At 66.4% G+C, this 223,045-nt stretch carries 218 protein-coding genes, 3 tRNA genes and 12 pseudogenes (1 of these 233 cut by a window edge); 125 read left to right on the plus strand and 108 right to left on the minus strand.

The annotated features are described in order from the left end of the window. The 22 genes from ACW175_RS07505 to ACW175_RS07610 form a co-directional block, all read left to right on the plus strand. A protein-coding gene (locus ACW175_RS07505) for a helix-turn-helix domain-containing protein (protein WP_492103968.1) crosses the window boundary here: on the plus strand, positions 1-73 show its 3' portion. The gene continues 251 nt to the left of window position 1, outside the view; the window shows 73 of its 324 coding nt (coding positions 252-324); its start codon lies off the left edge, out of view; its stop codon occupies positions 71-73. Next, positions 70-651 (plus strand): transcription termination/antitermination protein NusG, encoded by a 582-nt coding sequence (gene nusG, locus ACW175_RS07510; RefSeq protein WP_492103969.1) that lies wholly within the window; start codon positions 70-72, stop codon positions 649-651. The genes ACW175_RS07505 and nusG overlap by 4 nt, the downstream gene beginning before the upstream one ends. Next, positions 648-1,064, plus strand: a complete 417-nt coding sequence (locus ACW175_RS07515; protein ID WP_492103970.1) for a nuclease — start codon at positions 648-650, stop codon at positions 1,062-1,064. The genes nusG and ACW175_RS07515 overlap by 4 nt, the downstream gene beginning before the upstream one ends. A gap of 490 nt (positions 1,065-1,554) precedes the next feature. Beyond that, positions 1,555-1,989, plus strand: coding sequence for a hypothetical protein (locus ACW175_RS07520; RefSeq protein ID WP_492103971.1), 435 nt, complete (start codon positions 1,555-1,557; stop codon positions 1,987-1,989). A gap of 137 nt (positions 1,990-2,126) precedes the next feature. Continuing rightward, positions 2,127-2,519: a hypothetical protein gene (locus ACW175_RS07525; protein ID WP_492103972.1), complete on the plus strand. Its 393-nt coding sequence runs from the start codon at positions 2,127-2,129 to the stop codon at positions 2,517-2,519. Positions 2,520-2,570: 51 nt separating this feature from the next. After that, positions 2,571-2,906 carry a hypothetical protein gene (locus ACW175_RS07530; RefSeq protein WP_492103973.1) on the plus strand — a complete coding sequence of 112 codons (336 nt, stop codon included), beginning with the start codon at positions 2,571-2,573 and terminating at the stop codon, positions 2,904-2,906. Further along, the gene (locus tag ACW175_RS07535; protein ID WP_492103974.1) at positions 2,890-4,437 is read left to right on the plus strand and encodes a terminase large subunit; all 1,548 of its coding nucleotides are present in this window, start codon (positions 2,890-2,892) and stop codon (positions 4,435-4,437) included. The genes ACW175_RS07530 and ACW175_RS07535 overlap by 17 nt, the downstream gene beginning before the upstream one ends. Before the next feature lie 64 nt (positions 4,438-4,501). After that, positions 4,502-6,781 (plus strand): portal protein, encoded by a 2,280-nt coding sequence (locus ACW175_RS07540; protein WP_492103975.1) that lies wholly within the window; start codon positions 4,502-4,504, stop codon positions 6,779-6,781. Continuing rightward, positions 6,781-7,056 (plus strand): hypothetical protein, encoded by a 276-nt coding sequence (locus ACW175_RS07545; protein WP_492103976.1) that lies wholly within the window; start codon positions 6,781-6,783, stop codon positions 7,054-7,056. The genes ACW175_RS07540 and ACW175_RS07545 overlap by 1 nt, the downstream gene beginning before the upstream one ends. 73 nt (positions 7,057-7,129) lie before the next feature. Beyond that, positions 7,130-8,200 (plus strand): hypothetical protein, encoded by a 1,071-nt coding sequence (locus ACW175_RS07550; RefSeq protein WP_492103977.1) that lies wholly within the window; start codon positions 7,130-7,132, stop codon positions 8,198-8,200. Then, complete coding sequence (locus ACW175_RS07555) at positions 8,197-9,156, plus strand: SU10 major capsid protein (protein WP_492103978.1); 960 nt, start codon at positions 8,197-8,199, stop codon at positions 9,154-9,156. Before ACW175_RS07550 ends, ACW175_RS07555 begins: the two co-directional genes overlap by 4 nt. 61 nt (positions 9,157-9,217) lie before the next feature. Next, positions 9,218-9,763: a hypothetical protein gene (locus tag ACW175_RS07560; RefSeq protein ID WP_492103979.1), complete on the plus strand. Its 546-nt coding sequence runs from the start codon at positions 9,218-9,220 to the stop codon at positions 9,761-9,763. Continuing rightward, a complete protein-coding gene (locus ACW175_RS07565; protein WP_492103980.1) occupies positions 9,763-10,107 on the plus strand; it encodes a hypothetical protein in 345 nt (114 codons plus the stop codon). The genes ACW175_RS07560 and ACW175_RS07565 overlap by 1 nt, the downstream gene beginning before the upstream one ends. Beyond that, the gene (locus ACW175_RS07570; RefSeq protein ID WP_492103981.1) at positions 10,108-10,722 is read left to right on the plus strand and encodes a phage adaptor protein; all 615 of its coding nucleotides are present in this window, start codon (positions 10,108-10,110) and stop codon (positions 10,720-10,722) included. 9 nt (positions 10,723-10,731) lie between these two features. Then, entirely contained in the window at positions 10,732-11,379 is a 648-nt protein-coding gene (locus ACW175_RS07575) for a hypothetical protein (RefSeq protein WP_492103982.1), read from the plus strand. 3 nt (positions 11,380-11,382) lie between these two features. Continuing rightward, positions 11,383-12,879 (plus strand): hypothetical protein, encoded by a 1,497-nt coding sequence (locus ACW175_RS07580; RefSeq protein ID WP_492103983.1) that lies wholly within the window; start codon positions 11,383-11,385, stop codon positions 12,877-12,879. 26 nt (positions 12,880-12,905) lie between these two features. Further along, complete coding sequence (locus tag ACW175_RS07585; RefSeq protein WP_492103984.1) at positions 12,906-13,082, plus strand: hypothetical protein; 177 nt, start codon at positions 12,906-12,908, stop codon at positions 13,080-13,082. Continuing rightward, the gene (locus ACW175_RS07590) at positions 13,079-13,294 is read left to right on the plus strand and encodes a hypothetical protein (RefSeq protein WP_492103985.1); all 216 of its coding nucleotides are present in this window, start codon (positions 13,079-13,081) and stop codon (positions 13,292-13,294) included. The genes ACW175_RS07585 and ACW175_RS07590 overlap by 4 nt, the downstream gene beginning before the upstream one ends. Further along, positions 13,272-13,655 carry a hypothetical protein gene (locus tag ACW175_RS07595; protein WP_492103986.1) on the plus strand — a complete coding sequence of 128 codons (384 nt, stop codon included), beginning with the start codon at positions 13,272-13,274 and terminating at the stop codon, positions 13,653-13,655. The genes ACW175_RS07590 and ACW175_RS07595 overlap by 23 nt, the downstream gene beginning before the upstream one ends. A gap of 1 nt (position 13,656) precedes the next feature. Further along, complete coding sequence (locus ACW175_RS07600) at positions 13,657-14,805, plus strand: tail fiber domain-containing protein (protein ID WP_492103987.1); 1,149 nt, start codon at positions 13,657-13,659, stop codon at positions 14,803-14,805. Beyond that, a complete protein-coding gene (locus tag ACW175_RS07605) occupies positions 14,802-16,586 on the plus strand; it encodes a hypothetical protein (protein WP_492103988.1) in 1,785 nt (594 codons plus the stop codon). The genes ACW175_RS07600 and ACW175_RS07605 overlap by 4 nt, the downstream gene beginning before the upstream one ends. Then, a complete protein-coding gene (locus ACW175_RS07610) occupies positions 16,583-18,634 on the plus strand; it encodes a hypothetical protein (RefSeq protein ID WP_492103989.1) in 2,052 nt (683 codons plus the stop codon). The genes ACW175_RS07605 and ACW175_RS07610 overlap by 4 nt, the downstream gene beginning before the upstream one ends. Before the next feature lie 524 nt (positions 18,635-19,158). On the opposite strand, the gene ACW175_RS07615 is transcribed toward ACW175_RS07610, so the two are convergent. Continuing rightward, complete coding sequence (locus tag ACW175_RS07615; protein ID WP_492103990.1) at positions 19,159-19,362, minus strand: ribbon-helix-helix domain-containing protein; 204 nt, start codon at positions 19,360-19,362, stop codon at positions 19,159-19,161. A gap of 80 nt (positions 19,363-19,442) precedes the next feature. Here ACW175_RS07615 and ACW175_RS07620 point away from each other — a divergent pair, with 80 nt between their 5' ends. The 10 genes from ACW175_RS07620 to ACW175_RS07665 all read left to right on the plus strand — a co-directional run bounded on the left by ACW175_RS07620 (position 19,443) and on the right by ACW175_RS07665 (position 27,087). After that, positions 19,443-19,715, plus strand: coding sequence for a hypothetical protein (locus ACW175_RS07620; RefSeq protein WP_492103991.1), 273 nt, complete (start codon positions 19,443-19,445; stop codon positions 19,713-19,715). Positions 19,716-19,991: 276 nt separating this feature from the next. Next, a complete protein-coding gene (locus tag ACW175_RS07625; protein ID WP_492103992.1) occupies positions 19,992-20,918 on the plus strand; it encodes a KilA-N domain-containing protein in 927 nt (308 codons plus the stop codon). After that, positions 20,915-21,262 carry a hypothetical protein gene (locus ACW175_RS07630; protein WP_492103993.1) on the plus strand — a complete coding sequence of 116 codons (348 nt, stop codon included), beginning with the start codon at positions 20,915-20,917 and terminating at the stop codon, positions 21,260-21,262. Before ACW175_RS07625 ends, ACW175_RS07630 begins: the two co-directional genes overlap by 4 nt. A 204-nt stretch (positions 21,263-21,466) precedes the next feature. Then, a complete protein-coding gene (locus ACW175_RS07635; protein ID WP_492103994.1) occupies positions 21,467-21,706 on the plus strand; it encodes a spike base protein, RCAP_Rcc01079 family in 240 nt (79 codons plus the stop codon). A gap of 151 nt (positions 21,707-21,857) precedes the next feature. Further along, a complete protein-coding gene (locus ACW175_RS07640; RefSeq protein ID WP_492105048.1) occupies positions 21,858-23,993 on the plus strand; it encodes a hypothetical protein in 2,136 nt (711 codons plus the stop codon). Between the two features lie 159 nt (positions 23,994-24,152). Further along, positions 24,153-24,458, plus strand: a complete 306-nt coding sequence (locus ACW175_RS07645; protein WP_492103995.1) for a hypothetical protein — start codon at positions 24,153-24,155, stop codon at positions 24,456-24,458. Continuing rightward, complete coding sequence (locus ACW175_RS07650; RefSeq protein WP_492103996.1) at positions 24,455-24,844, plus strand: hypothetical protein; 390 nt, start codon at positions 24,455-24,457, stop codon at positions 24,842-24,844. The genes ACW175_RS07645 and ACW175_RS07650 overlap by 4 nt, the downstream gene beginning before the upstream one ends. Beyond that, positions 24,841-26,028 (plus strand): hypothetical protein, encoded by a 1,188-nt coding sequence (locus ACW175_RS07655; RefSeq protein ID WP_492103997.1) that lies wholly within the window; start codon positions 24,841-24,843, stop codon positions 26,026-26,028. Before ACW175_RS07650 ends, ACW175_RS07655 begins: the two co-directional genes overlap by 4 nt. Positions 26,029-26,054: 26 nt before the next feature. Beyond that, positions 26,055-26,594, plus strand: coding sequence for a lysozyme (locus ACW175_RS07660; RefSeq protein ID WP_492103998.1), 540 nt, complete (start codon positions 26,055-26,057; stop codon positions 26,592-26,594). A gap of 94 nt (positions 26,595-26,688) precedes the next feature. After that, the gene (locus tag ACW175_RS07665) at positions 26,689-27,087 is read left to right on the plus strand and encodes a hypothetical protein (protein ID WP_492103999.1); all 399 of its coding nucleotides are present in this window, start codon (positions 26,689-26,691) and stop codon (positions 27,085-27,087) included. 285 nt (positions 27,088-27,372) lie between these two features. On the opposite strand, the gene ACW175_RS07670 is transcribed toward ACW175_RS07665, so the two are convergent. From ACW175_RS07670 to ACW175_RS07700, 7 genes are all read right to left on the minus strand, one after another. Then, the gene (locus ACW175_RS07670; protein ID WP_492104000.1) at positions 27,373-27,555 is read right to left on the minus strand and encodes a hypothetical protein; all 183 of its coding nucleotides are present in this window, start codon (positions 27,553-27,555) and stop codon (positions 27,373-27,375) included. Beyond that, positions 27,552-27,899, minus strand: coding sequence for a hypothetical protein (locus ACW175_RS07675; RefSeq protein WP_492104001.1), 348 nt, complete (start codon positions 27,897-27,899; stop codon positions 27,552-27,554). The genes ACW175_RS07670 and ACW175_RS07675 overlap by 4 nt, the downstream gene beginning before the upstream one ends. A gap of 21 nt (positions 27,900-27,920) precedes the next feature. Further along, positions 27,921-28,133 carry a hypothetical protein gene (locus ACW175_RS07680; RefSeq protein WP_492104002.1) on the minus strand — a complete coding sequence of 71 codons (213 nt, stop codon included), beginning with the start codon at positions 28,131-28,133 and terminating at the stop codon, positions 27,921-27,923. 290 nt (positions 28,134-28,423) lie between these two features. Next, on the minus strand, positions 28,424-28,639 hold the full coding sequence (locus tag ACW175_RS07685) for a hypothetical protein (protein WP_492104003.1): 216 nt from the start codon (positions 28,637-28,639) through the stop codon (positions 28,424-28,426). Positions 28,640-28,686: 47 nt separating this feature from the next. After that, on the minus strand, positions 28,687-28,980 hold the full coding sequence (locus ACW175_RS07690) for a hypothetical protein (protein ID WP_492104004.1): 294 nt from the start codon (positions 28,978-28,980) through the stop codon (positions 28,687-28,689). Positions 28,981-29,023: 43 nt separating this feature from the next. Beyond that, complete coding sequence (locus ACW175_RS07695) at positions 29,024-29,305, minus strand: hypothetical protein (RefSeq protein ID WP_492104005.1); 282 nt, start codon at positions 29,303-29,305, stop codon at positions 29,024-29,026. Between the two features lie 2 nt (positions 29,306-29,307). After that, positions 29,308-30,738 carry a DUF4942 domain-containing protein gene (locus ACW175_RS07700; protein WP_492104006.1) on the minus strand — a complete coding sequence of 477 codons (1,431 nt, stop codon included), beginning with the start codon at positions 30,736-30,738 and terminating at the stop codon, positions 29,308-29,310. A 115-nt stretch (positions 30,739-30,853) separates the two neighbouring features. Between ACW175_RS07700 and ACW175_RS07705 the strand changes: the two genes are divergently transcribed. Continuing rightward, positions 30,854-31,090 carry a hypothetical protein gene (locus ACW175_RS07705; protein ID WP_492104007.1) on the plus strand — a complete coding sequence of 79 codons (237 nt, stop codon included), beginning with the start codon at positions 30,854-30,856 and terminating at the stop codon, positions 31,088-31,090. Positions 31,091-31,962: 872 nt separating this feature from the next. Here ACW175_RS07705 and ACW175_RS07710 read toward each other — a convergent pair. Then, positions 31,963-32,568 carry an alpha/beta hydrolase gene (locus tag ACW175_RS07710; protein ID WP_492104008.1) on the minus strand — a complete coding sequence of 202 codons (606 nt, stop codon included), beginning with the start codon at positions 32,566-32,568 and terminating at the stop codon, positions 31,963-31,965. A 128-nt stretch (positions 32,569-32,696) separates the two neighbouring features. Next, entirely contained in the window at positions 32,697-33,179 is a 483-nt protein-coding gene (gene msrB, locus ACW175_RS07715) for a peptide-methionine (R)-S-oxide reductase MsrB (RefSeq protein WP_492104009.1), read from the minus strand. A 54-nt stretch (positions 33,180-33,233) separates the two neighbouring features. Between msrB and ACW175_RS07720 the strand changes: the two genes are divergently transcribed. Beyond that, entirely contained in the window at positions 33,234-33,812 is a 579-nt protein-coding gene (locus ACW175_RS07720; protein WP_492104010.1) for a type 1 glutamine amidotransferase family protein, read from the plus strand. Here ACW175_RS07720 and ACW175_RS07725 read toward each other — a convergent pair. Further along, positions 33,805-34,317: a GlcG/HbpS family heme-binding protein gene (locus ACW175_RS07725; RefSeq protein ID WP_492104011.1), complete on the minus strand. Its 513-nt coding sequence runs from the start codon at positions 34,315-34,317 to the stop codon at positions 33,805-33,807. The two genes, ACW175_RS07720 and ACW175_RS07725, sit on opposite strands and share 8 nt — an antisense overlap. Next, positions 34,314-38,241, minus strand: a pseudogene (locus tag ACW175_RS07730) (LamG-like jellyroll fold domain-containing protein). The gene ACW175_RS07725 and the pseudogene ACW175_RS07730 overlap by 4 nt, the downstream one beginning before the upstream one ends. A gap of 21 nt (positions 38,242-38,262) precedes the next feature. On the opposite strand from ACW175_RS07730, the gene ACW175_RS07735 reads away from it, so the two are divergent. The 3 genes from ACW175_RS07735 to ACW175_RS07745 all read left to right on the plus strand — a co-directional run bounded on the left by ACW175_RS07735 (position 38,263) and on the right by ACW175_RS07745 (position 41,261). Beyond that, complete coding sequence (locus tag ACW175_RS07735) at positions 38,263-40,257, plus strand: acetyl-CoA carboxylase biotin carboxylase subunit (protein ID WP_492104012.1); 1,995 nt, start codon at positions 38,263-38,265, stop codon at positions 40,255-40,257. A gap of 40 nt (positions 40,258-40,297) precedes the next feature. Next, complete coding sequence (locus tag ACW175_RS07740) at positions 40,298-40,783, plus strand: DUF805 domain-containing protein (protein ID WP_492104013.1); 486 nt, start codon at positions 40,298-40,300, stop codon at positions 40,781-40,783. A gap of 73 nt (positions 40,784-40,856) precedes the next feature. Then, positions 40,857-41,261, plus strand: coding sequence for a DUF805 domain-containing protein (locus ACW175_RS07745; RefSeq protein ID WP_492104014.1), 405 nt, complete (start codon positions 40,857-40,859; stop codon positions 41,259-41,261). A gap of 186 nt (positions 41,262-41,447) precedes the next feature. Here the strand turns inward: ACW175_RS07745 and ACW175_RS07750 are convergent. Together ACW175_RS07750 and lipB are read right to left on the minus strand one after the other, a co-directional pair. After that, a pseudogene (locus ACW175_RS07750) lies at positions 41,448-41,518 on the minus strand (hypothetical protein); the annotation flags it as partial. A gap of 348 nt (positions 41,519-41,866) precedes the next feature. Continuing rightward, positions 41,867-42,592, minus strand: coding sequence for a lipoyl(octanoyl) transferase LipB (gene lipB, locus ACW175_RS07755; RefSeq protein ID WP_492104015.1), 726 nt, complete (start codon positions 42,590-42,592; stop codon positions 41,867-41,869). Between the two features lie 12 nt (positions 42,593-42,604). Here lipB and ACW175_RS07760 point away from each other — a divergent pair, with 12 nt between their 5' ends. The 5 genes from ACW175_RS07760 (at position 42,605) to ACW175_RS07780 (ending at position 47,359) form a co-directional block, all read left to right on the plus strand. Beyond that, on the plus strand, positions 42,605-42,916 hold the full coding sequence (locus tag ACW175_RS07760; protein WP_099576642.1) for a FliM/FliN family flagellar motor switch protein: 312 nt from the start codon (positions 42,605-42,607) through the stop codon (positions 42,914-42,916). A gap of 86 nt (positions 42,917-43,002) precedes the next feature. Continuing rightward, positions 43,003-43,087 (plus strand) — tRNA-Leu (locus ACW175_RS07765). Positions 43,088-43,239: 152 nt separating this feature from the next. Next, positions 43,240-44,709 carry a magnesium transporter gene (gene mgtE / locus ACW175_RS07770; RefSeq protein WP_492104016.1) on the plus strand — a complete coding sequence of 490 codons (1,470 nt, stop codon included), beginning with the start codon at positions 43,240-43,242 and terminating at the stop codon, positions 44,707-44,709. A gap of 95 nt (positions 44,710-44,804) precedes the next feature. After that, positions 44,805-46,115: a lysozyme-family localization factor SpmX gene (spmX, locus tag ACW175_RS07775; RefSeq protein ID WP_492104017.1), complete on the plus strand. Its 1,311-nt coding sequence runs from the start codon at positions 44,805-44,807 to the stop codon at positions 46,113-46,115. Positions 46,116-46,198: 83 nt separating this feature from the next. Next, positions 46,199-47,359, plus strand: coding sequence for an isovaleryl-CoA dehydrogenase (locus ACW175_RS07780; protein WP_492104921.1), 1,161 nt, complete (start codon positions 46,199-46,201; stop codon positions 47,357-47,359). Between the two features lie 98 nt (positions 47,360-47,457). On the opposite strand, the pseudogene ACW175_RS07785 reads toward ACW175_RS07780, so the two are convergent. Next, a pseudogene (locus ACW175_RS07785) lies at positions 47,458-47,543 on the minus strand (hypothetical protein). A 101-nt stretch (positions 47,544-47,644) separates the two neighbouring features. After that, positions 47,645-47,794 (minus strand): hypothetical protein, encoded by a 150-nt coding sequence (locus ACW175_RS07790; protein ID WP_492104018.1) that lies wholly within the window; start codon positions 47,792-47,794, stop codon positions 47,645-47,647. Between the two features lie 144 nt (positions 47,795-47,938). On the opposite strand from ACW175_RS07790, the gene ACW175_RS07795 reads away from it, so the two are divergent. Continuing rightward, entirely contained in the window at positions 47,939-48,712 is a 774-nt protein-coding gene (locus ACW175_RS07795; RefSeq protein WP_492104019.1) for a methyltransferase domain-containing protein, read from the plus strand. 4 nt (positions 48,713-48,716) lie between these two features. Here the strand turns inward: ACW175_RS07795 and ACW175_RS07800 are convergent, their stop codons facing one another. After that, the gene (locus ACW175_RS07800; RefSeq protein ID WP_492104922.1) at positions 48,717-50,492 is read right to left on the minus strand and encodes a patatin-like phospholipase family protein; all 1,776 of its coding nucleotides are present in this window, start codon (positions 50,490-50,492) and stop codon (positions 48,717-48,719) included. Between the two features lie 169 nt (positions 50,493-50,661). Here ACW175_RS07800 and ACW175_RS07805 point away from each other — a divergent pair, with 169 nt between their 5' ends. Genes ACW175_RS07805 through ACW175_RS07820 form a run of 4 tightly spaced genes read left to right on the plus strand, consistent with a single transcriptional unit; the run spans position 50,662 to position 56,450 of the window. Continuing rightward, positions 50,662-52,254, plus strand: a complete 1,593-nt coding sequence (locus ACW175_RS07805) for a carboxyl transferase domain-containing protein (protein WP_492104020.1) — start codon at positions 50,662-50,664, stop codon at positions 52,252-52,254. A gap of 23 nt (positions 52,255-52,277) precedes the next feature. Beyond that, positions 52,278-53,117, plus strand: a complete 840-nt coding sequence (locus ACW175_RS07810; protein WP_492104021.1) for an enoyl-CoA hydratase-related protein — start codon at positions 52,278-52,280, stop codon at positions 53,115-53,117. A gap of 30 nt (positions 53,118-53,147) precedes the next feature. Then, complete coding sequence (locus ACW175_RS07815) at positions 53,148-54,476, plus strand: DUF3667 domain-containing protein (RefSeq protein WP_492104022.1); 1,329 nt, start codon at positions 53,148-53,150, stop codon at positions 54,474-54,476. Between the two features lie 9 nt (positions 54,477-54,485). Continuing rightward, a complete protein-coding gene (locus ACW175_RS07820) occupies positions 54,486-56,450 on the plus strand; it encodes an acetyl/propionyl/methylcrotonyl-CoA carboxylase subunit alpha (RefSeq protein ID WP_492104023.1) in 1,965 nt (654 codons plus the stop codon). A 477-nt stretch (positions 56,451-56,927) separates the two neighbouring features. On the opposite strand, the pseudogene ACW175_RS07825 reads toward ACW175_RS07820, so the two are convergent. Continuing rightward, positions 56,928-57,001: pseudogene (locus tag ACW175_RS07825) on the minus strand (hypothetical protein); the annotation flags it as partial. A 208-nt stretch (positions 57,002-57,209) separates the two neighbouring features. After that, positions 57,210-57,325 (minus strand): annotated as a pseudogene (locus ACW175_RS07830) (hypothetical protein); the annotation flags it as partial. A 318-nt stretch (positions 57,326-57,643) separates the two neighbouring features. Here ACW175_RS07830 and ACW175_RS07835 point away from each other — a divergent pair. Continuing rightward, the gene (locus tag ACW175_RS07835) at positions 57,644-58,045 is read left to right on the plus strand and encodes a DUF1489 family protein (protein ID WP_492104024.1); all 402 of its coding nucleotides are present in this window, start codon (positions 57,644-57,646) and stop codon (positions 58,043-58,045) included. A gap of 91 nt (positions 58,046-58,136) precedes the next feature. After that, on the plus strand, positions 58,137-58,223 hold the full coding sequence (locus tag ACW175_RS07840; protein WP_492104923.1) for a hypothetical protein: 87 nt from the start codon (positions 58,137-58,139) through the stop codon (positions 58,221-58,223). 10 nt (positions 58,224-58,233) lie between these two features. On the opposite strand, the gene panC is transcribed toward ACW175_RS07840, so the two are convergent. Further along, complete coding sequence (gene panC / locus ACW175_RS07845) at positions 58,234-59,085, minus strand: pantoate--beta-alanine ligase (RefSeq protein WP_492104025.1); 852 nt, start codon at positions 59,083-59,085, stop codon at positions 58,234-58,236. Between the two features lie 197 nt (positions 59,086-59,282). Here panC and mipZ point away from each other — a divergent pair, with 197 nt between their 5' ends. The 4 genes from mipZ (at position 59,283) to ACW175_RS07865 (ending at position 61,991) form a co-directional block, all read left to right on the plus strand. Beyond that, a complete protein-coding gene (mipZ, locus tag ACW175_RS07850) occupies positions 59,283-60,119 on the plus strand; it encodes a division plane-positioning ATPase MipZ (protein ID WP_492104026.1) in 837 nt (278 codons plus the stop codon). Positions 60,120-60,188: 69 nt separating this feature from the next. Next, positions 60,189-60,623, plus strand: coding sequence for a J domain-containing protein (locus ACW175_RS07855; RefSeq protein WP_492104027.1), 435 nt, complete (start codon positions 60,189-60,191; stop codon positions 60,621-60,623). Positions 60,624-60,638: 15 nt separating this feature from the next. Further along, positions 60,639-60,698 (plus strand): hypothetical protein, encoded by a 60-nt coding sequence (locus ACW175_RS07860; RefSeq protein ID WP_143324456.1) that lies wholly within the window; start codon positions 60,639-60,641, stop codon positions 60,696-60,698. Between the two features lie 75 nt (positions 60,699-60,773). After that, positions 60,774-61,991, plus strand: coding sequence for an aminotransferase-like domain-containing protein (locus ACW175_RS07865; RefSeq protein WP_492104028.1), 1,218 nt, complete (start codon positions 60,774-60,776; stop codon positions 61,989-61,991). A 59-nt stretch (positions 61,992-62,050) separates the two neighbouring features. Here the strand turns inward: ACW175_RS07865 and ACW175_RS07870 are convergent, their stop codons facing one another. Beyond that, a complete protein-coding gene (locus ACW175_RS07870; protein ID WP_492104029.1) occupies positions 62,051-63,376 on the minus strand; it encodes a D-alanyl-D-alanine carboxypeptidase family protein in 1,326 nt (441 codons plus the stop codon). A 323-nt stretch (positions 63,377-63,699) separates the two neighbouring features. On the opposite strand from ACW175_RS07870, the gene ACW175_RS07875 reads away from it, so the two are divergent. From ACW175_RS07875 to ACW175_RS07890, 4 genes are all read left to right on the plus strand, one after another. Further along, a complete protein-coding gene (locus tag ACW175_RS07875; protein WP_099576674.1) occupies positions 63,700-64,134 on the plus strand; it encodes a phasin family protein in 435 nt (144 codons plus the stop codon). Positions 64,135-64,274: 140 nt separating this feature from the next. After that, on the plus strand, positions 64,275-64,736 hold the full coding sequence (locus tag ACW175_RS07880; protein WP_492104030.1) for a RidA family protein: 462 nt from the start codon (positions 64,275-64,277) through the stop codon (positions 64,734-64,736). After that, positions 64,736-65,509 (plus strand): glycerophosphodiester phosphodiesterase, encoded by a 774-nt coding sequence (locus tag ACW175_RS07885; protein ID WP_492104031.1) that lies wholly within the window; start codon positions 64,736-64,738, stop codon positions 65,507-65,509. Before ACW175_RS07880 ends, ACW175_RS07885 begins: the two co-directional genes overlap by 1 nt. After that, positions 65,506-66,714: a GNAT family N-acetyltransferase gene (locus tag ACW175_RS07890; protein ID WP_492104032.1), complete on the plus strand. Its 1,209-nt coding sequence runs from the start codon at positions 65,506-65,508 to the stop codon at positions 66,712-66,714. The genes ACW175_RS07885 and ACW175_RS07890 overlap by 4 nt, the downstream gene beginning before the upstream one ends. Here ACW175_RS07890 and ACW175_RS07895 read toward each other — a convergent pair. Next, entirely contained in the window at positions 66,711-67,202 is a 492-nt protein-coding gene (locus ACW175_RS07895) for a pyridoxamine 5'-phosphate oxidase family protein (protein WP_492104033.1), read from the minus strand. The two genes, ACW175_RS07890 and ACW175_RS07895, sit on opposite strands and share 4 nt — an antisense overlap. Positions 67,203-67,270: 68 nt before the next feature. Continuing rightward, positions 67,271-67,852 carry a DUF4287 domain-containing protein gene (locus tag ACW175_RS07900; protein ID WP_492104034.1) on the minus strand — a complete coding sequence of 194 codons (582 nt, stop codon included), beginning with the start codon at positions 67,850-67,852 and terminating at the stop codon, positions 67,271-67,273. A gap of 54 nt (positions 67,853-67,906) precedes the next feature. Here ACW175_RS07900 and ACW175_RS07905 point away from each other — a divergent pair, with 54 nt between their 5' ends. Further along, positions 67,907-68,341, plus strand: a complete 435-nt coding sequence (locus ACW175_RS07905) for an HIT family protein (protein WP_492104035.1) — start codon at positions 67,907-67,909, stop codon at positions 68,339-68,341. 74 nt (positions 68,342-68,415) lie between these two features. On the opposite strand, the gene clpA is transcribed toward ACW175_RS07905, so the two are convergent. From clpA to ACW175_RS07935, 6 genes and pseudogenes are all read right to left on the minus strand, one after another. After that, entirely contained in the window at positions 68,416-70,746 is a 2,331-nt protein-coding gene (gene clpA, locus ACW175_RS07910) for an ATP-dependent Clp protease ATP-binding subunit ClpA (protein WP_492104036.1), read from the minus strand. A 12-nt stretch (positions 70,747-70,758) separates the two neighbouring features. Then, positions 70,759-71,088 (minus strand): ATP-dependent Clp protease adapter ClpS, encoded by a 330-nt coding sequence (gene clpS / locus ACW175_RS07915; protein ID WP_099576690.1) that lies wholly within the window; start codon positions 71,086-71,088, stop codon positions 70,759-70,761. 26 nt (positions 71,089-71,114) lie between these two features. Further along, positions 71,115-71,252 (minus strand): annotated as a pseudogene (locus ACW175_RS07920) (hypothetical protein); the annotation flags it as partial. A 163-nt stretch (positions 71,253-71,415) separates the two neighbouring features. Next, positions 71,416-72,672 carry a DNA polymerase IV gene (locus tag ACW175_RS07925; RefSeq protein ID WP_492104037.1) on the minus strand — a complete coding sequence of 419 codons (1,257 nt, stop codon included), beginning with the start codon at positions 72,670-72,672 and terminating at the stop codon, positions 71,416-71,418. 8 nt (positions 72,673-72,680) lie between these two features. Beyond that, positions 72,681-73,571: an ROK family protein gene (locus ACW175_RS07930; protein ID WP_492104038.1), complete on the minus strand. Its 891-nt coding sequence runs from the start codon at positions 73,569-73,571 to the stop codon at positions 72,681-72,683. Further along, entirely contained in the window at positions 73,568-74,215 is a 648-nt protein-coding gene (locus ACW175_RS07935) for a hypothetical protein (RefSeq protein ID WP_492104039.1), read from the minus strand. The genes ACW175_RS07930 and ACW175_RS07935 overlap by 4 nt, the downstream gene beginning before the upstream one ends. 115 nt (positions 74,216-74,330) lie before the next feature. Between ACW175_RS07935 and divK the strand changes: the two genes are divergently transcribed. Then, the gene (gene divK, locus ACW175_RS07940; protein WP_492104040.1) at positions 74,331-74,711 is read left to right on the plus strand and encodes a cell-cycle response regulator DivK; all 381 of its coding nucleotides are present in this window, start codon (positions 74,331-74,333) and stop codon (positions 74,709-74,711) included. Continuing rightward, complete coding sequence (locus ACW175_RS07945) at positions 74,708-76,072, plus strand: PleD family two-component system response regulator (protein WP_492104041.1); 1,365 nt, start codon at positions 74,708-74,710, stop codon at positions 76,070-76,072. Before divK ends, ACW175_RS07945 begins: the two co-directional genes overlap by 4 nt. Before the next feature lie 129 nt (positions 76,073-76,201). On the opposite strand, the gene rpmG is transcribed toward ACW175_RS07945, so the two are convergent. From rpmG to ACW175_RS07960, 3 genes are all read right to left on the minus strand, one after another. Next, positions 76,202-76,369, minus strand: a complete 168-nt coding sequence (gene rpmG, locus ACW175_RS07950; RefSeq protein ID WP_004620056.1) for a 50S ribosomal protein L33 — start codon at positions 76,367-76,369, stop codon at positions 76,202-76,204. Positions 76,370-76,450: 81 nt separating this feature from the next. Further along, positions 76,451-76,912 (minus strand): DUF6265 family protein, encoded by a 462-nt coding sequence (locus ACW175_RS07955; protein WP_492104042.1) that lies wholly within the window; start codon positions 76,910-76,912, stop codon positions 76,451-76,453. Between the two features lie 23 nt (positions 76,913-76,935). Then, complete coding sequence (locus tag ACW175_RS07960; protein WP_492104043.1) at positions 76,936-77,664, minus strand: NUDIX hydrolase; 729 nt, start codon at positions 77,662-77,664, stop codon at positions 76,936-76,938. A gap of 122 nt (positions 77,665-77,786) precedes the next feature. Here ACW175_RS07960 and ACW175_RS07965 point away from each other — a divergent pair, with 122 nt between their 5' ends. Then, positions 77,787-79,085, plus strand: a complete 1,299-nt coding sequence (locus ACW175_RS07965) for an amidohydrolase (protein ID WP_492104044.1) — start codon at positions 77,787-77,789, stop codon at positions 79,083-79,085. Positions 79,086-79,215: 130 nt separating this feature from the next. Here ACW175_RS07965 and ACW175_RS07970 read toward each other — a convergent pair whose 3' ends face one another. Beyond that, complete coding sequence (locus ACW175_RS07970) at positions 79,216-80,373, minus strand: pyridoxal phosphate-dependent aminotransferase (protein ID WP_492104045.1); 1,158 nt, start codon at positions 80,371-80,373, stop codon at positions 79,216-79,218. Positions 80,374-80,426: 53 nt separating this feature from the next. Here ACW175_RS07970 and ACW175_RS07975 point away from each other — a divergent pair, with 53 nt between their 5' ends. Continuing rightward, positions 80,427-81,443 carry an SGNH/GDSL hydrolase family protein gene (locus ACW175_RS07975; RefSeq protein ID WP_492104046.1) on the plus strand — a complete coding sequence of 339 codons (1,017 nt, stop codon included), beginning with the start codon at positions 80,427-80,429 and terminating at the stop codon, positions 81,441-81,443. A gap of 115 nt (positions 81,444-81,558) precedes the next feature. Here ACW175_RS07975 and rnr read toward each other — a convergent pair whose 3' ends face one another. From rnr to topA, 3 genes are read right to left on the minus strand one after another with little or no spacing between them, the layout of a single operon-like run. After that, positions 81,559-83,859, minus strand: coding sequence for a ribonuclease R (gene rnr, locus ACW175_RS07980; protein ID WP_492104047.1), 2,301 nt, complete (start codon positions 83,857-83,859; stop codon positions 81,559-81,561). 52 nt (positions 83,860-83,911) lie between these two features. Further along, a complete protein-coding gene (locus ACW175_RS07985) occupies positions 83,912-84,283 on the minus strand; it encodes a hypothetical protein (RefSeq protein ID WP_492104048.1) in 372 nt (123 codons plus the stop codon). A 51-nt stretch (positions 84,284-84,334) separates the two neighbouring features. Further along, a complete protein-coding gene (gene topA / locus ACW175_RS07990) occupies positions 84,335-87,040 on the minus strand; it encodes a type I DNA topoisomerase (RefSeq protein ID WP_492104049.1) in 2,706 nt (901 codons plus the stop codon). A gap of 179 nt (positions 87,041-87,219) precedes the next feature. Between topA and ACW175_RS07995 the strand changes: the two genes are divergently transcribed. Both ACW175_RS07995 and ACW175_RS08000 read left to right on the plus strand, forming a co-directional pair. Further along, complete coding sequence (locus tag ACW175_RS07995) at positions 87,220-87,390, plus strand: hypothetical protein (protein ID WP_125159373.1); 171 nt, start codon at positions 87,220-87,222, stop codon at positions 87,388-87,390. Between the two features lie 99 nt (positions 87,391-87,489). Continuing rightward, on the plus strand, positions 87,490-88,284 hold the full coding sequence (locus tag ACW175_RS08000; RefSeq protein WP_492104050.1) for a hypothetical protein: 795 nt from the start codon (positions 87,490-87,492) through the stop codon (positions 88,282-88,284). A gap of 9 nt (positions 88,285-88,293) precedes the next feature. Here the strand turns inward: ACW175_RS08000 and ACW175_RS08005 are convergent, their stop codons facing one another. The 6 genes from ACW175_RS08005 to ACW175_RS08030 all read right to left on the minus strand — a co-directional run bounded on the left by ACW175_RS08005 (position 88,294) and on the right by ACW175_RS08030 (position 94,611). Next, entirely contained in the window at positions 88,294-89,487 is a 1,194-nt protein-coding gene (locus tag ACW175_RS08005) for a class I SAM-dependent DNA methyltransferase (protein ID WP_492104051.1), read from the minus strand. Between the two features lie 61 nt (positions 89,488-89,548). Then, a complete protein-coding gene (gene dprA / locus ACW175_RS08010; protein ID WP_492104052.1) occupies positions 89,549-90,646 on the minus strand; it encodes a DNA-processing protein DprA in 1,098 nt (365 codons plus the stop codon). Next, a complete protein-coding gene (plsY, locus tag ACW175_RS08015; protein WP_492104053.1) occupies positions 90,643-91,296 on the minus strand; it encodes a glycerol-3-phosphate 1-O-acyltransferase PlsY in 654 nt (217 codons plus the stop codon). Before plsY ends, dprA begins: the two co-directional genes overlap by 4 nt. 102 nt (positions 91,297-91,398) lie before the next feature. Further along, positions 91,399-92,124 carry a hypothetical protein gene (locus ACW175_RS08020; RefSeq protein WP_492104054.1) on the minus strand — a complete coding sequence of 242 codons (726 nt, stop codon included), beginning with the start codon at positions 92,122-92,124 and terminating at the stop codon, positions 91,399-91,401. A 107-nt stretch (positions 92,125-92,231) separates the two neighbouring features. Further along, positions 92,232-93,533, minus strand: a complete 1,302-nt coding sequence (gene pyrC / locus ACW175_RS08025) for a dihydroorotase (protein WP_099576730.1) — start codon at positions 93,531-93,533, stop codon at positions 92,232-92,234. Between the two features lie 79 nt (positions 93,534-93,612). After that, a complete protein-coding gene (locus ACW175_RS08030; RefSeq protein ID WP_492104055.1) occupies positions 93,613-94,611 on the minus strand; it encodes an aspartate carbamoyltransferase catalytic subunit in 999 nt (332 codons plus the stop codon). Positions 94,612-94,800: 189 nt separating this feature from the next. Here ACW175_RS08030 and ACW175_RS08035 point away from each other — a divergent pair, with 189 nt between their 5' ends. Beyond that, complete coding sequence (locus tag ACW175_RS08035; protein ID WP_492104056.1) at positions 94,801-95,316, plus strand: hypothetical protein; 516 nt, start codon at positions 94,801-94,803, stop codon at positions 95,314-95,316. Between the two features lie 71 nt (positions 95,317-95,387). On the opposite strand, the gene ACW175_RS08040 is transcribed toward ACW175_RS08035, so the two are convergent. The 3 genes from ACW175_RS08040 to ruvX form a co-directional block, all read right to left on the minus strand. Continuing rightward, positions 95,388-95,870 carry a hypothetical protein gene (locus ACW175_RS08040; RefSeq protein WP_492104057.1) on the minus strand — a complete coding sequence of 161 codons (483 nt, stop codon included), beginning with the start codon at positions 95,868-95,870 and terminating at the stop codon, positions 95,388-95,390. Between the two features lie 211 nt (positions 95,871-96,081). Then, positions 96,082-96,708, minus strand: coding sequence for a hypothetical protein (locus ACW175_RS08045; protein ID WP_492104058.1), 627 nt, complete (start codon positions 96,706-96,708; stop codon positions 96,082-96,084). Positions 96,709-96,800: 92 nt separating this feature from the next. Next, on the minus strand, positions 96,801-97,271 hold the full coding sequence (gene ruvX / locus ACW175_RS08050; protein ID WP_492104059.1) for a Holliday junction resolvase RuvX: 471 nt from the start codon (positions 97,269-97,271) through the stop codon (positions 96,801-96,803). Between the two features lie 166 nt (positions 97,272-97,437). On the opposite strand from ruvX, the gene gatC reads away from it, so the two are divergent. Both gatC and gatA read left to right on the plus strand, forming a co-directional pair. Beyond that, complete coding sequence (gene gatC, locus ACW175_RS08055) at positions 97,438-97,725, plus strand: Asp-tRNA(Asn)/Glu-tRNA(Gln) amidotransferase subunit GatC (protein WP_492104060.1); 288 nt, start codon at positions 97,438-97,440, stop codon at positions 97,723-97,725. Continuing rightward, a complete protein-coding gene (gene gatA, locus ACW175_RS08060) occupies positions 97,725-99,197 on the plus strand; it encodes an Asp-tRNA(Asn)/Glu-tRNA(Gln) amidotransferase subunit GatA (RefSeq protein WP_492104061.1) in 1,473 nt (490 codons plus the stop codon). Before gatC ends, gatA begins: the two co-directional genes overlap by 1 nt. A 61-nt stretch (positions 99,198-99,258) precedes the next feature. On the opposite strand, the gene ACW175_RS08065 is transcribed toward gatA, so the two are convergent. Then, positions 99,259-99,867, minus strand: a complete 609-nt coding sequence (locus tag ACW175_RS08065; RefSeq protein WP_492104062.1) for a hypothetical protein — start codon at positions 99,865-99,867, stop codon at positions 99,259-99,261. A gap of 238 nt (positions 99,868-100,105) precedes the next feature. Between ACW175_RS08065 and gatB the strand changes: the two genes are divergently transcribed. Continuing rightward, entirely contained in the window at positions 100,106-101,605 is a 1,500-nt protein-coding gene (gene gatB, locus ACW175_RS08070; protein ID WP_492104063.1) for an Asp-tRNA(Asn)/Glu-tRNA(Gln) amidotransferase subunit GatB, read from the plus strand. Positions 101,606-101,681: 76 nt separating this feature from the next. On the opposite strand, the gene ACW175_RS08075 is transcribed toward gatB, so the two are convergent. Together ACW175_RS08075 and ACW175_RS08080 are read right to left on the minus strand one after the other, a co-directional pair. After that, complete coding sequence (locus tag ACW175_RS08075; protein ID WP_492104064.1) at positions 101,682-102,035, minus strand: proteophosphoglycan 5; 354 nt, start codon at positions 102,033-102,035, stop codon at positions 101,682-101,684. A gap of 191 nt (positions 102,036-102,226) precedes the next feature. After that, complete coding sequence (locus ACW175_RS08080) at positions 102,227-102,718, minus strand: RcnB family protein (RefSeq protein ID WP_492104065.1); 492 nt, start codon at positions 102,716-102,718, stop codon at positions 102,227-102,229. Between the two features lie 197 nt (positions 102,719-102,915). Here ACW175_RS08080 and ACW175_RS08085 point away from each other — a divergent pair, with 197 nt between their 5' ends. Together ACW175_RS08085 and ACW175_RS08090 are read left to right on the plus strand one after the other, a co-directional pair. Then, entirely contained in the window at positions 102,916-103,641 is a 726-nt protein-coding gene (locus ACW175_RS08085) for a glutathione S-transferase N-terminal domain-containing protein (RefSeq protein ID WP_492104066.1), read from the plus strand. 172 nt (positions 103,642-103,813) lie between these two features. Then, the gene (locus ACW175_RS08090; protein WP_099576755.1) at positions 103,814-104,092 is read left to right on the plus strand and encodes a sel1 repeat family protein; all 279 of its coding nucleotides are present in this window, start codon (positions 103,814-103,816) and stop codon (positions 104,090-104,092) included. A gap of 48 nt (positions 104,093-104,140) precedes the next feature. Here ACW175_RS08090 and ACW175_RS08095 read toward each other — a convergent pair whose 3' ends face one another. Further along, the gene (locus tag ACW175_RS08095; RefSeq protein ID WP_492104067.1) at positions 104,141-104,902 is read right to left on the minus strand and encodes a polysaccharide biosynthesis/export family protein; all 762 of its coding nucleotides are present in this window, start codon (positions 104,900-104,902) and stop codon (positions 104,141-104,143) included. A gap of 85 nt (positions 104,903-104,987) precedes the next feature. Here ACW175_RS08095 and ACW175_RS08100 point away from each other — a divergent pair. Beyond that, positions 104,988-106,358: pseudogene (locus tag ACW175_RS08100) on the plus strand (Wzz/FepE/Etk N-terminal domain-containing protein); the annotation flags it as partial. Between the two features lie 208 nt (positions 106,359-106,566). Beyond that, a complete protein-coding gene (locus tag ACW175_RS08105; protein ID WP_492104068.1) occupies positions 106,567-107,268 on the plus strand; it encodes a P-loop NTPase family protein in 702 nt (233 codons plus the stop codon). Between the two features lie 133 nt (positions 107,269-107,401). Here the strand turns inward: ACW175_RS08105 and hfsH are convergent, their stop codons facing one another. From hfsH to hfsE, 4 genes are read right to left on the minus strand one after another with little or no spacing between them, the layout of a single operon-like run. Further along, positions 107,402-108,175 carry an oligosaccharide deacetylase HfsH gene (gene hfsH, locus ACW175_RS08110; protein ID WP_492104069.1) on the minus strand — a complete coding sequence of 258 codons (774 nt, stop codon included), beginning with the start codon at positions 108,173-108,175 and terminating at the stop codon, positions 107,402-107,404. Then, a complete protein-coding gene (gene hfsG, locus ACW175_RS08115) occupies positions 108,175-109,104 on the minus strand; it encodes a polysaccharide biosynthesis protein HfsG (RefSeq protein ID WP_492104070.1) in 930 nt (309 codons plus the stop codon). The genes hfsH and hfsG overlap by 1 nt, the downstream gene beginning before the upstream one ends. Beyond that, positions 109,101-110,540, minus strand: a complete 1,440-nt coding sequence (gene hfsF / locus ACW175_RS08120) for a polysaccharide biosynthesis protein HfsF (protein ID WP_492104071.1) — start codon at positions 110,538-110,540, stop codon at positions 109,101-109,103. The genes hfsG and hfsF overlap by 4 nt, the downstream gene beginning before the upstream one ends. A 10-nt stretch (positions 110,541-110,550) precedes the next feature. Continuing rightward, positions 110,551-112,065 carry a polysaccharide biosynthesis protein HfsE gene (gene hfsE, locus ACW175_RS08125; protein ID WP_492104072.1) on the minus strand — a complete coding sequence of 505 codons (1,515 nt, stop codon included), beginning with the start codon at positions 112,063-112,065 and terminating at the stop codon, positions 110,551-110,553. A gap of 132 nt (positions 112,066-112,197) precedes the next feature. Here hfsE and ACW175_RS08130 point away from each other — a divergent pair. The 8 genes from ACW175_RS08130 to ACW175_RS08165 all read left to right on the plus strand — a co-directional run bounded on the left by ACW175_RS08130 (position 112,198) and on the right by ACW175_RS08165 (position 121,138). Further along, positions 112,198-112,288: transfer RNA gene (locus ACW175_RS08130), tRNA-Ser, on the plus strand. Between the two features lie 175 nt (positions 112,289-112,463). Further along, positions 112,464-113,720: a tyrosine-type recombinase/integrase gene (locus ACW175_RS08135; RefSeq protein ID WP_492104073.1), complete on the plus strand. Its 1,257-nt coding sequence runs from the start codon at positions 112,464-112,466 to the stop codon at positions 113,718-113,720. A 137-nt stretch (positions 113,721-113,857) separates the two neighbouring features. Then, entirely contained in the window at positions 113,858-114,424 is a 567-nt protein-coding gene (locus ACW175_RS08140; RefSeq protein WP_492104074.1) for a helix-turn-helix domain-containing protein, read from the plus strand. A gap of 726 nt (positions 114,425-115,150) precedes the next feature. Further along, on the plus strand, positions 115,151-115,804 hold the full coding sequence (locus ACW175_RS08145; protein WP_492104075.1) for an exopolysaccharide biosynthesis polyprenyl glycosylphosphotransferase: 654 nt from the start codon (positions 115,151-115,153) through the stop codon (positions 115,802-115,804). Positions 115,805-115,891: 87 nt separating this feature from the next. Then, positions 115,892-117,388, plus strand: coding sequence for a phosphomannomutase/phosphoglucomutase (locus ACW175_RS08150; RefSeq protein ID WP_492104076.1), 1,497 nt, complete (start codon positions 115,892-115,894; stop codon positions 117,386-117,388). Positions 117,389-117,415: 27 nt separating this feature from the next. Further along, positions 117,416-118,561 carry an AGE family epimerase/isomerase gene (locus ACW175_RS08155; RefSeq protein WP_492104077.1) on the plus strand — a complete coding sequence of 382 codons (1,146 nt, stop codon included), beginning with the start codon at positions 117,416-117,418 and terminating at the stop codon, positions 118,559-118,561. Positions 118,562-118,595: 34 nt separating this feature from the next. After that, positions 118,596-119,903, plus strand: a complete 1,308-nt coding sequence (locus ACW175_RS08160; protein ID WP_492104078.1) for a UDP-glucose dehydrogenase family protein — start codon at positions 118,596-118,598, stop codon at positions 119,901-119,903. A 65-nt stretch (positions 119,904-119,968) separates the two neighbouring features. Next, positions 119,969-121,138: a glycoside hydrolase family 5 protein gene (locus ACW175_RS08165; protein ID WP_492104079.1), complete on the plus strand. Its 1,170-nt coding sequence runs from the start codon at positions 119,969-119,971 to the stop codon at positions 121,136-121,138. Positions 121,139-121,176: 38 nt separating this feature from the next. Here the strand turns inward: ACW175_RS08165 and ACW175_RS08170 are convergent. The 4 genes and pseudogenes from ACW175_RS08170 to ACW175_RS08185 form a co-directional block, all read right to left on the minus strand. After that, a pseudogene (locus ACW175_RS08170) lies at positions 121,177-121,710 on the minus strand (IS630 family transposase); the annotation flags it as partial. Between the two features lie 23 nt (positions 121,711-121,733). Next, a pseudogene (locus ACW175_RS08175) lies at positions 121,734-122,920 on the minus strand (IS3 family transposase). An 86-nt stretch (positions 122,921-123,006) separates the two neighbouring features. Beyond that, a complete protein-coding gene (locus ACW175_RS08180; RefSeq protein WP_492104080.1) occupies positions 123,007-123,393 on the minus strand; it encodes a helix-turn-helix domain-containing protein in 387 nt (128 codons plus the stop codon). 132 nt (positions 123,394-123,525) lie between these two features. After that, positions 123,526-124,662, minus strand: coding sequence for a glycosyltransferase family 4 protein (locus tag ACW175_RS08185; RefSeq protein ID WP_492104081.1), 1,137 nt, complete (start codon positions 124,660-124,662; stop codon positions 123,526-123,528). A gap of 45 nt (positions 124,663-124,707) precedes the next feature. Between ACW175_RS08185 and ACW175_RS08190 the strand changes: the two genes are divergently transcribed. Continuing rightward, positions 124,708-125,823 carry a glycosyltransferase family 4 protein gene (locus tag ACW175_RS08190; protein WP_492104082.1) on the plus strand — a complete coding sequence of 372 codons (1,116 nt, stop codon included), beginning with the start codon at positions 124,708-124,710 and terminating at the stop codon, positions 125,821-125,823. 67 nt (positions 125,824-125,890) lie between these two features. Here ACW175_RS08190 and ACW175_RS08195 read toward each other — a convergent pair. Then, positions 125,891-126,598, minus strand: a pseudogene (locus ACW175_RS08195) (IS3 family transposase); the annotation flags it as partial. A 77-nt stretch (positions 126,599-126,675) separates the two neighbouring features. On the opposite strand from ACW175_RS08195, the gene tnpA reads away from it, so the two are divergent. From tnpA to ACW175_RS08225, 6 genes and pseudogenes are all read left to right on the plus strand, one after another. Then, positions 126,676-127,107, plus strand: a complete 432-nt coding sequence (gene tnpA / locus ACW175_RS08200) for an IS66-like element accessory protein TnpA (RefSeq protein WP_492104083.1) — start codon at positions 126,676-126,678, stop codon at positions 127,105-127,107. A 17-nt stretch (positions 127,108-127,124) separates the two neighbouring features. After that, positions 127,125-127,457 (plus strand): IS66 family insertion sequence element accessory protein TnpB, encoded by a 333-nt coding sequence (gene tnpB / locus ACW175_RS08205; RefSeq protein ID WP_492104084.1) that lies wholly within the window; start codon positions 127,125-127,127, stop codon positions 127,455-127,457. A gap of 61 nt (positions 127,458-127,518) precedes the next feature. After that, the gene (gene tnpC, locus ACW175_RS08210; protein ID WP_492104085.1) at positions 127,519-129,093 is read left to right on the plus strand and encodes an IS66 family transposase; all 1,575 of its coding nucleotides are present in this window, start codon (positions 127,519-127,521) and stop codon (positions 129,091-129,093) included. A gap of 2 nt (positions 129,094-129,095) precedes the next feature. Then, positions 129,096-129,338 (plus strand): hypothetical protein, encoded by a 243-nt coding sequence (locus tag ACW175_RS08215; protein ID WP_492104086.1) that lies wholly within the window; start codon positions 129,096-129,098, stop codon positions 129,336-129,338. A 47-nt stretch (positions 129,339-129,385) separates the two neighbouring features. Then, positions 129,386-130,572: pseudogene (locus ACW175_RS08220) on the plus strand (IS3 family transposase). Between the two features lie 104 nt (positions 130,573-130,676). Beyond that, positions 130,677-130,810 (plus strand): annotated as a pseudogene (locus tag ACW175_RS08225) (IS3 family transposase); the annotation flags it as partial. 77 nt (positions 130,811-130,887) lie between these two features. Here ACW175_RS08225 and ACW175_RS08230 read toward each other — a convergent pair. The 10 genes from ACW175_RS08230 to ACW175_RS08275 form a co-directional block, all read right to left on the minus strand. Then, positions 130,888-132,198 carry an O-antigen ligase family protein gene (locus ACW175_RS08230; RefSeq protein ID WP_492104087.1) on the minus strand — a complete coding sequence of 437 codons (1,311 nt, stop codon included), beginning with the start codon at positions 132,196-132,198 and terminating at the stop codon, positions 130,888-130,890. Positions 132,199-132,249: 51 nt separating this feature from the next. Further along, positions 132,250-133,329 (minus strand): glycosyltransferase family 4 protein, encoded by a 1,080-nt coding sequence (locus ACW175_RS08235; RefSeq protein WP_492104088.1) that lies wholly within the window; start codon positions 133,327-133,329, stop codon positions 132,250-132,252. After that, positions 133,326-134,354, minus strand: a complete 1,029-nt coding sequence (locus ACW175_RS08240; protein WP_492104089.1) for an alpha-1,2-fucosyltransferase — start codon at positions 134,352-134,354, stop codon at positions 133,326-133,328. Before ACW175_RS08240 ends, ACW175_RS08235 begins: the two co-directional genes overlap by 4 nt. A 62-nt stretch (positions 134,355-134,416) precedes the next feature. Further along, positions 134,417-135,346, minus strand: coding sequence for a galactosyltransferase-related protein (locus tag ACW175_RS08245; RefSeq protein ID WP_492104090.1), 930 nt, complete (start codon positions 135,344-135,346; stop codon positions 134,417-134,419). Beyond that, positions 135,343-136,860, minus strand: coding sequence for a lipopolysaccharide biosynthesis protein (locus ACW175_RS08250; RefSeq protein ID WP_492104091.1), 1,518 nt, complete (start codon positions 136,858-136,860; stop codon positions 135,343-135,345). The genes ACW175_RS08245 and ACW175_RS08250 overlap by 4 nt, the downstream gene beginning before the upstream one ends. Continuing rightward, the gene (locus ACW175_RS08255; protein ID WP_492104924.1) at positions 136,857-137,720 is read right to left on the minus strand and encodes a glycosyltransferase family 2 protein; all 864 of its coding nucleotides are present in this window, start codon (positions 137,718-137,720) and stop codon (positions 136,857-136,859) included. Before ACW175_RS08255 ends, ACW175_RS08250 begins: the two co-directional genes overlap by 4 nt. Beyond that, positions 137,707-138,465: a WecB/TagA/CpsF family glycosyltransferase gene (locus tag ACW175_RS08260; protein ID WP_492104092.1), complete on the minus strand. Its 759-nt coding sequence runs from the start codon at positions 138,463-138,465 to the stop codon at positions 137,707-137,709. The genes ACW175_RS08255 and ACW175_RS08260 overlap by 14 nt, the downstream gene beginning before the upstream one ends. After that, positions 138,462-139,454: a GDP-L-fucose synthase gene (gene fcl, locus ACW175_RS08265; protein ID WP_492104093.1), complete on the minus strand. Its 993-nt coding sequence runs from the start codon at positions 139,452-139,454 to the stop codon at positions 138,462-138,464. The genes ACW175_RS08260 and fcl overlap by 4 nt, the downstream gene beginning before the upstream one ends. Next, the gene (gene gmd / locus ACW175_RS08270; RefSeq protein ID WP_492104094.1) at positions 139,420-140,496 is read right to left on the minus strand and encodes a GDP-mannose 4,6-dehydratase; all 1,077 of its coding nucleotides are present in this window, start codon (positions 140,494-140,496) and stop codon (positions 139,420-139,422) included. Before gmd ends, fcl begins: the two co-directional genes overlap by 35 nt. 481 nt (positions 140,497-140,977) lie before the next feature. Further along, on the minus strand, positions 140,978-141,376 hold the full coding sequence (locus ACW175_RS08275; RefSeq protein WP_492104095.1) for a hypothetical protein: 399 nt from the start codon (positions 141,374-141,376) through the stop codon (positions 140,978-140,980). Between the two features lie 128 nt (positions 141,377-141,504). On the opposite strand from ACW175_RS08275, the gene ACW175_RS08280 reads away from it, so the two are divergent. The 4 genes from ACW175_RS08280 (at position 141,505) to ACW175_RS08295 (ending at position 144,202) form a co-directional block, all read left to right on the plus strand. After that, a complete protein-coding gene (locus tag ACW175_RS08280) occupies positions 141,505-141,807 on the plus strand; it encodes a DUF2293 domain-containing protein (protein ID WP_492104096.1) in 303 nt (100 codons plus the stop codon). A gap of 139 nt (positions 141,808-141,946) precedes the next feature. Then, positions 141,947-142,636, plus strand: coding sequence for a MobC family plasmid mobilization relaxosome protein (locus tag ACW175_RS08285; RefSeq protein WP_492104097.1), 690 nt, complete (start codon positions 141,947-141,949; stop codon positions 142,634-142,636). 257 nt (positions 142,637-142,893) lie between these two features. Beyond that, positions 142,894-143,181: a hypothetical protein gene (locus ACW175_RS08290; protein WP_492104098.1), complete on the plus strand. Its 288-nt coding sequence runs from the start codon at positions 142,894-142,896 to the stop codon at positions 143,179-143,181. Continuing rightward, positions 143,168-144,202 (plus strand): tyrosine-type recombinase/integrase, encoded by a 1,035-nt coding sequence (locus tag ACW175_RS08295; RefSeq protein ID WP_492104099.1) that lies wholly within the window; start codon positions 143,168-143,170, stop codon positions 144,200-144,202. Before ACW175_RS08290 ends, ACW175_RS08295 begins: the two co-directional genes overlap by 14 nt. Positions 144,203-144,273: 71 nt before the next feature. Here the strand turns inward: ACW175_RS08295 and ACW175_RS08300 are convergent. The 3 genes from ACW175_RS08300 to ACW175_RS08310 form a co-directional block, all read right to left on the minus strand. Beyond that, positions 144,274-144,347: transfer RNA gene (locus ACW175_RS08300), tRNA-Cys, on the minus strand. A 392-nt stretch (positions 144,348-144,739) separates the two neighbouring features. Then, positions 144,740-145,387 (minus strand): DsbA family oxidoreductase, encoded by a 648-nt coding sequence (locus ACW175_RS08305; protein ID WP_492104100.1) that lies wholly within the window; start codon positions 145,385-145,387, stop codon positions 144,740-144,742. Between the two features lie 301 nt (positions 145,388-145,688). Further along, entirely contained in the window at positions 145,689-145,961 is a 273-nt protein-coding gene (locus tag ACW175_RS08310) for a DNA -binding domain-containing protein (protein ID WP_492104101.1), read from the minus strand. 185 nt (positions 145,962-146,146) lie between these two features. Here ACW175_RS08310 and ACW175_RS08315 point away from each other — a divergent pair, with 185 nt between their 5' ends. Both ACW175_RS08315 and ACW175_RS08320 read left to right on the plus strand, forming a co-directional pair. Then, positions 146,147-146,815 carry a hypothetical protein gene (locus ACW175_RS08315; protein WP_492104102.1) on the plus strand — a complete coding sequence of 223 codons (669 nt, stop codon included), beginning with the start codon at positions 146,147-146,149 and terminating at the stop codon, positions 146,813-146,815. Positions 146,816-146,919: 104 nt separating this feature from the next. Then, positions 146,920-147,183: a transcriptional regulator domain-containing protein gene (locus ACW175_RS08320; protein ID WP_492104103.1), complete on the plus strand. Its 264-nt coding sequence runs from the start codon at positions 146,920-146,922 to the stop codon at positions 147,181-147,183. Here the strand turns inward: ACW175_RS08320 and ACW175_RS08325 are convergent. Both ACW175_RS08325 and ACW175_RS08330 read right to left on the minus strand, forming a co-directional pair. Continuing rightward, positions 147,152-147,667 carry a sensor histidine kinase gene (locus tag ACW175_RS08325; RefSeq protein ID WP_492104104.1) on the minus strand — a complete coding sequence of 172 codons (516 nt, stop codon included), beginning with the start codon at positions 147,665-147,667 and terminating at the stop codon, positions 147,152-147,154. The genes ACW175_RS08320 and ACW175_RS08325 overlap by 32 nt on opposite strands. Before the next feature lie 182 nt (positions 147,668-147,849). Next, a complete protein-coding gene (locus tag ACW175_RS08330) occupies positions 147,850-148,002 on the minus strand; it encodes a hypothetical protein (RefSeq protein ID WP_492104105.1) in 153 nt (50 codons plus the stop codon). A gap of 150 nt (positions 148,003-148,152) precedes the next feature. Here ACW175_RS08330 and ACW175_RS08335 point away from each other — a divergent pair, with 150 nt between their 5' ends. The 7 genes from ACW175_RS08335 (at position 148,153) to ACW175_RS08365 (ending at position 155,892) form a co-directional block, all read left to right on the plus strand. Beyond that, entirely contained in the window at positions 148,153-148,359 is a 207-nt protein-coding gene (locus ACW175_RS08335; protein ID WP_492104106.1) for a helix-turn-helix domain-containing protein, read from the plus strand. A gap of 167 nt (positions 148,360-148,526) precedes the next feature. Then, positions 148,527-149,123: a TetR/AcrR family transcriptional regulator gene (locus tag ACW175_RS08340; protein WP_492104107.1), complete on the plus strand. Its 597-nt coding sequence runs from the start codon at positions 148,527-148,529 to the stop codon at positions 149,121-149,123. Positions 149,124-149,229: 106 nt separating this feature from the next. After that, the gene (locus tag ACW175_RS08345) at positions 149,230-149,847 is read left to right on the plus strand and encodes a glutathione S-transferase family protein (RefSeq protein ID WP_492104108.1); all 618 of its coding nucleotides are present in this window, start codon (positions 149,230-149,232) and stop codon (positions 149,845-149,847) included. Positions 149,848-150,056: 209 nt separating this feature from the next. Further along, positions 150,057-152,429 carry a TonB-dependent receptor gene (locus tag ACW175_RS08350; protein WP_492104109.1) on the plus strand — a complete coding sequence of 791 codons (2,373 nt, stop codon included), beginning with the start codon at positions 150,057-150,059 and terminating at the stop codon, positions 152,427-152,429. Positions 152,430-152,521: 92 nt separating this feature from the next. Beyond that, the gene (locus ACW175_RS08355; RefSeq protein WP_492104110.1) at positions 152,522-153,313 is read left to right on the plus strand and encodes a glutathione S-transferase family protein; all 792 of its coding nucleotides are present in this window, start codon (positions 152,522-152,524) and stop codon (positions 153,311-153,313) included. A 296-nt stretch (positions 153,314-153,609) separates the two neighbouring features. Then, positions 153,610-154,917: a UDP-glucose dehydrogenase family protein gene (locus ACW175_RS08360; RefSeq protein ID WP_492104111.1), complete on the plus strand. Its 1,308-nt coding sequence runs from the start codon at positions 153,610-153,612 to the stop codon at positions 154,915-154,917. Between the two features lie 3 nt (positions 154,918-154,920). Next, a complete protein-coding gene (locus ACW175_RS08365; protein WP_492104112.1) occupies positions 154,921-155,892 on the plus strand; it encodes an NAD-dependent epimerase/dehydratase family protein in 972 nt (323 codons plus the stop codon). Positions 155,893-155,991: 99 nt separating this feature from the next. Here ACW175_RS08365 and ACW175_RS08370 read toward each other — a convergent pair whose 3' ends face one another. The 6 genes from ACW175_RS08370 to ACW175_RS08395 form a co-directional block, all read right to left on the minus strand. Beyond that, the gene (locus tag ACW175_RS08370) at positions 155,992-158,226 is read right to left on the minus strand and encodes a TonB-dependent receptor domain-containing protein (RefSeq protein WP_492104113.1); all 2,235 of its coding nucleotides are present in this window, start codon (positions 158,224-158,226) and stop codon (positions 155,992-155,994) included. Between the two features lie 108 nt (positions 158,227-158,334). Further along, a complete protein-coding gene (locus ACW175_RS08375) occupies positions 158,335-158,859 on the minus strand; it encodes a DUF6702 family protein (RefSeq protein ID WP_492104114.1) in 525 nt (174 codons plus the stop codon). Further along, a complete protein-coding gene (locus tag ACW175_RS08380; RefSeq protein WP_492104115.1) occupies positions 158,856-161,285 on the minus strand; it encodes a M1 family metallopeptidase in 2,430 nt (809 codons plus the stop codon). Before ACW175_RS08380 ends, ACW175_RS08375 begins: the two co-directional genes overlap by 4 nt. An 85-nt stretch (positions 161,286-161,370) precedes the next feature. Continuing rightward, a complete protein-coding gene (locus ACW175_RS08385; protein ID WP_492104116.1) occupies positions 161,371-163,356 on the minus strand; it encodes a TonB-dependent receptor in 1,986 nt (661 codons plus the stop codon). Positions 163,357-163,448: 92 nt separating this feature from the next. Next, positions 163,449-164,396 (minus strand): UDP-glucuronic acid decarboxylase family protein, encoded by a 948-nt coding sequence (locus tag ACW175_RS08390; RefSeq protein WP_492104117.1) that lies wholly within the window; start codon positions 164,394-164,396, stop codon positions 163,449-163,451. Between the two features lie 62 nt (positions 164,397-164,458). Beyond that, positions 164,459-166,768 carry an acyl-CoA dehydrogenase gene (locus tag ACW175_RS08395; RefSeq protein WP_492104118.1) on the minus strand — a complete coding sequence of 770 codons (2,310 nt, stop codon included), beginning with the start codon at positions 166,766-166,768 and terminating at the stop codon, positions 164,459-164,461. Positions 166,769-166,943: 175 nt separating this feature from the next. Between ACW175_RS08395 and ACW175_RS08400 the strand changes: the two genes are divergently transcribed. From ACW175_RS08400 to ACW175_RS08415, 4 genes are read left to right on the plus strand one after another with little or no spacing between them, the layout of a single operon-like run. Further along, a complete protein-coding gene (locus ACW175_RS08400; RefSeq protein WP_492104119.1) occupies positions 166,944-167,885 on the plus strand; it encodes an ABC transporter ATP-binding protein in 942 nt (313 codons plus the stop codon). Between the two features lies 1 nt (position 167,886). After that, positions 167,887-168,624, plus strand: a complete 738-nt coding sequence (locus tag ACW175_RS08405) for an ABC transporter permease (protein ID WP_492104120.1) — start codon at positions 167,887-167,889, stop codon at positions 168,622-168,624. Further along, a complete protein-coding gene (locus ACW175_RS08410; RefSeq protein WP_492104121.1) occupies positions 168,621-169,787 on the plus strand; it encodes a sensor histidine kinase in 1,167 nt (388 codons plus the stop codon). Before ACW175_RS08405 ends, ACW175_RS08410 begins: the two co-directional genes overlap by 4 nt. After that, positions 169,784-170,389 carry a response regulator transcription factor gene (locus tag ACW175_RS08415; protein WP_492104122.1) on the plus strand — a complete coding sequence of 202 codons (606 nt, stop codon included), beginning with the start codon at positions 169,784-169,786 and terminating at the stop codon, positions 170,387-170,389. The genes ACW175_RS08410 and ACW175_RS08415 overlap by 4 nt, the downstream gene beginning before the upstream one ends. Here ACW175_RS08415 and ACW175_RS08420 read toward each other — a convergent pair. Together ACW175_RS08420 and ACW175_RS08425 are read right to left on the minus strand one after the other, a co-directional pair. Further along, on the minus strand, positions 170,386-171,330 hold the full coding sequence (locus ACW175_RS08420; protein WP_492104123.1) for a flippase-like domain-containing protein: 945 nt from the start codon (positions 171,328-171,330) through the stop codon (positions 170,386-170,388). The two genes, ACW175_RS08415 and ACW175_RS08420, sit on opposite strands and share 4 nt — an antisense overlap. Positions 171,331-171,386: 56 nt before the next feature. Continuing rightward, on the minus strand, positions 171,387-172,589 hold the full coding sequence (locus tag ACW175_RS08425) for a glycosyltransferase family 4 protein (protein WP_492104124.1): 1,203 nt from the start codon (positions 172,587-172,589) through the stop codon (positions 171,387-171,389). Positions 172,590-172,986: 397 nt separating this feature from the next. On the opposite strand from ACW175_RS08425, the gene ACW175_RS08430 reads away from it, so the two are divergent. Further along, entirely contained in the window at positions 172,987-173,751 is a 765-nt protein-coding gene (locus ACW175_RS08430; protein ID WP_492104125.1) for a phosphocholine cytidylyltransferase family protein, read from the plus strand. Positions 173,752-173,754: 3 nt separating this feature from the next. Here ACW175_RS08430 and ACW175_RS08435 read toward each other — a convergent pair whose 3' ends face one another. Genes ACW175_RS08435 through ACW175_RS08455 form a run of 5 tightly spaced genes read right to left on the minus strand, consistent with a single transcriptional unit; the run spans position 173,755 to position 178,385 of the window. Further along, the gene (locus tag ACW175_RS08435) at positions 173,755-174,615 is read right to left on the minus strand and encodes a nucleotidyltransferase family protein (RefSeq protein ID WP_492104925.1); all 861 of its coding nucleotides are present in this window, start codon (positions 174,613-174,615) and stop codon (positions 173,755-173,757) included. Continuing rightward, on the minus strand, positions 174,519-175,673 hold the full coding sequence (gene bcerS, locus ACW175_RS08440) for a ceramide synthase (RefSeq protein WP_492104126.1): 1,155 nt from the start codon (positions 175,671-175,673) through the stop codon (positions 174,519-174,521). The genes ACW175_RS08435 and bcerS overlap by 97 nt, the downstream gene beginning before the upstream one ends. Next, positions 175,673-176,734, minus strand: coding sequence for an LptF/LptG family permease (locus ACW175_RS08445; RefSeq protein WP_492104127.1), 1,062 nt, complete (start codon positions 176,732-176,734; stop codon positions 175,673-175,675). Before ACW175_RS08445 ends, bcerS begins: the two co-directional genes overlap by 1 nt. Further along, entirely contained in the window at positions 176,731-177,951 is a 1,221-nt protein-coding gene (locus ACW175_RS08450) for an LptF/LptG family permease (RefSeq protein ID WP_492104128.1), read from the minus strand. Before ACW175_RS08450 ends, ACW175_RS08445 begins: the two co-directional genes overlap by 4 nt. Beyond that, complete coding sequence (locus ACW175_RS08455) at positions 177,948-178,385, minus strand: HIT family protein (protein ID WP_492104129.1); 438 nt, start codon at positions 178,383-178,385, stop codon at positions 177,948-177,950. Before ACW175_RS08455 ends, ACW175_RS08450 begins: the two co-directional genes overlap by 4 nt. A gap of 137 nt (positions 178,386-178,522) precedes the next feature. Here ACW175_RS08455 and ACW175_RS08460 point away from each other — a divergent pair, with 137 nt between their 5' ends. Then, positions 178,523-178,945 (plus strand): DUF2141 domain-containing protein, encoded by a 423-nt coding sequence (locus ACW175_RS08460; protein WP_492104130.1) that lies wholly within the window; start codon positions 178,523-178,525, stop codon positions 178,943-178,945. On the opposite strand, the gene ACW175_RS08465 is transcribed toward ACW175_RS08460, so the two are convergent. Beyond that, positions 178,942-179,856, minus strand: coding sequence for a metallophosphoesterase family protein (locus tag ACW175_RS08465; RefSeq protein WP_492104131.1), 915 nt, complete (start codon positions 179,854-179,856; stop codon positions 178,942-178,944). The two genes, ACW175_RS08460 and ACW175_RS08465, sit on opposite strands and share 4 nt — an antisense overlap. 89 nt (positions 179,857-179,945) lie before the next feature. Here ACW175_RS08465 and ACW175_RS08470 point away from each other — a divergent pair, with 89 nt between their 5' ends. Genes ACW175_RS08470 through ACW175_RS08480 form a run of 3 tightly spaced genes read left to right on the plus strand, consistent with a single transcriptional unit; the run spans position 179,946 to position 182,862 of the window. Further along, positions 179,946-181,073, plus strand: coding sequence for a CDP-alcohol phosphatidyltransferase family protein (locus ACW175_RS08470; protein ID WP_492104132.1), 1,128 nt, complete (start codon positions 179,946-179,948; stop codon positions 181,071-181,073). After that, entirely contained in the window at positions 180,992-181,984 is a 993-nt protein-coding gene (locus ACW175_RS08475) for a diacylglycerol/lipid kinase family protein (protein WP_492104133.1), read from the plus strand. The genes ACW175_RS08470 and ACW175_RS08475 overlap by 82 nt, the downstream gene beginning before the upstream one ends. Then, positions 181,981-182,862 carry a hypothetical protein gene (locus tag ACW175_RS08480; protein WP_492104134.1) on the plus strand — a complete coding sequence of 294 codons (882 nt, stop codon included), beginning with the start codon at positions 181,981-181,983 and terminating at the stop codon, positions 182,860-182,862. Before ACW175_RS08475 ends, ACW175_RS08480 begins: the two co-directional genes overlap by 4 nt. 62 nt (positions 182,863-182,924) lie before the next feature. On the opposite strand, the gene spt is transcribed toward ACW175_RS08480, so the two are convergent. The 7 genes from spt to lptC all read right to left on the minus strand — a co-directional run bounded on the left by spt (position 182,925) and on the right by lptC (position 190,227). Continuing rightward, positions 182,925-184,139, minus strand: coding sequence for a serine palmitoyltransferase (spt, locus tag ACW175_RS08485; RefSeq protein WP_492104135.1), 1,215 nt, complete (start codon positions 184,137-184,139; stop codon positions 182,925-182,927). A gap of 3 nt (positions 184,140-184,142) precedes the next feature. Further along, complete coding sequence (locus ACW175_RS08490; protein ID WP_013079816.1) at positions 184,143-184,394, minus strand: acyl carrier protein; 252 nt, start codon at positions 184,392-184,394, stop codon at positions 184,143-184,145. Between the two features lie 77 nt (positions 184,395-184,471). Then, positions 184,472-185,434, minus strand: coding sequence for a ceramide reductase (gene cerR, locus ACW175_RS08495; protein WP_492104926.1), 963 nt, complete (start codon positions 185,432-185,434; stop codon positions 184,472-184,474). Beyond that, positions 185,409-187,127, minus strand: coding sequence for a fatty acyl-AMP ligase (locus ACW175_RS08500; RefSeq protein ID WP_492104136.1), 1,719 nt, complete (start codon positions 187,125-187,127; stop codon positions 185,409-185,411). Before ACW175_RS08500 ends, cerR begins: the two co-directional genes overlap by 26 nt. After that, positions 187,090-188,472: a lipopolysaccharide biosynthesis protein gene (locus ACW175_RS08505; protein WP_492104137.1), complete on the minus strand. Its 1,383-nt coding sequence runs from the start codon at positions 188,470-188,472 to the stop codon at positions 187,090-187,092. Before ACW175_RS08505 ends, ACW175_RS08500 begins: the two co-directional genes overlap by 38 nt. Then, entirely contained in the window at positions 188,469-189,593 is a 1,125-nt protein-coding gene (locus ACW175_RS08510; RefSeq protein WP_492104138.1) for a CDP-glycerol glycerophosphotransferase family protein, read from the minus strand. Before ACW175_RS08510 ends, ACW175_RS08505 begins: the two co-directional genes overlap by 4 nt. A 1-nt stretch (position 189,594) precedes the next feature. Next, on the minus strand, positions 189,595-190,227 hold the full coding sequence (gene lptC / locus ACW175_RS08515) for an LPS export ABC transporter periplasmic protein LptC (protein WP_492104139.1): 633 nt from the start codon (positions 190,225-190,227) through the stop codon (positions 189,595-189,597). Between the two features lie 153 nt (positions 190,228-190,380). On the opposite strand from lptC, the gene ACW175_RS08520 reads away from it, so the two are divergent. Genes ACW175_RS08520 through ACW175_RS08530 form a run of 3 tightly spaced genes read left to right on the plus strand, consistent with a single transcriptional unit; the run spans position 190,381 to position 193,414 of the window. Next, positions 190,381-191,445, plus strand: coding sequence for an LLM class flavin-dependent oxidoreductase (locus ACW175_RS08520; RefSeq protein ID WP_492104927.1), 1,065 nt, complete (start codon positions 190,381-190,383; stop codon positions 191,443-191,445). Beyond that, complete coding sequence (locus ACW175_RS08525; RefSeq protein WP_492104140.1) at positions 191,442-192,065, plus strand: cysteine hydrolase family protein; 624 nt, start codon at positions 191,442-191,444, stop codon at positions 192,063-192,065. The genes ACW175_RS08520 and ACW175_RS08525 overlap by 4 nt, the downstream gene beginning before the upstream one ends. Beyond that, positions 192,065-193,414: a zinc-binding metallopeptidase family protein gene (locus ACW175_RS08530; protein ID WP_492104141.1), complete on the plus strand. Its 1,350-nt coding sequence runs from the start codon at positions 192,065-192,067 to the stop codon at positions 193,412-193,414. The genes ACW175_RS08525 and ACW175_RS08530 overlap by 1 nt, the downstream gene beginning before the upstream one ends. Here ACW175_RS08530 and ACW175_RS08535 read toward each other — a convergent pair. After that, positions 193,387-194,727, minus strand: coding sequence for a DsbA family protein (locus ACW175_RS08535; protein ID WP_492104142.1), 1,341 nt, complete (start codon positions 194,725-194,727; stop codon positions 193,387-193,389). The two genes, ACW175_RS08530 and ACW175_RS08535, sit on opposite strands and share 28 nt — an antisense overlap. A gap of 91 nt (positions 194,728-194,818) precedes the next feature. Here ACW175_RS08535 and ACW175_RS08540 point away from each other — a divergent pair, with 91 nt between their 5' ends. Beyond that, the gene (locus tag ACW175_RS08540) at positions 194,819-196,471 is read left to right on the plus strand and encodes a sulfatase-like hydrolase/transferase (RefSeq protein WP_492104143.1); all 1,653 of its coding nucleotides are present in this window, start codon (positions 194,819-194,821) and stop codon (positions 196,469-196,471) included. Positions 196,472-196,491: 20 nt separating this feature from the next. Further along, positions 196,492-197,484 (plus strand): formylglycine-generating enzyme family protein, encoded by a 993-nt coding sequence (locus ACW175_RS08545; protein WP_492104144.1) that lies wholly within the window; start codon positions 196,492-196,494, stop codon positions 197,482-197,484. Between the two features lie 51 nt (positions 197,485-197,535). Here ACW175_RS08545 and ACW175_RS08550 read toward each other — a convergent pair whose 3' ends face one another. Continuing rightward, positions 197,536-197,952: a DUF1330 domain-containing protein gene (locus tag ACW175_RS08550; RefSeq protein ID WP_492104145.1), complete on the minus strand. Its 417-nt coding sequence runs from the start codon at positions 197,950-197,952 to the stop codon at positions 197,536-197,538. Beyond that, positions 197,949-198,869, minus strand: coding sequence for a haloalkane dehalogenase (locus tag ACW175_RS08555; protein ID WP_492104146.1), 921 nt, complete (start codon positions 198,867-198,869; stop codon positions 197,949-197,951). The genes ACW175_RS08550 and ACW175_RS08555 overlap by 4 nt, the downstream gene beginning before the upstream one ends. A gap of 89 nt (positions 198,870-198,958) precedes the next feature. Here ACW175_RS08555 and ACW175_RS08560 point away from each other — a divergent pair, with 89 nt between their 5' ends. From ACW175_RS08560 to egtB, 3 genes are all read left to right on the plus strand, one after another. Further along, complete coding sequence (locus ACW175_RS08560; RefSeq protein WP_492104147.1) at positions 198,959-200,056, plus strand: MBL fold metallo-hydrolase; 1,098 nt, start codon at positions 198,959-198,961, stop codon at positions 200,054-200,056. A gap of 59 nt (positions 200,057-200,115) precedes the next feature. After that, positions 200,116-200,745, plus strand: coding sequence for a TetR/AcrR family transcriptional regulator (locus ACW175_RS08565; RefSeq protein ID WP_492104148.1), 630 nt, complete (start codon positions 200,116-200,118; stop codon positions 200,743-200,745). Between the two features lie 306 nt (positions 200,746-201,051). Further along, the gene (gene egtB, locus ACW175_RS08570) at positions 201,052-203,232 is read left to right on the plus strand and encodes an ergothioneine biosynthesis protein EgtB (RefSeq protein ID WP_492104149.1); all 2,181 of its coding nucleotides are present in this window, start codon (positions 201,052-201,054) and stop codon (positions 203,230-203,232) included. A gap of 115 nt (positions 203,233-203,347) precedes the next feature. On the opposite strand, the gene ACW175_RS08575 is transcribed toward egtB, so the two are convergent. Both ACW175_RS08575 and ACW175_RS08580 read right to left on the minus strand, forming a co-directional pair. Next, positions 203,348-203,554 (minus strand): con-10 family general stress protein, encoded by a 207-nt coding sequence (locus ACW175_RS08575; protein WP_492104150.1) that lies wholly within the window; start codon positions 203,552-203,554, stop codon positions 203,348-203,350. A gap of 40 nt (positions 203,555-203,594) precedes the next feature. After that, positions 203,595-203,726: a hypothetical protein gene (locus ACW175_RS08580; protein WP_143324361.1), complete on the minus strand. Its 132-nt coding sequence runs from the start codon at positions 203,724-203,726 to the stop codon at positions 203,595-203,597. 118 nt (positions 203,727-203,844) lie between these two features. On the opposite strand from ACW175_RS08580, the gene ACW175_RS08585 reads away from it, so the two are divergent. Then, entirely contained in the window at positions 203,845-204,513 is a 669-nt protein-coding gene (locus tag ACW175_RS08585; RefSeq protein ID WP_492104151.1) for a DUF1345 domain-containing protein, read from the plus strand. Here the strand turns inward: ACW175_RS08585 and ACW175_RS08590 are convergent. The 5 genes from ACW175_RS08590 to ACW175_RS08610 all read right to left on the minus strand — a co-directional run bounded on the left by ACW175_RS08590 (position 204,510) and on the right by ACW175_RS08610 (position 210,135). Continuing rightward, positions 204,510-205,316: an EF-hand domain-containing protein gene (locus tag ACW175_RS08590; RefSeq protein ID WP_492104152.1), complete on the minus strand. Its 807-nt coding sequence runs from the start codon at positions 205,314-205,316 to the stop codon at positions 204,510-204,512. The genes ACW175_RS08585 and ACW175_RS08590 overlap by 4 nt on opposite strands. Positions 205,317-205,442: 126 nt before the next feature. Then, a complete protein-coding gene (locus ACW175_RS08595) occupies positions 205,443-206,864 on the minus strand; it encodes an ATP-binding protein (protein WP_492104153.1) in 1,422 nt (473 codons plus the stop codon). Then, a complete protein-coding gene (locus tag ACW175_RS08600; protein WP_492104154.1) occupies positions 206,861-207,625 on the minus strand; it encodes a response regulator in 765 nt (254 codons plus the stop codon). The genes ACW175_RS08595 and ACW175_RS08600 overlap by 4 nt, the downstream gene beginning before the upstream one ends. A 101-nt stretch (positions 207,626-207,726) precedes the next feature. Continuing rightward, positions 207,727-208,443, minus strand: a complete 717-nt coding sequence (locus tag ACW175_RS08605; RefSeq protein ID WP_492104155.1) for an MBL fold metallo-hydrolase — start codon at positions 208,441-208,443, stop codon at positions 207,727-207,729. Between the two features lie 75 nt (positions 208,444-208,518). Beyond that, on the minus strand, positions 208,519-210,135 hold the full coding sequence (locus tag ACW175_RS08610) for an amino acid permease (protein ID WP_492104156.1): 1,617 nt from the start codon (positions 210,133-210,135) through the stop codon (positions 208,519-208,521). 179 nt (positions 210,136-210,314) lie between these two features. Between ACW175_RS08610 and hrpB the strand changes: the two genes are divergently transcribed. Continuing rightward, positions 210,315-212,756, plus strand: a complete 2,442-nt coding sequence (gene hrpB / locus ACW175_RS08615) for an ATP-dependent helicase HrpB (protein WP_492104157.1) — start codon at positions 210,315-210,317, stop codon at positions 212,754-212,756. On the opposite strand, the gene ACW175_RS08620 is transcribed toward hrpB, so the two are convergent. Genes ACW175_RS08620 through ACW175_RS08630 form a run of 3 tightly spaced genes read right to left on the minus strand, consistent with a single transcriptional unit; the run spans position 212,753 to position 215,957 of the window. Further along, on the minus strand, positions 212,753-213,544 hold the full coding sequence (locus ACW175_RS08620; RefSeq protein ID WP_492104158.1) for a TrmH family RNA methyltransferase: 792 nt from the start codon (positions 213,542-213,544) through the stop codon (positions 212,753-212,755). The genes hrpB and ACW175_RS08620 overlap by 4 nt on opposite strands. 5 nt (positions 213,545-213,549) lie before the next feature. After that, a complete protein-coding gene (locus ACW175_RS08625) occupies positions 213,550-214,476 on the minus strand; it encodes an RsmD family RNA methyltransferase (protein ID WP_492104159.1) in 927 nt (308 codons plus the stop codon). Between the two features lie 17 nt (positions 214,477-214,493). Continuing rightward, positions 214,494-215,957, minus strand: a complete 1,464-nt coding sequence (locus ACW175_RS08630; protein ID WP_492104160.1) for a glycosyltransferase — start codon at positions 215,955-215,957, stop codon at positions 214,494-214,496. A gap of 200 nt (positions 215,958-216,157) precedes the next feature. On the opposite strand from ACW175_RS08630, the gene ACW175_RS08635 reads away from it, so the two are divergent. The 4 genes from ACW175_RS08635 to ACW175_RS08650 are packed head-to-tail and all read left to right on the plus strand — an operon-like array spanning position 216,158 to position 219,339. Further along, on the plus strand, positions 216,158-216,793 hold the full coding sequence (locus tag ACW175_RS08635) for a TetR/AcrR family transcriptional regulator (RefSeq protein ID WP_492104161.1): 636 nt from the start codon (positions 216,158-216,160) through the stop codon (positions 216,791-216,793). Positions 216,794-216,797: 4 nt separating this feature from the next. Then, the gene (locus ACW175_RS08640) at positions 216,798-217,604 is read left to right on the plus strand and encodes an ABC transporter substrate-binding protein (protein ID WP_492104162.1); all 807 of its coding nucleotides are present in this window, start codon (positions 216,798-216,800) and stop codon (positions 217,602-217,604) included. Continuing rightward, a complete protein-coding gene (locus tag ACW175_RS08645) occupies positions 217,547-218,587 on the plus strand; it encodes a FecCD family ABC transporter permease (RefSeq protein ID WP_492104163.1) in 1,041 nt (346 codons plus the stop codon). The genes ACW175_RS08640 and ACW175_RS08645 overlap by 58 nt, the downstream gene beginning before the upstream one ends. Next, on the plus strand, positions 218,584-219,339 hold the full coding sequence (locus ACW175_RS08650) for an ABC transporter ATP-binding protein (RefSeq protein ID WP_492104164.1): 756 nt from the start codon (positions 218,584-218,586) through the stop codon (positions 219,337-219,339). Before ACW175_RS08645 ends, ACW175_RS08650 begins: the two co-directional genes overlap by 4 nt. Here ACW175_RS08650 and ACW175_RS08655 read toward each other — a convergent pair. Beyond that, entirely contained in the window at positions 219,336-221,438 is a 2,103-nt protein-coding gene (locus tag ACW175_RS08655; RefSeq protein ID WP_492104928.1) for a lytic transglycosylase domain-containing protein, read from the minus strand. The two genes, ACW175_RS08650 and ACW175_RS08655, sit on opposite strands and share 4 nt — an antisense overlap. 246 nt (positions 221,439-221,684) lie before the next feature. Here ACW175_RS08655 and dapA point away from each other — a divergent pair, with 246 nt between their 5' ends. Together dapA and smpB are read left to right on the plus strand one after the other, a co-directional pair. Next, positions 221,685-222,572 carry a 4-hydroxy-tetrahydrodipicolinate synthase gene (dapA, locus tag ACW175_RS08660; protein ID WP_492104165.1) on the plus strand — a complete coding sequence of 296 codons (888 nt, stop codon included), beginning with the start codon at positions 221,685-221,687 and terminating at the stop codon, positions 222,570-222,572. Further along, positions 222,569-223,027, plus strand: coding sequence for an SsrA-binding protein SmpB (gene smpB, locus ACW175_RS08665; protein ID WP_099576981.1), 459 nt, complete (start codon positions 222,569-222,571; stop codon positions 223,025-223,027). Before dapA ends, smpB begins: the two co-directional genes overlap by 4 nt. Positions 223,028-223,045: the final 18 nt, after the last annotated feature.

Genomic DNA, 223,045 nt, shown 5'->3' on the forward strand with positions numbered 1-223,045 from the left:
GGCTCGCATCGCCGCCGGCCAGCACTTCCCAGCCCAAGCCTGCCCACCAGCCTATTCGGGGAATAGACCATGACCATGAACATCACCGACCCGGCCCGCTGGTTCGCGCTTCGCTGCATCGCTGGCCGGGAGAACAAGATCATCGCCGCCATCGGCGAACTGGCCCGCCGCGACGCGCTGGACCTTGAGGCCTACATGCCGGCGATCACCCGCTGGCGCCGCGTCCGCTTCAGCCGCAAGGTCACGGTCAGGGAGAAGTTTGACCGCGCCCTTTTCCCAGGCATCGTGTTCATCCGGGGATTCTCCAGCCACTGCACCGCGATCGCGGGCGAGGTCGACGGCGTGAAGTTCTACACCCGCCGCAATAGCCAGGGTGACAACGTTCCGGCCATGCTCCCTACGGCTGGCATAGAGGCAATCCGCCGCCTCCAGGAAGCCGGCGAGTTCGACGAGACCAAGCCGAAGGACGCCTACACGCCCAAGGCCGGCGACAAGGCCTTCATCGACGACGGCGCCTGGGTTAGCCAGATCGGTGAAATCCTCAAGATCAAGACCAAGCAGGGGACGGCAACTTTGATCATCGACGGCCGCCGGGTCAAAGCCCAGCTGAAGACGCTCCGACCGGAGCCGAAAGAGGAGGTTGCGGCATGATGCGCGCGCTGATCATCGCTGCCGGCCTGGCGCTCACCGCCAGCGCCGCCCATGCCGACCCCTGCGAGGCTCCGGTGAGCGGCTACAAGGCCGGAACGGTCATCACCGCGCCTATCATCTATTCCGGCGACGGCGATTCCATGTGCCTTGCCTTGGGTCGTGACCCGTCACGCTGGCTAGAGATCAGGGTCGCGGATTGGTATGCGCCTGAACTTCACGAGGCCGGAGGTCGGGAGGCCAAGCGCGTGATGGATGGTCTAGTCGGCCGGAGCGCCGTCTGTACCGTCGAGCGCGGCAAGGGTGGGCGCACATCGAGCTACGATCGCGTCATTGCCGCTTGCCGGGTCGATGGGCGGCCCATCGGCGACATCATGCGCGCGGCGGGCATAGCGCCAGGCGGGCGCGGGCGATGAACACCACCTATTGCGCCAGACCACGAACCAGGGCACATATGGTGTGTTCTCCGGTCCCCATGTGACCGCCTTCGACACCCTCGGGAGGTACCGCGTACTCCAGCGGCTGCCCGAACGGCGCGAGATCACCCCGGCCTGAGCGCCGGTGCGGTAGCCATTCTCCACCTTCGCGAGGGCCGTTCGGCGGTTTCTGGGGTTCGATCCCCTGGCCTCGCTCCATATTGCCCGCCCTTCCTCATCCCCTCATCTTGTGAAGCCCCCACGACGAGCCGGGGGAGGGCGGGGATTCACCTTCGCGCCGCCGCAACAACGCCACCCCATGCCCGGTAGACCGAGGCCTCAGCAAAGAGGCGGCTGGCGCGATACCCATAGGAGGTCAGCATGGACTTGATCGCCATCCTCGCCACGCTCGCCGCCGGTCTCGTCATTGGCGCCTTCCTGGTTCTCTTCCTGGTCTGCGCCACCGCCAAGCACGTCATGGGCAAAGCCCTTGGCTGGTAAGCCCGACGCCGACCACATCGTCTGGATCGATCGGGGCTGGCAGCCCGTCAGCATCGGCTTCTGCCCCAGCAAGAAAGCCTGGCGCCGCGAGATGCGCCGCATAGGCCAGAGCGAGCCGTACCCGAAGAACGCCGGACGAGCGAACTTCTACCGACACAAGGGCGGCGCGGGCGCCATCGTCACTCTCGGCGACCATCTCGAGGAGGCTCACAGCCGCGTCGAGATCGCCGGCGTCCTGGCTCACGAGTCCACGCACGTTTGGCAGTACGTCCGTGACGAAATTGGCGAAGAGAAGCCGTCGCCTGAGTTTGAAGCCTACGCCGTGCAGGCGATCTTCCAGCAGCTCTATCAGGCCTGGCTCGACACCCGCGCCCCGGACGAGATGAAAGCCGCCTGCGCCAAGCGCGTGAAGGCCAAGAAGTAGACCCCGACCGCCAACCTTCCCCGCCTGTGTGCAGCGCTACGGCAAAGGCCAGAGCGGGGATCCGAAGCGGCCGATCAAGAAAACCCCTTCCCCGAGCGAGGGCCATGCCCTGCTCACCTCGTAAGGAGCCCCAGACTATGTCGACCGTCGGCCAGAAAATCACCAAGGGCAACTACATCCGCGTCACCGAGACCAACCCGATGACCGTGACCGCCACGGCCAACACCGACTTCGTGTTCGACGCCCCGCCCGGCGCCGTGGACATCACGTTCACCACGGTCACCACCACGGCCTTCACGGCGGCCACGGACATGACGATCCAGATCGGCTCGGCCGCCACGGGCGCCCAGTACGTCGCCGCCACCACGGTCAAGGCTGTCGGTCGCAAGGCGCACACCCTGGTCGACGCCGCCGCTGCCGACTACGTGAACTTCCCTGGCCCGGTCTATGTCCGCCTGATCCAGACCGGCACCGCCACCGCCGTCGGCTCGGCCACCCTGGTCATCAACTACAGCCTGCCGACCCAGTAGGGCCGCGCCGTGGCCGTAAGTGCGTCCAGGGACAAGGTGGCGGTCAGCTCAGTGACCCAAGTGAAAACAATCAAAGAAAATCAAAGAGGCGGAGCGAGGCCTGGCGCCGGTCGGAAACCCGGCTCCGCAACCAAGAAGACCCGTGAGATCGCCAACCGCGCTGTGGAGGAGGGGATTACCCCTCTCGACGTGATGCTGATCACCATGCGGTCGCTGTGGGGTGAGGCAACGGGCGGGAGCGACAAGGTCGTGGACATGGACAAAGCCGTGATGGCCCACGCCATTGCCAAGGACGCCGCGCCATTCATCCACGCCAAGCTGTCGCAGGTCTCCGCCGACGTGAAGACTTCCATCAGCCACGAAGACGCCCTTGCCGATCTCGCCTGAAGAGCGGGCGATCCGCTTAAGGCTCAAGACCGACCTGGAGCACTACGCGGCGCGCTGTCTCAAGATCCGCACCAAGTCGGGCGGCGTAGAGCCGTTGGTTCTGAACAAGGCCCAGAAGTACGTTCACGATCGCCTTGAGGCGCAGAGAGCACGCACCGGACGGGTTCGCGCCCTAGTGCTGAAGGGCCGTCAGCAGGGAATGAGCACCTATATCGCTGCTCGGTTCTACTGGCGCGTCACCCACGCGAAGGGCCTCCGGGTCTTCATCCTGACCCACGAACAGAGCGCAACCGACAGTCTGTTCGGGATGGCTAACCGCTATCACGAGCATTGTCCGCCGTTGATGAAACCCGAGACCGGCGCCTCCAACGCCAAGGAGCTGGTCTTCACCCGGTTGGACGGCGGCTATGAGGTGGGCACCGCTGGGACGAAGGCGGTCGGCCGATCTAAGACCCTGCAGCTCTTTCACGGCTCAGAGGTCGGTTTCTGGCCCAACGCCGCGTCGCACTTCGCCGCCGTGATCCAAGCCATTCCCGAGTTGCCCGGGACCGAGATCGTTCTGGAGAGCACGGCGAATGGCGTCGGCGGTGAATTCCACGAGCGCTGGCAGATGGCCGAGGCGGGTGTGGGGGACTACGAGGCGATCTTCGTTCCGTGGTTCTGGTCCGACGAGTATCGGCGCACCGCTCCCGACGACTTCGTCATGGATGATGAAGAGTGGGAATACGCCGACGCGCACGACCTTGATATCGACCAGATGTGCTGGCGCCGGGCTAAGATCGCCGAGCTGAAGGATCCGCTGCTCTTCAAGCAAGAGTACCCAGCGACGGCGGCCGAGGCATTCCAGCTCACGGGCCACGACAGTTTCATCAAGCCCGAAAGCCTTCTCCGAGCCCGCAAGGCTCAACTGAACGAATACGGCCCGTTGGTGATTGGCGCAGACCCGGCGGGTGATGGCGCGACGTCCGACCGGTTCAGCTTGGCGTGGCGCGCCGGCCCAAAGGTTCGGAAGGTCGAGAGCCGCCAAGGCCTCGATAACGTCGCCGGCGCCCACTGGATCAAGAGCGTTATCGATGAAGACCGGCCCACGAAGGTGTTTATCGACGTCGGCGGACTTGGCGCTGGCGTCTTTCACATCCTGCGCAGCTGGGGCGAGCCGTACAGCGACATTTGCGTCGCGGTGAACTTCGGATCCGACCCGTTCAATCCGAACCCGAAGGATAAAGACGGCAAGCCCATGGCTGGCCCGAGGAACCGACGGGCGGAGATGTGGGGCCTGTCGAGAGATTGGCTGGACCAGGTGGGCGGGGCGGATATCCCTGACAGTGACGCCCTCCAGGCCGACGCCTGCGCCCCGAAGCACCACAAGGACACGAACCAGCGGTTTGTCCTTGAAAGTAAGGCCGCGATGAAGAAGCGCGGCATGAGATCGCCGGACGAGTGGGATGCCATCGCCCTGACCTTCGCCGAGCCCGTCTCGGAATCGATCAACACGCGACGCATCGAAGTTCCTTCGTTCGGCGCCGTCTGACCCACCCAACTCTGAACGACTGGAGTCGCCCGATGATGAACGCGCCTCCCGAGGTATGCGCTTGATGGCGTACGACGAAGACGAACTGCTGCGCATCGTCCGCGACGAGCGGCAACGCAGCGTGGGGTTCGAGCAGGACAGTGACTTGCTGGCCGCCCGTGAACGCGCTCTGCAGTACATCAAGGGCGAGATGATCGACGTCCCGTCACTGCCCAACCGCTCCAAGGCGGTCAGCAGCGACGTGGCCGATGCGATCGAGACCATCCTGCCCGACCTGGTGGAAATCTTCACTGGCGGCGAGGACGTCGCGACCTTCCGCCCGACCGGCGAAGAGGACGTCGAGGGCGCCCAGCAGGAGACCGACTACGTAAACCACGTCATCTTCAACGAGAACCCGGGCTGGCTGATCCTCTACACGATGTTCAAGGATGCCCTTCAGCTGAAGACGGGCGTCGTGAAGTGGTGGAAGGAAGACGTCGCCCCGCCGACCCCCAAGACGTTCACGGGCATGCCGCAGGCGGCCGTGGCGCTGGCCATGAACGACGGCGGCGAGGTCATCAACCTTCGGCCCTCGGAACAGCGGTCCGACGGCGGCGAGCCGCTCTACGACTTCGAGATGCCGGTCCAAGGCCCCAAGCAGCGCGTCCGCTGCGCCGCTGTCCCGCCAGAGGACTTTACGGTCGCCATCGACACCACGATGAGCCTTCGCGACACCGCCTATTGCGCTATGAGGGCCAGGCCGCGAGCCCAGGATCTGTTGGTCCGGGGGATCCCGGAGGATATCGTCGAGCGCCTACCGCCTTACGGCTCGTTCAACGACCAGATGGACCAGTCGCGCGACACCGTCGGCGAGCACCGCACCTATTCGGGCAACGGCGCGATTGACAGCCTCCGCATCGTCGAGACCGTCGAGCACTACATCCGCCTGGTCGACGGCGACGAGTACAAAATCTACCGGGTCGAGACCGGCCGCGATGAGACGGTGATGATCGAATGGGAGGAGGTCGACGCGATCCCCTTCGCTGCGATCACGCCCTACATCGTTACCCACCGGTTCTACGGGGAGAGCGTCGCCGACAAGCTGATGGAGATTCAGCGGATCAAGACCGCCGTGACCCGCGCCGGCTTGGACAACATCTATTTCGCGCTGAACCAGCGCATGGAAGTGTCTGAAGCCGGCATGAGCGCGCGGACCCTGTCGGACCTGCTGCGCAACGAACCTGGCGTCCCCGTTCTGTCGAAAACTGGCAGCGCGGTCCGCGCCATTTCGGCCGGACCGCTCAACTTCGACCCGTTCAGTACGCTGGAATATTTCTCGACCGTGGCGGAGCAGCGCGCCGGCATCGTGCGCAGCGCCCAGGGGCTCAATCCCGACACCCTGCACGACACCGCCAAGGGCGCCCAGGTTCAGATCTCGGCGGCACAGAAACGCACCCGCATGATCGCCCGCATCTTCGCCGAAACCGGAGTGAAGGATTTCATCCTCGGCGTCCACGCCATGCTTCGCCAGACCGGCGGCATGTCGGAGAAGGTTCGCCTGCGTCGCAAGTGGGTGGCGACCGACCCCACAGAGTGGGGCGAACGCAACGACATGACGATCGAGCTCGGCGTCGGATCGGCCGGCCGCGAGCAAGACCTGGCGGCGATGGGCCAGGTGCTCAGCCTTCAGGAGAAGTGTATCGCGGGGCAGGGCGGTTCGCTAAATGGCCCGCTGGTCACCGCCTCCAATATCTTCAAGGCGGCTACCCGCTTCGTCGAGAAGGCGGGGATCAAGGCTCCCGAGGAGTTCTTCACCGATCCTGACGCGGAGAAGGACCCGAACGCGCCTCCAGAACCGGCCGCCATGGCCCAGCAGCAGGCTCAACAGGCCGCGCAAGCCGAGGCGATGGCCAAGGCCCAGGCGGACGCCGCAAAGACGGCCCTGGCGCAGGCCAAGCTCGAACAGGAAGGGCAGATTGCCCTAGGCGCTCACAGCATCGCCGAGCGCAAGCTGGCGCTGGAAGAGGCCAAGCTCCAGCTAGAGGCGGAGGACGCTGCGCACAGGCGCATGCTGGCCGAAGAGAAGATGAGCCTCGACGTCCAGCAGGCCCAGGCCGAGCGCGACAGCGAAGACGCCCTGAAGCTGGCCGAGATCAATGCCCGCTACAACTCATCAATCACTGTGGCGCAGATCAAGGCCGATGCCGAGGCGTTGCGAGCACACGCTGATCTGGCGATCCAGGCCTCAGAGCACCAGCACGGCCACGAAATGGCGGATCGAACGCACGTCCAAGACGTGATCGATGAAGCTATCGCTGCAGCTGACGAACCGGATGTCGCCGGCCAATCCGATGAGGCCGAGTGATGACCGACGAAGATGCTATCCGCCTCGCCAACCAGGCTGAACAGGCCTTGGAACTCACCGACCGGGCGTTCAACGGGCTGAAAGAGGCCATCACGGCCGAACTGATCGAGACCACATTTGAGCAACAGGCCAAGCGCGAGCGGCTTTACGTCGCGCTGAAGACCCTGACCATGGTTCGCGGCGCCCTGAATGATGCCGTGACCGCTGGCGAGATCGCCCGCACCCAGCTTGAGTACCGTGAAGTCCTCGCGGCCAATGGACTGCTTCGGCCCTAATCGACCCCACCACCAAAGCTAGCGCTTCCACCTCCTCGGTCTTGGGATCGGGGAGGCTTGCGCGGAGATGCCCATGACTACGTCGTCTGACGCTGCCCCCCTGTCAATTGACCAAGCCGTCGCCTCGCTCGTTAGCGCTGATGAACCCCAGGTTTCCGGTGTCGCCGCGCCCGAAGAAGCTGCTGCTGACGTCGACGATGATGCGGTAGAGCCCGAGGCTCCCGCCGACGAATCCGAGGGCGATCCCGCGCCCGAAGAAGGTGACGACCCGGATGAAGATCCGGCCATCGAAGCCGAGGAAGACGACGAGCCTGAGAGCGACCCGGAACTCCCGGCCATCGCCGCTCCGAAGTCATGGGACGCCGCTGAACGCGCCGAGTTCGCAAAGCTTCCTCGCGCCGCCCAGGAGATCGTGGCGGCTCGGGAAACTGAGCGCGACAAGGCTGTTTCGCGGGCGCAATCCGAGGCCGGCGAGGCCCGCAAGCAGGTGGAAGCCCAGCTTGCCGGCGTCGGTGAGTTCAAGGCGAAGCTCGACCAGGCCGTCACGAAGGCGCAAACCGTCTTCGCCGGCAAATGGGACGGCATCGACTGGCTCACCTTCGCGCGAGAAGACCCAGCCGCTTATACCACCGCCAAGGCAGAATTCGACACTGAACGGGCCGAGCTTGCTTCAATTGAGGCGATGCAGGCCGAAGCAGCGCGAGTTCAGCGCGAGACGGAAGACCGAGAGTTCCAGTCTTACCTCCAGGCGGAACGCGAGAAGCTGACGACCGAAGCCCCCGACCTGGTGGACCCCGTCGAAGGCCCAGCGCGCATCGCCAAGGTGGCCAAGTACCTTCTCTCGAAAGGCGTCACCAGCACTCAGCTTGAGAACATCTCTGCGTTCGAGTTGTCGCTGGCCTATGACGGCATCCGCTTCCGCGAGGGCCAAGACGCGCTGAAAACAGCGAAGACGGCTAAGCCTACCACGGCGACCAACCCCGCCCCCAAAGCCGCCCCGACTAAGACCGCGAAGCCATCGGCAGCGGCCCCGGCGCGGCCTTCCCCCCAACGCAGCGTTGAACAGGCCCGCGCCCGGCTGGATAAGTCGGGGTCAGTGGAAGACGCCGTCGCGCTGCTCCTCGCCAAGGACCAGAGACCATGACCGCACCCACCAATACCGTAACCTCGGTGAACAACGTCGGGATCCGTGAGGACCTCGAAGACACCATCTATCGCGTCGCCGCGGAAGAAACGATCTTCAGCTCGTCGATCGGCACCGTGAAGGCCACCAACACCCGTCACGAGTGGCAGATCGAAAGCCTCGCCGCCGCCGACGAGACCAACGCCGCCCTTGAAGGCGACGATGTCTCGACCCTGGATGCGCCGAACCTGACCACCCGCGTCTCCAACATCTGCCAGATCCTGACCAAGAAGGGCGGCGTCTCGCGAACCCAGGAAGTCGTCGACAAAGCTGGCCGTGCTTCCGAGCTGGCTCGCCAGAAGATCCTCAAGGGGATCGAGATCCGCCGTGACTTCGAAAAGCGCATCACTGGCAACTTCGCGTCGGTGGCAGAGTCTGGCGCCACGACCCGTAAGACCGCTGGCGTCCTGGCCTGGGCCACGTCCAACGTCAGCCGCGGCGCCGGCGGTTCGTCGGGCGGCTTCTCGGCCGGTATCGTCGCGGCGGCCACCAACGGCACGCAGCGCACCTTTACCGAGGCTCTGGTCAAGGGCGTCCTGTCGACGGCCTTCTCCAACGGCGCCAAGCTGAGCCAAGCCTATGTCGATGGCACGCACAAGCAGCAGTTCTCGGCCTTCACCGGCATCGCTGATATCCGTGTCGACGTGAAGGGCATGAACCAGGCTACGATCGTCGCCGGCGCCGATGTCTACGTGTCGGACTTCGGGTCGATCTCGATCATCCCGCACCCCTATGCGGCCCTGTCCCGCGACGCCTTTTTCGTCGATCCGAAGATGTGCGCCGTGGGTACGCTGGACGGCATCAAGTCTACCCCGCTGGCCAAGACGGGCGACAACGAGCGTTTCCTCCTGACGATGGAGAAGTGCTACGTCGCCCGCAACGAGAAGGCCACGGCGGTCGTCGCCGACCTGATCTAACCCCCATCCACCACTGACAGGCCAGCCCTCACGCGGGGCTGGCCATTTTCATGGAGCCTTCATGACTGACGCCCCCCAAGCGCCGGCGGTCGACCGCATGGCCGCCGCGCGCGCCGCGCGCGCCGCCAAACTCGCCGCAGGCCAACCCTCGTCCCCCCAAGCGCCGGCGGTCGAGCTTCCGGAAGGCACCACGCTGCACGTCGAAGAACCCGTGCCGACTGTTCCGGCCAATCTGGCTGTCTCCGAAGACTTCCTGGGCCAGCGCGCCGAGGCGCAGCGCCTGGCGGCCGAAGCCGCCGCCCTGGCCGTAGCCGACCAGCAGAACAAGCCGACCAGCAACGCGCGCGCCGCGAACAAGCTGGCGACGGCCGAGGAACTGAAGATCCGCGCTGCCCGCCAACGCGCTGACCAAGGCCCCGCCAAGCCGGTCGTCATGGTCCCCGTGCGGATCACCAAGGCCGGCAACGGCAAGATCTCCATGGGCATTCACGTCGCCGGCGTCGGCGAGGCCTGTTTCGAATGGAAGGAAGAGACCACGCTTCCCCAAGAGACGGCGACCGCGCTCGAAGATCGCGGCTTCGTGGAAATCCTCGAAGAGACGCTCTAATGAGCCGCCGTCACCTGCTCACCTCGGGCGCCGGGGTCCGGTACACCTGGGAGGACCAGGCTGACGGCACCTATCTGATCCACGGTACCCAGGACCTGACCGACGTCCTGGACGACAACAAGAACAAGGCCAACCACAACGACGGCTACTCAAAGTCGCGCGAGCTGCGCCGGGTCGCCCATATCCCCTTCATCATCCGCAACAAGTGGCTGGCGGAGGAGGGGTGGGACTGTTTCGACCACGAGAACGCCGACCGGTTGATGCGCAAGCTCAACGACCCGGACTGGCGCTATCTGCGCACCGCCGATGGCCACCTGGGCATTTCCAACGGAGTCATGCGCTAGATGACCCTGGCAACGTACTCGGACCTCCAGGCGTCCATCGCCAACTGGTTGCGACGAGCGGACCTCACGGCTGTAATCCCAGACTTCATCACTCTGGCAGAAGCGCAGATCAACCGGCGCCTTCGAGTCCGCCGGATGGTCGCGCACGCGGCGCTGGCGATCGACGCCGAGTTCGTGAGCGTGCCGGCCGACTTCGCCGGCGCCAAGTCGATCGAGGTTACCTACAGCCCGGTGATCGACGTCCAGTACGTCACGACGGACCAGATGGCGCGGCTCCAGGCCAAAACCAACCCCGGCGGCCCGCCGACGCACTACACGGTCGTGGGCAACCAGTTCCGGTTCTATCCGCCGTCGTTCCCCTACAGCGCGTCGCTGACCTACTGGCAGCGCGTGCCGAGCCTGTCGGTCTCGGCGCCTTCAAACTGGCTGCTGGAAACCTCGCCCGACGCCTACCTCTACGGCGCCCTGCTTCAGTCGGCCCCCTATCTGCGGGCGGACCCGCGCATCGACACATGGTCCGGGCTCTACCTCGCCGCCCTGAGCGATCTGACCGATGTGGACCAGATCGACGACAGCAGCGCGCCGCTCACGCCTATCCCTTCCACCGTCGTGTAAGGAACCGACATGGCCGATGTGATCACTACGTATCTTGGCCTCACGGTTCCGGAAGTTGGAACGGCGGGCTATGCACCCAAGATCAACGCAGATTTGGTGCTGATTGACACGGCCTACGGTGCGAAGACGCCGCACGTCCTCGCGACAGGCTCCATCGCAAACGGCACCCTGAGTCTCACCGTTCCGTCCGGCTTCAGCGAGTACGAGCTTCGGCTTGGTGATATTCGGCCGCCTACCGGCTACAAAATCTTCGCCAGATTGAACGGCGCTACTGGTTCGACGGCATATGAATATCTCCGGAGCGACGTGACCGCGGCCGCAGGTGGGACCCAAGCGTTTGAAGCAAGCGCGGGCGCCGCGGCACTGATCATATCTCCGGCCGTCGTAAGTTCAGCGTCCGACGGAAATGTGCGCCAAGCGGCGGTGATCAGGTTCTCGACCTATCCGTCGCAACTAGGGACTTACAACAACAACAAATTCAATGCAGTCGTAGACTGCCGGACGTCGGCCGGAAATCTTGCCCTGTCCCAAACCACTGGCGCGTTGATCACGCCGGGCGGCGTCATCACAAGCATCCAGATCGGCGCGGTGACAGGATCGGACTACACCGGCGACATGGCGCTGAAATATGCGCTGCTCGGCCTACCTGGCACCTAAGGCATGGCCGAATTCATCGACCTGAAATTCCAGCCTGGCATTAGGCGGGGCAGTACCGACATGCCGTCGGTCGGCTGGTACTTCGACAGCCAACTCGTTCGCCAGCCTGATTTCTGGCTGCGCCCGATGCAGGGCTGGCAGGTACGTAGCCCCTCGGCTTCCGCCATGGCGGGTGCGCCCCGAGCCATCCTCACCTGGCGCACGAACAGCGGTGCTCGATGGATTGGGATCGGCACCCACTCGAACCTCTACGTCCAGTCGGAAGACGGTCTCCTGTCGGATATCACGCCAGTCGGGTTCACTGTCGGCACGTCGGTCGCCACGATGAATACTGGCTGGGGCGCGGGTGTCTGGGGCGGCGGCTTCTGGGGCGTCGACTTGCCGGACGGCGGCTCTGTCACGCCCGCCACCGTGTGGTCGCTAGACACTTGGGGGGAATATCTGCTCGGCGTGTCCAATGCGGACGGCAAAATCTACCAGTGGCAACTAGTCGCCGCGACAAAAGCTGCCGTCCTGAGCAGTGCGCCGACCTCATGCCAGTCCCTGGTCACCACGGACGAGCGCATCCTGATGGCGCTCGCGGCCGGCGGCAATGCCCGCAAGGTGCAGTGGTCGGATCAAGAGAACAACAACACCTGGACCCCCACGGCGACCAACCAGGCCGGTGACTTCGAACTCAAGACCGTTGGTCAACTGACGGCCGGCAAGACCCTCAAAGGCGGAACCCTGCTGTTCACCTCGGTCGACGCCTGGATCGCGACCTATGTCGGCTATCCGCTGGTCTATGGTTTTGAGCGCGTCGGCGTCGGCTGCGGCTTGATCGCCCCTCAGGCAGCAGTGCAGATTGATGACGTTCAGGCCGCTTGGATGAGCCAGGACAACTTCTGGGTCTACAACGGCTACGCCCAGCCGATCCCTTCGGCCTCCGACATCCGCGATTACGTCTTCAGCAACCTGAACGTCTCGCAAAAGTCCAAGGTGACAGCGGTTCACCAGAGCGCGTTCGGCGAGGTCTGGTGGTTTTATCCCTCGGCCGCCGCCACCGAAAACGACCGCTATGTCCTGTGGTGCTATCGGACGGACAAATGGTGGACCGGAGCGCTTTCGCGGACGTGTGGTGTCGACAAGGGCGTTTTCGCGAACCCGCTGATGGTGACAGTTGACGGCTATCTCTATGCCCATGAAACCGGCTTCGACTACACGGGCGCCGAGCTACCTTACGCCGAAAGCGGGCCGATCGAACTGAGCCCGGGCGACTACATGATGGAGGTCAGTCGCTACATCCCCGACGACAAGACGTTGGGGAACGCTGATCTCACCCTGAAGGGCAAAGTCTGGCCCAACAGCGCGGAAGACTCCTACGGCCCCGCCACAGTCTCGGCGCAGACCGACTTCCTGTTCCAGACCCGTCTTCTGCGGGTTCGCTACGACTTCCACGGCACGGCGGACGACCGCATCGGCGTCCCGAAGATCGCCATCACACAAGGGGACATGATTTGATCCTCCCAAAGCCGTCGGATGCCTACGTGCGCGAGTTTTTTGACCGCGTGTTCAGCATCCTCTCGCGCGCCGACGACAAAAACCTGAAGCGCGACCAAGACATCGAGGTCGGCGCCAACCGCATCATCCTGACCTCGGCCAACGGCACCCGCTACGCCCTGGTCGTCAGCAATGCCGGCGCGCTTTCGACGAGCGCCGTATGACCTGGGACGAGGAGCGCTTCACGTCCGCAGGTCTGACGTTCAGCCGAGAAGGCAACGTCGCCACCTTCTACACGCCCGGCAAGCCTGACCCAGTACATGTCGCGTTGGTTGGTGACGAGTTGCAGATCCTTCCGCGCCGCTCCGCCGGCCATCGCCGGATCCTCGGCGCTCTCGGCGAAGATGTTGGCGATGTCGCAGACCTTGACGCCTGAGCAGGAGTGGGCGCGCTGCCGCCCCTGGATCGAAGACGCACTCGTCTACGACATCGGCGCCCACACCATCGACGATGTCTGGGACAAGATCCAGCGCAGCGAGGCGGCGTTCTGGCCCGGCAAGGCGTCGGCTATGGTCACAGAAATCAGCGAATTTCCCCGCCTCACCGCCCTGAACTTCTGGCTGGCCGGTGGCGACCTGACCGAGTTGCTCCGCGATATGCGCCCCGTAGTCGAGACATGGGGCGCCGAGAAACACGGCTGCACCCGCTTCACTGTCGCCGGCCGACCAGGCTGGCAGCGCGCCATGGCGCAATACGGCTATCGCCCCGCTTGGTCGATCTGCATGAAGGACATCTGACATGAGCAAGGGTAAGAGCAAGACCAAGACCACGGCGGAGCAAACCGCCACGCAAAGCGCCACCAACGCCGGCACCTCCACGACGTCTCTTGATCCCCGGCTCTCCGGGGCGCTGTACGACAATATCGACGCGGCCAAAGGCCTCACGGCCGCCTACACGCCCTACACGGGGACCGGCCTGACTTCAGCTCAGACCGCTGCGGCGGCGATCCCAGACGTCAAGGCGTTGACCTACGTCCCAGACAGTCAGAAGGCGACAACGGTGGCGCCGACCGCGAAGGGCTACGAGGGCCTGACAAACTACTTCAACCCGTACGAGACCCAGGTCGTCGACAACGCTACGGCCGACATCGAGCGGGCACGGCAGATCGCGGGAATGACCGACGCAGCGAAAGCCACAGCGGCCGGCGCTTTCGGTGGATCGCGTCATGGCGTTGCGGACTCGCTGACCAATGAGGCCTACGACCGCAACACCAACACGACGGTCGCGGCGCTCCGCCAGGCTGGCTTCACGCAAGCCGCACAACTCGCGGCGGCCGATGCTGCCCAGACCAATTCGGCCTCTGCTCTACAGGCCCAGATTGACGCCGCGCGCCGGGCTGCTGACGCTGAAGCCGCCAATCGGTCCTACGAGACCAACATCGGCAACAACCAGACGGCGCAGACTTCGAACCAATCCGCAGCGGCCACCCGCGCCGGCCTGCTCGGCAACCTGGCGACCCAGGACTACGCCCAATACAAGGATCAGCAGGATCGCCCGCTGACCATCCAGCAGCTGATCAACCAAGCATTGGGCCTGATCCCGAGCACGGGCACGACGGACACGACGGGTACGTCTGCGGGCACGTCGGCGGGAACCTCTAGCGGTACCTCGGAAACCAAGACCAGCAGCATCGATTTCATCAAGGCCGCGCAGGCTGCGGCGGGTCTGGCGGCCGCGTCGGATGTGCGCCTGAAGCGAGAAATAGAGACGGTGGGCCACGACGCCGCCGGCCGCCGCATCGTGACGTTTGCCTACCTTTGGGACGCCCCTGGAATTAAGCATACCGGGCACATCGCCCAGGAAATCGCCATCAGCGATCCTCACGCGGTTTCGATCCACCCGTCAGGCTATCTCATGGTCGACTACGCCAAGTTGGAGGCTGCTTGATGGGGCTGTTTGGCGGCTATCAAAAGTGGGCAAGTCAGGTCAACCCGAGCACAGGGATGTCGTTTCGCGACAAGGCGCTCATCGCGAGCGCGGCGCTGGGCGACGACCCGGTAGCGGCGTTCAAGCTCAAGAACGCTTTCTCGGACCGGGCCAAGACTAAGGCCGACGTGGAGCTGAACGACGAGTACGCTCAGCGCACCGGCGTGCCGGCCCAGATCCGCGTCTTGATGCGGGTCAACCCGGTCGAGGGCGCGAAGGCCCTGGCTGACTTCTTGAAGCCGCAGACCCTGGGCGCGGACTCGGTCGTCTATTCCGGCGGCGAGTTCGCGCACCCCGACCAAACCCGGGTCGTGGGCGACAATCTTGTGGCCGTTCCAGGCAATGAGGCGCCGCAGATCGAGCCGCTTGAGGGCTTCAAGCCTGCGTCGACTGTCGACATCTACGGAACCCGCCGCGAGGACGCCGCCCCGCCGGCTCGGCCCAAGCCTCAGGGCGTCCGCAGCATCTTCACCGCCCCGCCGTCTTTCGCGGACCAAACCGCGCGCATGGTCGCCACCAAGCCCGTCTATCAGACCGTCGGCGAGAACCAGTCGCTGGTGGCGCTTCCGGGCGCTGGCGGGGCTCCCGGCGCGCCCGCAGCACCCTCGGCGTCCGGTAGTGGCGCGGGCAGGGCGCAGCGCAACAACAATCCCGGCAATCTGCGCGACAGCGGTGACCAGTGGCAGGGCATGACGGGCAAGGACGGCGATGGTTTCCTTCAGTTCGCCACGCCCGAGGCCGGCATCCGTGCCGCCGACATCAACCTGCAGAACCAACAGAAGCTGCACGGCATCAACACGATCGAGGGCCTAGTCGCCAAGTACGCCCCGCCGACCGACGGAAACGACACGGCGGCCTATATCGCCACGGTCGCCAAGCAAACCGGGTTCGCGCCAGGCCAGCCGCTTGATCTGACCGACCCGCAGGTTCGCTCTAAGATCCTGCCGGTGATGTTCGCGGTCGAGGGTGGCGGTACGCCGGCCGTCGCGCAGCAGCAGGCGGCAAGCGCGACGGCGAACAGCGGCGCCCAGGTGCTGTTTCAGGGCGCGCCGAAAGCCCAGGTGCGCCCCGCCACTGCGGAAGAGAAGGCCAAATACGGCATCCCGGCCGACGTGCCGGCGCAGATGCGCCCTGACGGTACGATCACGCCCATCACGGGCACGGGTGCGGCGTTGAAGCCTGTCCCGGTCAAAATCCAAGAGGGCATCGTCGGCAACCGCGCTGCGATGAGCCAGATCGATCAGGCCATCGCGCTTCTCCGACAACATCCGGAGGCGATGGGGCTGAAGAACTACGCGCCGGAGGCTATCACACAGCGTTTCGACACCAAGGGTGTACCGGTTCGCGCCGCAGTGGCCAACATTGGCAGTCTGATCCGCCACGACCGTTCCGGCGCGGCGGTTACGGCAGCCGAGACCCCGATCCTCAAGCCATTCATCCCGAGTCAAACAGATACGGCCGAGGTGGCGATTAAAAAGTTGCAGGGCCTCCGCCAGCAATACGTGAATACCACGGGTGAGATGGAGATGACCTACGGAGCGGACAGCGGCTATCGGCCGATGGGCGGCCAAGCCAGCCCGGCCACAGCATCCGCTCCAGCACCGGCCAAGCCTCGCGCCGTGCCGCGCTTCGCCGCGCCACCTGCGGCAGCGGTTCAATATCTGAAGGCCAACCCAGGCCAGCGAGCGGCCTTTGATCAGAAGTACGGCCCTGGCGCAGCGCAAAAGGTACTCGGCCGATGAGCAACCCGTTCGACCAGTTTGACGCCGTTCCCGCCATGCCAAAGAGTGCGCCGGCGAATAGCGCCAACCCGTTCGACCGCTTCGACGCGCCGCCGCCGGCCCAGCCGAAGGCGGCGGCGACTAAGCGCTCAAGCATGCTGGACGACGTGATCAAGTCCTTCAAAACTGGTACGATGCAGGGCGCCACCGGACTGGCCGGAACGATCTCGCAGTCCAGGCCGGGCGCAGCATTATTGGATACCGCCGTTGGCATGGCGGACAACGTCGAGAACTTGATCAACGCCGTGCGAGGCGCGCCGCAAAAGAAGCGACAGCCCTTCGCATCGGCCAACGTGCCGGGCCTTCGGACTGGGCTGACAGGCGCACCTGCGACGGAAGACCTCAACCGCGTCGTTCAAACCCTGACCGGAAAATACCACGTTCCGCAGACGACGCCTGGGCGCTATGCCCAGTCTATCGGGCAGATGACGCCAGCGCTCCTCGCTCCCGGATCAGTGCCCGCCAGAGTTGCCAACACGGTCATTCCTGGCCTGGCGGCGCAAGGGTCAGTCGATGCTGCTGCCGGAATGGGCTTCGGCCAGCGCGGTCAAGACATCGCGCGCATGGCGGGCGGGCTGTTTGGCGGCGGTTTGGCTCAGGCTCGTGTCTCGCTGCGTCCAAAGGGGCTTTCCACGCGTGACCCCGTGTACGAGCGGGTCATGAAGGGGCAGGACCCGCAAGCAATCACCCAGCGGCGAGGAGAGTTCGAGGCGGCTGGTATTCGACCGACCTTGGCGGACGTGGTTGACGATTCGGCGCGAGGCACGATCCGAGCGGCCGGTGTCCGCCAGACGCCTGGCCGGCAGATGGTAACGAACTATGCCGACGCTCGGGCTATCGATCTTCCATCGCGCATGAGCCAGCAGGCCCGGCGGGTGCTGTCTAACGATCCGCGCACGCCGGACCAAATCCGGACCGACATGACTGCGCAGCGCGGCCGGCAAGCGGATAATGCCTTTGGCGCGGTGCGTCAGGAGCCTATCGGCCTGGATGAAAACAGCATCATGGCCCTTCGCACGACCGATGGGCGAGACGCGATACGTGCGGCCGCCGCGCGAGCCGCGCGATCGATCAACCCGGACGACCGCGCCATAGCCGCTCGCCTGAACAGACTCGCCGACGATGTCATCGACAACCCTGCCGGCGGCTCGGACATCACGATCGGCATGGCTCAGCACATCAGCGAAGCCCTCTTTGACAAAGCCACGACGGCGGCCAGCCAAGGCGCAAAGTTCGATGCGGCGAGCTTCAACAACTTGGGACGTGCCCTCCGCGATAATGCACGCCAGCAGGTGCCCGGCTACGATGATGCCCTGCGCGGTTACGAGGCCGGAAGTCGTCTGGTGGACGCTGCCGAGGTGGGCGAGAACCTCCTGACGCGGAACACGGACGAATTCACGCAGCAGGCATCCGGTCTAGGCGATCAGGAGCGCGAACTCGCCCTAGCGGCAGCCCGGCGAGCGATCGAGCGCAAGTCCGGTGAGAGCATCGGCTCCGCTCCCGGCGTTGCGCGGCAAATCGCTATGGCGCCCGAGCAACAAATGCGCACCGAGGCCTTGGCCGGTCCCGAGCGTGCTCGTAGTCTTGAAAGCGCCATGCGTCTGGAGGAATCTCGTGTCCGCAACGCTGCTGACATCGCGCCTCGCGCGGGCTCACGAACCTCGGTTCTGACGGCCGACGGCGAACGGCTCAATGAGGGCCTGCAGCGTGGCGCCCAGGTCGCCAGGGCGGTCACCGGCGGTTGGTCAGAGCGCCTGAACGTTGCTGCTGATTGGTTGAAGTCGATGGGGCTTTCTGACCGCGACGCCCAGCGCATTATAGAAGCGTCTATAGACCCGTCTCGGGTTGATGAAGCGGTGAGCTATCTGACCAACCGCATCGGGGCGAAAGCGGCCCATCGCGTCGTCCGGTTCCAAGTACCTGAATGGCTTGGGCTCAGTGGTGCGGTCGCGCGCCCAACGCCGCCAAGCCCACAATCAGCCACCACGTCCATGGCCGGCGCTCCATAAAGGCCTGAAGCTTGTCGACTATGTTCGGCGGCGTTGGGCCGCCGACCACTTCGAACGGCGCATCGGTAACGGGGGGCTTCGGTTTTCGCTGAAGGGGGGAAAGCTCGATTACCTCGACTTCAGCATCAATGGTCCGGGGAGGCGGCTTCACTTCCGCCCCGCTGAACAGAGGCGAGCTGTCCGCTCAGCTAAATCAAGGTCTCCGGACCGGAGCGCAAAATTCCGGGCCTCTTCGCATTTCCCGTCGGCGATAAGGCTACCGACAGTCTTCCGGTTATCAGCGGTCTGCTTGGCCTGGGCGATCTCTCCACGAGTGCAGCCCATTGCGACGGCGGAAATCCCGCCGACGGAGCAATCTCGGTTTTCCCGTTGGTCGGTGCGGCAAACTACACCGCCAATCGGGCTTTCCTGACAGCGCGTAGTCTGGGCGACGGCCGCCGCCGGAATGAGAAGGGCGGCGATGGTGGACGTCAGGGCTCTCATGGCGCGAGACTATGCCACAACTTCAGCGGAAGGCGAGAGGGCTAGTCATCGAGGGCGCCCAGAGCGTCGGCGGCCTCAATGATGGCGCGAACAGCCTCGGGGCGAGTGGTGTGGTGCTTCTTCACCCAGGCGTCGACCTTAGCAAGGAGGATGGGCTGAAGGCGGACCTGCACCGGCGTACCTTTGCCGGTAGCGGGCGGTCCGGGCTTCTTTCGTGATTGTGGTTGCACGGTCATGGCGTCCATGGTACCACAGTCTGGCCGGAGCGGAAGAGCGTTGGCGCGCTCAACCGCCCCTAACCAAGAAACCGGAAGGATGAGTTCCGATGTCCCAGGCTGCGCCTGCCTATACCAGCAACGTGCTGCAATTTCGACGCCCTGCGAGCCCGCCGGTTGAAATCCGCGAACCCACGCCGCACGAGGTCAGCAGCGTCATCATCGCCGCGATCGTGACCTCGATGCCGGTCAAGGCTCGTCTGGCGCTCTATAGCCGGTTTCAGAAGATGTACGACCGCGCCGCCGGTAACGCCGAGCGCCAGAGCATCGTCAAGATCGCCGCCGAGTGGATCGCCGCGCCGCTGAAGACCCAAGCCGGATAGCATTCACGTAGTGTTCCCTAAGCCACAGGTTCCTACGATCCTCGACTTATTAACAGGCCGATCCCCTTCCAATTCGCAGCGAAGCGGCGGAAAGACGAATCGAAAGGCCCTGGCCGCGTGACGCGGCGAGCCACTGAAATTCCCTGAAAGGGGATGCTTGCGGGTCAGCAACGCAGGCGGGGCCACGGTTCGCTTCCTAGGGCAATTACCGTGGCCCCTTTCGCTTTTAAGCTGGTGGGCATGCTGAGCCCATCGGCGTCCAAGCATGCGGAGCCTATGATGGCCAACCCCCGGCGCGTCAAGCGCGAGGAAGACAAGGGCAACTACCAACACCGCGCCGAGCCCGGCGTGACCCAGGCACCGGCCAATGAGCTGGTGCCGCTTCAGTTCAACGGCGTAGGCATTCACGAGCGGGGCGAAATGCTGTCGCTCACGGATATGTGGAAGGCATCGGGTTCGCCCGATAACCAAAGTCCGGCGCAATGGCTGCGCACGCCGAAAGCGGAAGGCTTCGCCGAGGCTGTCGCGCTCAATGTGGGGAAATCCCACAATGAGATCATCAAGACCGTTCGCGGCGGGCGCACTCCCGGCACATGGGGTCACTGGCATCTAGCGATCTCGTACGCCCGCTACCTGTCCCACGAGTTCCATATCTGGACGAACGTGGTTGTGCGTGGCCGGATGGAGCAAATGGCCAGCGGCGGCGCCATCGATTACGACGACGAACTCGCGACCCTGCGATCAGACGTGACGGCGATCAAGGAAACCCTGTCGCGGGTCAGTGGCATGGAGAAGATGAACCTCCACAAGGTCACTGGCATCGAAAAGGCTGTCGCTCTGTCGCCAAGGCTGGATCAGACCGTCGCCCTCCTTGTCGAACGGAAGTTCGCCGAGATGCAGATGGCCATCGTCCCGGACCTGACGGCCGGTGAAGTCATCGAAATGGCGGGGCTGACGGACATGAAAGGCCTTCGCCGTTTGTCCCGCTGGGTTTCGGATCGTCTCCGCCTCGTCCATGCCGAGCGGTGCATTGCCGTCCGGCGGGCGAAGTTGGGCCGCAGCCGGGCCTACGTCTTCGACGAGCGCGTCTGCCGCGACTGGCTGCTCGATGGCGGCAAGGAAGCGATCCTGATGCGGGCGCAGGAAATGCGCGGGCAGGGCATCCTTCGACTGGTCGTTTCAAAGCGAAAGAGCAGCCTATGACGCCCGCGCACGTCTTCAAGGCGCGTTCACTGGCTCGCCAGACGGGAGAAAGCGAGGCGGCAGCGGTTCAGGCGGCCTTGGACATGGCTGACCTCAGCCTGTCCGAGGCCGGAAGGCTTGCTGTCGCCACCTTTATCGCTGAGGTGATCCTTGGCCGCCTTTGGGAAGGTCTCGGTGAACGGCCGCACCCCCTACCTGAAGGGTTTGTCGAAGTTCTCGTTGATCGCGTGAGAGATGGCTTACGCGGCTTCGTGCCAGACCAAATTCTTGACTGCGCAATCCCGCCGACCGCTGCCACTACGCTGATTGCTAGGCTGTCGGCCGTGAGCGACGCGATCAACTAGACCTATCGGGCGGACGGTCTCTACAACCGCGAGCCCGCCTCTTTCGCGCCACCGTGGCGCAAAATCCGAAATCCCCGAAATCGCTGAACCTTCGCCCGCCTCTGCGCGGGCGCTTGGCGTTGCGCGCGCGGCAGGCTGCTAGCAGCCCCCTTCCACACCTCACCCCCGAGCAACAGCCGGGGGCCTTTCCCATGGAGCCAAGCCATGACGCATCGCAATGACCTTATTCCATCCGACGCGGAGGCGATCGTGACGTCGTCAGCGCCCAACAAGGGCTATGCTGGCATCTATGTGGGCGTAGCTGGCGACGTCGTGATCACTACGACCGTGGGCAACGACGTCACGTTCACCGCTGTTCCCGCCGGGTCGATCATCCCTCTGGCCTGCCGAGGCGTGAAGACCACCGGCACGACAGCCACCAACATGGTCGGGTTCATCCCTTGATGGCCGGCCTGGTTCTGACCCTCGGCTTGGGCCTCGGCCTCTCCCCTGGAAAGGGTGGTGGGGCGCCTGCTGGCTTCGCTTGGCTGACCGATTTTGAAGGTAACCCCGTCTTCGATTTCGAAGGCGTCCGCCTCTATGGAGCTGTCGCCTGATGGCCGCCCTGAACATCATCTACCCGACTGCCAACAGCACCGCTGCTGCCACCACCAATAGTGCGCGGATTCAGGCGCTGCTGGACAGGGGCGGTGCGTGTGAGCTTGCGGCTGCGCCGGGCGACGTGATCTACATCGACGATACCTTGGTGATCGGGTCGAGCAGTTCGCTCACCGTCCAACGCGGCGTCAAGGTTAAGCAATTCAGCGCTACCTACCGGAAAGCGGTTCTGCGCACCGGCAACGCCGAGTTGGCTGGCGCTCACATCGTTCCGGTCATTCCTCTGTGCCACGACACCCGATCAGCGAGCGGCGTGGGTACGCTGCGCTTAGTGAAGGCCGGCGAGGCCCTCACGATGTCGTATCGTGCGCCTGGCGACAGTTACGGCGCTGGCGTGTCGGTGGCGGGCGCGTCGGCGAAGTTCAAGCTGACCTCGGCAAATGGCGAGAGCCTCTATATCCGCACGGTCTCGGCGCAACTGCCGGCCAGCGACGGGACCTACACGCAAGACGTCCGTGTTACGCCCCTGCTGGGCGCGGAAGCGGCAGCGATCGTCCGCGCCTCGGGCGTCTGTACCGTGACCCAAGCCGGCCATCGCTTCCGCCCCGGCTCGATCGTAACCGTCCTGGATAGCGCCACTTATGCCGGCCTGTGGCTGGTCCTAACAGCGACCCCGACCACCTACACCTATGCCGACGTGCGCAGCGACGCGGCTTCGGCGGCGGCGAAAACCTATGCGACTTTCGACGTGAAGATTGATGGTTGGTTCGAGAGCGGGACGGGCACGGGCGGGGCTCTCCACACCTGTTCGAACCTGTTCTTGAACGTCAATCGGCTCACGGTGAGCGGCAAATACAAGACGATGGCCGGGGGTAAATACGCCGGCTTCTTGCAGGCCTGTAGCGGCGTGCGAGGCCATAACATCGAGTTCGATTTCACCGCCTCGGATGGCTTCACCAGCGTCGGGCCCATGAACGACGTGGAGTGGCGTGATTGCCGTGGCTCGTGCGTCGACAACATGTTCGGGACAGGCACCTCCAACAGCGACAACATCCTGATCCATGCGCCCAGTGACCCCGGCACGCGTGATCAGACGTACATCCTATTCGACGCCATCTATCCCCAAGAGCAGGAACAGGAGCCGATCCGGCTGTTCGGTAGCAGGGGCGCGTCGCACAAGAACATCACCGTCCGTCGCCTGGTTGGGCAGGCCACCCACGCGGCGACCAAGTGCATGCTCTGGGCCTTCGCGGACCCGATGACGATCGACGGCGCGGCCGGTTATGTCGAGGGCCTGACCTTCGAAGACTGCGACTATCAAGGTCTGGCCGGCGAGTTCTTCAATCCGGTGATCCTGCAAGGGACAGCGACCACTTCGGGCTCCGACGTCTACAAGTTCAAGGACGTCACTTTCCGGCGCAACAAGTTCACGTCGCGGAGCGTGGTGCCGACCGGGGAGGTCCCGGCCCTCGCGACTTTGGTCTATAGCGCCGTTGCGGAAGGCGTCTGGACGTTCGAAGATAACCGCATCATCGAAGGAAAAGGGCCGGCTGATCCGGGGCTGCGTGCGAATCTCTTCCTCGTTCAGGGCGGTTCGGCCATGCCGCTTTCGCTCCGAATTCATCGGAACTACGGCGAGGGCCTGATTAACGGGTTTGTCCGTTACGAAGGCGGCGTCGTGACGTCGGCGGCCTATTCAGGCCTCAACACGTGCGTCTCGTTCAAGGATAACACCCTGCACAAGGGCAGCACCTTGTTCCGCTTTGACACTCACCCCGCGCTGATCAACGTCGACGGCGTGAACGGTTACAACACGTCAGGCCTGGGAAGCCTCACCTCCAACGTCGGGACCACGAAGGTGACGGTGCGCGGGATCGAGGACGTGACGACTGGGGCGCTGAATACGCTCAGCATCACCAACACTGGCGCGACCATCTCAACCTTCAGCGCCGAGATGCGGGCGGACATCACCAAGCTGGCGCGGACGGACGGAGCGATGATCTACAACAACAACGCTGCGGCCAACAACGGCACCGATGGAGCCTGTGGAGCTGGCGTCTTCGTCTGCGTCGGAACCGCGTCGGGGAGCTGGAAGCGCCAAGGCACGACCGGCGGCGCTGGTAACCAGTACTAGACCCCCACACCCCTGATCCATCTAGCAGGGTCTCCTATCAGGCTCGGACGGTGTTTGCCGCACCGCCCGAGCCAACCGTCCGATGGACAGGCGGCGCCTAGCGCTAGGCCGCGACATCCCTCCTCACAGCACAGCTAGAGTCAAACGAAAGGAGGGGCGATGGACGCTTCATTCTGGGTTTCCGCGTGCGCACTTGGGATCACGGTCCTTGGCGGGGCGGCGGGGTATGGCGCTCTTCGCCAACTGGTCACGAGCCAGCAATCGGCAATGGAAGAGCTGAAGGGCAGGGTCCGCGCCTGTGAAGACCGGCACATGGGGACCGAGCAGCGGGTGGGCTCGATCGAGGTCGACCTGGCGGTTCTGACGGAGCGCTCTGGCACGACGATCACCACCCTTAATCGCATCGAGGGCAAGTTGGACGCCAAGGACACGCGTCCGGCGCCAAGAGCGAGGGCGACGAAATGATGGGCTTCACCCGCCGCGTCGGACCGCAACCGCCGAACCTGATCTCTCGCGCCTTCACCGCCATGCTCAACCGGGCGCCGCTCAAGGAGTGGACGCGCCTGGGGGCCGGGATCGCGATCACCGCTTTGTTCCTCGCAGTGGTCGCAGCCGTTCGCTTCGGCTGGCGTCCAGGTACGGAACATCAGCGGCTAGAAATTCTCTTCGCGGCCGTTTGCTTCGCCGGGGTTGGGGTTCTGGCCGCCATCGTCTCGACCTTCGACATCAACCTCAAGATCAACGCCAGCAAGGCGGGCTTCACGGGCGACTTCAGCCACGACGACGAGCCAGAGACCACCAAGGCCCACGTTGAGGGCAGTGTGACGATTACCCCGGAGGCGAAGGCATGAACCCCACGACCGACGTCAAGGGTTTGCTGGTTCCCGAGAACCAAGAGCACCTGACAGCCCGGCAGTGGGAGATCCTACAGGCCATCGACAAGTATGGTAGCCAGCAAGCCGCATCCCGGGCGCTCGGTGTCGCCAACAACGCCGTTCACGAACAATACCACGCTGCCAAGAAGAAGCTGGCTGCTCTTGGCCGCGCGCCGGGCCACTTCGACGATGGCGTCGCGCCAGGCTTCGCGATGGGCAAGGTGACCATCCAGCGCGGGCCGGGCGGCGTCGAGCGGGTTTGGGAGCGCCAGCATCCAGAGCAGGGCGAAGCCCTGGAGGCGGTGCGTAAGTTCGTCGCCGAGCTGTGCGAGCCGATCCGCGGCAAGGCCCCGTTGATCCCCGCGCCGCGCTACCTCATGAGCGACATGCTCGTCTCCTACAAGTTTGGAGATCCACACTTCGGCATGGCGTCAGGCCCGGAGGCTGGAGGCGACGAGTTCGACATCGACGAGGCCGACCGCCTGACCCGCGCCGGCATTGATCGGCTCATCGCCGTCGCCCCGCCGACGGAAATCTGCATCGTCGAGGTCATCGGCGACGCCATGCACGCCAACGACAGTTCAGCCCTCACGCCGGGGCACAAGCACCGCCTTGACGTGGACAAGCGCGGCTTCGCCTATGCCCTGCTGCGATGCGCCAGGGCCTGGCAGTACGTCATCGAGAGGGCGCTGGAGCACCACAAGACCGTCCACGTCTGGTTCCTTCGCGGCAACCACGATGAAGACGCCGCCGAGGCTATCAAGATCGCCCTGGGGTTCCACTTCGAGCGCGAGCCGCGCGTTGTCATCGACCTCGGCCCGGCCGTGTTCCGCTATCTGCGGTTTGGCAAGAACCTCCTGGGCGCCCACCACGGCGACAAGGTCAAGATGGACGCCCTGCCGCTTCTCATGGCCGTCGATCGGCCGGAGGACTGGGGCGCGACGAGCTTCCGATACATCACGACCGGCCATATCCATCACGACGTGGTCAAGGAGGTCCAGGGCGTACGCGTCGAGAGCCTGCGCACCCTGGCGCCAAAAGACCCCTACCACGCGTCAAAGGGCTATCGAGCCCTGAGGGACACGCGCGCCGTCGCCTATCACGCCGAGTTTGGTGAGGTCGAGCGCTACACCGTTTCGGCCGCGATGCTGGCCGCCTAACCCCACTACATCGAAAGGACTGCCCGATGTCCATGCGCCCGGTACCGGCGTGCGCCCTTGCGCTTATCCAGCGCTTCGAGGGCCTGCACGACGGCGACAAGAAGACCGCCATCCTGGAGCCCCAGGCCGACCCGATCGGGATCTATACCGTTGGCTGGGGTTACGCCCTATTCGAGAAGGGCAAGCCGGTGACGGACAAGGCCCTTGCCAGCCGGATCTATCTCGCCCGCTGGCCTAACGGCATGGGCCGCTCCGACGCCGACGAGCTGTTGCGCCAGGTCGCGCAAGAGGTCTGCGACAAGATCGTGCGCCTGCTACCCGGCCGCTCTCCCACCGACGCGCAACTCGGCGCCATGGTGAGCCTGGCCTACAACATCGGCGTCGGCGAGATCGGCGGTGTAGCAGACTTCGCCGACTCGACCGTGCGCCGGAAGTTCCTGGCCGGCGACCTGACCGGCGCGGCCGACGCCTTCCGCATGTGGGTCAAGGCCGGCGGCAAGACGCTGCCGGGCCTGGTCAACCGTCGCGAAGCGGAAAGGGCCGTCTTCCTCGGTGGGAAGGCCTGACCATGACCCATGAAGAGAAATCCGCCGCGCGCGTCCTTGGGATCTTCTGGGCTGGCATAGCGGTCTTCGCTGCGGTGGCCGTGGCGGTGTTCCGATGAGCCTGCTGCTCCGCTTCTGGTGGGCTCCGGTCATCGCCCTGGTCCTCGGTTTCGCCGGGATCCAGAAGGTCCGCCTCGACCACGCCAGGGCTGACCTTGCCGCCGTCCGCCGCGATCTGGTGGCAATGACCTCCGCCAAGACCGCCAGCGAGGGCCTGAGGGCCAAGGAGGCGGGCGAGGCGACCGACGCCTACGAGGCGCTCCAAACGTCGTGCACCGCCAATTTCCAAGCGGCTCTTTCCAAGGGCCGCATCATCGAGAGGATTATCAATGCGCCTCCGAACCCTGACGGCTCTCGCGGCCTTGTCGGCGCTGACAGCCTGCGCTCCCTTGTCGGGCAAGAAGCTCGACCTGTCGGTGATGACCAAGCGGTGTCCGCCCGAAGCGACCGCTGAGGTCCAGGACGCGCCGCGCGTGCCGGACGGCGCCGGGTTTCCGGCTCCCATGACCCCCGAAGAGCGCCAAGCTGTCGGCAGTTACACCGGCTGGCTGGCCTCCTTCGGAAACGACAGCCAGGCCAAGACCGACCGCCTGAAACGAATACGCGCATGGTGTTCGAAATGACCGCCCCGTAGCCGGGGCCGATCCACTCCGGGGCTCCGACACCCTGACGGCTCGCTTTACGGCTTGAGCCTACATCAAGGCCCGTCCTGGCTTCGGCTAGGGCGGGCTTTCGTCGTTTAGGCCCTGCGCTGATGCGGCATCTTCCCGGCCATGGCGCGCTCTACAGCCGCCTCGTCAAGGATGCGCCGTACTTCCGCCGTTGCCTCTGCATCTGTAGGCTCTCGACCCAGGCGCGCGGCGAGGCGATTCCAGATTGTGTCCGGGTTGTCGTTGCGCCACGTGGTGGTGATGCGGATCATGCGTTGCCTTTCACGGCCGACCAAATCTTGTCCTCGGCGTGGTCTTGAGCCCAGAGCTTGGCGCCCAGCTTCTGGAGCGCGGCGACGGCGTGGCCCCGTCGCTCCCACGGCAGGCTTTCGACCACCTGACTGAGCATCCACCCGACCTCGCGGGCGCACTCGGCGAGGTCGCCATCCGTCTCGACGGGAGCCGCAAAGGCCGCTCCGCGCATGAAGCACGCGCCGACACGGTAGGAGAGGGCGGCGTTCTCCATGCCGATCAAACCCAGGGCCGTCTCGACCTCGTCAGGCGTGGCGACGCCGTATTCAGTCACCGCCCAGTTCTCGCGCACGTCTTCAGCCATTCTCGTTATCTCCCTGTTGAGCTAGGCCAGAAGGCCCCATTCGATCATCGAGATAGCCTTGTCGCGCATCTTGTGCCCGCCGCCGCGCTCGTGTTGGATCTCGACCCGCAGGCCGGTCGGGATGTGCGTCACCCGGAGGGCGTGCTTACCGTCGTTCAGGTGCAGAGATCCCAGGTGCTCGCGAGAGCGAAGCGGGATGTGCTCGATGAGCAGGTCTTCGGGCGGGATCGCCATCTGTTCCTCGTCTAGTACGGCTAGGGCCGGGGATGGTGGGGTTAGGCGGGGCGCAACTCGTTCGCGCACTGCGGCAACGGCTGCTTAGGAGCCCATCCGCGCTGATCAGTGTGTTGGCACCAGTAGCCCTTAACGACCTGGACCTCACGCCAGCACACGGGGCAGCGGCGCAGCTCGCCCTTTCCACGCGCCAGCCGGGCGATCTTCTGGTCTCGGGATAGGGCGTCCCAGTTCTGGAAGGCCATCTTCTCTCTCCTCCCAGCCTGGGCTGGATTGTGTTGGTCTACGGCCTAAGCCGCCTTTGTGTTGGTGGGGGCGTCTGCGTGATCAAGCACCGCCTGAGCCACGGCGCGCCAATGGAGCCGGACGTCGTTGTTCCCCGCCCAATATTCCTCATCCGACATGAAGCCACGGCGACCGAGGTGTGTGCTCTGGTAGGCGAGCGACGCCTTGAAGGCTTGGAAGCCGATCTGGTCTAGCCTAGCTTTCGTCATGCGCGTGCTCATGTGGTGTCCTCCGCCGCAAATGACTTGGCCGTCGTCCATCTCGCCCCTCACAGGCCGATGTGTTCGTCGAACCATGCCCGCATATCCTCGGCGCATTGCTCGGCCTCGGCGCACTTGGCCTGGGTCTTTTCCGGCAGATCGTCGGTCGGCCCGTAAAGCTGCTCTTGGACCATGTCGCTGAAGGTCTTCACCGCATCGTGGATGCGCCCGTCCTCCAGCTGCGCCCACAGCTCGACCATGTAAGGCGCGCGCGGGTCCTTCGCCCGAAGCGTGAAAAGCGGCTCGTCGGGGTCGGCCTTCGCGTAGCAGTCGAAATGGCCGGGGTTATTCTTGGTCGCCATCGGTGGTCTCTCCATATCTGCAGATGCCGCGATAGGGGTGGGGTTAGGGCAGGGTCTCGCCGTCCAGGGCGCCAAGCGCGTCAAGCGCTTTGGTGCGGCGGTCGGCCAAGCGGCTGCGATCGTAGGCGCCGTAGAGGTACATCGGGCCGAAGACCGCGAGCATGAGGACGGCGCCGACGAAGGCGCGCTCCCAGCTTCGCGACGCGCCGGCCGCGAAGCCCATCAAGGCCAGCATGACCATGAAGCCAGTTCCGGGGTGGTCGCCATAGCCGGGGACGTATCCGCATCCCCGGATCGCGTGTTGAAAGGCGTTGCGCTTCTTCATGGCTAGTACCGCTTGCGCCCGATGACGCAGAGCAGGGTGTTCACGTAGGTGCCGCTCTCAGCGAAGGACCCGGCGGGCAGGTCGACGAAGTAGCCGCCCCGGCGCTCGACCATGGCGCGGAAGTCCTGCGCCTTGCGGTCTTCGCGGAATTCCGTGCTTGCGCTCATCACCGAGACCAGCACGCCGTCGTCGGCGAGGAACTGCACGGCGTGGGTCACGTGGTCGATGTCCCGGCCACGGTCGAACGGCGGGTTCATGACGATGCGGGTGAACTTGCCGAGCGCGGCCGGGGTGACGGCCAGGAAGTCGGCGTTCAAGACCTTCTCGAACCGGCCGGACACGGCGAGCCGCTGGGCCAGGGCGTCTTGGATCTCCACGCACGTGACGCGATTACCGTCCTTCAGAGCGGCAAGGGCGATTGCCCCAGGCCCAGCGCTCGGCTCAAGGACCCGGTGCGGACCCTGCCGGAAACGCGCCTCTTCGATCACGCGCGCCACCACGGCGGCGGGGCTCGGGAACAGGCCAAAGTCCTTCGCGGGCGTCACCGCATAGCTGTGCTTCTTCTCGGCCGCGTCCGGCGCGACGCCGAGGTTGGCGCCGTAGTATTCCGCCAGCAGCAGGTTCACTTGCTCGACAAGGTCGTCGCGCTCGAACCACAGGTGGATGTTGCCGTTCTTGAAGACCTTCGCGCGGAAGTACGGCGACGAGACCTCGTAGGCCTGTGGGCGGAAGCCGCGCCGCCCGGAGTTGATGGCTCCCACGATGCCCGCATCCCGGCTCGGCTGCTCCTTGCGGTCCAGGATCGCGAACGTCCGCTCGATGTCGACAAGGTTGTCGTCGTGATTGGCGTAGTGGTTCCAGAAGCCGTCGTTCAGCGCACCCGACAGGACGAGCCGCGCCCCGACCTTAAACCCGTCGTGTGAGCGGAACCGGCGATCCAGCTTCGAGAAGACGTTCGCGATCCCGCGCTTGAAGATCAGGTCGGAGTCGCCGACCAGTCGTTCGACCGTCGCGGCGATGTTCTCAACCGTGGCTTCGGGCGGGTTGTCCTGGAGCTGGGCGCGGAAGGCGTCGCGCTCCTGGCGATCCATTAGCTGATCAAGGTTGGTCGACCGGATGACGTGATCCCAGACGCTCTTGTTCAGTCCCTTCTCGACGTAGGCGCGGAACTCCTCGGGCTTATCGAACCCGACCGTGCCGTTTCCGTAGCGCGAGCCGCCGGCGACCCATGGCAGATCAAACGTGCCCGACGGCGCGGCAATCTTGGCCATCTGGTGGGCTTCGTTCATCGCGTCCCAGGCAGCGAGATAGGCGCGGTTCGCCTGGATGCGTGCGCCAACCAGCTGCGCGATGGTCGAACGCGGCATGACGCCAGTCCCCGGCGCGGCCGGCGCTTCGTCATCCATCACTTCGGCGTAAGCGGTCGCGTTCATGGCGCTTTCCAAATCATCGTTACAGAGATAATATCTGCATCAGCGATTTCCGCAACCGGATTTATCTGTGACAGATACGATTTGTGAGACTCGATGCGACGCGCTACGGGATCCCATGGACGGCGAGCCGTGGCAGATGCGCGTGAAGGCGCTCGGGATCAGTCAGGGCGATCTGGCGGTGGCCGTCGGCATGACTGCGACCAATCTGTCGCTAGGCCTCAGGGGGAAGTGGCAGGGCGGCGTGCCGCAGCAGTTGCGCGCCCTGATCATCGCGCTGGAGGCCCTGGACGATGCCGGTCGCGCCGACTGGCTGGTCAAGGCCAAGGCCGAGCGCCAGAAGCCCAAGCCCTAGCGCCAGGAGGGGATTCCCCGACTCTGCTTTTGTGGTATGGTGTTCGGGCTTACACCTACCTAGTCCCGCGTAATCCCTGGATTGGCCGAAGCCCAACGCTTGCGTCGGAGGTTCATGTAGGCCAGTCCGGGGATGTGAGGGCGGCAAGCGCTGGAGAAACGGTGGGTAGGCCTGATCAGCCGACAACCGCCAGGGGCCGCCCCCTCACCTTCTCCAGGCCCAAACCGCCTCGCTCACCATATGCGCTGAGACCGAGATAAACCCGGCCGGCGCTCCGCAGCGAGAGCACCGAAACGCCCTGGCCTCGGCTAGATCCTGAATTGTCCTCTCGCGCCACGGTCCAGGCCTTGAGCAATCCAGACCCCGCCCATGACACCGACCCACGCACCAGATGGTCACGCTATGGCCTAGGCGGGCGCAGGTGGCGGGGGTGAGGGCGTCGGCCAGGCAACAAGCTCCGATGTTCTCGGGGCGTTCTGGTTGGCATGGCGCGGCTGGTCAAGCGCACGGTTTCGAGCCGCAACGCACGCTCAACGCATAGAAACGGCAAGCCATTGATATTGAACGGGAAGGACCGCCCTCAAAATCCGGTTCCGAAAGGAGTGTCGGTTCGACCCCGACCGCCCGCACCAACTGTCTTCTGTCAAAGCCGAATATCTGTCCCCTCATCCCCGCGAATGCGGGGAGCCAAGCCGAGCTTGCGAACGAACTCCAATCGTCAACAAGCGCTGCGGCCCAAATGACGGAGCGCGCCGCAGACTCTGTCTGTTCGCGACCCTAGGCGGCCTTCAGATTCCCTCTCTCAAAGAGAGAGGGCGCATCGTGGTTGCCTTGGAAAGCGAACGGAATGGGCGCGGGAGAATGGAGCAAGCCTAGGCGGGACGCTCTGCCGCCTGCACCCGCTGAATCAATCCCCGCAGCAGGGTCCGCCCCTTCATCCACGCCCCATGCCCGGACTCCACATTGATGTGTCCTGCGCGCCCGGCGTCGACAAACTCCGACCCCCAACTGCGAGCAAACGCCTCCGCGCGTTCGAGCTCGACATAGGGGTCGTCGCGGCTGGCCACGACCAGGCTGGGGAAGGGCAGGCGTTGGCGGGGGATCGGGGAGAAGCCGACCAGCAGGCGGCCGGCCGGACCCTCGCGATTGACGTCGGCCGGGGCGACCAGCATGGCGCCGCCGACGCCGCGTCCGCCGGTCACCTGGGCCAGGTGGCAGATCAGGGCGCAGCCCAGGCTGTGGGCGACCAGGATCGCGCCGGGGTTCTGGCGGATGGCCTCGGCCAGGCTGATGGTCCAGTCGCCCAGCAAGGGGCGCTCCCAATCCTGTTGCTCGACCCGCTGGGCGTTGGGCAGCTCGCGCTCCCAATGGCTCTGCCAGTGGTCGGGACCGGAGTTGTAGAGGCCCGGCACGATCAGGATCGGCGGGTCATCCCGGCCGCGGCGGCGCGCTTCGAACAGGGAGGGCGTTGGGGTCATCAACTCAACTCTGGCTACCCGACGCAGATGCCCCATTCCGCCGTCGCGCGACAATTCATATCAATTCGATAGGAGTTGAGAAAAGCTGGCGCGAGACAATGGTTTCGCCCCAGCTCTTAAGTGGGCGCCTACGCCGCGATCTTGTCGCCGCGATGCAGCGGATCAGGCAGGGGATCCTCCGACTTCACGAATTGCAGCGACACCGAGTTGATGCAGTAGCGCAGGCGCGTCGGGGCCGGGCCGTCGGGGAAGACGTGGCCCTGGTGGCTGTCGCAGCGGGCGCAGCGGGTCTCGATGCGGACCATGCCGTACGAGTCGTCGCGAATGCCCAGCACGTGGTCCTCGGCGAACGGGGCGTAGAAGCTGGGCCAGCCCGTGCCGCTCTCGAATTTGGTCTCGTGCTTGAACAGCGGCAGGCCGCACAGGCGGCAGGCGTAGACGCCGGGGTTCTTCTCGCCCAGCAGGCCGCCGCAGAACGGGGCCTCGGTGCCGTGGTGCAGAAGGACTCGCGCCTCTTCGGCCGTCAGGTCGGCTTCCAGACGTTCGCGTTCGGCTTCCGTCGGCGCGGTGAGGTCGAAGCCGGCGGTTGAAAGAGTGGCTGTGTCTGTCATGACAGCCAATGTAAGGGCTTACGCGTTGAAGCGGTAGAACCCAGGAGTCGCCCTATGACCGTCGCCGTCGCCTTTTTGCAGCCAGGCTGGGCCGATTGGGAAGCCGGGAGCGTGCTGGCCCTTCTGCGCCGCGAGCTGAAGGTCCAGATCGAGATCGCCACGCCGGACGGAGCGCCCGAGACCTCGATCGGCGGCGTGCTGGCGGCGGCCGACTACCGCTTCGACGATCCGGTGCTGAACGACGCCGACGTGTTCATCCTGATCGGCAGCGACTCGTGGGCCGAGGGCGAGAACAAGGCGGTCAGCGGCCTGCTGCGCCAGGCGTTCGCCGACGGCAAGGTGGTGGCCGGCATCTGCGCCGGAACCACGGCCCTGGCCCATGCCGGCCTGTTCGAGGGGCGCAAGCACACCTCGAACGGCCAGGACTGGCTGGCCCAGACCGTCACCGACTATGCGGGCGCCGAGCACTATGTCGACACGCCCAAGGCGGTTAGCGACGGCAAGGTGGTCAGCGCCTCGGGCCTGGCCCCGGTGACCTTCGCCGCCGCCGTGGCGCGCCTGATCGCCCCGGAAGCCGAGGAGGCGATCGCCGGCTACGAGGCGATGTTCGCGCGGGAGTTCGCCGCTACTTGAGCGCGGCGACACCAACCCGCGCCACCTGGCCGTCCTGGACGGCCGAGCCGCCGGAGACGCCGATGGCGCCGACGATCTTGCCGTCGACCAGCAGCAGCTCGCCGCCCTCAAGCGCCATGGCGCCGGTGAAGATCGAATTCAGCGTCCCCGCCTTAACCGCGTCCTGGAAGTAGGACGAGGGTCTGCGGAAGTTGGCGGCGGTGGCGGCCTTCTTGTGGGCCACCTCGCCAGAGCCGTACTGCGTGCCGTCCATCTTCTCGGTCAGCACCGGCTGGCCGTTCGACTCCAGCACGGTGATGACCATGGTCCAGCCGTTCTTGCGGGCCTCGGCCTCGGCGGCGGCGACCACGGTCTTGGCCTCGGCCAGGGTGATCACGCGGCTGGAATAGGCCGGCGTGGGCGCGGGGGCGGGGGTGGCCGTCTGCGCGAGAGCCGGGCTGCCCGTCAGGAGCAGGCCCCCTTGCAAGGTAAGACTGGCGGCGATCAGGGCGATGGTCTTCGTCATGGCAGCACGACCTCGTCGTTCAGAGCGGTGTTCTGGGGTTGGGCGGTGACGATGCGGACCCGCAGGCCCTGGGCCTTCACCCCGGCCGGGATCTTCAGCTTCACCGACGCGGTCTTGGGCAGAAGATCCAGCGGCGCCTTCAGGGCCGGCGTCGGGGCGCTGGCCAGCACCTCGCCGGCCGCGTCGACCAGTTCGAGCTTGGCCGGCGCGGCGTCCTGGGCGCCCAGGCTGTGGACCTTGGCGGTGATGGATGAGCCCTTCACCACCACGTCGCCGCGACCGACGCCGAGGTCGGCGCGCTTGGCCGGATCATCGCCGGCCGTGACCCGCTTCATGTCGATGACCGTGGTCTGGCGCGGGGCCAGCGTGACCTTGGTCCCCAGGCTTCGCTCGAAGGCGAGCGAGCGGGTTTCGCCCGAGCCGTCGATCGCGTCGTCACCGTTGGCGTCGAGCCCTTGGGACAGGCTCCACTGGCCCGGCGCGACGTTCCAGCCGGTCATGGTCGCCGTCACCGGCTTGTCGGTGGTGTTGTACGCGATGACCTTGAAGCCGGTCTTGGTCGCGTCCTTGACCAGCACCGCCACGTCCGTGCCGTCGACGCCGTCGAAGCGCCACGAGACGGTGTGACCCGGCGTCATCTGGGTGCGCTTGTTGGCGATGCCGCCCAAGCGCGAGCGCTGCAGGATGTCGGACGGCAGCTCCACACGGTCCGACCACCAGTGGCCTTCCGTGTGCATGTACATGTGCTGGGCGTTCCACTGGATCTCGTCGGCATAGAGGCGTTCGAGATACGTCTTGTCGCCGGTCAGGTTCCAGGCCGCGTAGCGCTCCAGCGCCCCCCCCTTGGCCGCCAGCTTGAGGATGGCGTCCTTGTTGGCGTCGGCCAGGCCCATCTCGGTCAAGGCGTTCTCGTTGATGCTGGACAGCGACTTGAGGCCGTTCTTGCCGATCCGCCAGGTGATCGGGGCCAGGTACTTGCTGTCGCCGGTCAGGCGCCAGGCCTGCCAGAACACCTGGAACGGACCGTCGGCGCCCGAGCCTTGCAGCACCGTGCCGCCGCGCTCGGCGTCGCTGCGCCAGTTGATCTCGTTGGGATAGGAGCCGTCCTTGGCCACGTGGGCCAGGTAGCCGTCGGCCAGGCCGATGATCGTGGCCTTCGCGGTCGGATCGCCGTTGAAGTCGCTGATCAGGATCGAGGGATGGGTGACGCCGAACGAGTAAGGCTTCTGCCACTCCCACGGGCCTTCGCGGTACGCGATCTTGCCGCTGTACCAGTTGGTGTTGAAGTGGACGTGGCCGGCCGGGTTCTTGTCCACGACGCGGGGCAGGGCCTTCACCGTGGTGAACAGGCGCTCGACGGTCAGCGGGTCGCCGTAGTTGACGTATATCGCCTCGGAGTTGGAGTTGATGCCCTCTTCGTAGGCGTGCAGCTCGTCGGTGACGATGGTCGACAGGCCATCGGTGAACATGCCGTTCTTGTAGACCGCGTCGGTCAGGCGGTTCAGCGAGTGGGTGATCTTGTCCGGCTGGACGCCCATCAGGGCCAGCCCGGGCCACTGTTGCAAGAGGTCGGTGTCGTCCGACAGGCCGCCGCCGAAGTCGCCGAAGTCGGACTGGCGCTCATCGATCCACCAGTTGACGAACTTGGAGACCAGCTTGAGGTCTTCCAGCTGGCGGAAGGCCCACAGCGGCGTCGCATCGGTCGGCTTGGGCTGCTCGAACGCCGGCCAGCCCTGGCTACCATAGGTGATGTCGCCCCAGTATTCGCGGCCGATCTGGTTGTCGGGATCGACCTTCAGCAGGTCCGAGATGTCGGCATAGAGGCGGCGATAGAGGCCCTGGCGCTTGGAGGTGGTGTGCTCCTCGACCAGGAAGGCCCAGTTGTCCTTGACCTGGTTCAGGCGATCCTCGATGTGCTCGACCTTGGCCTTGTCGCGGTCCTTCAGCACCAGGCGGATCTTGGCGCCGTCCAGGGCCTTGGGACCGAAGTCGGTGCTGTCGGCGGCGAGGGTCAGGTACAGGCTGTCCGGCGTCAGGATGCGGTCGCGCATATCGAGCCAGACGGTGCGGGCCTCGCCGGCCTTCACCGAGACGCTGACGTCGATCATGTTCCGGCCCGGCCAGATCGGGTCCTTGACCTGGATGTTCAGCGGGATGATGGCGCCAGCGGCGCCAGGCAGGGCGGGGATGTCGATGGCCACGCCGTCCAGGCCGTCGCGGGCGTTCTCCCAGCCATAGGCCCAGTTGCGGGCCAGGGGCTGGGCGGCCGGCGCGTCGCCGAAGCCCGAGGGGATCAGTACGTGGACGATCGGCAGGCCGGGCGCATCGAGGTCGCCGGCCGCGCGCTTGCGGCTGGGCGCGCCCTCGGGAAGGGCCACGACGGTGGCGCGCTCGCCGGCCGGGTGACGGCCCGCGATATAGGCTTTGAGGCTGGCCAGGTTCAAATAGTCCGGCGCGACGTCGGCGCGGACCGTGTAGCTCATCTTGAACGCGTCCTTCGGTTCGGCGCCGGCGGTCACGTTATAGGCCCAGATCTCCTGGATCGGGGTCTCTTGCGCCACATTGGTGAAGGTCAGGACGCCGCCGGTCAGCGGCTTGGCCAGGGTGTTGACCGTTCGCTCCTGGTCCTTGACGCGCGTGCCGACGCTGGCGCCCTTGTCGCCGGCCTTGAGAGCCCAGCTGAGATCGCCATAGGCGGTCCCCTGAATCTCGATCCGGTTCACCGGCTCGTCGGGCAGGGTCAGCGTCAGGGCCTTGCCGCCGTCAACATAGACGTTCCAGTCCGGCAGCTGGAAGTAGTCGTTACGGCCGGGCAGGCGCGAGCGGTTGTAGACGCCGGGCCAGGTGGTTTCGGCGATGCCGTCCGTGCCCTTCCACATCCACTCCTTGATGTCCTTGGCGTCCTTGAACTCGACCTTGCGGATCGTGGTCTTCTCGTCGGTCAGGAGGGGCGGGAGGTCCTTGTTCCAGCCGTAGCGCTGCTTCCAGGCGGCGTGGATGGCCGGGTCGTCCAGCGTGGCCACGGTCGCGGCGGTGGTCGGCGCTTCGTTGCGAGCCAGGGCCGCGATGGCGTCGGCGGCCAACGGGCGGTCGTAGACGCGCAGTTCGTCCAGGTCGCCGCCGCGGGTGAAGTTGTAGCGGCTCTGCACCTGGTGCGGGGCGATCACGCGGCCGGCGACGCCGAACTGGTCGAGACCGGCGTCATAGACGGCCTTGGCCTCGGTCCTGGCCGCCAGCTTGCCGTCGACGAACAGCTGCACGCCGGTCGTCTCGTCCCAGGTGAAGGCCAGGTGCGTCCAGGCGTCGGCGGCCGGGTTCTTGTCGACCTTGAACGAGACGCGGGTGCGGGCGAGGCCGTTGTCGGTGACGAAGGCGTCGAAGCCGTGGCCGTTCCAGTCGATGCGCAGGAACGCCATGTCCCAGCTGGTGTGGTCGGCATAGCCGACGCGGAAGATCACGAACGGCGCGACGCCGACCGGATAGCCCGAGCGCCAGAAGAACGAGAGCGTGCCGCGCTGGGCCTGGATGTTGCCGGGCGCGTTCCACGAGACGACGCCGTCGTCCTCGGCGTGGAAGCCCTTGCCCGCCTTGCCGTTGGCGATCGGCGTGACCTTGTCGGCGAAGTTGGGGATAGGGTCGCCGGCGGCGACGTCGGCGACGAGGCCCTTGTCGCCCGAGACCTTGAACAGCAGGGCTGGCTCAGGGGCCAAGGGGGCGCTCTGAGCGGCCGCGGCGGCGTTGGCGAGGATCAGCGCGCAGGCCGAGCCCAGGAAAATCGCCTTCATAGATTGTCTCCTCCCGGTGGCGTTTCATCGCGGCTTCCGCACTAATGGAAACCGGTGTCATGCCTGAGCTCCGGTTTAGCGCCCTAAGGGCAAGCTTGCAAACCCGACGGGGACTGATAGGCCGTGCTGCAAAGCACAAAATCTTTGGGCGGAAGTTGCGATGTTTTCCAAGATCCTGATCGCCAACCGGGGTGAGATCGCCGTCCGCGTCATCAAGACGTGCCGCCGCCTCGGCATCAAGACCGTGGTCGTCTATTCGGACGCCGACGCCGGTTCGCTGGCCGTCGAGATGGCCGACGAGACGGTGCATATCGGCGCCTCGCCGGCCAATCAGAGCTACCTCGTCGCCGACAAGATCATCGCCGCCTGCAAGCAGACGGGCGCGCAAGCCGTGCACCCCGGCTTCGGCTTCCTGTCCGAGAACGCCGGTTTCGCCCAGCGCTGCGCCGACGAGGGGATCGTCTTCATCGGTCCCAACCCCGGCGCCATCAGCGCCATGGGCGACAAGATCGAGAGCAAGAAGTTCGCCCAGGCCGCCGGCGTCTCCTGCGTGCCCGGCCATATCGGCGAGATCGACGACACCGCCCATGCGATGACCATCGCCGAGCAGATCGGCTATCCGGTGATGATCAAGGCCTCGGCCGGCGGCGGCGGCAAGGGCATCCGCGTGGCCTGGAACCGCAAGGACGTCGAGGAGGGCTTCCCGGCCGTGCGCGCAGAGGCCAAGGCCAGCTTCGGCGACGACCGGATCTTCATCGAGAAGTTCATCGAGAGCCCGCGCCACATCGAGATCCAGGTGCTGGGCGACAAGCACGGCAACGTGGTCCACCTGTTCGAGCGCGAATGCTCGATCCAGCGCCGCAACCAGAAGGTCATCGAGGAGGCGCCGTCGCCCCTGCTGGACGGGGCCACTCGCGCCGCCATGGGCGCCCAGGCCGTGGCCCTGGCCAAGGCCGTGAACTATGACAGCGCCGGCACGGTCGAGTTCGTCGCCGGCCAGGACAAGAGCTTCTACTTCCTGGAGATGAACACCCGCCTGCAGGTCGAGCACCCGGTCACCGAACTGATCACGGGCCTCGATCTGGTCGAGCAGATGATCCTCAGCGCGGCCGGCGAGAAGATGGCCTTCGAGCAGAAGGACCTGAAGATCAACGGCTGGGCCATCGAGAGCCGCATCTACGCCGAGGATCCCTACCGCAAGTTCCTGCCGTCGATCGGCCGCCTGGTCCGCTATGACCCACCGGCCGAGGGTGAGAAGGACGGTTACAAGGTCCGCAACGACGCCGGCGTCCGCGAGGGCGACGAGATCTCGATGTATTACGACCCGATGATCTCCAAGCTGTGCACCTGGGCCCCGACCCGCCTGGCGGCGATCGACGGCATGGGCCGGGCGCTGGAGGACTTCCACATCGAGGGCCTGGGCCAGAACATCCCGTTCCTGGCCGCGGTGATGGACCAGGAGCGCTTCCGGTCCGGCAAGATCTCGACCAACTACATCAAGGACGAGTTCGCCGACGGCTTCCACGGAACCGAACCGACGCCCGAGCAGATCGACATCCTGACCGCCGTCGGCGCGGCCATGCAGCGCGTCTACGCCGCCCGCGCCAGGTCCTACGCCTCGGGCCTGGCCGGCCCGCCGCGCGCCGACTGGATCGTGGCCGTCGGCCACGCCAAGCGCCGCGTGAAGGTCAGCGGGGAGGGCGACGTCCGCGTCGAGCTGCTCGACGAGGGCCGCGCCCTGACCCTGACCGACATCGACTGGCGTCCGGGCAAACCGGTGTTCAAGGCCGCCCTGGACGGCAAGGTCTTCACGGTCCAGGCCGCGCCCGCCGCCGAGGGCTTCAACATCCGCCACCGCGCCGCCAAGGCCCGGGTGCTGGTGCTGACCCCGCGCAACGCCGAACTGCACGGCAAGCTGCCCGAGAAGCAGGCCGCCGACACCTCCAAGCTGGTGCTCTCCCCGATGCCGGGCCTGGTGGTCTCGATGGACGTCATCACCGGCCAGCAGGTCCGCGAGGGCGAGGTCGTCTGCGTGCTCGAGGCCATGAAGATGCAGAACATCATCCGCGCCGAGCGCGATGGTGTGGTGAAAGCCGTCAACGCCAAGGGCGGCGATCCGGTCGCGGCGGATGAGGTGCTGGTGGAGTTCGCGTAAGGCGACTTGCGACCTCAGGTGGAGTTGATAGCCTCGCCTTATGGCGAAGAAGAATCAGTTCCTCATTGACGGCTTGTTCGGGTTCGACGGGCGCTTTCTGCGGTCGGAGTACTGGATCGCCAGCATTGGCCTGACGATCGTACGACTGGTGGTCCTGCTTGTGATCTGCGGCGTGCTGGGCAAGGGGCTGGTCGAGGCGTCGCGGATGCCGTTGGTGCGGCATGGCCTGGACCTGCTGTTCCTTTGGCCCGCCGCAGCGATCACGATCAAGCGCGGGCACGACCGCAACCGGTCGACCCTCTTCACCAGCGTCATGCTCGCCGTACTGTACGGCTCCGGTGTGGTTCTGACATTCCTCGCGCAGGGCGGAAATCAGATGGCGGTCGCGGGGGTGAGCGTCCTGCTGCTGCCGTTCATGCTCTATATGCTCATCGACTACGGGCTGATCGACGGGACCAAGGGCGACAACCGCTATGGTCCGTCGCCCAAGACGGTCAGCACGAATACGACCCTGACCCTCGACTAGGGGCTCTTTCTCCCTCGCGGCCTAGGCCTTAGATTGCCCCCGTCGGCAAGTGGCCGACTCGAAGAGAGCGGGCATGAGCGATCGTAGCGAATGGGCGGAGCTGTTCCTGTCGTCGAACGGCAGGCTGTCGCGGACGCCGTTCCTGATCGCCGCCGGCGTGCTGATCGGCGTGGCGGTGCTGTACGAGGCCATCGCCGGCTACACCCTGCACTGGCTGACCGGCTGGCTGGTCTATCCGGCCCTGCTGTTTTCCGGCGCCTGCGTGCTGTCCAAGCGCCTGCACGATCGCGGCCGTTCGGGCTGGTGGTCGCTGCTGGTGCTGGTGGCGGTGATTGCCGTCTGGCCGCAGCCGGAGCACTTCCTGGACTTCATGTTCTGCCTGGTGATCGTCTGGGCGATCGTCGAGCTGGGCGTCATGGGCGGCGAGCAGGGCGCCAATCGTTATGGTGCGAACCCGCTGAAGACGATCTCGATCTAGGTCGCACAATTCTTGTCATCCCGGCCGAAGCGCAGCGTAGGGCCGGGATGACAAGAATTTGGCTGGCGGGCGGGGATAGAGGGCGCTCCATCCCCGGCGTTCGCGATCTTGAAGTCAACGAAATCAGACACTTGTCGATTTTACACACCGCTGAATGATCGGCGCGCAGGACAGCCGCACAATGCTTCCACCTCGTCGCGAGGAAAGGGCGCATGGCCAGCGACCGTTGCGGCGACGGGGGGCGATCGAGCGGGCGCGCTCGTCGGCGCGGGCTCGAGGAGACTTGGGTCCGCAACTGCACCATCCCCGAGGTAGTCGACCCTGGAACACAGAAACGACGGTGGATGCAGGCCGAGGAGAGCGACAGGTTCGGGGAAACCCGGACATCCGGGACCAGGCTTCGCGGCCTGGCCCGCCCGTCGGAGGCTTCAAGGGCGAACAGGCGCGAACAGCGTCGGGACGTCACGCTTCCGGACAACGATCGCGCGGAGCGTCTGGCTTCGTCGAAACGGTACTTTCTACCCCTACACCGGGCGTGGCCCGGCGCTCCGCGTCCCTTTCATCATCTTCAGCGGCCCGCCGCGTGAGGCTGAAAACGCATGACCCTAAACCGGCGCGTCCGCATCCTCGACCGGGCCGAACACCTTCTCGAAGCTGGCCTTCAGGGCCGCGTCGGCCTCGTCCAGGGTGACGGGCAGGCCCAGGTCGACCAGGCTGGTTACGCCGTGCTCGGTCTGGCCGCAGGGCACGATGCCGGAGAAGTGGCCAAGGTCGGGCTCGACGTTCAGGCTGACGCCGTGGAAGCTGACCCACTTGCGCAGCTTGACGCCGATGGCGGCGATCTTGTCCTCGCGGCTCCAGCCGACGCCCTTGCGCTCGACCCAGACGCCGACCCGGCCGTCGCGCAGTTCCCCAGTGACATTGAAGGCGGCCAGGGCGTCGATGATCCAGGCCTCCAGCGCCGCCACGAAGGCGCGCACGTCACGGCCTCGTTTCGTCAGGTCCAGCATGACATAGGCCACGCGCTGGCCGGGGCCGTGATAGGTGAACTGCCCGCCGCGCCCGCTCTCGAACACCGGGAAGCGGTCGGGCTCGATCAGGTCGCCCGCCTTGGCCGAGACGCCGGATGTGTAGAGCGGCGGATGCTCCAGCAGCCAGATCAGCTCGCCCGCCGTTCCCTCGGCGATGTCGGCGGCGCGGGCCTCCATGGCGGCAACCGCTGCCGGGTAGGGCACGTAGTCGGTCGAAACCGCCCAGCCAACCGGCGCCGCGTCATCGCGTCCCATGGTCGGAAGCCCAGTATTTTCAGCGCTTAACGGGAGAGCAAGCATACGGCCCTAATCTTGCAATCGAGACGGTTGCGACCCGGTCGGTCGCGTGTGTCAGTTCAAGGGTCTTACTTCGTGAGCCAGGTCAACGCCGTCAATGTCGAGATCTCCGTTCTGCTGGGGCGCTCGATCCTGCCTATGCAGCAGCTCCTGCGCATGGGTCGCGGCGCGGTGATCCCGCTGGACGCCAAGACCAATGACGAAGTGTGGATCCTGGCCAACAACCACCCGATCGCGCGGGGCGAAATCCAGATCAGCGACGACCGCATCGCCATCCAGGTGACCCGCGCGGCCGACGTCTACGACTACATGGCCGGCGGCGCCTAAGGCGTCGCGGGGGGTAAGTTCGCCAGACGCGAACTTCCGACTTCCCAAACCCGATTCAGTTTGCTACCTGCCGCCCCTCACCACGAGCGGTCGTGGCGGAATTGGTAGACGCGCAGCGTTGAGGTCGCTGTATCGCAAGATGTGGAAGTTCGAGTCTTCTCGACCGCACCAGTGTTGAACACAGACTAGAGCGCTCCCGGCGAAATCGGTTTCCGACTCGCTAGGGGCGCTCTAATCGTTTCTGGCCTTGGTTTCGCCCCAAGCGCGCTTCATCGGACCCAGCCGCAACGAAACCACGCGCTCTAAGAGCTCAGGAGGCCCCCATGACCCGGGACACCGCCGAACTGACCGACGACGTGCTGGACGACATCCCGCTGACCCAGATCCCTCTGGCCAAGACCGAAACCCCCGAGGAGCTGGAAGATCTCGCCCTCGGCGACGACTACGCCCTCAATCCCGAATATGTCGAGATGGTGATCGACGCCGCCGACAGCGGCGACAGCAAGCGCCTGCGCGAGCTGGTGGGCGCCCTGGACCCGGCCGACGTCGCCGACCTGATGGGCTTTCTGACCGCCGACTATCGCGAGCAGGTCATTCCGCTGCTCGATCCCGAAGCGCTGGGCGAGATCATCTCGGAGCTGGAAGACAATATCCGCGAGGAGGTCCTTGAGGCCACCCCGTCCGTGACCCTGGCCCGGGCGCTGGAGGAACTGGACACCGACGACGCCGCCGACGTCATCGACGACCTGGACGACACCAAGCGCTTCCAGGTGCTGGCGGCCATGGGCGAGATCGATCGCGCGGCCATCGAGACGACCCTGTCCTACGAGGACGAGACCGCCGGCCGCCTGATGCAGCGGGAGTTCCTGGCCGCGCCGGAGTTCTGGACCGTCGGCCAGACCATCGACCACGTCCGCGACTCGGGCGATCAGCTGCCCGAGCTGTTCTTCGACGTCTATGTGGTCGACCCGACCTACAAGCCCGTCGGCGCGATCCCGATCAGCATCCTGCTGCGCAGCCGTCGCGAGACGCCGCTGGCCGAGCTGATGGAAGCAGCGACCGAAATCGATGTCGGCATGGACCAGGAAGAGGTCGCCTACATCTTCGACAAGTACCACCTGATCAGCGCCCCGGTGATCGACCCGGGCGGTCGGCTGGTGGGCCAGATCACCGTCGATGACATCGTCGAGGTCATTCGCGACGAGGCCCAGGAAGACATCCTGGCCCTGGCCGGCGTGTCCGACGCCGGTCGCGACGCTTCGGTGATCGAGATCGTCAAGTCGCGCCTGCCGTGGCTGATGCTGAACCTCGCCACGGCGACCCTGGCCGTCAGCGGCGTCGCCATCTTCCAGGCCGAGATCGCCCAGCTGGTCGCCCTGGCCATCCTGATGCCGATCGTCTCGTCCCTGGGCGGCAACGCCGGCACCCAGACCCTGGCCGTCGCCGTGCGCGCCCTGGCCAGCAAGGAGCTGACCACGGCCAACGCCCGCAGGATCGTGCTGCGTGAACTGCTGGTCGGCTTGGTCAACGGCGTATGCCTGGCCCTTGTGATGGGCGCGGCGACCTATCTGTTCTTCGGTCCCCAGGACCATCACGGCAAGCTGGCGATCATCGTCGGTTCCGCCCTGATCGCCAACATCTTCACCGCCGCCCTGGGGGGCATCCTGATGCCGCTGGCCCTGGAGAAGATGGGGCGCGATCCGGCGGTTTCGTCTTCGATCTTCGTGACCTTCCTGACCGACTTCACGGGCTTCTTCGCGGTGCTGCTGATCGCGGCCCTGCTGCTGCACTGACGGTTTTCTAGGGGCGCTGTTGAAAACTGGCGCCGACCTTGCGCCGGGACAGGCGAACGCACCCGCGTCTGTCTCAAACTGGGTCAAACTCCGCGATGAAACCGCGCCATCAGGTCACCCGGACGGCCGTCGATCTCATCAAGAGATTCGAGGGCTATCGTCAGAAGGCCGCACAGCTCCCCGATGGGCGCTGGACGGTCGGCTATGGCCACACCCTGACCGCTCGCGAGGGCGCCTCCGTCTCTGAAAAGGACGCCGAGGCCCTGCTGCTTTACGACCTGATCTCGGTCGCCCATTCGGTCAACGAACACACCTACGCGCCGCTGAACCAGAACCAGTTCGATGCGCTGGCCTGCTTCGCCTTCAATATCGGTGTCGACAACTTCCTCCGTTCGGGCGTGCTGCGACGGATCAACGAGGGCTCGCTGCTGCAAGCCGCGTGCGCGATGGAGATGTGGCGCAAGGCCGATTTCGAGGGCGAGCGGATCGTCATCGACGCCCTGGTCCGCCGACGTTCGGCCGAAAAGACCCTGTTCCTGACGCCGGCGAACGGCGAATGGGTGCCCGCGCCCAGCCCCGTGCTGCGCCCGAAGGTCGACTACGACGCCAGCTGCGCCGTGCCGAAACAGACTCCGGTCGCCGTCAATGCTCGTACCGAGGGCGACCGCGTCGTCGCTCAGCGCGAGGACGGCCTGCCGCTGACCGTGGTCGTTCCGGAAGAGGACGGCCCCACGGCCACCGAACAGTCGGCCGCCGCGGTCGCCGCGCGCCTGGAGGCCATTCTGCCGGATGCGCCGCTGGCCGCCCCGAGGACGACCACGACCGCGCCTCAGCCCGTGCGCCTGGACGATCTGGGTCTGCCGGAACCCCCGGCGCCGGCCCAGCCTGCGGTCACCGAGCCCGCGCCAGTCCTGTTCCAGGACGAAACGACCACGACGTCGGTCGAGCCGGCGACGGCGCCCGTCGAGTTCACGCCGTTCCGCCTGACGCCGCAGCCGGTCGAGGAGGTCGAAAAGCCGACGCCGGTCGAAAGCTTCGCGCCGGCCTCGCAGCCGGTGCAGAGCGAGCCGACCCTGTTCGGCGGTCCGGCCGCCAATTCGTCGGTGTTCAACCTCGGCGGCTTCTCGACCAGCGAAGAGGTCGACCTGCGGCCGATGGACGTCTCGATGATCCCGGCCGAGGCTCCCCGCTTCGGCAACACCAGCCTGCTGGTCAGCCTGGGCATCCTGGGTCTGGCCCTGTTCGGCGGCGGCGTCCTGTGGATCCTGACCGTGGCCGCGGGCTCGGACACCGGCGTCAAGATGTTCGGCTACGGCGCGAGCATGATCGGCGCGATCTGTTTCGTGGTTTCGGCTTATCTTCTTCTTCGCCGCCTTGCTGGGCCCGATATGGGCGACGAAGAATAGTTTCTTTGCTTCCCTCGCGGAAATTGAGCAAGAACGCCCGTAGGTCCGCGTGATCGACGGGCGTTCGTGCTTTGGGAGCCGCTATCATGACGAATTTCGCGCCCTCGATGGATTTCGCGCTGGGCGAGACGGCCGACGCGATCCGCGAGACCACGGCTCGCTTCGCCGCCGACAAGATCGAGCCGCTGGCGGCGAAGATCGATGAGACCAACGAATTTCCCCGTGAGCTTTGGGTCCCCATGGGCGATCTGGGCTTGCACGGCATAACGGTCGAGGAAGAATTCGGCGGCCTGGGTCTCGGCTATCTTGAGCACGTGATCGCCATGGAGGAGATTTCTCGTGCCTCGGCCTCGGTGGGCCTGAGCTACGGCGCGCACTCCAATCTCTGCGTCAACCAGATCCGCCGCTGGGCCACGCCCGACCAGAAGCAGCGCTACTTGCCCAAGCTGATCAGCGGCGAGCATGTCGGCTCGCTGGCCATGAGCGAGGCCGGTTCGGGCTCGGACGTCGTGTCGATGAAGCTACGCGCCGAACAGCGTGGCGACCGCTACGTCCTGAACGGCACGAAGTTCTGGATCACCAACGCCCCGCACGCCGACACCCTGGTGGTCTACGCCAAGACGGGCGAAGGCAGCCGCGGCATCACCGCCTTCATCGTCGAGAAGGGCATGAAGGGCTTCAGCGTCTCCAAGAAGCTGGACAAGATGGGCATGCGCGGCAGCGACACCGCTGAACTGGTGTTCGAGGACTGCGAGATCCCGGAAGAAAACATCATGGGCCCGGTCGGCGGCGGCGTCGGGGTGCTGATGAGCGGTCTGGACTACGAGCGCGCCGTGCTCAGCGCCGGGCCGCTGGGCATCATGCAGGCGTGTCTGGACATCGTCCTGCCCTATGTCCGCGACCGTAAGCAGTTTGGCCAGGCCATCGGCTCGTTCCAGCTGATGCAGGGCAAGATCGCCGACATGTACGTGGCCCTGAACTCGGCCCGGGCCTATGTCTATGCCGTGGCCCGCGCCTGTGACGCCGGCAAGACCACGCGCTTCGACGCCGCCGGCGCGATCCTGATGGCGTCCGAGAACGCCGTGAAGGTGTCGCTGGAAGCCATCCAAGCCCTCGGCGGCGCGGGATACACCAAGGAGTGGCCGGTCGAGCGCCTGCTGCGCGACGCCAAGCTTTACGACATCGGCGCGGGCACCAACGAGATCCGCCGCTTCCTGATCGGCCGCGAGCTGATCGGGGCCTAACCGGAATTGAAAAGGGCCGCCCCGATCGCTCGGGACGGCCCTCCATCGTCGTGGCCGCTTTCGCAGCGCGTGACTTGGAAACCTTGGGCGCTCAACGCCTAGGCGGAGACCTCACTCACAAGGCTCCAGGTCACGACTTGCGACCGCGGTTGGAGACAATGAGACACTGGTCACCTCCTTTCAGTTGGTTGAACAACACAACTCGAATATGGACCCGATTTCGCGGATGAAAAGGGGGAGTCGACCGCGACGAGACGTCGCGCTGGTCTTGCCCAAATGCCGTGCTCAGATCGTCAGCAGCTTGAAGCCCACCAGAATGGCCGCCCATAGCGCGAAGGCCGCGCCCACGGCCAGGGGACGATTGAGGTTGATACGACGCGCACCAGTCGCCCGGGCCGAATGGCCGTTCGGGGTGAAGTTTATGGGGGTAAGCATGCCGCGTGAATCCTTCCCTTTAATCCCTCTGTCGGGGATCTGACTCGGACCGTATGGTAAATCCTCGCCTTTGAGAAGAATTCTTCACAAAAGCCTTGGTTGCACCTCGGCGGATTGTCGCAGGGCCAACATATTGGAGCGCCGATGGCCAGTTGGGATCCCGACGTCTACGCCCTCTATCGTCGCTATCGCGAGCGGCCGGCGCTGGACCTGCTGACGGCTATTCCCCGCGACCTGCAGCCACGCGAGATCTGGGACCTGGGCTGCGGTCTAGGCGAGCAGGCGGCTCTGCTGGCCGCGCGGCATCCGGCGGCGCGGGTGCGGGGCCTGGACGCCAGTCCGGAGATGCTGGCGCGGGCCAAGGCCCTGCCGACGCGGGTCGAGTGGGTGCGGGGCGATATCGCCAGCTTCGCGCCCGACGTTCCGGCCGACCTGATCTTCAGCAACGCCGCCCTACAGTGGGTGGATGACCACGGGACCTTGATCCCGCGGTTGGCCGCGGCCCTGGCGACCGGCGGCGAGCTGGCCGTGCAGATGCCGGTGGCGGACGGGCTGGGCTGGCGCGGTGCGTTGGCCGAGATCGCCGCCGACGGACCGTGGGCGGCGTGGCTGAGCGGGGTCGAAGGCGTGCGCCACGCCAACGCGCCCGAGGACTACTACGCCTGGCTGGCGCCGACCTGTCCCGAGGTCGACATCTGGACCACGACCTACCTGCACGCCCTGCATGGCCAGGACCCGATCGTCGACTGGACGATGGGCACGACCTTGCGGCCCTATCTTGACGCACTGCCGGACGAGGAGAAGAAGCCGTTCCTCGACGCTTGGCGAGCCCGGCTGGCGCGAGACTATCCGCGCCGCGAAGATGGCGTGACGCTGTTTCCGTTCAAGCGGTTGTTCATCGTCGCTCGAAAGGCGTGAGCCTCTAGCGACCTGGGTGCAGCGTGGCGTCCGCGCGTTTCTCGGCCAGGCTGGGCCTGCGGCGCAGTTCATCGACGGGCTTGTGCAGGGCGTCCAGCGCCTGGCTGGCGGCCATGTAACCGGCCTTCACGGCGGGCTCGAAGGCGCGCCAGTCGCGGATGTCGACGCCCTCCAGCTTGGGCGTGATCAGCACGTCGGTGGCTTCACGGGCGGCGGCGAGATCGCGGCCAGTCGTGACCGTGGCGGCGCGCATCAGCAAGGCCACGATCGGCGGACCCTTGCGCCACTCGCCCGACACGATCCAGCTCCACAAGGAGGGTGGCACGATGATGTCGTCGGCGGTGATGCTGCGACCCCGCGTGACGTCGACGCCGACGATCGGCCCCAGCTGGAAGGATCGCATCACGTCGGCCGGGAAGTTCTTCATCACGGCTCCGTCGACCAGCACCTGGCCATTTTCGGTGGCCGGCGGCATCACGCCCGGCAGCGAGATCGACGCCCGCAGCGCCGCCTGGAGGTCGTCGGTGCGATGCAGTTGATAGGCGCCCGAGGTCAGGTTCGACGAGACGCAGAAGAACGGCAGCCACAGGTCGCTGATGTCGACCGTGCCGAAATGCTCGTCCAGCCGCGCCCTGACCTTCTCGCCGCGGGTCATGGCGATCAGGGGGAAGGCGATGTCGTCCAGCGGGCTGGTGTCGACGAAGGCCTTGCGTATGCGGTGCTCCAGCTCGCCGTCGTCCCAGCCCATGGCGATGCCGGCCGCCACGATCGCGCCCATCGAGGCGCCGCCGACGAAGTCGATCGGTACGCCGCGCTCGCGCATGGCCTGGATCGCGCCGATATGGGCATAGGCCCGCGCGCCGCCGCCGGAGAGCACCAGACCCACCGACTGGCCGGTCAGCACCCGCGCCAGGCGCTGCATGTCGGCCACGCCGTTCTCGCGCAGGTGGAACAGCCGGGCGGCCTGAGTCGCGGCCATCCAGGCCGCCGAGCCGCTGGGCCGCGGCAGGCTGGCAGACTGCAGCAGGATCAGGTCGACCAGCCGCTGGGCCTGCAACGGACCCGAGGCGTAGGAGGGTATTTCGGCCGGCGGCTTACGGTCGCCGCGCCCGATCCGGAACAGCCGGTCCACCTGGCGGCCGACCACGTGCTTCCAGGCGGTCTCATCTGCCTCGGCGACATAGAGGACGAAGTCGTGCTCGCGCTCGACATTGCTGAACCATTCGGTCGGAGCCAGCTGCGACTCGCAGCCCTCGACGGTGACCGAATAGCCCAGGGCCTCGATGCAGCGGGCCAGACGCTCGACGACCGGCCGGATCGCCGCGCCGGACTCGACCGCGATGAATCCGAACACCGACGGATCGCCGATCGCCGCGTGGGTCTGAGCCTGGCGAGTGCGGCGGATCATCAGCCGCGACAGCTCCAGCATCACGTGCGGGTCTTCCTCGGCGGCCTCGAAGAAATCGTCGCGGGGCAGGGACAGGACCTCGCTGTCCCGCAAGGCGACCATATAGGCCGAGTGCGCGCTGCCGCCGATCAGAGCCATCTCGCCGGCCGGCTCACCAGGGCGGATCACGCCCAGGAATTGCGACTCCTGGCCCTCCTCATGGCGGAAGGCGCCCAGCCGCCCGGTCTTCAGGAAATAGAGCTGGTCGGCCTCTTCGCCGGGCCGGAAGAGGGTCGCTCCGCCGGGCAGCGAAAACCACGCGGCCGCCCCGGTCCGCCGCTCTCGGGCGAACAGGCGCGACAGGGCCGAGTCGTCGGGCAGGGGCGTTTCCACGGCGCGGACGCTAGCGGTTTCGGGCAGGCTTGACCACGGGGGAGCGATCAGGCGCAACTGTTGATCCCGAAGCTGAAATGTCCCAGAACGGATTTGGCTCGAAATCTTCTCTTCAGGGTCCAAAAAACTACGACTTCCGGGATGGGGTGGAAGAGGCTAATCGTCGGTCATGCCGAAGTTGAACTCCGCTATTGACGCGTCCGGTGACGCTTTCGCCCGCAACGCGGCCCACAACCGCGCCTTGGCCGAGGAATTGAGGGTCAAGGTCGCCGAGGCGGCGTTGGGCGGTCCCGAGAGTTCGCGTGAGCGCCACGCATCGCGCGGCAAGCTGCTGCCGCGCCAGCGGGTCGAACGCCTGCTGGATCCCGGCTCCCCCTTCCTGGAGATCGGCCAACTCGCGGCTTGCGACCTCTATGGCGGAGAAGCGCCGGGCGCGGGCATGATCTGCGGCGTCGGCCGCGTGTCGGGCCGCGAGGTGATGATCGTGGCCAACGACGCCACGGTTAAGGGCGGCGCCTACTTCCCGATGACGGTGAAGAAGCACCTGCGGGCCCAGGAGATCGCCGCCCAGAACCGCCTGCCGTGCGTCTATCTGGTCGACAGCGGCGGCGCGAACCTGCCGCACCAGGCCGAGGTCTTCCCCGACCGCGACCACTTCGGCCGCATTTTCTTTAACCAGGCGCGGATGAGCGCCGTGGGCATCCCGCAGATCGCCTGCGTCATGGGTTCGTGCACCGCTGGTGGGGCCTACGTCCCGGCGATGAGCGACGAGACCGTCATCGTCCGCGACCAGGGCACCATCTTCCTGGCCGGTCCGCCGTTGGTGAAGGCCGCCACGGGCGAGGTGATCAGCGCCGAGGAACTGGGCGGGGCCGACACCCATGGCCGCCGTTCGGGCGTCGTCGACCACGTGGCCGAGAACGACGAGCACGCGCTGGAGATCGTCCGCTTGATCGTCGCCAACCTCAACACCACCAAGCCCGAACAACTGGTCATCACCGAGTCCGAGCCGCCGCTGTACGATCCGGAAGAGCTCTACGGCATCGTCCCGACCGACGTCCGCGCGCCCTATGACGTTCGCGAGGTCATCGCCCGCGTCGTCGACGGCAGCCAGTTCGACGAGTTCAAGGCGCTGTACGGCACGACCCTGGTCTGCGGCTTCGCCCGCATCTGGGGCCAGCCGGTGGCGATCCTGGCCAACAACGGCGTTCTGTTCAGCGAGAGCGCCGTGAAGGGCGCGCACTTCATCGAGCTGGCCTGCAAGCGCAAGATCCCGCTGGTCTTCCTGCAGAACATCTCTGGCTTCATGGTCGGCGGCAAGTACGAGGCTGGGGGCATCGCCAAGGACGGCGCCAAGCTGGTCACGGCCGTCGCCTCGGCCGAGGTGCCGAAGTTGACCGTCCTGATCGGGGGCAGCTTCGGTGCTGGCAACTACGGCATGTGCGGCCGCGCCTACAGCCCGCGCTTCCTGTTCACCTGGCCCAACAGCCGGATTTCGGTGATGGGCGGCGAGCAGGCCGCCAGCGTGCTGGCCACCGTGCACCGCGACGCCGCCAAGTGGACGCCGGAGGAGGCGGAAGCCTTCAAGACGCCGATCCGCCAGCGCTACGAGGATGAAGGCAATCCGTATCACGCCACGGCGCGGCTCTGGGACGACGGCATCATTGATCCGGCGCAAACCCGTGACGTGCTGGGCCTCGCAATCTCGGCGTCGCTGAATGCGCCGATCCCGGAGACCACCTTCGGCGTTTTCCGGATGTAGCGCTTAGACAGGAACGAACCACCATGACCAACCCGATCGCCGACCCCATCGTTGAAGTGAACGACACAGAGACCATGACTCCGCTCGTCCACATCGACAGCACGCCCGACGGCGCGGTGACGGTCTGGATCAACCGGCCCGACAAGAAAAACGCCTTCGACGCCGAGACCATCTCGGGCCTGCGTCAGGCGTTCGAGACCCTGCACGGGGCCGAGGGCGTGCGGATCGTCTTCCTGCGCGGCGTCAGCGGCATGTTCAGCGCCGGCGCCGACCTCGACTGGATGGCCGCGTCCATCGAGCAGGACGAGGACGACAATCGCGCCGACGCCCTGGAACTGGCCCACATGCTCAAGGCGCTGCACGACATTCCGGCCCTGACCGTGGCCCTGGTCGAGGGCCCGGCCTTCGGCGGCGGCGCGGGTCTGGTGGCCGCCTGCGATCACGCCATCGCCCTGATGGACGCCAAGTTCTCGTTCTCCGAGGTCAAGCTGGGCCTGACCCCGGCGACCATCAGCCCGTACGTCATCCAGGCCCTGGGTCCGCGCACCGCCAAGCTGCTGTTCGCCACCGGCCGGGTGTTCGACGCCGACGAAGCCTGGGGCTACGGCCTGGTCGACGAAGTGTTCGAGGACGTCGCCAGCCTGGAAGTCGCCCGCGACGCCCTGATCGAGGAAATGGCGCCCTGCGCTCCCGGCGCGATCGGCGACGCCAAGGCCCTGGTCAACGACTTCGCTGGCCAGAAAATCGACAAGGGCCTGATCGAAGAGAGCGCCAAGCGCATCGCTCGCCGCCGTGTGTCGGAAGAGGGCCAAGAAGGGGTGCGCGCCTTCCTCGCCCGTCGTAAACCCTCCTGGGCTGAGTAAGACTCAACTTCTGGGGCTTGAGGGGGCGTGATGACGGCGGCGGATCTGGAAGCAGGGGCAGCGGACTCGGCGGCGAGCTTTATTCGTCCCAAGCAGCACCCGTTCGATAAGCAGGGCGAGCCCTGCAAGAACTGCGGGACGCCCCTGGAGGGCTGGTACTGCTACTCCTGCGGCCAGAACGCCGACACGCATCACCGGTCGATCCTGCACCTGCTCTGGGAGGCCATCGAGGGGATGTTCCACCTCGACGGTCGCCTGGCCAACACCCTGCCGCTGCTGTTCTTCAAGCCGGGTAAGCTGGCCAAGGACTACATGGAAGGCCGGATCGTGCGGCACGTGCCGCCGTTCCGCACCTTCCTGGTCGCCCTGCTGCTGTTCATCTTTTCCGCCGAGCACGCCATCCACGGCATCCGCCATCAGCAGGAGCTGAAGGAGGAGAAGGCGGCTGAGTTGCTGGCGACGCCGGCCGGCCGCAAGGCCAAGGCCGACGAGATCCGCAAGGACGCGACCGAAGTCCGCGATGATCGTCTTAAGGATCTCGCCACGATTCGCGACGAGAACCTCAAGGAGGCGGGCGCCGACAAGGCCAGGATCGCCGCTAAATACGCCGACGGCGTCAAGAAGGCGCAGGACCGCTACGCCCGTCATATGGCCGAGGCCCAGGCGGTGCAGGACAATCCCAAGGCCGCCGAAGAGGCCATCGCCAAGCTGCACGGCCGGAACTCTGCCGCCGCCGAGCAGATCCGCAACCTCAGCTTCGAAAGCCCGGAGACGCTGACAGACGGCGCCAACAAGGTCGCTGACGCCCAGATCGGGGGGCAGCGCTTCAACGTTGTCGTTCCCGACGAGACGCAGCAAGCCGAGATCAAGGCCAAGGCCGCCGAGCAGGGGCACGCCGCGAAAGGCAAGTACGCCTCCGGCGCCGAGGCGCTCGGCAATTGGAAGGAAGGCCTGGCCAAGGCCGTCGCCAATCCGGACTACTTCCTGCTGGTGATGTTCGGCTGGGCGCACCGCCTGGCGGTGCTGCTGCTGCCGATCACCGGCCTTTCCCTGGCGCTGGTCTACGTCAACAAGCGCCAGTACTTCATCTACGACCACCTGCTGGTCGCCACGAACCTGCTGTCGTTCTCGTTCCTGATCTACGCCATCCTGTTCGTGCTGCCCGGGGCGATGGTGCCGTGGTTCCTCGGGATCGTGCAGCTGTGGGCGCCGATCAACCTCTTCCAGACCCTGCGGGGCGGCTATGGCTCCAGCATCATTGGCGCGCTGCTCAAGACGTTCATTGTCTGGATGATCAGCATGACCTCCTTCGGCCTTCTGGTCGGCGGCCTGATGGTCTTCACCCTTTCCCAGATGTAGGTCTCCGCCTTGATCTCCTCCGTCCTGATCGCCAACCGAGGCGAGATCTCCCGTCGCATCATCCGCACCGCCCGTGAGTTGGGCGTGCGGACGATCGCCGTCTATTCCGAAGCGGACGCCCACGCGCCCTTCGTGATGGAGGCCGACGCCGCGATCCTGATCGGCCCGGCGCCGGCCAAGGAGAGCTATCTGGATCCGAGGAAGATCCTGGCCGCCGCCAAGCAGATGGGCGCCGAGGCCATCCACCCCGGCTACGGCTTCCTGTCCGAGAACGCCGAGTTCGCGCAGAGCGTGATCGACGCGGGCCTCGTCTGGATCGGTCCGCCGCCCTCGGCGATCCGGGCCATGGGCCTGAAGGACGCCGCCAAGAAGGTCATGATCGAAGCGGGCGTGCCGACCACGCCTGGCTATCTGGGTGAGGACCAGTCGGTCGAGCGCCTGACCGCCGAAGCCGCCAAGATCGGCTACCCCGTGCTGATCAAGGCCGTGGCCGGCGGCGGCGGCAAGGGTATGCGCAAGGTCGACAAGGCCGACGACTTCGAAGCCGCCCTCGGTTCGTGCCGCCGCGAGGCCGCCGCCAGCTTCGGCGACGACCGGGTGCTGCTGGAGAAATACGTCACTCGTCCGCGCCACATCGAGGTGCAGGTGTTCGGCGACAGCTTCGGCAATGTCGTCCACCTGTTCGAGCGCGACTGCTCGCTGCAGCGCCGCCACCAGAAGGTCATCGAGGAGGCTCCGGCCCCCGGCATGGACGAGGCCACGCGAGAGGCCGTCTGCGCCGCCGCGGTCAAGGCCGCCCAGGCCGTGGGCTATGTCGGGGCCGGCACGGTCGAGTTCATCGCCGACGCCTCCGAAGGCCTGCGCGCCGACCGCATCTGGTTCATGGAGATGAACACCCGCCTGCAGGTCGAGCATCCGGTCACCGAGATGGTCACCGGCCAGGACCTGGTGGAGTGGCAGTTGCTGGTCGCCTCGGGCGAGCCGCTGCCGCTGGAGCAGGACGAGATCACGCTGGACGGCTGGGCCATGGAGGCCCGCCTCTATGCCGAGAACCCGGCCACCGGCTTCCTGCCCTCGACCGGCAAGCTGAAGCACTTCCGTCTGCCGGAAGGCGATGTCCGCGTCGACAGCGCGGTGGAGGAGGGCGGCGAGGTCACGCCCTTCTACGACCCGATGATCGCCAAGCTGATCGCCCACGGCGCCGACCGCGAGGACGCGGCCCAGCGCCTGGCCGAGGCCTGCGCCCTGGTCGAGGTCTGGCCGGTCAAGACCAACGCCGCCTTCCTGGCCAAGTGCGCCAGCCACCCGGACTTCATCGACGGTACGATAGACACCGGCTTCATCGAAGCGCGGCTGGACGAGCTGGTCGAGCGCACCTTCAGCGACGAGCCGGCCATGGCCGCGATCGGCTGGCGGCTGGACAGCTTCCTCGAGGCCGAGGCGCGCCGCGATCCGTGGGAGAGCGCGCCGTCCAAGCTGCTGGGCTTCCGCATGAACGCCCCCCGCGCCCCGATGCATCTGCCGATGTCGGCCGACGGCAAGGCCATGCCGCTGCAAGTCGCCCTGATCGGCGGCGGCTCCGAGGACTGGTCCTGGGACATCCGCCACGCCGACGGCGCGACCTTCGACGAGGTCACCCGCCTGCCGACCACCTACGGCAAGGGGCCGATCCAGGTGTTCGAGGGCGGCGACGTCCAGACCTTCGACTTCGAGGCCCAGGTCGGCGGTGCGGGCGAGGGCGCGGCCTCGGACGGGGTGATCCTGTCGCCGATGCCTGGCAAGATCGTCTCGGTTGCTGTCGCGGCCGGTCAGACGGTGACCAAGGGCCAGACGCTGCTGACCCTGGAAGCCATGAAGATGGAACACGCCCTGGCCGCGCCGTTCGACGGGGTGGTGGCGGAGCTGACGGCCGTGGCCGGCGGCCAGGTCAGCGAGGGTGTGGTGCTGGCGAAGCTGGAAGCGGCGGCAGGCTGAGCGCCCCCTCCACCGGCTTCGCCGGTCCCCCTCCCCCAATAGGGGGAGGAGAGAAGAGGGCCCGGCGTCCTCTCCGCCCCGCTTGGGGGCGGACAGACCTGCGCAGCAGGTCAGGTGGGGGCCTGTGCTGAGTCCAGTCACGCGGGCGCGCCTCCACGCGGCCAGCCGCTGAAGCTCAAGGAAAGGGACGCGGAGCGCCGGACAGCGTCCGGAGTTGGAAAATAGAAATACCGTTTCGACGAAGTCAGACGCTCCGCGCGGTCGTTATCCGGAAGCGTGACGTCCCGACGCTGTTCGCGCCTGTTCGCCCTTGAAGCCTCCGACGGGCGGGCCGGATCGCGAAGCCTGGTCCCGGATGTCCGGGTTTCCCCGAACCTGTCGCTCTCCTCGGCCTGCATCCACCGTCGTTTCTGTGTTCCAGGGTCGACTACCTCGGGGATGGTGCAGTTGCGGAGTCTCCCCCGCGCCGACGAACGCGCCCGCTCGATCGCCCCCCGCCGCCGCAACGGTCGCTGGCCATGCGCCCTTTCCTCGCGACGAGGTGGAAGCATTGTGCGGCCGTTCTGAACGCCGATCATTCAGGGGTGTGTAAAAGTGACAAGCGCTTGATTTCGTGGGGTTCGATGTCCCCAACGCCGGGGATGGAGCGCCGCCAATCCCCTCGACCCCACCGCCCCCTTCACCGTCATTCCTGCCCGCGTGGCGGGAATGACGGGATGCTTTTAGGATCGGTAAGAAAGCCCCTTCGCCCGCGCGAAGCGTGGGAGGGTGAGGGGTTACGAGGTGGACGGCGTGCCGGCACTCCGTCGAGCGCCGTAACCCCTCACCCCAGCCCTCTCCCTATGGGAGAGGGAGCACGGGCCGCCATCCACCCTTCTCAGCCCCTCGCGATGTCCGCTTTCCGGCTGACGTCGGACCGCGCGGTGCGGTCGAAAGCCGAGTTTCCGACTTCCACCCCATGGCCGCGCTCAAAACCCGAGCCCCCAAACGAAGACCGCCGCTGCGGGCGCCTCCCACAAGGCGTCCGAAACGGCGGTATGGAGCCCTCCAGGCTCGGATCACGCCCCCACATGAACGCGATACGTAAGGGATAACGGTGTCTTATGGACCGTCGATGGCTTTCCCCAACGGGGCGAGAGCGGGCGGATGAATGCGTCGGTTGCCTTACCCTGGAAGCGCGCTATCTAGCGCCCATGGCGTTGCACATCATCAAGCTGGTCGTCGGATGCGAGACGATCGACGATCTCCTGGCCTGGCACAGGGACGAGAGCCAACCCTGGATCATGCACACCCGCATGACGCCCAAACGGATCGACGAGGTGCTGGACGGCGGCTCGCTGTATCGGGTGTTCAAGGGGCAGGTTCTTTGCCGCCAGAAGATCCTGGCGATCGACACGGTCGGGGAGGGCGCGGCCTCGCGCTGCGAGGTCACGGTCGATCCGCCGATCATCCGCGTCGCGCCCCAGCCGCGCCGGGCCTTCCAGGGCTGGCGCTATCTGAAGCCCGAGGACGCGCCGCCGGACCTGACCGAGAGCGAAGCCGCCGACCTTCCGCCGGATCTCGCCCGCCAGCTGCGCGAACTGGGCGCGTGGTGATGTTCGCCTGAATAACTTTCAGGTGTGTCGTTATCTAAATGGCAACCAGGGCGGGTGTCATCTTGTCGCAGGGGACAAGGGAGAGATGACAATGAAGGCCGGTTTCGCCGCCTTGGGCGTGGGAATGCTGTTCGTGGGCCTGATCGCCGGGCTGCTGATCGCCCTCAGGCCGCTCTAGGCGCGCGACCTCAGTTCACCGCCATATTGTCGATCAGCCGCGTCTTGCCCAGCCACGCGGCGACCAGGATGCGGCCTTTCGTCTGGCCGACGGGGCCGGGGCCCAGACGTGAAAGGTCTGTGGCCTCACGGATCTCGACATAGTCAACCTGACCAAAGCCGGCCGCCTTCAGCGCGGCCGTCGCCGTTTGCTCGGCCTCGTCGATCCGACCGCCCGCGGCCACGGCGGCCGCCGCCGCCTTCATCGCCGTCGGCAGGGCCACCGCGGCGGCGCGCTCTTCGGCGGACAGATAGGCGTTGCGCGAGGAGAGGGCGAGGCCATCGTCAGCCCGGGCCGTTGGGGCGCCGATGATCTCGATCGGGATGTCCAGGTCGCGGGTCATCCGTTTGACCACCTGTAGCTGCTGATAGTCCTTCTCGCCGAACACGGCGACGTCGGCCTGGCTCTGGATGAACAGCTTGGCCACCACGGTGGCGACACCGCCGAAGAATTGCGGCCGGGCCGCGCCTTCGAGGGGCTCGGAGACGCCCGAGACCGTGATCGCCGTGGCGAAGCCGGGGGCGTACATCTCCGCGCCATTGGGGGCGAACATCAGGTCGCAGCCGACCGAGGCCAGCTTCTCGGCGTCCATCGCTTCGCCGCGCGGATAGGCGTCGAAGTCCTCGTGCGGGGCGAACTGCTTGGGATTGACGAAGACGGTGGCGATCACCCGGTCGGCGTTCCGCTGGGCCAGGCGGATCAGGGTCAGGTGGCCCTCGTGCAGGGCGCCCATGGTCGGAACCAGGGCCACGCGCTGGCCGGCGGCCTTCCAGGCGCGGACGTGCTCGCGCATCTGCGCGACGGTGCGGACGATCTGGGTCATGGCTGGGTCTCCACGCGGACAGGCCGCGCTTATGGCCTCGTGGCTTGCGCAGGTCCACCGTCCGTTGCGTGAGGCCGGGCTGGGGGTGCGACAATTATGCCTGTGGATTGAGCCGGTTGACCCGCTAGGGCGTCGGTAACATCGTGTTAACCTTCAGTCCAAGGTCGCGCGAGTCGCGATGCATTGAGGATCGAGTCATGGCCGAAACGCGCGTCATCGTCGTCGGCAACGAAAAGGGTGGTGCGGGCAAGTCCACCATCGCCGTCCACCTTGTCACCGCGCTGCTCTACGGCGGCGCCAAGGTCGCCGTTCTGGACCTGGACCTTCGCCAGCGGACGTCGGGCCGGTTCTTCGAGAACCGCCGGGCCTGGGCCGCCAACAAGAAGCTCGACCTGCCCATGCCGTTGGCGCTGGACCTCAGCGACAACGACATCGCCCTGGCCGAAAAGGGCGACGAGGCGCAGGTCGCCGGCTTCGAGGCCGCCTTCGCCCGCGCGGCGGAGGAATGCGACTTCATCCTGATCGACACCCCCGGCGGCGACAGCGCCATCACGCGCCTGGCCCACGGCCGCGCGGACTTGGTCGTCACCCCGATGAACGACAGCTTCGTCGATTTCGACATGCTGGGCACCGTCGACCCGGTGACCCTGGAGCTTACCAAGCCCAGCCTCTATTCGCTGACCGTCTGGGAAGGCCGCAAGCAGCGCGCTCTGTCGGGCCAGCGCCAGGCCATGGACTGGGTGGTGCTGCGCAACCGCCTGGCCACCACCGAGGCCCGCAACCGCAAGCGTCTGGAGGACCGTCTGACGGCCCTGGCCAAGCGCGTCGGCTTCCGCATCGGCCCTGGCCTGCGCGACCGCGTCATCTATCGCGAGCTGTTCCCGTTCGGCCTGACCATCGCCGACCTGTCGCCGCAGGTGCGCCCCGTGCCGGTGTCGCTGCAGCACCTGGCCGCCCGCCAGGAACTGCGCGCCTTGATGCACAGCCTGGGCCTGTCGGCCTATTCCGGCGAGACCCTGCTGGCGGCGCAGTAGGCGCTGGCCTAAGTTAGGAAGCGGGCGGCTGGGGCGACCCTGCCGCCCGTTTTCGTATCTGGAGCTCCGATGCTGTACCTGCTGCTGGGCGCGGCCATTCTCGTCTTTTTGCTGTGGCCGAAGGGGCGCGCGCTCCTCAACGGCGACGGCTGGCGGGTCGGCGCGGGCGCGGCCTCGATCGCCGCCTTCGCCGGGGCGGCCTATGCCTCGATCCGCGGGTCTTGGGGCACGGGGATCGTGCTGGGCGTCATCGGTCTGTGGAGCGTTACCGAGGCCCGCCGCCGGCCGGTCATCCGCCGCGAGGTCGTCCATCCGCCCAAGGCCGAGTTGAGCCTGTCCGAAGCCCGCGCCATCCTCGGCGTCGGCCCCGACGCGACCTTGGCCGAGGTCAAGGCGGCCTATATGCGCCTGATCCAGATGGCTCACCCGGACAAGGGCGGCACCGAAGGCCTGGCGGCCCAGCTGAATGCCGCGCGGGATCGTTTGATCAGGCGGCGAAGCTGAGCTACGACTTCCGCCATGATCAATAACCAACGTTTCTGGCGTCGTCGCTCGTCGGGCCAAACCTGCTCGGTATGACGCTCTGACCGTGTTCAGAGCGAGTCGCCGCGCGCGGCTCATGGCGTCATTTCAGTTTCGGACTTTGATCTTCCCATGACCAACCAACCCATCGACTGGGCCGAGCGCTTCAGCGCGCGCATGGACCGCGTCCACGCCAGCGAGATCCGCGAGCTTCTCAAGCTGCTGGACCAGCCCGACATCCTGTCGTTCGCCGGCGGCATTCCCGATCCCAGCCTGTTTCCGGCCGAGCGGATCCAGGCCGAGTACGAGGCCGTGCTGGCCGATCCGGTCCTGTCCAAGCAGGCGCTGCAATACTCCGTCAGCGAGGGTTATCTGCCGCTGCGCGAGTGGATAGCCGAGCGCATGACCCGCGACGGCATGCCGTGCGAACCGCACAACATCATGCTGACCGCCGGCTCGCAGCAGGCGCTGGACCTGATCGGCAAGCTGTTCATCAGCCCCGGCGATACGGTGGTGGTGGCGCGGCCGACCTATCTGGGCGCGCTGCAGGCCTTCAACGGATATCAGCCGAGCTATCGCGACCTGCCGGACGCGGCGCTGACGAGCGGGGAGACCGACCTGCCGCAAGGCGCGCTCGGCTATTTCGTGCCCGACTTCGCCAACCCGACCGGCGTCAGCCTGACCCTGGACGAGCGCGAGGCCCTGCTGGACCAGGCCGCCACGCTGGACATGACCCTGGTCGAGGACGCGGCCTATCGCGAGCTGCGCTTCGCCGGCGAGCCGACGCCGACCCTGCTGTCGCTGGATATCAAGCGCCGCGGCGGTATCGACAACGCCCGGACCCTGTTCCTGGGCACCCTGTCCAAGACCCTGTCGCCAGCCTTGCGCATCGGCTGGGTCTGCGGCCCCAAGCCGGTGATCGAGAAGCTGGTTCTGCTCAAGCAGGGCGCGGACCTGCACGTCTCGACGATCAACCAGATGGTCGCCCATCGCGCGGTGTCCGAAGGCTACGACCAGCACCTTCATCGCCTGCGCGGGGCCTATGGCGCCAAGGGGCGGGTGATGCTGGCGGCGCTGGAGCGGTCGATGCCTCAGGGCGTGACCTGGTCGCATCCGGACGGCGGCATGTTCGTGTGGATCGACCTGCCCGAGGGTGTCGACGGCGCGGACCTGCTGGCCCGGGCCATCGCCGAAGAGCGCGTGGCCTTCGTGCCCGGCGCGCCGTTCTTCGCCGAGGTGAAGACGGCCAACGCCATCCGCCTGAGCTACTCGCTGCCGACCGACGCGCAGATCGAGGAAGGCGTGGGACGGCTGGCGCGGCTGATCTCGAGAGTGATGGCCGAGGCCTAGAAAAGCAAAACCCCGGAGGTCGCCCTCCGGGGTTTCTTGTCTCAGCGGTAGAAGCCGCCTCAGCGCGGCGACAGCACCATGCAGGGCATCCGCTTGGCCTTCAGGGCCGAGCAGGCCTCGCGGGCGGCGTCCGAGGTCAGGCCCTGGAACTGGGCGCGGAAGGCGCCGCCGGCCGCGCCTTCGACGGCGCCCTCGGCGTCGGCGACCATCTTGGCGAAGCGGCCGCGCACCAGCTTCAGCTGGTCGTTGGCCAGCGACTTGGACTTGAACGCCCCGACCTGCACGCCCCATTCGCCCTTCGGCTTCTTGGCGGCGGCCTTCGAGGCCGGCTTGGCGGCTTCCTGGGCGCCGCGCAGGGTGGGGGAGACCTTCACCGGACCGGGGTTGCGGGGGTTCTCGGTCAGGACGATCCGCAGGCCGGCCTGGTCGCCGTCACCCTGTTCGGTGGACGGACGCTCGATCGGACCCGAAGGCTCTTCCTCATAGATGTTGGCGGCGATGGTGGTGCGCTCGCCGCGCGACCGGCGCTTCATGACGTCGAAGCCGGTCAGCAGCAGGTCTTCCATGTTGTTGTCGCGCCAGGCGGTCGAGGGGCCGCCCAGGACCACGGCGATCAGGCGACGGCCGTCGCGCACGGCCGAGCCGGCTAGGTTGAAGCCAGAAGCGTTGGTGTAGCCGGTCTTGAGGCCATCGAAGCCGTCCATGCTGTCCAGCAGGCGGTTGTGGCCTTTGACGTAGTTGCCCCGGAAGTAGAAGCCCTTCACCGAGAAGTAGCTGTAGTACTGCGGGAAGTCCCGCATCGTGGCGCGCGACAGGATGGCGAGGTCCCGGGCCGTCGAGATCTGGCGGCTGTCGGGCAGGCCCGAGGCGTTCACGAAGCGGCTGTTGCGCATGCCTAGTTCCTGACCGCGCAGGGTCATCAGGGCGGCGAAGCGCGACTCACTGCCGGCGAGTCGCTCGGCCATGGCCACGGCCACGTCGTTGGCCGACTTGACCGTCATGGCCTTGATGGCCTCGTCGACCGACAGGCTGTCGCCGGACGAGATGCCGATCTTGGTCGGAGCCTGGGCGGCCGCGCGGGGCGACATGACGACTCGGTCCGTGAGCTTCAGGCGGCCTTCGCTCAGCGCCTCGAAGGTCAGGTACAGGGTCATCACCTTGGTGACCGAGGCGGGGTAGCGGGGGCTGTCGGCCCTTTTGTCGTAAAGGACTTCGCCCGAATTGGCGTCGATCACGATCGCCGCGTACTTCGGTTCCTGAGCGTTCAGCTGCAGGTACGGTATGGCCGCCGAAGCCGGGGTCGGCGCGACGGCGCCGAACAGGCACGAGAGCGCGAGGCCGGCGACGGCCAGGAAAGAACGGGCGGTGGTAAGCTTGGCGAACATGAAGCGACGTCCGTCATCTGAACTGGGAAGCGGTTTCGCACCGCCACACGCGTGACCATTAGCATGATGGAGGCGGCCTTTCGCTAAAGTAAACAACTGGTGAGCGATGTTGCCGCGGGCGCGAAAATTTCAGGCGCGTGTTTTCAATGCTGCAGCTTGAGGGGGCGCATGACGTTACGTCATGGTGCGCTGCACAAAATCATTGACTGCTGCACTGCAACATGAGAGAACCACGGTGTTCCAAAGCGCAGATGGGCGAGTTGCAGCTCGCTTGTTCGCCCCGCCCCGATTTCTCGCCTTCGCACCTCCCCAGGAGAATTCCCATGGCCGCCGCCGAAACCGTCAAGAACACCGTCGAACAATTCAGCACCGCCTCGAACCAAGCGTTCAAGGACGGCGTCGAGAAGTCGCTGGCCGCCCTGGCCGAAGCCAACACCCACTCGAAGAAGAACCTGGAAGCCGTCGTCGCTTCGGTGACCGCGGCCACCAAGGGCGCTGAAGCCCTGGGCGCCCAGACCTTCGCCTACTCGAAGAAGGCCATGGAAGACCAGGTCGCCGCCGCCAAGTCGCTGGCCGGCGCCAAGAGCGTCCAAGAAGCCATGGAACTGCAGACCGCCTGGGCCAAGACCGCTCTGGAAGCCTACATCGCCCAGGTCAGCAAGGCCTCGGAGATCGTCTCGGCCTCGATCAAGGACTCGGTGAAGCCGCTGAACGAACGCGCCAGCGCCGCCGTCGAGAAGTTCCAGGCCGCTCGCTAGGAGCCGCTTCTGGTTTCGGGCCTTGCGGCTCGATCCCACCCCATTGGAAGGGCTCGGACCGAAAGGTCCGGGCCTTTTCTCTTTTGCGCTCCGGTGGGGCGCGTTAAGCATGCCTCACTGCCTTTCAGTGGAGCGCGTGAATGTCGAAGGTCGAGGAACGCCTGAGGGCGATCGGAATTGAGCTGCCCCAGCCGGTGGCGCCGGTGGCCAACTACGTGACCTTCGTCAAGACGGGCAATCTCGTCCACATCTCCGGCCAGATCTCGCTGGACGCCGACGGCGGCATCAAGGGCACGGTCGGGGTCGATGTCGACCTGGAGACCGCCCAGAAGGCCGCCCGCATCTGCGGCATCAACCTGTTGGCCCAGATGAAGGCGGCCTGCGACGGCGACCTGGACCGCGTGGTTCGAGTCGTGAAGCTGGGCGGCTTCGTCCAGGCCGGTCCGGACTTCATCGACATCCCCAAGGTCATCAACGGCTGCTCGGACCTGATGGTCGAGGCGCTGGGCGACGCCGGCCGCCACGCCCGCTCGGCGGTGGGCGTCTATCGTCTGCCCCTCGGCTTCGCGGTTGAAGTCGACGCGGTGGTGGAGATCGCCTGATGAGCTCGCGCGAACGCCCCTCGACCGACGTCTTCGGCGAGGCGTGGGAGCGCCTCTTCGATCCGCCGGTGGCCCATCGCGGCCTCTGGACCCCGGACGGCGCGCCGGAAAACTCGCGCGCCGCTTTCCAGGCCGCTTGCGCCGGCGGCTACGGCATCGAGCTTGACGTCCAGCTCACCGCCGACGGCGAGGCGGTGGTGTTCCATGACGAGCGCCTGGAACGGATGACCGGACGGGAAGGCCGCCCGCGGGATCACACCGCCGCCGACCTTGGGACCATGGCCCTGAAGGGCACGGACGAGACCATTCCGACCTTGGCCGACGTGCTGACCCTGATCGGCCACCGCGCCATGGTGTTCATCGAGTTGAAGACGCCGTTCGGTGAGGTTGGCCCGCTGGAGAAGCGGGTCACCGACGTGCTGGTCGACCACAACGGTCCGACCGCCGTGATCGGCTTCAACCCTTACTCGCACGCCTGGTTCGCCGATCACCACCCGCAGATCCTGCGCGGCCTGGACAGCTACAGCTGGAACGACGAGGGCGCCCGCAAGCTGGCGCCCGAAATGCGCAAGTCTCTGGCGGCGCTGGAGCAGGTCGAGCTGGCGCGCCCCGATTTCCTGGCCCTTGGCCTGGACATGTTGCCCAGCGCCCGCGCCGACCTATATCGCGCCAAGGGCATGCCGGTCGTCGCCTGGACGGTCCGCTCGCCCGACCAGTGGGAAGGCGTGAAGGATCATTGCGACAACCTGATCTTCGAGGGCTTCACGGCGTGAGTTCGGCCCGGCCGGGCGTCCAGTCGGCGGTTCGCGTCCATCGCGAGATCGCCGAGATCGGCAAGGCCGCCTGGGACGCCTGCGCCGCCCCCACCGGTGACCCGTTCGTCAGCTACGACTTCCTGTCGATCCTGGAAGAAAGCGGCTGCGTCGCGCCGCGCACCGGCTGGGCGTCGCAGCACCTGTCGGTGCTGGACGAGGCCGGCGAGGTCGCGGCGGTCATGCCGCTGTACCTGAAGTCTCACAGCCAAGGCGAATACGTCTTCGACCATGCCTGGGCCGACGCCTATGAGCGGGCCGGCGGGCGGTATTATCCCAAGCTCCAGTGCTCCTCGCCGTTCTCGCCGGTGACTGGCTCGCGGCTGATCGTGCGGCCCGATGTGGATGTCGACGAGGGCCGCTCGGCCCTGCTGGGCGGGGCCCTGACCCTGTGCGAGCGCATGGGGGCCTCTTCGCTGCATGTGACCTTCCCGGTCGAGGACGAGTGGGCCTGGATGGGCGAGCGCGGGATGCTGCTCCGCCAGGACCAGCAGTACCATTGGGAGAACCGCGACTACGCGACCTTCGACGCCTTCCTGGCGGCGCTGTCGGCCAACCGCCGCAAGACCATCCGCCGCGAGCGCCGCGACGCCCAGGATGGGCTGGAGATCGTCGCCCTGACCGGCGACGACCTGACCGAGGATCACTGGGACGCCTTTTTCGGCTTCTACATGGATACGGGGTCGCGGAAGTGGGGCCGGCCCTATCTGAACCGCCGCTTCTTCTCGCTGCTGCAAGAGCGGATGGCCGACAAGGTGCTGCTGATCATGGCCCGCCGCCTGGACGAGGGGGGGGCGGGCGGTCCGTGGATCGCCGGGGCGTTGAACCTGCTGGGCCGCGATTGCCTGTACGGCCGCCACTGGGGCTGCACCGAGGACGTGCCGTTCCTGCACTTCGAGCTGTGCTACTATCAGGCCATCGAGCACGCGATCCGGCTGGGCCTGCCGCGCGTCGAGGCCGGGGCGCAGGGCCAGCACAAGATCGCCCGGGGCTATCTGCCCAGCGCGGTCTATTCGGCCCACTGGATCGCCGATCCGGCCCTGCGTGAGCCCGTGGCCCGCTACCTGGAACGCGAGCGCGAGGCGGTCGAAAGCGACATCGCGATGCTGACGGAAGAATATTCGCCGTTCCGCCACGCGCCAGACCCGCCTCGCGAGAGCGACTAGCTCAGCCGGACTTCCCCGACCTTGTCTTTATAGTCGGTCTTCGGATCGACCCCGAGCATCATCTTCACGCCGGCGAACAGGCTGTGCTCGTTCAGCCAGATCTGGGCGTCGCGGGGTTCGAAGCGCAGCAGGCGCAGCTTCGGATCGTCCTTGCCCTCGAACCACGCCGCGACGAAGGGGTTCCACAGGCGATCGACGGTCTCGCGACCGGTGTCGATCCGCAGGGATCCGTCGACCGCCGCGAACAGGTGGTGACCCTTGTCGGCGAAGTGGATGAAGGCGTCGCGGCCTTCGCTGCTCAGCGAGTGGATCAAGTCGGTCTCCGACGAGGTGAAGATCCAGATCGGGCCGGAATGATCGCCCTCGATCTGGGCGGTCATCGGCTGAGCGCGGCCGCGGTCGACATCGGGCAGGCCCAGCATCACGGTGCGGTCCGACTTCAGGGCTTTCCAGAACTTCTCGGCCAGATCGGCTTCGTTGGACATCATGGTCTCCTTGAATGTGGAAGACCGAACGGCGTCCGCGAAGGTGCGTTCCCAGGGTGAAGCTTGAGGCCTCAGGACCGTTCCCAGGCCGCCTTCAGCAGCGCCTTGACCGTGTCGTCGACCTCGGCGGGCGAGGTGAGGGGCAGCTTGGCTTTCAGGCGCTCGGACCAGCCCTCGTTCCTGGGTTCGGCGAGGCCTGGGGCGGCGTCCGGCTCCACCGCCAGGCCCAGAATCGCCGCACCACCCTTGACGGGCTTCAGCGCCGCGAACTGCGCCTTGCGCGACCATGCGGTAAAGCCCTTGCGCTGGCCCATGACCAGGCCCGGCAAGTCGGCGACGGCGGCCTCGACCGCCTCCAGGATCGCCGTCGAGGCCGGGTCGGTCCACAGCGCCGTGCGCAGGCCGTCGGCGTCGTCCCAGCCCATCTCCGTCGGGAAAGCCACGGAGAAGATGGCGGCGGCGCGGTTCTGGCCGACGCCGTAGGTCGTCTTCAGCCAGTCGGTGCGGGCGCGCGGCTTGGTCTCCTGGCACTCGCGGCGGACGATCTCGACCCAGTTGTCGAGGGTCTTGCCAGTCTCGCGCTCCAGGTTGGCCTTCAAGGAGGCGAACCACTTCTGTTGCTGCTCGGTCAGACCTTGGGGTGTCGTGTCCACGGTTTGCGCGCCTCGTGCGGTTTGCTACGACCATTCCGTCAAAGGGAGACAGTCATGAGCCTCGACGGACGCTACGACGCCGACAACATCTTCGCCAAGATCATCCGCGGCGAGATCCCGAGCGTGAAGGTGTTCGAGGATGATCAGGTGCTGATCTTCATGGACGTGTTCCCTCAGGCGAGGGGCCACATGCTGGTGATCTCCAAGACCTCGCAGGCTCGCAACCTGCTAGAGGCCGAGGCCAAGACATTGGGACGGTTGATCGGCGCGACCCAGAAGGCCGCCGCCGCGGTGGTCGCGGCGCTGAAGCCCGACGGCGTGGTCATCACCCAGTTCAACGGCGCCCCCGCCGGCCAGACGGTCTTCCACCTGCATTTCCACGTCATCCCCCGCTACGAGGGCGAAGGCCTGGGCCGCCACGGGGAGGGCGGCATGGCGGACGTCGAAGAGTTGAAGGCCCTGGCGGCGAAGATTTCGGCGGCGCTTTAGGCGCTCCTGGCCTTCCGAAAACGAAAAAGGGCCCGGATCGCTCCGGGCCCTTCGCTAGGTCTTTCGACTTAAGCCTATTCGACCAAAGCCGGTTCGGCTTCGTCGGTCTTGCTGGCTTTCGGATCGGCCGTGCTCTCGATCTCGAAGGCGATCTTGCCATTTTCCAGGACCACCTTGACGTGGCCGCCTCGGACCAGCCGTCCGAACAGGATGTCGTCGGCCAGGGGCTTCTTGATGTGCTCCTGGATGACGCGACCCAGCGGACGGGCGCCGTAGAGCTCGTCGAAGCCGTTCTTGGCCAGCCAGTCGGCCGCGTCGTCGCTCAGCGAGATCGTCACGTTCCGGTCGGCCAGCTGGGCCTCCATCTGCATGACGAACTTCTGCACGACCTGACGGATGATCTCCGGCGTCAGCGGCTTGAAGGCCACGACCGCGTCGAGGCGGTTGCGGAATTCCGGGGTGAACAGGCGCTTGAGGGCGGCCTCTTCCTCGCCGACCACCTTGTCGCGACCAAAGCCGATGGACTGGCGTTGGGCGTCCGAGGCGCCCGCATTGGTGGTCATGATCAGGACCACGTTGCGGAAATCGACCTTCTTGCCGTTGGAGTCGGTGAGAACCCCGTGGTCCATGACCTGCAGCAGGATGTTGTAGACGTCCTGGTGGGCCTTCTCGATTTCGTCGAGCAGCACGACCGCGTGCGGGTGCTGGTCGACGGCGTCGGTCAGTTGGCCGCCTTGGTCATAGCCGACATAGCCGGGAGGGGCGCCGATCAGGCGGCTCACGGTATGGCGCTCCATGTACTCCGACATGTCGAAGCGGATCATTTCGATGCCGAGCGTCTGGGCCAGCTGCTTGGCGGCTTCGGTCTTGCCGACGCCGGTGGGGCCGCTGAACAGGAACGAGCCGATCGGCTTGTCCGCGTCGCGAAGACCGGCGCGGGCCAGCTTCATGGCCGAGGACAGCTGCATGATCGCGTCTTCCTGACCGAACACGGCGCGCTTCAGGTCCGTTTCCAGCTCCTTCAGCGCTTCGGTGTCGGACTTGCTGACCGACTTGGGCGGGATGCGGGCGATCTTGGCCACGACGGCTTCGATCTCCTTGACGCCCAGGACCTTCTTGCGGCGGCCTTCCGGCAGCAGCATCTGGCCCGCGCCCGCTTCGTCGATCACATCGATCGCCTTGTCGGGCAGCTTGCGGTCGGTGATGTACTTGGCCGACAGCTCGACGGCCACCTTGATGGCGTCGTTCGTGTACTTCAGCTTGTGGAAGTCCTCGTAGTAGCTCTTCAGCCCCTTGAGGATCTTGATGGTGTCGTCCACCGACGGCTCGTTCACGTCGATCTTCTGGAAGCGACGGACCAGGGCCCGATCCTTCTCGAAGTGCTGGCGGAACTCCTTGTAGGTGGTCGAGCCCATGCAGCGCAGCGAGCCGGAGGCGAGCGCGGGCTTGAGCAGATTGCTGGCGTCCATAGCCCCGCCGCTGGTCGCGCCGGCGCCGATCACGGTGTGGATCTCGTCGATGAACAGCACCGCGTTCGGGTGGTTCTCCAGTTCCTTGACCACCTGCTTGACGCGTTCCTCGAAGTCGCCGCGATAGCGGGTGCCGGCCAGCAGCGCGCCCATGTCGAGCGAGTAGATGGTGGCGCCGGCCAGGACTTCGGGGACCTGGTTGGTGATGATCTTGCGGGCCAGGCCTTCGGCGATGGCGGTCTTGCCGACGCCGGGATCACCCACGAGCAGCGGGTTGTTCTTGGTGCGGCGGCACAGGATCTGGATCGCGCGTTCGACTTCGTTCGCGCGGCCGATCAGCGGGTCGACCTTGCCCTGTCGGGCCTTTTCGTTGAGGTCGACGCAATAGGCCTCGAGAGCCTCGCCGCCGGTCTTGGCGTTCGGCTTTTCGCCGTCGTCCTCGGCCGCGTTCGAGCCGGCGTTGGCGCCCTTGACGTTCTTGGGCTCGGAGGCGCCGGCCTTCTTGGCGATGCCGTGGGCGATGAAGTTGACCGCGTCGTACCGCGTCATGTCCTGCTCCTGCAGGAAGTAGGCGGCGTGGCTTTCACGTTCGGAGAAGATGGCGACCAGAACATTGGCGCCGGTGACCTCTTCGCGGCCCGACGACTGGACGTGGATCACCGCGCGCTGGATCACGCGCTGGAAGCCGGCGGTCGGCTTGGCGTCCTCGTCGTCGTCGACGACCAGCGAGGCCAGTTCGACGTCGAGATAGTTCGAGAGGCTCTTCTTCAGCGCGGTGAGATCAACGTCGCACGCACGCATAACTCCGGCGGCGTCCTCGTCGTCGGTCAGGGAAAGCAGGAGATGCTCGAGCGTCGCGTATTCGTGCTTACGCTGGTTGGCGTACGCGACGGCGCGATGCAGGGATTCTTCCAGGGGGCGCGAAAAAGAGGGCAATGGGTGGGCTCCTCAGTCCTTTTCCATGGTGCACTGCAGAGGGTGCTGATGGCGCCGCGCCGAGTCGATGACTTGCGCGACCTTGGTCTCTGCGACTTCGTAAGTGTAGACACCGCACACCCCCACGCCGTTCTGATGGACGTGGAGCATTATGCGCGTGGCGTCTTCACGCGACTTGTTGAAGAACCGTTCGAGCACGTAAACGACGAACTCCATGGGAGTGTAGTCGTCGTTGAGAATCAGAACTCGATAGAGCGAAGGCTTCTGCGTCTTCGGCTTCACTTCCGTGACGACCGAAGATCCTGCGCCGTTGCCTTGTCCGCCTTGCTTTCGCTCGGCCATCGACTTGTTCTCTCCCGGCGGGCAAATCACCCGCCTGTCTGAATTAGATATGGAAACGCGCCGGCTTTGGAAGAGGCCGAGACGCGTCTGCGCCGCTTTAGCACAGGGGCGCCTCGGAAAACGGCTTCACGATTGGGAGAGCGAAGGCCGCGCGCGAACGGTTCCCAAAGCGTGGCAGCCGAAAGTGTGAGCGGTTTCGGCGCCTGCCACGCTTTGATTTTTAGGGGTTTGAGCCATTTGCAGGCAAACGGCTCGGGGTGAGAGGCCCAAATGGTGCGCGGCGCGATGTCGCGCAAGAGGGGGAGGCGCCCCGCGGCCGGGACTCAGCTAGCGCCCCTTCAGGGCTCGCCCACTGAACACGGCCGCCGCGCCGAACTTGCCGCGCAGGGCGTCGATGGCGGTTTCGTTCTTCAGCGTGCGGCGCTCGTCGTCGGCGAACATGTCCGAGCCGGCGGTCTCGGCGTCGACGAACTCGGTCAGGCCCGCGCCGATCAGACGGTAGGAAAGGCCGGGCTTCTCGGCCGCCAACAGTTCGCGCGCCACCTGGAACAGGGTGCGGGCAGTCTGGGTCGGCACGGCCAGGGTGCGGCGGCGGGTGTGGATCTTGAAGTCGGGCGTGCGCAGCTTCAGCGTGGCCACGCGGCCGGCGACGCCTTCCTTGCGCGCCTGCTTGGCGACCTTCTCACATAGAGGCCACAGCTCGTCTTCCAGCGCGTCGCGCTTGTGCAGGTCGTCGTTGAAGGTGGTCTCGGCGCTGATCGTCTTACGCGACTGGTCGGGATCGACCATCCGGCTGTCCTGACCGTGCGCCAGGCGGTGCAGGCGCAGGCCGCCGGAGCCCAGGCGGTTGGCCAACAGCTTGAGGTCCGCGGCGGCGATGTCGCCGACGGTCTTCAGGCCGATCTCCGCCAGGCTCGACACCGTGGCCGGCCCCACGCCCGGCAGCATGCCCACGGGCTTGTCCGCGAGAAAGGTCTGGGCCTCGGCCGCGCCGATCGCGGAAAAGCCGCGCGGCTTGTCCAGTTCCGAGGCGATCTTGGCCAGGAACTTGTTGGGCGCCAGGCCGACCGACACGGTCAGGCCGATGTCGCGCTCGATCTCGGCCTGCACGCGCGCCAGCATCGCCGCGGGCGTGGCGCCGTGGAGCCGCTCGGTGCCGGTCAGGTCGATCCAGGCCTCGTCCAGCGACAGCGGCTGGATCAGCGGCGTCAGCCGGTCCAGCTTCTCGTGGATGCGCCTGCTGGCTTCCTTGTACTTGGCGAAGTCGGGCTTGATGACCACGGCGTCGGGGCACAGCTTCAGCGCCTTGAACATCGGCATGGCCGAGCGGGCGCCGCTCATCCGGGCGATATAGCAGGCCGTGGTCACCACCCCGCGCTTGCCGCCGCCGACGATCACCGGCTTGTCGCGCAAGGACGGATCGTCGCGCTTTTCCACCGAGGCGTAGAAGGCGTCGCAGTCCAGGTGGGCGATCGACAGCGTTCCCAGCTCTTCGTGGAAGATGGTGCGCGGCGACTGACAGGACGGACAGCGCGGGGCCTTGGCCTCGCCCGTCCATCCGCAGTCGCGGCACAGGGACTTCATCGCTGTTCTCAGGTTTCGTGGGGCCACAGCCAGACCGCGCCGCGCACGCCCGAGCTGTCGCCGTGGACGGCCTTCTTCACGGGAGTCTCGAAGACGTCGGAAAAGACGTGCGGCGCGATGGCGGCGGGCAGGCGTTCATAGAGCGCGTCGACATTGGACATGCCGCCGCCCAGCACGATGACGTCCGGATCGATGATGTCGCAGATCGCGGCCAGGCCTCGGCCCAGGCGGTCAATATAGCGGTCCAGGGCCGCGGCGGCCGAGGCGTCGCCGGCTTCAATCGCGTCCATGGCCTCGTGGCCGGTGGGGTAGTCCGCGTCGCGCGCGAACGCCGGGCCGGCGACCCATTTCTCCATGCAGCCCTTGCGGCCGCACCAGCACGCGGGACCGGGATATTCCTCCGGCCTTGGCCAGGGCAGGGGCATGTGGCCCCATTCGCCGCCAAAGCCGTTGTGGCCCTCGATGATCTTGCCGTCGACCACGACGCCGCCGCCGCAGCCGGTGCCGATGATCACCGCGAACACCACGCTCGCCCCGGCCCCCGCGCCGTCGGCGGCCTCGGACAGGGCCAGGCAGTTGGCGTCATTGGCCAGGCGCACCGGGCGCGCCAGGCGCTGCTCCAGGTCCTGACCGAACGGGCGGCCATTCAGATAGACGCTGTTGGCGTTGCGGATCAGGCCGGTGCGCGGCGAGATCGAGCCGGGAATGCCCAGGCCCAGGCGCGCGCAGGTCGCGCCCGCCATGCACTCGGCGTCGGCCAACAGGCCGGCCACCACGTCCAGCGCGGCGTCGTAGTCGCCGGGATTGGGCTTGCGCACCCGCGCGACGAACTGGCCGGTCTCGCTGAGGGCCGCGATCTCTATCTTGGTGCCGCCGAAATCGACTCCGAACCGGATCATGCGAACAGACGCTCCTCAATGGCGGCCTTCAGGCGGGGCCACTCGTCAATACGAACATGACGATCGGGCGCGGTCGGGGCGAACGGGCGCAGGCGCTCGTCGCTGACCATCTGGAACCGCCCGACGTCGGGCGCCTTCTCCGCCACCGATTCCAGCTGCGGCAAAAGGTCATCGATGAAGACGGCCTTTCCCGACGTGCGCGCGGCCAGTTCCGCCGCCGCCGGCCCCTTGGGGCCGCTGTTGATGATCAGAGGGTAGTCGAAACCGTGAGTCTTCAGCCACTTGGCGCGCGCCAGGCGTCCGTGCTCGGGTGCGTTGGTCAGGATCACCACCTCGGCGCGGGCCGAAAGATCGGCCAGGGCGTCGGCCGCGCCGATCGCCGGCGGCAGATCCTCGGCCCCGTCGCGGAAGAAATCGTCGAAAAGCACCTTGCCCGCGATCAGATCGAGGTGTTCCGTCTCGCCAGGGCGGTAGATGTTCTGGAACAGGGCGAAGCGATCAACACGCAGCTCGAAGCCGTGACGCGCGATGAAATCGCCGAAGCCGCGCATGAACTGCGCCAGCACCTCGTCGACATCGACAATGACCAGCGACGCGGTCGGCGTAATGGCGCAGGCTTGAAGGTCGGAGTGGCGTTGTTCCATGCTCTTATGGGTCTTAACGCGATTAGCGGGGGCTTAAGGATATTCGTGGCAACTGGTTCTGGAAGGCGACGCGAATCCCTAGGCGTCGCCACGTGACCTTTTGGTCGGGGTAAGGATGACGAAGAAGGTCCTCATCGTGGAGGATAACGAGCTGAACATGAAGCTCTTTCATGATCTGCTCGAAGCCCAGGGTTACGAGACCCTGCAGACTCGCGAGGGTCTGTCGGCGCTGTCCATTGCCCGCGACAACAAGCCCGACCTGATTCTGATGGACATCCAGCTGCCGGAGATCTCCGGCCTGGAAGTCACCAAGTGGCTGAAGGAAGACGACGACCTCGCCCATATCCCGGTCGTGGCCGTCACCGCCTTCGCCATGAAGGGCGACGAAGAGCGCATCCGCGAGGGGGGCTGCGAGGCCTATATCTCCAAGCCGATCTCGGTGGTCCACTTCCTGGACACCATCAAGCGCCTCTTGGACAAGGTCCCCGCCGCATGAGCGCCCGGATCCTCGTCGTCGACGACATCGAAGCCAATGTCCGTCTGCTCGAGGCCAAGCTGACGGCCGAGTACTATGAAGTCTCCAGCGCCATGGATGGCCCGACCGCCTTGGCCATGGCGTCTCGAGACCTGCCCGACATCATTCTGCTGGACGTGATGATGCCCGGCATGGACGGCTTCACCGTCTGCCGTAAACTCAAGGAAGACCCCGCCACCCGCCACATCCCGGTGGTGCTGATCACCGCGCTGGACGGCCGAGGCGACCGCATCCAGGGCCTGGAGGCGGGGGCTTCGGACTTCCTGACCAAGCCCATTGACGACGTCATGCTGTTCGCCCGCGTGCGCAGCCTGACGCGCTTCAAGCTGGTGATCGACGAACTGCGCCAGCGCGAGGCCTCGGGCCGCCGCATGGGTGTCATCGCCGGCGCCGCCGCGCGACTGGACGGCCTGGGCGGCCGGGTGCTGATCGTCGACGACAATGAACGCCAGGCCGCCCGCATCGCGGCCGAGCTGGGCGTCGAGCATCGTCCGGTCATCGAGAGCGATCCCGAAAAGGCCAAGATCAGCGCCGGCGGCCCGGTCGACCTCGTGATCGTCAACGCCGCGGCCAAGAGCTTCGATGGCCTGCGCTTCACCGCCGCCCTGCGGTCGGAGGAGCGCTCGCGCCAACTCCCCGTCCTGGCCATGGTCGATCCCGATGATCGCAATCGCATGGTCAAGGCGCTGGAAATCGGCGTCAACGACATCCTGCCGCGTCCGGTGGACCCGCAGGAGCTGTCGGCCCGCGTCAAGACGCAGATCCAGCGCAAGCGCTACACCGACTATCTGCGCAACAATCTCGACCACAGCCTGGAACTGGCCGTCACCGACCAGCTCACGGGGCTGCACAATCGTCGCTACATGTCCGGCCAGCTCGACTCGCTGGTCAAGCGGGCCGCGATGGGCGGCGAGCCGGTCGCGGCCCTGCTGATCGACATCGACTTCTTCAAGAAGATCAACGACACCTTCGGCCACGACATCGGTGACGAGGTGCTGCGCGAGTTCGCCCTGCGCCTGGCCTCGAACGTCCGCGCCATCGACCTGCCGTGCCGTTTCGGCGGCGAGGAGTTCGTGGTGGTCATGCCCGACACCCAGCTGGCCGACGCCCTGCGCATCGCCGAACGGATCCGCAACCACGTCGCCGGCTCGCCCTTCAAGGTCGGGCCGACCAAGGAACAGCTGACGGTGACCATCTCGGTCGGCGTCTCGGCCACGCTCGGCCCCGACGACACCCCCGAAGCCCTGCTGAAGCGGGCCGACCAGGGCGTCTACCAGGCCAAGGCCTCGGGCCGTAACGCGGTGGTCGGCAAGGCGGCCTAACCCGGCTGGCGCATCGCTGACGCCAGGCGGACGTCTTTTCCTAGAGGCCAGAATCAAAAAGAGGCCAGAATCAAAAACGCCCGGCTATCGCTAGCCGGGCGTCTTGATGTCGTACCGCTGAAAGCGATCTTACTTGATCTTGCCTTCGCGGAATTCGACGTGCTTGCGGACGACCGGATCGTACTTCTTCAGCACCATCTTCTCGGTCTTGGTGCGGGCGTTCTTCTTGGTGACGTAGAAGAAGCCGGTGTCCGCCGTCGAGTTCAGGCGGATCTTGATTGAAGCCGGTTTGGCCATGGTCGAATCCCTGCGGTGGTCGCGCAGGTTCCCGCGCGTTGGAATTAAGAGGCGCGGAACATACTCATCGGGGACTCAAAGTCAATTGCCGGTCTGACAACGCCGGTAAGTAAAGTCGGCTGAGCGCGCCTGGCCGCCGACGGAACCCTCGATCCGGGCCACCAGAGTGTCCTTGTCGACCAGGCGATAGAGAATCCGCTGCGGGAAGTCGTGCTCGGGCGCCTCGAAGGTCACGGCGTTCTCGGCGATCGCCTTCACCGGGAAGGCGGCTTCGGCCTGGCCGGACGGAATCGCCACGTAGCGCAGCTTGCCGTCGTCTCCGGGCACGATGCGCATGAACTCGTACTCCCGCAGCTTGCCGTCTCGGACGCTGCGGCTCATGCCGATCATCGCGCCGCCGGCGGGCGCCAGCCACTGTTCCTCGATCTTCGTGCCGTTGGGCCGGGTCAGGGTCCAGCAGCCGGCGATGAAGCCCAGCTTGTCTATGTCGGATGGCGTGGGCGGCGTGGTAGCCAGGGCCATGGCGAGCAGTGTGGCGAACATGTGTGCGTCCCCCGGAAGCCGACCTACAGGTGGGTCAGGCGCCGTTTGCCATTCAGGAAGCGCATGAAGGGGGCGGGCCGTCCAGTGTCGGCGAGGCGTTGGCCGATCTCGTGGACCACGAAGCGGGTGATATTGGGCAGATCCAGCGCCATCGCCTCCTGGAAGTCGACCCAGGCGATCTCGTCCAGCTCGCCGCAGTCCGGCCGGCGGTCCAGCGACAAAAGCGCCTCGGCTGGAGCCATGAAGAAGCGGGCGTCGAAGCGGCGCGGACGGTAGGGCGGGGTGATGGCTCGGGCGACAAAGGACAGCGGCGCCAGGTCGGGCAGGGCGCCCTGGGCCAGGAAGGGCCGCCAGGGCCCCGCGCCGGGCCGTACAGGGGCTTGGCGGGCCAGCAGCAGGCCTGTCTCCTCGAAGGTCTCTCGCACCGCCGCCAGGGCCAGGGCGCGGGCCAGGCGGGCTGGCGTGCGATGGCGAGGTTCCAGCTCCAGCCGCGCGGAGACGTCGGGCGAAAGCTCGCTCGCGCTTGGCGCGTCGTAGTCGGTGCGGTCGACCCGGCCGCCGGGGAACACCCACTTGTCGGGCATGAAGGCGTGGCCGCCGTTGCGCCGCCCCATCAGCAGGCGCGGCCGCGGACCGTCGGTGCGGACGATGATCAGGGTGGCGGCGTGCTTGGGCGTCAGCGCCGCGCCGGTCTCGCGCACGGCGCCGTCGTGGATCGTGTCGAATTTCGCGTCGATCGGCGGCAGGCTCATGCGCTCAAGTTAGACCGATCCGCGAAGCTGCATAGAGCGACCCGACGTCAAGCCGGCGGACGCTTGACCCTTCGCCACGACGCGTCCCAAGGTCGCTGGGCTTTTCGTGAGGGGGTTTTGTGATGATCGGACGGGTTTCGGCGCTGGCGCTGGTCGCGGGCATGGCTTTCGGCGCGCCGGCGATGGCCGCGCCTTCGACGGCCAAGATCGAGGCGGCGGCCAAGGCGGTCCAGCCCAAGGTCATCGCCTGGCGGCGCGACATCCACGAGCATCCCGAGCTGGGCAACCAGGAGGTCCGCACCTCGGCCCTGATCGCCAAGGAGCTGAAGGCCCTGGGCTTCGAGGTCCGCGAGAACGTCGGCAAGACCGGCGTGGTCGGCATCCTCAAGGGCGGCAAGCCGGGCAAGGTCGTGGCCCTGCGCGCCGACATGGACGCCCTGCCGGTCGAGGAAAAGACCGGCCTGCCGTTCGCCTCCAAGGTCACCGCGACCTGGGAAGGCCGCACCGTTCCGGTCATGCACGCCTGCGGCCACGACACCCACGTGGCCATGCTGCTGGGGACCGCCACGGTGCTGGCCGGCATGAAGGCCGACATCAAGGGCACGGTGGTCCTGATCTTCCAGCCGGCCGAGGAAGGCCCGCAGGCCGGCGAGGAGGGCGGCGCCAAGCTGATGATCCGCGACGGGGCGCTGGACAAGCCCAAGGTCGACGCGATCTTCGGCCTGCACATCGGTCCCGCCGACGCCAATCTGCTGAACTATCGCCCCGAGGGCTTCTACGCCTCGTCCGACCGGCTGACGATCACCGTGAAGGGCAAGCAGACCCATGGCGCGCGGCCCTGGGCCGGTGTCGACATGGCCAGCGTGGCCGCCGACATCATCCAGGCCACGAACCAGATCGCCGCCCGCCAGGTCGATGTCGGCGCTTCGCCTTCGGTGGTGACGATCGCCGTCATCAACATGGGCATGCGCCAGAACATCATCCCCGAGGACCTGAAGATGGAGGGGACCATGCGAACCTTCTCCACCGCCCGCCACGACGACCTGGTCGCCAAGATGCAGAAGGCCGTCGCCGCCATCGGCGACCGCTACGGCGCCAAGGCCGAGGCGGTGTTCAGCCAGCCCTATCCGGTGACCTACAACGACCCGGCGCTATCGGCCTGGGTCAAGGCCAGCCTGGAAAAGGCCTCGCCCGGCAAGGTCGACGACAAGGCCGCCCTGGTGACCGGGGCGGAGGACTTCTCGATGTACGCCGAAAAGGTCCCAGCGGTGTTCGTGCAGCTCGGCGGCCGCAAGGCGAACGTGCCGGCCGCCACCGCGCCAGCCAACCACTCGCCCTATTTCGACGTCGACGAGGCGGTGTTCGAAACAGGCGTGAAGGCCGAGGTGTTCATGGCCTTGGACTATCTGGACCGGAAATAGCGGCGGCGCTGGCCCCCTCCACCGCCGTTCGGCGGTCCCCCTCCCCCAAGAGGGGGAGGAGAGGCCTACCCGTGAGGGCGTAGCTTAGCTCTCCGCCCCGCTTGGGGGCGGACAGACCTGCGTGAGCAGGTCAGGTGGGGGCCAGTGCTGAGTCAGCCGCCCGCGCCGCGAACCACGGCGTCATCCGCTTCAGCGCCTCCTCGACCTCGGCCGTCGAGACCGCGAAGCTGAAGCGGATGAAGTGCTTGCCCTCGACCGGATCGAAGTCGACGCCGGGGGCGGTGGCGACGCCGGTGTCCTTCAGGAGCTGCTGGCAGAAGGCGAGCGAGTCGTCGGTCAGGTGGCCGATGTCGGCCCAGATGTAGAAGGCCCCGTCCGGCGGGGCGATCTTGCGCAGGCCCAGGGCGGGCAGGGCGTCCAGCATTAGCTGGCGATTGGCGCGATAGACGTCGATATGGGCTTCCAGCTCGTCGATGCAGTCCATGGCCGCCAGGCCGGCGTGCTGGCTCAGCGACGGGGCGGTCAGGAACAGGTTGCCGACATAGGCCCGGGCCCGCTCCAGGTCCTCGCCCAGCGGCGTCAGCAGCCAGCCCAGCCGCCAGCCGGCCATGCTGAAGTACTTGCTGAAGCTGTTGACGATCAGGGCGTCGGGCGCGAACTCCAGCATTGACGGCGTGCGGCCGGTATAGCTGAGGCCGTGATAGATCTCGTCGCTGATGATGCGGATGCCGCGCTCGCGACAGACTTGCGCGATTTTCTCCAGTTCCTCGGGCGCGATGATCGTGCCGGTCGGGTTGGCCGGGCTGGCGACGATGACGCCGGCGGGGGCGGGGTCCAGTTCGGCAAGGTGCTTGGCGGTCAGCTGGAAGCGATCCTCTGGCCCGCAGGCGATCTCGACGGGTTCGAGGTGCAGGGCCTTCAGGCTGTTGCGATAGGCGACATAGCCGGGGCGGGCCAGGGCGATGCGGTCGCCGGGCTGGAACACACTGGACAACGCCAGCACCAGGGCCGGCGAGGCGCCGCAGGTCAGGACGATCCGCTCGGGCTCGACCGTGACGCCGTACAGGGTCTGGTAGCGCTCGGCGATCCGCTGGCGCAGCAGGGGGCTTTCCCAATAGCCCATGGCCTCGGCGTCCAGCATCTCGTGGGCCTTGGCGATCGCCTTGCTCGGCGCGCCGGTCGAAGGCTGGCCGAACTCCATGTGGATGATCGAGGCGCCCTGCGTCTTCAACTGGTGAGCCAGGCGGCTGATGGCGATGGCGTGGAAGGGTTCGATCTGGGCGCGCATGGTTCTGCTTAGCGGGGTTTGACGCGGCGCGCATCCGGCTTGAGAAGGAGGTCATGCGCTTGCTGACTCTCGCCGTCATCCTGGGGCTCGCGACCCCCGTCTTCGCTCAAACCGCGCTGCCCCTAAATATCGGCGGCCGTGTCGCGCCGGTGGCGGGCGGCGCGTACGACTTCGGCTGGCCGGGGGTCTATTTCGAAGGGCGCTTCAAGGGGGCGTCGGTCGAGGTGGTGGTCGACACCGGCGCCGAGCATCTGGCGGTCAGCATCGACGGCGTGCGCAAGGCCGAGCTGACCAAGGCTGGCGAACTGCATCTGCTGCTCGATCGGCTGGGTTCTGGCGAACACGTCGTGCGCGTCGACAAGCTGACGGAAAGCCAGACGGGCTCGGCGCGGTTCGAGGGCTTCTTCGTCGGGCCAAGGGAGGCGGCCTTGCCGGCGCCCAGCCGTCCGCGCCGGATCGAGTTCATCGGCGATTCCTACACGGTCGGCTACGGCGTGCGCTCGACCAGCCGCACCTGCACCGAGAGCCAGGTCCACGACCTGACCGACACCAGCCTGACGTTCGGTCCGATCCTGGCGGGGCGACTGGACGCCGACTATCGGATCGAGGCGTTCTCGGGCCGGGGCGTGGTGCGCAACTACAATGGCCTGTCGCCGGGCGAGACGCTGCCGGTGCTATTGCCGCGCGTCATCCCCGGCCAAGCCGAGCCACGGGTGGCGGCGGATGATCCGTGGACGCCGGATATTCTCGTCATCGGCCTGGGCACCAACGACTTCTCGACGCAGCCGCACCCCGGAGAGGCCTGGGCCGACGAGGCGGCGCTGCGCAGGGACTACCGCGAGACCTATGTGGCCTTCGTCCAGGGGCTGCAGGCCAGCCGGCCGGGCGCGCGCGTGTTCCTGATCGCTGGCGACACCTTCGCCGACGACGTCGCCGAGGTCGCCAAGCGTACGGGTGTGAAGGCGGTGCGGATCACCGGCATGGACCGCGGGGCGTGCCATTCGCACCCGTCGGTCGCCGATCAGAGGATGATGGCTGACACGCTGGAAGCGGCGATCGCGGCGAAGTGAGAGGGGCCGAAACCCCGTCCTTCGACAAGCTCAGGATGAGGTTTCTACTTCGTCGCCGAGCCTGCCGTGATCCTCATCCTGAGCTTGTCGAAGGACGAGGATCAAGCACCGACCGCTACCGCCGCTTGCCGCGTCGCACACCCTTGGGCAGTCCGCCGCGCGGCTTCACCGCCGCCTGACGCCGAGCGCCCAACCTGGGCCGCGGCATCTTCGGATCGGCCGGCATCGGGTCGCTGAGCATCTCGAACAACAGCCCGCCGGTCACCGGCGTGGCCTCGACCAGCTTGACCTCGACGTTCATGCCCAGGGTCCAGCGCTGGCCGGTGCGGTCGCCGACCAGGGCGTGCAGCTTCTCGTCGTGGACGAAGAACTCCTCCCCGAGGGTCGAGACCGGCACCAGGCCGTCGGCGCCGGTGTCGACCAGCTTCACGAACAGTCCAAAGCGGGTGACGCCGGTGACCCGGCCGGCGAAGGTCGCGCCCACCCGGTCGGCCAGGAAGGCGGCGATGTAGCGGTCGGTGGCGTCGCGCTCGGCGGCCATGGCCCGGCGCTCGGCGTGGGTGATGACCTCGGCCGTGTCCTTGATCTGGGCGATGTCCTGGTCGGTCAGGCCATCGTCGCCCAGGCCCAGGGCCCGGATCAGGCCCCGGTGGACGATCAGGTCGGCATAGCGGCGGATCGGGCTGGTGAAGTGGGCGTACTTGGCCAGGTTCAGGCCGAAGTGGCCGATATTGTCGGCGCTGTAATGGGCCTGCATCTGGGTGCGCAGAACCACCTCGTTGATGATCGCCGCGTTGGGGCCCTCGCGCGTCTCGTCCAGCAGCTTGTTGAACCGCGCGGTCTGCGGCGCCTGGCCCTTGTCCCAGCGGATCTCCAGCGTCTGCAGGAAGTCGGCGAGGTTCTGCACCTTCTCCAGGCTGGGGGTGTCGTGCACCCGGTAGATCAGGGGCGAGCGCTTGGCTTCCAGGCTCTCGGCGGCGCAGACATTGGCCTGCACCATCATCTCCTCGATCAGCTTGTGGGCTTCCAGGCTGGGGCGCTTGGTGATCGACAGGATCTCGCCCTCGCGGATGATGATCCGACGCTCGTCGCTCTCGATGGCCAGGGGCGATCGGGCGTCGCGGCCGATCTTCATCGTCCGATAGGCTTCCCACAGGGGCTGCAGGATCGGTTCCAGCAGAGGACCCGACTTGTCATCCGGCTGGCCGTCGATGGCGCTCTGCGCTTGTTCGTAGGACAGCTTGGCGGCCGAGCGCATCAGGCCGCGCACGAACCTGTGGCCCTTCTTGCGTCCCGACTTGTCGAACACCATCCGCACGGCCAGGGTCGCGCGGTTCTCGCTCTCACGCAGCGAGCACAGGCCGTTCGACAGGGTCTCGGGCAGCATCGGCTCGACGCGGTCGGGGAAGTAGACGCTGTTGCCCTTCTCGCGGGCGTCGCGGTCCAGGGCCGAGCCAGGGCGGACGTAAGCCGCGACGTCGGCGATGGCGACCCAGACCACCCAGCCGCCCTTGTTGGTCTCGTCCTCGTCGGGATGGGCGTAGACGGCGTCGTCGTGGTCGCGGGCGTCCACCGGGTCGATGGTCACGAACGGCAGCTTCCGCAGGTCCTCGCGGCCCGTCAGCGTCGGCTCGACGGCGGTCCTGGCCTCTGCCTCGGCGGCTTCGGAGAAGCCGGTCGGGATGCCGTGGCTGTGGATGGCGATCAGCGAGGCGGCGCGGGGATCGTTCTCGGTCCCGACCACCTCCAGCACCTTGCCGGGCTTGGGGCCGTAGCGGCCGCCATGCGTGCCGACCTGGGCGAGCACGAGGTCGCCGTCCTTCAGGTCGTGGGCGACGCTGGGGTCGAGGATCAGGACGTCCTTGGACTTGCGGTCGACCGGCTCGACCCGGATTTCCTTGCGGTGCTTGCGGATGACGCCCAGCACCTTGTGGGCGCTCTGGCCGAGCTTCTTGATCAGCTTGGCCTCGAACTCGCCGGTCTCCAGGCGCTCGAAGCGGACCAGAAGCCGGTCGCCCAGGCCCGGCGCGCCGGCGGCGGCCTCGCCCTTGGTCGGGGCCAGGCGGACATTCGGGACGTCGTCATCGGACTTGGTCAGCTTGACATAGAGCTCGCCATCGACGTCGCGCTCGACCACGTCGGCCACGCCCACCGGCGGCAGCGAGCCAGGCTCGGCGAAGCCCTTGCGGCCGCGCTTGGCCAGGGCGCCTTGCGCCTCCAGCTCACGGATCATCTCGCGCAGGGCGCGGCGATCGGCGCCCTTCAGGCCGAAGTGGCGGGCGATGTCGGCCTTGCCGCTCTCGCCGGCGTCGCGCAGGAACGCCAGCAGCGTCTCGCGATCTGGCAGGCCGGCGGGCGGCCTCTCCTTCTTGGAGGCTTGGGGCTTAAAGGTCTTGGTCGGGCGAAGTTTAGCCATGTCCTGCCTTACCGCGCTTCCGGGGCGAAAGGCCAGTCAAGGGCGCGAGAGCCTAGTACAGGTCCTCGATCGACTTCGGCGGCGCGGGCTCGACGGGCTTGGGCGCGGCGGGGGCCGCCGTGGTCGGCGCCGGAGCCGCGACGGGCGGGGCCTCGATCACCGGCGGGGCTTCCTGTTCGGCGGTCTGGACCTCGACGGCCTTGGGCTTGGGCTTCTCGACCGGCGGCGGTTCGTAGGCGAGGGCGGGGGCGGCGTCCTTGACGGGCACGCCTGAGACCTCGGCCAGCGGCTGTTTGGAGGGTTCCAGCCCGCCGCGGTCGATCTTCATGGCGTTGGTCAGGCCCATGGCGAAACCGCCCACGCAGCACAGGATCAGCGCGGACACCACGACATGCAGCGGCAGGGGACGTTCCAGCGTCGTCATGCTCGAAACCTACTCCCCTCCCGATCGCCTGAACAGAGTGGCCTTCACAGACTAGGCTTCGTCGTCCCAAGGCGTCGCGCCGTCGTCCGAGGACGCTTCGACCTTCGCCTTGGGCGCGGCTTTCTTCGCCGCCGGCTTCTTGGCCGCGGGCTTCTTCGCGGCTGTCTTCTTGGCCGGAGCGTCGCCTTCCGCCTTAGTGGTCTTCGCGGCGGCCTTCTTCGGCGCCGCAGCCTTTTTCGCCGGCTTCTTGCCGCCGCCCTTGGCGGCGCGCTCGGCGATCAGGGCCACGGCCTCTTCCATGGTGATGGAGGCCGGGTCCTTGCCCTTGGGCACATTGGCGTTGGTGTCGCCATGCTTGATGTAGGGGCCAAAGCGTCCCGACAGCACGCGCACCGGCTTGCCATCCTCGGGGTGATTGCCGATCTCGGCCAGGGCGGTGGCGGCGCCGCGCTGCGGACGTCCGCCGCCGGCGCGCTTATCGGCCAGGATGGCGACGGCGCGGTTCAGGCCGACGTCGAACACCTCGTCGGGGTTCTCCAGGTTGGCGTAGGTGCCGTCGTGCAGCACGAACGGCCCGAAGCGTCCCAGGCCCGCCGTGATGACCTTGCCGTCATCCGGGTGCTTGCCGACTTCACGCGGCAACGAGAGCAGGCGCAGGGCCTTCTCCAGGTCCATGGCCGAGGCGATCCAGCCCTTGGGCAGGGACGAGCGCTTGGGCTTGTCGCCGCTGTCGGCGGCCGCCAGCTCCTCGACATAGGGACCAAAGCGGCCGTTCTTCAGCCACACGGCCAGGCCGGTCGCGGGATTGAGGCCCAGCTCCTTGTCGGCGCTCTCGGCCTCGCCGTCGCCTTCGGACACACCGAGCTGACGCGTGTAGCGGCACTCCGGATAGTTCGAGCAGCCGATGAAGGCGCCGAACTTGCCGGTCTTCAACGAGAGCTGGCCGACATGGCAGGTCGGGCACAGGCGCGGGTTGGAGCCGTCGCCCTTGTCGGGGAAGATGTGCGGGCCCAGGGCCTCGTTCAGCGCATCCAGCACGTTGGTCGTGCGCAGTTCGGCGATCTCACCGACGGCGGCGTGGAAGTCCTTCCAGAAGTCGCGCAGGAACTGCTTCCAGTCCAGCTTGCCATCCGACACCAAGTCCAGCTGCTCTTCGAGCGCGGCGGTGAAGTCGTACTCGACGTAGCGCTTGAAGAACTGTTCCAGGAACGCGGTGACCAGTCGGCCCTTGTCCTCCGGGACGAAGCGCTGCTTGTCCATCTTCACGTATTCGCGGTCGCGCAGCACGGTGAGGACCGAGGCGTAGGTCGACGGACGGCCGATCCCCAGCTCTTCCATCTTCTTGACCAGGCTGGCTTCCGAATAGCGCGGCGGCGGTTCGGTGAAGTGCTGGTCGGCGCGGGCCTCGATGACCTTGGCCGAAGCGCCTTCCTCGATCATCGGCAGGCGGGCGCTGTCCTCGTCGCCCTCGTCGTCGCGGCCTTCTTCATAGACCGCGAGATAGCCGGGGAAGAGCACGACCTGACCCGTGGCGCGCAGGCCGGTCTGGCCATCGCTGCTTTCAAGGTCGACCGTGGTGCGCTCAATGCGGGCGCTTTCCATCTGCGAAGCGATCATCCGCTTCCAGATCAGCTCGTACAGGCGGCCCAGGTCCGACTCCAGGCGTAGCGAGCCGGGGTTACGGTTCAGGCTGGTCGGGCGGATGGCTTCGTGGGCCTCCTGCGCGTTCTTGGCCTTGGCCTTGTAGTAGCGCGGCGTCTCGGGGACGTAGGACGCGCCATAGACATTGCCGATCACACCGCGCGCCTCGGCGATGCCCTCCGGCTCGACCGACACGCCGTCGGTCCGCATGTAGGTGATCAGACCGACGGTCTCGCCGCCGATGTCGATCCCTTCGTACAGCTTCTGGGCGGCCTGCATGGTGCGCTGGGCCGAGAAGCCCAGCTTGCGGGCGGCTTCCTGCTGCAGGGTGGAGGTGGTGAAGGGCGGGGCGGGCGAGCGCTTGCCGGGCTTCTTCTCGACGGCGGCGACCTTGAACACGGCGCTGGTCACCGCGGCCTTGGCGGCCAGGGCCGAGGTCTCGTTGTTGAGGTCGAACTTGGTGAGCTTCTTGCCTTCGTGCTTGACCAGGCGGGCCGTGAACGGATCGGCGCCGGCCGAGACGTCGGCGTCGACGCTCCAGTATTCCTGGGTCTTGAAGCGCTCGATCTCCATCTCGCGCTCGACGATCAGGCGCAGGCAGACCGACTGCACGCGGCCGGCCGAGCGGCTGCCCGGCAGCTTGCGCCACAGGACCGGCGAGAGGGTGAAGCCGACCAGATAGTCCAGGGCGCGGCGGGCCAGATAGGCCTCGACCAGCTCCATGTCGACGTCGCGCGGATTGGCCATGGCCTCCAACACGGACGTCTTGGTGATGGCGTTGAAGGTCACGCGCTGGACGGTCTTGTCCTTCAGCGCCTTCTTCTTGTTCAGCACTTCCAGCACGTGCCAGCTGATCGCTTCCCCTTCGCGATCCGGGTCGGTGGCCAGAATCAGGCGGTCGGCCTTCTTCAGGGCGTCGACGATGTCGCTGACCCGCTTGGAGGCCTTGGAGTCGACCTCCCAGCTCATGGCGAAGTCGTTGTCCGGCTCGACCGACCCGTCCTTGGACGGCAGGTCACGGATGTGGCCATAGGAAGCGAGAACCGTGTAGTCGGACCCGAGGTACTTGTTGATGGTCTTGGCCTTGGCCGGGCTCTCGACGACGACGACGTTCATTCTGACTCTTGTTCAGGAAAGGGGATCGCCCGGAAGGCGAGCGCCGGGAAAGTGGGGGCTTCACCCCACGTCTGTCAACGTGAGGACCCAGAAACAGTAAGGCTTGGCCGTCTGGTAGGCGCTTGTTAAGGCCATTGCACGACAATGCGATGGCTAGTTTCACGACTGCATTGAGCCCGATGGACATGACCGTCAATCGGATCGCGACCGAGGCCTATGTCTCGCCGATCCGTCCGATCAAGCCCGTGACCTCGAACGCCGAACGCGCGGAGATCGCCGATCGGCTGAAGGAAGCCGTGCGCGCGGCCCCGGCGGCGGGCACCGGCCTGCTGGTCGATCTGTCGGTCTGAACCCTCTTTCCAAGCTAGACCAATCGCCACGTTCCTGACGCGGGGACGTGATTTTCCAGAGGTCTGGGCCGGCGCTTCGGCCCGTGGCCTGGCGGACAGATGGCGCGGTGGAAACGACGAGGGGGCAAGGGCGTCGCCCTGGTCGTGAGCATCGGCGCGCATGTCGGGGCCCTGATGGTCCTGTTCGCCACGCACATCACCCCGCCGCCGCCGGAGCCACCGTCGGTGATGGTTTCGCTGGTCGATCCGCCGCCACCGCCGCCTCCGCCACCACCCCCTCCGCCGCCGCCCGCGCCGCACGACGCGCCCAAGTCGCCGGTGAAGGCCCCGGCCAAGCCGCCGTCGCCAGAAAAGCCCAAGGCGGCGCCGAAAGCCGCGCCGCGCTCGCCGTTGCGCGTGTCGAAACTGCCGCCGCCCAAGGACGTCACGCCGCTGCCCGCCAGCCGTAACCCCGGACCCAGCCCTGTGCTGGGCCTTGGCGAGTCCGAACTGATGGGCGCGGCGACGGCCGGCTCGGGCAGCGGCGGCGGTGGCGGCGGCGCGGGCTGCGACATGGTGCGCCTGCTGCAGGAGGGTCTGCGCAAGAACCCCCGCGCCCGCGCCTCGCTGATGCGGGCCCACGGCGCGACGGTCGGGGCCGGCCGCGCGCCGCTGGTCTGGAGCGGCGACTGGGCTAGGGTCACCGGCGAAGAAGGCGACGGCCTGGCCGGCCTGCGCGAGATGATCATGATGGAGGTGGCCTTCGCCCCGGCCGCCTGCCGCGCCGAGCCGATGCGGGGTCTAGTCCTGATTTCCCTGAACGATGGTCCGGGCGGCGCTCGCTTCGCCCTGGGCGGCGGCCACTGGCGGTGGTCGGACCTGCTGTTCGCCAAGGGCGCGCGCAGAGGCGGCTAAGGAGAGAGGCTAGACCCGTTCGAGCAGGTAAAGGCAGCCGGTCGTGACGGCCGTCGTCTCCCGGCGGAGCGGGACTTCCTGACGTTCGACGATACGGAAGCCGGGCGCCGTGGCTTCCTCGATGTAGTCGTCGCCGTGGGCGTAACGGGCGGTGGGCAGGAGCCGCCAGCCGGCCTCGCCCAACTCGGTGCTGAAAGCCAGGAGGCCGCCTGGAGCCACAGCCTTGGCGGCGGCGGCGAACAGCGGCGCGAGATCGCCGAAATAGATCAGGACGTCGGCCGCGACGATCAGGTCGAAGGCGCCAGGTTGGCTCTCGAGAAAGGCTATAGCCTCGGCCTGCACCAGATGATCGTAGCCGCCGCGCTCGGCGGCCTTGGCCAGCATGGCGGACGAGAGGTCCACCCCAGTTAGTTCGGCGCCGAACTGTTCCAGGGACGGCGCGGCCAGGCCCGTTCCGCAGCCCAGGTCCAGGATCCGCTCGAACCGCGTGCGCCGGCTCGCCACGAGATCGGCCAGCAAGGCGGGCGCGCGGTAGCCCAGCATCTCGACCAGCTGGCGGTCGAACCGCTCGGCGAAGTCGTCGAACAGGGCCTCGACATAGGCGGGCGGGGCCCGATCGATGCTAGGATCGACCAGCACGCGCAGTTCGTGGGCGCGGATCTTGTCGTCTGGATCGCGCGCCTCCAGCCAGGCGCCGAGGGCGCGGGCCGCGTCGAGGCGGTCGAAGGCCACCAGGACGCCGAAGCCTTCCCGCGCGACCGTCCTCAGGTCCTCGGCCAGGGGGCCGGCGATGCGGGCGTAGAGGTCCAGAGCCGCGTCGGCCGGCGACTGGTCGAGGGCCGCATAGGCGGCGGCGCGGGCCCAGGTCAGGCGCGGGCTCTCCGGCAGGGGCGCGATCGCCTCGGCGGCGGCGAAGGTCTCGGCGGCGCGGGTGAAGGCGCCGGTCAGGAACAGGGCGTGGGCCAGGCACTGATGGCGGACCGGTTCGGCGTCCGGCGCCTGGGCCGCCAGCGCCAGCGGCTCGACGGCCTCCTGGAAGCGCCGGGCGATCATCAGGTTCAGGCCAAGGCCGAACAGGGCCTCGTCATGGCCGGGGCTCATCACCAGGACGGCGCGGAAGGCCGCTTCGGCGTCGTCCAGCCGGCCCTCGCCGCTGGCCGCGACGGCAACGGCGAACATGTCGTCAACAGCCTGGATGTCCATCGGCGTTCCTGATCGTCACGTGCGCGCGACTCGGACGAGTTCGCGCGACGGTCGACGAAGGTTACACACCAGCCACCAGTCCGCCGTCCAGCAACTCGGCCCGGCCCGCCAGACTCAATTCAACCAGCGCCGCCATCACCGCCGAGGCGGGCGCGGCGGCGGCGCGGACCAGGTCGTTGCGGGATACCGGCGTCGGCGAGAGCAGGGCGGCGACGTGCTCACGCAAGACGTCGTGGTCGATGTCCAGGTCCGGCTGGGCCTCGTAGCCGCGCTCGCGTTCGCGCAGGTGGATCTGGCCCGACAGCGAGCGCAGCACGTCCTCGGCGCCCTCGCACAGGATCGCGCCCTGGCGGATCAGGTCGTTCGTGCCCTTGGAGCGCGGGTCGAGAGGCGACCCTGGCACGGCGAAAACGTCGCGGCCCTGCTCGGCGGCGAGGCGGGCGGTGATCAGCGAGCCGGATTTCAGCTCGGCCTCGACCACGACGACCCCTAGGGACAAGCCCGAGATTATGCGGTTGCGGCGCGGGAAGTCCTTGGCCTGGGCGCGGCGGTCCGGCGCGCTCTCGGAGACGATGCAGCCCTCGGCGGCGAGGCGCGCGTGCAGCTTGTCGTGCTCGGGCGGATAGATGTCGCCGACCCCGCCGCCCAGCACGGCCACGGCGCCAGTGGCCAGCGAGCCCTCATGCGCCGCGCCGTCGATGCCGCGCGCCATGCCCGAGACCACCACATGGCCGGCGGTCCCCAGGTCGGTTGCCAGCTGGCGGGCGAAGCGCTGACCGGCGGCCGAGGCGATGCGGGCCCCGACGATGGCGATGGACGGCTCCGACAGCAGCTCGGCGCTGCCCAGGGTCCAGATCACCGGCGGCGGCGGGTCCAGGGCCGCCAGTCGCGGCGGAAAATCGGGCTCGCAGCCGCAGATCAGCCGCGCGCCCACTTTCGCGCCCGCCTCAAGCTCGCGCTCGATCGCCTCCCGCGGGGGCAGGGACAGCGGCACGGCGCGGCCGCCGCGTCGCGACAGGTCGGGGAGGGCGGACAGCGCCCGCTCGGGCGTGCCGTAGCGGGCGATCAGGTGCTCGAAGGCGACGGGGCCGACCGTCTCGGTGCGCGCCAGGCGCAGCCAGGCGAAGCGCTGGATGTCCGAGAGCCGGCCTGGAGTCACGGGGCGTCGGTTACGGGCGGCGGCGCCTCGTCCTTCTTTTTGCCGATCTTGGGCTCCTGGCCCTTCAGCAGGCGGGCGATGTTCTCGCGGTGGCGGATGAAGATCAGCACCGCCATGAACAGGCACAGCACCATGATCGGATAGGGCTGGTCGAAGGCCAGGGCGAACGGCGCGGCCAGAACCGCGGCGACCAGGGCGGCCAGCGAGCTGATGCGCAGCAGGAAGGCCACGGCCAGCCAGGTCGCGCCGGCGGCGATGCCCACCGGCCAGGCGGCCGACAGCAGCACGCCATAGAAGGTGGCCACGCCCTTGCCGCCCTTGAACTTCAGCCAGACCGGGAACAGGTGGCCCAGGAACGCCGCGCCGCCGGCCAGGGCAATGATCGCCGGGTTGCCGTGGGTCAAGAACCGAGCCAGCAGCACGGCCACGACGCCCTTGCCGGCGTCGCCCAGCAGGGTAATGGCCGCCAGGTCCTTGCGTCCCGAGCGCAGCACGTTGGTCGCGCCGATATTGCCCGAACCGATCTGGCGAATGTCGCCGGCCCCGCCCAGCCGCGTGGCGATCAGCCCGAACGGAATGGATCCGAGCAGGTAGCCGCCGACAAGGGTGATGGCGAGCGTCAGATAGGTGGCGGCGGCGAGATCTTGCACGATTCGACTCTAAGGCGAGTTGCGCGCGGATTCAACCGCAGCGCAAGCGAAAGCTGTGGGGTCTAGGTGTAGTGCAGACTCGGAGCTTGGGCAAAACCGGCGTCAGGCGCCCTGCAGCATCTTCAGCAAAGCGTGGGCGGGCGGGGTGAAGGCCAGCGGCGCGGTCAGCAGGTTGCTGAACACGATCGCGCCCACGCCCCAGGCGTAAGCCGGGTGAATTCGCTTGCGAACGAACAGATCGACAACCGGCCCAGCCAAGGCGAACAGCATGATGACGCCGAACATGACGAGGGGCGCGGCCGCGCCAAAGGAATCCATCGGTAGCAGACGACCCAGGCCCGGACCCAGGATCGAGATCGTCGCGCATAGCATCAGCCGCTTGTGCCACTCAGCCTTGCGACGAAGGGCGACGCCGCCCGCGACTAGTCCGCCGAAGACCAGGATGCCGATCGCGTTCATCACCAAGAAGATGGCCGGCGGGAAGAACGACGGGATGAACTTGTAGCGGATGGCGAAGATCGTCGCGGCCAGGCCCATGATCACCATCAGGCCCGCCAGCCACGCGCCCGCCATGCCCACCTGTCGATGCAGCTTCAGCGATCCACGCGCCACGAAGGCCGGCTGGGCCACGAAGACCAGCACCCACAGGGTGAACACCGCGCCGTGCACATGCAGCAGCAGGGGCAGGCCGGGCTTGTGGGTGAAGTCGTCCGGCACGGTCTGGCCGAAGCCGCCGATGAACACCGCCGCCATCAGCAGCGACATGATCAGGTAGAACCGGCGTCCAACACTGGCCACGGGCCGGTGGCCTGCCTCGATCGCGGTCATCTGGCTTTCCCCCCGACTCCGTGGAGGAAGAGTGCTGGAGGACGGGGTCTTTTACAATGGGAGACCGGCGGTATCTGAATGCGTCGCCGCGACTGCCGTCTAAGGCGTCACCCCTCCGCCCGGTGCACCACGCGGCCGTCAACCACGGTCATCAGCACCTGGCCCTGCAGCCTGCGTCCGTCGAACGGCGAGTTCTTCGATTTCGACAGTAGGCGGGCGGCGTCGACGATGATCGGGGCGTCGATGTCGCACAGCACCAGATCCGCCGGCGCGCCCGGGGCGATGCGGCCGCCGCGCAAGCCCAAGAGCTCGGCCGGGGCCAGGGTGACGGCGCGGATCAGGTCGACCAGGGCGATGCGCTCGTCGTGATAAAGCGACAGCAGGGCGGGCAGCAGGGTTTCCAGGCCCACGGCGCCCGGAACCGCCTCGTCGAACGGCAGGCGCTTGTCCTCGGCGGGCGCCGGACTGTGCGACGAGACGACGATGTCGATCAGGCCGCTGGCCAGGGCCTCGATCAGCGCCTGACGATCGTCCTCGCCGCGTAGAGGCGGATTCAGCTTGGCGAAGGTGCGGTAGTCGCCGATGTCCAGCTCGTTGAAGGACAGGTGGTTGATCGACACCGAGGCGCTGATCCGCAGGCCTTTTTTCTTGGCGCGCTGAAGCGTCTCCAACGCCTGCGCCGAGGTGATCTGGTCGACCAACAGCCGGCCGCCGGTGGCTTCCAGCAGGGCGACGTCGCGCTCCAGCATGATCCGTTCGGCCATAGGCGAGATCGAGGGCAGGCCCATGCGGCCGGCGAACTCGCCGCCGATCGCAGCCCCGCCCTTGGCCAGCCAGGGATCCATCGGACGGTGGGCCAGCAGGGTGTCGAAGCCCTTGGCGTAGGTCAGGACGCGCTGCATGACCTTGCTGTCGACGATCGGCTTGCCCGCGTCGGTGATGTAGACGCAGCCGGCCTCGCGCATCAGGCCGATCTCGGCCATCTGTTCGCCGTGCAGGCCCTTGGTCGCCGCGCCGGCCACCAGGATGCGGGCGCTGTCGATGTCGCGGGCCCGGCGCAGGATGAAGTCGACGACGCTGGGATCGTCGATGGCCGGGGCCGTGTCGGGCTGGACGACCATCGAGGTGACGCCGCCGGCCGCCGCGGCCTTGGCCGCCGAAGCCAGGGTCTCCTTGGTCTCGGCCCCGGGCTCGCCGGTGCGGACGCGCAGGTCGATCAGGCCGGGCGCCAGCAGCGCCCCGCCGCAGTCGATGACGCGCACGGCCTTCGACAGCTTGCCGAACTCGCGGCCCTTGGCGACGTCGGCGATGACGCCTTCGGAGACGATGACGCCGCCGGGACCGTCATAGCCGCTCTCGGGGTCGACCAGGCGAGCATTGACGAGGGCGATGGGCTGGGCGGACGTCATTGGCTGGCCTCCAGAGCGTGGCGTCTCGCCACGCTCTTATGTTTGAGGTCGAGGCTGTTTATCGGCTTCTGATGGAACATCAGAAGCCGACAGCCTCGATGCGCGCGGCCAGGCTGGTCAGCACCGCCATCCGGGCGGCGACGCCCATCTCGACCTGGTCCTGGATGAGGCTGACGGCCGGATCGTCGGCGACGTCGCTGTCGATCTCGACCCCCCGGTTCATGGGGCCGGGGTGCATGACCTTAGCCCCCGGCGCGGCGCGGGCCAGCTTTTCGCGATCAAGGCCGTAGAAGCGGAAATATTCTCGGGTCGACGGCACGAACGCGCCCTGCATCCGCTCCAGCTGCAGGCGCAGCATCATGACGACATCGGCGCCGGCCAGGCCGGACTTCATGTCGTGGTGGACGGTGACGCCCCAGCGCTCGGCCTGGGCCGGCATGAGGGTGGGCGGGCCGACCAGGCGCACGCTGGCGCCCAGGGTGTGCAGCAGGGAGACGTTCGAACGCGCCACGCGGCTGTGCAGCACGTCGCCGCAGATCGCCACGGTCAGGCCCGAGACGCGGCCGAAGGCGCGGCGGATCGACAGGGCGTCCAGCAGGGCCTGGGTCGGGTGCTCGTGCTGGCCGTCGCCGGCGTTGACCACGTGGCCGCTGACCTTCTGGCTGAGCAGCGACGCCGCGCCCGACGAGGCGTGGCGCACGACCAGCAGGTCTGGCCGCATGGCGTTCAGGGTGACCGCCGTGTCGATCAGGGTCTCGCCCTTGGCGACCGAGGAGGTCTTGGGGTTCATGTTGACGACATCGGCGCCCAGCCGCTTGCCGGCCAGCTCGAACGAGCTCTGGGTGCGGGTGCTGTTCTCGAAGAACAGGTTCATCAGCGTCCGGCCGTGCAGCAGGTCCAGGCTCTTGGACGTCTGGCGGTTGAAGGCGACGAAGGCGTCGGCCAGGTCCAGCAGATCGGCCGCCTGGGGCGCGTTCAGGTCGCCGGCGGACAGGAAATGGCGTTTTGGGAAGGCAAAGACGCGGGCGCGGATCGCATCGATGGCCGCGCGGGCGGGGTCATGGGCTGGTGCCGTCATGAGCTCGCCTCATAGGCGGCTTTGGCGGGGAAGGGAAGCGCGCGGGCCGGCGCGCGGCGGACTGTCCTCAGGAATATTCACGAAGTTTGACATACGGGCCGCGCTTCCGGGGCCGCTTGCGCTTGTTGCTGGGGGGCGAAGGTGGGTACTGTGACCCATGCGTTTCGCACAGGCTCCTCGGGGGTGGCCATGCTGTTGCTCTTGATCGCCTTGCTGCAGACCGCCGAGCCGTCGTCCCAGGAGACGAAGGCGACGTTGCAGTCTTGCGAAACGACCGAGAAGGGCTGGGTCTGCCACTATCAGATTCCGCAGGCGACGATCGTGCGCCCGCTGGATCCCGCGCCGCCCGCCACCATGGTCCCGCCGTCGCCGGCCACCCTGACCGATCCAGCGCCGCAACCAACTCAACAGCCGACGCAAGCGCCCATCGTCGCGCCGATCGACAACCGCGCCGAGGCCGCGCGCCAGACGCGTCTGATCGCCCGCTGCGCCGACGCCAAGTGGTACTCGCCGTGCCTGCCGGGTGAGCGCAAGGAAGCCCAGATCCTGCGTGAAGCCGCGCTGAACGCCGCGACGCTGCGCGGCCATGTCACGACCCTGCTTAGCGAGAAGCGCTGCGACGACGCGGTGAAGACCGCGCTGGAAGGCGGCGACCTCTCCCTGGCGCGTGAAGCTCGCGAGTTCTGCGCGGTCCCGCAGCACTAAAGATCATGCGAACGAAAAGAGGCGGGAGGCTTGTGGCCTCCCGCCTCGACTCTATTCGGCGAACCGTGCGCTTAGTGGCGCGGCGGAGCCGGCTCGCAGCGCACGCCGTCGGCGCAGCCCGTGAAGTGGATTTCCGGCGCCTCGACCGTCACGGCTGACGGACGTACGAAGACTTCCGGACGGTGCAGGTAGATTTGCGGCGCGGCCACGCGAACCGGCGGGGCGTCGACATAGACCGGCGGGCCCTGGATATCGATGCGACCCGACGGCACGACCACCGGCTCGCCGATGACGCGGACGCCCGGCGCGGCGACGGTGATGTCGCCATAGCCCGAGGTCGGGCCGTAGAAGACGACGGCGCGGGTGCACAGGCAGTCGATGCCGGTCGGACCCGATGGCGGGGGCGGCGGGGGCGGATAGCCCTGCGGCGGCGGAGCCGGCGCATAGCGCGGAACCGGTCGCGGCGCGTAGTTGCGTCCGTCGGCCATCGCCGAACTGACCGACAAACCGGCGACGGCGAACGCCATCAACCCCATCAAGACCTTTTTAGTCATCCCAGCCCCTCGTTGCCCTCAACCCAGGTACACACCATCAAAGAGCGAACCTGGGGTTCGTTCTGGGGCGCGACCTTAACCATATTCAAACGCAGAACAATGTTGTCGCGGTTTTTCCCCCGGCAAGGGAGTTGTCCGCTCCCCGAAATGAGTGAAACTCGCCTCTCGGGATATGTTGGACCTCTTCAACGCAAGTCACGGCTGAATGGGGTCAGTGGTCGCGCCTGGCGGGAAGGCCGCCGTTGCACGAGATGACCTGCCAGACGAAGCTGGCCTCGCGAATCTTCCGCTGCTTGGTGACGGTCCGGTAGGCCGTCTGGACCGGGCGCTGCTCGGTCACGGTGCGGTACTGGGCGGGGACGACGCGCTGCTCGACATGGACGGGCGAGACCATGACCTGACGCGTCACCGTGCGGTATTCGGCGGGGACCTCGACCAAGCACAACACCTCGCCGTTGGGCAGCATTCGGGTCTGGCCGGGCGCTACCTGGGTGCGGTCCAGCAGAACGCCGCGCTTCCATTCGGTGTGGGCCGGACGCACCAGCACCTGCTCTTCGATGGTCTGATAGACCGCCGGGACGGTGTAGCGCTCGACATAGGCGTCGCGGACCAGCACCTGTCGCTCGTTCGTGCGATAGGACGACTGCTCCAGTTCCTGGTCGATATAGCTCTCGTACTGAGCGGGCCGGTAGACCTTCTCGTAGCACTTGCCGGGTTCGGGATTGGGCGGGCAGTCGTCGCCCGTCCCCGCCAGGCTGGAGCCGGCCAGCAGGGCGACGAGCAGCACGGCGCTCGCCGTGGCGACCTGTCTGGATCGTCCGAACCGCCTCGCCTTCATGCCCATCCCCGCCCGATAATTAACCAAGCTTATCCATACGAGGCGGATTCCAAAAAGCGCGGATTTTCTGGCGTCAGGCGAAAAGAGCGGCGCTAAAGCCCTCGTAGCCGCTCCAGCGCGCCCTGCAGGATCCAGCCGGCGGCCATCTTGTCGACGACCTCGTCGCGGCGCTTGCGCGAGACGTCGTGCTCGTCGATCAGCACCCGGGTCACCGCCGCCGTCGACAGGCGCTCGTCCCAGAAGGTGATCGGCAGATCGGGCTTCAGGCGCAGGAGATTGCGGCCCAGCGCCCGGTTGGACTGACAGCGCACGCCCTCGGTGCCGTCCATGTTCATCGGCAGGCCGATGACGATGCCGATGGCGCCGCGGCTGTCCATCAGCTTGAACAGTTGCTCGGCGTCCTTGCTGAACTTGGTCTTCTCGATCAGAGCCATGGGGCTGGCGACCGTGCGGGTGACGTCCGAGACGGCCACGCCGATGGTCTTCTCGCCCGGGTCCAGGCCGACGATGGCGGCGTACTGGGGCAGGGCGGCGGCGAAGTCTTCGATATCGAGAACGGGCATGGCGGTCTTCTACGTCCTCATGCTCGGCTTGTCGAAGCGCGAGGACGTCGCACAGCGCGCCGGCTCCGCCCTTCGACAGGGTCAGGGTGAGGCTGAAGGATACGTCGCGCCTTGAAACAAGCGCCTTGGCCCGCTAACCCACGCGTTCGAATTTCAGGAGATCCCCATGGCCATTGACGCCGCCACCGTGCGGAAGGTCGCCCGGCTCGCCCGCATCGCCACGCCAGAAGAACGCCTGGAGCCCCTGGCCCAGGAGCTCAACGGCATCATGGCCTGGATCGAGCAGTTGGCCGAGGTCGACACCGACGGCTGCGAACCGCTGACCAGCGTCGTGGCCGCCGGCCTGCCGCTGCGCGAGGACGCCGTCACCATGGGCGGCGATCCGGCCCGCGTGACCAGCAACGCGCCCAAGTCCGTGAACAACTTCTTCGTCGTGCCGAAGGTGGTCGAATAATGAGCGCCCTCACGAAGCTGACCCTGGCCGGCGCCCTCGATGGCCTGGCCAAGCGCGAGTTCACCTCGGTTGAGCTGACCAAGGCCCACATCGAGGCCGTCGAGGCCGCGCGTGGCCTGAACGCCTACATCCTGGAAACCCCGGACAAGGCGCTGGACATGGCCGCCAAGTCCGACGCCCGTCGGGCGCTGGGCGAAGCCGGGCCGCTGGAAGGCGCGCCGCTGGGCGTGAAGGACCTGTTCTGCACCGAAGGCGTGCGGACCACGGCCTGCTCGAAGATCCTCGAAAACTTCATCCCGACCTACGAGTCGACGGTCACCAGCCAGCTGTGGCGTGACGGCGCGGTGATGCTGGGCAAGCTGAACCTCGACCAGTTCGCCATGGGCTCGTCGAACGAGACCAGCTATTTCGGCCCGGTGACCAACCCCTGGCGCGGCAAGGGCAGCAACAAGGCCCTGACCCCGGGCGGTTCGTCGGGCGGTTCGGCCGCGGCCGTCGCCGCCGACCTGTGCCTGGGCGCCACGGCGACCGACACCGGCGGCTCGATCCGCCAGCCGGCCGCCTTCACCGGCACCGTCGGGATCAAGCCGACCTACGGCCGCTGTTCACGCTGGGGCGTCGTCGCCTTCGCCAGCTCGCTGGACCAGGCGGGGCCCATCGCCAAGACCGTCGAGGACGCGGCCCTGCTGCTGACCTCCATGTCGGGCCATGATCCCAAGGACTCGACCAGCCTCGACATCGCCGTGCCCGACTTCACCCAGTTCGTGGGCAAGTCAGTGAAGGGCCTGCGTATCGGTATCCCTAAGGAATACCGCGTCGACAACATGCCGGCCGAGATCGAGAAGCTCTGGTCCGACGGCATCGCCTGGCTGAAGGACGCCGGCTGCGAGATCGTCGACATCAGCTTGCCGCACACCAAGTACGCCCTGCCGGCCTACTACATCGTGGCCCCGGCCGAGGCGTCCTCGAACCTGGCTCGCTACGACGGCATGCGCTACGGCCTGCGCGAGGACGGCGCCAACCTGACCGAGATCTACGAGAACACCCGCGCGTCGGGCTTCGGCGACGAGGTCAAGCGCCGCATCCTGATCGGCACCTATGTGCTGAGCGCCGGCTACTACGACGCCTACTACCTCAAGGCCTTGAAGGTGCGTCGCCGCATCGCCGAGGACTTCGACAACGCCTGGACCAAGGTCGACGCGATCCTCACCCCGACCGCGCCCTCGGCGGCGTTTGGCCTGGGTGAGAACAGCAACGATCCGATCGCCATGTACCTGAACGACGTCTTCACGGTGACGACGAACCTGGCGGGTCTGCCGGGCCTGTCCCTGCCGGCGGGGCTCGACGCCAACGGCCTGCCGCTGGGGCTGCAGATCATCGGCAAGCCTCTCGACGAGGCCACGGTGTTCTCTGTCGCGGGAGCGGTCGAGAAGGCGGCGGGTTTCACCGCCAAAGCCGAAAAGTGGTGGTGATCTAGAAAAGGGCGGCTCCGGCGGAGCCGCCCTTCTTCGTTCTAGGGGTGTGGGACCCCGGTTATTGCGGGATGGTCGCCTGGGGCTGCGGCGTAGGGGCCGGAGCCGCCGGAGCCGGGATCACCAGCGGAGCCGGCTCGGCGATCGGGGCGCTGACGGTCGGCGGCGTTGCCGGGACCGTGGCGCCGACGTTGGCCGAGGCGCTCAAGGCGTCCGGAGCGCTGCTTTCGACCGGCGCGGCGCGACGGGCGACCGTGCGGGCCGGATTGGCGGCGCGCGGAGCCGAGCGGGCGACCGGGGCGGGCGCCGCCGGTTCATTGGCGGCCAGTTCGGTCGGTTGCGGAATCGGCGACGGCGTGGCCGAAGCGCTGGCGGGAACCGGCGTCGTGGCGACCGGCGCGGGGCTTTCGGCCGCGGCGGTCCGCAGCGATTGCGGATCGGTCGGCGCTTCGGTGCGATTGGCGCTCATGCCCCAGATCAAGGCGCCGGCGGCGACGGCCAGCACGGGAACACCGATCAGAAGCGGCAGATTGCCGGACGCCTTCTTCTTCGGCGTGCGAGCATAGATCGGCTGGCTGGGAAACATCGCCGAAGCATTGGGATCGGCCGAGATGACCGGCTCCGGCGCGTCGAAGTTCAAAGCGGGGCGAGTATCGTAAGCGGTGGGCATTTCTACCTCCGTGAATGAGCTGTTCGAGAAAAGAACGGCACGATAACTCGGCGGTTCCATTGCCCCGCAATGGCGCCGGATTTGACTCAATGCGGCCTTATTCAGAAAAGTCGAAAATCTAATGGCGCCGCTTGCTTGAATTAGCGCCAAAGCCCTTGTTGGCTTGGCGTGGCGAAGTGGTCGGGCGCCGACGTTCGAAGCTTTTCCGGCCTGCCTCGCTTGATGTAGAGAGACGGCTATGACGCAAGATTCCAAAACGATCCAAGGCCGCACCGGCCCCTGGGAAATCGTCCTCGGCCTTGAGGTTCACGCCCAGGTGGCCAGCAAGTCCAAGCTGTTCTCCGGCGCCGCCGTCGGTTTCGGCGCGGGTCCGAACGAGCAGGTCAGCCTGGTCGACGCGGCCATGCCGGGCATGCTGCCGGTGCTGAACAAGTTCTGCGTCGAGCAGGCGGTCAAGACCGGCCTGGGCCTGAAGGCCCAGATCAACCTGAAGAGCCGCTTCGACCGGAAGAACTACTTCTATCCGGATCTGCCGCAGGGCTATCAGATCAGCCAGTTCGACCAGCCGATCGTCGGCGAGGGCGTGGTGACGGTCGAGCGCGACGACGGCACGACCTTCGACGTGCGCATCGAGCGCCTGCACCTGGAGCAGGACGCCGGCAAGTCGCTGCACGATCAGGATCCGAACGCGACCTATGTCGACCTGAACCGGGCGGGCACGGCGCTGATGGAGATCGTCTCCAAGCCGGACATGCGCACCTCGGAAGAGGCGGCCGCCTACGTCAAGAAGCTGCGCACGATCCTGGTCTATCTGGGCACCTGCGACGGCGACATGGAGAAGGGCAACCTGCGCGCCGACGTCAATGTCTCGGTCTGCCGCCCCGGCGACTATGAGAAGTTCCGCGAGACCGGCAGCTTCAGCCACCTGGGCACGCGCTGCGAGATCAAGAACGTCAACAGCTACCGCTACATCCAGCAGGCCATCGAGTACGAGGCCCGTCGCCAGATCGAGATCCTGGAAGACGGCGGCAAGATCGATCAGGAGACCCGCCTGTTCGACCCCACCAAGGGCGAGACCCGCTCGATGCGATCGAAGGAAGAGGCGCACGACTATCGCTATTTCCCCGATCCGGATCTGCTGCCGCTGGTCCTGGACCCGGCCTGGGTCAAGGAACTTGAGACGACGCTGCCGGAACTGCCGGACGCCAAGAAGCTGCGTCTGCAGAGCCAGTATGGCCTGTCGGCCTATGACGCCGGCGTGCTGATCATCGAGAGCGACCGCGCCGACTATTTCGAGGCCGCCGCGAAAGGCCGAGACGCCAAGCTGGTCTCGAACTGGGTGACCAACGAGCTGCTGTCTAAGCTGTCGGCCGGCGGCCACGAGATCGCCAACTCGCCGCTGCCGTCGTCGGACATCGCCCAACTGGTCGAGCTGATCGAGAACGGCACCATCTCGTCGAAGATCGCCAAGGAAGTCTTCGAGCACATGTGGGCCGGCGAAGGCCGTCCCTCGGAGATCGTCGAGAAGCGCGGCCTGGTGCAGATCAACGACACCGGCGCCATCGAGAAAGCCATCGACGACCTGGTCGCCGCCAATCCTGACAAGGCCGAGGCGGTGAAGGAAAAGCCGCAGGCGCTCGGCTGGTTCGTCGGCCAGGTGATGAAGGCCACGGGCGGCAAGGCCAATCCGGCCACGCTCAACGAACTGCTGCGCAAGAAGCTCGGCGTCGCCGAATAGGCTTCTCGCCCGGCCAGGCATGACGAGGGCCCGCGGTGGAAGCCGCGGGCCCTTCTTCGTTGATGCGAACTCTAAATTATCGCGGCTGGGCCGGGGTCGGCTCTTCGGCCGTCTTCTTGTGCTTCTTGGTCTTCTTGGCGGCCTTCTCGTCGGCGGCGGGCGCGGTCTTGTCGTCGGTCATGGCCGGCGCCGTGGCCGAGGTCGGCGCGCCAGCGGAGTCGGCCGGTGTGGCGGTCTCGGAAGCCGGCGGCGCGGACTGCTCGGACGCCGGCGCGGCCGGCGAGGCATCGTTGGTCGGGGCCGGCGTGGTCATGCTCGGCTGCGGATTGGCTGGCGAGGTCTGAGGCAGGGTCGTCTGAGCCAGGGCCGAGCCGGCATAGGCGGCGGCCGCCAGGGCAAGGGCGGCGGTGGTGATGCGCAGGGTCTTCATGGTCGGGACCGTGTTGCTTCAGCGTCGTTGTGTGACGCGAAGCCTACGCTGACCCAGCAATGCGGTCGAAATGACTTCGCAATCGGGCGCTTGGGCCTCACTCGCGGCAGGGTCGAGGCGCTTGTGACCGCAAAACGGCGTCCCAGGCAAAACCCAGGACGCCGTCTCCATGCCGCAAAAGCAGGTCAGGTCTAGCGGTTGGCGATGACGTCGAAGATCAGGCCGGTCGCGATGGCGGCCAGAACGTAGTCATTGCCCGTACGATACCAATAGTAGCCCCGGGGCGGCGGGCGCAGGCTGTAGCGGTAGTAATCGTTCACGACATAGCCGTGTCCGCGATAATAGCTGGGCAGATAGGCGCCGCGACGCCACGACGTATAACCTGGGCGGAAGCCCGGACGGCCATAATAGGCGGGCGGCGGCGGGCCGTAGGACCAGCGGTTGTTATAGTAGTAGCCGTTGTGCCGGCCGCCGTCCCAACGATCACCGCGCCCGTAGTCGCCGCGCCCGCGATCACGGTCGTAGTCGCGACGGTCATGGTCCCGGCCGCGATCCCAATCGCCGCGCCCGCGGTCGTTGTGTTCCCAGCGGCCGCGATCCTGGGCGGCGGCGTCGGTGGCCGTCAGAGCCATCGGGCCCGCCACGGAGGCTACGGCGGCGATGGTGAGCAGCAGACGTTTCATCTCGTCTTCTCCTAGTGGTCGGGCGGCGCCCGCGAGACGTCGCCTAGAAACTTCCCTCGACCTTGAAACGCAGGATGACGCCTTTCGGCTGAACCCAGCCTGAACGCCGCCGTCAGGCTTTTCCGCGAGGAAGCCTTGGCGGGAAGGGCGCGCGCGGCCATCTTCCGTCGGAGCAACGATAACGGGAGGGAAGGCCAATGAGCCGTCCGATCGAACTGCACTACTGGCCCACGCCCAACGGCTGGAAGATTTCCATCGCTCTGGAGGAGATGGGCCTGCCGTACGAGATGATCCCGGTGAACATCGGGACCGGCGAGCAGTTCAAGCCGGAGTTCCTGGCCATCAGCCCCAACAACCGCATGCCGGCCATCGTCGATCCCGATGGTCCCGATGGCCAGCCGATCTCGATTTTCGAGTCCGGCGCCATCCTGCAGTACCTGGCCCGCAAGACCGGCCAGTTCTACGGCGAGACCGAGCGGGATCGCGTCAATATCGACCAGTGGGTGATGTGGCAGATGGGGGGACTGGGTCCCATGGCGGGCCAGACCCACCATTTCCGTCAGTACGCCCCGTCGATCATCGCCGACCAGCGCCAGATCGCCTATGGCGCCATCCGCTACACCAATGAGACCCACCGCCTGTACGGAGTGCTCAACAAGCAGTTGGAAGGCCGCGATTTCATCTGCGGCCAATTGTCCATCGCCGACTTCATGAGTTGGCCCTGGGTAGTGCCGTGGAAAAATCAGGGCATCATTCTGGAGGAGTTCCCCAATTTGAGGACATGGTTCGAGCGCGTCGGCGCGCGCGAAGCGGTCCAGAAGGGCTTCAAGCTGGGCGCCGAATTGCGGTCCGCCGGCCTGCAAGCGTCGGGAAAAGCGGCGGAAGAGGCCCGAAAAGTGCTTTTCGGCCAGCGTGCCCGTTAACGCTCTGTAGACTCGTGTTTACGCTCAGTAATCACCTTGAATAACTAGTATACTTGTTGTGGCGTTCATGATGTCGGCGCGCTTAACTATATGTTCAGTGGCGGTGGACTTTTCTTCTCTCAGGCTCTGATCCGTCAGAACGGCGGGGCGAGCTTGAGAGAGGAGACTAGCCATGATGATGATGCAAGAACCGCCAGCCGCCGTGGCGATGCTGCCGCTGCCGACCGCCGAATCCACCGGCGACGAACTGTTCCGCATGGGCCTGCTGTACTCGACCGGCCAAGGCGGCGCGCCGCTGGACTATGTGTCGGCGCACATGCTGTTCAACCTGGCCGCCATGCGCGGTTCGGTCGAGGCCAAGGTCTACCGCAAGGAACTGTCGCAAGAGATGGCCAGCGACGAGGTCGCCGAAGCCCAGCGTCAGGCCCGGCAATGGCTCGCCCACGGCTGACCCACTTGTCTGGGCTTGGACTGCCGGCCGGTCCTGTGGGGGACCGGCTCAGTTGCCGTTGACGTTGCCGTTGATCGCGTAGCTGAAGCTGATGGGCAGCAGGTCCCGGAAGTACTGCTGCATGAACAGACCCGCTTCCGATACGCCGCTGCGCGGCACATAGACGATGTCGAAGCGCCGCAGCGGCACCAGATCCGCGCCTCCGGCGCGCGTCAGGCCCGCCAGCAGGTCGGCCGTCCGCATCATCGCCCGCCCGTCGGGGCCGCGTCGAATGATCACCACCTGATTGCGCTTGGCGCCGTTGGTAAAGCCGCCGGCCTGAATGATGGCCCGCAGCGCGTCGCTGTCGCCCGCCATGTCGAACACGCCGGCGTTCTTGACCTCGCCGCCGACGAACACCTTGAGCGGCGTCGCCGTCTTCACCGAAACCTGAATCTGAGGCCGCAGCAGCGTGCCGGCGTAGGCCTGGCTGATCGCGCCCTCCAGCTCGTCGATCGTGCGATCGGCGGCCATCACCGGCGCGACCAGCGGCAGGGTGATGCGGCCGTCGGGCTGCACGACCACGGACTTGTTGAGCTCCGGAGCCGACGGCACGGCCACCTCGACCTCGTCGCCCGGGTAGAACCGGTACGAGGGCTCGCTCTCGCTCCAGTCGGCGTAACCGATATTGGAGAAGTTCGCGGTAGGCCGGGGGCCCGGCGTGATCGGCTCGGCGTCGATGTGCCCGCAGGCGGAAAGCCCGCCGGCCATCAGGACCACGGCCCAAATCGCCTTCAAGGGGACCATCTTGAGATGCGTGCGGCTCTGCATGCGACAAGTCTTAACAGGAATGGGTAACGAACCCTTAAGGCTGGCCGCTCCAGGGTGAGCGGCAGATTGAACCGCCCGGATTCGAATGTCGACGAGCCCTTGGATCAGCGTACCGCACGACTCGCCGCCCCGCATGGCGGCGAGACGAGCCGGCGCGCGCGCCAAGTACGCCCCGGCCGACTTCGTCACCCTGTTGTGGCGCGAGCGTTTCCTGATGCTGGTCGTCTTCGTGGTGATCGTGGCGCTGGGCTTCGGCTTCGCCACCACGCTGAAGAAGAACTACACGGCCCAATCCAGCCTGTTCGTCCGCCTGGGCCAGGAATATGTCTACGAACCCCGCGCCGGCGACGCCGGCCGCGGCGCGGTGCCCAACAACGACGAAGTCATCCAGTCGGAAGCCGAGATCCTGGGCAGCGGCGAGCTGCGCGAGCGGGTGATCCGCAAGATCGGCTTCGCCAAGATCTTCCCGCAGGCGGCTCGGAAGTACGCCGGCGCCACGCCGGAAGGTAAGCGCAAGCTGATCGCCGAGGGCCGCGACTCGATCGCCAAGAGCCTGAAGATCGAGACCGCTCCGGACAATTCGATCATCCGTCTGGCCTATCAGGACAGCGATCCCGAAATGGCCGAGAAGGTGCTCAACACCTTGCTCGAGGAATATCTGATCTATCGCCGCAGCCTGCTGATCGGCGGCGGCGACAACGTGCTGCAGCGGCAGCGCGATATCTTCTCGCAGAAGCTGGCGGACGCCGATACGGCCTATCAGTCGTTCCTGACCACCAACGACATCGGCGACTTCACCGCTCAGAAGACCACGCTGATCCAGCTTCAGTCCCAGGTCGAGCAGCAGAAGTATTCGGTCGACGCTCAGTTGCAGGACCGCGTGGGCCGCCTGGCCGCCGTCGAGGCGGAGCTGTCGCGCACGCCGGCCGAGTCGGTGCTGTATCGCGACACCGACATGTCGGCCTCGACCAAGCTGGCTCAACTGAAGCTGGACCGCGAAGGCCTGTTGTCCCGCTACACGGCTGGCGCCCCGCCCGTGCAGGACATCAACGCCCAGATCGCCCAGCTGGAAGCGGGCCTCGCCGCCGGTCGAACCAATGGCGAAGGCGCGCGCCGCAGCGGTCCGAACCCGATCTGGCAGACCCTGACCACCACCCGCAACGACCTGCGGGCCGAGGTCGCGGCCTTGCGGCAGTCGCAGGCGACCTATGCCCAGCAGGTGACGGACGTGAACTCGCGCCTGCTGCGCCTCGCCGGGCTGGAGCCGCAATTCAACGAACTGTCGCGCGACCGCGATGTCCTGTCCGCCAACGTCCGCGATTTCACGGTCAAGGAACAGCAGGACGAGGCTCAGCGGCAGATGTCGTCCCAGAGCAGCGACAATATCCGCATCGTCCAGCGCGCCGTCGCCCCGTCGACCGGCAAGAGCCTGAAGAAGCCGGTGCTGATCCTGGCCGTCCTGTTCGCGGGCTTCGCGGCGCTGTGCGTCGGGCTGATCCGCATGTTCACACGCCCTGGTCTGCAGACGCCGGAATCGGCCTCGCGCACCCTGGGCGTGCCGGTCCTGGCCACGGCCGGGGTCAAACGGTGAGCGCTTTCGTCGCCTTTCGCCCCTAGGGTTAATGTCGCAAGTTGCGATCTTCGAGTACGTGGCGATTCGGTAGATGGTGGATTTGAACGTCGAGATGACGGAGTTGTGGGGGGCGCTTGGCGCGCCGCCCGCCGGACGTCCGCACGTCATCCAGTTCATCTCCGCGCGGCGCGGGGAGGGAACCTCGACGGTCGCCCGGGAATTCGCCCGTTTCACGTCGCGTCGGGCGGGCCGCAAGACCTGGCTGATCGACCTGGATCTCAACAGCCCCAGCCAGTTTCGCGAGATCGCCGCCGATCCGAACCGCTTCGGCCCGCTGGGTCCGCCGGTGGCGGCCTCGCCCGACGGCTCGACCTTCTTCACCGTTCAGCCGCCCGCGCCGCGCGCCGAGGGCGGGGTCTGGCCGGACTCCAAATTCCTGACGGGCCACAGCGTCGGCGGTCCCAACCTGTGGATCACGCGGTTCAACCGAGAAGCCCTGCGCGGTCGCCAGCAGGTTCACGTCATTCCGTCGGCGGACTATTGGCGGGCGCTGCGCAAGCACGCCGAGATCATCGTGGTCGACAGCCCGTCGCTGGACCGCTCCCAGTCGGGTCCGAGCATCGCCCAGCACATGGACCAGACGGTGATGGTGGTCTCGGCCGACCAGCCGGACGTGCGCCAGCCCGCCATGCTGCGTGACGCCCTGACGGCGGCCGGCGGCCGCTGCGCGGGCATGTTCTTCAACAAGGTCTCGGTCGAGCCGCCCGCCTTCCTGAAGGCGATCCTGCCTTAGCCGGCTCTCCGCCGCCTGAGCGCGGCCACGGCTAGAGCATTTTCCGATCCAATTGGATCGGTGAAATGCTCTAGCCTATTGTTTTGACGCATTTTCTGACGACGAACCGGTACCCACTTCGTCGGAAAATGCTCTAGAGGCCGATCCGCCTGGCGCCCTCGGCGACCGTCACGATATCGAAGCCGTCCGCCACCGCGCGGTCGATCAACCGCTCCAGCGCGCCCGTCGTGCAGCCCCATCGCGAGGGCTGAGCGGCCACGTCGTGGGTGTAGAGGATCAGCCAGGCCTTGCGGGTCTTGGCCTTGTCCAGCCAGCCGTTGGCTACCGCCTCGCCGTCCTCGCCCTCGATGCCGACGGCCGGGGCCTGGTTGAGATCGGCCCCGTCGGCGATCAGGCCGTGGTGCAGGGCGCGCAGGGTCTTGAAGCGGCCGGCAAGGGCCGTCTTGGCCGGCGCGCCGACGTCGCCATACGGATAGGCGAAGCTGACCGGATCGCCCGCGCCCCAGGCCGCCAGGCTTTCGGCGTTCTGGTCGACATCGGCGATGGTCGTCGCGCCGGACGACTGACCGCAGTCCAGGTGCGAGAAGGTGTGGCAGGCGATCTCGTGGCCAGCGTCGTGCAGGCGTCGCGCATCGGCGCCGGTGGCGAACCGGCCCATTGGCCCGTCGCGTCCGGCCAGGCCCGCGGCGAAATAGTAGGTGCCGCGCAGGCCGCGCGCCTCCAGCGCCTTGGCCCCGGCCTCGCAGGCCGTGGCCGGGGCGTCGTCGAAGCTGAACGACACCATCGGCCGCTCCAGCGCCACCTTGGCCGGCCGGCGATAGGCGAGGCGGATCAGCCGGCGGCGCAGCTTGCCCTTCAGGGTCCGGTCGGGCTCGTAGGCGTCGACCTTCTCGAACTGCACCTGCATCAGACGGCCTCGATATAGAGGGACGCGCGGTACAGCCGCATGGCGAACGCGCGAAGGGAAACGGGAGCGGCCTCGGCCAGGGCGACGCGCTTCAGCGCCGGCCGCCAGACGCCGCGCAGCGGGAAGGGCTTCAGGGCCTTGGCGACCTTGTAGCTTGGATAGGCGCTGACGATGTCGCGGTGGCTGGCGACGACGCGCGCGAAGTTGGCCGCCGACTGCTCGTACTTGGCGGCCATGGTCGGGGCGGCGTCCAGGCCCAGGTGCGTGGCGGTGTTATCGATGTGCAGGATCGGATGCTGGCGCACCACCCGCATCGCCCACTCGACATCCTCCCAGCCCCAACCCGAGAAGCCCTCGTCGAAGCCGATAGCCTCGAAGACGTCGCGGCGGACCAGCAGGTTGGAGGTGAAGACGTGCTTCTCCGGCGCCTTGGCCCGCTCCGGAGCGGGCGTGCAGTCGCTCTTCAGCGCCATGGCCCGGTGCAGCGCGGTCTCGGGCCGCGGCGGCGTCTGGTCCAGGGTGAAGCCGCCGAACGCCACCGGCGCGCCGCTTTCGGCCACGGCGACCCAGCGGCTGAGGAAGTCCGGGGTGTCGGGCAGCATGTCGCTGTCCAGGAACAGCAAGTGCTCGCCGCGCGCGTGGCTGGCCAGGCGGTTGCGGCCCTTGGCGCGGCCTTCGTTGCTGGAGAGGCGAACGAACCGGGCCGGGACGCGCAGCTTCTCGATCCGGCGGGCGATGCGTTCCGCCAGGGCGTCGTCGCCGCCGCCGTCGTCCAGCACCACGATCTCGGCGTGGGCGCGGGGATCGTCGAGGGCCTTGAGCAGGGCGCTGGGATCGTCGCGGAAGGTAGGGATCAGGACCGACAGGCGCGGCTGGGCGCTGGCCCAGGCGGCGTTCTCGATGCGGATTTCGGTGATGGGGGCGGTCATAGGGCGGGGGCTCTCCGACGGATGAGACCAGAAAGCTTGCCGCGCAGGCCGCCGACATCGAGGCCCAGCACGATCGCGCCATAGACCGTCGCGCCGACGCTGGCCTTCAGGGCCAGTTCCAGAGCGCCGCCTGGGGAGGGCAGCAGCCGCACGACCAGCGCCATGGCCAAGCAGGCGGCTCCGGCCTTGGCGAGGACCTCCCAGGGGATCGGCAGGGGGCAGGCGCGGCGGCCTAGCGCCCAGGCGGCGACGGCTCCGACGCCGTAGCTGATCGTCGTGGCCCACAGGGCGCCGTCCAGACCCAGGCGCGGGATCAGGACAAGGTTGAGAAGGACATTGGCGATGGCCGGCGCGCTCATGCTGACGATCAGCAGCGGCGTGCGGCGGGCCAGGGTGAAGGCCTGCAGCAGATAGTAGGTGGTCACGCCCGACAGCCAGCCGCTGGCGGCGATCCACGGCGTCACGTGGCCAGCCCCGACCCGCAGGTCCTGGCCGATCATCAGCTCCGCCAGCGGACGGGCGACCAGGGCCAGGCCGACGGCGGCGGGCAGGGTCAGCAGCGTCATGAAGCTTGCCTGTTCGCGGGCGGCCTCGGTAAGCGCCGCCTGGCCGCCGCGCTCCAGCGCCGAGATCAGGGCGGGCGCGCCGGCCATGCCGAGCCAGATGAAGACGACGTCCAGGGTGCGACTGCCCAGCGAATAGCCCGCGTGATAGACGCCGACCGTGGCCTCGTCGAGGAACGCGCCGAGCAGCAGGCGGTCGGTGCTGGCCAAGACGAGGGCCAGGATCAGCGACAGCGACACCGGCAGGCCGTAGGCGGCGTAGGCGCGGGCCAGGGCGCGGTCGAACTTGCCCCCGGACAGCCGCTTCAGCTCGCCCGGCAGCACCACGGCGACGCACAGGGCCGAGATCGCGCCGACGCCCAGGATCGGCGCCGCGCCGCCCAGACCGGCGAAGGCCAGGGCGAGACCGAGGACGAAGCCGCCGGCGTTCTGGATGATGGTCAGCAGGGCCGCGCCGGAGACCTCGCCAGCCGCGCGGCGGCGCTCCAAGGCCAACTTCGTCAGGCTGTTGACCAGGGTGCAGGCCAGGGCGGCGATCACCGCCACCTTCAGCGGTCCATGCAGCGGCGACACCGCCACGGCGACGCAGGCCAGTGGCACGATGACCGCAGCGCCGATCCACAGGCGATAGAGGGTGGCGAAGTGGTCGGCCAGGCGGCCATCCTCGCCGCGCGTCGCCAGGAACCGGGCCATGGCGGCTTCGGTCCAGGTCAGCAGGACGGTCTGGGTCAGGCTGCCGACAGAAAAGGCCAGGGCGTAGACGCCGTACTGGGCCGGATCCAGGACGCGCGTGAACAGGACGATGGTGAGCAGCCCCACCACGCCTTGCACCACATTGACCGGCAGATAGCCGAGGACCCCGCGCCAGAACATCGCCGGCCGCCTAGCGCACCGCCGACCGGTCCCCCAGCAGGCAGGGGATGGTCATGACGATGACGTAGAGGTCCAGCCAGAAGGACTGGCGCTCGATATATTCCACGTCGAGGGCCACCCGCAGGCGGACGCTCTCGGGCGTGTCGACGGGGCCGCGCGAGCCCTTGATGGCCGCCCAGCCGGTCAGGCCCGGCTTCATGCGGTGGCGGTGGGCGTATTCGGCGACCAGCTTGGCCGACTCGACGCCGCCGGTCTTCATGCCGATGGCGTGGGGGCGGGGACCGACGATCGACATCTCGCCGGCCAGCACGTTGAACAACTGCGGCAGCTCGTCGAGGCTGGTCTTGCGGATGAACTTGCCGATCTTGGTGACGCGGTCGTCATTGGCGCTGATCTGGCGCGCGGCCTGGGCGTCGGCCATCTCGTGGCGCATGGAGCGGAACTTCCAGACCAGGATCGCCTCGTTGTTGAAGCCGTGGCGGCGCTGGCGGAAGAAGATCGGGCCAGGGCTGTCAAGCTTCACGGCCAGGGCGACGATCAGCATGACCGGACCGGCGACCAGCAGGCCCGCGCCCGCCACGACCAGGTCCTGGGCGCGCTTGATCCACGCCTGGCGCGCGCCCCTGGCGGCCCCCGACAGTTCATTCTCGCCGCCGGCCACGATCCGGGCCAGGGCGGCGTCGTCCTGCGCGGGGCCACCGACGTCGATGAAGAGGTTCACCGGATTGGGCAGCACGCCCAGCTTCTCGACCAGTTGACGGACGCGGCCCTGGGCCGTCGACTCCACGGCGATCACCACGCGGTCGACATAGGGCATGATGCGGTGGTCGAGCAGGGCGGTGGTGTCACCCAGCACCGGCACGTCCATGATGTTCCCGGGCGCTCGGTCCATGCGGTCGTCGAACACGCCCAGAACATTGGCTTCGCCCGTGCGGAGGGCGGCCGCTATCAGGCGCTGGGCGTTGGCCGTGGCGCCGACCACGATGATGTTGGGGGTCAGGCGGCCTTGCTGGCGACCGCGCGCGATGATCGTCCACCAGGCGACGTGCAGGGCGACGACACCGGTGGTCGCGGCCAGTAGCGTCCAGACGACCGGCGTCTCGACACCGCCCGACGGCAGCAGCGCCACGGCGGCGGCCAGCAGGCCGACGCCCAGCGCGAGGCCCGTCCGGGCCATGTGCCGCGACAGGTCCTGCTTGCGCGGGAAGGCGTAGGCGCCGAGCATTCGCAGCGCGACCAGTGCGGTCACCGCCCAGAGGCCGGCGGCCAGCGGATGGCCCTCCAGGGTCAGCGCAAGCGTGACGCCGGCGGCGGTCAGGACGTCGACGATGCGGAAGGTGCGCGACAGGAGCCGCGCCTCGAGCCGAGCCCGCGACGGGATAAGCTGTCCAGGCCGGAACGGTCCGCGCCGCGCTCGCCCCATATCGCCGCCAGATCCGCCCGGAACACGCGGCGCGATTTCCGCTCCGCCCACGAAGGCGACAGCGGATTCGGCGGGCGAAGCGGAAGAGGGGATCGGACGCATGGCACTCGTCGTTGGAAAAACCATGTTCAACCTAGCGGGGCCGTCTGAGCACCGCGTTAACAGGCGAATTTTCCGCATAAGCGCCGTTGTCATCCTGAAGCGAACAGGCTATCCAGCCGCTCCCTCTCAGGAGGAGACGTGGCCGAGAGGCTGAAGGCACCGCTTTGCTAAAGCGGCATACCTCAAAAGGGTATCGAGGGTTCGAATCCCTCCGTCTCCGCCATCCCCGCTTTCCAGCACAATCCATCAGCGTCCGGCCGCGTCCGTGACCCGTTGATTTATCACCGAAAACTCGCGTTTTCGTGTCTGGACGCGTCCGCGCTCATACACCTCAATGGCTGTCACCTGCGGGGGTGAAAGCGGGGGTGAGATCCCCCCGAGTCTGAACGAGGTGATCCATGGCGCGGCTTATTGATCGACTCACCACCATGAAGGTGCGGCGCCTGAACGAGGCAGGCCGCTACCCGGACGGCGGCGGCCTCTATCTCCAGATCACCCCAAGCGGCGGCAAGTCCTGGATCTTTCGCTACAGATCGGCGGGCCGAGAACGGCACATGGGCCTTGGTCCCCTGGAGTTCGTCTCCCTGGCCGAAGCGCGCGAGAAGGCTCGCATAGCGCGATTGCAAAGGCACAATGGCGAAGATCCGCTTGGCGGCCACGTTGTGCGGCGGCCGAAGACTATCAGCACCGGCCCGAAAGGCGTCACCTTCAAGGAGGCGATGGTCGCCTACATCGATGGCAACAAAGCCGCGTGGCGCAACGAGAAGCACATCCAGCAATGGTCGAGCACGCTCAACACCTATGCCGTCCCGCACTTTGGATCAAAGTCGCTGGCTGACGTCGAAACGGCTGACGTCCTCAATGCGATCAAGCCGATCTGGCTCACGAAGTCCGAGACAGCTAGCCGGCTACGGGGGCGGATCGAGGCCGTGCTCAGCTGGGGGACGGTGCAGGGCTACCGCCAGGGCGAGAACCCAGCGCGCTGGAAGGGGCATATCGAGATGATCCTGCCCGCCAAGTCCAAGGTGGCGAAGGTCAAGCATCACGCAGCCTTGGACTACAAGGAGCTGCCAGCGTTCATGGCCAAGATGGAGGCCCAGGCTGGGGTGGGGGTTCTGGCTCTGCGCTTCGTCATTCTTACCGCCGCACGAACGGGGGAGGTGATCGGCGCGGATTGGAGCGAGATCGACTTCGAGAACAAGGTCTGGACCGTGCCGGCGTCGCGGATGAAAGCGGGCCGGGAGCACAGGGTTCCACTTAGCGAACCGGCGCTGGCGATCTTGGCGGCGCAGCGCGAGACTTGGCTGGAAGTCGAAGCTAGACGGCATCGAAAGACGTTGCCGGCCGGGAAAGCCGGACCAGTGGGGCCAATCTTCTGGGGACAGGTTGCGGGCAAGGGGCTCAGCAATATGGCGTTGCTCGCGGTGCTGCGCCGAATGGGACCTGGCGATCTAACGAGCCACGGCTTTCGGAGCACATTCCGAGACTGGGCGGCTGAAGAGACTGAGTTCCAGGGGGAGGTGGTGGAGATGGCTCTCGCTCACACCATTGGTAGCAAGGTCGAAGCTGCCTATCGCCGCGGTGATCTCTTCGAGAAGCGCCGTTCGTTGATGGGCCGCTGGGCTGAGGCTTGCGGGCTTGGCGATTGGAAATGAGACAATGGTTTTGCAGGCCCGTGCGAACATAGTGAATTCAAAGGCTTGGCGGCAAAGGGGCCGATTTTCGCCCCTAGCAAAATCAAGGGCTTAGCCGACCTCTGCAAACCAAAATCGGGCCTCTCGGGAGGCGCGAAATGAGCCTCGAAGCCCGCAACTGGGCCCGCCGCATCGGCGGCCTCTCGATCGCCGCCAAGGCCGTCCTGATGGCCCTGGCCGACCACGCCGACGCCGAAGGCAAGGCCTGGCCCAAGCTCAAGACCCTCGCCGAGATCACCAGCATGACCGAACGCCACGTCCGCCGACAGATCGGCGTGCTGGAGGGCAGGGGGTTGGTCGTGCGCGAGGATCGCTTCCGCAAAGACGGCGGCCAGACCAGCAACATCTATCGTTTGGCCATCGAACGGCCGACCCCACCAGGTCCGGCCCCGAAGGACCCGCCGAGCGGGGGAGGCGGACAATTGCGTCCGACCAAGGAACCCCATCTGAACCTTCCTCTTCTGACAAAGAGGAGCGCGCGGACACGGCCGTCCAGGACGCCCGTGCGGCCTTCGACCAGGTGTTCGACGCCTGGAAGGCCGTCAGCCCCGCAAGGCTCTCTCGCCCTCGCGCCTGGCCGCTCTGGCGTCGCTTTGCCCAGAAGCTTTCGCCGGCGCGACTCCTGGCCGCCGCACTACGCTATCTCCGCGAGGATCCCGACGTGAAGCGTTACGGTTCGCCTCAGGGGCTGGCCAAATGGCTAGCCGATGAAAAGTTCGAAGCCTGGATGCCGGCGGCGGAAAGGTCGTTCTCCCCGGCCTCACCATTGACCCTTCCAACCACGCTGTACGACGCCGCAGCCCTTCAGAAGGGCGCGGCCTGGGTAGCCAGCTGGATCGTCCCATGCCGCTACGACGCCGTGACTCGGATTCTCCACGCCAGAACCGGCTTTGCAGCCAGAACCATCGCCACGGAGTTGGGCAGCCTGCTTCGAGTTCTAGGGATTGGGCTCTGTGCAGCGTCAGCAGGCTGAGGTCGGAGCAGACCGTCAGGATACAGCGGCAACGATACGTGGACCTGGGGTCAATGACAGCGCCGGACCCGTCGCCCATGTTGCCGCTCAAAGCACTCGCCATGTCGTTTCTGGGCTTTGTCGCAATTTCTCGCGACATGCTGGAGATGACGCGCGTGCGAGAAGGAAGCGTTGGCGTGCATTTCGTTACATCCAGCGTGTATGGGATCAGCGCATTCGTCCGGAAATAGCCGGCGCGCTTGACCTCGGCGCCTCTCAATAGGGCGGGCGGTGTGTCCTGAACGCGCAAGAACCGGCGCATTGTCGAAAGAGGTTGGTTAACAACCACGACGAGCGGTTGTTTGTTGGTCATCGATTTAGTAAAGGCTTTCTAAATCATTCGGGCAAAGACCCGAACACGTACACTGGTGGGGACCACGTGCTGATCGTATCTAATCCGTCAGCGGAACAGCGAAGCTGCGTCGCGAAAGCGTCGCCGGTCGCCAAGGATTCGCTGAAACGCGCAATGGATATTGTGGTGGCGGGCGGCGCATTGCTGTTCTTCGCCCCGCTCCTCGCGCTTATCGCCGTGCTGATCAAACTGGAATCGCCGGGTCCGGTGCTGTTCCGGCAGGCTCGCGGCGGTCTGAACGGTCAGGCCTTCACGATCTTCAAGTTCCGTTCAATGCGCTGCCAGGAAAACGGCGCTGACGTCGTTCAGGCCAAGCGCGACGACGACCGCATCACTGCGCTCGGCCGCATCCTCCGCAAGACCAGCATCGACGAGCTGCCCCAGCTCCTCAACGTACTGAAGGGCGACATGTCGATCGTCGGCCCGCGCCCGCACGCGCTGGCTCATGACGAGCGGTACGGGGCGTTGATCGCGAACTACCACCTGCGCTTCCGCACCCGTCCCGGCCTGACCGGCTTAGCGCAGATCAAGGGCTTGCGCGGCGGCACAAGCGCGGTTGAGGCTATGGCCGCACGCATAGATGCGGACAACGAATACATCGAATGCTGGAGCCTTGGCGGTGATGTCAAAATCCTGCTGATGACCGTGCCGCATCTGCTGATGGCCGAGAACGCCTACTAACAACCTGATCCGGGCAATATTGCTGAGGTGGGAGCGCGGTGAGCCCTGCCCTAGTTGCCGCACGCAATTTCAATCAGCGAGCTTTCGATGTTCTCCGCGCCCCGCGCCGACCTCGTCCCGAATACCGCCGCCTACGAGAACGAGCCGCTGGTCAAGGCGACCGGCTTTCGCGAGTACGACGCGCGCTGGCTGTTCGGGCCCGAGATCAATCTGCTGGGCGTCCAGGCGCTCGGCCTGGGCCTGGGGACCTATATCCACGAGCTGGGCCAGTCGAAGATCGTGGTCGGCCACGACTTCCGCTCCTATTCGACCTCGATCAAGAACGCCCTGATGCTGGGCCTGATCAGCGCTGGCTGCGAGGTTCACGACATCGGCCTGGCCTTGTCGCCGACCGCCTATTTCGCCCAGTTCGACCTCGACATCCCGTGCGTGGCCATGGTCACGGCCAGCCATAACGAAAACGGCTGGACCGGCGTGAAGATGGGCGCCCAGAAGCCCTTGACCTTCGGCCCCGACGAGATGAGCCGCCTGAAGGCGATCGTGCTGGGTGCGCAGTTCGTCGAGCGCGACGGCGGCAAGCTGATCCGCGTGGAGGGCGAGGCTCAGCGCTATATCGACGACGTCGCCAAGCGCGCCAGCATCACCCGCCCCCTCAAGGTCGTGGCCGCCTGCGGCAACGGCACGGCCGGCGCCTTCGTCGTCGAGGCCCTGCGGAAGATGGGCGTGGCCGAGGTCGTGCCGATGGACACCGACCTCGACTTCAACTTCCCGAAGTACAATCCCAACCCCGAAGACGCCGAGATGCTGCACGCGATGGCGCACACCGTCCGTGAGACCAAGGCGGATCTGGCCTTCGGCTTCGACGGCGACGGCGACCGCTGCGGCGTGGTCGACGACGAGGGCGAGGAGATCTTCGCCGACAAGATCGGCCTGATGCTGGCCCGTGATCTCGCCCCGCTCCATCCGGGCGCGACCTTCGTGGTCGATGTGAAGTCCACGGGCCTCTACGCCACCGACCCGATCCTGGCCGCCCACGGCTGCAAGGTGATCTACTGGAAGACCGGCCACAGCTACATCAAGCGCAAGAGCGCCGAGCTGGGCGCCCTGGCCGGCTTCGAGAAGAGCGGCCACTTCTTCATGAACGGCGAGCTGGGCTACGGCTATGACTGCGGCCTGACCGCCGCCGCCGCCATCCTGGCCATGCTGGACCGCAATCCTGGCCTGAAGCTGTCGGACATGCGCAAGGCCCTGCCGGTGGCCTTCACCTCGCTGACCATGAGCCCCAAGTGCGGCGACGAGGTGAAGTACGGCGTCGTCGACGGCATCGTGAAGGAATACCAGGACCTGTTCGCCGCCGGCGGCTCGATCCTGGGCCGCAAGGTAACCGAAGTGATCACTGTCAACGGCGTGCGCGTCCACCTGGAAGACGGCTCGTGGGTCCTAGTCCGCGCCTCGTCGAACAAGCCGGAAGTCGTGGTGGTCGTCGAGAGCACCCAGTCGGAGGACGACATGCGGGCTCTGTTCCGTGAGGAAGTGAAGCCGCGCCTAGGCGACCGCGTCGGCAAGTACAATCAAGAGATCTGAGCTCATTACGCGATGACCGACGTCCTCATGACCGCCGCCCGCCTTCGAGACCGCCTGAAGACGTGGGCCCTGGAGGCTGCCTATCCGCTGTGGTGGAGCGCTGGCGCAGACCATGTCAAAGGCGGCTTCTTCGAGAAGCTTGACTTGGGCGGACTGCCTGTCGACGGCGCACGACGTGGGCGCGTGCTGCCGCGCCAGATCTTCTCGTTCTCCCTGGCCGGCGAACTGGGCTGGACCGGTCCCTGGCTCGAGGCCATCGAGCACGGCCTCTCGTTCTATTTGTCGGCCTATCGCCGACCGGACGGCCTGTTCCGCGCCCTGATCGGGCCAAACGGCGAAAGCCTCGACGATAGCGCCACGCTCTATGACCAGGCTTTCGCGATGTTTGCCGCTGCAGCCGTAGCCCGGGTCGCACCGGACAAGGCCGATGCCATGCAGCGCATGGCGCTAGACGTCTGCCAGACGTTGGTCGCTACGCGCAAGCATCCCCAGGGCGGCTTCTACCTAACCGATCCGCCGACGCCGCCGCTAGGCTCTAACGAGCACATGCACCTGCTGGAGGCCTGCTTGGCATGGACCGAGCTCGGGGGGGATTCGTTGTGGCGCATCCTGGCCGACGAGATCGGCGACCTAGCGCTGTCCAAGTTCATTCACACCGATAGCGGCCAGATCCGTGAATTCTTCGATCTTGACTGGAGCCCAGCGCCGGGGATCGAAGGTCGTATCTGCGAGCCCGGTCACCAGTTCGAATGGGGCTGGCTGCTGCTACGCTGGAGCAAGCTGGCCGGCCGCGAGGACGCCGCCGTAGCCGCCCTGCGGATGATCGACGCAGGCGAGGCGCACGGCATCGACTTGGCGCGGGGCGCGGCGGTTAACGCCCTGCTGGACGACTATTCGATCCACGACGATGGCGCGCGCCTCTGGCCGCAGACTGAGCGGATCAAGGCGGCCGTCCTAGCTGCCAGATTGACGGACGACGCTAAGTACTGGGCCATGGCTGCAGCCGGCGCCGAGGGCTTGCTGGTTTATCTGCGCACGCCCATACCGGGCCTGTGGCGTGATAAATACCTGCCCGACGAGACCTTTATAGAAGAGCCGGCTCCGGCCAGCTCGTTCTACCACATCGCCCTCGCTATCGCTGAATTGGATCGAGCGGTGAGAGTGGCCGGGTGATCCAAATTCGAGAGCTTCTTCGGGGAATGCTTCGATGCGCGTAGCGATGATTGGCACGGGTTATGTGGGCCTGGTGTCTGGGGCGTGTTTCGCCGACTTCGGCCACGTGGTGACGTGCATCGACAAGGATCCGAGCAAGATCGAGCGGCTGGAGAAGGGCGAGATCCCGATCTTCGAGCCCGGTCTGGACGATCTGGTGGCCCGCAACGTCCGTGAAGGGCGGCTGTTCTTCACGCTTGAGGGCGCGCAGGCGATCAAGGAAGCCGACGCGGTGTTCATCGCCGTCGGCACGCCGACGCGCCGCGGCGACGGCCATGCGGACCTCAGCTACGTCTACGCCGCGGCCGAGGAGATCGCCGGGCTGATCGACGGCTTTACCGTCGTCGTCACCAAGTCGACCGTGCCGGTGGGGACGGGCGACGAGGTCGAGGCGATCATCAAGAAAGCCAATCCGAACGCACAGTTCGCCGTGGTGTCGAACCCCGAGTTCCTGCGTGAGGGCGCGGCGATCGAGGACTTCAAGCGCCCCGACCGCGTGGTCGTCGGCACCGACGACGAACGCGCCCAGGCGGTGATGCGCGAGCTCTATCGCCCGCTGAGCCTCAACGAGACCCCGATCGTCTTCACCGGCCGCCGCACCAGCGAGCTGATCAAGTACGCGGCCAACGCCTTCCTGGCGATGAAGATCACCTTCATCAACGAGATGGCCGACCTCTGCGAGAAGGTCGGGGCCGACGTCCAGCAGGTGGCCAAGGGCATCGGCCTGGACAAGCGGATCGGCGGCAAGTTCCTGAACGCCGGCCCCGGCTACGGCGGCAGCTGCTTCCCGAAGGACACCATCGCCCTGGTGCGCACCGCCCAGCAGTACGGCGCGCCCGTGCGGCTGATCGAGACAACGGTCGAGGTCAATGACGCCCGCAAGAAGGCCATGGCCGCCAAGGTGGCCCACGCCATCGGCGCCGAGGACCTGACCGGCAAGACGATCGGCGTGCTGGGCCTGACCTTCAAGCCCAACACCGACGACATGCGCGACGCCCCCAGCCTGGACATCCTGCCGGCCCTGCAGGCCATGGGCGCCAAGGTCCAGGCCTTTGATCCGGAAGGCGCGAAGGAAGCCTCGCACATGCTGGCCGGCGTGGACTTCAAGAGCGGCGCGTATGAAGCGGCCGAGGGCGCCGACGCCCTGGTCATCCTGACCGAGTGGGACCAGTTCCGGGCGCTGGACCTCGACCGCCTGAAGGTCCTGATGAAGGCGCCGATCGTGGTCGACCTGCGCAACGTCTACAAGCCGGCCGAAATGATTCGCCACGGGTTTACTTACGCCTCGATCGGTCGGTGCTAACTTCAATCGATTGGAGCGCGCGAGCGAGCAGTTTTGCCGCTTGGCTTTCTCAATATAACAAGACGATGATTCCCATCATGACAAGACGGCGCAACGGACGAGCGATCCTAGCCAGCGTTTTTGCCGCGGGGCTGCTGCTTGCTTTCGCGTCCTCTTCCGAGACCACGGCAGCTGACTTAAGGACAGCACGGGTAGGAATTGCTGTCCCTTCATTAGTCTATGTTGAGCCCATCGATAAAACTGGAGTGAAGGCCGGTTTTACATATACTAATTTTGATCCCCGCCTCGCCAAGCATATCGCTAGAAATCTACGAAGCCAGAATTTTCAATTAGTAAGATTAGTGGTTAATCCTGTACCTATGCTTTACGGCGATAGTGGTTCAGAGGCGCGAGCCGCATCATACGTAGAGCGTGCAGTCGATGTATTTGTTGGTGCGGGTTTGTCAGTAATAGTCGACCTTCATTTCTGGTCTCCTGATGTAACGGGAGGCTTTAAAGAATCTTTCGCGAGTACTGATCGCGTAGATCGCTATGGTTCGATGCTTGAGAATTTAGCCATACTTCTGAGTGGAAAAAAGCATGGATACGTAGGTTTGGAGTTGGCGAACGAACCGTCATGCGAACAGAATACGCGGCACAGCTGGAATTTAATCCAAGAGGAGTTTTTCCTTCGTATCCGCAGCAAGTCGAAGCGTATCCCTTTAGTTGTAACGGGCTGTGGTGGGCAGGTGGAAGGGCTGTTGAATTTCCCCTCATCTGAAATACTGCGAGATCCGAACGTAATTTATTCTTTCCATTTCTATGAGCCATTTTACTTCACGCACCAGAGGATCATATGCGCGTCTTGCGACGCGATCGACTATCCGTTCAGTCGTTCCGATTTATTCAAAAAAGTACTTCCCAACGCGAGTATTACTCCGAAGAGCGGGGAGGGGACGCGGGCTCGTATTGAAGAACGGTTCGAAGCGGTATCGTTGTGGGCAAATCGTAATAAAATCCCACCCAGTCGCGTGTTTCTTGGAGAGTTTGGAGCGGCAATCGGTGCTTCGAAAGCGGATGCTATATTACGGCCAGGCCAAATACGTTGGCTGCGAGATGTCCGTGAAGTTGCAGACAGAGAGGGGTTTCCGTATGCGTTTTGGGGGCTGAAAGATGATCCCGACGGTTATAACTATGGTGGACCGGCTGGACGGTTGCGCCCAGACGTGCTCAGCGCCGTTGCACCCAGTAACTGATTCAGTCTTTCGAGCTAATGAGCTAGAGCATTTTTCGATCAGTCTGCATCGTATCCGGCGGCGGCAAAGTAGTTAGCGCATTCTGGTGGGGTGAAGGCGTCGATGGCCTGGGCGATGGCGTTCCAGAGCTGTTCGAGGGTTCTGGCGGCGGCCTTGCGCAGCAGGGCCTTGAGCTTGGAGAAGGCGTTTTCGATGGGGTTGAGGTCGGGGCTGTAGGGCGGCAGGAAGAGCATCCTGGCGCCGGTGGCCTCGATGGCATCGCGAGCCGCCGCGCTTTTGTGAGCGGCCAGATTGTCGAGGATGACGATGTCGCCGGGCGCCAGCGTGGGGGCGAGGACCTGCTGGACATAGGCCAGGAACCAGGCGGCGGTCATGGGGCCGTCCAAGACCATGGGCGCGGTCATGCCCGATAGACGCAAGCCGCCGATGAAGGTGGTGGTTTTCCAGTGGCCGTGGGGAACGCTGGCCCGCAGGCGTTCGCCGCGCCGAGCCCGTCCATGCCGACGCGCCATCTTGGTGGTGGCCCCGGTCTCGTCGAGAAACACAAGCCGCGCGGGGTCTAGGTCCAGCTGGCTGGTGACCTGCCTCTGAACTTTCATCCGGCGGCGACTAGAGCCTCGGGGTTGGTTACGCCGTCTGGCGCGGTGGAAGCAACAGGCCGGCGCGCGGAGCTTTCCGGCGGCGCAGCGGGACGGCCTGTTGCGATCAGGTGCGCGGCGTAGGCCGCGGGGGTCTGGTAGCCGATCGACGAGTGCGGCCGGCGGGTGTTGTAGTCGAGCGTTCAGGCGGCCAGCTTCTGGCGGGCGTGCTCGAGGCTGAAGAACAAAGTCTCGTTCAGCAACTCGTCGCGCATGCGCCCATTGAAGCTCTCGACGAAGCCGTTTTGGGTCGGCTTGCCAGGGGCGATGTAATGCCAGGCCACACGCTGGTCTTCGGCCCAGGCCAGGATCGCCGTGGAGGTGAACTCCGTGCCGTTGTCGCTGACGATCATTCCCGGGCGCCCGCGCCGGCGGACCAGGGCCGTCAGTTCGCGGGCCACGCGCCGGCCCGACAGCGAGGTGTCGGCGATCGCCGCCAGGCATTCGCGCGTGACGTCGTCGACCACGTTGAGGATGCGAAACCGCCGCCCGCCGGCAAGCTGGTCGTGCACGAAGTCCAGCGACCAGCGCGCATTGGCCTTGGCCTCCACCAGGATCGGCGCGCGCGCCCCTATGGCGCGGCGACGCGAGCGGCGCTTGCGCACCGCCAGGCCCTCCTCGCGATAGAGCCGGTAAATCCGGTTCTTGCCCGAAGGCTCGCCCTCCCGCCGCAGCAGCACGAACAGCCGTCGATAGCCGAACCGCCGACGCTCGGCGGCCAGGCTGTGCAGACGCTCGCGCAGTTCGGTGTCCGGCGCGCGCCGGGACCGATAGCGCACCATCTTGCGATCGGCCTGGACAACGGCGCAGGCCCGCCGCTGGCTCAGCCCCAGAGCGCTCTGGAGATGGGCCACGCCCTCGCGCCGGGCGGCGGGCCCTACCATTTTTTTGACAGCAGCTCCTGCAGCGCCGCCTTGTCCAGCATGGCGTCGGCCAGCAGCCGCTTGAGCTTGGCGTTCTCGTCCTCCAGCGTCCGCAGACGCTGGGCCTCCGACACGCTCATCCCGCCGAACTTGGCCTTCCAGGCGTAGATCGTGCCTTCCGACACGCCATGCTTGCGGGCCAGCTCACCCGCCTTCGCCCCAGCCTCGTTCTCCCGCAGGATCCCGATGATCTGCTCTTCGGTAAATCTCGCTCGCTTCATGTCCGTCCTCTCAAGGGCCGGACTCTAGCTCCGCGTGGAGGAAAAAATCAGGGGCAGGTCACTCTCGAACCAGGCCCGTCGACGCTTCAGGATATCGGGACGGCTTTGCTCGTCCGCGTGGGCCGACTTTTTTTGAGCGTGATCCGCCGCCGGCCGAAGAACCGCCAGATCGCCAAACTGCTGACCGTGACGTCGCGTTCGGCCAGGCCCGCCTGCAGTTCGGCCAAGGTGATATCCGGCTTGGCCTCAAGCATCCCCAGGATCACCTCGGCGTTCTGCTCAACGAGCCCGGAGCGGCGATCCCCGCCAAGGGGGCCTGGCCGCGCATCCCCCTGCTTGAGCATCCGTTGCCGCCACCGGATCGCACTCGCCGCGCTGACCCCAAACTGCGCGGCCGCCGCCCGACACGATAGTCCACTGTCGACCGCAGCCATCACCCGCTCGCGAAGATCCAGAGACAGCGCTTTGCTCATCCGCGCCGGCCTCCGATCCAGCACGAAGCTTGAATCAGAAACCAACCGACCTGGGAATCCCAAACGATTCAATCAGATCGCTAAATGCTCTAGAGCGTTTCTGCGAAACCTTATGCGCCTAAGCTCTGCGGCTCAGTAGCTCGAATATATTTGAATAAGTCGTTCAAGGTTCTTCGCAGGGGTATACAGGTCCAGATATTTCTGCCGAGCCGCTGATGCGAACTCACCGCGCGTGGCGCTTACAAGCGTTCGCACGCCAGCGATGAGCGCAAGCGGGTCGGCGGCTGGAAACAATACTCCGTCAACGCCACTCGACACGATCGTTCCAAGTGCGCCGACGTCGGATGCAGCAACTGGAATCCCGTTTCCAAAAGCTTCAATGGCAACCAAGCCAAATGCCTCGGGCCAGACTGACGGAACGATCAGGAAATCTGCTGACCTCATTGCGGCATGGACTTCGCTTCGATCTAGAAATCCTTTGAACGTGACATTGCTAGGAGCGGCGTCTTCCAGTGCTGCACGGTCTGGGCCGTCGCCGATGATTGTCAACGGGATATCAGGCAGGCTCCGCCAAGCGGATAGCAAAACGTCCACCCCCTTTTCGCGTGAAAGGCGGCCGACATAGAGCGCGCCTAGTCTCTCCGCGCATGTCTTTGTCTGGTCGAGAACTACAGCATTTGGCTTGACGGCAATTTTATCTCTCGGGAAGCCTGCTCGGACGAAGTCGGCTTTCTGGTTCTCGCTAAGAGCAAGAAGTGCATTGATATTAGAAAGCCAGTTACGCCGTTTCAGCTGATTTTGCATTTCTACTAATGCGGCGCTTCCTGCGAAAGAATTTCGGTAACATCTGTGTACAATCCCCCAGATATTACTTCCCTCAACGCATTTGTCGCATGGAGCGCCTTTCCTGAAAAGAAAGGCACTTGCGCAGATCATTCTGTAATTGTGGAGTGTTTGAAACACCTTCGCACCGCCTAGTCGCGCTCCCCGGTGAATGGATGGCGATAAGATGGGAAAGAAATTGTGAACGTGCACAACATCAATTTTGTTGCCCACAACAAGACCCCTTACCCAATCTTCCCGAGCACTATTATAGGGTGCGTTCAGAAGGGTGCTAATTTGCGAGAGTGGGCCTTGGATATTTTCGTTGGAAACCACTTCGAGGTGTACATTATAGCCCGCGAATCTGAGCGCTTCGACCTCATTCGAAACTACTGTATCTTCGCCGCCTTTTTCCTTATAGGCATTGTGTAATATAAGGATGTTCATTGGTTTTGGTGTGCCTATGGCGGAATTATCTCTGGAGAATGCGTTATGCGTAAGGTAGCATTTTTAGCGAGAATTCTCACCCACTATCGTGTGCCTTTTCACAACGCTGTACGTGAACGATTGGGCGAGCGAGGTGTCCAGTACGATTTAATTTACGGCACCCCAACGCAAGCGGAAGCCAAAAAAGGTGACCTCGCAGAGCTGCCTTGGGCTGCGAAGCTTCCAACGCATTATTTCGGAAAGATGGGGTATTTGTCCGTTCGCAATATGCGAGACTACGAGCTTGTAGTTATTGGGCAAGAGCTCAAAAATTTAAACAACTACCCTCTGCAGTTTAGCCGGCGATTTCTTAGAGGTCCAAAACTGGCATACTTTGGGCATGGGCGTAACTTTCAAGCGGGAAGGAAGCGTGACATTAAGGAGCGCTTCAAGTCCGCAATTATTCGCGAAGTAGATTGGTGGTTTGGGTACACAGAAGCTACGCGTAACATCGTTTGTGAGGCCGGCTTTCCAAAAGAGAAAATAACTATATTTAACAACAGCGTTGATGTCACAGAGATGTTGGAAGAATATAATTCAGTCTCTCTACTTGAGTGCACACAGAAAGCAGTGAAACTCAACGTTTCGCATAACGTCGCTATTTACATTGGCGGCATATATCCTGAGAAGCGATTACAGTTTCTTATTTCCGCGGCAAAGCGTGTGAGAGACCAGGTGCCCGACTTTTCGTTAATTGTTGTGGGCGGTGGGGCGGATCAACATTTGGCGACGGAAGCGGCCCTAGCGTACCCCTGGATTAAGTACGTCGGCCCCAAGTTCGGCAGAGAGAAGGCAGTCATTGCGAGTTTGGCGAAGGTAATGGTTCTCCCTGGCTTAGTAGGGCTTGGTGTACTGGATAGCTTTGCATACGGCATTCCGCTCGTAACCACAGACGTTCCTTGGCACAGTCCCGAAATCGATTACCTGGAAGATGGAAAAAATGGCGTAGTTGTTTCCCCTTATTCTAGCGAGGAGGCTTACGCTACCGCGATCATAGCGCTTCTCCAGAATGAGGTGCTGCGTAGCCAACTTGCAGAGGGTGCTAAGATTTCGAGCGGGCAATATTCCATTGATTGTATGGCGGAACGGTTTGCCGATGGCGTTCTGGCCGCACTAAAATGACCTCCGACGCACTAACGTTAACCTTGCCCCCAACCTTGGACCAGTTCGGGCCGGGATTTCTCGCCGGTCAGGCGCCGGGCGGGCCATATGGCCCGGCGCCGTTCATGAGCTCGATCGGGCACTTGTCGCCGATCGCGCTGTGGGGACGTTGCTCATTATAGTACCTACGCCAAGCCTCGCATTTTGAACGGGCGTCGTCGAGGGACATGAACCAGGCGGTGTTCAGGCATTCGGCCCGGACCTTGCCGTTGAAAGACTCCGCGAAGGCGTTGTCGGTCGGCTTGCCGGGCCGGCTGAAGTCCAAGGTGACGCCCCGCTGGTAAGCCCAAAGGTCCAGGTCGCGGGAGACAAATTCCGGGCCATTATCGACCCGAATGACCCGCGGATAGCCGACCGCCTTTCCGGCCCGTTCGAGCGTCTGGACGACGTCGCTGGCCTTGTAGGCGAACCGCGGATCCAGCGCCGGCGAGAACCGGCTGAAGGTGTCGATGACCGCCAGGATGCGGATCTTGCGGCCATCGAACAATTGGTCATGCAGGAAGTCCATGGCCCAGACATCGTTGGGGCCGGAGGCTGGCTGACGATCCTCGCGCAGCTTGGCCTTGACCTTGCGCTTGGGCGTCTTGTTGCGCAGCTGAAGGCCCAACTCCTTGTAAACGCGATAGATCCGCTTGCCATTGACGGCCCATCCTTCCCGCTCGAGCAGCACGGTGATCCGCCGATAGCCGTAGCGGACCCGGGTCTCGGCGATCTCCTTGATCCGCGCCTTCAAGGCGACCGGATCCGTAAGTGTCCGATCATGACCGCCTGTTGAGGGCGCGGGCTCGGGCCTAAGTTCCGGGCGTGGGCGGCATGGTGTCCATTTTGGGCTTAGTGGACACGATGTCGACGTTGGTTCGCGTGGGTCCTGATGCGACAGGCAAGGCGCGCAGGAGGGCTCGTCGCGCGTGGAGCGACGAAGAGAAACGGCAAATGGTGGCGCAGACGTATGAGGCCGGGACCTCTGTGTCGGTCGTTGCCCGTCGCCACGACCTCAACGCCAATTTGCTGTTCACCTGGCGTCGCGAGGCCCGGCAGCGCGAACGGATCGTAGCCGCGCCCGAGACGCCGCCGCCCGCCTTTGCGCCGATCGACGTGATCCCGGACCAAGAGGTCCCGTCCTGCACCAGGCCCGAGGGGCAGATCTTGATTGAACTTCCTGGCGGCGCCCGTGTCCGCGTTGAGGGCGTGGTGAGCGAGGCTGCGTTGGTCAGAGCGCTCCGTGCGCTGAGGGCGGCGTCTTGATCTCACCGGCTCCGGGCATGCGCGTCTACCTGGCGACCACGCCCTGCGACATGCGCAAAGGTTTTGATGGCTTGGCCGCTCAGGTCCAGTCGGTGTTGAGGGCTGATCCGTTCTCGGGCGCGCTGTTTGTCTTCCGTGGCAAGCGCGGTGACTATTTGAAAATCCTCGCCTGGGACGGCAGCGGCATGTGTCTGTTTGCTAAGCGGCTTGAGAGCGGCCGGTTTGTCTGGCCGCCGATTGTCGAGGGGCGGCTGCAGCTGACTGCGGCGCAACTGGCCCTGCTCCTGGAGGGTATCGACTGGCGCAGGACGGTGGCGGCCGAGCCCGTGCGGCGACCGGAAATGGTCTGATAACCGGCTGAATTCAGACGATTATCATCGATTGCGGAGCAGTGATTTGCTATAAATCGGCATGTCACTGGCGACGGCAGCATTACCGACTGACCCTGATGAGCTTCGGGCTTTTGCGGCGGCGCTGCAGTCCGAACTCTATGCCAAGACCCTGCATATCGAGAAGCTGAGGGGCGAACTGGCGCGTTTGAAGCGCGCCCGCTTTGGCCAGTCTTCGGAGAAGATCGACCGCCAGATAGACCTGCTAGAGTTGGTCATCGGCGACATGGAGGAGGCTGAGGCTGAAGACGAGGCTCGCACCGCCTCGACGTCGCCAGCAAACCCCAGGGCAGCGCCGGCGCCGCGCCAGGGAAACCGGCGGCCGCTCCCGGATCACTTGCCGCGCGAGATCGTCACCCATGCGGGACCATGCGCCTGTCCGGTCTGCGGGTCCGACAAGCTGCGCAAGATCGCCAATGATGAGCGCGAGGTGCTTGAATACATCCCCTCCCACTTCAAGGTGGTGGTTCATGTGCGCCCCAAGCTGAGTTGCCGCGCCTGCGAGGCCATCAGCCAGGCGCCGATGCCGAGCCTGCCGATCGAGCGTGGACGTCCGGGGGCGGCGCTGCTGGCTCATGTGGCGGTGGCCAAATACTGCGATCACCTGCCCCTCAACCGGCAATCGGAGATTTACGCCCGGGAGGGCGTGGAGCTGGAACGCTCCACATTGGCGGACTGGATAGGCCGCATGGCCTGGCTTCTGACTGCGGTCTCCGAAGCCATCGGCGCCTACGCCCGAGCCGGCCCCTGCGTCCATGCCGATGACACGCCCGTCCCCGTCCAGGAGCCTGGGCGAGGCAGCACGCGCTCGGGGCGCCTGTGGGCCGTGGTCCGGGATGAGCGGGGTTGGGCGCCGAGCCACCGACCGGCGGCCTATTATCGCTACTCTCCTGATCGCAAGGGCGAGCACGCCCGTGCGCTGCTGGCCCCGTGTCGCGGCTTCCTGCACGCCGACGCCTACAGCGGCTTCGACAGGCTCTATGAGCCTGACCCCGACACAGGCCAGTCCCGGCTGGTCGAGGTCGCCTGCTGGGCGCACGCGCGTCGTCAGATCTTCGAGGAGCACGCCAAGACCAAGTCGCCTCTGGCGCGCGAGGCGCTTGAACGGATTGGCGACATCTTCGCGATCGAGCGTGAGATCAATGGCATGCCCCCCGAGCAGCGCCTGGCTGTGCGTCAGGCGCGCAGCGTACCGCTCCTGACCGACCTCAAGGCCTTCCTGGGCAACAGCCTCATGCGGATCAGCCGCAAGGGCGATCTGGCCAAGGCCATTCGCTACAGTCTCAAACTATGGCCTGCGCTTTGCCGGTTCACTGAAGATGGCCGGCTGGAAATGACCAACAACGCCGCCGAGCGTGCGATCCGCCCCCTGACCCTGGGGCGCAGGAACTGGACCTTCCTCGGCTCCGATTCCGGCGGCGACCGGGCGGCGGTCTTCTACACGATCATCCAGACCTGCCGGCTCAATGGGATCAATCCCGAGGCCTATCTCACGGACGTCATCGGCCGCATCGCCGACCATCCCGCCAACCGGATCGATGAGCTGTTGCCGTGGAACTGGCGGCCTATCGAGGCTGACCAACCGCAGGCGGCTTAGCGATGGCGGCTGTCACCCGGGTCTATACCCTGGCTCTCGTGGCCGAGATGCTCGACGAGGACCCCGACTGGCTCTCCGAGATCTGCGACGAGATGGAGCCTGAGGACGGCCATCTCTGGATCTACGGTCCCAACGATCAACAGATCGAGGGCTTTACCCCGGCCGGCCTCGACTGCCTCACGGACATCGTGCGGGAATACAAAGCTAACCCAGACCTGATCCCTCAGCCGCTGACCTGCCCCTGATTTTTTCCTCCACGCGGAGCTAGAGTCCGGCCCTTGAGAGGACGGACATGAAGCGAGCGAGATTTACCGAAGAGCAGATCATCGGGATCCTGCGGGAGAACGAGGCTGGGGCGAAGGCGGGTGAGCTGGCCCGCAAGCATGGCGTGTCGGAAGGCACGATCTACGCCTGGAAGGCCAAGTTCGGCGGGATGAGCGTGTCGGAGGCCCAGCGTCTGCGGACGCTGGAGGACGAGAACGCCAAGCTCAAGCGGCTGCTGGCCGACGCCATGCTGGACAAGGCGGCGCTGCAGGAGCTGCTGTCAAAAAAATGGTAGGGCCCGCCGCCCGGCGCGAGGGCGTGGCCCATCTCCAGAGCGCTCTGGGGCTGAGCCAGCGGCGGGCCTGCGCCGTTGTCCAGGCCGATCGCAAGATGGTGCGCTATCGGTCCCGGCGCGCGCCGGACACCGAACTGCGCGAGCGTCTGCACAGCCTGGCCGCCGAGCGTCGGCGGTTCGGCTATCGACGGCTGTTCGTGCTGCTGCGGCGGGAGGGCGAGCCTTCGGGCAAGAACCGGATTTACCGGCTCTATCGCGAGGAGGGCCTGGCGGTGCGCAAGCGCCGCTCGCGTCGCCGCGCCATAGGGGCGCGCGCGCCGATCCTGGTGGAGGCCAAGGCCAATGCGCGCTGGTCGCTGGACTTCGTGCACGACCAGCTTGCCGGCGGGCGGCGGTTTCGCATCCTCAACGTGGTCGACGACGTCACGCGCGAATGCCTGGCGGCGATCGCCGACACCTCGCTGTCGGGCCGGCGCGTGGCCCGCGAACTGACGGCCCTGGTCCGCCGGCGCGGGCGCCCGGGAATGATCGTCAGCGACAACGGCACGGAGTTCACCTCCACGGCGATCCTGGCCTGGGCCGAAGACCAGCGTGTGGCCTGGCATTACATCGCCCCTGGCAAGCCGACCCAAAACGGCTTCGTCGAGAGCTTCAATGGGCGCATGCGCGACGAGTTGCTGAACGAGACTTTGTTCTTCAGCCTCGAGCACGCCCGCCAGAAGCTGGCCGCCTGAACGCTCGACTACAACACCCGCCGGCCGCACTCGTCGATCGGCTACCAGACCCCCGCGGCCTACGCCGCGCACCTGATCGCAACAGGCCGTCCCGCTGCGCCGCCGGAAAGCTCCGCGCGCCGGCCTGTTGCTTCCACCGCGCCAGACGGCGTAACCAACCCCGAGGCTCTAGTCGCCGCCGGATGAAAGTTCAGAGGCAGGTCACTCTAGGTGGGGTTGGGGCTCCGCTTACGCTCGCCACGGTCGGACGCGCCGCTTATTTGCCAGCACGGCCGTCACCGGATGGGTACGCCGCGCGTCGGAGGGCCGCGGCGTACCTGGGCCAGGCCTACGAGATGAGCGAGCGGCGGGCGTGCCGGGTTCTGGGCGCGGATCGCACGAGCGTGCGCTACGCGCCACGCGGCCCGACGACGCCGTCCTGCGCTAGCGGCTCGATGCTCTGGCGCAGGAGCGTCGCCGGTTCGGCTACGGAAATCGGCAGACATCATGATGATCGGGGGCTCATGTTCCTTCTGCAGGAAGTGCAAGTAGCCTTGTACGCCCGCTCAAGTTCGAAGCCTTCGGCCTGTCCCGGCCGTCAGTAATCCCTTGGGCATGAGCAGCCAGATACACTAGTAAGAACCAAATGAAGCTGAAGAAAAAGTACGGGCCGCCACTCTTTTCGACTACGCTCAGCACCAAAAGGAATAAAGCGTAGGCGGAAACTGATGCCTCTCCCACCGTTTTCCCTCCAGCGTTCCTAATGATTGAAGTGCTGTTTCTGATAAGAACTGCAGCGTACAGTCCGGAAGCTAGCCAGCCGAGATCCAGGGCGAGAACAATAAAAGCATTGTCAATTGCGTTATAGGTTGAGCGGGCCCTTTGACTAATTGCACTGAAGGCCTCGACACCTCCTGACACACCGTACCCGCGGCCTATAGGAGCATCGAACGTAAGAGGTAGAACAGCCTGCCAAATGTAAGTACGGCCTGTGAAGGTGAAGTCCCGGCCGAGGCTCAAGATCAGCATTGGTCCAAGATAGGCGGCCCCAATGATCAAGAGGATGATTGCAGGCACGAGCGCTGCGAACAAAATGGGATTGGACCGGCGGACGCGCTCAAGCCCATTAAGTGACAAGGCTCCGATCGATCCGAGGACGGTGGCTACTAACGCGCCCATCGAGCCGGAGCACACCAGTGATACGGCTGCCACTACAAATACGAGCGCGCGTATTCCGAGTGCGAGCTTTGTAATCGGCCTCAGAAAGAACGTCGCTACGATGAGGGCGCCAGCGAATGCTCCGAAGTAATTCTTGCTGATCGTAAGGCCGCGCCATAGGGAGGTGCCCTCGACTACTGCGTACGGGCTGCCTATTGCTGCTAAGGCTGCTGATATTAGAAGAAGGCAACTGGCAGTAAGCCACGCCGTCTGAAGTGCTCTCTCCGCTCCTAATCTCGACACGGCAACTAGAATAAACGCCGCTGAAACTAATAAATCAGCCGCAGCGCGCAATGTTTGATAAGAATCGGCGCTCCATATAGATGACAGTATTGCAATCGCTATGCCTGTGGTAAGCAGCCAATGCCTAGAAAGGCCGTATATGGCTACTCGTATATTTGCGATTACGCAAATCAGAAGAATTAGGCGGAGGGTGCGGAATGCGTCAGAAAGCACACTGCGCTCGCCTAGGGACGCGATTTGAGTAACCTTGGTCGAAAAATAAAGTCCGCTTGCCATAACTATGAATGCGCAAAGCAAAGCAGACACTATGGCATCGGCGCTTACTGCGCCGGCGCGCGTATCTCCTCTATTGTTAACGGCGTTCAATCCCATTGTAGGTCCAACTAATGTTTGTTTTCTGCTTAGACATAAGGAGGTGCGAGGCTACGCGAGCGATTTGTAAAATTCGATGTGTTCTCGGGTCGAGCGAGACCAGCTAAACGTCTCCGCGCGAGACGCTCCAGTCTTCGATAGACTGTCTCGCAAAACGCTATCGCTTAACAGTGTCGACAAAGATCTGGCGATGTCTTCCGGAGACGTTGGGTCGAAGTAAAGGGCAGCATCGCCTGCGACCTCGGGAAAGGAGCTCGTGTTTGAGCAGGCAACTGGGCATCTGTTCGTCATTGATTCCAGCAATGGGAGACCAAAGCCCTCGTAGAGCGAGGGATATACGAAAGCAGCTGCTCTCCTGTAAGCTCGGGCGAGATCAAAGTCGCTGCCGCTCGAGAATCTATAGCGCTTTATCCCGGCCTCAGACAACATTTCGATCTCTGAGTTCTTGGCCGGTCCTCCGCCAAACATTACCAGCTCAACTTCCGAAGATAGAAGCTTGTCCGCGCGAAACGCGGAAACGAGCCCTGTGAAGTTCTTGTAGCCGTCGCGCCCTCCGACGTACAGCAGCTGGTCACTACTTCGCTCCATGGCGTTGATATGAGGCATATCGGAACGACCGTGGTGAATTACGCGAACCCTCTCTGGGTCAACGCCGAACATTGCAGTAAGGTCCCGACGGGTATTCTCGGAAATGGCTACGAACGAAGCTTCCGATAGGAATGCTTTACGTCGTTTGGCGAGTATTGCCGAGTAGTGCTCGAAGTGTTGCGGGAATAGCTCCGGTGTCAGATCGTGCACCGTAAATACAACTCTATCCGGCCTAGAGTAGTCTCGGCCACTATAATGAGTTTCATGGATGATGTCAGGCTTCCAGGCAGCGATCGCTGCCCGCGTTGCTGCCTCATTCACAAGGTTAGCAACCCGGCCGACGCCTCGCATCTGTGGGATCCTCGCGCCTCCAAGCAGGAGGGCGCCGGACTGCTGCAAAAAATAGTTAGTGTAGATCGGAGAGGCGACCTTGAGGGTGGCATCCGACTGCTCCCTCGCGTGTGACAACACCTCAGCAAAGTAGCGCGGGATGCCACCGTGGGTCTGTCGCGAGAACGCGTTGTGATCAAAGAGCACTTTCACGAAATCTGGCCGTCGAAGGTAGGGACCGCCCCGTAGCGGATTAGGTCGGTCTCGCTACGCTTCAACTCGGCTCGGTGCTCAAGATAAGCGAACATTTCCTCAGGGATTTCGCCAGACCAGTCCACTGCAATGCCTCGAGTGTTAGGGTGTTTTCCGGCCCTCATTCGCGATGCCGTTGATTCAATAGCGACTGTCGTGGGACTTCCGGCCTCCAGTTGATCGGCATCCCCCCCCCATATCGTGGCTAAATTGTCGCGTACGGTCAGGTTATGGGAGAGCCATATATATCTCCCGCTCGAGAAAAATGCGGCCCAGAGGCTGTAGCTAGATATCGAGCACACAATTAAATCGCACATTGAGAGTGCCAAGAGATCTGAAATGTCGCTGTTCTCAATGTCGCTTGTAAATATACATGGAATTGAACTACCGAACGGCTCAAGCTCAGACGGACTACCATCAGAGACTACAAGAAACTGAACTGAATTACCGAGCCGCCTTTTTATGCTCGCGGCAATGTTAGCATACCATTGAAGCGGAACAGCGACGTTAAATTTTCCGCGATAGTCCAACTCTATAGAATCTGGAGAAAAATCACCGCGCCGGATATGAAAACCAACATTTATCGGCCGATCGCCTAGTCGCTGGCGAATTGTAAAGAGATTATCCAAGGTAAAGGTCGAGTTGAGGAGTTGCGAATATAGATAATCTCGAGCGGGCTCGACCGCACGCAACCCACCCCACATACCCTCAAGGCGGAGCACATAGAAGCTGCGACGGTGTAGGTCGCGGGACTCGGCGAAATCCTGGATCGCCCCTGCGAATCCAAGGGACTTGCGGGCTTCATAGTCTGACCTGGTAAACGTTGCTCCAGGTGTTGCGGCGTCTAAGAGGCGGTGGGCCACCCAATCTAGACGCGGGGTGCTAAAGTATCGATGATACCCTCGAGCGTTCAAGCCAAACGCTGGCTTAAGCAGATCGATCTTGAGGACTTGGCTGGCAATATAGGCCTTTCCCCAGACCAGCATTTCATTGCCCAGTCCAGCACCTCTGCCAACCACGCGCGGCATAGCGAACCCATGCGTCATCACTAGGCGGACCGATTTGTAAATTTGGCGAAGATCGCTCGATGCTCAACCGAAATTTTATTCACAAGTCTCAATATAGCAAATAGTACAGGTCCGGTGGAAAATTGACGCGGTTGGGGTACGTTAGAGAAGCTTTGTGCGAGATTATCGGCGACATATTTTTTCAATTCCGCCTTTTTTAGCCCTTTAACACGCTCGAATATTTCTTTGTTCAGGGCGTAGCGCTCGCCGACGGATGAGTCTGGGCCTCGAATGTGGTTTAGGTGAGTAATGCTGTGTGGCGTGAAGCCAAAATAGAATCCAAGTTTTTTGGCTCGGACGAGAATTTCAATATCCTCCCATCCGTAGGAGACCATTTCCCGGTTCATGCCGCCAACCGAGATGAACGCTGCGCGGTCTGCCATAAGGATGCCGCCGACAATGAGACGAGGCAAAGCTGAAGGGTGTGGTCGTGGTCCGCCGATAGATTTAATTCTACCAAAGCGTTCGGCATCCAGCGAGATGCCAAGTTCCGAGATCAAAGGCTGATCAACGTCAACACACACGCGGTTGAAGGGTAGCATGAAAGCAAACTTTCCTCGCCTAATGGCGGTGAGACTCTGCTGCATGGCTGCGATTGGAACGAGCATATCAGTATCATAGACGCAAACAACAGGCCTCTCTGTTGCGGATAGGGCTCTGTTGATGTTGAGAGATTTATTGAAAGACCCGCCATCTTTGACGTGGATTAACCTTGCGCCCATTGCGGAGGTAATATCAATGCTCTGAGCTTCTACAGCCTGCTCAATAATAATGACTTCAGCACTGGGAAAACTCCTCTCTATATAAGAGAGGATTATCTTCAGGTTTCTCAAGCGGTCGTCACTGTCAACTCTGAGTGGAATGATGATGGCTAGATCGCCAAACCCCTGATTTTCTGCGCGCTTCATCATTCTTTTCCAAAAGATGACTGTGAGGGGGCCGACCCGTCTGTCACCCACCTTGAGACAAAGGTCGGCATTTTTCCGCTTCTGGCCAAGATTTCTCCAAGCGGACCGGAGAATAGATGCTTTCGCGTAAGCGCGATTGCTATCGCTAGGCCTAGGCCGCTCGAGGCCATTACCGCTACCAAAGCTATTTCAGCGCCCCACCCCTGCGTCGCTTTTGAGCTCACCCAAGCTGCGGCAAGTGGGAAGGGCGCAATCGACAGTGCTGGCCTCAACAACGCAACGAGATACCGGGATAGGCGCATGCTGAGTGTATCGAGAACAGCCCTCGTTACGAGGATGAAGCGGACGGCGTAGAGAGGGACGATCGCCCATGCGACCATTTCTACAGAGTGACCAGCCGCGAAAGGGAGAACTGCAAGCATCAGTGTGATCGCGACCGCAAGCGCGATCACTTCTCTGATTGTCGAATTCCGTGCCATCAGAATTGGGCCAGCGAGCCACGAGTACGAGTTGATTGCTACGGCGATAGCCAGGGGACGGGCGATAGCCGCTGCATCACGCCAGGCAGTGCCGTAGACTCCAACAATTACGCGGTCTGCTACCAAGGAAGTTACGAGCAGGATTGGCACAACCGTGGCGCTGACGGCGACAGTGCAAGCCAGAAAGCCGGTTTGTATCTTCTCCTCGTCGTGCTGAATGCGAGAGGATGCGGAAAATAGAAGCGGTTGTATGCTCGAGACAATAATGATGGGCATATTAACAAGAGTCATGGATCGATTGTAGAGGCCGAGAGCAAGTGGTCCGGTTAATTTAGAGAGTACGAGGTTATCCACATTATAGAAGAGCCAGCTAAGAAAGCCGCCGACCATGGTTTTCCACCCAAAAGATAGTAGATCTCGTGGCGGCGACCAGGACTTTGCTCTGAAGGGGGGGCGTGCAAGCAGAAGATATGCAGCAGACGTGAGGACAGTTTGTGAGATATGGGCATAGATGACACTCCAAGCGCCTAGTTTCATCAGCGCGCATGAAACTCCGACCACCCCATAACCAACCAAGTAGGTTGCAACCATTACTATCTGAATTAACCCGAATCTCATTCTCCGGTTGAGAAGCGCGAAAGAGGTTTGCCCTGCTGACTTCAAAACGAAAGTCAAACTCATCGCTTGAATGAATGGCTCTGCCTGCTTGTTGCCGAGCGAATTTGCGAGATACGGCGAGGAGAGCCAAAGTATTGATGAAAGGGCGGCACCCAAGCATAATTGCGCATAGAACGCCCAAGCTATGTCGCTATCAGCAACCTTCTCGTTCTGAATAACCGAAGAGCTGATACCCGCATCCATGAGGAGCGTGCCAAAGCCGACAATAACCCATGCAACGGCTACCAGTCCGAAAGCTTCAGGGCCGAGAAGGCGTGCTAGTAGGGTTCCGATAGCAAACTGCAGCAGAACCTTTGCAAGGTTTCCTGCATAAGTCTGAATAAGCGCTTGGATGCCCCGCGCTGCTAAGCCGGCGCTCATCGTGCGGGCTTATTGCGTAGTGCGTTCGCGTACATCGCGATCATTAAGCAAATGCCGATCGGACCCGCGTGACGTAAATAAAAGGTAAGCCATGATCTAAATGGAAGGCCGCGTGGGGTTCGTAGGAGATGGTATCGGCTGAAAATGTCTTTAGCGCGCTTCCATGGCGCTCCCCCTATATTCGGGGAGCAGCAGCCGACAAAGCCGGGGGCTAACCAGATTCGGCCGCCTGCTTTGGTAACCCGGTAGCCATAATCGATATCGCCAAGTTGATGCACGAAGACTGGATCAATAGAGCCAAGGCGTCGAACGACATCTGCGGGAACTAGCACGCAGTTGCCATTCAATGTGTCGCAAGGGATCAACTCGGAATGGGACGGCTCGACGCGTTCCAATTGAGCAGGGTGCCACAAGTTGCGGCGGGTGAAGCCTCCGTAACTCATGTTGCCGGTGGCGGGGTCTTCCATTGCGCCGGTGACCACATGTAGTCCGCCGCTAGTCCCTTTGGCGGTTTCGTAGGCTTCGAGCATGCGCTTAACCGCATCGGGCTTTAGCGTCACGTCGTCGTTCAGCCACAGTATGTAGTCGAAGGCGGTGTCCCTGGCCGATTGCATAGCCAAGTACATCCCGCCGCCCCAAAATCGGTTCCCGTCACCCTTAATGACAATCGTCTCTGGGAACTCGGCCTTTACTGCATCGGCGGTTCCATCTGCGCTGTCGTCATCAAGAACATGTACGGTAAACCGAACGCCATCAGAGGCTTGCGTAACAAGGCTGCGTAGACACCGGAGGGTTGTCTCACGCCGATTGAAGCAGCTCATTGCTACGGCGATGGTGATAGGGCGGTCAGGCATGCCCACGTCGTCCAAATATGATCTTCCAGATAAACTGTGGTGCCATGACGAGATAGCGCCGCCACAGGCGGCGTGGCTCGCTGGCCAGGCGCCAGGACCACTCGAGGCCGATACCCTGCATCCAGTAGGGCGCACGTTGAACGGCGCCGGTATGGAAGTCGAAGGCAGCACCGACGCCAATCAAAGTTGCATGGACCTTTGGGACTAAAGCGTCCATCAGGTGTTCCTGTTTGGGCGTTGATAGCCCGATCCACACGACGTCGGCGCCGCTCTCATTGATCTCGCGCGCCACCTCAGCCAGCTCGGCCGTGGTCAACGGGCGGAAAGGGGGAGTATCGGTCTTGACGACGTCAAGGCCGGGGAAGCGGCGTTCGAATGTGTCCTTCAGCTGTTCCGCGACGCCAGGCTTGCCGCCGTAGAAGAAGTGCTTCAGACCGGTTGTTGGCGAGTCCGCCAGGACGCGCTCCATCAGGTCAGGCCCGCATGTCCGCGAGACGTCGAAGCCGGCTTTGCGGCCGAGCCATACCAAGGGCATGCCGTCCGGCGTCACCATTGCGGCCTGATGATGCAGCTGCATGAGTTGGGCGTCGTCCTGCGCCTGCATGACGCCATGGACGTCGCGAATGAAGACGCAGCGCCCAACGTCGTCCTTGGCCCAGTTCGCGATAGCTCCGCTAGCGCTATCCAGGGTCGTGGCCGAAACCGGAACGCCGAGAACGTCGTACGTCGCGAAGGCCTTTTCCTGGGTCACGACACCGCTGCTGATTTCTGATTGCTCGAGGCCAGGAACCAACGGTACGCGTCGGCGATGCCGTCACGCAATTCGATGCTCGGCTTCCAGCCCATGCTCCGCAACTTGTCGGCGCTCATCAGCTTGCGCGGTGTTCCGTCAGGCTTGGTGGTGTCAGTGATGACCTCACCCGTAAAGCCCACCACTTCGCAGACCAGTGTCGCCAGGTCGTAGATCGTCAGATCCTCGCCCGACCCGACATTGACGTGCTCGAAGTCCGAATAGTTCTTCATGAGGAACACGCAAGCGTCGGCACAGTCGTCGGCATTCAGGAACTCGCGGCGCGGTGTGCCCGTGCCCCAGATCATGATGCTGTCGGCACCGGCCAGCTTGGCCTCGTGGGCCTTGCGGATCAGGGCAGGCATGACGTGGCTGCTGTTCAGGTCGAAGTTGTCGCCCTGGCCGTAGAGGTTGGTCGGCATGGCGCTGATGAAGTCGCAGCCGTGCTGCTTGCGATAGGCCTGGGCCAGCTTGATGCCGGCGATCTTGGCGATCGCGTACCACTCGTTGGTCGGCTCCAGCGGACCGGTGAGCAGGGCGTCTTCCATGATCGGCTGCGGCGCGAACTTCGGATAGATGCACGACGAGCCTAGGAACAGCACCTTGCTGACGCCGCTCCGCCAGGCCGCGTCGACGATGTTCGTCTCGATGACCAGGTTGTTGTAGAGAAAGTCAGCCGGATAGGTGTCATTGGCCAGAATGCCGCCGACCTTGGCCGCGGCCATGAAGATGGCGTCCGGCTTTTCCTTGGCGATCCAGGCCTCGACGGCGCTTTGGCGCTCGAGGTCCAGCACATCTCGGCCGGCGGTCAGGATTTCGCAGCCCTCTGAAGCGAGGCGACGCACTATGGCGGAACCGACCATCCCACGATGGCCGGCCACCCAGACGCGCTTGCCCTCAAGGGGGAAGATCACGTCATTCGGCATTGCGACGCTGCTCCTTGGCGACATTGATCATGTCGGCGGCGACCATCTCGGCGCAGAGCTGCTCCCACTTAGTCTCGTGGACCCAGCCGAGCTTTTCCTTGGCCTTGGTTGGGTCACCGATCAGCAGTTCGACTTCAGTCGGGCGGAAGTAGCGCGGGTCGACCTCGACCAGCACCTTGCCGGTTTCGGCGCACGAACCCTTTTCGTCGATGCCCGTACCCGACCAATTGATCGTGATGCCGACTTCCGAGAAGGCCTTAGCAACGAAGTCGCGGACCAGGGTGGTTTCGCCGGTGGCCAGGACGTAGTCGTCGGCCTGCTCCTGCTGCAGCATCAGCCACATGCCGCGGACGTACTCACGGGCGTGGCCCCAGTCGCGCTTGGCGTCCATGTTACCGAGATAGAGCTTCTCCTGGAAGCCCTGCTTGATGGCCGCCACGGCGCGCGTGATCTTGCGGGTGACGAAGGTCTCGCCGCGCAGCGGGCTCTCGTGGTTGAATAGGATGCCATTGCTGGCGTGGATGCCGTAGGCCTCGCGGTAGTTCACCACGATCCAATAGCTGTAGAGCTTGGCGGCGGCGTAGGGGCTTCGCGGATAGAAGGGCGTCTTCTCGCTCTGCGGCACTTCCTGGACGAGGCCGTACAACTCCGAGGTCGAGGCCTGGTAGAACTTGGTCTTCTTTTCCAGGCCCAGGATGCGGATGGCTTCCAGCAGGCGCAGCGTGCCGGTACCGTCGGCGTTGCTGGTGTATTCCGGCGTCTCGAAGCTAACCTGGACGTGGCTCTGGGCTGCCAGGTTGTAAATCTCGTCCGGCTGGGTCTGCTGCACGATCCGGATGAGGTTCGTGCTGTCGGTCATGTCGCCGTAGTGCAGGATGAAGCGCGGATTGGCTTCGTGCGGATCCTGATAGATGTGCTCCAGGCGGCCCGTGTTAAAAGACGAAGAACGGCGCTTCACGCCGTGGACCGTGTAGCCCTTCGACAGAAGCAGCTCCGACAGGTACGCGCCATCTTGCCCGGTCACGCCCGTGATGAGCGCAACCTTACCATTGCTTTCAACCGTCATTTAGTCCCCACCTTGTATAACGCGGCTATTCAGCCTTGCGTATCTGCCTCATAGCGTAAGCTTTTCGCCGAGGCGACCTCGTTGTTGCGCCGCAGCGTCAAAAGTTCTGTTTGAACGTCAAACGGGCGCCGTTAACGACGTTTCGTAGATTATCGTAGTCGTTTCATGTGACATCGCCTTGTTGGCTTCACGTCGTAGATTGCGTCATCGGCGGGTCTCTGGCCGCAATTCCCGGATCCTGACATCGTCTACATAAAAGTGTGTGCGTCTTCCTGTTAATCTTAACGGCTGCTGTAGAGCCATATTTTGGGGAATTTAGACAAGCGCGAGGGGCATGGGCTGGATTGCCTGGAATCCGCCAGCGACCATCCGCACTCTCCGGCGTCCAACTGAATGGGCAACAGCTTCGCGTTGCCGCATGGCCAAACAGTGGCCAGCGTATTTCACGCGCTACATAGGGGCGGCAGGCAGCGCACGCGTTTCAAGCTCCAGGTTCCAGGCTAAGCCATATCCTATAGAGCCGAACGGCGTCGCCGCCGCGGACGGTCTCGGCGCGCGCTCTATGGAGTTTCTGGATCCACGCGACCAGAAATTCATCCGCGATCAGGTGGCAGTTCTCGAAGCATTCCTTGATCAAGGTCGAGACCGATATGTCTCGGTACTTGCCGATGATCGTGCGCAGGAACTTGATGTCGAGCACCCATTGGGCCTGCTTTATGGAGAGCTCGGTCTGATGCTCTCGCTTATCCAGACTCTCGAGAAAAAGTGAATGCCGATCCTCGGCGCCATCGTATCGATAGGTTTCGAGAAGATCCTTCACCAGTTTTCGCCAAATGGCTTCGTCGTAACGGATCGCTTCTGCTGCAGCTTCGGAGGCCATGTCGCGTGCTCGGCAGGTGTGGCGTCGGGGAATGCTGAAACTGCCGAGACGTTGATCTGAGTCTTTGAGTTGATCAATAATGCGCCTCGTTTCCGCAGCGTAGTTTGCGCCTCGGCTGGAGCGATGTTGTGCGTCCAAAGCAGACTAGATCCAGTCGAGCCGACGCCGACAAGCACATTCGCAAGAAGCATGCGCGGGCGCCGGCAGAGGTAGCGGAGTTACTTGCCGAGCGGATATCTTCCCGGCAGTGGCGAGGGGCCATAACGATTGGACGAGCGTTTGCATTCGTCGCGCAGGCGCATGTTCGTCACCAGATGACGGACTACGATCGGCTGTTGCGCGTACCGGGCATCACCCGAGAGGAGGCGCAGCTGATCGTGAACGCTGAGGTCCAGGCCGTAATCTCCTCCTGGGCGACGCTCAAGGCGTAGGGCATTTGCGGCCTTTAAGTTTTGCAGACTGCAAAAACGCCCATCCGGCTCCTTCCCTTCCTCATGCCCATCATCTGCGGTTGCGGCGAGAATAGAGTTGAATGTTTGGGATTAGGGCAGGATATGTTTGTTGGTACCATTGTATTACGATGCCGGAGGCGTGGTGAGCAGAAACGGGCAAGAGCTGTTATCGGCGTGGGTGCCCGCAGAGCAGGCCGAGCGCTTTAAAGCGCTGGCGCGTCAGCAAGATGGTGGTGTTTCAGCCGCGCTTGGCCGGATGATCGATGAGGCCCTCGGCGGCAGGGCGGAAGCGCCCCGCGGGAGTGGTCAAGGCGAGCAGGTGAAAATCCGGCTGAGGGGAGAGGAGCGTTACGCCCTCGCACGAGCCGCCGCCGCGCGCGGAACGACGCCGGCCGGCTGGCTTCGCGCTCTGGCCTTGGCCCACTTGGCTGGGCGGCCCCAGTGGAACCGGGAGGAGCTGGAGGCCCTACGTGAGATTGGCCGGGAGGTTCGGCGGATCGGTGTGAACGTCAATCAGATCGCCCACGCCCTCAATACAGCCGCCCAGATTGGCGAATGCCCGCCGGGACAGGGCGAGGCGGCGGAACGCTGTCTCGAACTTGTCCGGCTCGAGATGCGACGGCTGGCCGGCGTGGTCACGGGCAACTTCGACTACTACGGCCTTCCTGGTGACGAGCGGCCGACGGCGGCGCGCGGCGCGGTGGCGCGCCGAAATGCGGAAGAAGCGAGCGCGGCCGCGTTGCTCAAGCGCAGGCCAAAACTGCGTCCCAAGAAATTCACGGAGGGGCGGGGGAGCGGTCGGGACTAGGTTGCGAATTTTGCAGTCTGCAAAACTTCGCGAGCTGTACATGCTTTATAGGGCGATAGGTCGTCAGCCGGTGGCGTGAGGTTTTTGCAGTCTGCAAAAATCGTCGCGGATTTTACAGACTGCAAATGTTTAGCTCGACCCTTACTGCAGAAATTGTTCTGAGAAGCTTCTTCTGGCGCTGCCAGATGGGTTGACATGGGTTGACGAATATTTCGAATTTGCATGTATAATCATGTATTAATTATAGATTTTACTTGATGTATTCGGTTGCCTGTGGATTTCTTCGCGCAGTTGATCGCCATTTCTGGCTGTTGGATCTGCGAGCGCGAGTTTTGAATCTTAAAAAGCGTCCCATCGTCCGGTCTTATGACGTCACGGGTGTCCTGATGGCGCTCAAGAAAGCCGGGTTTTGCCCAGCCGAACTTTGGGTTGGTAGCGTACGGATCGTTCTGGATCCGGGCGGGCAGGTGTCGGACGCGGCGACGTCGCCAGCGCGCGAGATCCAGGATGAACTCGCCAAGCACTTCGCCAATGCCCGCTTCTAAGCGCAGCCTGCCCAAGGGCGTCTGGTTTCAGAAAAAGCGCCTGAGCGACGGCGAGGTCATCCGCTATGGCTACCTTGGGCGGGGGCCGGGTTCGATCGCGCTGGGCCGGGAAGGCAGTATCGAGTTCCATGCGCGTCTGGCTGAGGCGATGCGCAAGGAGCCGCCCGGTCACACGGTTCACAACCTGATCTGGCGCTACAAACAGTCGCCGGAGTACCGCGACCTCGCGGACCGGACGCGCGCTGACTACGCCAAGCAGCTCGACAAGATCCAAACCGTGTTTGGTGGGTTGTCCTTGCGGGCGATGGCGGCGCGGGAGGTGGCGACGCACATCTATGGCTGGCGGGACAGCATGTGGGAGAGCCCGCGTCGGGCCGACTATGCGGTCGCCGTGCTGAAGCTGGTGCTGGCCTGGGGCGTGCGCCGGGGCCTGCTGGAGTTCAATCGCGCTGCGGGCGTCGAGAAGCTGTCCAACGCCGATCGTCGCGAGAAGACCTGGACGGCCGAGCAGGTCGACGCCTTCATGCGCGTGGCTTCCGAGCCGATGAAGCGGGCCATGATCCTGGCGTTGGAGACCGGGCAGCGGCAAGGCGACTTGATCACCCTGGGTTGGGGCGCGGTTCAGGGGAGCGTGATACACCTTCGGCAAGCCAAGACCGGTGTTCGGGTAGCCGTGCCGATCTCGGCGGCTCTGCGCGAGTGCCTGACTGCGGCGCCTCGCGGCGATGCCACCACCATCCTCACCAAGCCTGATGGCCGGCCGTGGGAGATCAAGGGCAACGGCTTTCGGTCGGCCTGGCGGCTGACCTGCCAAGCGGCCGGGATCAAGGGCGTCACCTTCCACGATCTGCGCGGCACGTTCGTCACGCGGCGGCTCTCCGAGGGCTGGACGACACAGGAAGTCGCCATGTGCACCGGCCACACGTTGCGCGATCTGGCGTCGCTGGACGCCTATGCCGACCGCGGCGCCATCGCCGAAGCGACGGCCAAGAGGATCAGCGAACGCCTCGCCCGAGGCTGAACCGAGAACAAATCTGCAAACCGACCTGCAAACTGGTCGATCGACAAAGGAGCTAAGTGCTTGAAAAATGGTGGAGGCCCGGCCCGGAATCGAACCGGGGTGCACGGATTTGCAGTCCGCTGCGTCACCACTCCGCCACCGGGCCATCCGGGTCGACGACGCAAATCACGTCGGCGGGGGAGGGCGTTCGATACAGGAGCGTCGGCGGGGCCGCAACTTCGAATTTCGCGCGATCGTATTGTGGGCAAGGGGTGCGGAGCGCGATCGGTTGCTCAGCGCCTCGACCGGAGTGGATTGATCACGCGCACGCCTCGGATGCTATCCATAGTCATCATTGTCAACGCCGCGGAGCGCGTGGTGAGCGTCGGCCAAAGCGGTTCGTCGCGCCGCTAGTCTGGAATGAAGCGCGAAGTCTCAAAGCCCTACGTCCGCGATTGGCCCTTCACGGTCATCCTGCCAGCGCACCGTGCTCAAGCTATCTGCGCCGCGCTCTAGCTTCCCGGCGCGGGGGGGGGGGCGAGCTTCCCGTGAAGACCGTCAGGCCTCGCTAGCGATCTTCCGGAGCGCCTGTTCGAAATACTCGGCCGGCTGGCCGCCCGAGATCAGATAGCGGTCGTTGATCACCACCGCCGGCACCGAACTGATCCCCGCCGCCTGCCAGGCGCGTTCGGCCTCGCGCACCTCTTGGTCATAGCGGCCTGAGGTGAGCACCTCGTGAGCCGCATGCGGGTCCAGGCCCGCCTTCATCGCCGCGCGCACCAGAACCTCGAAGTCGGCGGGGCTGTCATTGTCGGTGAAATAGGCGTCGAACAGGGCGCGCTTGAGCGCCTTCTGGTCGCCGACCAGCCCCGCCCAATGCAGCAGGCGATGGGCGTCGAACGTGTTGTAGATGCGGCTGTTCTCGTCGGTGGCCATGGTGAAGCCCACGGCTGCGGCCCGATCGTGGATGGCTTGGCGATTGGCCGCCGACTGCTCCCGCGTCGCCCCGTACTTCTCAGCCACGTGCTCGACGATGTTCTGGCCCTCAGGCGGCATGTTCGGGTTCAGCTCAAAGGGCTGGAAATAGATCTCAGCCTCGACCAGGTCGCCGACCCGCTCGAGCGCGGCCTCCAGCCCGCCTAGGCCCACCACGCACCAAGGGCAGGAAACGTCGGAGACGAAGTCAATCTTCAGGGGCTTGGTCATCGGACGATCCATGCGGCGGGAACGCAGATATAGGCGCACGGACGCAGAATGCATCGGACGAAGCGCTGTCGCCGGCGTGGTGGGCAAGGTCCATTCGTCCGACGGGTTCCCGCGCGCAGCCCACACCCGGGGCCGACCAAGACAACCTGCGGGGCGACGCTTAGGATCCGTGGGCACCTGGATGCTTCAGTCCTATGCCGAAACTCAAGGGACCGACTCGTTTCAGCCCGTAAATTTGGCTCCGCTATTTCCCAGGCGCCCCAAGAGACCGATCGTCGATACGGACGCTGCGGTTCATCGTTCAGCGACGCCCGGGGACCAGCAGGTCGCGATACCCGGTCTGGGTCATCCATCGGGCGCGCGCCATGTGGCTTTCCCAGCACCGGCGACTGAGATCCGGCGCCTGCTCCGGGTCGCGCCCCAGAACCCGCCGCGCCGCTTCACGCCAGTCGGCGCCGTCCTCGTCGGCGTCGAGCAGCCGCAGATAGGTCACCAAGTGCCGCTGGTCGTAGTCGGTCAGGGTCTCCGACCACGGCGCCTTGTCGGCCACGGGATGTTCGAGCTGGGACGTCAACCTAAGGCCTTTGCGTGCGGATGCGACGGCGCGTCAGTCTATCAGGCGCGTCCTGCCAGGCCCTAGTCCCGTGGCGCCGACGGCGTCCATGGCAAACTTCGCGAGGGTGCGTGCCGGGCGGCCAAGGCTCGACAGCCCGCGCAACCTCGGAAACACTTTTATCGTGGGAACGACGAGCGGCCGACATGAACGATGTCCAAGCCCGCGCGCCTGACTGGAGAGACGCGCAAACCTACGAGGGACTCCTGGGCGCCGACCGGTCGGTCTGGGCCTGGGAGTTCGCGCGGCGCGGGTTTGAACCGTCCCGCGGCGCGACCGCGCGCGCGCCGCGAGCGGGCAGGGCGCCTGAGCTGTGCTTTGTCGGCGACGGGCCGCCCGGCGATCCCCTGCCCATCGCCCTGTGGCGGTGGCAGGCGGACGGCGCGGCGCCGGTCTTCAGTGTCGAGCCGGCCGGCGCGCACGATCCCGACGCCATCGACCTCAAGGGTCTGGACGTCGCGACCTTGGTGGTGCGCGCCGCCGACGGCGACCAGCACGTCCTGGTCAGCGACGGTGGGCGCCGCCTGCGTTTCGCGATCGTCCAGGGGGATGTTCTGGCCGGCCCGTCGGCCTTTCGCTTTCATTTGCCGCCCTGGGCCCTGGGTGTTGGATCGCTGGACGGCCTGCGCCGGACGGGGCTGGACCCGCCCAACGTGGTCGAGGTCTGGCGCTCGCCTCGATGGCTGGGGGCCTTGCTGCCGGTGCTGCTGTGCGCCGTCACTTTCCTGGGGACATCTTTTTCGCCATCTCAATCACGGCACGACTTGCGCCCGCTTTCGGGAACGCCGTGCCAAAAGCCGGTAGAGCCGTCCTGATCTATGGCGCGCCCCGCATCGCGGCCGCGAAAAAACGCGATCCCGGCGGGACTCGGACGAGGCCGCCGATTCCAGCCCGCCCTCACGAGGCGCTCAATGGAGCCATGGCCCAGTCCCACGTCGCCCGTTGCCGCCCCGACCCGCCCGTCGCGCCAGGCGTCGCCGCACCGCCGGAGGCGATCGACCCGCGCCGGGCGCGACTGGCCTGGGAGTTCCTGCGCCGCAATCCCCAATACCGGGCCGACTATCGTCGCTGGCGCGCCGGAGCCCTGATCGTCCTGGCCGAACGCTGGGGCCTGCGCGCGCCGATCGATCCGGACCGGGTCGACATCGACGTCAACGCGATCTGGCCAGGTCCGCTTCGCTGACGCCCGGACCATAGTCCCAGATGACGACGTTCAGGGTGTCGGCCCTGGCGAAGGCGACGATGCGGGTCTTTCCGCCGCCATAGGCGCAGGCGTTGAAGATCAGATTCCGCAGCACCTCGCCGATCAGCACCGGATTGCCGCGGGCGAGGGGAAGGCCTGAGGGCAGGCGCGCCAGAACCTCGACATCAGGAAAAGCTCGCAGGGCCTCCAGCTGGATGGTGATCAGCAGGGCGGCGAGGTCGGCCTCGCCCTCGGCCGCTGTGGCCTCCGAACGGGCCAGGGCCAGGAACTGTGACAGGACCTGGCGCAGGTTGGCCGCCGCTTGGCGAGAGTCGCCCAGTAGGGCCTTGTCGCGCGGCGTAGCGGCGGTGCGCTCTAGCAGGGCCAGGTTGGCGACGATCACCGACAGTGGGGTGCGCAACTGGTGCGAGGCGTCTGCCGAGAACCGCTCCAGCGCCCGGGTGAAGCGTTCCAGGCTACCCATCAGGTGGTTGAAGGCCCCCACCACCGGCGACAGCTCGACCGGCGCCCGTGGCGTCGACCGGCGCGAGGTCGGGGTGTGAGGCCTGGGCGCGAGTCGTCAGGTCGGCAGTTAGCCGGCGCAATGGCGCCAGGCCCCAGCCAGCGGGCGGCCGGCGCGGTCGCCTCGCCGGGCAACTCGTTGGGTCACCTGCCACCGGAGGAGAAGGCCGCGAGGTCGCGGAGCGCGCGGGTGATCAGGCCGTGGGCTTGCGGATGGTCTCCCACGAGGATCAGGCGCGCCGCCACCGACAGGTTGGCGACGACCGCCACGATGCTTTTGGCGGGCTTGGGTCGCATGGACTTCAGAAGGGCGAACCTCTACCGCAAGATCCGTGAGGGCTCGCTTTCCCCACAAGTGCGGATCAGCATGAACGGGGCAGGGTGACGGGAGTCTTCGATCAATAGTTGGGTCGAGGATCCCGTTGGCTATCGGCCGGAGGCGCGGTCTTGACGCTTCCCCAGCATCCACCGCCACAACGGATGGCCTATCGCGTAAAGGAGGCCGCCGAGATGTTGGCGATCAGCCGCAGCCGCTTCTACGAATTGATCGCCGAGGGACGGATCCGAGTCTTGAAGGAGGGTGCGCGAACGCTGGTGCGTTATCGGGAACTCGAGCGCTATCTCGATGCGCTCGACGACCACGGGGTAGCGTGAACGCCATCAGCAGGCCCGCCTTGTCGGCAAGCCGCCGAGCGCGGGCAGGAGGACGCCCAGCGCAACGCCGCCGGCGTGGCGACACAGGGCGAGCTTCAGGCGTTCACCGCAAACGCTTGCCAGGCACGCTTCGCCCGCGCCATTTAGCAGCCAGGTTCGAGGCAGGCATGACCCAGACACGACTGAAGGGCGCGGAGCGCCGTGAGCGCTTTCTCGATGCGGCCGCGCAGATCGTCATCGAGCACGGCGTGGCGGCCGTGACCATGGATGGCGTGGCGCATCTGACGGGCGTCACCAAGGCGCTGGGCTATCGCTATTTCACCGACCGCGACGACCTGCTGACCGCCTTGTTCGATCGTGAAACCCAGATCTATGTGGAGCGCCTGGCCAGCGAGGTCGGACCGGCGTCCAGTTTCGAGGACTGGGTGCGCGGGGCCCTGAAATACTGGTGTCGGCGCGCCGACGAGCGCGGTGAGCTGTTCATGCGCTTGGTCAGGGACTGCGGACCCCTGGCGGAGCGAGCCCGGAACAACCGCAAGGCCGACGCGGAGGGGTGGGCCCTGGGCCTGCAGAAGGCCTTCGGGTTGCCGCCTCGCCAGGCCAAGCAATATGCGTGGTTCATGGTGGCGGGCACGGCGGGCGCGCTGGACGCACGCGACGGCGACGACGAGGCGATGATCGACGCCATCACCCTGGCCGTCATCGCCGGCGCCAAGGCCTTGGCGAAGAAGTACGGCGAACCCCGCCCGGCCAGGGCTACCTAGTCTTCGGCCAAAATGAGCTATTGCCTTCTTACATTAAGTGACGGTACCGTTACTTAATGAGCGGGGCGGTCAGACCCCGCGCGCGGCGCGACCGCCGACGGGAGGAATGCAAGTGAAGCTCTATGGCGAAGACAATCCCGCGCCCAATCCGCGACGGGTGCGGATCTTCCTGGCCGAGAAGGGCCTGACGCTGGAGCAGGAGCGTGTGCCCCTGCGCGAGCGCGCCCACAAGGCCAGCGCCTTTCTCGAGAAGAACACCCTGGGACAGGTTCCGGTGCTTGAGCTGGACGACGGCTCGTATCTCAGCGAGAGCGTCAGCATCTGCCGGTATCTGGAAGGCCTGCATCCCACGCCGCCGCTCTTTGGCGTGTCGCCGAAAGAGCAGGCCGTGATCGACATGTGGATCCGCCGTATCGAGCTGCAGCTGATGATGCCGATCGCTCACATCTGGCGTCATACCCATCCCCTGACGGCGAGTCTGCTGACCCAGTTCACCGACTTCGGCGAGTCGAACCGCGCCCATGCCGACCGGGCCTATCGCTGGCTCGACACGGAATTGGCCAATCGGGAATTCATCGCGGGCGACGCCTACAGCATGGCCGACATCATTGCCCAGACCACCGCGGACTTCGGGCGCTTCATCGGCGTTTCGGTTCCGGAGGACTGCGCCGCGGTTCAGGCCTGGCTGGTGCGCGTCACCGCCCGGCCAAGCGCGACGGCGTGACGAACGGATGTTCGAAACCCGTTGCCAGACCCTTTAAGTGACGATATCGTTACTTAAGCGTTCAGAGCTCGGATGCTGATCCCCTGAAGCGGTGAGCCGGTCGGCTTCGCCCCTGGCTTTTGACCGTCCGCCTCAAGCGGACGCCGACGGCCTGCGCCTGTCCCAGATCACAAAAGAAGCCGCTCAGCGGCTCAAGGAAGGAACGCGCCATGTCTATCCAACCGCGCCCGCCGCGGGCCTTCAAGGCTGAGCTTCTGCTGGGGGCTTCGCTTGGGTTCGCCATGCTGATCGGCGCCACCGACGCCGCGGCCCAGGTCACCCAGGTCGCCCAGGCCAACACGGTCGTCAGCGTCGACGAGATCACGGTCACGGCTCAAAAGCGCGCCGAGAACGTCCAGGACGTGCCGCTGGCCATCACCGCCGCGCGCGGCGAGGCGCTGGCGGCGATGAACATCACCCAGCCCCAGCAACTGTCCCTGATCGACCCCAGCGTCCGGTTCAAGCAGAGCCTTAGCAGCAGCGCTTCGGGCCTGACCGTCCGAGGCGTCGGCACCAGCAGCTTCTCCGCCGGCATCGAGCAGAGCATTTCGACCGTCGTGGACGGCGTTGTGCTGGCCGACCCGGCCAGCCTGGCCACGCTCGCCGATATCGAGCGGGTCGAGATCCTGCGCGGACCGCAGGGCATGCTGTTTGGCAAGAACGCTTCGGCGGGCCTGATTCACTTCATCACCAAGCGCCCCCGGTTGAACGAGAACAGCGGGGAGCTGCACGCGCAGTACGGCGAACGCGGCGAACGCATCCTGCAAGCGATCGGGAACGTGGCCCTGGGCGACACGCTCGCCCTGCGGCTGGTGGCCACGCACAACGAACGTGACGGGCTGATCCGCAACGTCGCCAAGGACAACGTCTTCACCGATCCGCAGGACGTCAGCACCCTGACCCTGAAGGCGCTGTGGCGTCCCAACGACGACCTGACCGTCTATTTCTCGGCCGACCGCACCGACAACGACGCGTTCTGCTGTTCGTCGACCTGGCGCAAGGTCACGCCGGGCTATGCGCCCGCCGTCACCAACGCGCGGTACGGCATCGTCGCCGGCCCCAAGAACCTGCGGGTCGCCGCCAATGGTCCGTCGCAAGGCAAGTCGACAGCCCAGGGCGGCACGCTGCAAGTCGACTACGATCTCGGCGATCTGACCCTGACCTCGATCAGCGCCTATCGCTCGGTCAAGCGCGAGGCGTTCTATGACGGCGACCTGACGCCGGTCAGCTATGTCGACACCAATGGCGGGGCCGGGAAGACCGACTGGCTGAGCCAGGAACTGCGCCTGACCTCGCCGATCGGCCAGCGGTTCGACTATGTCGCCGGGCTCTATCTCTACCACTCCAAGGCCTCGTCCCTGATCCGCCAGCGGGGCCAGCTCAGCTGGATCACGCCCGCGACCAACGGCGCGGTGGTTCCGATCATTCCCGGCGCACCTCTGGGCACGATCTTCGAGACCTCTACCTACAACGACATCAATTCGACCAGCATCGCCGGCTTCGGTCAGGTCGGGCTGCACATCACCCCGAAGCTGGACCTGATCGCCGGAGCGCGCGTCACGCGCGACGAGATCACCCTGGACTATCACCGGGCCCCGACCCCGGGCGCGGTCTACATCCCCGGCTCGGTGACGCTGGATCTGCACCAGGAGGTCGACAACACCAACCTCTCCTGGCGCGTCGGGCCGCGCTTCAACGCCACCGACGACCTGATGGTCTATGCGACGGTGTCGCGGGGCTACAAGGGGCCGGGCTTCAGTGGTCTCAGCGCCGCCACGGCCGCCGCCGACCAGAGGGTGCAGCCGGAGATCCCGACCAGCTACGAGATCGGCTTCAAGGCCGCGTTCCTGGATCGTCGTCTGATCTTCAACGCCGATGTCTACAGCACCAGGATCAAGAACTTCCAGGCCCAGGTCTCGGACCTGACCAGCGCCACCTATTCGTCGCGGATCACCAACGCCGGCGAGATCAAGACGCGGGGCGTGGAGGCCAATCTGGTGGCGCGGCTCGCGGCGGGCCTGACCCTCACGGCCGGCGGCGCCTACACCCACGCCCGCTATGCCGACTTCAATGGCGTGCAGTGCTATTTCGGCCAGCCCAAGATCGCCCAGGGCGGCCCGTGCAGCGCGCCGCCGGCCTCGCCCACCTCGCTGGACGGCTTCTTCAACGCCAAGGGCCTGAGCATCGCCGGCGTGCCGGAATGGGCCTACGGCGCCAGCCTGGCCTATGAGCGGCCCCTGGGCGCGAACCTGCGAGGCTTCTTCCAGGCCAACTGGAACTGGCAGAGCGACATCAACTACGCCATCAGCGGCGATCCAGGCACGATCCAGAAGGCTTACGGCCTTCTGGGCGGTCGCCTGGGCGTCTCGGCGCCCGACAAGGCCTGGAGCGTGGCGCTCTACGCCAGCAACCTGCTCGACAAGCGCTACGCCGCGCAGATCACGCCCTCGCCGGTCACCGCGCTCAATCCTGGCGGCTATGTCCAGTATTTCAGTCCGGACTCGGTCCGCCGGGTCGGGGTCAGCCTCGACGTGGCCTTCTAGTTCGTACGCGGCGGCGGCGCGCTTGCCCCGCGCCGCCGCCGGGCGGGGGCCTTGGAGCCCTCACAACAACAATGACAGATGAGGAAAGCCTGATGGGACAGAGCATTGGACGTCGCGGTTCGCTGGCCGCGCTCGCCGGCCTGATCGCCGCCCCCCTGGCGCTGGCGGCGTCGAAAACCGCCGCCAAGCCCGCCGCGCCAATGCCCGAGGTGACGATCTATCACCTCGAAGGCCGGCGGTCCGAGCGGATCGTCTGGCTGATGGAGGAGCTGGGCCTGCCGTACCAGTTGAAGTTCAAGCGTGGCGATCTCGCCGGCTCCATGGCGATGATCCGGGCCTTCAGTCCCGTGGTGCCGATGGCGCCGACGGTGACCTATGGAGACCAGGTCCTGGTCGAGTCCGGCGCGATCATCGAACTGATCCTCAATCGGCACGCCCCGGGGAAGTTGCAACCGGCCCTGGAGAGCCAGGACTATCCGGCCTACCTGATGTGGATGCACTTCGCCGAGGGCAGCCTGGCGGCGCGATTGTTCTCCGACTACCGCGCCTGGACGGCGCAGCCGCCCAAGGAGCGCTCGCGCCTGGTCGATTCCGAGGCCGTGGTCCAGTTCGCTGACGAGTTTCTGGGCAAGCACGCCTGGTTCGGCGGCGCGGCCTTCTCGGGCGCCGACATCATGATGCTGTTCCCGCTCAACGTCGCCACGACGCTCAATCTCGTGGACGAGGCGCGGTTTCCCAACGTCGCGACCTGGAAGGCCAGGATCGAAGCGCGGCCGGCCTATCAACGCATGCTCGCCAAAGCGCGACCGGACGGCATGATCGGCAACTTGCCGCGTTTGCCCCAGCACGCGCCGTCGGGCGCCCGTCCGTCGCCGCAAAAGTAGGGGAGGGCTTTCCGTATCGCCTGCGTTCCCGCGCCCGTCCCCGCCTTACCGGCCGGGCGCGGATCGAAAGGCCTTCCCGCCAGGCTGGATAAAAGCATGGCGCCCGCTGAGAATGGAAAACGCCTACTAGCGGCTTGAGTGTCCGACACGCATTGCCACGACAGCGAGAATGTCGTCGCAATGTGGAAGTATCCGGCTATTTAGCAAGCTTCCACCGTTCGGTGTCCCGAGCGTGGAAAAGGCTTCTTTGCAATTCTCGTCCCGTTGTTTGAGCGGGAACAAGCAGGTGGAAATCGATGCGCGTAGCGATGATTGGCACGGGTTATGTAGGCCTGGTGTCCGGGGCGTGTTTCGCCGACTTCGGCCACGTGGTGACGTGCATCGACAAGGATCCGAGCAAGATCGAGCGCCTGGAGAAGGGCGAGATCCCGATCTTCGAGCCCGGTCTGGACGATCTGGTGGCCCGCAACGTCCGTGAAGGCCGGCTGTTCTTCACGCTCGAGGGCGCTCAGGCGATCAAGGAAGCCGACGCGGTGTTCATCGCCGTCGGCACGCCGACCCGCCGCGGCGACGGCCATGCGGACCTCAGCTACGTCTACGCCGCGGCCGAGGAGATCGCCGGGCTGATCGACGGCTTTACCGTCGTCGTCACCAAGTCGACCGTGCCGGTGGGGACGGGCGACGAGGTCGAGGCGATCATCAAGAAAGCCAATCCGAACGCACAGTTCGCCGTGGTGTCGAACCCCGAGTTCCTGCGTGAGGGCGCGGCGATCGAGGACTTCAAGCGCCCCGACCGCGTGGTGGTCGGCACCGACGACGAACGCGCCCAGGCGGTGATGCGCGAGCTCTACCGCCCGCTGAGCCTGAACGAGACGCCGATCGTCTTCACCGGCCGCCGCACCAGCGAGCTGATCAAGTACGCGGCCAACGCCTTCCTGGCGATGAAGATCACCTTCATCAACGAGATGGCCGACCTCTGCGAAAAGGTCGGGGCGGACGTCCAGCAAGTGGCCAAGGGCATCGGCCTGGACAAGCGGATCGGCGGCAAGTTCCTGAACGCCGGCCCCGGCTACGGCGGCAGCTGCTTCCCGAAGGACACCATCGCCCTGGTGCGCACCGCCCAGCAGTACGGCGCGCCCGTGCGGCTGATCGAGACAACGGTCGAGGTCAATGACGCCCGCAAGAAGGCTATGGCCGGCAAAGTCGCCAAGGCCATCGGCGCCGAGGACCTGACCGGCAAGACGATCGGCGTGCTGGGCCTGACCTTCAAGCCCAACACCGACGACATGCGCGACGCCCCCAGCCTGGACATCCTGCCGGCCCTGCAGGCCCTGGGCGCCAAGGTCCAGGCCTTTGATCCGGAAGGCGCGAAGGAAGCCTCGCACATGCTGGCCGGCGTGGACTTCAAGAGCGGCGCGTATGAAGCGGCCGAGGGCGCCGACGCCCTGGTCATCCTGACCGAGTGGGACCAGTTCCGGGCGCTGGACCTCGACCGTCTGAAGGTCCTGATGAAGGCGCCGATCGTGGTCGACCTGCGCAACGTCTACAAGCCAGCCGAGATGGTCCGCCACGGCTTCACCTACGCCAGCATCGGGCGAGGCTGAGCCATGGCGCCTCCGATCATCGTCACCGGCGCGGCCGGCTTCGTGGGCTACCACGTCGCCGAGCGCCTGCTGGATCGCGGCGAGACGGTGATCGGCGTCGACGTGTTCAACGCCTATTACGATCCGGCTCTGAAGGAAGCGCGGGCCGAGCGGCTGAGCGGCCGCGACGGCTTTCGGATGGTCCGCATGGACATCGCCGAGCACGAGGCCTTCGCCGAGCTGGTGAAGACCTCGGGCGCCAAGCAGGTGATCCACCTGGCCGCCCAGGCCGGGGTCCGCTACTCGATCGAGAACCCGTTCGCCTACGAGCGCAGCAACCTGGCCGGCCACCTGTCGGTGCTGGAAGCCTGCCGTCACGCCGGTGTCGAGCATCTGGTCTACGCTAGCTCTTCCAGCGTCTATGGCGACCGACCGCTGAACGGCGACGGCTTCCGCGAAACCGACCCGGCCGAGAGCCCGGTGTCGCTGTACGCGGCCACCAAGCGCTCCTGCGAACTGCTGAGCCAGAGCTACGCCAGGCTCTATGGCTTTCCGCAATCTGGCCTGCGGTTCTTCACCGTCTATGGCCCCTGGGGCCGGCCGGACATGGCTTACTACGGCTTCACCGAGAAGATGCTGAAGGGCGAGGCGATCGAGGTCTATGGCGAGGGCAAGATGGCCCGCGACTTCACCTATATCGACGACATCGTCGACGGCATCCTGGGGGTGCTCGACCACCCGCCGGCCAAGGGCGGTCACGAGGTCTACAATATCGGCGACAACGATCCTGTGGGGCTGATGGAGATGATCTCGACGCTGGAAGCCGCGCTGGGCGTCGAGGCCCAAAAGACCTTCCTGCCGATGCAGCCCGGCGACGTCCCGGCCACCTTCGCCAATATCGACAAGCTGCACGCCCTCTGCGGCTACAAGCCCAAGGTCAAGCTCCCTGACGGTCTGGCAAGATTCGTCGAATGGCGGAGGGCGACGACGTTCTAAGCGTCGACGAGAGGAGCCGTTCGATGCGGGACGAGGCCGGCCGCTGCAACGGATTCGTCGCGGGGCCGGCCGATTTGTCACCGAAGTTTCGGCTGGGATCTATAGCGGGCCGACGCCGCCCGGGCTGGTCTGGAAGTCGAAGGCCGGATCGCGGCGGCGGCGCGGGTCGGGGGCGCCGGTTCCGCCGAAGTTGTAGGTTACGCCGACGAAGATGGCCCGCAGGTCCAGGTCGAGGGCGCGGCGGTCCTTCAGGGTCGGCGTGTCGATAACCAGCTTGTCGCCGAAGGTCTTCAGGGCGTCCTGCACCGTCACGACGCCCGAGACGCGGTCGTTGAACTTGTGGCGATAGCCCAGCAGCAGCATGCCGGTCGGCTCCTTGTAGCCCTGGGGCGTCAGGCGCTTGCCGGTGGCGAAACCGCTGATCTGCAGGAAGTCCTTGGGCGTGGCCTGGACGTTCAGAGCCGCGTAGCCGGACACGGTCCAGGCCGAGCGCTTGTCGGGGAAGCCCAGGTCCGTGGCGCCGATCTCGTTCCAGAAGGCGTTGCCGCTGATCGTGTACGAGATCTTGGGCGTCAGGCGGGCGTTGGCGACCAGCTCCAGGCCGCCGCTGCGGCTCTTGGCCAGGTTGGCCTTGCTGGTCAGCAGCACGCCGTTGCCGATGTCGCGGACCACGTCGGTGACGCCGTCGCGGGCCTCGCGGTAGTACACGGTGCCCTGATAGTAGTTGTAGCCCTTGCGCAGCTGGTAGCCGACCTCGAACGAGTCCGTGGTCTGCGGTTTCAGGCGCGGGTCGCCCTGACGGTAGCTATAGGGATCTTGGTAGATCCGGTACGGGTTAAGGTCCTGGGCCGTCGGGCGCTGGATGCGGCGGCTGTAGCTGGCGTTGACCTGGCGGGCGTCGTCGAGCTTGTACTGCACGTGCAGCGAGGGATAGGCGCGCAGGTAGTCGTAGCTGTCCTTGAGCTTGGAAGTGACCTGGTTGGTGTCGACCGTGACCTCCTCGATGCGCAGACCCGGCATGATGGTCAGGTCGCCGATCGGGCGGCTGAGGGTCGCGTAGATCGCGTGGACGACCTGGTCGTACTTGAACTGGTTGGTCAGGGCCGGATCGACCGCCAGGGCGCCGCCCGTCGGGCCGCGAGCGCCGTAGTTGTCATAGTCGTTGTTGTCGACCTGCAGCTCGTAGCCCGCCACGAGCTTGGCGCCGCCAGGTAGGGGACGCTTGTACTCGGCCTTCAGGCGGCTCTGGACCAGTTCGTCGCCGATGCTGACGTGCTCGACATAGTTCGAGACGGTCGGCAGCTGGTTGAAGCCGTTCGCGTCGGTGAGCTGGCGGTCGCGGGTGCGCTCGACGCTGGTGTGCAGGGTGAACTCGTGTTCGTCGCCCGAGAACTTGCGGCGCAGGTCGCCGGACAGACCGCCCACCGACTTCTTCATCTTGCCGTCGCTGAGACGCTGATAGCGGACAATGGGCGCGCCATTGATGTCCTTGCCCTCGTAGGACGAGCCGGCCCTGGAGCTATAGGCGGTGTCGTTGTAGCGGGCCTCGGCGCTGAGGCGGGTCTGCTTGTCGAGGTCGTAGTCGACGCCGGCGCGGACGTTGTGCGACTGGCCGTGGCTGTTGAAGCCGACCTTCTGATGGCTGTCGGCGTAGCGGCCCGTGACCGGATCCAGGCGCGAGCGGTCGTCCTCGATAGAGCCCTTGGCCTTGTCGCGGCGCCAGCCGGCGTCGGCCGACAGGGTCAGCTTCTTGGTGTTGCGGGCCAGGCTGATGCTGGCGTTCTTGCGGCCTTCGGTGCCCATGTTGGCGCGGACCGAGCCGGTCGTGCCGACGCCGCGCTGTTGCTTGGTGATCAGGTTGATGATCCCGGCCGAGCCTTCGGGGCTGAAGGCGGCCGAGGGGTTGGTCATCACCTCGACGCGCTCGAACTGGCTGGCGGGGATCTGCTGCAGCACCTGGCCGCGATTGTCGCCCTTGAACATGCCGGACGGCTTGCCGTCGATCATGATGGTGACGTTGGGGTCGCCGCGCAGGCTGACATTGCCCTGCACGTCGACCTGCACCGAGGGGACGTTGCGCAGCACGTCGGCGACCGAGCCGGTCGTCGCCTGCAGGTCCTTGCCCAAGCTGTAACTGCGACGATCGATCGAGGTCTTGATGTCCTGAGCCGAGGGGGCGGTGATGGTCACGCCCTGGACCTGGGTGGATTGCTCCTTCTTCGCCGGGGCGGGCGTCGTCGGGGCAGGGGACGTGGTCTGGGCGACGGCGGCCGTGCTGAGGGCGGCCAGGCCCGTGGCGGCCAGCAGGGCGGCGCGGCGGGTCGTGAAGGTCATGGAAGGTCTCCTCTGTTGCGAGGACCTTGCCGGAACGACTCGAAGCGTTGCAGTGCCGGGCGTCAGGCGCGCGAGGTGACGTTTGTCATGTTGGCCCGGTCAGGCCGGTCAGTGGGCGGGATCGACCGCGTCCAGGGTCTGGGGCGTGGCGGCGTCGGCGCCGTTGAAGACCAGGGTGCGCGTCACGCCGAGGCGGCGGATGTTCACCTGGTTGGCTTCGTCGCCATAGACATCCGCGAACATCGCGGCGCGGACCTCGACGGCGGCGCTGGCGTCGGCCGGGGCGATCTTGCCGGCATATTCGAAACGGACCTCGTCCGCGCCCAGGGTCATGTCCTTCAGGACGAGGGCGACCGGAGCGTCGTTCACGGCCACGGCGAAGGTGCGCAGCATGTAGGTCTTCAGCGCCTCGATCGCGTCAGGATCGTCGAGGCTGGTCTGGGCGTCGGGAGCGATCACCGCCAGGGCCGGTTCGGCGTCGTGCGTCGGAATCCGGTGACTGACGGTGACCGCGCCGGTCTTGGCGTCGATCGCCACGACGCTCAGCGCGCCGTGGCCACGATGCGCGGCCGCCGGGAGCGGGGCGAGAACAAGGCCCGCCGCCGCGATCAGGACAGCCGCGCGCGCGATCACTTCGGAGCTTCGTCCTTCTTGGCGTCGTCCTTCTTCGGTTCGGCCGACGTGAAGGTGCCCAGACCACCGGGCTCGACCTTCAGGTTGGCGTCCTTCATCCGGTTCGACTGGTCGGGGAACTTGATGATCTTCAGCGTCGTCGGCGTGATGGCGCCGTCATAGACGTTGTTGCCGCGATCGGCGTCGGCGGTTTCCCAGAGCGGATCGATCTCGGCCCCCTTCAGGTCCTTGGGCGAGACGTACTGCCAGGTGACCTGCTTGGAGTTCTTGCGCCAGATCTCGGCCGGGATACGGACCGTCTCGCTGGAGCCGTCGGCGAAGTTCATCTTCAGGATCACCGGCATCACCAGACCGCCGATGTTGCGGAAGGTGAAGCGGTAGAAGTTGTCCTTCACGTCCTGGGCGGCCAGTTCCTCCGGCGTCATGTCCTCCCGCGCCGCCTTGGCCTTCTTGCGGGCGCCGTCGAACACGGTGAACTCGTCCGTCTGGTCATAGAAGTCGCGGACCTTGGGGTCGCGATCGACGACGGTCGGCGCCTTGTTGTTGGCGGCGGTGCGCGATTCCGGCTCGATGCCGCGCGCGGCCTTGCGGACGGCGGCTTCGGCGTCGGGGTCACCGCTGTCAAGACGAGCCTTGACGATCTTGTCCAGCGAGATGTCCACGTGGTCGGTCGAGTAGAACCAACCGCGCCAGAACCAGTCGAGGTCGATGCCCGAGGACTCTTCCATGGTGCGGAAGAAGTCGTACGGGGTCGGGTGCTTGAAGCGCCAGCGGTTGGCGTACTCCTTGAAGGCGCGGTCGAACAGCTCGCGGCCCATGACCGTCTCGCGCAGGATCACCAGCGCGGTAGCGGGTTTGGTGTAGCCGTTCGGACCGAACTGGATGACCGAATCTGACTGGGTCATCAGCGGCACCTGGTCCTGGCTGACCATGTAGTCGACGATGTCCTTGGGCTCACCGCGGCGCGACGGGAACTTCTTGTCCCACTGCATCTCGGCCTGGAACTCGAGGAAGCTGTTGAGGCCCTCGTCCATCCAGGTCCACTGACGCTCGTCGGAGTTGACGATCATCGGGAAGTAGTTGTGGCCGACCTCGTGGATGACCACGCCGATCAGGCCGTACTTGGCGCGCTCGGTATAGGTCAGGGCGCCGGTCTTCTTGTCCTTCACCGGCCGCGGGCCGTTGAAGGAGATCATCGGATATTCCATGCCGCCGACCGGGCCGTTGACCGACTGGGCCACCGGATAGGGATAGGCGAAGGTGAAGTCCGAATAGACCTTCAGGGTGTGGGCGATCGACTTGGTCGAATAGGCGTCCCACAGCGGGCGCGCTTCCTTCGGGAAGAACGACATGGCCATGACCACCGGATGGGCGGCGTCGCCCTCCTGCTTCACGCCCAGGGCGTCCCAGACGAACTTGCGCGAGCTGGCCCAGCCGAAGTCGCGGACGTTGGTCGCCGAGAACACCCAGGTCTTTTCGGTCGTGGCCTTGCCCTTCTCGGCGGCCAGGGCCTCCTCTGGGGTGACGACATAGACGGGCTCGGCGGCGGTGCGGGCCTTGGTCAGGCGATCACGCTGGGCGGCGCTGAGCACGGCGGCCGGGTTCTGCAGCACGCCGGTGGCCGAGACCACGTGGTCGGAGGGCACGGTCAGGGCGACGCGGTAGTCGCCGAACTCCAGGGTGAACTCGCCCGAGCCGAGGAAGGCCTTGTTGTGCCAGCCTTCATAGTCCGAATAGACGGCCAGACGCGGGAACCACTGGGCGCCCTCGTAGATGCAGTTGCCGTCTTCGCCCTTGCCGGTGAAGCATTCATAGCCGCTGCGGCCGCCGACAACCTTGTTCTCGACCATGGGCAGCGACCATTCGATCGTGATCTTGGTCTCGCCGCCATTGCCGCGCACGGCGGTCGGCAGGTCGACGCGCAGCAGCGTGTCGACGACGGTGAACTTCAGCGGACGGCCGGAGACGTCCTTCACCGACTTGATGGTGAAGCCGCCTTCCCACTCCTTGAAGCGCTGGATGCGGCGCACCTGGCCCAGGGTGATGTTGTCGCCCGAGACGGTCTCGGTCAGCTTGCTGATCGAATCGCGCTTGTAATCCTGGTCCAGCAACAGCCACAGATAGGGCAGGTTGTCCGGCGAGTTGTTCTTGTAGGTGATCGTTTCCTTGCCGGTCAGCAGCTTGGTGTCTTCGTTCAGGCGAACGGAGACGTCGTAGTCGACCTTCTGCTGCCAGTAACGATAGCCCGGCGCGCCTGACGCATTGCGGTAGTCGGTCGGCGACGGCCAGTCTTCGCCTTCGAGCTGGCGGAATTTGTCGTCGAACGGCGCCTTGGTCTGCTTGATGGCGTCGGCGTGAGCGACCGTGACGGAGAGCGCGGCGGCGATGACGCCGGCCACGGCGTAGCGGATAGAACGTTTTGACAAATCCTGCCCCTCAGAACCCTGACTAAACCCCGCCGCGACCTTGGCAGCGCGCGGAAGAAAATCACCCCATTTTCGCCGTAGTGTGTCAGAAATTTATCTTCATGCCGAGCCGCGCGGCACGGGGTTCCACGGGGTGGAAATGGACGTCGTCAACGCCGTCCGCGGGTTCGCCGGGAAGGCGTGAGGCGTACGAATAGGCGATGTCGTCCTTCTTGCTGTTGGTCAGGTTCAGGACCTCGACCATCAGACTGGCCTTGCCGAAATCCTGGACGAACAGCGCATTGACCAGGCTGGTGGGCCGCGAGCGCACGGAATTGTCTTCGATCAGCGGCGCGGCGCCGAGGCGGCGCCAGGTCAGCGACAGGGCCGAGGCCTGGCCCAGCTTCCAGCTGGCGCCGGCGCTCAGCACCGAACCGACGGCATTGGGGATACGCTCGCCATTCGTGAAGCGGGCGTGGGTCCCGGCATAGGAGGCCGTCAGGTTCAAGCGCGCGGTCGGGCGCCAGTCGGCCAACAGCTCGATCCCCTTGCGCCGGGTCGCGCCGGCGGCCTCGGTGAAGCCGGCGTCGCCGACATAGACCAGCTCCGAATCGACGTGCAGCGCCCAAGCGGCCGCCGTCAGGGTCAAGCCGTCATGCTTCCAGCGTAGGCCGAGTTCCGCGCCATCCGACGGCGACAGCAGCGGCGCGCGCTCGGCCGGATCGCCGGTGACCGGATCGATCGTGATCACCGCTCCGCGCGCATCATTGGAATGGAAGCCGCGCCCGGCGTCGGCATAGAGCTCGAAAGTCTTGGACACGCGCCAGGCCAGGGCCAGCTTGGGGCTGACCAGCAGGTCGCTCACGTCGCCGGCGTTGCGCGGGTCGCCGGCCTTGACCTCCGCGCCCATGGCGTCGGCGCGCACGCCGAAGGTGGCGTCCAGCTTGCCGAAGGACCGGGAGGCCTCGCCCCACAGCGCCGTCGACCATTCGGTCAGGGCGTCCTGGCGCACCGTCTCGCGGCGCACGCGGGCGGTGGTGCGGTAGAGACCGACCTTGCCGATGTCGTCGACGCGGGCCGAGACGCCCGTGCGGGCGCTCCAGCCGTCGCCCAAGGTCCAGCGCTTGGTCAGCGACGCGCCATAGATCCAGCGCTGGTCGACCTGCTCGAACTGGTCGCCATGGATCGGGTCGTCGAGGAAGTAGGTGAAGTTCGAATAGAGATCGAGCTTGTAGCGCTGGACATAGACCACGCTGTCCAGGCCGCGCAGCAGGTCGCGGCGGCGGGCCGACAGGATGTAGCGCGAGGTGCTCCCCCCGTCGGTCTTGTCGACCGCGTCGAGATAGCCCAGCCGCCCATCCTCGACCGCGCGGCGCGGGATCTGGTCGGTGGCGTTCCAGTCGGCGTCGTAGGCCAGGGCGGTGATCGACCAGCCCCCGACCAGGGCGCGGCCCAGCAGATTTATCTTCTTCAGGTCCTCCGGCGTCGACCAGGCGCCGCGCGAGGTCGACAGGTCGGCGGCGACCAGCACGGTCTGGCTCAGCGCCTTGGAGCCGACAGCGCGGTAGTAGTCGTTCTCGCCCACCCAGGCCTGCAGACCGTCTCCGTGCAGGTGGTCGGCGGTCTCGAAGGCGACGGCGCCGGCGGTGGCGAAGTCGCCGTTCTCGGCCGAGTAGGGACCCTTCTTGAAGCCGATGTCGTGGACGAACTCGGGCGTCAGCACATTGAGGTCGAGGTAGCCCTGGCCGTGCCCATGGCTAGGCAAGTTCAGCGGCACGCCGTCCAACGAGGCCGAGAGGTCGGTGCCGTGGTCCAGATTGAAGCCGCGCAGGAAGTACTGGTTGGCCTTGCCCGCGCCGGAGTGCTGAGTGGCGGCCAGGCCCGGCACGGCCTCGATCAGCTCGCCCGGACGCAGCAGCGGCCGCACCGCGAAGTCGGCGTAGCTGATACGGCCCTCGCTGGCCGAGGTGGCGCGGCCGAGGTCGTTGGCCCGGCGGCCCCAGACCGAAATGGCCTCGACCTCCTGGGCGTGGGCGAGGACCGGCGTCGAGGCGGCGGCGAGCAGGGCGGTCAGAAACGCGGAACGGATCATGCTCGGCTGTTAGGCGAGCGGCGCGCTTCGGACAAGTTCCGCGCTGTCCTCGACGGCGGTCTGAAAGCCCAGGGAGCGGCGGGACCGAGGCGTCAAGCCGCCTTCAGCAGCCCGTCGAAATACTCGATCGTTCGCATCAGGCCGACCTTCAGCGGCGCGGTCGGAGTCCAGTCCAGCACCTGCTTGGCCAGGGTGATGTCGGGCTGGCGCTGGCGCGGGTCGTCCGAGGGCAGGGGGCGGTGGACGAGGCCCGACTTGCTGTCCGTCAGCTCAACGACCAGTTCGGCCAACTGCCTCATCGTGAACTCGACGGGATTGCCCAGGTTGATCGGGCCGGTCACCTCGTCGCCGGTGTTCATCAGCCGGATCAGGCCGTCGACCAGGTCGTCGACATAGCAGAACGAACGCGTCTGGGCGCCGTCGCCATAGAGGGTGATGTCCTCGCCCCTCAGCGCCTGGACGATGAAGTTCGACACCACGCGCCCATCGTTCGGATGCATGCGCGGCCCGTAGGTGTTGAAAATCCTAGCCACCTTGATGCGCAGCTTGTGCTGGCGCCAGTAGTCGAAGAACAGGGTCTCGGCGCAGCGCTTGCCCTCGTCATAGCATGAGCGGATGCCGATCGGATTGACGTTGCCCCAGTAGCTCTCGACCTGCGGGTGGATGCTGGGGTCGCCGTACACTTCCGACGTCGAGGCTTGCAGGATCTTGGCCTTCACCCGCTTGGCCAGGCCCAGCATGTTGATCGCCCCGTGGACGCTGGTCTTGGTCGTCTGCACGGGGTCGAACTGGTAGTGAACCGGACTGGCCGGACAGGCCAGGTTGTAGATCTGGTCGACCTCGACATAGAGCGGCATGGTCACGTCATGGCGCAGCAGTTCAAAGCGGGGATTGGTCAGGTTCTGAGCCACGTTCTGGCGCGAGCCCGTATAGTAGTTGTCCACGCAGAGCACTTCGGCCCCGGTCTCCAGCAGCCGGTCGCACAGATGCGAGCCGACGAAGCCGGCGCCGCCGGTCACCAGGATTCTCTGCGTATGCATGGACCGGCCGACCTTTCAGGGACTCGCGGAGAGTCGTCCCCGACGTTGTACCGCCGCGCTTTCTAGGCCGTCGAGCCCTCGCCGAACGAGCGGGGCTCGGTGACGACGGAGGGCTCGGCGATCGGCTTGGCCCGCTTGGCGGGCTGGGCCGTTTCGGCGGGGCGCGACGAGAGCTGGTCGGGCGCGAAGTCGTCGACCGCGACCACCGCCGCCACCGCCTGGTCAGCGGCGTTGAGAGCGGCGATCTCGTCCGGGGTCAGCAGGTTCTTGGCCAGGCCGTCCTTCCAGTGGCGCACGCTCTGGTCTTTCAGCCGGTCATGGATCGGCTGGGTGGCGACCACGCGCTCGAAGGCGTCGATCAGCTGGCCGACCGCCTCGTCCTTGCCGCCGACATAGACGCCCTCGACCAGGCGGTCACGGGTGGCGGACGGGTGCAGGATCAGCTCGGCGCAGGCGCGGGTGACGTGGTCCGAGGGACCCCGGCGGCGCGCGCCGAATGGCAGCACCGCCGCGCGTAACAGCCACCCCGCGAAGCGGTTGGGCAGGTTGGCGAACACCTCGTCGAGCCGCTGTTCGATCGTGGCGAAGGCGGTGTCCGAGCACCATTGCAGCAGCGGGAAGTCCGCGTCCGGCCGGCCGTCGTCCTCCCAGCGCTTCAGGGCGCCCGACAGGAAGTACATCTCGGAAAGAATGTCACCGAGGCGAGCCGACAACATTTCCTTGCGCTTGAGCTCGCCGCCCAGGGTCAGCAGGGCGATGTCCGACGTCAGGGCGAAGGCGGCGCTGTAGCGGCCCAGCTTGCGATAGAAGCGCGCGGCGCGGCCGGCGTCCGGCGCGGGCGACAGGGCGCCGTCGGTCCAGGCGCTGGCGGTGGCGCGCAGGCCGTTGCGCAGGGCGTGTACGACATGCTTCCAGAAGGTCTCGTCGAACTGCGCGAGGCCCTTGGCCTCGTCCTGATCGCCCAAGGCCAGGATCTCTTTGAGCATGTAGGGGTGCGCCCGGATCGCGCCCTGGCCGAACACCATCAGGCTGCGGGTCAGGATGTTGGCGCCCTCGACCGTGATGCCGACCGGCAGGGCGCGGTACTGGCTGCCCATGTAGTTGCGCGGGCCTTCCATGATCGCCTTGCCGCCGTGGACGTCCATGGCGTCGTTGACCACGACGCGCATCCGCTCGGTCGCGCCGGACTTCATCATCGCCGAGATCACTGACGGGTGCTTGCCGAGGTCCAGGCCGGCGCAGGTCAGGCGCCGCGCGCCGTCGACCAGGTAGGCGTTGCCGGCGATGCGGGCCAGGCGCTCCTGCACGCCCTCGAACTTGCCGATGGCGATGCCGAACTGGCTGCGGACACGGGCATAGGCGCCGGTGGTGAGCGCGCTATAGGCCGCCGCGGCGCCAGCCATGGCAGGGAGGGAGATGCCACGCCCGGCCGCGAGGGCCATCATCAGCATCTTCCAGCCCTGGCCAGCGCGTTCGGCGCCGCCGATGATCAGGTCCAGCGGGATGAAGACGTCCTCGCCCCAGTTCGGACCGTTCTGGAACGTCTGGAAGGCCGGCAGGTGGCGGCGGCCGATGCTGACCCCGGGGGTATCGGTCGGGACCAGGGCGCAGGTGATGCCGATATCCGCTTCACCGCCCAGCAGACCGTCGGGATCGCGCAGCTTGAAGGCCAGACCCAGCACGGAGCAGACGGGACCGAGGGTGATGTAGCGCTTGTGCCAATTCAGGCGGACGCCCAGGACGCTCTCGCCCTTCCAGATACCGCGAACGACCACGCCCTCGTCGACCATGGCGCCGGCGTCCGAGCCCGCCTCGGGACTGGTTAGGCCGAAGGCGGGCACCTCGCGGCCGTCGGCGAGGCGCGGCAGCCAATAGTCCTGTTGTTCCTTGGTCCCGAACTTCACCAGCAGCTCGCCCGGGCCGAGCGAGTTGGGCACCATCGCCGTCACCGCAGCCGAGGTCGAGCGGGTGGCGATCTTGCGGACGATCTCGGCGTGACCAAAGGCCGAGAAACCCAGGCCCCCGAACGCTTTCGGGATGATCATGCCGAAGAACTTCTCGCGCTTCAGGAAGTCCCAGACCTCGGGCGGCAGGTCGCGTGTCTCCCAGGTCATCCGCCAGTCGTCGAGCATGGCGCACAGGGCGTTGACCGGCCCATCGAAGAACGCCTGTTCCTCGGGGCTCAGCGTAGGCTTGGGATAGGAAAGCAGTTCGTTCCAGTCCGGATCGCCGGTGAACAGGTTCGCGTCCCACCAGGTGTCACCGGCCTCGAGCGCATCGCGCTCGGTCTCCGACAGGGCGGGCAGCACGCCCTTGGCCCAATGGTAGATCGGGCGGGTGATGGTGTCCCGGCGGAACGAAGAGCTGATCATGACGCTGCCTCAAGGATACTCGCGCTATCAAAACGCGAGCGCGGCGAGGCGGCTCCGCGAAAACTCGGCTTTGGATGACTTAAGGGTGACGTTTGTCATGTGGCGCCCGTGACGTGCGGCACTGATGGATCGCGTTCGCCGGCGGCATGGTGGCTTCACAACGAGGGACCCACCCATGTCACCCACAACTTCCGAACCGATCGCCATGCTGCGCCAAGTGGTCAAGCGCCGGGGCGCGACCCTGGCTCTGAACGGCCTGGATCTCGACATCCGTCCTGGCCAGTGCGTCGCCTTGCTGGGTCCGAACGGGGCAGGCAAGAGCACCAGCGTCGCCCTGCTGACCGGCCGCCTGCGTCCCGACGCCGGGACCGCCAGCCTGTTCGGCGGCGATCCGCGCGACGTCGCCGCCCGAGGCCGCATGGGCGTCATGCTGCAGGAGGCCGGGCTGCCGCGCACCCTGACCGTCCGCGAGCAGGTCGACCTGTTCCGGGGCTACTATCGCAAGCCCCGCCCGCTGGAGGAGACTCTCCGGCTGGCCGGCCTGGAAGGCCTGGAGCGTCGCCGTTGCGGCGCGCTGTCCGGCGGTCAGCAGCGCCGCGTGCAGTTCGCCCTGGCCATCGCCGGCCGCCCGGACTTCCTGGTGCTGGACGAGCCGACCACTGGCATGGACATCGACGCCCGTCGCGGCCTGTGGACCGCTGTCCGCGCCGAGATCGCCCGGGGTGCGGCCGTGCTGCTGACCACCCACCACCTGGACGAGGCCGAGGCCCTGGCCGACCGCATCGTGGTCATCGACCACGGTCAGGTCATCGCCGACGGCTCACCCGAAGCGATCAAGAGCCAGGTCTCCGGTGTCGCCATCCGCTGCCGCACGCGCCTTTCGGACGCCGAATTGTCGGCGCTGGCCCGGGTCACCGGCGTCAGCCGCGATGGCGGCCGGGTCACGCTGTTGACGACCTCGGCGCCCGCCACCCTGCGCGAGCTGCTGGCGCGTGACGAAACCGTCGATGACCTGACCGTCGCCGGCGCCTCGCTGGAGGACGCCGTCACCCGTCTCGTGCAGGCCGGCGCGCCTGCCGCCAACAAGTCCCCCATTGGGCAAGCCGAGGTCGCCTGAGATGCACACCCTGTTCGTCTACATCCGTGAAGCCCGCGCCCAGATCGTCTCCACTTGGCGCACCCCGCAGTTCATCATCCCCAGCGTGGCCCTGCCGCTGCTGTTCTACGGCGTGATGGGCCTTGGTCTCAGCAAGGGACGCGAGGAGATCGCCCACATGATGCTGGCCAACTACGTGATCTTCGCCGCCATCGCCCCGGCCATGTTCGGCTTCGGCGCCGCCGTCGCCGCCGAGCGCGAGGCCAAGCTGATCGAGCTGAAGCAGATCGCGCCGTTGCCCGCCGGCGGCTATCTGGCCGGCCGCCTGATCGCCGCCCTGGTCCTGGTCGGAGTCTCGATCGGCCTCCTTGGCGCCCTGGCTCGTTTCGGGGGCGTGACGATGGTCCCTTGGCGCTGGGCCGCGACCCTGGGCCTGGGCCTGGCCTCGGCGATCCCGTTCGCCCTGATCGGACTAAACATCGGCATGCGGTTCGGCTCGCAAGGCGCCACCGCCGTGGCCAACCTTCTGTTCCTCAGCTTCAGCCTGTTTGGTGGTCTTTGGGTGCCGCTCAGCATCATGCCGAAGTGGGCCGGCGACATCGCCGAGGTCACGCCGTCCTATCACCTGGGACAGCTGTCGCAGATGCTGTCGGGCATGCAGCCGATGGCGAACGTCCCGCACCACCTCTCGATCCTGGCCGCGATCAGCATCGCCGCCATGATCGGGGCCTGGGCGGGCTGGCGGCGGCAATCGGCTTGACCCTGAAGGGCCTGCCGCGCGACATCGCCGCCATGGATCAGGGAACACGAGGCAAGGATGCGACCCCGGCGGCGACCGCCGGGGTCGGGATGCGGCGGAACGGGAGCCTGATCTTCCTCTCCTACCTGCCGTTCTACTTCATCTCCTGGCTCAATCGTCCGCCGGGGACGCTGGAGCTGGTCGCCTCGATCGCGGGCCTCCTGGTGTTTATCGGCCTCTTCTGGGCGATCTGGAAAAGCCGGGGCCGGCCGGTGCTATGGCAGGTGCTGGCGATATACGGGCTGGGAATGGTTCTCTCGCCCTTCCACGCCGGCTGGAGCGTCTACACGATCTACGCCATGTCGTTCGCTTCGCGCCTGGCCTCCCGGCGGATGGCGATACGGTTGATGATCGTGCTGGAGATCGTGCTGCTGGCGGTCGGGCTGGTCCTCTACCGCCACGTCTGGCCGATCTGGGCCTCGGGCTTGTTGTTTGGCGCGATCACCGGCTTCGCCAGCCTGATGCAGGCCGACGTCGAGCGGAAGAACCAGGAACTGGCCGTCGCCCACGAGGAGGTCCGGGCCCTGGCCACGACGGCCGAGCGCGAGCGGATCTCCCGCGACCTGCACGATCTCTTGGGCCATACCCTGACCCTGGTGGCCGTGAAGGCCGAGCTGGCCGCCCGCCTGGTCGGTCGGGACGCCGAGGCGGCCGAGCGCGAGATGCAGGCTGTCGCCGCCGCCGCTCGCGAGGCCCTCTCCGAAGTCCGCACGGCGGTGGTCGGCATGAGAGGCGCCTCCCTGGCGTTCGAGATCGACAAGGCCCGCCAAGCATTGGCCGCCGCCGACATCAAGGCCGAGATCTCGGCCCTGACCACCGACGGCTTTCCTGCGCAGGAGACCGTGCTGGCCATGGCCCTGCGCGAAGGGGTGACCAACGTCATCCGCCACGCCGGCGCCAAGCGTTGCGACATCACGCTGGAACCCAGCGCCAAGGCGCTCACGCTCACCATCGCCGACGATGGTCCGGGCGGCGGCCGGCTGGTCGAGGGTTCGGGCCTGAAGGGCATGCGCGCGCGTCTGGCCGCCATCGGCGGGGCGCTGGACATCAAGTCCGGCAAGACCGGGACCCGCCTCGTGGCCACCGCGCCCCTGAGCAACGCCCATGGAGAGACCGTCTCGTGATCCGCGTCGTCATCGCCGAAGACCAGAAGATGGTGCTGGGCGCCCTCAGCGCCTTGCTCGAGATGGAGGACGACATCCAGGTCGTCGGCCGCGCGCCCGACGGCGCCGTCGCCCTGGAACTGGTCAAGGCCAAGAAGCCGGACGTGCTGATCTCCGACATCGAGATGCCCAGCCTGACAGGCATCGACGTCGCCGCGCGGCTGAAGGCCGAGGGCTCGGCGACCCGGGTGCTGATCGTCACCACTTTCGGTCGGCCGGGCTATCTGCGCCGGGCCATGGAAGCGGGGGTGAAGGGCTATCTCCTCAAGGACGGCCCTAGCAGCGTGCTGGCCGCCGCCGTCCGCACCGTCGCCGCCGGCGGCCGGGCCATCGCGCCGGAGCTGTCCGAGGCGGTCTGGGACGCCCAACCCGACCCGCTGACCGACCGCGAGCGCGAGATCCTGCGCCTGGCCGAGGAAGGGCGCTCGAACAAGGACATCGCCGACGTGCTGGACCTCTCACCTGGCACGGTGCGCAACTACCTGTCGGAAGCGGCCCAGAAGCTGGGCGCGGCCAACCGGGTCGAGGCCGGCCGGATCGCGCGCTCCAACGGCTGGCTCTAGGCGCTCGCCGTCACGGGCTCGGGTTCGGCCGCCGGCGCGCGGGTCGTGCGCCACAGCACCAGGCCGATGACGCCCAGCGTCAACTCTCGCAGGCGGCGCAGCAGCGACAGGGCCAGGGCCTGGTCCGGCGTCAGGCCCAACGCGCCGCCCAGCAGCAGGTAGCCGCCCTCCTGCACGCCCAAGGCGCCGGGGATGGCGAAGCCGACGACCTTGGCCGTCTGGGCCAGACCCTCGACGATCAGGGCCTGCAGCAAGGTAGGGTTGAGGCCCAGGGCCCACATCGAGACATAGGTCTCGAACGCCCCAGCCATCCAGGCGGCCATGTGCCAGGCCCAGGATGCGAACAGGTTGCCGCGCTGGCGGCCAATCAGGCGGAAGGCCTCGCCCAGTTCGCCGACCCGGCCGGCGATCACCGTCCAACGCTGAGAGACCTGACCCAGCCGCCGATGCAGGCCGGCCCTGTGGGCCAGATAGGCCGCCAGGATGATGCCCGCCACGATCGCGACAAGGGTCAGGCCGGCTTGAGCCAGGCGAGGGTCATGCAGGGTGGCGATGGCGACGATCAGGCTGGTCAGCACGAACAGGACCAGGCCCACCGTGCCAGCCAGCACGTCGACGATGCAGCTGGCGGTGGCCTCGGCCAGGGTCAGGCCGTCGCGGGCCGACAGCTTGGCGCGCACGACGTCGCCGCCAACCTGGGCGACGGGGAGCAGGGCGTTGACGGCTTCCTTGATCAGGCGGACGCGGAAAAGGAAAGTCAGGGGCGGGCGTCGGTCGGGCGGCAGCAGGACCTGCCAGCTGATCGTGGCCAGAAAGGTGACGGGCAGGTGGGCGGCGATGACGATCACCGCCTGCCAGCCGACCTGGGCCAGGATCTCGCGCACCGCGCCGACACCATGTGTCGCCAGCAGGATCGCCAGCAGGGCGACCCCGATGGTCAACAGCCAGCCCCGCCATGGCGAAGGCTTGGTCTTCGTCGCTTCCCCCGTCTCGGACGTCATGCGGCCGAGCGGGCTCGGCGATCGGCGGTGACGCCCAGCTCGCGATAGACGGCCAGCACCTCGGCGCAGATGGCGTTCCAGTCGTAGCGGGCGCTGGACTGGCGGGCGGCCCGGCCCATACGCACGCGGCGCAGGGGCTCGGAGATCAGGCTCTGGATCGCGCCGGCATAGGCCTCGGCGTCGGCGCGCGGGGTCAGGACGCCATCCTGGCCGTCGGCGATCAGGGCGCTGGTGCTGGGCGCGCGCGGGCAGACCACGGCCAGGCCGGCGGCCATGCCTTCCAGGCTGGCATTGCCGAAAGCTTCCGTCAGGCTGGGGTTGAACAGGATGTCGGCGCTGGACACCGCGCGGCCCAGGTCGGTCCCGTCCAGGTGGCCGGTCAGGATGGCCTCGGGCAGGCGTCCCTCCACGAAGGCGCGGGCGGGGCCTTCGCCAATGATCAGTGGACGGATCGGTTGGCCGCGGAGGCGGACCAGGGTGTCGGCGAGGACGTCCAGGCCCTTCTCCATGACCAGACGGCCCAGGAACGCCACGACGATCTCGCTGTCGCCGATGCCCATCGACCGCCGCCAATCCAGGTCGCGCTTGGTCGGTGAGAATCGCTCGCGGTCGACGCCGCGGCCCCAGACGCGTACGCGCTCGCCCAGCGCCTGTTCGCGCAGCAGGTCGGCGATCGGCGCATTCGGCGCCAGCACGCGGTCGCAGCCGCGATAGAACCTGTCCAGATAGCGCTCCGCGCTCGGGCGTAGCCACTCGAGGCCGTAGTAGGACAGGTAGGTCTCGAAGCGGGTGTGCAGGCTGGCCACCACGGGCAAGCCCATCTTGCGGCCCCACTTGCCGGCCTGATTGCCCAGCAGGTCGGGCGCGGAGAGATGGACGGCGTTCGGACGGAAATCGGCCAGGTCGGCGCGCAGCGCGCGGTTCAGGCCCAGGGCCAGTCGGTATTCGCCTCGTCCCGGGATCGCGACCGAAGGCGCGGACACCAGTTCGCCGGCCGGTTCGAAGGCCGGTGTGTCCGTGGTGGGCGAGTAGACGCGAACCTCCGCGCCCTGGCTGATCAGGTAGGCGGAGAGGCGATTGAGGGCCTGGTTCGAGCCATCGCGCGTGTAGTTGTAGTTCCCGGAAAACAGCGCCAGACGCAGGCCTTCGGCGGGATTTTCTTCTGCAGGCTGATGAAAGTTTCTTTCCGCGAGCAGCACGACGCCTCCGTTAGTTTACATCGCCGAGCCCCCGCCCATCTCGAGTATGACAATGGCCATATGGTGGAATGGTTCAGTTTACGGAAGGGGGCTTCTGTCGACGAGCGGACAATCTTCGGGTCAAGCTGAACGCAAGCTGAACCATGAGGCGCGTGGCAAGCGCGGCCGGTGCACGAGACCCGACCGTCACCCATCACCCGTCACCCGTTTGACGCGGTTCGCGAAAATGCACGGGGAGGGGTTGCGCCGCGACGTCATGACGGGTTTTTGGCGGTCCGAGCGCACTTGCCGTGAGGCGGGTTCGTGCTCAGTTATCCGCCCGTGGCCGCGAGGTGGGCGGTCCAGCGATTCCTAGAGGGGCAAGCCGCCCCCATTTCCAGCGAGATCTCGAAACGTCATGCAGCCGGTCAAGACCCTTATTCTCAGCGCCGGTCAGGGCAAGCGCCTTTCGCCCCTGACCGACGACCGGCCCAAGTGCCTGGTCGAGCTGGCCGGCCGCACCGTTCTGGAGTGGCAACTGCGCCACCTGCATCAGGCGGGCGTCACCGAGGCGGTCGTGGTCACCGGCTTCCGCGCGGACCTGGTCGAGGCCGAGGTCGCGCGCCTGCGGTTCCCGGGCATGAGCGTTCGCACGCTCTACAACCCCTTCTACAGCGTGACCGACAACCTCGCGACCTGCTGGCTGGCGCGCGAGGAGATGCGCGGCGGGCCGTTCATGATCCTCAACGGCGACACCCTGTTCGAGCCGGCCATCGCCGAGCGCCTGATCAGCGCTCCGGTCGGCCCGATCACCGTGACGGTCGATCGCAAGGACGACGGCGTCTACGACAGCGACGACATGAAGGTGCTGACCGAAGGCGACAGCCTTCGCGCCATCGGCAAGACCATCACCGAGTACAACGCGGAATCGATCGGCTTCCTGCGCTTCGACGCCGAGGGTTCGGCCCTGTTCATCGAGACGCTGGAAAAGATCATGCGCACGCCGGAAGGCCTGAAGCGCTGGTACCTCAGCGTCATCAACGAGATCGCCCAGGCCCACGACGTGGTCCGCGTGCGCTCGATCCAGGGCCTGGATTGGGCCGAGATGGACTTCCCGGAAGACCTGGTCCGCAACCGCGCGCTCACCGCCGAGTGGGCGGCGAAGGAAGCGGTTTCAGCTTAAGGCTTAGGTGGTGGGCGAGGTTTCGCCCACCAATTCGCGCACCAGATCCAGGTCCGACGGCTTGTCGACATCGACCGCCGCCAGGCCGTCATGGGCCCGGACGGCGGCGGCCTTGACCTTGGCCAGCTTGCCGAGCCTCAGCACGGCCTCGTCCAGGGTCAGACCGTTCAGCAGGTATCGGATCAGGAAGCTGGGGCCGAGCATGGCGGCGATCTTCCAGGGCTGCTTGCGCATGGCCTCGACCTTGCGCCAGACGTGGACGACGTTGAGGGCGTTCTCGTTGCGCAGCAGGAAGAGGTTGCAGCCCGAATAGCGGCCGTCCTGGAAGCGCAGATAGGTCCGCTTGGTCCGGGGCGCGGCGGCCTGAACGCGGTTCTCGGGCGCCAGCAGCACGGCGACGTCGGCCCAGTCGGGTGTGTCGGCCAGGAACTGGGTGATCCACTCGGGCTTCAGCAGGGCGTGGTCGACCGTGGTCACCACCAGCGGAAAGCCGAGCTGATGCGCCGCGTTCTCGACGCTCTGGCTGGGACCCGAAGCGGTGGGCAGCACCACGACCTTGGCGCTCGCAAGCGCGGCCTTGATCGCCTCGTCATTGGCCGCGACGCCGACCAGCACGGGTCCGGCGGCCTCGACCGCGCCCAGCACGCGGCTGAGCAGGGTCTTGCCCTCCAGCGTGATCAGGGCCTTGTGGCGAACGCCGGCATAGGCGGCGACGGGATCGACCTCGCCGCCGCGCGACCCGGCCAGCACCAGGACCTTGAACGGGATCAAAGGGCCTTCTCGTAGAGGCGGTAGGTCTTGTAGTGCGTGCCGCCGACGTTCTCGGCGATGTGGGTCATGGCCTTGTTGGCTTCCAGCACCCAGGAGATCTCGTAGCGATTATAGCCAAGGCTCATCGCCATATCGCGGCTGGCCTTCATCATCCAGAACGGCAGCATGCGGCCGCGCTGAGTGGACGAGAACTTCTTCTTCACGCCCATCAGCGGGATGCGGGCCGACTTCACGCCCTTGACCTTCAGCCGCCACAGCAGCTTGGCCCAGCCAAACGGCAGCAGCTTGCCGCCCAGGTCGGCGATGGCCTCGTTGACGTTGGGCAGGAAGACCACGACGCCGGCGGCCTCGCCGTCGATCTCGGCGAACCAGATCAGGCGCTTGTCGATCACCTGCTTGAGCGCCTTGCCCAGTTGGGCGGTCTCGGCCTCGGTGGTGGGGGTGAAGCCCCAGTTGTCCGACCAGGCGTCGTTCAGGATGTCCGTAAGCGTCTGGACCTCGGCGTCATAGCGCTTCATGTCCAGCTGGCGCAGAACCACGCCGGCGGGCAGGCCGCGCTTGACCCGGCGCTGGGCGATCTCGGGAATGTCGCCGCTCTCGTCGGCGCGATAGGCGAACAGGTCCTGGGCCTTGGCGTAGCCCTGCTCCTCGACGCGCTTGCCGGCATAGACCGGGTCGTGGCCCATCAGGATCATCGGCGGGGTGTCGAAGCCCTCGACCAGCAGTCCGAGTTCTTCGTTGACCGACAGGTTGAACGGGCCGACCACGTGGGTGCGGCCGCGCGCGCGCAACCAGTCCTCCGCGGCGCGGAACAGCACCTGGAACACCGCCGCGTCGTCCTCGGCGGCGATGAGGCCGAAGTGGCCGTCCAGGCGCCCCGGCGTCGGCTGCGGGGTCAGGTGGTCGATCTGGGCGCTGATCCGGCCCACGTCGCGGCCGCCGCGCATCGCCAGGAACAGCTGGACCTCGGCGTGGGCGAAGAAGGGGTTGGTCTTCGGCGTCAGGGCGTCGGTCCGCTCCATGAACAGCGGCGTGATCCAGTTGGGGTCCTTGGCGTTCAGGCGGGCGGGCAAGGCGATGAAGCGCTTGAGCTCCCGCGCCGTCTTGACCGGGATGACCGTGAGGTCGGCGTTCGCGGAGTCGAAAGGCATCACCCCTCCAGGGCCAGGAATGCGCGGATGGCGAGCGCGCCGAAGATCGCGGGAGCGGCCCAGACGGCCAGGAACGGAGCCAGGGCGCCGGACTCGCCCAAGGCGGTGAGCATGCCGTTGGCCACCAGGAAGAAGAGCCCCGCGCCCAGGCCGGCGGTCAGCAGCACCGCCCCCTGGCCGCTGCGGAAGTTGGCCAGCGCCACGGGCGCGCTGAGCAGAAGCATGACCAAAGTCACGAACGGTCCAGCGAAGGCCGCGTGGAAGTGGGTGCGGTAGAAGCTCTCGGGACGGTCGGAGCCGCCGTTCTCAAGCGCGCGGCGGGCCGAGGCGGCGGTGGGCACAGCGTCGTCGCCGAACAGGCTCTGGACATCTCGTGGCTTCAGCGCGGCGGGCCAGGTCGTCGAGGCGGCGGTCGAACTCTGGGCCAGGTCGCCGGAGAAGCGGGTGGTCTTGGGCTGTTCCAGCGTCCAGCGATGGTCGACGTAGAGCGCCTTCTGAGCCTCGACCTTCTCGACCAGTATGCCCTTGGGGTCGCGACGGAAGATCGTGACGTTGTCGATCTCGCGCCCGTCGGCGGTGGCCGTGGCGCCGATAACGAGGTCGGCGCCGGCGCGGAAGGTGCGCGGGGCTGGGACCTTGCGCTCCGCCACGGGGGTGGTGTTCTTCCACCAGTCGGCCAGGGCCGGGTCGGCGCGCGGAGCCAGATACTGACCGCACAAGGCGTCCAGCAGCATGATGAAGACGGCGGCCGGCATGGCCATGCCGATGATGCGATAGCCGGATATGCCGGTGGCGCGCATGGCGACGATCGCGCTTTCGCGGGCCAGCCCCGAAAAGGCGAACAGGCCGCCGGCCAAGACGGCGATCGGCGCGATCTGCTCGAACAGGCGCGGCAGGCGCATGAAGGCGTAGTAGGCCACGCCAGCCATGCCCAGGCCCCGGTCGAGGATGTCGCTGGTCACGTCCAGCAGATCCAGGATCTGCAGGATGGACATCAGGATCAGGGCCGCGCCGAGGATCCGGGTGGCGACCGTCTTCAGGACGTAGAGCTGCAGCATCATGCGGCTTGTCGTTTCTTCGGCAGGGGCAGGGCGTGGACCACGCGCGTGACCACCTTGTTGATGCGACGCACCGTGCGTGAGACCGGCGTGTCGCCCGGACGGGTGCGGCTGCCCATGAACAGCCAGACGCCGAGTCCCGCGAAGATCGCGAACGGAACCCAGATGGCCGGGATGGTCGGAAGTTTGCCGGACGAGGCCATGCTCTGGCCCAGCAGCAGCGAGTGCTGGAAGGCCAGCAGCAGGATACCCGCCATGATCAGGCCCGGGGCGCGATTGCCGCGCTTGGAGGCCAGACCCAGCGGGAAGGCCAGCATCGGCAGGAACGGCAGGAACGCCGCGCGGGCCAGTCTGCCGTAGAGTTCGCTCAGCAGCGTGGCCTTTGGCACGACCGGATTGGGCAGTTTGGACTGGCGGTACAGCTCGCCCAGCGTCAACTCGCGCTCGTCGCCGCCGCGCGCTCGCAGCAGCACGGCCGCGGCGCTCAAGGGAGTCTGGGTGGTCAGGCTGCTGAAAGCCAGGTTGCGGTATTCCCCAGCGGAGTCGCGCGCGATGCGGCGGCCGCTCTTCAGGTTCATGGTGATGGTCTTGCCGCCCGGATCCATCTTCAGGTCGGCCGCGGCGGCGGTGATGATCTCCTCATGGCCGCGCGCGTCCAGGCGGCGGATGAAGACCCGCGTCAGGCGCTGACCCGCAACGTCGGCGCTGTCGGCGGTCATCAGCGAGCCCTTGTCGTCGATGAAGGCCCCGCCCGCCAGGCGCCCGTTCCAGCCGGCGTTGATCGCGGCATGCATCACCGCGCGATAGGCGTAGCGGCTGTAGGGCTGCATGTAGCCGAACACGACGACGCTGAAGATGCTGAGGAATAGGCCCACGGCCAGGAAAGGCGCGGCGATGCGCTCAAGCGACTGGCCGCTGGCCAGCAGGGCGTCGATCTCGGAGCCGTCCGACAGCTTGGTTATGACGATGAACAGGGCCACGAAGAACGCGACCGGTAGCGCCAGGCCCAGATAGTGGGGCACCAAGTTGGCGGCCAGCTGGGCGACGTAGCCGAAACGGGCGCTGCTCTGCGACAGCGCGTCCAGCAGCCGCAGCACGCGCTCCAGCAACAGGGCGACGACCGTGACGCCCAGGCACCCGACCAGCGGCCAGAACAGCAGGCGCAGCAGATAGCGGTCGATCAGGCTCACCGGGCCTATGGTTAGCTCTTTCGCGCTCACGCCTGGACCCAGGCTTGAGCGAAGCGTTGCGCCAGGCGCTGGACGCCTTCGGCCGACAGCTCGACGGCGACGCCCAGGGCCGGGGCGGCGGGCCAGCCGGCGTCGGGAAAGCTCTCACCCTCATGTTCGCGCGTGCCCTCGTAGCGGGGCAGCACGTGGAAGTGGACGTCTTTGTCGACCATCATCAGCATCAGGTAGTTGATCTTCTCGTAGTCGACTTGCGCCTTCAGCAGGCGTTCAATGCCGGCCACGGCGACCTGCAGGTCGGCGAAGGCGGCGGGACTCACCTCGGAGAATGCCTGGACCGTTTCCTTGCACACCAGGACCAAAGACCCAAATGTCGGTTGCTTCGGACGGACCAGAATCAGCCAGTGATTGGTCTCCGCGATCTTGGAGCCGGGATAGCCGAACGCCAGAGCTGTGGGATTGGTCATGACAAAGCCGGAACTTCAGGCTGATTTCGCCTGCACGTAACAATAGGGATGCGGCCTTTTAGATGAAAGCATGTTCCGTTCTTGTCGGCGCGATGGTGTTGGCGTCCGCGACGGCGGGGGGCGCTCGAGCCGAAGGCGTGGCCCGGCCCCTGACGGACAAGGAATGCGTCGGCCGCAAGAGCGGCACGCGCCTGAACGTGCAGGTCGGCGCGTTGCGTTCGAACGCCGGCGAGGTGGTGATCACGGTCTATCCCGGCGACCCGACCCGCTTCCTGGCCCCGCGCGGCAAGGTGGAGCGGGCGCGGGTCAAGACCTCGGCGCCGATGAGCCAGGCCTGCTTCTGGCTGCCGTCGCCCAGCGACGCCTATGCGGTGGAGGTCTATCATGACGCCAACGCCAACAAGGATCTCGACCGCGGCCCGCAGGGCATGCCGCTGGAAGGCTACGGCTACTCGAACGATGCGCCGACCAGGTTCGCGTTCCCCTCCTTCGACTCGGTGCGGTTCGGCGTGAAGCCGGGCGAGACCACGATCCGGGTCAAGGTGCGCTACCCGCGCTAAACGACGTCGGCCAGACTGTAGCGGCCGAGCTCCGACAGGCCTTCTTGAGCGGCCTCGACGCCCCGCACGACGATGCGAGCGCTATGGCCGCCGTCCGGCTGGGTTTCGATTTCGATCGCATGCCAGCGAGCGGGGGAATGGCCCCGGCGCCCAGATGAGGCCGAGGGTACGCCCAGCACAGGGATCGCCGCGCCGTTAGGGCCGGGGATAGAGCCGACGAGGGACTCGTGGGCATGGCCATGCAGGACGAGATCGGCGCCATGCCTGGCCAGCACCGCGCGCAAGGCCTCCTGGTCGTCCAGCGACTTGCGCTTCGACACCGCGCCCTTCTGCGGCGGGTGGTGCAGGACGACGAGGCGGAAGTGGTCCTTATAGGCTGGATCGGCCAGGGCTGCGTCCAGGCGCCGCAGCTGCGCTTCGCCCAGGCGGCCCGTGGCCAGGTGCGGGGCGGTCGGGACGGCCGAGCACAGGTTGAAGATCGCCACGGGACCGCGCACGCGGACCTGCGGAAAGTGGGCCTCGCCCGCGTCGCCCAGCCAGGGCGCCCAGGGCGCGAAGCGTTCGCCGCCGCGCGCGCCGGCTCTCCCCTTGTCGGAGAGGGCGTCGTGATTGCCTGGGCTGACGGTGCAGGCGCTGGAGGGACCCAAGGATTCCAGCCACTTCGTCGCCGCCGCGATCTCCGTATGCGAAGCAAAGTTGGTGAGATCGCCGCTGATCACCACATGATCGGGGCCGGCGGCCTTCAGGTCGGCGATCAGGGCCGCCAGCACATCGGGTTGGTGGACCTTGCGCTTCTTGCGCCAGGCGATGCGGCTCAGCAGCCGCTTGGTGAACACGTCCTTCCACCCGAACGCGCCTAGCGGCGGCGGCAGGTGGGGGTCGGAGAGGTGAGCGATGCGATATATGGGCAAGACGGTTCGGGTCGTTCTGGTCGAAGCAGCCGAAGCTGCTTATCAATCGGCGCGAGTTTCAAGGGGTATATCTGTCTTTGACTGGTGAAATGCAAAACCTCGCGCCCGCGGGACCCCGGGCTCTGAGCGTTGGCGAGAGCGGCGCGCGCATCTGGGGCATGACCTCGCGCGAGCGTCTGTCGCGCATCTATCGTCGCCTGGGCCTGGTCGAGACGCCCGCCGTCGACCTGTCGAACGCCGTGGTGGCGGTAGACGCCGGCTGGGTGTTCGACGAGTCGCTGATCAAGGCGCTGGCGGGCCGTGAGGGCGCGGTGCTGGTCGATGACTCCGGTCGCGCCGTGGCCGTCCATGCCCCGGCCGAGCTGGGCTACGCGGCCAGCGAAGCGTTGGCGGCCGGGCAGGATCCCTCCGGCCTGGATCCGCGTCTGACGCGCCTGACCGCGCTGGAGCTGGGCTCGGCCTATAACAGCGCCCTGCGCAAGCGCGAGCCGCCGGTGCTGGAGCGCCTGACGCCGGAAACCGTGCGCGCCGTCGAAAAGCGCCTGTTCCAGGGCTCGTACAAGGGCGTCACCGACCTCGTCACCAAGTATGTCTGGCCCGCGCCGGCCCGGGTCGTCACCCGCTGGTGCGCCCTGGCGAAGATGACGCCAAACCAGGTGACCGGCATCGGCTTCCTGCTTGTGCTGGCGGCCATGTACCTGTTCTGGACCGGACACTTCGGCTGGGGCCTGGTCTGCGCCTGGATCATGACCTTCCTCGACACGGTCGACGGCAAGTTGGCCCGCGTGACGTTGACCTCGTCCAAGTGGGGCAATGTCTTCGACCATGGCATCGACCTGCTGCACCCGCCGTTCTGGTGGTGGGCCTGGTTCGTCGGCGTTTACGCGGTCGGCCAGCAGATCCCGTACGCGGGCCTGAGCCTGGCCATCGTCATCGCAGGCTATGTGCTGCAGCGCGTGGAGGAGGGGATCTTCCTGGGGCTCTTCAAGCTGGAAGTGCACGCTTGGCGGCCGTTCGACAGCTTCTTCCGCCTGATCACGGCGCGCCGGAACCCGAATCTGATCCTCTTGACGGCCTGCGCCCTGGCAGGCCGGCCGGACATCGGCTTCACCCTGGTGGCTATCTGGACCGCGGTGTGCTTGATCGTGCACGCCGTCCAGATTCTGCAGGGCCTGGCCGCACCGAAGGGCTCAATCCAGTCTTGGCTGTCGAAATGACGCGCATCGGGGTTGTTCGCAATCCAAAGAGCCACGGCAACCGGGCGCATCCGCCCGGTCCGCCGCCCGCGGGCGTGCGGCTGGTCGAGCCCCTTGGCCGCGACGCCCTGAGAGCCGAGCTCGAGGCCTTCGCCCGCGAGGGCCTGGACCTGCTGATCATCGACGGCGGCGACGGCACGGTGCGCGACGTCATCAGCCTGCTGCCGCATACCTTCGGCGAGAACCTGCCCCTGCTGGCCGTGTTGCCGTCGGGCAAGACCAACGTTCTGGCCATAGACCTGGGAGCGCCCAACGACTGGCGACTCGAGGAGGTTCTGGTCGCCGCCCGCCAGGCCGATCCGCGCATCAAGGAGCGTCCGCCGCTGCGGGTCAGCTGGGCCGACGGCCGGCCGTGCCTGCAAGGCTTCTTCTTCGGCGTCGGGGCCATGGTGAAGGCCACCAACCTGGCCCAGAAGGCCCACAAGGTCGGCTTTTTCCATAACCTGGCCGTGGCCGTGACCATTCTGACCGCGGCCGGGGGCGCGCTGTTCGGCGGGGCCAAGGACGAGTGGCGCGAAGGCGTGAAGGCCCGGCTGGCCATCGACGGCCAGGACCAGCCCGGCAACGAACGCTTCGCCATCGTGGCGACGGCTCTGAAGCGCCTGCCGTTCGGCCTCAAGCCCTTCGGCCCGCCGCGCGAGGGCTTCAAGCTGCTGGACGTCGACGCGCCGCCGCGCCGCCTGCTGAAGGCGCTGCCGATGGTGCTGAGCGGCAGGGCCGAGCCGGCCTTGGAGGGCCTGGGCTATCGCCGCCGCGACCCGCGCCATGTCGCCCTGGCCGGCGGCGCGCCGTTCGTGCTGGACGGCGAGGTCTATGAAGGCGGCGACCTGACCATCGGCCTGGGGCCGTCCTTGCGATTCCTCGTCGGATGAGCAGCCTTCGCGACCTCGTCGCGGCCGAGCTGTCCACGCCGACCCCCGCGCCGATAACCGCCTTCGCCGAGCACCTGACGACGGTCTTTCCGACCGCCCAGGCGGTGCTGTTCTACGGCTCGATCCTCCGGACGGGCGACCTGTCTGGCGTGCTCGACTACTACGTCCTGACCGAGCGGCCACCGGCCGGCTGGCGAGGGTTCTTCACCCGCATCCTGTGGCCTGACGTCAGCTATCACGAGCTGGAGCATGGGGGGCAGGTCCTGCGGGCCAAGGTCGCCTCGATGACCCTGAGCCAATTCCGCAAGGCCGCCGGCGGCGCGGACCACGACACCACTGTCTGGGCCCGCTTCGTGCAGCCGTGCGCCCTGATCTGGGCGGCCGAGGGGGCGCGAGAGACGGTGATCGACGCGGTGACCGACGCCTGCCGTACGGCGTCCCGCTACGCCCGCGCCCTCGGGCCTGTCGACGGGACGCCGCACGACCTTTGGACGGCTCTGTTCCGCGAGACCTACAAGGCCGAGCTGCGGGTCGAGAAGGCTGGCCGCGAGGTCTCGATCCTGACCTTCGACCCTCGGCGCTACGACCACGTCATGGAAGCGGTATGGCATGACGAGGGGAGGGCGATGGGCGAGGCCGAGCGGATCCGCGTGCGCCGGGCGTGGCGGCCGCGCAAGCTGCTGGGCAAGCCGCTGAACGTCGCGCGGCTGATGAAGGCCTCCTTCACCTTCCAGGGCGCGGCCCGCTACGCCGCCTGGAAGATCGAGCGCCACACCGGCGTCGCCGTAGAGATCACGCCCTGGCGCGAGCGTCATCCGATCCTGGCCGCGCCGGGGGTGCTGCTGCGGGTCTGGAAGAGCCGTCGCCGGACGAGCTAGCGGCCACAAACAAAAACGCCCGGGCGTGAGCCCGGGCGTCTTCGTTCAGCGATGCGGCAATCTTAGGCGCGGGCGCGCTTCAGGGGCTCGATGACGCCCAGGGCCGCGCCGATTTCGGCGAAGGCGCTCAGGACGGCGTCGATCTGCTCGTCGGTGTGCGCGGCGCTGACGCTGGCGCGAAGCAGCGGACGGCTGTCCGGCGTGGCCGGCGGCAGGGCCAGGTTCAGGTAGACGCCGGCCTGCAGCAGGCCGTTCCACATGGCGATGGCGCGTTCCTGGTCCGGGATGGTCGTGGCGACCACAGGGCTGGCCGTTGGGCCCGTGTGGAAGCCCATGGTCGTCAGGCCGTCGTAAAGACGCTTGGCGTTGCGGTTCAGCCGGTCGCGCAATTCCGGCTGTTCGACCATGCGGCGCAGGGCCGTGACCGTCGAAGCCACAACAGCCGGCGGCAGCGAGGCGGTGAACATGTACGGGCGGCAGACGACGCGCATGACGTCGAAATCGTCCATGTTCGAGACGCAGAAGCCGCCGATGGCCCCCAGGCTCTTGGAGAAGGTGCCGACGATGAAGTCGACATCGTCCTCGACACCGGCCGCTTCGGCCAGGCCGCGGCCCGTGGCGCCGAGCACGCCCATCGAGTGGGCCTCGTCGACCAGCAGGTAACCGCCAAGCTCCCGCTTCACGGCGGCGATTTCCTTCAGCGGCGCGACGTCGCCGATCATCGAATAGACGCCTTCGACCACGATCAGGCGCTCGCCCGGCGCATCGCCCAGGCGACGCAGGCGCTTGGCCAGGTCCTCGGGGTCGTTGTGGCGGAAGCGAATGACCTCGGCGTGGCCCAGACGCGAGCCGTCGTAGATCGAGGCATGGCTGTCGGCGTCGAGGATCAGGTGGTCGCCTCGGCCGACCAGGGTCGACAGCACGCCCAGATTGGCCTGGTAGCCGGTCGTGAAGACCATGGCGTGCTTGCGGCCGTAGAACTTGGCCAGTTCCTGCTCGAGCTCGACGTGCGCCTCGAACGAACCGTTGGCGATGCGGGAACCCGTTGTGCCCGTGCCGCGTTCCTGGACCGCCTTGACCGAAGCGGCGATCGCCTCCTCGTCGAAGGTCAGGCCCAGATAGTTGTTGGTGCCCAGCAGGATCGTCGGACGCCCCTCGACGACCCCCTCGGTCGGCGAGGTGACGGCGTCGAAGCGAACCTTGAACGGGTCGGCGCCGGCGCTCTGGATGGCCTTGTACGCATCGCGATAGGCCAGGTGCTTATCGAATAGCCCCATTAGTTAAGCCCTAGTCCGGAGATCGTTGATCAGTTTGGAAAGATCGCCGGCGGTCTCGACAGAGGCCAGGCGATCAAGAGGAATGGAGATGTCGAAGGTGTCTTCGAGCTCCATGATGATGTTCATCAGGGCCAGGGAATCCACGGCGAGGTCGCGGCCGATATGCGACTCTGCACGAACCTCAACGGGCCGTCCCAGAACCTTGCTCGCCGCCACCCCGATCTCGCGCAAGCTGAGATCCGTAACCGTTTCCATTCTAAACCAAACCTCCGGGAGCCCCACCCGTGACACTACTGTAACGGCGAGTCTGTCAGAATTCCGCCCTATTTGAACTAGGCGGCGACGTTTTTGGGTAACCACCCCTGGTCTCGATACCAATCGACGGTGTGCAAGAAGCCGTCGATCAGGCCGAACACGCTGGGTACTCCCTCCGCCATCGGAGCGCTAGATAGGGACCAATCGTTGTGAAGCAACTCCCTAGCTTTGCCTAAACCGAACACCGAGGGGTTGTTTGAGGCGAAAGACCAAGCATCCGCTAGGATTCCAGCCAGCCGTAGCGCGCTATCGGGCAACCTGACCAGTCGGGGATCTCGGTTCATCACCTGGCCGGCGGCGGTCATGATTTCTGACCAAGTGTAACCGTCGCGCCGCACATCCGAGAGCTCCACGAGGCCCGAAATGGGCCGGCGGCAGAACGCGACGAGCTTGGCCGCGGCGTCCTGCACGTGGATCATGGCGATCCGCGAGTCTGGCGACAGCACCGGCAGGACCGGGCTCTGGGCCGCGATCTTGAACAGTCCCAGGGTCTCGGTGTCGCCCGGACCGTAGATCGCGGGCGGGCGAACAATGAGCGCGCTAGGGCTGATTTCCCGCACCGCGTCCTCGCCCGCGCGCTTGCTGGCGGCGTAGTTGGAGAGTTGCGGCTCGCGCGCGGCGAGGCTGGAAACGAGGATGAACCGCGCGCTCGCTTCTTGGGCGGCCATGGCGGCGGCGCGGGCCCCGTCGCGATTGACGACGTTGAAGCCGTCCAGCGAAACGGCCTTGATCAGGCCAGCGACGTGGATGACGGCGTCCGCGCCCCGGCACAGGCGGTCCAGCGCGCCGGGGGTCTTCAGGTCGCCGACGACCACCTCGAGGTCCAGGCCCCGCCACAGCGGATGGATCGGGTCGCGGCGGACGAGCACGCGGGGCGTCCATCCGTCCTGGGCCAGGGCGCGGACCAGATGACGGCCCAGAAAGCCCGTGGCGCCGGTGACCGCGACGACGGCTTTAGTCACCGTAGGCGCCGGCCAGATAGGCGGTCTTGGCTTTCGAGCGGCTCAGCTTGCCCGACGAGGTCTGGGGCAGGGCGTGGGCGCCGACCAGCTTGACCTTGGCCTCGACCCCGTGACGGGTGCGCAGCAGGGTGGCGACCTGCTCGACAAGGGCGACGCGGGTGTCGGCGTCGCCGCCGCGCGCCTGGACCAGAACCACGATCTGATCTTCCGGCTCGGCCGGGATCGAGAACGCGCAGACGTCGCCGCTGCGCAGGCCGTCGATCTCATGGTCGGCGGTCCATTCCAGGTCCTGCGGCCAGATGTTGCGGCCGTTGAGGATGATCAGGTCCTTGGCGCGGCCGGTGATGACGATCTCGCCCTCGATCTTGAAGCCGATGTCGCCGGTATCCAGCCAGCCGTCGGCCGACAGCACGCGCGCGGTCTCGTCCGGATTGGCGAAATAGCCGCTCATCACCGAGGGACCCTTGGCGAAGATGCGGCCGACGCCCCGCTCGGGCAGGACCGCGCCGCTCTCGTCGCGGACCTCAAGGAAGTGGTCGGGCAGGGCCGGGCCGCAACGGGCGAAGGCGCGGGCGCGCTCCGAACCCTCGGGCGCATCGACCGCCAGGTTGTCGCGCTCCAGGCGCTCGACATCCAGGGTCTCGGCGCGCAGGCCCTTGCCCAGCGGGGCCATGGAGAGCGCCAGGGTCGCCTCGGCCATGCCGTAGCTGGCCACGAACGCCTTGGGCGAGAAGCCGGCGGGCTCGAAGGCCTCGACGAAGGCCTTCAGCGGCGGCATGCGGATCATGTCGCCGCCCAGACCGGCGCTGCGCCAGTGGCTCAGGTCGTAGGCGTCCAGCGGCTGGCCCTGCACCCGGCGGGCGCACAGCTCGTAGCCGAAGGTCGGGCTGTAGGCGATCGTCGCCTTGTTGCGGCCGATCAGGTCGATCCACAGCAGCGGACGGCGCACGAAGGCGCCAGTGGGCAGCAGGTCGACCGACATCTGGCAGGACAGGGGGCTGAGCAGGAAGCCGATCAGGCCCATGTCATGATAGAGCGGCAGCCACGAGATCGCGCGGTCCGACGCCGTCACCTGCAGGCCGTCGCGGGTGATCGCCACGCAGTTGGCCATCAGGGCCTTGTGGCGCACCAGCACGCCGGTCGGGGTGCGGGTGCTGCCCGACGAAAACTGCAGATAGCAGGGGTCTTCCGGCGTGATGGCCGGGAGATCCGCGCCGCCGTCTTCCGGCAGGTCGTCCAGGACGCCGGCGAAGTCCAGACCCGCGCGTTCGCCGATCTCGGCCGCCCAGTCCTTCAGGCCCTTCGGGCCGATCAGGATCTTGGCCTTGGCCGATTGGGCCAGGGTCTTGATCTGCTCGATATAGGCCTCCCGGCCGCCCAGAGGCGTCGGCAGCGCCATCGGCGCGGGCAGCAGGCCCGCGTACTGGCAGGCGAAGAAGGCGCGCACGAAGTCGGCGTCGGTCTCGGCCAGCAGCGCCACGCTGTCGCCGACCTTGGCGCCCGTAGCCAGCAGGCGACGGGCCAGGACGACGGCGTCCTCGCGCAGCTTGGCGTAGGGAAGGGCCTCGACCAGTTCGCCGCGCAGCGAATACAGGTTGACCCCGGTCTCGCCGGTCGCGGCGAAATCGAGGGCCTGGGTCAGGGTCGGGAAGTCGGCGAACCGGACAGTACGCTCAGACGCCGTGGGGGTGATCATAGGATAGTCTTTCATCGTCTTTGTCGGTGCGCGCGGAGCCTTCCTCCGTCGCGAGTCGGGCGAGCCTGTGACGCGCCATGAAATACATGCCCACGGCCATTGCCAAAGCGGACGCAACCAGGGCGGCGCCCGCGCCGGTCAGGCCGAAGGTCTTGATCAGCGGTCCGAGGGCCGCGAGATAAGCGATAACGACCACCAGGCGCACGGCCAAGGCCGCGCCGGCGGCGCGCATGGAGACCAGCATAGGCTCCAGGGGCAGCGAAAGGATAGCGATGGCCGCGGCGGCCACCTGCCAGTTCATCACCCCGGCGGCCGCGCCGAACGCCTTGCCCATCACGATCTCAAGGATCCACTTGCCCGCCACCAGACTGACCAGCAGCAGGGCGGCGGCCGCGCCGCCGCCGATCAGGCCGATCTGCATGGCCAGCTTGGTCATGGCCTGCCGGCCGCCCTGGCTGCGCATCTTGGCCAGTTCGGGATAGAGGGCCGGCACCATCAGGCGCGCGGGCTTGGCCATGCCGTCGGCGACCTGTTTGCCGATCCGCCAGTAGGCGGCCTGCACGGGACCCAGCATGGCGCCGACCACCAGGGTCAGCACGTGGGTGAAGCCGACGTCGATGGTGCTGGAAAAGTTGGTGGCCATGGCGAAGCGCCAGACGCCCGGCAAGCCTTGGCTGGTCGGGCCCATCAGCGTGAAGCCTTTCAGCAGGCCGCGCTTGTTGAGGTCCCAGGCCGCGATGGCGGCGATGTAGAAGAACGAGACGAAGGTGCCGGCCGCCCAGGCCGCCAGGAACCACTGGATCTCCGCGCCGGCCAGGGCGCAGATCCCGCAGCCGATCATCCGTACGAACGAGCTGACCGCCTGCTGGCCCGCCAGGTAGCGGAAGCGGTCGAACAGGCGCAGCAGCCCCACGCCCGTGGCCGAGGTCATCACCCCGATCGACAGGGCGTAGAGCGCGCCATAGCCGCTCATGCCCGCCGGCCAGGCCAGCTCGCGCCAGAAGAACCACGCGCCCAGCATGCCGAGGACCACGCCCAGCACGCCGCTGATTCCGTCCAGCAGCAGCGACAGGCGCAACACCTGGTGGAACTTGGGACGATCGTTCTCCAGGGCCGGCGCCGTCCCGTAGGTGATCAGGGTCTGCCACGACTGGAAGTGCGCCACCTCGCCCAGGAACTGGGCGAAGGCGTTGATCAGCACCACGACGCCCATCGCTTCCTTGCCCAGACTGCGGGCGGTGAGGGCGATATAGGCCAGGCCGACGACGGCGTTGACGATGCGGCCGCTCAGCAGCTGGCCGGCGTTGCCCAGGACATGCTTGAGCGGGCTGGGAGGGGGAGCGGCGGGCGCGTCCGTCATGCGGCGCGCTCCAGCTTGTCGACGATGGCGCGGGCCGCGCGCACCGAGGCCGGGACGTTGCTGACGTCGAAGGTTTCCTCGATCCCCCAGACCTGGGCCTCACGGTAGTTGTCGTGGGTGGCGAAGGCCTCGTCGAGTGCCTCGCCCAGTCGGGCGATGTTCGCCAGCACGGGACCGTAGAGCCAATGGTGGAAACTGGGGTCACCGCACCAGGACGCGTCGCTGCTGTTGAGGAACAGGCACGGCTTGGGTGTGCGCAGAAACTCGTAGATCTGGCTGGAGACGTCGCCCAGATAGAGGTCTGCCGCCTTGGTGTAGGTCATGTCCGCCGCCGCCGGGCCGCCCAGGTCGACATGGATGCGCGGATGCTGGGCGAAGGCCTTGAACGCGGCGCGCTCCTCGGTCGAGGCGGTCTCGAACAGGCGGATATGCGGGGCGAAGATCAGGTTGTAGCGGTCATTGGCCGCGAAGAACTCCAGCACCTGCATGCCCCATTTGGGCCAGGAGCCAAGCGTGGCGTGGAAGTGCGGATTGTATAGCACGACCGGACCGGGATGGTCGAACTGCGGGATCGCGCGCTTGGGCAGGTCGTCGACCAGGTCGAACTTCGGATAGCCGACCATGGCGCAGGTGTCTTCGGTGACCCAGCCCTCGTGCAGCATGCGGTCACGCTGCTTTCGGCCGGCGGCCATCACCAGGTCGAAGACCTTCAGGCGCGGTTCGAACGGGCCCTCGCGGTCGCCGGCGCCATGCTGGGTGTAGACCAGCAGCGGGTGGCGCACGCCCAGGCGTCGGAGCAGGGCGGTGGTGCGCTCAGGCGTGATCACCGCGTCGTAGCGCGCCAGGCGACGGGCGTTGATGATCAGCATCGGCGCCTTGGGCGGCGCGCCGTTGCTGAACCGCCGCATCCAGGCCGGCGGCAGCAAAACGAGTTCGATAGCGGCGCCGCCGAGCTCGGCGACCAGGCCGGACACGTAGTCGAGCAGATCCGGCGTGGTCGCGGCGATCTCGACCTTGATGGCCGGCCAGCGTCTGGCCATGGCGACGGCCACCGACAGGCTGTGCCAGACCTGATGGTGTTGCGCGATGTAGAGAAAGCAGACGCGTTTGGCGGCGGCCACGTCAGCGCTGACGCTCCAGCCGAGTATGGACGCGGCCCTGCAGCTTCACCCGGTCGCCCTTGTCGGTGACGCTGTAGGCATTGGCCTGCGTGCTGCCCTTGGGGCCGCTGCCCGCGATGCCGGCGTCGCCGCTGACCTCGCCCGTCTTCATGTTGATCAAGGCGCGCGGGGCGTCGAAGTCATAGCCCTCGGCGCTGGTGATCTTGACCTCGTCGGTCAGCAGCAGGGTGTTCTCGTCCTCGCGATAGAGGCCGCTCTTGGCCACCGCCTGGCTGGCGTTGGGCTGGCCGTATCCGCGCACCAGGACAGGCGAGACCAAGCGCACCAGGTTTTCGTCCTTGGGATCGCGCTCCGCGCTCGTGGCCGTGATCAGGAACGGCCGGCCGTCCTTGAGCACGCCGGTGAAGCGCGGCTTGTCCAGCACCAGCGGCGAGGCGGCGGCCTGGGTCTGCAGCTTGTTCGAGACGAAGCTGTTCCACGCGGCCTGGACGACCACGGCGACGCCGACGCTGACCGCGAACGCGGCCAGGGCGAAGCGCAGCCGCCGGACCGGCTTGCGGCGGCGGTTACGGGCGCGTTCAGCCGCGCTTTCGGTGGGAGGGACGGCGGAAACGCCATCGGTCTGGGTGAGCATTTGGGGAATGGATAGTCCCACGTTGTCATTCGCCCAAGACCTTTGTTTTCCCTCATGCGGTCCTGGCGCGGGGAAGCCGCGTGCGGATGGCGTTGAAGGACCCGACGTCAAGCGCGGTTGTTCGGCGAGGCGAAGCGCGTGATTATCCGCCGCATGTTCCAGCGCCCCCCGCAGCACAAGGATTTCGGCGTCTTCCTGCCGGTGGCCAATGGCGGCTGGATCGTCTCCAAGACCACGCCCGTCCTGGACGGCCTCTACGGCCAGAACCGCGCCGCCGCCGTGGCCGCCGACCAAGCGGGGCTGGATTTCGTGATGTCGATGGGCAAGTTCCGCGGCTTCGGCGGCGAGACCGACCACTGGGGAACCTCGCTGGAGTCGGTGACGCTGATGGCGGCCATCGCCGAGGCGACCAGCAACGTACGCATATGGGCCACGGTCCATCCGCTGCTGCAAAATCCGGCGGTCGCGGCCAAGATGATCGCGACGCTCGACCATATCAGCGGCGGCAGGGCCGGGCTGAACATCGTCGCGGGAGCCTACAAGGCCGAGTTCGACCAGATGAGCGCCTGGGACGATTCGCTGTCCCACGACGACCGCTACGCCCTGGCCGAGGAGTGGACGACCATCGTCAAGCGCCTGTGGCTTGAGGACAGCGTCGACTTCGCCGGCAAGTATTTCACGATGAGGGACTGTCAGTCCAAGCCCAAACCCTTGTCGAAGCCGCGTCCCGAGCTGATCTGCGCGGGGATGTCCGACCGGGGCTTCCAGTTTTCGGTGCGCCACGCCGACGCCTGCTTCATCGGCGGCCGCTCGCGCGCCGAGCATCGCGACGCCTCGCGTCGCGCCAAGGCCCTGGCCGGCGAGCTGGGCAAGGCGGTTCGCACCTACGCCATGTGCACGATCATCCACGCCGAGAGCGACGCTGGGGCCGAGACCCTGGCTCGCCGTTACGCCGAGGGCGCGGACATGGGCGCGATCCTCTCGATGCTGGCCAGTTGGGGCGTGCCAGCCGACAAGCTGCGGGCCGCCGCCGACAAGCAGGGGGCGTTCATGACCGAGACCCTGATCGGCTCGCCCGCCACCTGTCGCGAGCAGGTCGAGGGCTTCATGACCGAGTGCGAGCTGGACGGGCTGATGCTGATCTTCCCCGACTATGTGGAAGGCCTGGCGATGTTCGGCTCCGAGATCCTGCCTAGCCTGCGGACGACCTTCGCATGAACCTTGAGCATTGGATCGCACCCGGACGCACGGCGCTGCTGATCGTCGACATGCAGGTCGACTTCGCCTCGCCCGAGGGCCTGGCCGCCGGATGGGGCCTCGACCTTTCGACGGTTCCGGCGGCCTTGGCGGCGGCCCAGCGCCTGGCCGAGGCCGCGCGGGCGGCGGACGTCCCGGTGGTGTTCGTGGGTCTGTTCACGACGCCTGAAACCGACTCGGAGGTCTGGGACGAGCGGATGCGCCGACGCGGCAACGATCCCGAAGCCAGCCCGGCGCTCTGCCGCGCCGGCGCACCGGGCAGCGCCTTCGTCGGACCTCGGCCCCAGCCGGGCGAACCTATTTTCCGCAAGACCCGTTATAGCCCGTTCTGGGACACCGACATCGATGCGCGGCTCAAGGCTCTCGGTGTCGACACGCTGGTGATGGCCGGCCTGACGACCGAGTGTTGTGTCGCTGATACGGCCAAGGACGCCTTCAACCTCGATTACCACGTGTTCGTCGCCGCCGACGCCTGCGCGGCCTACGAGCCCGACCTGCACGCCGGGGCGCTGAAGATGCTGGACCTGAACACCGCGATCCTGACCGACTCCGCCAGCGTCGCCGCCGCCTGGAGCGCCTGATGGTCAGTCAAGCCGATCGCGAGGCCATCGCCGCCGCCATCGACACTGACGAGCTGACCGAGCTGGCCTTGACGCTTGGCAACATCCCCAGCCGCTCGGGCCAGGAGCGCGAGGCCGGCCAGTTCGTCCACGACTGGCTGGCCCGTGAGGGCTTTTCGCCGCGCAAGGTCGGGGCGACCGAGGATCGCTTCAACGTTATCGGGACCTATGGCGGTCTGGGCGCAAGCACAAAACGGTTCGGCAAGAACCTGCTGTTTACCGCCCATCTCGACACCGAGAGCCCGACGCGTGACCCCGATCTCGACGTCCACAAGTACAGTCCCGCCACCCTGGCCGATCCGGAGTGGGAGCGCTGCTGGCTGGAAGACGGTGTGCTGCGCGGCTACCCGATCGCCAATGATCGCGGACCGCTCAGCTGCTTCCTGATCGCGGCCAAGGCGCTGAAGACCGCGGGCTACGGCCTGGCCGGGAAGATGTACTTGACCGCCTGTCCCGGCGAGATCGGACCCGAGCCGATCGAGGAGCATCGCGGGATCGCGTTTCTCGGCAAGGACATCGGCGCTCACTACCTGTTCCACCACGGCGGCGTCGCGCCCGACTACGCCATCGCCGCCGAGGGATGCGACTTCGGCTGGACCAGCGTCGGCTGCGGCTATGCGGTGTTCCGGCTAAGGCTTTGGGGCGACGGCGTTTTCACGCCGCTGCTGCGCCATCCCGATCGGGCCGGCGACCATCCCAATCCGATCTATCGCGTCGGCAGGTTGACCGACGCCCTCCACGCCTGGACCCGCGACTGGGAAGCCGCCAGCCGCTACGAGAGCGCCGGCGGGATCGCGGAGCCCAAGGTCCAGCTGTGCGCCATCCGGGGCGGCGTGCCGTTCCAGTTCGGGGACGGGACCGAGGTCGTCAGCCTCTATCTCGAGGTCGGCCTCAACCCGCGCCAGAAGGCCGCCGACGTCCAGCACGCCCTGGAGGCCATGGTCCGTGCGGCGGATGTTGGTCGAGTCGAGGTCGAGCCGGTCGTGGTGCGCCACGGCTTCGAGGCCGACGCCAGGGAGGTCGCGCCGCTGGTCGGCGCGGTGGACGCCGCCACGCGCCTGGGCCTTGGCCAGCCGGCCGCCCGCGCCAACCCGGTCTATTCAAGCATGTGGCGCGACCACAATGTCTTCAACATGCACCGCGTCCCGGCCATCACCACGGGGCCGAAGCGCTGGCGGCCGACGCCGAAGGACTTGGCCGACAGCGCCCTGATCTACGCCCTGACGGCCCTGGAGATCTGCGGTCGCGCGGAGCAGGGCGAGGCCGCGAAAGGCGCGTCGGTCTATCCGGACAATCCGTTCGGCGCATAGGCCTTCGTCGGCGCCGTCGCCGCGCGGAGGTCGTCTTCCAGCATCCACAGCCGGTCCTGGCCCCAGTGCGCCTCTTGGCCCCGGACCCGGAAGGTCGGCGCGCCCCACAGACCGGCGTCCAGCAGGGCGGCGCGGTTGGCCTCGACGCGGTCGCGCCAGCTGTCATCGGCCAGGGCCGTGGCGGTCTGGGCGTCGGTGAGGCCGGCCCGGCGGGCGGCGGCATAGAGACCGCCATCCTCGGCCAGGGCCAGGCCGTCGGCGAAGGCCGCCTTCAGGCCCGACTCGGCGAATTCCTCGCCCAGTCCCAGGTCGATCGCGTGGTGCAGCACCGCCAAGGCGCGCTCGGCCCCGGCCCCCACGGGGTCGACGATCTTGCCGAACGGCAGTCCGAGGCGCTCGGCCTCGCGCTTGCAGTCCAGGGTGATGTAGACGGTCTTCACGCGGGGCACGGCCAGGCCGCGCATGACCATCGGCAGGATCGGCCGCAGCCGCAGCGTCGCGCCATGGGCTCGGGCCAGCTGGCGGAGACGCGGCAGGACCAGCCAGGAATAGGGACTACGGAACGAGAACCAGGCCTCGATCGTCGCCTTGGACGCGCCGGGCGCCGCCAACAGGGTCGGCTCCAGGGCGGGGGCCAAAAGCGGGGTTCCGGGCTCGCGGTCCAGGCCGCGCGCCGCGAGGCGGGCCTCCAGATGGCCCAGGCGATCGACGCCCCAGAACCACTCGCCCTCGAAGTGGAACATGCCGCCCAGATAGTGGCCCAATCGCGCGCGACGCTGCTGGCTGAAGGTCAGCAGGTCGTCGCGGAGGTCCGGGTCCTGGCCGCTAGTCCAGGCGGCCATTCCGGCCAGGGTCTTGGTGTCGCCCGACCACAGGGCCGCGCCGGCCGCCGAGGCGACGTCCTCGAACCGTTCGCGCGCGATCGCGTCGGCCAGAACCCCTTGTAGGCGGCGCACGTCCTCGGCCGAGGGCAATTGCGCGTTGGCGGGGAAGCCGACGCCCCGGGCCTGCGCCAGGCGGGCGGCGTCGCGCAGGCCGTAGGCGCGCAGGCGCTCGCGATCGGGCGCGGCGGAGTCCTCGGGCGGCGGGACCAGATAGGGATCGATCTCCACGCCGTATCGAGCGCGCAGGCGCGGCAGCATCTGTACGGCCAGGTGCGAATAGGGATCGTCGGCCTGATGAAAATAGCGGACGGTCGGACGTTCGCCGCGAAGTCGGGCGGAGACGGCGGCCAGGTCGCGGGCCATCCGGCGTCGCGCCGGGCTGGTCAGGACGGTGGTCACGCTTCGCATGATCTGGGCGCGCAGGGACATGATGACGGCCTCCCAACTGTCGGGCGCATGACATCTAGCGGCACGATGAATGTCAATATATGCTCCTGTGAACGATAAGAGGGAGGCGCGCATGAAGGCCTGGAAGTTGTTCACGGGGATCGTCGTGGTGCTGGTCGCGGCCGGCGCGGCGGCCTGGCATTTCCGCTTCGACCTGATCATCATGCTCGCGCGCGCCAAGCAGCCGAAGATCGAGGCCAACCACGCGGTGACCTGGGCGCGAGGCCCGGTCGCGAGTCCGGCCGGGCAACGGCCGCCGAACGTGGTGTTCATCCTGGCCGACGACCTGGGCTACAACGACATCACCCTGAATGGCGGCGGCGTGGCGAACGGCGCCGTGCCGACCCCAGCGATCGACTCGATCGCCCACCAGGGCGTCACCTTCGCCAACGGCTACAGCGGCAACGCCACCTGCGCCCCGTCGCGCGCGGCGATCATGACCGGCCGCTACGCCACCCGTTTCGGCTTTGAGTTCACGCCCACGCCGGTGGCCTTCTCACGCGTCGTCGGCGGCCATCAGGGCGACGCGCTGCACCCTTCGCACTTCAACAAGGACGAGGTGAAGAACACGCCGAAGGACGACAATACCGAGGCCGTGCCCTCGACCGAGATCACCATCGCCGAAGCCCTGAAGACCCGCGGCTATCACACCGTCCATCTGGGCAAGTGGCACCTGGGCGGCGCCAAGGGCTCGCGGCCCGAGGATCAGGGCTTCGATGAGAGTCTCGGGTTCATGGCCGGCGCCTCGCTGTTCGCGCCCGTCGGCGACCCGTCCGTCGAGGAGTCGCGCCAGGATTGGGATCCGATCGACAAGTTCCTGTGGGGCGCTCTGCCGTTCGCCGTGCAGTACAACGGCTCGAAGATGTTCAACCCTTCGACCTACATGACCGACTACCTGACGGACGAGGCGATCAAGTCGATCGACGCCAACAGGAACCGGCCGTTCTTCATGTACCTGGCCTACAACGCCGTCCACACGCCGCTGCAGGCGCCCAAGGCCGACTACGACGCGCTGCCCCAGATCAAGGATCACCGCCTGCGCGTCTACGGGGCCATGGTCCGCAACCTTGACCGCAATATCGGCCGTGTGCTGCAGGCGTTGAAGGACAAGGGGCTGGACGACAACACCCTGGTGATCTTCACCTCCGACAACGGCGGGGCCAACTATATCGGTCTGCCCGACATCAACCGGCCTTATCGCGGCTGGAAGGCGACCTTCTTCGAAGGCGGCATCCACGTGCCGTTCCTGCTCCGCTGGCCGGGCCAATTGCCGGCGGGGGCGGTCTATCGCAGCCCCGTCGGCCACGTGGACATCTTCGCCACCGCCGCGGGGGCGGCCGGCGCGACCCCGCCGAAAGACCGCGTGATCGACGGCGTCGACCTCGTGCCGTTCGTCAAGGGCAAGGCCAGCGGCGATCCGCACAAGGCCATGTACTGGCGCTCTGGCCGCTACAAGACGGTGATGGCCGGCGGCTGGAAGCTGCAGGTCGCCCAGGAGCCGAACAAGGTCTGGCTGTTCGACCTCAACACCGACCCGACGGAGCGTCACGAGCTTTCCAAGACCCGACCGGACAAGCTCAAGGAGATGCAGGCGATCCTGGCCCAGTTGGACAGCCAGATGGTCAAGCCCGCCTGGCCCTCGCTGATCTCCGGCGCTTTCTATATCGACCATCCGGGTGGTCAGAAGGCCAAGGCCAGCGACGAGTACGTGTATTGGGACAACTGAGGACGCTTTCCTCCTCGGGTTTGGCGCTTCTGGCGGTCCTGGCGCTGGCGGCGTGCAAGCCGGCGCCGAAGGCCTGCCTGACGGACCTGGCCATCGCCGATCCCGCGCACCGCACGGTCGGCATGGTCCGCATCGCGGGCGGCGAGTTCGCCATGGGCGCGGCGCCCCTGCGGCCGGAGGAGGGGCCTCCACGGACCGTGAAGGTCGCGCCGTTCTGGATCGACCGCACGGAAGTCACCAACGCCGCCTTCGCGCGGTTCGTCGCGGCCACGGGCTATCGCACCCTGGCCGAACGACCGCTCGATCCCGCGCGCTACGCCCAGTTGTCGGCGGCGCAGCGGCGTCCGGCCTCGCTCGTCTTCGTGGGGGCGAAGGGGGCGAGGTCGGACGATCCCTCGCAATGGTGGCGGGTGATCCCCGGCGCGGACTGGCGACATCCGGACGGTCCGCGCTCGAACATCCGCGGCCGCGAGGCCTGGCCGGTGGTCCACATCGCCTGGGAGGACGCCCTGGCCTACGCCAAGTGGCTGGGTCGCGACCTGCCGACCGAGGCCGAGTGGGAGTACGCAGCGCGCGGCGGCCTCGTAGGCAAGCGTTACGCCTGGGGGGACCAGCCGGCCGATCCCCAGCACCCGCGCGCCAACACCTGGCAGGGCGTCTTTCCTGTCCAGGACCTGGGCAGCGACGGCTACAAGGCGCGGGCCGCGCCGGTCGGCTGCTATCCGCCCAACGGCTATGGCCTCGTGGACATGGCCGGCAATGTCTGGGAATGGACCAAGGACTGGTTCAAGCCCGGCCTGGAGGTCGCCAGCATCATCGAGGCCGGCGGTCCGCCCGAGATCCGCGCCCTCGACCCCGGCGAGCCGAACACGCCCAAGCACGTGGTCAAGGGCGGCTCGTTCCTGTGCGCCGACGACTACTGCTTCCGCTACCGCCCGGCGGCCCGCACGCCCGGACCGCCCGACGGGGGGGCCTCGCACATCGGATTCCGGACGGTGTACCGCGGCTCTTAGCTTAACCGCGTGTCCGGGCGGCGAAACCGTTCACACTTCGCCTGATGCGCTTTAGACGCCCGGGGCCGGCTTGGTGCGGATGTTCAGCTGTCCGGCCAGGCCCGCCTTACGGTGGTGCTCGATGGCGTGCATTTCCGCGGACAGGGCCATTTTCTGGAAGGCGGCCAGGGACGGGTATTCGGCCAGGGCGACCGCGTCCCACATCTCCTCGACCTCGCCGATCATCAGGCCGGTAACCGGGCCGTTGTAGCGGATCTGGCCGCCGAGTTCCCTGACCAGCTTGGCGACCTCGACGCCGTAACGGTTATAGGCTTCACGACCGCTTAGGTCCGGTTCAGAGCCGTCCTCATACTCGGCCTTGTCGCGGAACTTCAGCAGATTGACCATCACGAACGGCCCGTCCTCGGGGGCGCCGAAGAACTCTTGGAATTGCTCGGGCGAGGGAAAGACCTGATTGACGACGTTCATTCGGCGATCTCCTTTTGCGCCAGGCTGGCGACCAGGCCATCGAGCAGGGCCGCGATTTCGCCGGGGCTGTCTTCCTGCACGAAGTGGCCGCCTTTCAGCGTCGTGTGAGCGACGGTCTTGGCGCCCGGCACGCGGGACTGGAACACCGCCTCGCCGCCGCGGGTGATCGCGTCGGCGTCGCTGAAGGCGGTAATGAACGGCTTGTCGAACGTCTCCAGCACCGCCCAGGCGGCCTTGTTCTCGGCCACCGAGGCGTGCTCCGGCGTGATCGGCACCAGGGCCGGAAAGATCCGCGCGCCTTCCTTGTAGGTTTCGTCGGGGAAGGGCGCGTCGTAGGCCGCGCGCTCCGCGTCGGACAGGTCGCGCGCCGTGCCGCCGTTCAGGATGAAGCCGATGGGCAATTCCGGAACGTTCTGGCTGAAGTTCAGCCAGGCTTCGAAGCCCTCGCTCTTGCCCGAGCCTACGGGCAGGCCGGTGTTGGAGACGACCACGGCCGAGAAGCGCTCCGGGAACGCCGCCACCAGGCGCAGGCCGATCAGGCCACCCCAGTCCTGGCAGAAGAGGACGATGTCCTTGAGGTCGTTCTGGACAAGCCAGTCGCTCATCCAGGCCACGTGCCGCTCATAGGTGTAGTCGGCGCGAGCGGCCGGCTTGTCCGAACGGCCGAAGCCGACGAGATCCGGCGCGATGGCCCGACGGCCGCGGGCCGACAGGTCGGCGATGACCTTGCGATACAGATAGGCCCACGAAGGCTCGCCGTGCATCAGCAGGATCGGCCGCTGATCCTTGAGGCCTTCGTCGACATGGTGGATGCGCAGGGCGGTCCCGTCGGCGTCCGCCACCGCCGTGTAGCGGGGGAGATAAGGCCAGTCGGCCAGGCCCTCGAACCGTTCGTCCGGCGTGCGCAACACGTCCATTTCGCTCTCCCTCGACACCGCTTGGCGGATTTCTATTGACACTATGAGTGCCATTATGGCGCTACTGGGTCAAGTTCTGGGAGGAACATATGCGCAAGGTCTGGATCGGGTTGGGCGCCGTGGCTGGCGTGGTCGCCATCGCCTTGGGTGTGGCGTGGCTGTTTCGTGCGCAGCTTGCCGAGGCGGGCATGCGGAAACTCTATGAGACGGCCCTGGCGACCGATCCGCTGGCCGAGCTGCCGGACGGCCTGCACGTCGGCCTCTGCGGCTCGGGCGCGCCGATGCCGGATCCGACGCGCGCGGGGCCCTGCGTGGCGGTGGTGGCGGGCCGGGACCTGTTCGTCGTCGACTCCGGCTCGGGCTCGACTCGCAACATGCTGCTGATGAACCTGCCTCCGCCCCGCCTGAGCGCGGCGTTCGTCACTCACTACCATTCCGACCATATCGCCGACCTGGGCGAGCTGATGCTGCAGCGCTGGGGCGGCGGAGCCGCGCACGCGCCGCTGCCGATCTACGGACCCCCGGGCCTCGACCAAGTCGTGAAGGGCTTCCAGGACGCCTACACCCTGGATCGTGGCTATCGCGTCGCCCACCACGGTGAAGCCGTCATGCCGCCCTCGGGCTTCGGCGCGGTCACGCACGTCTTCACCGCCGATCCGAACGGCCCCGACGTGCTGGTGCTCGAGAAGCCGGGCCTCAAGGTCTGGGCCTTCCCGGTCAAGCACGACCCGGTCCATCCCGCCGTCGCCTATCGCTTCGAATACAAGGGCCGCACCGCCGTGATCAGCGGCGACACCGGGCCGTCGGAGCGGCTGGTCAAGGCGGCCAAGGGCGTCGACCTATTGGTCCACGAAGGCCTGTCGCCGAACCTGGTGGCGATCCAGCAGGATGTCGCCGAGAAGGCCGGGCGCACGAACTACGCCCACATCTTCCACGACATCCTGGACTATCACACCGCGCCGGAGACGGTGGCCAGCGAGGCCAAGACGGCGGGGGTGAGGGAGGTGCTGTTCTACCACATCATCCCGCCGCTGCCGGTCCGTGCGCTGGAGGGGCCGTTCCTGGGGCGCTCGCGGGCGATCTTCGGCGGGCCGATGAAGGTGGGCCGCGACGGCGACTTCGCCAGCCTGCCGGCCGGCTCCACCGAGATCAAATGGTCCAACAGGCTCGACCTCCTGAAGCTTTGAGGTGGCCGTCGGCGCGCCACGGGTCTAAGCAGGGGCGATAGTTGGGAGAGCCCTGGGCCGTGAGTTCCGCCGCGCGCAATCTTCGTCCGGGAGTCGACGCCGCGCCCGAAGTCGCGATCGATGGCCGCCGCAAGCGCTCGCAAGACAGCCGCGCCCGCATCGTCCAGGCCATGTTGGAGCTGGTGCGCGAAGGCGGCGTCTCGCCGTCGGCCGAACTGGTCGCGGCCCGCGCCGATGTCGGCCTTCGCACGGTCTTCCGCCACTTCAAGGATCTGGACAGCCTGTATAGCGAGATGTCGGCGGTGATCACGACCGAGCTGATGGCTCTGGTCCACTCGCCGTTCAAGGGCGAGAGCTGGCGCGAGCGGGTGCTGGAGCTGGTCGAGCGCCGCGGCTGGGCGTACGAGAAGATCGCCCCGTTCAAGCGCGCATCCGAGGTTCACCGCCACCAGTCGCCGGCCTTGGCCGTCGACAACGCCAAGATGGTGGAGATCTCGCGCGACATCCTGCGCGCCCAGTTGCCGGCCGAACTGGCCAAGGACCGGATCCGGTTCGAGGCCATGGATCTGCTGTTGAGCTTCGACGCCTGGAGCCGGCTGCGCCGCGATCAGGACCTGTCGCCCAAACGCGCCACCGAGGTGCTGCAGGCCGTCCTAACTGGGCTGCTGGAGGCGCCGATCAACGCGTGAAGGGTGGAGAGGAAGCGCCGGTCGAGGCTGCTCAATTCCCCGACCGGCAGGTACGCCAGCCGTAAGGGGCGTGCTGGCGTCCTCCGTTTGCTAGACGTTGCAGCGAGCGTTTACCCTCCAGCTTGCTGTCGAAAAATTCGCCTCGTGCAGCTGTCGCGTTCAAGCTTGCGGACGGGCTGCTGCCATAGGCTGGCAGCAGGGCGAGACGCACCTGGTTGTAACCATGACTGGGAACACCGAAGTTCTCGGAACGTTGTCGTCGATCGGGGCCTTGGCCCAGCGCCGCTTTAGCTCGCAGGAGCCACCATGATCCCGGACGAACTGCCCGTGATGGACCTCGCCGACGCCTCGGCGGATGTCCTGACTGATCTCTATCGGCGGGTGCGCCGCCGCACGGAGGTCCTGGCCGCGCCGCTGTCGCCCGAGGACCAGTCGGCCCAGTCGATGCCGGACGCCAGCCCGACCAAGTGGCACCGGGGGCATACGACCTGGTTCTTCGAGACCTTCCTTCTGACGCCGTTCCTGCCCGGCTATGCGGTGCATGACCCGCGCTTCAACTACATCTTCAATTCGTACTACGAGGCGGTTGGCCCCAGGCAGCCAAGGCCTCAGCGCGGTCTGCTGACCCGGCCGTCCGCTCAAGAGGTCGGCGCCTATCGCGCCCACGTCGACGCGGCCATGGTCCGCCTGCTGGCCGGTCCGCTGACGACGGAGATCCGCGAGCGCCTCGAACTCGGCCTGAATCATGAGGAGCAGCATCAGGAGCTGATCCTGATGGACATCCTGCACCTGTTCGCTCAGTCGCCGCTGAATCCGGCCTACCAGCCCGGCGCCGCGACGCCGCGTCCGGATCCGGGGCCGCAGCGTTTCCACCGCTTCGCCGGCGGCCTGATCGAGATCGGCGCGCCTGGCAACGAAAACGGCGCGGCGGGCTTTGCGTTCGACAACGAGCGGCCGCGGCACAAGACCTATGTCGCGCCGTTCCGCCTGTCCGATCGCCTGGTGACCAATGGCGAGTGGCTGGCCTTCATCGAGGCCGGCGGTTACGGCCGCGCCGACCTGTGGCTCTCCGAGGGCTGGGCCAAGGTCAACGAGGAGGGCTGGGAGGCCCCCGGTTATTGGCGACGCGACGAGAGCGGGGCCTGGACCACCATGACCCTGCGCGGCCGCCATCCGGTCGACCCCAACGTTCCCGTCGTCCATGTCAGCTATTACGAGGCGGCCGCCTACGCCGCCTGGGCTGGCCGTCGCCTGCCGACCGAGGCCGAGTGGGAAGCCGCGGCGACGGCCACCGGCGCCCCGTCGACCCTTCGCCAGTTGTGCGGCGCGGCCTGGCAGTGGACCGCTAGCGCCTACAGCGCCTATCCGGGCTTCAAGCCGAGCCCGGGCGCGCTGGGCGAGTACAACGGCAAGTTCATGGTCAGCCAGATGGTGCTGCGCGGCGGCTGCGAGGCCACCCCGCCCGGCCATTCGCGCGCGACCTACCGCAATTTCTTCCACCCCGGCAGTCGCTGGATGTTCGGCGGCGTGCGCCTGGCCGATGACGACCGCCTGGTCGAGGTCAAGCCGGGCGACCGTTTCCTGGACGAGGTCGTCGGCGGCCTGTCGGCCACGCCCAAGACCCTGTCGGCCAAATACTTCTACGACGCCGAGGGCTCGCGCCTGTTCGAGGCGATCTGCGAGCTGCCCGAATACTACCTGACCCGCACCGAGACGGCGCTGCTGCGCCAGATCGCGCCGGAACTGGCGGCCCGCATCCCCGACGGCGCGGTGCTGGTCGAGTTCGGCAGTGGGGCCAGCACCAAGACCCGCATCGTGCTGGACGCCGCGCCCCAGATCGCCGTCTACGCGCCCATCGACATCAGCCCTTCCGCCCTGGACGAAGCCGCGGCCAGCCTGCGCCAGGACTATCCGAACCTCGCGGTCGCTCCGCTGGTCGAAGACTTCACCAAGGCCATCCAACTGCCGGACGGCGCCAAGGGCCACACGCCCGTCGGCTTCTTCCCCGGCTCGACGATCGGCAACTTCGCGCCCGACGAGGCCGAGGCGCTGCTGCGACGGGCCCGGGCGTTGCTGGGCGAGGGCTCGCTGTTCATCGTCGGAGCCGATGTCGCCAAGGACCCCGGGGTGCTGATCCCGGCCTATGACGACGCTCAGGGCGTGACGGCGGCGTTCAACCGCAATGTCCTGGTCCACATCAATCGCGAGCTTGGCGGCAACTTCGATCCGGCCGCCTTCGCTCACAAGGCGGTGTGGAATGCGGACGAGAGCCGTATCGAGATGCATCTGGAGAGCACGCGCGACCAAATCGTCATGGTCGGCGACTACGGCTTTCGGTTTGCCGCCGGCGAGACCATCCACACCGAGAATTCATACAAGTACCCGTCCGAGGCCTTCGAGGGCATCGCCCGCCGCGCCGGCTGGACCGTGGCCCAGCGTTGGATCAGCGAGGACCCGACCTTCGCGGTTTACGCGCTAACCGCCTGACCTGAATGGACGACGATGCGCCGGTTCCGAAAACTTGGAGCCGGAGCTATCTGAATACCAAAACGCGCCGGTTCCAAAAGGGACCGGCGCGTCAAGGTCGTGGATGGGTCGGCTTCTAAAGCGCGCGCTCGCCTGGGCGAGCGCCGCGCGAGGAAGAGCCGCCTTTTCGGCCGGCGTTGGCCGCCAGATCACGGTCCTTGGCGAAGCTGCGCTTTTCACTGGGCACGCTAGCTCCGCCCTTCCTGGCGATCTCACGGCGGCGTTCCGGGTCCATGGCGGCGAAACCGCGACGGCCGCGGGGACGTTCGCTATCGGTGTCCATGTGGGGCTCCTAGTCTGGTCACAGGCGGTACGAATAAGGATCAGGCGTCATAGGGACGGTCGTCCCCTGGATCGACCGGCGGCGAGGTGGGGGGCTCCTCGACGGGGACGACCCCCGGCTCGTACTCGGGCGGTTTAGGCTCGGGCGGGGGCGGGGAGTCTGGGTCGGTCACTGGCGTCGTCTCCTGCGCGTTCCGGTAAAGTAACCAGCGAAGAGGCTTTCGGTTCACCGTGAGTTCGCACTAATTACGCCGCACAGGGACAAGCGCCCGTTTGAGGAGTCGTCGGAGAATGCCTCGCAAGACCAAACACATGGTCGGTCGGGCCGCGTCGCACTGGCGTCTAGCCGTCGCGCAGGGCGCCGGAATCGCTGTGTGGCTGGCGGCGAAATATTTGGGCGCGCCGCATGCCGCGCACCTTCTTCTGGGCTGGGACGCCGCCGCCGCTGTCTATCTGCTGACGACCTGGACGCTTTTTCTGAAGGCCGATGAGGCCAAGGTGCGCTCGCGCGCCGCCCAGGAGGACGAGGGCGTGCCTGTCCTGCTGCTGATCGTCCTGGCCGCCATCGCCGCCAGCCTGTGGGCGGTGGTCGACGCCATGATCTCGGCCAAGCACGCGTCGGGCGATACGAAGGCCTTCGTGACCGCGTGCGCCGGCGTGACCTTGGTGCTATCGTGGCTGGTGCTGCAGTCGGCCTTCGTCCTGCACTACGCCCACCGCAATTTCGGCGACGGCTCCGGCAAGCCGGGCATCGAGTTCCCGGGCGAGCAACCGACAGGCTACATGGACTTCGCCTATCTGGCCTTCAGCGTCGGCGCGACCTTCCAGGTGTCGGACAACAGCATCCTGACCTCGAAGCTACGCAAGCTGGTGACAGCCCACGCGGCGGCCGCCTATTTCTACAACACCGCCATCCTGGCCCTGGGGATCAACATCATCGCCAGCCTGGTCGGTAGCTAGCCGCGACGACCGCCGCCGCCGCCCGGGCCGCCTCGCCTTCCCCCGCCGTGGCCGCCCATCTTGCCCTTGCCGCCGCCCGGGCCCGCGCCCGCGCGCAGGCCGCCCTGGACCGGCGTCTTGGGAAGCTCGGCCAGCGTCAGCAGGCCATCCTTGTTGGTGTCGAGAAGGGCAAAGCGCGTCCTCGCCGCCTTGGCGGCCTCGTCCTTGCTGATACGGCGATCGAAATTGCCGTCGGCGGCCATGACCGGCTCGGGCTCGGCGATCAGGCCAAACAGCGAGGCGCCCTGCAGGACATTGGTGCGCTGCTGACGTTGGCGGTGGCTGGGCGACATATCGTCGTCGCTCGGACCGTCCTGCTGGCCCTCGGTCACGCCCAGGCCGCGTGGGCCGCGCCGCATCGCGCCGGGAGCCGCGCCGCCGATGATCTCGGGGGCGATGCGCTGCTCGTAGGCCGCCACCTCGAAGCCGTCGATGACGCCATTGTGGTCGGCGTCGACCACGCCGAAGAAGCGCAAGGAGTCGGCCACGAACTCATCGCGCGACAGGGCGCCGTCGTGATTGGCGTCGGCGCCGGCGAACCAGTCGGCGACGGGGTAGGGCGCGCCGGGCGGGGCGCGGAACGGCTCGCCGGCCGGGCTGATGAACAGCTGCGGGCCGGCCATCTGCGCGCCGCCGCCTTCGCCGAGCGGACCACCGCGTCCGCCAGGACGGCGATGGCTCTCGGGCCCTTCCGGCGGCGCGCTGGCGCAGGCGGCCAAGGTGGCGGCGAGGACGGCGGTCAGGCCAAGCGAGCGAAAGATCATCCGGTAAGTCTCCATCCAGCCAAGCTTTGAAACCGGTTGGGATGTCCCTGTGATGTCAGGCGCGCGCTCGGCCTTGCGCCGCCGCAACAAAGCCGTCCGTTTCCGCCGCAATCTTGGCGGCCAGTCCTAGGCCGGGATCCTTACGCTGGCCCGCAGGCCGCCGCCCGGGCGGTTGGCCAGGATCACATCGCCGCCGTGAGCGCGGGCCAGCGAGCGTACGACCGCCAGGCCCAGGCCGTTGCCGCCCGTCTCGCGATTGCGCGAGGGCTCGCCGCGATAGAAGGGTTCGAACACCCGCTCCAGCTCGCTGGCGGGGATGCCGGGGCCATCGTCGTCGACCTCGATGATCGCCATGTGGTCCTCGGCATAGACCCGGCCTCGGGCTCGCACGCCATATTTAAGGGCGTTCTCGACCAGATTGGCGACCAGGCGCTTGAGAGCCACCGGGTCGCCCTCGATCACCGTTTTCTCGGTTCGCTCGACGATGGCGTCGCCGCCCGTCTCGGCGGCCTCGTCGATCACGCTCTCGACCAGGGAGGAGAGCTCCAGCTTGGTGCGCTCGGCCGGGCGCTGGGTGTCGCGCACGAAGCCGAGGGTGGCGGCGATCATCGCCTCCATCTGGTCGATATCGGCGGCCAACTTGGGGCGGATGTCGTCGGGCACGGCCTCGATGCGGAACTTCAGGCGGGTCAGGGGCGTGCGCAGGTCGTGGGCGATGGCGCCTACCATGGCCGTGCGGTCCTCGACATAGCGCCGCAGGCGCTCTTGCATCATGTTGAAGGCCTTGGCGGCGGCGACCACCTCGCCCGAGCCGGAGATGCTCAGCGGCGGGGTGCGCGGGTCCTTGCCCAAGCGCTCGGCGGCGTCGGCGAAGGCGGTGATCGGCTGGGCCAGACGGCGGGCGAACAGCCAGGCCAGCGGCGTGACGGCGATCACCGACAGCAGGAGGATCAGCAGCACGCGCTGCTGCCAGTTGTCGAAGCGGAAGGTGGGCTTGGGTTCGACCACCAGCCAGCGGCCATCGCTCTGGCGCACGCCCAGCTTGAAGTCGCCGAAGATCAGCGGCTCGTCGACGCCCTTGCCGCGCGCGCCAGGCGGACCGCCGGGAACTCCGGGGCCGCCGCCCTCGCGGGCGAACGGCTCGCGGGCGCTGGGGCCTCGAGGCGGCGCATCGGGCTTGGGCGGCGTCACCGGCGTGCGGCGCACGAAGAAGCGTGGGCCGTTGTCGATCTGCAGCTCGATGCGGTTGACCGGCACGTCGACCGCGCGGCTGATATCGGTCTTGAAGTCGATACGACGCGGGGTGTCCTGACCCATGGGGTGCAGGGTGACGCGCTGCTTGACGACCAGCAGGCGACCGTCGCGCGGCTGCACGGGTTGACCGGTCTTCAGGGCGCGGGCGATCTCGCTGGACCGATAGAACTCGGGCGGCGGCGGCGGCAGGGTGAAGATAACCGCGATCGCGATCAGCTGGGCCGCCACCAGGGTAACGATCACCAGCCCCAGGGCCTGGACGAACAGCGGCGCGCCGCGCCGGAAAAGGGTCATGGGGTGCGGACGACCTTGGCGGTGAACATGTAGCCTTCGCTGCGGATCGTGCGGATCAGCTCGCTGCCGCCGCCGTCGTCCAGCTTGCGGCGAAGCCGGCTGATCTGGACGTCGATGGCCCGGTCATAGGCGTCGCTGTCACGGCCTCGGGCCAGGTCCAGCAGCTGGTCGCGGGTCAGGACCCGCTGAGGCCGCTCGACGAAGGCGCGCAGAAGCGAGAACTCGCCGCTGGAAAGATTCACCACCACCGACTGTGGCGAGCGCAGTTCGCGGCGGACGAGGTCCAGACGCCAGCCGGCGAACTCGCAGGCCGCGCCCATGGCGTCGTCGACGGCGCGCGGCTCCTGCCGGCGACGCAGCACGGCGCGAACGCGGGCCAGCAGCTCGCGCGGATTGCAGGGCTTGGGCAGGTAGTCGTCGGCCCCGAGCTCCAGGCCGACGATGCGGTCGGTGTCCTCGCCCATGGCCGAGAGCATGATGATCGCCGGGCCGTCATTGGTCGACGATAGGCGGCGGCAGATAGCCAGACCGTCCTCGCCGGGCAGCATGATGTCCAGGACGATCAGGTCGATCGGACCGCGCGCCAGGACCTGCTCCATGGTGCGGGCGTCCTGGGCCGTCTCGACGGCGTAGCCGTGACGGCTGAGAAAATCGGAGACGACGTCACGGATGCCGGGATCGTCGTCGACGATGAGGATGCGCGGAGCCGCACCACGCTGGGCGTCGGCGTCGCTCTGGGCGGTGCTTTGGACGTTTTCCATGAGAGTTCCCTGTCACGCCCCCGTCACGCCTAGATTTCACGCCTGAAACAGCGGCGGAAACGGTCTTGCGATCCAGTGTCGCACGGGCGGCGCGTCTTTCCTCAGCCTGGCGAGTGGTTTTTCGGCGCCTGATAGGCCGGGCCTTGCGCTTCCATCGCCGCCACCACGCGATCGCCCACGAACGGGTTGTTGCGCCGCTCGGCCCCGAAGGTCGACATCGGCCCGTGGCCGGGCACGAACCGCACGTCCTCGCCCAATGGCCACAGCTTTTGGGTGATCGCGTCGATCAGGTCCTGATGGTTGCCCCGCGGGAAGTCGGTGCGGCCGATCGAGCCCTGGAACAGCACGTCGCCGACCTGGGCGAATTTGGTCTCGCGATGGAAGAACACGACGTGGCCGGGCGTGTGGCCGGGGCAGTGGAAGACCTCGAACGCCGTCTCGCCAAGGGTGACGGTGTCGCCGTCGTTCAGCCAGCGGTCCGTGACGAAGATCCGGGCCTCGGGCATGCCGTACATTTCACCGGACTGCTGGATTTGGTCGATCCAGAACTGGTCGTCCTCGTGCGGGCCCTCGATCGGGACGCCGGTGCGGGCCTTCAGTTCGGCCGCGCCGCCGGCATGGTCCATGTGGCCGTGAGTGATCCAGATCTTCTCCAGCGTCAGGCCCTTGTCGGCGATGGCCTTGAGCAGGCGGTCGACCTCGCCGCCCGGATCGATCACGGCGGCCTTCATCGTCTTCGTGCACCAGACGATCGTGCAGTTCTGCTGCAGCGGCGTGACCGGGGCGATCACGGCGGCGATGGGCATGCCTTGGGTCATCGAGGCGACCTCCAAAAGAAAAGGGCGGGAGCCGAAGCGCCCGCCCTCTCTGACCTAAGGCCTAACAGCCGAAGATCAATCGCGTTCTTCCTTCGAACCCGGGGCCGGGGCGCCCGGCATAGGGGGAACCGGACCGCCGGGTGCGTCCGAAGCCAGTTCCGGAACGTCCGTCAGGCCGCGGCCGACATGGCTCTTGCGGTAGCCATAGGCGAAATAGATCACCAGACCGATGGCGCCCCAGATCGGCAGAACCAGCATCGCTTCGGCCGGCAGGTTGAAGTACAGCGCAGCGCAGCCGATCATGGCCAGTGGGGCCACGACCCACACGAACGGGGTCTTGAACGGACGCGGACGGTTCGGATCCTTCACCCGCAGCACCATCACCGCGATCGCCACCATGAAGAAGGCGAACAGCGTGCCGGAGTTGGAGATGTCGGCCAGTTGGCCGACCGGGAAGAAGGCCGCGGCCAGGGCCACGAAGATGCCGGTGGCGATCGTGACGATGTGCGGGGTTTTCCACTTGGGGTGGATGGTGGCCAGCTTCTCCGGCAGCAGGCCGTCGCGGGCCATGACGAAGAAGATGCGGGTCTGGCCGTAGATCATCATCAGGATGACGGAGGGCAGAGCCAGGTTGGCGGCCAGGCCGAGGGCGTTGCCGACGATCGGCCAGTTGATCTCGCGCAGGACGTGGGCCAGGGCCTCGTTCGAGCAGACCAGTCGATTGGCGTTCTCGCTCAGGGCGCAAGCGGCCTGGAAGGCGGCCGATCCGGGCTGGACAGCCGAACCGTCGGCGCCGAGCACCGGCTGAGCGCCGATGGCGCCGATCGCGCCGGCCGCGACCAGCAGATAGAAAACGGTGCAGATGGCCAGCGAGCCGATCAGGCCGATCGGGACGTTGCGCTGCGGGTTCTTGGTCTCCTCGGCGGCGGTCGACACGGCGTCGAAGCCGACATAGGCGAAGAAGATCGAGGCGGCGGCGCCGACCACGCCCATGCCCGTCGTGCCGGCGGGGCCGAACCAGCCGTTCGGGGTGAACGGCGAGAAGTTGCCGGTCTTCACGGCCGGCAGGGTCAGGACCACGAACACGGTCAGGGCCGTGACCTTGATCGCCACCAGTACCGCGTTGACGCGGGCGCTTTCGGTGGTGCCAAGGACCAGCAGGGCCGTCACCGCCAGGGCCACGACGATGGCCGGTATGTTGACGATGCCGACGCTGAAGTCCGCGGCGGGCATCCAGCCGTTCATCGACCAGGCGGGCCCCGACTTGAACAAGGCTGGCCACTGGAATCCGAACGCATGCTCGATCAGCCCCAGGAAGTAGCCGGACCAGCCGGCCGACACGGCCGACGCCGCGACGGCGTATTCGAGGATCAGCGCCCAGCCGACCATCCAGGCCAGCAGTTCGCCCATGACGGCGTAGGTGTAGGTGTAGGCGGAGCCCGAGACCGGGACCATCGAGGCCAGTTCGGAATAGCAGAGCGCGGCGATGGCGCAGACGGCGCCGGCGATCACGAAGCTCCACATCATGCCCGGACCGGCCTTCTGGGCGGCGGCGGCGGTCAGAACGAAGATGCCAGTACCGATGATCGCGCCAACCCCGAGCAGCGTCAGCTGAATGGGGCCAAGCGAGCGGTGAAGGGATTTTTTCTGAGCCGTCGCTAGGATCGCATCAAGCGATTTTACGCGCCACATAGTTCCTCCTGATAGGCAAGACTCCCCCCTGGGGTCGCCTTTAGAAAATTTTGCGGACCGTGACCCGTTTATGAGCATGGGGTCAAGGTCGAGCAGCGGATGCGCGTAAATGTTCTCCGCGACCCCCGCTCGTCCAGTGCTGCTTGGCCGCGAGGGCGGCTGCGGCTAAAGCGGGCGCGATGTTGCCCATTTTCGAGGCCCTTCCGGCGCTGAAAGGCGCCCTCGCCGAACGGGAGACCGCCGTTCTCGTCGCGCCGCCCGGCGCGGGCAAGACCACGGCCGTGCCCTTGGCGCTGCTGGACGAGCCGTGGACGCAAGGCCGCAAGATCATCGTTCTGGAGCCCCGCCGCCTGGCCGCGCGCGCCGCCGCCTCTCGCATGGCCGCGAACTTGAGCGAATCCGTCGGCGAGACGGTCGGCTTCCGGGTGCGCCTGCAGTCCAAGGTCTCAAGCCGGACGCGCATCGAGGTCGTCACCGAAGGCGTCTTTACCCGGATGATTCTCGACGACCCGGGCCTGGACGGCGTTGCCGCCGTGCTGTTCGACGAGTTCCACGAACGCAGCCTCGACGCCGACCTTGGCCTGGCCTTCGCCCGCGACGTCCAGAGCGTGCTGCGCGAAGACCTGCGCCTGCTGGTCATGTCGGCGACCCTGGACGGCGCGCGGATCTCGGCGTTGCTGAACGACGCGCCGATCGTCGAGAGTCAGGGGCGGATGTTCCCGGTCGACACCCGCTATCTGGGCCGCGATGAGCGCCAGCGGTTGGAGGAACGCGTCGGCCGCGCCGTCGAGCGGGCTCTGGCCGAGGAGATCGGCAGTGTCCTCGTTTTCCTGCCGGGCCAGGGCGAGATTCGCCGGGCCGAGAGCTGGCTGAACGAACGCCTGCGCCGGCCGGACGTAGACATAGCGCCCCTGTACGGTGCGCTCGATCCGGCCGTGCAGGACCGCGCCATCGCCGTCGCGCCGGCGGGCCGCCGCAAGGTGGTGCTGGCCACCTCGATCGCCGAGACCAGCCTGACCATCGAGGGCGTGCGGGTGGTGATCGACGCCGGCCTGGCCCGCGTGCCGCGCTATGATCCAGCCTCGGGGATCACCCGCCTGGACACCGTCCGCGTCAGCCGCGCCGCCGCCGACCAGCGCCGGGGCCGCGCCGGCCGCACCGAACCCGGCGTCTGCTACCGCCTGTGGGACGAGCCCGAGACCCGGGCGCTACCGGCCTTCGCGCGGCCGGAGATCCTGGAGGCGGATCTCTCGCGCCTGGCCCTGGATCTTGCCCGTTGGGGCGCGCGCGATCCTTCGGGCCTGACCTTCCTCGATCCGCCTCCACCCGCCGCCTTCGCCGAGGCGCGGACCCTGCTGACCCGCATCCAGGCCCTGGACGGGCAGGGGGATCTCACGCCGCACGGCAAGGCCCTGGCCGAGATGCCGCTGCCGCCGCGCCTGGCGCACATGGTCGTCCGGGCCGCCGCCTCGGGTCAGGCGCGAGAGGCCGCCGAGATCGCCGCCGTGCTGACCGAGCAAGGTCTCGGCGGCAAGGACGTCGACCTGCGTCGGCGGCTGGAGAACCTGCATCGCGACCGCTCGCCGCGCGCCCGCGACGCCATGGCTCTGGTCGAACGCTGGAGCCGCGCGGCCGGCAAACGCTCCGGCGCCAAGGTGCTCGAAGCCGGCCTGATGCTGGCCGAGGCCTATCCCGAGCGCGTCGCCAAGGCGCGCGGCAAGCCCGGCGAGTTCCAGCTGGCCGGCGGGCGCGGCGTCTATCTGGAGCCCACCGATCCTCTGGCCCGCGAGGCCTGGCTGGCCGTGGGCGAGCTGGGCGGCGGCGACAGCCGCGACCGCATCCTGCTGGCCGCCGCCGTCGATGAGGCCGAGCTGCGCGAGACCTTCGCCGACCGCCTGCTGGCCGAGGACCGCCTTGAGACCACGGGCGGCAAGGTCCGCGCCAAGCGCCTGCTTCGCCTGGGCCGCCTCGTGCTGGAAGAGCGCCTGATCGAGAACCCCGACCCGGCCATGATCGCCGGCGCGCTGATGGACCAGGTCCGCGCCGATGGCCTCTTCGGACTGCGCCTGGGGCAGGGGATCGAGGGCTTCCGCAGCCGGGTGGCGTTCCTGCGCGCGCTGGACGGCGAGGCCTGGCCCGATCTGTCCGACGCCGCCCTAGTGGCGCGGTTGGATGAATGGCTGGAGCCGCTGCTGCATGGGCGCTCGTCGCTGGCCAGCGTCGACGAGAATAGCCTGGACGGCGCGATCCGCGCGCTGGTCGCCTGGGACCTGCAGCAGAAGGTCGACGCCATGCTGCCGGCTCGCTTCAAGGCCCCGACGGGCACCACCGTGGCCATCGACTACGCCGCCGAGGCCGGTCCGCGCATCGACATCCGCGTGCAGGAGCTGTTCGGCCTGACCGAGCACCCCAGCATCGCCGGCGGCAAGGTTCCGCTGGTGCTGTCGCTGCTGTCGCCCGGCCACAAGCCGATCCAGATCACCCGCGACCTGCCGGGCTTCTGGAAAGGCTCGTGGCGCGAGGTGAAGATCGAGATGAAGGGCCGCTACCCCCGCCACGTCTGGCCGGACGACCCGGCAAACACCGCGCCGACGACGCGGGCCAAGCCTCGGGGGACCTAACCCGTCACCGTATAGATCATGATCCCCGTGGCCACCGACAGGTTCAGGCTGTCGGCGCGGCCACGCATCGGGATCTTGACGTTGACGTCGCAGGCGGCGGCCAGTTCGGGCGGAAGGCCCTGCTGTTCGTTGCCCATCAGGATCAGCGAGGGCTTCACATAGTCGGCGCTCTTGTGGTCGACCGTGGCGGTCAGCAGGGTGCCGACCACGCTGCCCGGCCAGCTCTCGCGCCAGGCCAGGAACTCGGGGATCGTCGCCTTGGCGATCTTCACCGCGAAGATCGAGCCCATGGTCGCGCGGACGCCTTCGACCGAGTAGGGGTCGACGCAGTCGCCGACCAGGATCACCCCGCCGCAGCCCGCCGCGTCCGCGGTGCGGATCACGGTGCCCAGGTTGCCCGGATCGCGGACGGCCTGCATGGCCACCCAGCACGGCGCGCTCTCGGGCACGATGGCCGACAGCCGCGTGTAGACCTGCTTGAACACGGCGACGACCGCCTGCGGGTTGTCGCGGCGCGAGACCTTCTCGAGGATTTCCCGATTGACCTCAATGACTTCGCCGCCGGCCTTGAGGCACGCGGCGACGGCCTTCTTCAGCATCGGATGGTCGGCGGCGTCCGGGCCGTACATGACGATCTTGGGCGCGTGGCCGCAATCGATCGCCTCGATGACGATCTTCAGGCCCTCGGCCAAGAACAGGCCGCTGTCTTCGCGCTCCTTGCGCATGTGCAGGGCGCGGACGGCCTTGACGGTGGTGTTGGTCAGCGAGGTGACGGTCTTGGTGTTCATCGCCGTTACCCTTCACCAAACTTGTCTTGGGCAGACCAGCGGGCGAAGAACGACAGGCCGATCTGGCGGTCGCCCTTTTCCTCGACCAGGGACAGCTCGCCCCAATCGATGACGCCGCCCCGGCCTTGAAGCTCCTGGGCCAGCAGGCCCGACATCGCCGCGCCCGAGACGCGGGCGGCATAGGCGTTCATCAGCAGGAACGAGGCGTCGTCGCTGAGCAGGGCGGCGCAGTCCTTGGTCAGGGCCGCCAGGTCCTCGAACAGACGCCAGACCTCGCCGTCGGCGCCGCGCCCGAACTTGGGCGGGTCCAGGATGACGCCGTCGTACTTATTGCCGCGCCGCACTTCGCGGGCCACGAACTTGCGGGCGTCCTCGACGATCCAGCGGATCGGCTTGTCGGCCAGGCCGGCGAAGGCGGCGTTCTCGCGCGCGAAGCCGACCGACTTCTTGGAGGCGTCGACATGGGTCACGGCCGAGCCAGCAGCGGCGCAGACCAGCGAGGCCACGCCCGTATAGCCGAACAGATTCAGGATCTTGGGCTGAGGTCCGGAACCCTTGCAGAGCGCGCGGACGCGTTCATCCTGCCAGGCCCAGTTAGCGGCCTGCTCGGGGAAGAAGGCCAGGTGCCGGAACGGCGTGAACTGGCCGTGGAACCTGGCTTCGCCCCAGGCCAGGTCGAACTTCTCGATCGGCTTGCCCTTGAAGCGCCAGCGACCAGCCTCGTCCTCGTCGGAGGGGTCGAAGACGGCGTCGGCGTCTTCCCAGGCCTTGGCGGGTAGGCGCGGCTCCCAGAAGCACTGCGGCTCGGGGCGAACGACCGTGTAGCGGCCATAGCGTTCCAGCTTCTTGCCGTGACCGCTGTCCAACAGGGCGTAGTCCGCCCAGCCGGTGGTGCGCATGACGATGGGGGCGGGAGCGATCTTCGGTGCCATCGCCCGCCCATACCGCCTTACGGCCCCAAAGGTCCAGAGTGGGGTCCAGAGTCGTGGGGGCCAGAGTGCGAGCCGGAGCGCGGGGCGTGCGGGGTCTTGTCCCAGCGGTGCGGGGCGGTGACGAACTGGTAGAGCGCCTTCATCCCCGCCAGGCTCTGCAGTGGCCAGTAGAGCACCATGCCGAACAGATGCAGCGACTTGGGCCGCGCCCGCATCCGCATGATCCCGCGCGCGCCGGCGATGGCGGAAGCGCTCCAGCCGAGCGCGTAGAGCGTGAGGTCCGCCGACGCGATCGTGAGGTGGGCGTCCGGCCAGAAGTCGATCGCGGCCAGCACGACCATCACGGCCATGATCGGTCCGTGCAGATGCGAGGAGGCCACCGACTGTGCCAGGGTCAGCGTCAGGGCCACGGCGTTGCGCGGCTGGCGGGGGACGGGACCGCGCAGACAGACGGCGATGGTTTGCATGTGTCCCTTGATCCATCGCGCCCGCTGCGGGAGCCATTGTCCCCAGGTGGTCGGCGCCGTCTCCCAGGTCGGCCGGTCGATGACGCCCAGCCGATAGCCGGCGGCGGCGAGGCGAAAGCCGATGTCCGCATCCTCGGTCACATTGAACGGGTCCCACCCGCCTTGTTCGCGCAGGATGGCGGTCCTGAAGTGATTGCTGGTCCCGCCCAGCGGGAAGGGCAGGCCCCATCGCGCCAGGGCCGGCAGCAGCACCTCGAAATGGGCGGCGTATTCCAGCCGGAACTGCGAGGGCAGGAACAGCGAGAAGCCCGGGTCCTCGATCCGCAGCGGGGCCTGCAGGCAGGCCAGGCTCTGGTCCGATGCCGCGAAACGGGCGGCGGCCTCCCGAAGTTGGCCGGCGTCGGGCATGTCCTCGGCGTCGTAGATCACCACGAGGTCGCCTCGCGCCTTGTCCAGCGCGTGGTTGCAGGCGCGCGGCTTGGTCTGGGGCGTCCCGCGCGGGACGACCAGCACCTGGATGAACGTGGGCAGCGGCAGGGCCCGAACCGCCGCCAGGGTCAGGTCGTCGTCGGCCTCCAGCACGATCAGCGCCTGCAGGCGGTCACGCGGATAGTCGAGCGCCCCAAGGCTCTGGACCAGTTCGGCCACGACCTCGGCCTCGCGATAGAGCGGGCAGATGAGCGTATAGGCTGGCAGGTCCTCGTCAGCCAGGGAGGGCGCGAGCGTTGGCGGCAAAGGCGTGCAGGCCGCCGCCAGACGGGTCAGGGCGCCCAGCAGGAAGACGGCGAAGAACAGGTGGTGCACGATCGTCATCGCCCCGATCGGGCTCAGCGCCACGCCAATGGCCGCCAGCAGACCAGCCAGGCAGACGCAGGCCGCTTGCCCTCGGGAAAGCGTCTGGTGCGCGCCATCGCGCCCGATCGGGGCGGTGTCTGCCCGCTCGATCCACTCAACGGACACAGGTCCGCACGCCGGCGCGAGCGCCGGTTCAAGCCGTCTGTCTTCGCGCGCCATGGATGCCCCTGGATACGCTGGTCGCCCCAACGGCGCAGATAAACGAATCTCAACCTTAAAGTGTCAAATGGTAAAAATGCTCGTTTTGGGAGGATTTTTCGCGCGCGCGAGGCGGGTCTTTCCTTCCACGCACGTTCTTGCGACGGCTGGGTGATTCCCGTTTAGTGTCGGACAGGGGAAACGCAGGGGAAGCCAAGTCCGTGACGGTCGTTCTGAAGAAGCCTCACAAGTCCGCCAGAAAGCCCAAGGGCGACGGGCACTTGCGTCGGGGCGAGATCCTGGCGGCGGCCGAGAAGATCTTCATCGCCGAAGGCTATTCCGGCGCGACGATCCGCAAGATCGCCGACGCCGTCGGCGTGTCCTCGACCGCGCTCTACATGCACTTCCGCGACAAGGACCAGATCCTGCTGGAGATCAGCAACGACGCCATCGAGCGTCTGCTGGAGCTCAATACGGAAATCGCGGCCCAACCGATCGATCCGGTTTCGCGGGTGCGGGTGATGCTGGAGGCGTACATGAAGTTCGCCCTCGACAACCCCAACACCTATCAACTGGTGTTCTGCGGCACGGGCGAGCACGTCTCGCCGGACAAGATCGCCGACGTGCTGGCGCTGGGCGACCGCTGCTTCGAGAAGTTCAGCGAGCCGGTGCATCAGATCGCCGCCCAGGGACGCCTGCGCTCGGGCTCGGCGGTGCAGGCCGCCGAAGTGCTGTGGAGCGGCTGCCATGGCCTGGTGTCGCTGCTGATCACCAAGCCTTCGCGCAACTGGTCCGACGCCGAAGGGTTGATGAAGATCATGCTGGACGGTCTGCTGTACGGCCTGGTGACGGACTGATTTCATGAATGCCGCCAAGGCCTTGTGCGCGCTTCTGGCGGCGATGACTCTTGTTCCCAGCGCCACTTTGGCGGGGCCGCGAGTGATGTCGCTCGATTCCTGCGCTGACCAATATGTCCTGGCCCTGGCGCCGCGCGAGACCATCGTCGGCCTGTCGCACCGGGCCGTCTCGCCCGACAGCTACATGCGTGCTTCAGCCAAGGGTCTGGCTTTGAGGCGGGCGACGTTCGAGAGCCTGGTCGCCGCCAAGCCCGATGTCGTGGTGCGCCTGTGGGGCGGCGACGCGCGGCTGTCCGAGGCCTTGCGGGGCAAGGGCGTGGCGACCGTGGCCCTGGACGACGCGGCCGACTTCGACGGCGTGCGGACCAACATCCGCAAGGTCGCCGCCGCGCTGGATCGCCAACAGCGGGGTGAGGCGCTGATCACGACCATGGACGCCAAGCTGGCCCGGTCGGCGGGGGCGGGGAAGGGACGCCCGGCGCTCTACCTCACGCCCGGCGGCTATACGGCCGGCTCCAACACCCTGGTTGACGCGATGCTGAAGGCGGCCGGCTACGCCAACGCCACCACCACGCCGTATTTCGCCCCGGTCTCGCTGGAGCGGATGGTGATGACGCCGCCAGCGGCGGTTGTGCTGGGCCTGTTCGATCTGGCCCGCGCCGGCTCGGACCGCTGGGGACCGGGACGCCACGCGGCGCTGCAGGGCGCGATCAAGGCCCGGACGGTCGCTTCGCTGCCGGCGGCGGTGGTCGGTTGCGCCGGCTGGTTCGCCGCAGATGGTTCGCTCGCCCTGGCGGAGGCCGCGCGTTGAGCCTCATACGCCTGTGTCTCCTGATGCTGATCGTCCTGGCGCTGGCGGCGACCGTGGCCGTGTCGCTGGGCGAGACGCCGCTGTCGCTGGCCCAGTACGCCCAGGCGCTGAGCCACCCGGCCTCGCCGCCGGGCGAGGTGCTGTGGACCATCCGCGCGCCGCGCGTCGCGGTCGCCGCCTTGGTCGGCGCGGCCTTGGGTCTGTCGGGCGCGACCATGCAGGGGCTGCTGCGCAATCCTCTGGCCGATCCCGGCGTGCTGGGCGTCTCGGCGGTGTCGGGCCTGGGCGCGGCCGTGGCGATCTCGGCGGGCCTGGCCGTGCTGCCCGGCGCGATCGAGCTGTCGGCTCTTGCCGGGGCTCTGGCGGCGGGGGCCGTGGTCGTGGTGCTGGCCGCGCGGTTCCGTGAGCCCGAAGCGCTGATCCTGTTCGGCGTGGCCCTGTCGGCGTTCGGCGGCGCGCTGACGGCGCTGGTGTTCAACCTCTCGCCCTCGCCGGTGGCGACGGCCGAGATCCTGGCCTGGCTGATGGGCTCGGTCGAGAACCGGGACTGGCATGACGCGCTAAGGGCTCTGGTCCCGATGGCGATCGGCGCGGCGCTGTGCGTCCGGGCCGGGCGGGGGCTGCGGATGCTGACCTTGGGTGAGGAGGCCGCGCGGATGTCCGGCCTGCCGATGGCGCGCCTGCGGGTCTATGCCGTCGCCGGCTCGTCCCTGCTGACCGGTGCGGGTGTGGCGGTGGCGGGCGTGATCGGCTTCGTCGGCCTGGCCGCGCCGCATCTGGTGCGAGCCCTGGTCAAGGACGACCCCAAACGGATCCTGTGGCCCTCCGCCCTGGCCGGTGCGCTGCTGCTGGTGCTGGCCGATCTGGCCGCCCGCCTCATCCCCACCGAGCAGGAGCTGAAGCTGGGCGTGGTCACGGCCCTGTTCGGCGCGCCGGCGTTCGCCCTGCTGGCTTGGCGGGCCTCGCGGAGCTGGCGGTCGTGAGCGCGCTCTGGACGCTGACCGACGCCACCGCCCGGCAAGGTCGCAAGGCGGTGCTGGAGGCCGCTTCCCTGAGCGTGGCGGCGGGTGAGGTGGTTGGCGTGGTCGGCCCCAACGGCGCGGGCAAAACCAGCCTGCTGCGCGCGGGCCTGGGGCTGCTGCCTCTGGCGGCGGGCGAGGCGCGGCTTTCGGGGCGTACGCTGGCCGAACTGAAGCCGGACGACCGCGCCAAGCTGGTCGGCTACTTGCCGCAGGATCGCCGCGTCGCCTGGAACCTGCCGGCTCGCATGATCGCCGCCCTGGGCGCGACCGACCTCGCGGACGAGGCCGCCGACGCCTTGGCGCTGGATTGCCTGGCCCGTGTCGGCGCGGCCGATCTGGCCGATCGCGGTGTGCTGGACATGTCTGGCGGTGAACGGGCGAGGGTGCTGCTGGCGCGGCTCCTGGCCACCCGCGCGCCGCTGCTGATCGCCGACGAGCCGGTGGCGGGCCTGGATCCCGACGCCCAGCTGCTGACCCTGGACCTGCTGCGCGCCGAGGCCGCCAAGGACGCGGGCGTCGTGGTGACCCTGCACGACCTGGGCCTGGCCGCCCGGTCCTGCGACCGCATCGTCGTGGTCGATCACGGCCGGATCGTCGCCGAGGGGCCGCCGCGCCAGGCCTTGGCGCGCGACATTCTCGGCCAGGTCTTCCGGCTCGACGGCGAACTGGTCGAGACCGCCGCGGGACCGGTGCTGGCGGCCCGCCGCGTTTAGGGCTGGGTGACCGCCGTATCGGCCGACGCCACCGAAGGCGAATAGACGTATCCGCCACGCTTCAGGTCCGACGACAGGGTCAGGGGGCTGACGCCGCCGTTCAGGCGGGCGCGGTAGACCATGGTCGTCTCCAGGGTCCGCATCACATAGTTGCGGGTCTCGGAGAAGGGGATGCACTCGATGAAGTCGAGCGGATCGGTGCCGGCGCCGCGCGGATCGCCGCACAGGCCCGCCCACTGGGCCGGACGGCCCGGACCGGCGTTGTAGGCGGCGGCCGCCATGATGTACGAGCCGCTGAAGCTGCGGACCATGTCGCCCAGATAGACCGAGCCCAGCCGCATGTTGTAGGGCGCATCGCCCAGCCGCTCGATCGAATGGGCCTCGCCCAGCTTGCGGGCGACGATCGAGGCGGTGGCCGGCATCAGCTGCATCATGCCGCGCGCGCCGACGCCCGAACGGGCCGACGGGTCGAAATTGCTTTCCTGGCGCGAGATCGAATAGACGAACGCCGTCTCGGCCGCGCCCGGACCCGGGGTGAAATGGTGGTCGAGCAGGGGGTAGCCGCGCTCGGGCAGGATGAAGCCGCGCTGTGCGGCCGTGCGCACGGCGCGCATGGCCAGGTCCTGGTCGCCGTAGCCGCGAGCGAAGTCGACCAGCAGGGCGCTTTCCTCGGCGTTGGGCAGGATGTCGTCGATGTACAGGACCAGGCTGCGGAACAGGTCGCGATTACCGGTGTCGGCCAGCATCCGCGCGGCGCGGATCTGCTCGCGGCCGTAGAATCGGGCGCGGTCGGCCTGGGTGATGACCGGATCGCGGTCCAGGCGCAGTTCCTTCAGGCCCGCCTTCTCGGCGGCCAGTTGGCCGTAGAAGGTGGTGATATAACGCGCGCCCTCGGCATAGAAGGCCTGGGCGGCGATCGGGTCGCCTTGCGCCTCGGCCGCGCGGCCCTGCCAGTAGAGGGCGCGGCCCCGCGTGATCGGCGAGGCGCCGACGGCGGCGATCTGGGCGAAGTGGGCGGCGGCGGCGTCCGGGTTCTTCAGGCGGGTCAGGGCGATCCAGCCGGCGTAGAACTCGCTCTCGGCGATGTCGGCCGGGGCCAGGGCCTGGGTGTTGTTGGCGGCGGCGTAGGCGCCGGCGCTGTTGCCGGCCTTCAGGGCCGCGACGATCAGCTGCTTGCGCTCCTTCCAGATCGCGGTCGAAGCTTCCTCGGTCGGCGGGGCAGGGAAGTTGACCGCCATCGGCAGGGCCAGGGTGTCCATGCCCGCGCGGCGCAGATAGGCGGCGCGCTCGAAGACCACGCCGGGCGAGCTTTGCAGGTCGGGTGTCAGGTTGTTGTAGAGCGTATTGGCGTTGCTGGCGTTCTGACGATAGGCCATCCGCACGCGGGCCGCGGACTGCCATGTGTCGGACAGCATGGCGACCATATCGCGGGCGGCCGGACCCTGCTGGCCATAAAGCAGGATGTCGGCGCGGCGATTGTAGTCGTCGGGCGTCAGCATGGCGCCGAAGCGGGCGATCATGCCGCGCTGAACGTCGGCCTCGAACACCTTGTCACGGAAGGTGCGGCGGATCAGGTTGGTGGCGTCCTGGGTCTTGCCGACAGCCTGATAGGCCGAAGCCAGCGCCATGGCTCCCTCGGCCGTCGCGGGCTGGGCGCCGCCGAACCAGGCGATGATGCGGGCAGGATCCAGGCCGGAGGTCGACAGAGCCTTCTCGGCGGCGGCGTCGCGCCGCGCGCCGCGCGGCCAGCCGGCCAGGTCGCGGCGGGCGGCGTCCAGCTCGAAGAAGCTCATCGCTTCGGCGTTGCTGTCGATCAACTGCCACTGGGCGATCTTCTTGGCGATCGGGTCCTGCAGGCTGTCCATGGCCATGCGCGCGCCCGAGACGTCGCCGCGCTTGGCGGCGGCGAGGGCGCTTTGCAGGTTGGCGCTGTCTGTGTCGGACAGCGCGCCGGGAACGGCGGTCGGCGGGGTGGTGATCAGGCCGGGCTGGCTGGAGTACGAGGTCGCATAGCCCGACGTCGTCTGGGCGTCCGCCGCCCCGACCACGGCCACGATGCAAGCTCCTCCGAGCAGAATCCGACGCACCACTGAAGCCAAAACGCTCTCCATCAACCGGCCCCTAAGAGCCTTGTACTCGAATACTCTGCCTGCCCCTATGCGACGATTCAGGCCTCAATAGGGTTTAAAGTCCGGTTCGCGGGGGTTGACCAAGCCGGTTTCCCCCATCAAATCCGCAGCTGCTCCGAAGCGCCGGTTGCGGCGTTACGGGGCAGGGACATATTGTCCGCCCCCATCGTCCTGCCGCAACACACGCGGCGCCATCCTCACGGCAATTTGCAAGTCATGGTCCAGTCTCACTTCAAGGGCGTCATTCCGGCCCTCGTCACGCCGTTCCGGGACGGTGAGGTGGACGAAAAAGCGTTCGTGTCGCTGGTCGAGCGCCAAATCGCTGGCGGCGTGCACGGCCTGGTGCCGGTCGGCACGACGGGCGAGACCTCGACCCTGTCGCACGATGAGCACAAGCGCGTCGTCGAGCTGTGCGTGAAGACCACGGCCGGCCGCGTGCCGGTCATCGCCGGCGCGGGCAGCAACTCGACCGACGAGGCCATCGAGCTGGCCCGCCACGCCAAGGCCGTCGGCGCCGACGCGGCCCTGGTGGTGACGCCGTACTACAATCGCCCGAGCCAGGAAGGCATGTATCAGCACTACAAGGCGATCAACGACGCCGTGGAGCTGCCGATCTTCGTCTACAACGTGCCGGGCCGCACCGGCGTGGATATCTCCAACGAGACCCTGGCGCGCCTGGCCAAGCTGCCGAACATCGTCGGCGTCAAGGACGCCACCGGCGACCTGACCCGGATCAGCATGCAGCGCCTGCTGTGCGGTCCGGACTGGGTGCTGCTGACCGGCGACGACCCTTCGGCCCTCGGTTACATGGCCCATGGCGGCCATGGCGTGATCTCGGTCACGGCCAATGTCGCGCCGGACGCCTGCGCCGCCTTCATGAACGCCTGCATGCAAGGTGCGTGGGAGACCGGCCTCTACTGGCAGGATCGCCTGGTGCGCCTGCACAAGGCCCTGTTCCTGGATTCCTCGCCGGCCCCGACCAAGTTCGCCCTGGCCCAGCTGGGTCTCTGCGCCGAGGACGTTCGCCTGCCGATCGTCGCCTGCGCCGAAGCCGTGCGTCCGACGATCCTGGAGGCCATGCGCGAGGCCGGTCTGCAGGAATGACCAAGCCGATCGCGGAGAACCGGCGCGCCCGGTACGACTACTTCATCGAAGAGGTCTTCGAGGCCGGCATCATGCTGACCGGCACCGAGGTCAAGTCGCTGCGCGTCGGCAGGGCCAATATCGCCGAGTCCTACGCGTCGGTCGAAGGGCGCGAGATCAAGCTGATCAACGCGGACATCCCGCCCTACGGCCACGCCAACCGCTTCAACCACGAGCCGCGCCGTCACCGGAAGCTGCTGCTGCATCGCAAGCAGATCGACAAGCTGATCGGCGCCGTGCAGCGCGACGGCCGGACGATGATCCCGCTGAAGCTCTATTGGAACGACAAGGGCCTGGCCAAGCTGGAGATCGGCCTGGCGAAGGGCAAGAAGAACCACGACAAGCGCGAGACCGAAGCGGCCCGCGACTGGGCGCGCGACAAGGCCCGCCTGATGAAGGGCAATCGGGACGACTAGGCGTCCCCGCGAGCGAGC

This window comes from Caulobacter sp. FV1ye6ST (assembly GCF_058681225.1).

Coding starts and splice junctions, on each gene's coding strand:
- nusG (WP_492103969.1), top strand. CDS start 70: ATGACCATGAACATCACCGACCCGGCCCGCTGGTTCGCGCTTCGCTGC.
- ACW175_RS07515 (WP_492103970.1), top strand. CDS start 648: ATGATGCGCGCGCTGATCATCGCTGCCGGCCTGGCGCTCACCGCCAGC.
- ACW175_RS07525 (WP_492103972.1), top strand. CDS start 2,127: ATGTCGACCGTCGGCCAGAAAATCACCAAGGGCAACTACATCCGCGTC.
- ACW175_RS07540 (WP_492103975.1), top strand. CDS start 4,502: ATGGCGTACGACGAAGACGAACTGCTGCGCATCGTCCGCGACGAGCGG.
- ACW175_RS07545 (WP_492103976.1), top strand. CDS start 6,781: ATGACCGACGAAGATGCTATCCGCCTCGCCAACCAGGCTGAACAGGCC.
- ACW175_RS07550 (WP_492103977.1), top strand. CDS start 7,130: ATGACTACGTCGTCTGACGCTGCCCCCCTGTCAATTGACCAAGCCGTC.
- ACW175_RS07555 (WP_492103978.1), top strand. CDS start 8,197: ATGACCGCACCCACCAATACCGTAACCTCGGTGAACAACGTCGGGATC.
- ACW175_RS07560 (WP_492103979.1), top strand. CDS start 9,218: ATGACTGACGCCCCCCAAGCGCCGGCGGTCGACCGCATGGCCGCCGCG.
- ACW175_RS07565 (WP_492103980.1), top strand. CDS start 9,763: ATGAGCCGCCGTCACCTGCTCACCTCGGGCGCCGGGGTCCGGTACACC.
- ACW175_RS07570 (WP_492103981.1), top strand. CDS start 10,108: ATGACCCTGGCAACGTACTCGGACCTCCAGGCGTCCATCGCCAACTGG.
- ACW175_RS07575 (WP_492103982.1), top strand. CDS start 10,732: ATGGCCGATGTGATCACTACGTATCTTGGCCTCACGGTTCCGGAAGTT.
- ACW175_RS07580 (WP_492103983.1), top strand. CDS start 11,383: ATGGCCGAATTCATCGACCTGAAATTCCAGCCTGGCATTAGGCGGGGC.
- ACW175_RS07590 (WP_492103985.1), top strand. CDS start 13,079: ATGACCTGGGACGAGGAGCGCTTCACGTCCGCAGGTCTGACGTTCAGC.
- ACW175_RS07595 (WP_492103986.1), top strand. CDS start 13,272: ATGTCGCAGACCTTGACGCCTGAGCAGGAGTGGGCGCGCTGCCGCCCC.
- ACW175_RS07600 (WP_492103987.1), top strand. CDS start 13,657: ATGAGCAAGGGTAAGAGCAAGACCAAGACCACGGCGGAGCAAACCGCC.
- ACW175_RS07610 (WP_492103989.1), top strand. CDS start 16,583: ATGAGCAACCCGTTCGACCAGTTTGACGCCGTTCCCGCCATGCCAAAG.
- ACW175_RS07615 (WP_492103990.1), bottom strand. CDS start 19,362: ATGGACGCCATGACCGTGCAACCACAATCACGAAAGAAGCCCGGACCG.
- ACW175_RS07620 (WP_492103991.1), top strand. CDS start 19,443: ATGTCCCAGGCTGCGCCTGCCTATACCAGCAACGTGCTGCAATTTCGA.
- ACW175_RS07625 (WP_492103992.1), top strand. CDS start 19,992: ATGATGGCCAACCCCCGGCGCGTCAAGCGCGAGGAAGACAAGGGCAAC.
- ACW175_RS07630 (WP_492103993.1), top strand. CDS start 20,915: ATGACGCCCGCGCACGTCTTCAAGGCGCGTTCACTGGCTCGCCAGACG.
- ACW175_RS07635 (WP_492103994.1), top strand. CDS start 21,467: ATGACGCATCGCAATGACCTTATTCCATCCGACGCGGAGGCGATCGTG.
- ACW175_RS07640 (WP_492105048.1), top strand. CDS start 21,858: ATGGCCGCCCTGAACATCATCTACCCGACTGCCAACAGCACCGCTGCT.
- ACW175_RS07645 (WP_492103995.1), top strand. CDS start 24,153: ATGGACGCTTCATTCTGGGTTTCCGCGTGCGCACTTGGGATCACGGTC.
- ACW175_RS07650 (WP_492103996.1), top strand. CDS start 24,455: ATGATGGGCTTCACCCGCCGCGTCGGACCGCAACCGCCGAACCTGATC.
- ACW175_RS07655 (WP_492103997.1), top strand. CDS start 24,841: ATGAACCCCACGACCGACGTCAAGGGTTTGCTGGTTCCCGAGAACCAA.
- ACW175_RS07660 (WP_492103998.1), top strand. CDS start 26,055: ATGTCCATGCGCCCGGTACCGGCGTGCGCCCTTGCGCTTATCCAGCGC.
- ACW175_RS07665 (WP_492103999.1), top strand. CDS start 26,689: ATGAGCCTGCTGCTCCGCTTCTGGTGGGCTCCGGTCATCGCCCTGGTC.
- ACW175_RS07670 (WP_492104000.1), bottom strand. CDS start 27,555: ATGATCCGCATCACCACCACGTGGCGCAACGACAACCCGGACACAATC.
- ACW175_RS07675 (WP_492104001.1), bottom strand. CDS start 27,899: ATGGCTGAAGACGTGCGCGAGAACTGGGCGGTGACTGAATACGGCGTC.
- ACW175_RS07680 (WP_492104002.1), bottom strand. CDS start 28,133: ATGGCGATCCCGCCCGAAGACCTGCTCATCGAGCACATCCCGCTTCGC.
- ACW175_RS07685 (WP_492104003.1), bottom strand. CDS start 28,639: ATGAGCACGCGCATGACGAAAGCTAGGCTAGACCAGATCGGCTTCCAA.
- ACW175_RS07690 (WP_492104004.1), bottom strand. CDS start 28,980: ATGGCGACCAAGAATAACCCCGGCCATTTCGACTGCTACGCGAAGGCC.
- ACW175_RS07695 (WP_492104005.1), bottom strand. CDS start 29,305: ATGAAGAAGCGCAACGCCTTTCAACACGCGATCCGGGGATGCGGATAC.
- ACW175_RS07700 (WP_492104006.1), bottom strand. CDS start 30,738: ATGAACGCGACCGCTTACGCCGAAGTGATGGATGACGAAGCGCCGGCC.
- ACW175_RS07705 (WP_492104007.1), top strand. CDS start 30,854: ATGGACGGCGAGCCGTGGCAGATGCGCGTGAAGGCGCTCGGGATCAGT.
- ACW175_RS07710 (WP_492104008.1), bottom strand. CDS start 32,568: ATGACCCCAACGCCCTCCCTGTTCGAAGCGCGCCGCCGCGGCCGGGAT.
- msrB (WP_492104009.1), bottom strand. CDS start 33,179: ATGACAGACACAGCCACTCTTTCAACCGCCGGCTTCGACCTCACCGCG.
- ACW175_RS07720 (WP_492104010.1), top strand. CDS start 33,234: ATGACCGTCGCCGTCGCCTTTTTGCAGCCAGGCTGGGCCGATTGGGAA.
- ACW175_RS07725 (WP_492104011.1), bottom strand. CDS start 34,317: ATGACGAAGACCATCGCCCTGATCGCCGCCAGTCTTACCTTGCAAGGG.
- ACW175_RS07735 (WP_492104012.1), top strand. CDS start 38,263: ATGTTTTCCAAGATCCTGATCGCCAACCGGGGTGAGATCGCCGTCCGC.
- ACW175_RS07740 (WP_492104013.1), top strand. CDS start 40,298: ATGGCGAAGAAGAATCAGTTCCTCATTGACGGCTTGTTCGGGTTCGAC.
- ACW175_RS07745 (WP_492104014.1), top strand. CDS start 40,857: ATGAGCGATCGTAGCGAATGGGCGGAGCTGTTCCTGTCGTCGAACGGC.
- lipB (WP_492104015.1), bottom strand. CDS start 42,592: ATGCTTGCTCTCCCGTTAAGCGCTGAAAATACTGGGCTTCCGACCATG.
- mgtE (WP_492104016.1), top strand. CDS start 43,240: ATGACCCGGGACACCGCCGAACTGACCGACGACGTGCTGGACGACATC.
- spmX (WP_492104017.1), top strand. CDS start 44,805: ATGAAACCGCGCCATCAGGTCACCCGGACGGCCGTCGATCTCATCAAG.
- ACW175_RS07790 (WP_492104018.1), bottom strand. CDS start 47,794: ATGCTTACCCCCATAAACTTCACCCCGAACGGCCATTCGGCCCGGGCG.
- ACW175_RS07795 (WP_492104019.1), top strand. CDS start 47,939: ATGGCCAGTTGGGATCCCGACGTCTACGCCCTCTATCGTCGCTATCGC.
- ACW175_RS07805 (WP_492104020.1), top strand. CDS start 50,662: ATGCCGAAGTTGAACTCCGCTATTGACGCGTCCGGTGACGCTTTCGCC.
- ACW175_RS07810 (WP_492104021.1), top strand. CDS start 52,278: ATGACCAACCCGATCGCCGACCCCATCGTTGAAGTGAACGACACAGAG.
- ACW175_RS07815 (WP_492104022.1), top strand. CDS start 53,148: ATGACGGCGGCGGATCTGGAAGCAGGGGCAGCGGACTCGGCGGCGAGC.
- ACW175_RS07835 (WP_492104024.1), top strand. CDS start 57,644: ATGGCGTTGCACATCATCAAGCTGGTCGTCGGATGCGAGACGATCGAC.
- ACW175_RS07840 (WP_492104923.1), top strand. CDS start 58,137: ATGAAGGCCGGTTTCGCCGCCTTGGGCGTGGGAATGCTGTTCGTGGGC.
- panC (WP_492104025.1), bottom strand. CDS start 59,085: ATGACCCAGATCGTCCGCACCGTCGCGCAGATGCGCGAGCACGTCCGC.
- mipZ (WP_492104026.1), top strand. CDS start 59,283: ATGGCCGAAACGCGCGTCATCGTCGTCGGCAACGAAAAGGGTGGTGCG.
- ACW175_RS07855 (WP_492104027.1), top strand. CDS start 60,189: ATGCTGTACCTGCTGCTGGGCGCGGCCATTCTCGTCTTTTTGCTGTGG.
- ACW175_RS07865 (WP_492104028.1), top strand. CDS start 60,774: ATGACCAACCAACCCATCGACTGGGCCGAGCGCTTCAGCGCGCGCATG.
- ACW175_RS07870 (WP_492104029.1), bottom strand. CDS start 63,376: ATGTTCGCCAAGCTTACCACCGCCCGTTCTTTCCTGGCCGTCGCCGGC.
- ACW175_RS07875 (WP_099576674.1), top strand. CDS start 63,700: ATGGCCGCCGCCGAAACCGTCAAGAACACCGTCGAACAATTCAGCACC.
- ACW175_RS07880 (WP_492104030.1), top strand. CDS start 64,275: ATGTCGAAGGTCGAGGAACGCCTGAGGGCGATCGGAATTGAGCTGCCC.
- ACW175_RS07885 (WP_492104031.1), top strand. CDS start 64,736: ATGAGCTCGCGCGAACGCCCCTCGACCGACGTCTTCGGCGAGGCGTGG.
- ACW175_RS07895 (WP_492104033.1), bottom strand. CDS start 67,202: ATGATGTCCAACGAAGCCGATCTGGCCGAGAAGTTCTGGAAAGCCCTG.
- ACW175_RS07905 (WP_492104035.1), top strand. CDS start 67,907: ATGAGCCTCGACGGACGCTACGACGCCGACAACATCTTCGCCAAGATC.
- clpS (WP_099576690.1), bottom strand. CDS start 71,088: ATGGCCGAGCGAAAGCAAGGCGGACAAGGCAACGGCGCAGGATCTTCG.
- ACW175_RS07925 (WP_492104037.1), bottom strand. CDS start 72,672: ATGAAGTCCCTGTGCCGCGACTGCGGATGGACGGGCGAGGCCAAGGCC.
- ACW175_RS07930 (WP_492104038.1), bottom strand. CDS start 73,571: ATGATCCGGTTCGGAGTCGATTTCGGCGGCACCAAGATAGAGATCGCG.
- ACW175_RS07935 (WP_492104039.1), bottom strand. CDS start 74,215: ATGGAACAACGCCACTCCGACCTTCAAGCCTGCGCCATTACGCCGACC.
- divK (WP_492104040.1), top strand. CDS start 74,331: ATGACGAAGAAGGTCCTCATCGTGGAGGATAACGAGCTGAACATGAAG.
- ACW175_RS07945 (WP_492104041.1), top strand. CDS start 74,708: ATGAGCGCCCGGATCCTCGTCGTCGACGACATCGAAGCCAATGTCCGT.
- rpmG (WP_004620056.1), bottom strand. CDS start 76,369: ATGGCCAAACCGGCTTCAATCAAGATCCGCCTGAACTCGACGGCGGAC.
- ACW175_RS07955 (WP_492104042.1), bottom strand. CDS start 76,912: ATGTTCGCCACACTGCTCGCCATGGCCCTGGCTACCACGCCGCCCACG.
- ACW175_RS07960 (WP_492104043.1), bottom strand. CDS start 77,664: ATGAGCCTGCCGCCGATCGACGCGAAATTCGACACGATCCACGACGGC.
- ACW175_RS07965 (WP_492104044.1), top strand. CDS start 77,787: ATGATCGGACGGGTTTCGGCGCTGGCGCTGGTCGCGGGCATGGCTTTC.
- ACW175_RS07970 (WP_492104045.1), bottom strand. CDS start 80,373: ATGCGCGCCCAGATCGAACCCTTCCACGCCATCGCCATCAGCCGCCTG.
- ACW175_RS07975 (WP_492104046.1), top strand. CDS start 80,427: ATGCGCTTGCTGACTCTCGCCGTCATCCTGGGGCTCGCGACCCCCGTC.
- rnr (WP_492104047.1), bottom strand. CDS start 83,859: ATGGCTAAACTTCGCCCGACCAAGACCTTTAAGCCCCAAGCCTCCAAG.
- ACW175_RS07985 (WP_492104048.1), bottom strand. CDS start 84,283: ATGACGACGCTGGAACGTCCCCTGCCGCTGCATGTCGTGGTGTCCGCG.
- topA (WP_492104049.1), bottom strand. CDS start 87,040: ATGAACGTCGTCGTCGTCGAGAGCCCGGCCAAGGCCAAGACCATCAAC.
- ACW175_RS07995 (WP_125159373.1), top strand. CDS start 87,220: ATGGACATGACCGTCAATCGGATCGCGACCGAGGCCTATGTCTCGCCG.
- ACW175_RS08000 (WP_492104050.1), top strand. CDS start 87,490: ATGGCGCGGTGGAAACGACGAGGGGGCAAGGGCGTCGCCCTGGTCGTG.
- ACW175_RS08005 (WP_492104051.1), bottom strand. CDS start 89,487: ATGGACATCCAGGCTGTTGACGACATGTTCGCCGTTGCCGTCGCGGCC.
- ACW175_RS08020 (WP_492104054.1), bottom strand. CDS start 92,124: ATGACCGCGATCGAGGCAGGCCACCGGCCCGTGGCCAGTGTTGGACGC.
- pyrC (WP_099576730.1), bottom strand. CDS start 93,533: ATGACGTCCGCCCAGCCCATCGCCCTCGTCAATGCTCGCCTGGTCGAC.
- ACW175_RS08030 (WP_492104055.1), bottom strand. CDS start 94,611: ATGACGGCACCAGCCCATGACCCCGCCCGCGCGGCCATCGATGCGATC.
- ACW175_RS08035 (WP_492104056.1), top strand. CDS start 94,801: ATGCTGTTGCTCTTGATCGCCTTGCTGCAGACCGCCGAGCCGTCGTCC.
- ACW175_RS08040 (WP_492104057.1), bottom strand. CDS start 95,870: ATGACTAAAAAGGTCTTGATGGGGTTGATGGCGTTCGCCGTCGCCGGT.
- ACW175_RS08045 (WP_492104058.1), bottom strand. CDS start 96,708: ATGAAGGCGAGGCGGTTCGGACGATCCAGACAGGTCGCCACGGCGAGC.
- ruvX (WP_492104059.1), bottom strand. CDS start 97,271: ATGCCCGTTCTCGATATCGAAGACTTCGCCGCCGCCCTGCCCCAGTAC.
- gatC (WP_492104060.1), top strand. CDS start 97,438: ATGGCCATTGACGCCGCCACCGTGCGGAAGGTCGCCCGGCTCGCCCGC.
- gatA (WP_492104061.1), top strand. CDS start 97,725: ATGAGCGCCCTCACGAAGCTGACCCTGGCCGGCGCCCTCGATGGCCTG.
- ACW175_RS08065 (WP_492104062.1), bottom strand. CDS start 99,867: ATGCCCACCGCTTACGATACTCGCCCCGCTTTGAACTTCGACGCGCCG.
- gatB (WP_492104063.1), top strand. CDS start 100,106: ATGACGCAAGATTCCAAAACGATCCAAGGCCGCACCGGCCCCTGGGAA.
- ACW175_RS08075 (WP_492104064.1), bottom strand. CDS start 102,035: ATGAAGACCCTGCGCATCACCACCGCCGCCCTTGCCCTGGCGGCCGCC.
- ACW175_RS08080 (WP_492104065.1), bottom strand. CDS start 102,718: ATGAAACGTCTGCTGCTCACCATCGCCGCCGTAGCCTCCGTGGCGGGC.
- ACW175_RS08085 (WP_492104066.1), top strand. CDS start 102,916: ATGAGCCGTCCGATCGAACTGCACTACTGGCCCACGCCCAACGGCTGG.
- ACW175_RS08090 (WP_099576755.1), top strand. CDS start 103,814: ATGATGATGATGCAAGAACCGCCAGCCGCCGTGGCGATGCTGCCGCTG.
- ACW175_RS08095 (WP_492104067.1), bottom strand. CDS start 104,902: ATGCAGAGCCGCACGCATCTCAAGATGGTCCCCTTGAAGGCGATTTGG.
- ACW175_RS08105 (WP_492104068.1), top strand. CDS start 106,567: ATGGTGGATTTGAACGTCGAGATGACGGAGTTGTGGGGGGCGCTTGGC.
- hfsH (WP_492104069.1), bottom strand. CDS start 108,175: ATGCAGGTGCAGTTCGAGAAGGTCGACGCCTACGAGCCCGACCGGACC.
- hfsG (WP_492104070.1), bottom strand. CDS start 109,104: ATGACCGCCCCCATCACCGAAATCCGCATCGAGAACGCCGCCTGGGCC.
- hfsF (WP_492104071.1), bottom strand. CDS start 110,540: ATGTTCTGGCGCGGGGTCCTCGGCTATCTGCCGGTCAATGTGGTGCAA.
- hfsE (WP_492104072.1), bottom strand. CDS start 112,065: ATGCGTCCGATCCCCTCTTCCGCTTCGCCCGCCGAATCCGCTGTCGCC.
- ACW175_RS08135 (WP_492104073.1), top strand. CDS start 112,464: ATGGCGCGGCTTATTGATCGACTCACCACCATGAAGGTGCGGCGCCTG.
- ACW175_RS08140 (WP_492104074.1), top strand. CDS start 113,858: ATGAGCCTCGAAGCCCGCAACTGGGCCCGCCGCATCGGCGGCCTCTCG.
- ACW175_RS08150 (WP_492104076.1), top strand. CDS start 115,892: ATGTTCTCCGCGCCCCGCGCCGACCTCGTCCCGAATACCGCCGCCTAC.
- ACW175_RS08155 (WP_492104077.1), top strand. CDS start 117,416: ATGACCGCCGCCCGCCTTCGAGACCGCCTGAAGACGTGGGCCCTGGAG.
- ACW175_RS08160 (WP_492104078.1), top strand. CDS start 118,596: ATGCGCGTAGCGATGATTGGCACGGGTTATGTGGGCCTGGTGTCTGGG.
- ACW175_RS08165 (WP_492104079.1), top strand. CDS start 119,969: ATGATTCCCATCATGACAAGACGGCGCAACGGACGAGCGATCCTAGCC.
- ACW175_RS08180 (WP_492104080.1), bottom strand. CDS start 123,393: ATGAGCAAAGCGCTGTCTCTGGATCTTCGCGAGCGGGTGATGGCTGCG.
- ACW175_RS08185 (WP_492104081.1), bottom strand. CDS start 124,662: ATGAACATCCTTATATTACACAATGCCTATAAGGAAAAAGGCGGCGAA.
- ACW175_RS08190 (WP_492104082.1), top strand. CDS start 124,708: ATGCGTAAGGTAGCATTTTTAGCGAGAATTCTCACCCACTATCGTGTG.
- tnpA (WP_492104083.1), top strand. CDS start 126,676: ATGGTGTCCATTTTGGGCTTAGTGGACACGATGTCGACGTTGGTTCGC.
- tnpB (WP_492104084.1), top strand. CDS start 127,125: ATGCGCGTCTACCTGGCGACCACGCCCTGCGACATGCGCAAAGGTTTT.
- tnpC (WP_492104085.1), top strand. CDS start 127,519: ATGTCACTGGCGACGGCAGCATTACCGACTGACCCTGATGAGCTTCGG.
- ACW175_RS08215 (WP_492104086.1), top strand. CDS start 129,096: ATGGCGGCTGTCACCCGGGTCTATACCCTGGCTCTCGTGGCCGAGATG.
- ACW175_RS08230 (WP_492104087.1), bottom strand. CDS start 132,198: ATGGGATTGAACGCCGTTAACAATAGAGGAGATACGCGCGCCGGCGCA.
- ACW175_RS08240 (WP_492104089.1), bottom strand. CDS start 134,354: ATGCTGGTCTGGGGAAAGGCCTATATTGCCAGCCAAGTCCTCAAGATC.
- ACW175_RS08245 (WP_492104090.1), bottom strand. CDS start 135,346: ATGATGAAGCGCGCAGAAAATCAGGGGTTTGGCGATCTAGCCATCATC.
- ACW175_RS08250 (WP_492104091.1), bottom strand. CDS start 136,860: ATGAGCGCCGGCTTAGCAGCGCGGGGCATCCAAGCGCTTATTCAGACT.
- fcl (WP_492104093.1), bottom strand. CDS start 139,454: ATGTCGCCAAGGAGCAGCGTCGCAATGCCGAATGACGTGATCTTCCCC.
- gmd (WP_492104094.1), bottom strand. CDS start 140,496: ATGACGGTTGAAAGCAATGGTAAGGTTGCGCTCATCACGGGCGTGACC.
- ACW175_RS08275 (WP_492104095.1), bottom strand. CDS start 141,376: ATGGCCTCCGAAGCTGCAGCAGAAGCGATCCGTTACGACGAAGCCATT.
- ACW175_RS08290 (WP_492104098.1), top strand. CDS start 142,894: ATGTATTCGGTTGCCTGTGGATTTCTTCGCGCAGTTGATCGCCATTTC.
- ACW175_RS08295 (WP_492104099.1), top strand. CDS start 143,168: ATGCCCGCTTCTAAGCGCAGCCTGCCCAAGGGCGTCTGGTTTCAGAAA.
- ACW175_RS08305 (WP_492104100.1), bottom strand. CDS start 145,387: ATGACCAAGCCCCTGAAGATTGACTTCGTCTCCGACGTTTCCTGCCCT.
- ACW175_RS08315 (WP_492104102.1), top strand. CDS start 146,147: ATGAACGATGTCCAAGCCCGCGCGCCTGACTGGAGAGACGCGCAAACC.
- ACW175_RS08320 (WP_492104103.1), top strand. CDS start 146,920: ATGGCCCAGTCCCACGTCGCCCGTTGCCGCCCCGACCCGCCCGTCGCG.
- ACW175_RS08325 (WP_492104104.1), bottom strand. CDS start 147,667: ATGGGTAGCCTGGAACGCTTCACCCGGGCGCTGGAGCGGTTCTCGGCA.
- ACW175_RS08330 (WP_492104105.1), bottom strand. CDS start 148,002: ATGCGACCCAAGCCCGCCAAAAGCATCGTGGCGGTCGTCGCCAACCTG.
- ACW175_RS08340 (WP_492104107.1), top strand. CDS start 148,527: ATGACCCAGACACGACTGAAGGGCGCGGAGCGCCGTGAGCGCTTTCTC.
- ACW175_RS08345 (WP_492104108.1), top strand. CDS start 149,230: ATGCAAGTGAAGCTCTATGGCGAAGACAATCCCGCGCCCAATCCGCGA.
- ACW175_RS08350 (WP_492104109.1), top strand. CDS start 150,057: ATGTCTATCCAACCGCGCCCGCCGCGGGCCTTCAAGGCTGAGCTTCTG.
- ACW175_RS08355 (WP_492104110.1), top strand. CDS start 152,522: ATGGGACAGAGCATTGGACGTCGCGGTTCGCTGGCCGCGCTCGCCGGC.
- ACW175_RS08360 (WP_492104111.1), top strand. CDS start 153,610: ATGCGCGTAGCGATGATTGGCACGGGTTATGTAGGCCTGGTGTCCGGG.
- ACW175_RS08365 (WP_492104112.1), top strand. CDS start 154,921: ATGGCGCCTCCGATCATCGTCACCGGCGCGGCCGGCTTCGTGGGCTAC.
- ACW175_RS08370 (WP_492104113.1), bottom strand. CDS start 158,226: ATGACCTTCACGACCCGCCGCGCCGCCCTGCTGGCCGCCACGGGCCTG.
- ACW175_RS08385 (WP_492104116.1), bottom strand. CDS start 163,356: ATGATCCGTTCCGCGTTTCTGACCGCCCTGCTCGCCGCCGCCTCGACG.
- ACW175_RS08390 (WP_492104117.1), bottom strand. CDS start 164,396: ATGCATACGCAGAGAATCCTGGTGACCGGCGGCGCCGGCTTCGTCGGC.
- ACW175_RS08395 (WP_492104118.1), bottom strand. CDS start 166,768: ATGATCAGCTCTTCGTTCCGCCGGGACACCATCACCCGCCCGATCTAC.
- ACW175_RS08400 (WP_492104119.1), top strand. CDS start 166,944: ATGTCACCCACAACTTCCGAACCGATCGCCATGCTGCGCCAAGTGGTC.
- ACW175_RS08405 (WP_492104120.1), top strand. CDS start 167,887: ATGCACACCCTGTTCGTCTACATCCGTGAAGCCCGCGCCCAGATCGTC.
- ACW175_RS08430 (WP_492104125.1), top strand. CDS start 172,987: ATGCAGCCGGTCAAGACCCTTATTCTCAGCGCCGGTCAGGGCAAGCGC.
- bcerS (WP_492104126.1), bottom strand. CDS start 175,673: ATGCCTTTCGACTCCGCGAACGCCGACCTCACGGTCATCCCGGTCAAG.
- ACW175_RS08445 (WP_492104127.1), bottom strand. CDS start 176,734: ATGATGCTGCAGCTCTACGTCCTGAAGACGGTCGCCACCCGGATCCTC.
- ACW175_RS08455 (WP_492104129.1), bottom strand. CDS start 178,385: ATGACCAATCCCACAGCTCTGGCGTTCGGCTATCCCGGCTCCAAGATC.
- ACW175_RS08470 (WP_492104132.1), top strand. CDS start 179,946: ATGCAAAACCTCGCGCCCGCGGGACCCCGGGCTCTGAGCGTTGGCGAG.
- ACW175_RS08480 (WP_492104134.1), top strand. CDS start 181,981: ATGAGCAGCCTTCGCGACCTCGTCGCGGCCGAGCTGTCCACGCCGACC.
- spt (WP_492104135.1), bottom strand. CDS start 184,139: ATGGGGCTATTCGATAAGCACCTGGCCTATCGCGATGCGTACAAGGCC.
- ACW175_RS08490 (WP_013079816.1), bottom strand. CDS start 184,394: ATGGAAACGGTTACGGATCTCAGCTTGCGCGAGATCGGGGTGGCGGCG.
- ACW175_RS08500 (WP_492104136.1), bottom strand. CDS start 187,127: ATGAAAGACTATCCTATGATCACCCCCACGGCGTCTGAGCGTACTGTC.
- ACW175_RS08505 (WP_492104137.1), bottom strand. CDS start 188,472: ATGACGGACGCGCCCGCCGCTCCCCCTCCCAGCCCGCTCAAGCATGTC.
- lptC (WP_492104139.1), bottom strand. CDS start 190,227: ATGCTCACCCAGACCGATGGCGTTTCCGCCGTCCCTCCCACCGAAAGC.
- ACW175_RS08520 (WP_492104927.1), top strand. CDS start 190,381: ATGTTCCAGCGCCCCCCGCAGCACAAGGATTTCGGCGTCTTCCTGCCG.
- ACW175_RS08525 (WP_492104140.1), top strand. CDS start 191,442: ATGAACCTTGAGCATTGGATCGCACCCGGACGCACGGCGCTGCTGATC.
- ACW175_RS08530 (WP_492104141.1), top strand. CDS start 192,065: ATGGTCAGTCAAGCCGATCGCGAGGCCATCGCCGCCGCCATCGACACT.
- ACW175_RS08535 (WP_492104142.1), bottom strand. CDS start 194,727: ATGTCCCTGCGCGCCCAGATCATGCGAAGCGTGACCACCGTCCTGACC.
- ACW175_RS08540 (WP_492104143.1), top strand. CDS start 194,819: ATGAAGGCCTGGAAGTTGTTCACGGGGATCGTCGTGGTGCTGGTCGCG.
- ACW175_RS08550 (WP_492104145.1), bottom strand. CDS start 197,952: ATGAACGTCGTCAATCAGGTCTTTCCCTCGCCCGAGCAATTCCAAGAG.
- ACW175_RS08555 (WP_492104146.1), bottom strand. CDS start 198,869: ATGGACGTGTTGCGCACGCCGGACGAACGGTTCGAGGGCCTGGCCGAC.
- ACW175_RS08560 (WP_492104147.1), top strand. CDS start 198,959: ATGCGCAAGGTCTGGATCGGGTTGGGCGCCGTGGCTGGCGTGGTCGCC.
- egtB (WP_492104149.1), top strand. CDS start 201,052: ATGATCCCGGACGAACTGCCCGTGATGGACCTCGCCGACGCCTCGGCG.
- ACW175_RS08575 (WP_492104150.1), bottom strand. CDS start 203,554: ATGGACACCGATAGCGAACGTCCCCGCGGCCGTCGCGGTTTCGCCGCC.
- ACW175_RS08585 (WP_492104151.1), top strand. CDS start 203,845: ATGCCTCGCAAGACCAAACACATGGTCGGTCGGGCCGCGTCGCACTGG.
- ACW175_RS08590 (WP_492104152.1), bottom strand. CDS start 205,316: ATGATCTTTCGCTCGCTTGGCCTGACCGCCGTCCTCGCCGCCACCTTG.
- ACW175_RS08595 (WP_492104153.1), bottom strand. CDS start 206,864: ATGACCCTTTTCCGGCGCGGCGCGCCGCTGTTCGTCCAGGCCCTGGGG.
- ACW175_RS08600 (WP_492104154.1), bottom strand. CDS start 207,625: ATGGAAAACGTCCAAAGCACCGCCCAGAGCGACGCCGACGCCCAGCGT.
- ACW175_RS08605 (WP_492104155.1), bottom strand. CDS start 208,443: ATGACCCAAGGCATGCCCATCGCCGCCGTGATCGCCCCGGTCACGCCG.
- ACW175_RS08610 (WP_492104156.1), bottom strand. CDS start 210,135: ATGTGGCGCGTAAAATCGCTTGATGCGATCCTAGCGACGGCTCAGAAA.
- hrpB (WP_492104157.1), top strand. CDS start 210,315: ATGTTGCCCATTTTCGAGGCCCTTCCGGCGCTGAAAGGCGCCCTCGCC.
- ACW175_RS08620 (WP_492104158.1), bottom strand. CDS start 213,544: ATGAACACCAAGACCGTCACCTCGCTGACCAACACCACCGTCAAGGCC.
- ACW175_RS08625 (WP_492104159.1), bottom strand. CDS start 214,476: ATGGCACCGAAGATCGCTCCCGCCCCCATCGTCATGCGCACCACCGGC.
- ACW175_RS08630 (WP_492104160.1), bottom strand. CDS start 215,957: ATGGCGCGCGAAGACAGACGGCTTGAACCGGCGCTCGCGCCGGCGTGC.
- ACW175_RS08640 (WP_492104162.1), top strand. CDS start 216,798: ATGAATGCCGCCAAGGCCTTGTGCGCGCTTCTGGCGGCGATGACTCTT.
- dapA (WP_492104165.1), top strand. CDS start 221,685: ATGGTCCAGTCTCACTTCAAGGGCGTCATTCCGGCCCTCGTCACGCCG.
- smpB (WP_099576981.1), top strand. CDS start 222,569: ATGACCAAGCCGATCGCGGAGAACCGGCGCGCCCGGTACGACTACTTC.